The organism is Mesobacillus sp. ABV4_180 (genome assembly GCF_056158485.1).
Genome location: NZ_JBSWTJ010000001.1, coordinates 726,371 through 957,056, shown reverse-complemented (window position 1 = coordinate 957,056; position 230,686 = coordinate 726,371). Strand labels below are relative to the sequence as shown.

The following is a 230,686-nucleotide window of genomic DNA, read 5'->3' as shown; positions in this document are numbered from 1 at the left end:
CAATCCTTGAAAGCTCGCTTAATTCTTGCTCTTTAATACCATTGGCGGCCATAATTAAATACAGCCCTTCATTATGCTTATATCCATGATATCTTCCAAGAGATACTTCTGAATCTGCAGAAATCCCATATACTTCTTGTAACATCCTTTGAAGCATTTTTCCCACCTCTTTTTAAGAAACACTCTTTTAAAAAATATATGTTTGTCATCCAAAAACTTGTGTGAACAATGAAAGGAATAAGTGGCATCATTCGGGAAATGATTTAAAGGAGCGAATTCTTTCACTAAAAGGGGTTAGGCAGAATATTTTAGGTTAAATAGGATATGAGAGTTAGCTGCAATCAAAAATAGAAAGGTGATGCAGATGTTACAAAAAAAACGAGCAATCCATATGACAGAGGAAACTGCCCGCAAATGGCTTCATGAACGTGGTGTTGAAATACAGGATATTGCTGAACTGGTCTTCTTCCTCCAGGAAAAATACCATCCTGACCTGCAAATGGAGGACTGCATTGCAAATGTGGAACGCGTACTCTCCAAGCGTGAAGTACAGAATGCAATCCTGACAGGAATCCAGCTTGATATCCTTGCAGAACAGAAGAAACTGGGCGAGCCTCTCCAGGCAATTATCGAAACAGACGAAAGCTTGTACGGAATCGATGAAATCCTCGCATTTTCGATTGTGAATATTTATGGTTCGATCGGATTCACGAATTATGGATTCATTGATAAGGCCAAACCAGGCATCCTCGGCAAGCTTAATGATAAAGCAAGCGGAAAATGCCATACATTCCTTGACGACATCGTTGGCGCGGTCGCTGCAGCTGCATCAAGCAGGCTCGCACACAGGGCAGCCAATATCGAGTAAATAGATAAAAGGACTTGAAGCGCTCGTTAGCTCCAAGTCCCTTTTTTATACTTCCCAGTCGTCCAGTGAATCCACAGTATATGTAGGCATTTCCTGGTATCCTTCTAACAGTTCCTTCGTTGTCACACCCGTATGCACAAGCAAGGTGTCCATTCCTGCCCTCATGCCGGCAAGGATGTCAGTATCATAATAATCTCCTACCATCAGCGTCTCTTCTTTGTCAGTGCCAAGCACCTTCAATGCCTGCTCCATGATCACAGATTCTGGTTTTCCGATAAAAATTGGCTCCGTTTGTGTCGATACTGCAATGACAGAGGTCAATGAACCATTTCCCGGCAGCAGGCCACGTTCTGTTGGAATGGCAATGTCGCCATTAGTGGAAATGAATGTCGCTCCATTCCTTACCGCCAGGCAGCCGACAGCAAGCTTTTCATATGTAATCCCACGGTCGATTCCAGAAACCACAAAATCAGCGTCTTCACCAGCGAATGTAAGGCCTTTTTCGCTGATCGCCGCCTGGATTCCCTCTTCACCGATCACATAGACAGTCGCACCTGGTTTCTGTTCATAAATATAATTGGCCGTTGCCTGGCTTGTCGTGAATACCTGTTCCTCAGTCGTAGGTATATCGAAAGCCCGCAGCTTCTCCGCAACTTGTGCCGGAGTCCGCGAAGAATTGTTTGTCACAAATAAATAAGGAATGTCAGCCTCAATCAGCCTTTTAATAAAATCAGAAGCAGCTTCAATCCGCTCTGAGCCACGATACATGGTTCCATCCAAGTCAATCAAATACCCTTTATATCTTTTCATGATGATCACTCCTATGATTAATGTTCTCTTGTAATTCGAAAACGAATACTCCCATTTTATAAAAGCAGAGGCACGAGTGCAAAGGACAAAACTCACTTGAACAAAAAGCGCAAGCGCCTCGTTCAGCCCCGACAAGGTCGTTCTTTGACTTCATTGGCAGGACCGAAATCGAAAAGCGGAGGCGACTGCCCAACTCCGACAAGCGCTGGAGGGCCTGACAGTGAAGTCGTTCTTTGACTTCATTGGCAGGACCGAAGCGTCTCGAGGAGTTAGGAGCCGCAGCTAGACAAGCGTCTCGAGGGGCTAGGCGCTGGAGCTGGATTAAAATTACTTTATGTAGAAATTACGACTACTCCATTTAATAATCTCATCAATAACACAGAAAAGAGACCGCTATTATTATACGGCCTCTTTTAACAACATTACTTTTTAAAAGCTGATACAGGACCTAGTTCATTGGTCAAATACTCCCGGACTTTTACCGAAAAAAGCTTGAGCTGAGGCATTTCGGAGCGGAAGGTTTCAATCACGCTTTGATGTTCTACAACTGTGTACTGCTGGACAAGCATTTTCCTGTACAGGACGATTTTTTTCAAGCCGGCGCTCATTTCCGCCGTTACGACTTTTTCATCATCCAGGATATCGATGATGTCTTCATAGCTTCCCGGATCGCGCATGATGAAGCCATCGATCATCGCGTTCCCTACATCCAGAACGGCCTCGATCATCGTATGAGCTGCACGCTCAAGTGCCGATTTTTCCATTGGCGTCTCCCATGATTCATTGCTTTCGAAAAAATCGATTTGCCTATCCAAAAACTGCAATGTTGTTTCGATTTGTTCCCTGTCGACAAAATACATTCATTATCACCTCTTAAAGATGCTAGACGGTTTTCAGCAATCCAGGACGGGCATAAAAATAACCTTGTGCCAGTTCAACCTTATTCCGGGAAAGGACGGATGCTTCGTGTTCATTCTCGATTCCTTCCGCAACGACAATGGAGCCAGCTTCCCTTGCAACAAGGAGCAGTCCCTTAAGCATTGATTCCTTCACAGAATTCTTGTCAATATTCTGGATGACCGAACGGTCGATCTTGATGACATCCGGCATGATTTCGCTGATTGTGTTCAGGCTTGCATATCCAGCTCCTGTATCATCAACCGCAATTTTAAAGCCCATTCCTCTTAACACCTTTATATTATAAATAAAATTGTCGATTCCCTCAATCGAGTCCCTCTCGGTAATTTCGAAGGTGATCTGCCGCGGCTTGATACTTTCGTATGATTTCATCATGGTTTTCAGATCGCGGACAAATCTTGAATTGCCAAGAGTGAGTGGTGTGAAATTGATGAAAATATCATGTGTGCAGCCAGTCGAAGTGATTTGCTCGAGCGTTTTTCTCAGAACAATCATTTCCAGTTCAAATAGCATATTCGTCTGCCTTGCAACCGAAAACAGTTGTAACGGGCTTTCAAGCGATGTTCCCTCAGGACCTCTCGTCAGCATTTCCCATGCGCGGATTTCCTTCGTGGCAACGTCGATGATCGGCTGTGCCAGCAGCTTGATATTTTGCTGTGAGATGATTTTGTTCATCTCATAGACCATTTCATTGAATTCGGATTGAATTCGTTTTTCAGCCATTGCAAACGCCTGCTGATGCGCCTTTAGAACGGCTTCATGGACAGAACCAACCGATTTATCGATGAAGATATACCCTGTATCCAAAATCGGCTGAACGGTTGGATACTCATGGAAGAGCCTGCTTTCTGCTTCCCTGAGGATTTTTTTCATTTTCGTGTCGATTTCGGAGATGCAATGCCTGTTATGGTCGATCCTCATGAACAAGCTAAGGCTGTCACTGTAGTAATCATGAAGGACAATCATGTCTTCCTTTTCGATTTCTTTTTCAATTACCGCTTTGAAATGCTTTTTCATAGCCTTCCGGAATTTCCAGTTTTCTTCACCAAGCTGAGCAGCAAGCTCACGGTGATTTTTGATCGTATATGCAATGACTGCGACTTCACAGCCACTATTGAATGCTTTTTTCACTCCTGATACAACAGGGTTCCGCAAAATGAACTGAGGAGGGTAGTATCGAATTGATGAATGCGGAAACATTATTTTACCCCAACCAAGCAGGTTGTCTAATATGCTAGTAATGCGGCGGGCCATAGGTTTCAATCCTCTCAGAAGATGACTAGAACTTTTTCTTAATTGTACCATAATTCGCTAAAATAGCACTTTTTTCCTATATAGTATTTCGAAATATTTTTCAGATAAATTCAGTAATTTTCGTTTTTCTGTTAAGATGTTGAATGAAGGAAGATTTTTGGAGCATTTAGGAGGATAATATGTCAGAACGATTTTTCTTATACGATGATACAGAGGATACAAAAACACGATATATAAGCTTTCTTGGGGAGAATCAGCGTTTTGACCTGGCGATTATGCAGACAAGCCGCTATTACGGGAAAAGCATCATTTTAGACATCCAGGGAAGCAGATTTGCGATCATCGGCCAGGATGACCTGGATGAAGAAGGCTACCTGGAATATGCATACAATCTATCTGAAGAAGATGCAGAGGAATTGCGAACATTCCTGCGCCCTATCATCTGATTGGAATGAACTGTTTGTTTGATTTGTCTTTTGGAAGAGATACTAAAAAGACATCAAACAAAAGTAGGTGAGTTTCATGAGCAAGGAAGACCGTGAGCAATACTCCGATTTTTCAAACGTCGAAAAACAAAGAAATTATGTAACGGCTGAGGACTTACCAGACGGCCCCTATGGCTCACCGTTCCGAAAAGATGAACCAGTAGAGGGGAAAAGCACTGCATGGAGAGAAGGACAGCGGTCATACAGCAATTTCAACTATGAGTTCAAGTCGCTCCATCAGGGAATGCCGCGCAAAGAAGCTGGCGCACACCCTACCCATGATGATCCGGATGAAAGCGAACAGCCGCCATATAGTGAATAATCCTTATCAAAGCCAGATGAAAAGACCCGGAAAAAATCCGGGTCTTTTACTATGCCTGTTGTTGTTTTGCGACTTTTTTCGCTACAAAATAAGCGCAGCCAAAGTTGCAATACTCGTATAAGTACTCACTGACAGTACTGATTTTCGTATCGAATGTTGATTTCTGGTTCTGGTCATCGAAGAACCCTCTGAGCCTTAACTGCCCATAACCCCAGTCACCCACAATATAATCATACTTCGTTAAGATTTCGCTGTATCTGGCGCGGAATGCTTCCTCGTTGAATCCGTCCCGTGCTTCGTCTACGATTTCATAACACAGATTATTGATGCAAATCATTGATCCACCTCTTTTATATAGCTGATTTTCCCGTAACTATCTAAAAACATCTTTTTTATTTAGATTAGTGTCTATCTCCAGCGCCTGTCGGGGCTGACCAAGGCGCTGACGCTTTTCTTAATTATAACTTATTCCCCATGAATTACTAAGCAAAAAAAATAAATTGCAAGCCATTCTAACAGTAGGAGGTGTTTTTATTGAAGAAAGCAATTTTTGCGCTTGGAGTTTTGGGTGCAGCGGCATTGACTGGCTGTAATGCAGATGATAATGCCTCGCCTGGAAAGTATGATGGCAGAACAGGGATTTACCAGCAGAGCGGCAATACTTTGAATGTCAATGACCAGCGCCCTGATTTATACGATGAAGACGGCCGTAAAGGGTTTAAGGATAAAAGCGAAGACTTCGGGTATGTACGCCACCAGAAGTCCGGTGTCATGGGTGCCGATAACATGGAAGATGCGTATGAGGCCCTTGACCGCGAGAAAATAGCTGACATGATCGGTAGATTCAGCACAATGGTCCCGAATGTCGATGATGTATCGACACTGGTTACCGATGAAGAAGTCCTGATCGTTTACCAGACAGATTCTGATAACCGGTTCGAAACTGCCGACCAGGTGAAGAGAATGGGAATGTCAGTCGTTCCGCGCTGGTTCCACGTATATGTATCAGATGATACAAACCTGCGCAATGAAGTGGAAAATTTCGCCTCACTTGATACGGACAGCCGTGATGTGGATGATTTAATCGATGGCGTTGTCAAACAAATGCTAAAATCCCCTCAGGGCCGTGACATGAGCACTGGGGAAAATGCGAATGGCGAAGCAAAGGGTGAACTGAACGAAGAGACTGATAAAGATGATATTTCAACACAGATGAAAAAAGGAAAATAAGAAAAGCGCAATCGCCTTGGGCAGCCCCGACAAGCGCTGGAGGGCCGACCATTGAAGTCACTCTTTGACTTCATTGGGCGGACCGAATTCGAAAAGCGGAGGCGACTGCCCAACTCCGACAAGCGCTGGAGGGCCTGCCAGTGAAGTCGCTCTTTGACTTCATTGGCAGGACCGAAGCGTCTCGAGGAGTTAGGAGACGCAGCTAGACAAGCGTCTCGAGCTGCTCAAAGCTGACGCTTATCGCAAGATAATCTAAGAAGACTCTCAGGGATGAAAACTGGCTAGGCGCTGGAGCTGGACAATTCTCAAAGTGAAATTTTACATTTTCTTATCTCATAAGAAAAAGAGTTCAGCTTTGGTGTGCTGAACTCTTTTTCACGCTCTATTGATTTGCAAGTAATTATTGGGTTATGCCTGTTGCGCTTCCTGCTCTGCAAGCTGCTGTTTATGTTTCGCGGCAGAGTTGACTTGCTCATCTGCATGGTATGATGAACGAACCAGTGGTCCAGCTTCACAATGGCTGAATCCTTTTTGCAGTGCGATTTCTTTCAATTCAGCGAACTCGTCTGGATGATAGTATTTTACGACCTCAAGATGCTTCTTGGAAGGCTGCAAATATTGGCCAAGCGTCAGGATGTCCACGTTATTTGCACGCAGGTCATCCATAGCCTCGATCAGCTCTTCTTTCGTTTCACCAAGACCGACCATGATGCTTGATTTTGTTGGAATGTCAGGCTGCATTTCCTTAGCGCGGCGCAGGAATTCCAGCGAACGATCATATTTTGCCCGTGCGCGGATTCTTGGTGTCAGGCGATTAACTGTTTCAATATTATGGTTCAGGATATCAGGACGGGCATCCATCAGGGTTTGTAGGTTTTCCAGCACACCACCCATATCGGAAGGCAATACTTCGATCGATGTGAACGGATTTTTCCTGCGGATGGCCCTGACAGTTTCAGCAAAAACTGCTGCACCGCCATCTTTCAGGTCATCGCGGGCAACCGCTGTTACGACAACATGCTTCAGGTTCATAAGTGTAACGGAATCCGCGACTCTTTCTGGCTCCTGCCAGTCCAGCTCAGTCGGCAGACCTGTTTTTACAGCACAAAAACGGCATGCACGCGTACATACATCACCGAGGATCATGAAGGTTGCAGTTCTTCTTACTGCCCAGCATTCATGGATATTCGGGCACTTCGCTTCCTCACATACAGTATGTAAGCTTTTTTCCCTCATCATCTTTTTTAAGCCAGTGTAGTTTTCATTTGTGTTCAGCTTTATTTTCAGCCACTCGGGCTTTCTCTGTACCTCTTTTTTGCTCATTATTTTCACTCCATTCCTGCTGCATTACATCAAGAACACCATGAAAAAATCAAGGCCGGCATACAGCTTCTGATGTCACTTTAACATAATGAAAAACACACGACAAGTGCGATAATCTGGGATTACCATTATTTGATGTTTATGAAAAATCCCTTACATCGCAAACTATAACAAGAAAAGTGAAAGCGCCTGCTCAGCCCCGACAAGCGCTGGAGGGCCGACCGGTGAAGTCGTCCTTTGACTTCATTGGGCGGACCGAAGCGTCTCGAGGGGTTAGGCGCTGTAGCTGGACACGAAGAAAAGCGAAAGCGCATTTACCTATGGTGTTTAAGCATGACAATAAAGGACCCAATTCATGAAGGGAGGATTACGGTGAAATTATTAAAAGCAGTTATCGTTCTTTTTTTACTATGCCCTGCCCTTTCGGTTGAAAAAGCATCTGCTGCCGAACAGCAGGAGGCTGATATTTATAAAAAAAGAATGGACCTATATAACCGTGTAGAAGCTGTTACCCAGATCCCCTGGTACTATATTGCAGCAGTCGATCAATATGAACGGAATGTCAGACAGGCAAGAAGGGACTTGCCCAAAGCTGAAGGTATATCCGGAATATATTTTAAACCTGAAGAGTGGGCCGGATTGCTGAATCCCAAACTTGAAGATGAGAATCCGGTCTCAATCCAGTTTTTCAACGGGATTGGCTTTGACGGGAACGGGGACGGCAAAGCAAGCCTGAAGGACGACGAAGACGTACTGCAGGCCTTCGCACAGTACCTGCTTTCATATGGAAGAGACCATGAGAACATAAAAATTGGTTTATGGAATTACTACAAACGCGACAAGACCGTTGCTATCATCATTGGAAAAGCGATGATCTACAGACACTTCGGGCGTTTGGACCTTGATACTCACTCATTTCCGCTGCCATTGCGAAGCAACCACAGCTACAATAATACCTGGGGCGATGCCCGGGGTTGGGGCGGCAGACGAATCCATGAAGGAACTGATATTTTTGCCGGTTATGGCGTGCCGGTGCGTGCAACCGGCTATGGGATTGTGGAAATGAAGGGCTGGAATAAATACGGCGGATGGCGTGTAGGAATACGCGATATCAATAACACTTATCACTATTTTGCTCATTTGAGCGGGTTTGCGAAAGAACTTAAAGTAGGTCAAATCGTAGAGCCGGGTACGGTCATTGGAGGTGTCGGCAGCTCTGGTTATGGCCCTCCTGGAACAAGCGGCAAATTCCCTCCCCATCTGCATTATGGCATGTACAAGGATAACGGATATACAGAATGGTCATTTGACCCGTACCCTCATTTGAAGTTATGGGCCCGGCAGGAACGAGCAAGGCTGAAGAGATAAAACCATGTAAAAAGGCCAACCTGATCAGGTTGGCCTAGATTATTAAGAAGAGCGGGATTTTTTTGCTGCATGCAGCACGCTGACAACAAGGCCGCCCCAAATGATTCCAATTCCCAGTACCATCATAACGATTGAACTAGCATCCATTATTTAGAGACCCCCTTGTCTTGTGGAACTTCATATAGAGTGTTATCCCATTTCTTTACGTACTTGAAAACAAAACCTACTAAAAGTGCACCCAAAGCCACAAGCCATCCATAATAGAAGTTGAATGATTCTGGATAACCACCATAGCTCGTTTTTAAATCAGTAAGGATATTCATTACCATCATGATGCCAAGAACGATAGGTGTAACGTATTTTAAGCAAATATTCCACCAGCTGCCAAGTTGAATATCGGAAATTCCATCTGCATGGCTTCTTAAGCTGTTCAATTCCTTAGCAACCCATGCAACCAGGATGATTTCAACAAATCCAGATGCAACAACACCATAGTTATTGATAAAAGCATCCACTGTGTCAAGGAAGTTCAGGCCGCCTTGAGTGGCAAAAAGGATTGAAATTAGAGCTGACAGACCGCCACCTAACGCAACTGCTTTATTACGGGAAACACTGAACTTATCCTGGATTCCAGCTACATATGTTTCGACAATAGAGATTAGTGATGTTAATCCAGCAAGCGTCAAACTTACGAAGAACAAGACACCAAATGCCGCGCTGAATGCAGGTAGCTCATTAATAATCTGCGGGAAGACTGCAAATGCCAATATTACGCCTTTGCTGACCACTTCATCAACTGCTACTCCCTGCTGGTTTGCCATGAAACCTAATGCTGCAAATACACCAATACCTGCTAACACTTCGAATGATGAGTTAGCGAATCCAGTAATGAACGCATTATTGGTAATATCAGATTTTTTTGGTAGATAACTTGAATATGTGATCATAATTGCAAAAGCGATTGATAAACTGAAGAATATTTGGCCATATGCAGCAACCCAAACCTTACCGTTCAAGATCTGTCCCCAGTCAGGTTTGAAGAATGCATTGATACCATCAACAGCTCCATCAAGAGTTAAAGCACGAACAACAATAATTAAGAATAAAATAACAAGTGCTGGAATAAAGACTTTATTTGCTGCTTCAATACCCTTTTTAACACCTTTGAAAAGAATGCCTAATGTGATGACCCATACAATAATCAATGGAACAAATACTCCAGGAACAAGACTTCCAACTTTTCCTGCATCAACTACTTGTAAATAATCACCAACAAGGAAAGTCAGTGGATCGTCTCCCCATTGCTTGCTTAAAGAGAAATAGGCGTAAGACATAGCCCAGGCAATGATGACCGCATAGTATGTTGAAATGACAAAGGAAATAGCCAACTGCCACCAGCCAAGCCATTCTGAACCCTTCCTTAGTCTTGCAAAACTCAATGGTGATGAACCACGATACTTATGACCAATAGTAAATTCCATGATTAATAGTGGAATACCTGCTGTCAGTAATGCAAATAGATATGGAAGGAAGAAAGCTCCGCCTCCATTCTCATACGCTACTCCAGGAAAGCGCCAAATATTTCCCAACCCGACTGCCGAACCTACTGCAGCAAGAATAAATCCCGCCCGTGTTCCCCACTGTGGACGATTTTCCATCATGAATCCCCCTCTGCTCTCTAATACTTGGAAAATATTGATGTATTAGAAAGTTTTATATTTTCTGATTATTTAATCTAGGATTAGTATAGCTAGTTTTTTTCTGCTTGTCAAAATATTATTTTACTTATAATAAAATATTTCACGAAAATTTTTCCCAACAATACCAGGGCTCCTATTAATTAGGATTCTATTCCCATTTATTTAAAAATATGAAAAAAGCTGTCTGGATATCAGACAGCTTTTTTATTATTCTACAAGATTTTCTTTTAGAACTTCTTCCTTTGTTTTATTGCCAAAAATAAAGGCAAATGCGATTAACAGGATTGCCACTACACCTAGTGCAGCAATCGTGCTGCCTGTGAATCCGATGATCAGGAATCCAACAGCAGAAATAGCAGCAGATATCAAAGCGTATGGCAATTGAGTCATGACATGGTCCATATGGTTCGACCCAGCTCCTGTAGACGATAGAATCGTAGTGTCTGAGATTGGTGAACAGTGGTCTCCAAAGACAGCACCCGCTAAAACTGCAGCTAAAGCAGCCAGCAGGATGCTGATGTCAGAAGCAGCAGCAATATCCCCTGCGATTGGAAGCAGGATTCCGAATGATCCCCATGATGTCCCTGTAGAGAAAGCCATGATACCGGCAACAATGAACAAAAGGAACGGCAGGAACGAAATATTCATGTTAGAGCGTTCTACAAGTCCTGCGAGATATGTTCCTGTTTCCAGCCTTCCGATCAGGTCTACAATTACCCAGGCAAATAAAAGAATATAAATAGCTGGGAGCATGGATTTAATTCCTTCAAGTATTCCTTTTCCAAATACATTAGCATTCACACCTTTTAAGACAACAGACTGTCTCACGAAAAGGATAACTGCTGCTGCAAGTCCCAATAAACCGCCGGTGACAAGAGATTTTGTCACATCTGTATTTTCGAGAATGCTAAAGATTGTTGCTTCCCCTTCAACAGCACTCAGGCCTGTCCACATCATGGCACCAACAGTACCGACAACAAGTGCCAGAATCGGCCACACCAAATCGCCTACAGTTCCTTTTGAACTTGTTGGAAGGTCATCTTTCAATTCACCAGGAACCGGCTTGCTTTGGTCCACAACAATCCCTTCATTGAATGCTCTTTCTTCATGGAACTTCATCGGTCCAATTTCGACATTGCGAAGAGCTACGATAAAGACCATTGCCAACGCTGCCAGCGCGTAGAAATTCATTGGCACGATTTGCATGAATGCTGAAAATGCACCATATTCTTTTACTCCGTGCGCAGCGAGGATTGTCCCGATTAACGCGATAATGTATGCTCCCCAGCTCGAGATCGGGGAAATGACACACATTGGAGCAGAAGTTGAATCAATGATATAAGCAAGTTTTGCACGAGATACCTTCTGGCGGTCAGTAATAGGACGAGTGATCTGTCCTACAGCCAAAGCGTTGAAATAATCGTCAATGAAAATGATAACACCTAAAAATGCGCCAACGAGCTGGGCACCAACTCTCGTTTTAACCCGCTTCATCGCCCATTCGCCAAATGCACGGCTTCCGCCAGAAATGGAGATGAACGCAGTGATCGTACCCAATAACAATAGGAATAAGATGATGTACAAGCTATATGTGTTCAGTTCCCCATCAGCGACGAAAATCCCCTTGATCGCATCCCACATAATAGCAAAGGCTTTCCCAATATTGAATTCAGCAAGCAAAAACGCTGCTGCGATGATGCCTGTTCCTAATGACAAAAGCACTCGCCTTGTGATTACTACCATTAAAATTGCCAATAATGGCGGCAGTATTGAAAAAATTGTGTTCTCCATTTGTTCTCCTCCTTGTTTTTTGACAGGGGGGAACTGTTACATGAAAAGAGTTAGTTAGCTACTTCTTTAAAAAAATATAAAAAAGGGCAACGATAGAGAACATTCTATCGCTGCCCTTAATAAGCAACTAGTTTCTCCATCACGATCTGTAGCTCCCCATTATGAAGATACCTCCATAATGACAGTGATACTCTTGTTCAAAGTATCCCCAGCAAAAGAAAATGTGACTCACTTTCCTTCGCTTCGGCAATATTCCCTTTCATCTGTGATCAACGTTGTCATCCTCACACAGATTACTTATGAATTCTGCTCCTCTACCCCACCGGAATGATAAGGTTTATTATTCAATTAATTTTATAATATAACAATATCACTAACTTGACAACTGTTTTTATTCTCCAGGAAGCTGGATCGCTGGTGAAGAATCACCGCCGCCATTGTAAAATTGCGGGACTTTTCCTGGATAGTAGACACTGCCTATAGGAATGTCTTCCTGCACAGTGGCAATTTCAGTTGCAAAAGGAATAATGATTTGCACATTGACTTTCACTCTCACCGAAACGTTAATCAATGTATTATTAATCCCATGCTCTTCTGTTTTCCAGACAATATCGGCTGTAACATCACCAATCGCGTTGAATTTCACCGGGATCATGGGTCCCATATTACCAAGGAGAGCATTATTTGTGGCCTGCCCTAATGGTACATAATAAATAATTCCTTCTTCCTTGTCCTCTTCGTCAGTCACGATTTCAACGTCTGAAAGCATCTCCAGCTGCGTGAGATTGCCTCGTTCTGCTTCTTTTAAATTCATTTGGACAAGATTAGCGGTTTCTGCCTTTACACGATTGATTATTTCTGTATTGAACTTCATTGCAGTTGACGTCCCGCCGTCAAGCGGGACAAATTCGATCACTTCATCAATATCCATGCCGCTTGCAATCTTCTTGTTGATCGCTTTATTGATCACAAGCGTTGCAATTTTCCTGGTCTGGGATTCGGCATAGCTCATAAGAGTAGGCTCAATCCCTTTATCTATGATCCAAAGTCCTGCTGCGGTTGAAAAGGAAAAAAAGACGAATGTCAGCAGGAATACATACCTGAAAGGCAAAGGTCCTTTTCGAGGCAGCCGCCGGCCGAATTTTGCCAAAACAAATCCCCCCTCTAAAGCTATATGTATGCTTTAAAGGGGGGAACTAGCCTAAAAAACTTAACTATTGGCGTACTCATATTTTATGATCGTCTCGCAGCTGACGATCATCAATGAAAGATTGGACTTCAAATCCAGCTCATAAGGTTCAACACGCTGACTGTTCTCCTCAAGGATCCTTACGACGGGCCGTTCGCTCAAGCCTTGATTCTGGGCTGAAACGACTCCTTTTCTGCCATCGCTTAAACTGACTGTCAGACCGACTGGATAAATCGCAACAGCCCTTCTGAAGGCATCGACTACCTTAGGATCGAACAGGCTGCCGGAACCGGAATAAAGGATTTCAAGCCCTTCATGCGGCAGCATTGCCGGTCTGTAGACACGATTGGAAGTAACAGCATCGAATACATCCGCCACCCCAAGGATCCTTCCGAATAAGTGGATTTCTTCTCCCTTCAAGCCGCGTGGATACCCGGCTCCATTCATGCGTTCATGATGCTGGTACGCACAATGGGCTACAATCAAAGGGACAGTCGGGATATTCCTGAGCAGCTGGAATCCTTCCTCCGCATGTGCCTTGATGATTTGGAATTCTTCTGCCGTCAGCTTTCCGGGTTTCGCTAGAACTTCTTCCGGTATCTTCATTTTCCCTACATCATGTAAAATCGCACCAAGCCCAAGCTGCTCTAGCTCCTTTGGTGGTAGCTTCATTTCGATTCCAATCGCCAGGGCGTATAGTGTTACATTCAAAGAATGGGAAAAAATATAGTGATCATGGAGGAAAACATCGGACAGCAAATTCAGCAGCTCTTTGCTTCTTTGAAGCTCATCCAATAAAATGCTGATCAGCATCTTGAATTTTCTTGCCGATTTTTCAAGCACAAAGGAATGAGAAATTTTTGTATCCAGCTGTATTTGCTTAAATGCTTCTCCAATCGTCATGATTGCATTTACCCGCAAATCATCCGAAATGGAGTTTGCCAGAATAATATCGTCCGTATCAGGATCTTTTATATAAATATAATCTATTCCAAATTGAACAAGACGTCTAAGGATTCTCTCCTCCAGTCTTGCCCCTGCATTTAATAGAATTTGCCCCTGGTCATTGTAAATGGCTTTTCCAAGTAAAGCCCCTTCATCTACCGAAGTGGTGGCTACGAGTCTCATGTCAATTCCCACTTTATCTGTTAGTTGTAGGCCGTTTCCGTGCCAAATCTACCGAAAAAGCCTTGATGGTTAACAAGAAAATTTTACATAAAACGACAATATTTCCTTATATTCTAACATAACCATTTATGAATTGGTCATCTCATTGTGAATTTAGAGTTGGGAAAATAGTCATTCGCTTACATTTAATATTAATATCGGTCAAAGCACTGTGCCTTTTACCATTGCCATTATAAATTCACAAAATCTCGCAAAAAAGACAGCCTTGATCAGGCTGTCTTTAATTCATGAGCAGCAATGCATCCTTGCCAACCATGCCCTTTATGGCTCCAAGCTCCTCAGCTTCATACGTGACTGATTCAAGAGGGGCTTCAAGCAATTCTTCGATTGTTTTCACGCCAACGGCCCTGCCGGCAATGACTTTCCTGCTCTTCAGCTTTTCATTGAGAAGCGCGACATCCAGAGCGCCGCACATAATATATCCCTTATCCCCCGTTACTACAAGAAGATTCGTTTTAGGCAATCTGACGGTTATGCATAAGAATGTCCTGCCTTCTATTTCAATCGGTGACATTTCGATCATGAACACACTCTCCTTCCATCAATCCCATTAACACTTTATGAAAGGGGAAACGAAAGCGTGATATTTTGATCAAATATTAGTGATAAATTGAAGCCAGCTTCCATTCAAGTAAATTGCGAAGAAACTCCGGCAGCCAATAATGCTTCTCCTCTGCCCTCTGGATCTCAGGGAAGAATCGTCCAAAGGTGAACATGTCCGGAATGGCAAGCACATAGTATTCCTTTGGATTTATCAGCTTTCCATTGATGGTAACCTGCTGCACATTTCCTTTCTGTTGAAAGCCGATACCATCGTACTCCATGACACCCATGACTGTCCCACGGAATCCAAGGCCTTTAATCTGCATATGCGGCCATCTTTCATCCCTGGTCTGCAGGAGAATTTCTTTTAACTCTGCTCCGGAAAGCCTGATGGTGCAAGGGTTTATGGGATGTGGACAGATATTGAGCAAATCAAATTTCGTGACTTCTCCTTGCTTCAACCCGCCAAGAAGCATGCCAGCATTCATGAATGCACAATCTGCATTACACCATTCTCTTAATGCCTGTGTCAGAATTTTGGAAAGAGAGCTTTCCTTTAGTGGGTCAGAATCCAGGTCAGCTGGAAGGAAAGCAACACTTTCATCCATCAGCTTTTTACCTTCCTGGTAATAGCCCTCTGCAATTTGTTGCTCATAATCTGTCTTATCCTCCTCATTCATATCATAAAGAACCGCACTTTTATGTAAAATTTGCTTTGATTCCTTGCCAACGTTCAAGGTAACATGTCCCGTATAATATCCAAACTTCCCAGCACCAGCAAGCAGGCTGGAGCCAACTTCCTTCCCCTCATGTAAAATATGGTGGGTGTGCCCACCAAGAATCACATCAATTTCCGGGAACATCCCGGCAATCATTTCATCATCATGGATGCCGAGATGAGATAGAAGAATAATGATATCTGTACGGCCTTTAAGCTCGTCAATACATTTTTGCAGTTCATCAATTGGGTCGTTTAACCTCCAGCCCAGCTGCTCGTAAAACCGGGCAAAATTTACTGTGACCCCAATGACGCCGATTCTTGTTCCTTGTTTGCTTATGTATACATGATATGGCTTCGCCCACTCCGGCCTGCTTCCATCCGGCTTGTAAAGATTTGCTACAAGCATCTCGAACTTTTTTTCATGATACATCGTATCAAGGTCCTCAAAAGGAAGTGTAATGCCTTCATTGTTCCCGATCGTGGCAGCATCATAGCCAGCTTCATTCAATAGGCGGCAATTCGCCTTACCTCTCGTTGCATCAGATAAAGGATGCCAGCGGTCCATATGGTCACCAATATCGAAGACAAAGACTTCATCACCAGCCTCCTGGTGCCAACGCCTCCGCTCCGTCACCAGCTTATGGATACCCGGCCAATGCTCTAAATGGCTGTGCAAATCATTCGTATGGTAAATGTGAATTACTTCTTCCATCAACCCATCATTCCTCTTTTAAAAATGAAGTACCCCTCCTATCGATGGAAGGGGTCTTTGTTTTTACTTCTAAAATAAATCCAGCTGCCTTGGATTCAAGCCTGAATATTCAATATTCAAAATATCAAGCATCTGCTTAGCGTTGTCAGCTGCATCTCCGCCTGAATTATTATTGAACAGTGCAAAAACCTGGGCAGTACTTTCGTCCAGCTTTTTAAGGTGATTTGACCACTCATTTAATTCTTCCTGGTTATAGCGATACAAATACCTGACTTCGCGCCAATCCTGGCCTCTTCCCTTCTTGTTCCAGCCATGGACATTGCGGCCGTGGAAGCGGACGAGAACCTTTTCGGCTGAAGTCGTTTCCAGTACTGTCGGAATCGATCCGTCACCAGCCTGCGGCTCATCACAGATGCTGTGAATCCATTTTTCTTTTTCCATAAAATCAAGTGTCTTTTCACGCATTTCGCCGTCAAACCAAGATTGATGGCGGAATTCGAGAGCACAATCAATATCCCCCATCTGTTCCTTGCACCAGCGCAAATAATCAACATTTTCCCGGCGCAAATCAAACCATGGCGGAAACTGGAACAGCGTCATTGCATGCTTGTTCGCCTCCAGATAAGGCTTCAGTGATTCTTTATATGCCGTGAACATTTCATTTTTATCCTTAAAAGGAATCTCACCGCGCTGATGCCCGGTCATTCCCTGGTAAGCTTTTACGATGAACTGAAAATTGTCAGGTGTATCCTCTACCCATTTTGCCGCATTCTTCACAGGCTGCACAGCGTAAAAAGAGGCATCCACCTCGACTGCAGGAAAGTGGCTGGAATACTCCTTGAGTTTATCACGAGGTGAAACCTTGCCTTCATATAAACTGTCATGGTCCCCCCAGCCCGTTAAGCCAACAATAATCATCTGTGCACCTCCATTTTAGTTTTATGATAGCATAATTCCCTTTAAATGAGAGGAAGAAACAACCCGGCGGATGTTAATAACCTGAACTTCAGTCCCCATTCCACTGGTATAAATATAAATGGTTGAGTTCGTTAACGGAATCTCTACGGTTTTAACGATATTCTCTCCGGTTTTGCAGTAATCTCTACGATTTAGGATTAATCTCAACGCTTTCATAGTTAATCTCTACGAAAAGCGCTTTAATCTCTATATTTTACATTAAATAGAAAAAATCCACCTGCCGCGGCAGGTGGATTCCCGTAATGATCATTAACCGATTGAACCTTCCATCTCGAACTTGATCAGTCGGTTCATTTCAACTGCGTATTCCATTGGCAATTCTTTTGTGAATGGCTCGATGAAGCCCATTACGATCATTTCAGTTGCTTCTTCTTCGGAGATTCCGCGGCTCATCAGGTAGAACAATTGCTCTTCTGATACCTTTGAAACCTTCGCTTCGTGTTCAAGAGAAATGTTGTCGTTCAGGATTTCATTGTATGGAATTGTGTCGGATGTTGATTTGTTGTCCATGATCAACGTATCGCACTCAATGTTAGAGCGGGCGCCGTCAGCTTTGCGTCCGAAGTGGACGATACCGCGGTATGTTACTTTTCCGCCTTGCTTTGAGATTGATTTAGATACGATTGTTGATGATGTGTTTGGAGCAAGGTGGATCATTTTCGCACCTGCATCCTGGTGCTGGCCTTTACCAGCGATAGCGATGGATAATGTCATACCGCGTGCACCTTCACCCTTAAGGATGACTGCTGGGTATTTCATTGTCAGCTTGGAACCGATGTTGCCATCGACCCATTCCATCGTCGCGTTCGCTTCACAAACGGCACGCTTTGTAACAAGGTTGAAGACGTTGTTTGCCCAGTTCTGGATCGTTGTGTAACGGCAATATGCGTCTTTCTTGATGATGATTTCAACGACCGCACTGTGAAGGGAGTTCGTTGTGTATACAGGAGCTGTACATCCTTCTACATAGTGTACGTGTGCGCCTTCATCAACGATGATCAGTGTACGCTCGAACTGGCCCATGTTCTCAGAGTTGATGCGGAAATACGCCTGAAGCGGAGTATCCACTTTTACCCCTTTAGGAACATAGATGAAAGATCCGCCGGACCAAACCGCAGAGTTCAATGCTGAAAACTTGTTGTCTGTTGGAGGAATTACTTTCGCCCAGTGCTCGCGGAAGATATCTTCATTCTCTTTAAGAGCTGAATCCGTGTCTTTGAAGACGATTCCCAGATCTTCAAGCTCTTCCTTCATGTTGTGGTAAACAACCTCTGATTCGTACTGAGCAGATACACCCGCAAGGTATTTTTGTTCAGCTTCTGGAATCCCGAGCTTGTCAAATGTCGCCTTGATTTCCTCTGGAACTTCATCCCATGATTTTTCAGAGCGCTCAGATGGTTTTACATAGTAAGTGATTTCATCAAAATTCAATGAAGCCATGTCTCCGCCCCATTGTGGCATTGGCATGTTGTAAAAGTGCTCAAGAGACTTTAAACGGAAGTCCAGCATCCACTGGGGCTCTTCCTTAAGCTTTGAAATTTCTTCAACGATTTCACGCGTCAAACCGCGCTTAGACCGGAAGATGGAAACGTCTTTGTCGGCAAAACCGTATTTATAATCACCGATCTCTGGCATTTTTTTAGCCATCGTCGAATTCCTCCATTCTTAAAGCAAGGAACTAAGCTCCTGCTTTATAGTTGTACTGCTGCAGGCCAATCCCCTGCAGGCTTTTATCATAAAATTATTGGCTGTCTTCCTCTTCCTTCAGGCCTTTCTCCATAGCCTTCCATGCGAGGGTCGCGCATTTGATCCTTGCAGGGAATTTCGCCACACCTTGCAGGGCTTCGATATCTCCGAGGTCAAGATCGTCCTCATCATAATCTTTGCCTTGCATGATGTCTGAGAAAATCGTTGAAAGCTTGAGAGCTTCCTCGACATTTCTTCCTTTGATCGCCTGTGTCATCATTGATGCAGAGGACATGGAAATCGAGCAGCCTTCCCCTTCAAATTTCGCGTCTGCAACCTTGCCATCTTCGACTTTCATCGTCAACTGGATGCGGTCGCCGCATGTAGGGTTGTTCATGTTGACAGTCAGGCTGCCTTCATCCAAAACACCTTTATTGCGAGGGTTCTTATAGTGATCCATAATAACTTGCCGATAAAGGTTATCTAAATTATTAAAAGACATCGCTGAAATACTCCTTTGTTTTGACAAGACCAGCTACGAGCTTGTCAATATCTTCTTCTGTGTTGTACAGGTAGAAGCTTGCACGTGCTGTCGCGGACGCCTTCAGCCATTTCATCAAGGGCTGTGCACAATGGTGTCCCGCGCGAACGGCGATTCCTTCAGCATCAAGCACTGTCGCTACATCATGCGGATGCACGTCATCAATATTGAATGTTACAAGTCCGGCACGCTTGCCTGCTTCCTTCGGTCCATAGATGGTCATGCCTTCGATTTCAGACATTTTCTCCATAGCGTAAGCCGCAAGTGCGTGTTCATGCTTTTCAATGTTGTCGAGCCCGATCTCGTTCAGGAAGTCGATTGCGGCGCCAAGGCCGATTGCTCCGGCAATGATTGGCGTACCACCTTCGAATTTCCACGGCAGCTCTTTCCATGTTGACTCGTATAACCCTACAAAATCAATCATTTCGCCACCAAACTCAACTGGCTCCATTTTTTCAAGAAGTGCCTTCTTGCCATATAATACGCCGATTCCTGTCGGCCCGCACATCTTATGTCCGGAAAAAGCGAGGAAGTCGCAATTCAGGTCCTGGACGTCAATTTTCATATGCGGTGCGCTTTGTGCGCCATCGACGACCATGATTGCACCATGCTGGTGGGCAATCTCGCCAATCTCCTTGATCGGGTTCATGACACCCAGTACGTTGGAAACCTGCATGATGGATACGATTTTCGTGTTATCCGTAATGGTTTCCCTTACAGTATCAAGAGAAATCGTGCCATCTTCCTGCAGCTCTAAATATTTCAATGTCGCACCCGTTTGTTTTGCCACCTGCTGCCACGGAATGATATTGCTGTGATGCTCCATATAGGAGATGACAATCTCATCGCCTTCTTTAAGGTTATCACGGCCATAGCTTGCTGCCACCGTGTTCAATGCAGTGGTGGTTCCACGGGTGAAAATGATTTCTTCGATTGATTTTGCATTAATGAACTTTCGGACCTTTTCCCTTGATCCTTCGTACCCATCGGTAGCCCTTGTTCCAAGGGTATGGACACCGCGGTGTACGTTGGAGTTGTATTCGCGATAATATTTGTCCAGCGCTTCAATTACCTGCACCGGCTTTTGTGATGTTGCCGCGCTGTCAAGATAGACAAGCGGGCTGCCATTGACTTCCTGATTTAAAATCGGAAATAATTCACGAATTTCGCGGGCGTTCATTATTTTACTTTCCTTTCGATTACCTCAACCAATTGCTTTTTAACTCCTTCGATTGGAAGTTCATTAACAACTGGTGCAAGGAAGCCGTGAATGACAAGACGCTCTGCTTCAGTCTTCGGAATACCGCGGCTCATCAAGTAGTAAAGCTGCAATGGATCAACTCGTCCTACAGAAGCCGCATGGCCTGCTGTTACATCATCTTCATCGATTAGAAGAATTGGGTTAGCATCTCCACGTGCTTTTTCACTTAGCATAAGTACGCGTGATTCTTGTTCAGCGTTTGATTTGGAAGCACCGTGCTCGATTTTTCCGATTCCGTTGAAAATAGAAGTTGCGCTATCCTTCACAACACCGTGCTTCAGGATATAGCCTTCTGAATTTTTTCCGAAATGGATGATGCTTGTCGTGAAGTTCTGAGTCTGCTCTCCGCGTCCGACAACAACAGTTTTTGTGTCGCCGAATGAACCGTCACCAACAAGATTTGTGATGTTTTCTGAAACTGTATTGCAATCGTTCATCATGCCAAGAGCCCATTCAATACGAGCATCTCTTCCAGCTTGACCGCGACGGTTTACATAAGTTGTAAGCCCTTCAGCCAAAGTATCTACTGCACCGTACTGGATTTTCGCGTTCTGGCCAGCGATTGCTTCAGTAACAATGTTAACCTGGCCATTAACCTTGCCAGTTGTTGAAATGTAGTTCTCAACATATGTTACAGAGCTGTTATCTTCAGCCACAACAAGGACATGGTTGAACAGGTTCGCTTCTGCATCATCATGCAGAAAGATCGCCTGAATCGGATTCTGGATTTGAACATTTTTAGGAACATACAGGAATGCTCCGCCGTTCATGAATGCTGCGTGAAGAGCAGTCAAACGGTGCTCATCTGTTTTAACCGCAGTCATGAAGTATTTCTTCAGAAGGTCGCTATATTCGCGAGCCGCCGTGAAAATATCTGTAAAAATTACACCTTGTTCCTGCATTTCTTTTGAAAGCTGCAGGTATGCTGGCTTGTTGTTGCGTTGTACATAAAGGCTATTATCCTTTGCCTCCTGGTCAACAAGTGCTTTTACTTCCTCAGGAAGTTCATCGATTGATGAAAAAACATCGCTTTTCACAAGCAGCTTTTCAAATTTAGTGAAATTCCATTTATCAATTTTCGTCTTATCCGGTTTTGGCATGGAAAGATCTTCAGCTTTATCAAGAGATTGAACTCGAAGCTGTGTCAGCCATTCCGGTTCGTTCATTTCTTTTGAGAAGGAAGTAATGTACTCCTGGTCAAAAGCCCATTTCGTTTCCGTAGTCATTATAAATCCCCCCAACGCTTAAGCTTCTTGCCCAACTGTTTCGTCTTCGATGCCTAGTTCTTTTTTAATCCAGTCGTATCCTTCTGCTTCTAAGCGCTGTGCAAGTTCCGGTCCGCCGGACTTCACAATGCGGCCCTGCATCATGACGTGTACATAGTCAGGAGTGATGTAATCAAGAAGGCGCTGGTAGTGAGTGATGATCAAGCAGCCGAAATCTTCGCCGCGCATTTCGTTGATTCCTTTAGAAACAACCTTCAATGCATCGATATCAAGTCCTGAGTCAATTTCGTCAAGGATCGCGATTTTAGGTTCAAGCATCATCAATTGAAGAATCTCGTTACGCTTCTTTTCACCGCCGGAGAAACCTTCGTTAAGATAACGCTGTGCCATATCAAGATCCATTTCAAGGAATTCCATTTGCTTATCCATTTTGCGGATGAATTTCATAAGTGAAATTTCATTGCCTTCGCCAAGGCGGCTGTTCACAGCAGAACGAAGGAAGTCAGCATTCGTTACACCGCTGATTTCGCTTGGATATTGCATAGCAAGGAACAAGCCAGCGCGTGCTCTCTCGTCAACTTCCATTTCAAGAACATCTTCGCCATCAAGGTTAACAGAACCGCTAGTTACTTCATATTTAGGATGACCCATGATAGAAGAAGACAAAGTAGACTTACCAGTACCGTTTGGTCCCATGATCGCGTGGATTTCTCCACCCTTAACTTCAAGGTTCACACCTTTTAATATCTCTTTACCTTCAATCTCAACGTGAAGGTCCTTAATTGATAATACAGATCCTGCCATAATAATACCTCCGTCAATATAGAAAAGATTTTAAGCCGACTTCAGCCGTCTTTAGCTCTATTCTCATTTTATTCTCATTACAATCTTATAACAAATGAAAAGTGTTAGCAACACTTTAAAAGTGGAAAGAAATACAACGGAACCTGTTGATTCTTGTCAAAATATAAATATGATTTTTGGCTCATGCCGAGTGGAAGGGGAAACGACCGAGCAAACGCATTTGCTCGCAGTGTTTCCCCTTCCACTCGGCAGCTTTTCAGCCTCAAGCTGAAAAGCCTGTGAAGCGTAAGCTTCACAAAAGTGAGCCAAAAATCTGCAAAAATTAAGTTTTGAATGTTTTGATTGAAGAATCAACAGCATGAAACTTGCCTTCTTTCCACTTCCCCCACCACCGCATTTCAGCCCGCTGAAAGGCGACAAAACCACACTCTCATTCTAACAGACCAAGCCCTGCAAGTCGGTTTATCCGCTCATAGCTTGTACATCATTTTATTTTTACCTGCTGTAATAAAAAAATGTACTTGGACGGAATCAAGGCAGGACATAAACCCAAATGAAGGACATATTTCTCTTTGGTCATCACGATCCTGTCCTTCATCACCCTTATGACGGACACTTTTCTCGTTTCCACAACGATTTCTGTCCTTCATCATTCTCATGACGGACACTTTTCCCTTTTCTACAACGATTTCTGTCCTTCATCACCCACATGACGGACACTTTTCCCGTTTCCTTACCGATTCCTGTCCTTCATCACCCTCATGACGGACACTTTTTCCATTTTCACAACGATTTCTGTCCTTCATCACCTTCATGACGGACACTTTTCCCGTTTCCTTACCGATTTCTGTCCTTCATCACCTTCATGACGGACACTTTTCCCGTTTCCATACCGATTTCTGTCCTTCATCACCTTCATGACGGACACGTTCCCGTTTCCATACCGATTTATGTCCTTCATTACCCTGTTAATAATAAAGAAACCAGTGCATAAACGACACTGGTTCCAATTCATTTCTTCTATTATATATATCCTATCCTTACGAGTGGACTTTTCTTTCCAGATCCGAAATCATCCGCTGGCTTTGGATATAATCCTTTTCACGTCTTCTCTCGACTTCCATCCTTGCGTCATGGTTCATGCTGTAAACCTCATAACTGATTCCATGAGCTCCATGCATGGCTTTTTCCATTTCACTTGTGTAGTTCAGTTTTAGCTGACTAATAGTGAATCATCCCTTCGGTTTTTCGCTTTGATCAGCGATTTTTTTGATATTGCAATGGTAACACTTTTTATTTACCACTATCAAAGCGGTTAAAACCATTAATTTTTGGATGTGATGGAATATGGAGGTTTAAGGGTACCTCAGCTCTTGAATTCTTACAATACTGGCAAATCCCTCCGGATCGGAGCCTATCCTGCAAATCTGCCAACCCATTTTAGCCGCACTAACAGGCTTTTAGGTATATTTTACTGTTTTAAATGATTCAGCTCAGCCATCGCTTCCTGGACAAGCGTGACTGCCTGGCTCATTGCAGCACCGCCGCCAAATGCAGCAGTAACTCCTACTGCTTCTAAAATTTGTTCCTCAGTCGCACCCTGGTCAAGGCACCCTTTTAAATGATAAATAATGCAAAATTCATCCTGTGAATATAAAGATATTCCTAAAGCAATAAGCTGCTTTTCCTTCTGTGTGAGGGTTCCTTCCTGAAAGCACACTTCTGTAAAAGCATTATAATGTTGTGCAAGCTCAGGCATTCTCTGTGTAAAGATGCCAAGCCCATGCTTATATTCATGCAAAGCTGCTTCAGTAGAATTCCGGGGTTCATAATGATGTTCCATTGCTTTCACTCCAATCTGAATATTTCTCGGTTAGTATGTTAGATTTCAGAGCGGGTTATGCGAGGGATGTGAATCAAATAGAAAAAGCAGGCGCCGCCTGCTTTTCTGTTTTCTACTATTCTTTTACCGGAACGACAGCACCTTCATACTTTTCAAGGATGAAGTCCTGGATTTCTTTTGAGTGAAGAACTTCGACAAGTGCCTTGATTGCCGGCTTGTCTTTGTCACCTTCACGTACTGCGATGACGTTCACGTATGGAGAGTCACTTTCCTCGATCGCGATAGAATCCTTCAATGGATTAAGACCCGCGTCGATTGCGTAGTTAGAGTTAATTAGAACTGCGTCGCCTTCTCCGTTATTGAAGATCTGTGGAAGCAATGCTGCTTCGTATTCAGTGTCAAACTTCAGTTTCTTAGGGTTTTCTGCAATGTCATCGATTGTTGCTTTAACTTTTTCAACGCCATCCTTAAGAGTGATCAAGCCTTCTTTTTCAAGCATTGTCAGAATACGGCCATGGTCTGCTACTGAGCTGCTCATGATGATGTGAGCACCCTCTGGCAGGTCTTCAAGAGTTGTATGGTCTTTAGAGTAGACACCGATTGGCTCGATGTGAATTCCGCCTGCATTTTCAAACTTATATCCATGCTCCGCCATTTGAGATTCAAGATAAGGAATGTGCTGGAAGTAGTTTGCATCAAGTTCCTTTGAATCCAATGCCTGGTTAGGTACAACATAATCGTTGAATGTCTTGATTTCCAATTCATAGCCTTTTTCCTCAAGAAGGGACTTAGCTTCCTCAAGTATTTCGGCATGTGGTACGTTAGATGCACCAACAACGATCTTCTTGCTTTCTTCCTTGCTGCCTTCGGAATTTTCCCCAGATGTTCCGCAAGCTGTAAGCCCTGCTGTTAAAACTAATGCTATTAGCGCCAATAACCACTTTTTCATTTAGTATCTCTCCTTTATCTTTTATCTAATTTTCTAGTGATGACATCACCGATGAACTGAATTAAAAATACGATAACCAGGATGATGATGGTCGCCATTAGCGTGACATCGTTCCGGCTGCGCTGGAAACCTTCCATATAAGCGAGGTTTCCCAAACCTCCTGCTCCAATTACACCAGCCATCGCTGTGTAGCTGACAAGGGCAATTGCAGTAACGGTAATTCCTGAAACAAGTGCAGGCATTGATTCTGGAAGAAGCACCTTCCAGATGATCGTCGTTGTTTTCGCGCCCATTGACTTCGCTGCTTCGATGACTCCTTTATCAATCTCACGCAGTCCAATTTCGACCATTCTTGCGTAAAAAGGAGCTGACCCGATGATCAATGCTGGCAATGCTGCGTTCTCTCCAATCATTGAACCAACGATGAGCTTTGTAAAAGGAATCAGCAGGACAATCAGGATGATGAAAGGTATCGACCTGAATATGTTAACAAATGCACTTAACACTAAATTAATCGACTTATTTTCCCATATATTCCCTCTGGAAGTCAGGAAAAGCAATAGACCTAAAATGGCTCCAAGAATGAAGGTGGCTACAACCGAAATAGCACTCATGTACAGTGTTTCAACTGTCGCTTCCCACATCCGGTCCCAATTGACATTAGGAAATAAATTTTCAGCCATTTGAAATCACCTCCACGCCGACTTCCTGCTTGCCAATATATTCGATGGCGCGGTCCAGGTCGCCCTCTTCTCCATCCAGATGGATGAACAGAGTACCATAGGACCCGTTTTGCGTCTGCGAAATTTTCCCCTGGACAATATTGACCATGATCGGGAACTCGCGAATCAAATTGGTGATAAGAGGCTGTTCTGCTCCTTCACCCACAAATGTCAGCTGGACAACTCGGCCATGCGGATAGCGGGATAGCAAATGGTCGACTGTTTCCTTCGTTTCTTCGGGTTCAGTCACCTGCTGGACGAACCGTTTGGTGATTGGCTGCTGAGGGTTTTTGAACACTTCCAGTACAGGTCCTGTTTCAACAATCTTTCCGCCTTCCATCACCGCAACCCGGTGGCATATCTTTCGGATCACATGCATTTCGTGCGTAATCAGGACAATCGTAAGACCTAATCTCTTATTGATATCCACCAGCAGGTCCAGGATTTGGTCGGTTGTCTGGGGGTCAAGCGCTGATGTCGCTTCGTCACCCAGGAGTACTTTTGGATTGTTCGCAAGGGCCCTGGCAATTCCAACCCTTTGCTTTTGTCCACCGCTCAACTGTGAAGGATAAGCATCTCCACGGCCTTCAAGCCCAACAAGCTCGATCAGTTCTTTTACCCTTTTATCCCTCTCTGCCTTTGGCACACCGGCAATTTCGAGCGGGAAAGCAATGTTTTCTGCAACCGTTCTTGACCATAACAGATTGAAGTGCTGAAAAATCATGCTGATTTCCTGGCGTGCTTTTCGCAATTCCGCTCCTTTGATCCTTGAAACTTCCCTTCCAGCCACAACGACGGAACCTGAAGTTGGAATTTCGAGGCCGTTCAGCATTCGGATCAATGTACTTTTCCCCGCACCGCTGTATCCAATGACCCCAAAGATCTCACCTTCTTTGACTTCGAGGTTCACATCATCTACTGCTTTGACTTCTCCTTTTTTGGAAGGATAAATCTTCTTTGCCTTTTTTATCGTGATCAATTGACTCACCCTCTTTACAACTCTTTTTAAAACCGTTTAAATCGCCTAATATGCCTGAGAAGGTTATCAATCTAGTTTCCCATTCCCCAACGAAAATAATTCAAACTTTACGTTAAGAGGGAGCATGACTGAAACCGGTAAAAGGACGAGAAGATCAAATAATGCTTGTAAAATAATAAAAGCCTTTCTGCAAGTGAGCAGAAAGGCATAATTGTAGGGGGTATCCTTTCTCTCATCTGCCAAAGCAATCCGCTTTGAGTGAATTGGCACCATTTCAATAAGCAAGCTTATTGACGGTTGCCGGGCTTCATAGGGCACTTCCCTCCACCTCTCTTGATAAGAGCACGCTATTAAATTATTTAATCGGTTTTTAAGGTACGAGTGTGATTTTAGCACGGAATAAAAAAGGGTGTCAACAAAATTATTTTTAAATATTATTTGGAATGTATTGGATAATTAAACCTTCGCCGATACAGCAGGTACTCCAGTTGCTTTTTCAATCGCCTGTTCCAGGTCCTCGATGATATCATCACTATTTTCAATGCCGACGGAGAGGCGGATTAAATCTTCCGGTACGCCAGCCGCCTTCAGCCCATCCGCGTCCAGTTGCTGGTGGGTCGTGCTTGCCGGATGGATAATCAGGCTCTTTGCATCGCCAACATTCGCGAGGTGGGACCACAATTTCACAGAATTGATCAGCGTCGCACCTGCCTTTCTTCCTCCTTCTATTCCAAAAACGACTACGGCTCCAGCCCCTTTTGGCAGGTACCGTTCAGCAAGCTCTTTATCAGGATGAGAATCATGGCCAGGGTAAGAGACCCAGGTAACCGCAGGATGCGACTCGAGATAGTCCACGACTTTTTGGGTATTTGCGACATGCTCCTTCATGCGGACATGCAATGTCTCAATTCCCAGATTGAATTGGAAAGCACTCTGAGGGCTAATAGATGGCCCGAGATCACGGAGAAGCTGGACCCTGGCCTTTACAATGTATGCAGCAGCTCCAATGGCTTCGCTATACACGATATTATGATAACTTCCATCAGGTTCGTTGAAACCCGGGAATTTAGGAGACTTCCAATCAAATTTACCTCCATCCACAATGATGCCGCCAAGGACGGTACCATTGCCTAACAGCCATTTCGTTGCGGAATGGATGACAATGTCCGCTCCATGTTCGATCGGACGGCATAGAAATGGAGTTGCAAACGTGTTATCTATAATCAGCGGAACGCCGGCTTCATGGGCGATGTCAGCGACAGCCTCGATATCCAAAACCCTTAAACTAGGGTTCCCGATTGTTTCCGCGAAGACAGCTTTTGTGTCAGGAGTAATGGCTTTCCTAAAGTTTTCCGGGTTTTCAGGATCAACAAAATGAACCTTTATGCCGTATTTTGGCAGTGTAACAGCAAATAAATTATAGGTTCCACCATAAAGGTTGGAAGCTGCAACGACCTCATCACCAGCATGCGCAACATTGAGAATCGACAGTGTGATGGCAGCCATGCCGCTTGAAAGCGCAAGGGCTCCAACTCCCCCCTCAAGGAGGGCAACTTTTTCCTCAAGAGCTGTCACAGTCGGGTTATGTATCCTTGAGTAAATATAACCTGACTCTTTCAAAGCAAATAAATCCGCTGCATGGTCTGTGTTCTCAAATTGAAATGCATTGCTCGAATAAATAGGCAACGCCCTGGCACCAGTAACTGGGTCCGGTGACTGTCCTCCATGAACCCCAATAGTTTCAATTTTGTAGTTCTTTTGTTCATTCGCCATTTTCATCTCTCCATTCAAAAAATAATTACGGAAAGCTGATACAAAAAAACCTCTTCTTAAAGAAGAGGTTCATTTATCATCTCTCCTTATCTTTTCAGAGCCATACACTCTGCTGGAATTGGCACCGTGTTTCACAACCGGTTGCCGGGCATCATTGGGCCAGTCCCTCCGCCTCTCTGGATAAGAATATTCAATTGGAGTTTTTTTGCGTTAAAGTGATAATAGCACGCAGCAGATCACTGGTCAAATATTATTTTGATTTTTCTGATAAAATTTTATACAGGTATCGGCCTTGCAAGGTAGAAGATTGATTCGATAAGCAACTGGGATCGAAATGGACAATTTAAATAAAAGTAATTTAATCGCACCCCTTGGCGGAGTTTGATTTCGCCATCTAATAATTGAATCAGGAATTCATGCTTCCCCGAGATTGTTGCCTGAATATCAGTCTGTTTGTCACATCCATCTGCAAATGTGACATTCCCGTCTTTAAAAACAAGGTGGAAATCACCTGTTTCAGCCTCGATTTTCAAACAAAGGTCCAGTTTTTTGACTAATTCCATCATATGCTTCTTCGTGTGGATTTCATTCATAAACTCTTCGATTCGTTCGTACATACCGATCAACTCCCTGTCTTACATATTCCTTGAAAGCAGGGGAAAGACCTCTATAAATCCTTCGACAAATAGTTCATAATATGCGGTTTTCGCAAGTAGAAATACACAAAAAGACAATGCCAATTGTTTTTCGGCATTGTCCTTCATTTCCCGAGAAATATGTCAAAAGAAATCAAGCTGATCCTTTAGACTGTTAACCTTTTAAGCTTGTCAAAAAGATACGGGACGGATTGGAAGGCATAGATTTTCTCCTGCACCTCTCCCTTATTTAAAACAATAAGGCATGGAACACTTTCAATTTCAAATCGCTCTGCCATATCAGGCAGGTAATTTAAATCGGCCTTTCCCGAAGGCATTTCAGGAAGCAACTGCTCGATCACCGATAGCATCTTACTTGCTACCTGGCAGGTTCCGCACATTGGCGTGTAAAAATAAAGATACCCTGTTTCCCCTTCTGCTAAGAAAGCTTCCAATTGGGCCTTTGTCCAATCTTTCATCTACAGTCATCCTTTTTCTAAGTACTCTGTATGAACATCGATATTTGCTCCAATTAAAACTGTAGCTAGATGGTTTTCCGGTGCCGTTGCAACTTCCCTGTACATTTTATCAATGTAGAGATGGTTGGCTTCGGGAAATTCCCGTTTAAATTGCTTTCGCAGTTTTTCACCGGATGCATCCGCATCCACAAGGATATATACATCTTTATCAAAAAGGGAATCAATTAGTTCATCGAGTTTCGAAACACCAATCGTCCCATTTGTACAGATGATTTCAACAGATTCTTTTAGCACGGCTTGCACTTTCTTCTTGTCTGACGAGCCTTCCACTATGATCACCTTGTGATTTTCGTCCATCGCCATAACCACCTATGCACCAGATAATAATTGCTTTACAACATTATAAACATTATTAAATAAATTGTGCTGGTATGTACATATTTCTATTGTCACTGTTTTTGAATTAGAATGCAAAAATTAAGACTAGCATATAAGAAAGCGCAAGCGCCTTGGTCAGCCCCGACAAGCGCTGGAGGGCCGACCGGTGAAGTCGTTCTTTGACTTCACCTGAGCGGACCGAAATCGAAAAGTATAGCCGACTGTCCAGAAACGCAGAAACTGGAAACTCCGACAAAGAAGCGCTTATTGCTTCTGCCGGCGGAGTTGAAGTTTCGGAGTTTCTAGGAGGCGAAACTAGACAACTTCTCGAGGGGCTACGCGCTGAAGCTGGATTAAGATAACCAAATGTAATTATCCACAACTAAACCATTTTATAATTTCCAGGTGTACAACAAAAAAGCAGCGACATGGCCGGCCGCTGCTTTTGCTTAACACCAGCCGCCTTCATCACAATCAGTATACCGAGGTTCTGATTGGTCCGGCACTGATACATGCTGGTAAATCCTATTCTGTTCAGACACATAATGATGACCCAATTCAAGTTTAATTCCATCTGGAAGCTGGATCTTCCCGATTGGTTCATTTTCAAGATAGAGTTGAACTTCTCCATTTTCCAATTTTCCTGTTACCCGGTCAGTGATGTCCAGCTTTTTTTGTTTCAGCGTCATGATTTCCCACCCTTTTTCATTCATCGGTATCTATAGTTTGTCCGAAATTCTGATTAGAAGTGATGGAAATAACAAGGAGTCCGATATGGGATTCTTACTGGATAAAATGCTCCTAAATGAAAGACGCCCTGATTCTCAAGGCGTCTTGAAAGTATCTTATTCTTTGATCATTTCTTCATATTGCTCTGGAGTCATAAGCTTGTCAACTTCATTGTTGTCAGCTGGTTCTACCACGATCATCCATGCTTTTTCGTATGGAGATTCGTTTACGAATTCAGGGCTGTCGTTAAGCTCTTCATTAATTGCTACTACCTTGCCGCTAAGTGGCGCATATAACTCGGATACTGTCTTTACGGACTCAACGCTTCCGAATGGCTCATTAGCAGTGATTTCATCGCCTACTTCAGGAAGTTCGACGAATACGATGTCGCCAAGCTCAGATTGAGCAAAATCAGTGATACCTACGCGAACCTGTTCTCCTTCAACTTTTACCCATTCGTGTTCTTCAGAATAACGCAACTCTTTTGGTGTATTCATTAACTATCCCTCCAATTGTATATCTCTATCGATTAATATCGATGGGACCAAATTTACAGCCAGGCTTTTTCGTATTCTTCTTCTTTAAAGCCCACAGTTACCTTTTCCCCGTCTGTCATGAGGGGGCGTTTGATCAGCATTCCATCTGAAGCAAGCAGTTCGAGAAGCTCACTCTCCGATGCTGTCTTGATTTTGTCTTTCAAGCCCAGTTCACGGTACTTCATCCCGCTAGTATTAAAAAACTTCTTGATCTCCAGGCCACTTTTTTCAAGCAATTCTTTTAGCTCGGATTGGGAAGGCGGGTTTTCAACAATATGTACTTCATTAAACTCTACATTATGCTGTTCTAACCATTTCTTTGCATTTCTGCAAGTGCCGCATTTAGGGTACCAATAAAACGTGTTTGCCATTTTCTCACCACCCTTTGCTAGTATCCCATTTATTAAACCCTCTAAACGGATAGTAACATATTAAGGCGGCAAAATACTAACATTCCGTGTCTAGTTCCACCAATAATTTTGGCATCCATTACTTATTTCAACATAATTCGCAAAAATCCTTCCAGAACAAAAAAAATTTAAAAAACACTCCTCCCGAAAACGAGAGGAGCGTATGATTCAAATTGGATTAAACTACAAAACGTTCTGCTTCGATCAGCTTTTCTGCAGCTTCACGCTTTTTCGCGATCACATTTATTGGAGTGTGTCTTGTGAATTTACGCAATGCGGAAGTCAGCATTCGAAGTGCATCGCCTTCTTCTGTTGCCACAAGAGTCTCCTTTGCGTCACGCTCGATTTCATTGAATGCTTCCTGGCAGAAGATTTGAGTGTAAAGAAGCTTTTGCTTGCTCTTTTCCAGTCCTTCTTTTGCGATTGCCTTTTCAGTACGGAGAACGGCCGATTCCATTGAATATGCATTGGAAATAATATCCGCAATATTCACGAGGATTTCCTGTTCTTTTTCCAACGCCTTGCCGAACTTCTGTGCAGCCAGACCCGCTGCAAGCAAGCCGATCTTCTTCGCGTTCTTTACAAGGTACTTTTCCTGTGCAAGCGGCTCATCGCCCGGCTCTTCAGGCATAAGCATCATCAATTCTTCCTGGAGCTGCTGTGCTTTTTGCAATAATGGAAGCTCACCCTTCATTGCTTTGCGCAGGAATGTTCCCGGCACCAGCAGACGGTTGATTTCGTTTGTTCCCTCGAAAATTCTGTTGATCCTTGAGTCGCGGTATGCTCTCTCGATTTCATACTCCTGCATGAAGCCGTATCCACCATGGAGCTGTACACCTTCATCTACTACATAATCAAGCGTTTCCGTAGCGAACACTTTATTCATTGAGCACTCGATTGCGTACTCGGCAATTGAATCAGCAACTGCTTTGCCATTGTTGATTTCTTCCTCTGAAAGCTGGTTCATTCTCTCTTCGAACAGACCTACTGTACGATATACGGAGCTTTCAGTTGCATAGATTTTTGCAGCCATTGTGCCAAGCTTTTCTTTTGTAAGATTGAACTGGGAAATTGGTGTTTTGAACTGCTGACGCTGGTTCGTATATTTCACAGTCAGGCCAAACGCGTGCTTCGCTCCGCCAGTTGCACCTACACCAAGCTTGTATCGGCCGATATTCAGGATATTGAATGCAATCAGGTGGCCCTTTCCAGCCTGGCCAAGAAGGTTTTCAACCGGAACCTGTGCATCTTCTAGAATCAATGTACGAGTCGATGAACTCTTGATGCCCATTTTCTTCTCTTCAGCGCCGACTGATACTCCTGGGAATTCTCTTTCAACAATGAAAGCCGTGAACTGTTCGCCATCGATTTTCGCATAAACAACAAATACATCAGCAAAGCCAGCGTTCGTGATCCATTGCTTTTCACCATTAAGAACATAGTGAGTTCCTTCTGCATTCAATTTGGCTGTTGTCTTCGCACCAAGAGCGTCAGATCCTGAACCTGGCTCTGTAAGGGCGTATGCAGCCAGCTGTTCACCAGTCGCTAATGCAGGCAGGTATTTTTGCTTTTGCTCTTCATTTCCGAAAAGCACGATTGGAAGTGAACCGATTCCTACGTGGGCACCGTGGGAGATTGAGAATCCGCCAGCAACAGACATTTTCTCGGCAATCAGAGCGGAGCTGATTTTATCAAGGCTTAATCCGCCGTACTCTTCTGGAACATCTGCCCCAAGAAGGCCAAGCTCTCCAGCTTCTTTTAACAATTTTACAGTGCGGTCAAATTCGTGGTGTTCGATAAACTCAACTTGTGGCAATACTTCGTTTGTAACAAAGTCCTCAGTTGTTTTTGCGATCATCTTATGCTCATCCGTGTAATCCTCTGGAGTGAAGACATGGTCATAAGATACATCTTCAATTAAGAAGCTGCCGCCTTTTACAAGCTTTTCTGTTTGGTTACTCATTGTTTGTTCCTCCTATCCATTTTTGGGAGGAGCCTAAGCCCCTCCAGAATTTTATTTAAAGTTCGTTTTATAATAATTCGAATACTCCAGCTGCGCCCATTCCGCCGCCGATACACATTGTTACGACACCGAACTGTTCATTGCGGCGCTTCATTTCGTGAATGATGGACAGAGTCAACTTCGCACCAGTTGTACCCAGTGGATGGCCAAGCGCAATCGCACCGCCGTTGACGTTTACTTTATCCTCATCAAGGCCAAGTTCACGGATTACCTGGATCGATTGTGAAGCGAATGCTTCGTTCAATTCGAACACGCCGATATCTGATACTTGAAGTCCTGCTAACTTCAGGGCTTTTGGGATTGCGACTACAGGGCCGATTCCCATGATTTCAGGCGGAACTCCGCCAAGGGCGAATGACCTGAATTTCGCAAGCGGCTTTAATCCAAGAGATTCAGCCTTTTCACGATCCATGACCATGACCGCTGCTGCCCCGTCACTTGTCTGTGATGAGTTACCCGCGGTAACTGATCCGCTTACCGAAAAAGCAGGGCGCAGCTTCGCAAGCGTTTCAATGCTGGTATCCGGACGGACGCCTTCATCTTGTTTAAACTGGATTGTTTTTTCAACAAGTTTGTTGTCTTTCCCTACAGAACGGATCGTGACATCAACTGGAACGATTTCGTCTGAGAACTTGCCTTCAGCGATTGCTTTTGCTGCACGCTGGTGGCTCCTTACTGCGAAAGCATCCTGGTCTTCACGGGAGATCCCATACTTTATAGCGACCTGCTCCGCGGTGTGTCCCATGCTCATATAATATTGTGGAGCCGTTTCAGCCAGCTTCGAGTTCGGGCGGACTACATGGCCCATCATCGGGACAAGGCTCATCGATTCTGCTCCTCCGGCAATGATGGTGTCTGCATGGCCTAGCATGATTCTTTCTGATGCATTTGCAATCGCCTGCAGTCCAGAAGAACAATAACGATTGATGGTGATTCCTGGCACTTCATGGGACAGTCCGGCCAGTGCGCCGATATTCCGTGCCATGTTCAATCCCTGTTCTGCCTCTGGCATTGCACAGCCGATGATCAAATCATCGATATTTCCTTCATAGTTGCCTGCACGTTTAAGAGTTTCCCTTACAACGAGAGCCCCCAGGTCATCAGGTCTGACGTTCGCAAGAGTTCCCTTTTTTGCTTTACCGACCGGAGTTCGGGCTCCCGCTACAATTACCGCTTCTCTCATCTCATTCCCTCTCTTTCCTTGGATGTTCTATCTAAAAATATCAATCTACTAGTTGCGTAATGGCTTGCCTTTTACAAGCATGTGCTGCATGCGCTGCTGTGATTTCGGTTCTGCCACAAGGCTGAGGAATGCTTCCCTTTCAAGATCGAGCAGATACTGCTCATCAACTTCTGTTCCGTATGGCACTTTACCTCCAGCAATGACATATGCAAGCTTCTTCGCAATTTTCATATCATGCTCTGAAATATATCCTGACAGGTGCATCGCCTGGGCTCCAAGAAGCAATGTTGCATATCCCGGTTCGCCCGTCACAGGCACCTTTCTTCTTACTAGAGCTTTATAACCGCTCTCATATAAGCTCAGTGCGGCCTGCTTGGCATCATATAAAAGATGGTCGCTGTTCACGCTGATGCCATCTGCTTCGTTCAGGAAATTATTTTCGCGTGCCTCTTCACCTGAAGTGGAGACTTTAGCCATCGCGATTGTTTCGAAGACTTTGTTTGCCACTTTTTGCAGGTCGAACTCAACGCCCTTTGGCAGTCCTTCAAGATGCTTGATGTAAAGCTCCTTGTTGCCGCCGCCGCCTGGAATCAGGCCGACACCTGCTTCAACAAGTCCCATATAAGTCTCCATTGATGCCTGGATATGGGCTGCTGGCAAGCACATTTCAGCTCCTCCGCCAAGTGTCATGCCAAATGGAGCGACTACGACTGGCTTTGAGCAATATTTGATTCGCATTGTCGTCTGCTGGAACTGGCGGACTACCATATCAAGATCCCAGATATTATCATCCTGTGCTTCCATCAGGATCATTGCAAGGTTGGCGCCAACCGAGAAGTTTTTGCCCTGGTTGCCGATAACAAGTCCTTTGAAGTTCTTTTCAACTTCATCAATCGCGAAGTTGATCATCTGCAGGATATCCGGACCGATCGCATTGCTGTGGGAATGGAATTCCAGAAGGGCGACGCCATCGCCAAGATCGATCAGGCTTGCTCCGCCATTCTTTTTGATCACGCCATTTTGCTTTTTCAGAAGCTTCAGGTTAATGGCCTTCGGGTTTTCTTCAACAGCGACATATTCGCCATTGTGGTAATAGCTCAGCTTGCCTTCCTCTTCCTTGTAGAAAGAAGTGAAGCCTTTTTCAACCATTTCCTTCACCCAGGCAGGAACGGTCTTTCCTTCGGCTTCCATTTTGTTGATTGCCTTTTCCACACCTAGGGCATCCCACGCTTCAAAAGGTCCCATTTCCCAGCCAAATCCCCACTTCATCGCACGGTCGATTGCGACGATATCGTCTGCAATGGCCCCAAGCAAATCCGCAGAGTAAACAAGTACCGGACTGAAAATATTCCATAGCAGCTCGCCTGCCCGGTCCTGCGCATAAACAAGCGCTTTCATTTTATTCGCAAGTCCTTTTTCCTGCTTGCTCATTTCAGTTGAGGCAGTTTTCAACTTTTTGCGCGGTCCGTATTCCAATGTTTGCGGATCCAATTCAAGGATTTCCTTGCCTTGCTTAAGGAAGAAGCCTTGACCTGACTTGCTGCCAAACCAGCCGTTTTCAAGCATCTTCTTCATGAATTCCGGTACTTCGAATACTTCCTTTTCCTCGCCATCAACCTGGTCGAAAACGTTTTTCGCAACATGAGCGAATGTATCAAGTCCGACTACATCCAGTGTACGGAATGTTGCGCTCTTAGGGCGTCCGATCATTGGTCCGGTTACGGAGTCAACTTCCCCTACACTGTATCCACCCTTTACCATTTCTCTTACTGTTACCAGCAATCCATAAGTTCCGATCCTGTTTGCAATGAAGTTAGGTGTATCCTTCGCTTCAACAACACCTTTGCCAAGCTGGTCTTCGCCGAAATTTTTCACGAAAGCCAAAACTTCAGGATCTGTATCTTTAGTTGGGATGACTTCAAGCAGTTTCAGGTAGCGCGGCGGGTTGAAGAAATGAGTGCCCAGGAAATGCTTCCTGAAATCTTCGGAGCGCCCTTCAGCCATGGCCTCTACTGAGATCCCTGAGGTGTTTGAGCTGATGATGCTACCGTGCTTGCGGTATTTATCTACTTCTGTAAAAACTTTCTTCTTAATATCAAGGTTTTCGACTACTACTTCAATTACCCAGTCAACATCCTTAAGCTTTTCCATATCATCTTCAAAGTTGCCCGCTTCGAGCAGTGCAAGATTTTTCTTGGAGGCCAAAGGTGCCGGTTTTTGCTTTAACAGCTTTTGCAGTGCACCTGCACTGATCCGGTTGCGAACCTGCTTATCTTCAAGCGTCAGACCCTTTGCTTTTTCCTGTTCCGTTAATTCCCGAGGTACGATATCAAGCAGCAATGTCGGGATACCGATGTTTGCCAGATGTGCCGCAATCCCTGATCCCATGACTCCTGAACCCAGTACCGCTGCTTTTTGTATATGTCGCATCAAAATTTTCTCCCCCTTTGACTCTTTTTGAATGAATACTCATTCATTTTTGCACCAAAAAAAATATGCATATAAATGAGTTCTGTTAATACCTACTATAAAATATTTAAAAAATTTACGCAATAATAAGGTGCGGAAAAAATAAAATTTTTTGAATTTTACAACCCCTATTGAAACTTTGCCAAATGGGCAATCTAAGTGAGCGGTCTTCAGGCTGCAATTTTATTAACTTCATAAAACATGGAGGTATGATGATGGCAAAAATGAAGAAGCATCCATCAAAGGCGGGCGTAAGCGCGGCGAGTGTCAAAGGCAATGCCGGCCCTTCAATGGGACAGGGCGGCGAAGGAAAAGTAAACAGCCAGAACAGCCAGTATAAGAAATAATTTGAAAAGCGCAGGCAGCTTGGTCAAACCGGACAAATGCCAGACGTTTTTCTGATCCAAAAGAAAAACAGGCTGACCTATGTCAGCCTGAATCCTTTTACTTTTTGAACATTCCTTTAAGGACAAATGCGACGTTGGCTGGACGCTCAGCAAGGCGGCGCATGAAATAACCATACCAGTCTGTGCCAAAAGGTACATACACGCGCATTGTGTAGCCTTCTTTTGTAAGCTGGAGCTGTCTTTCCGGCATGATGCCGTAAAGCATCTGGAATTCGAACTGGCTGTTAGGAATGTTATTCGCTTTTGCGAATTCTTTTGTGAAATTGATGATGTTGTCATCGTGTGATGCAACTGCTGTGTAGTTTCCATTCAGCATGTGCATCTTGATGATTTTCTTAAAATTCTCATCAACATCCTTTTTCTCAGGGAATGCCACTTCCGGTGACTCTTTATAAGCACCTTTTACAAGGCGAAGATTCGGTGAATACTGGTTCAAATCTTCAATGTCTTTTTCAGTCCTGTACAGATATGCCTGAATAACGGTTCCGATGTTATCGTACTCTGATTTCAGCTGTTTGAAGATATCGAGTGTCTTCTGGCAACGCTCGTAGTCCTCCATGTCGATCGTTACAAAAACATTATTCTCTGTCGCAGCCTCCATGATACGGCGCATATTGTTCATGATAACTTTATCAGAGATATCAAAACCCATTGAAGTCATCTTGACAGATACCTGTGCATTCAGCTTTTCACGGCCGATCGCCTTGATTGCCTCAATGGTATTATCTGCTCTTTCATTCGCTTCTTTTTCGTTGTCGACGAATTCGCCAAGGTAGTCGACAGTCACTGCTAAGTTTTTCTCATTCAGTCCCTTAATTACTTCAACAGCCTGATCCACTCTCTCACCGGATACAAATCGGCTTGCTCCCAGACGAAGACCATATTTCTTGGCCATTTTCGTGAAAAATTTATTTTTTGATAAAAAAAGAAAAAAGTCCCTCATAAGTTGTTCCATCATTTTTTCCTCCCCTTAATGAAAACGATTACAAAGCCCCTTAAAAAAAGTTGCTCCATCTATATATTTTGCAAAATTATTTTATCATTTTTTCAGGAGTTTGAATATTACTTTTGTAATAAAATGTTCTAATTTGGCGAAACATGTCCTGAATAAGTTAAATACGCTCGGGAAGGATAATATCCGATGGAAAAATATTATTCAGGAGGTTCAATTATGCAGCAGCAAAATCTGAATTTTCAGCCCCAGCAGCAGGGCATCATGCAGACGCCGCCACCCGTTGTTTCTACTAAGGATTCACTTTACTTAACGGACATGCTTTCTTGGAATTTACTTGCCATGAAAAAGGCTCATTTCTTCGCGCAGCAATGCCAGGACCAGGAATTGAAGATGGAAATCGAAAAGTGCTGCCAAATGCACGAAAGACATTACCAAAAAATCCTTACACACCTGAACAGCCCGCAAAACCAGGCGTATACCGGAATGCAATAAACAATAAAGCTAAAGGGAAACAACATTTTATCAGGAGGAATAGTGGATGAACCAGAACCAGAATCAGCAAAAGATACAAAATCCAGAAACACAGATCCAGAAGACACCTCAAATGAACGACCGTGATTTTGTCAATGATATCTTAACAACTGAAAAGTATATGACAACATCTTATACACAGGCACTGCATGAAGCCAGCCATGACCAGTTGTACCAGGATCTCTTGGGCATCTATACAGAAACTGCGAATGCACAGCGCAGCCTCTATAACCTGATGTTCAAAAAGGGCTGGTATGCTGTCGAGGCGGCCGATGCGCAAAAGCTGCAGCAGTCCCACCAGCAGTTCCAGGGATATACGAACCAGTTTCCTCATGGCGGGCAACCGCTTCAATAGTCGCTTTAGTTTCACTTGAACCGGGCAGGAATGCCCGGTTCGTACCATTTGAACGCATGGCATCTTTGTTCGGGCACTCAAACCGCGTTTGCGTTACCTTTCACCGTCTTTCTACCTTCGTTCGGGCACTGAAATAGGATTTGCGTTCCCTTTCATCGCAGTTTCACCTCTGTTCGGGCACTCAAACCGCGTTTGCGTTACCTTTCACCGTCTTTCTACCTTCGTTCGGGCACTGAAATAGGATTTGCGTTCCCTTTCATCGCAGTTTCACCTCCGTTCGGGCACTGAAATAGGATTTGCGTTCCCTTTCATCGCAGTTTCACCTCCGTTCGGGCACTCAAACCGCGTTTGCGTTACCTTTCACCGTCTTTCTACCTTCGTTCGGGCACTGAAATAGGATTTGCGTTCCCTTTCATCGCAGTTTCACCTCCGTTCGGGCACTCAAACCGCGTTTGCGTTCCCTTTCACCGTCTTTCTACCTTCGTTCGGGCACTGAAAACAGGTTTCCGTTACCTTTCACCATCTTTCCAACTCCGTTCGGGCACTGAAAGCGGGGTTAAACTCCTTTTATCCATAAAAAAACCATCCCGCTGCCCACGAGATGGTTCTTCCTTATTTCTGTCGATTCCGCTCATTCAATTCCTTTACTTCTGCGATCACATTTTTGATTTGTTCCTTCGCATCCGGGTACTCGGCGTTCCAATGCTTTGCCAGCGGCGGCATGGATTTGGCGATATGGCTGTACAGGATCCATGTTTTCACTTTTTCCACATTTTCGGCTGATCCCTCGCCTACTAACAGTTCTGTGTACTTTTCCAGCAATCCATCGATTTGTTCATTAAGGTTCTTCTCCATATTTCACACTCCTTTATTTCAGGGTCCCGCATGTTCGCGGACAGGTTTTGCAGTAGCTCCCCTTTTCTTCGAGCATGTAGCTGAAGCAGCATGTCTGCCGAATACGTGTATAGGAATCGCTCTCTTCTTGATAAACTGGTTCGCTGTAATAACGCGCGATCGGGTTGTTATGATTGCTGCCAAACAATTTTCCCGGTGCTGACTTTACCAGATAGGTAAAATCCTCTGAAGCTCTGACTCTAATGTTTTCATCACTAGCCTCAGCAAGGATTTTTTCATAGAGCCAGTATATGTATACAGCTACATTTTCCCAAAGGATCAATTTTGAGATTCTTGAAGTTTTCGAGAGAGTATCCATGACCGGGAATAAATTTTCAACAAACAGATGCCTGACTGCTTCCCTTCTCCATTCCTCGCGCTTGTCAGCAGGACATACATCGCTCTCTTTGCTCTTCAGATAGAACTCGGGCAGCCAAAGACCGCCCTTAATGGCATCTGCTAAAATAATATTTTCGGGTGATACATCCAGCTTTTTGTTAAAAGCGCTCATTGAATATAAATAGAGGACGGCAAGGAACGCATGCCTTTTCATCAAAACAGATGCTGCCGTCTTCAGGTCGGGTGCTCTCAGTTCTTGCTTGAATTTTCTCAGATAGATTCCCATGGTTGACTCATTCAAAAACTGGCTGAATTCGATTTGCACCTCTTTTTCAGGTTTCGCAACGGCAAAGCGATAGTTGCCAAGAGTTGTTTGTTCATCCTGGGTCAACTCTGCCTTCATGTTGCTGCCCCTACTTTTTCCTTTAGGATGCAGCGGCCTTTTCCATAAGGAATGCAAAGAGGTGTCCCAAAAAGCGGATCGATCGTCACTTCACAATTCATGCCAAAAACATGTTTAACCAGCCCACAATTAATCACAACTTCAGGCTTTCCCTGGTCAAAAATCTTCTGGTCCTTGATCGCAACGATATTATGGGCATACCTGCAGGCAAGGTTCAAGTCATGCAAGACCATGACAATTGTTCTGCCTTCATTTTCATTCAATTCATAAAGCAGATCAAGAATCTCAATCTGATGCGTCATGTCCAGATACGTTGTCGGTTCATCAAGGAGAATGATGTCTGTATCCTGTGCCAGGGTCATCGCAATCCAGGCACGCTGGCGCTGTCCGCCAGAAAGAGAATCCACAGTCCGGTCCTTGAGGTGATCGATTCCTGTCGCTCTTAATGCATTGGCAACCTTCTTCTCATCCTCTTCCGACCATTGCCTCAGCCAGGTCTGGTAAGGATATCTTCCTTGTTTTACAAGCTGCAGAACCGTCAAGCCTTCTGGAGCTGTAGGCGATTGGGGAAGAATCGCCATTTTACGTGCTACCTCTTTCGTCGAAAGCTTCGAAATCGCCTCGCCTTCAAGAAGGATTGCCCCTGCCTGAGGTTTAAGAAGTCTTGCGATCGAGCGGAGCAGCGTGGATTTCCCGCAGCCATTTCCCCCGATAAAAACGGTAATCTCACCTTTCGGGATTTTCAGGTCTAATTCATTTATGATAATGGTTTCACCATATGATAACGTCAGTTTTTCTGCCTGGATTGCCTGGGCCATTTCCATTCCCCTTTCTGTCTGGTTAAGCATTTCTTGTTTTAAATAGCAGGTAAATAAAATAAGGAGCGCCTATCCCAGCAGTAAAGACGCCAGCTGGAACCTCTAATGGCGAAAACATCGTACGTCCGATAAGATCGGCTAGCATGACAAGGATTCCGCCGATTAAAGCTGATACTGGAAGGAGAGCTCCGAATGCAGAACCTACCAGCCTTCTTGCCATATGCGGAGCCATCAGCCCAACGAAGCCGATTCCACCGGCAAACGCCACCGAGCTTGCAACCAACGCGGTGCTGATAAGCAGCAGGGCAAAACGCTGACGCTGGACATGCCCTCCGACTCCTGTGGCTATATCTTCCCCGAGTTCCTGTACATTTACATTCCTGGCAAGGATGAAAGCGATCAATAGCATAATAACTGTCCATGGAACAAGCACTGTTACATTTCCCCATGTTGAACCATGGACAGTTCCCGTAATCCAAATATTCGCCTGACTTGCCCGGTATATCGGTCCCATGATCATCATCAATGTAGTCAAAGCCTGCATCATCGCTGAAATTCCAATACCAATCAATACGAGCCTTACAGGCGAGACTCCATTTTTCCAGGAAAGGAAGTAGACAAGGAATGCGACTATGGATGCTCCCGCGAAGGCCGCAACTGGCATCCATTCTATACTTACTGTCAAAGCATTGTTATCATCACTAAAATAAGCTAAAAATCCAACAACAGCCACTGAAGCTCCGCCTGTGATTCCTAAAATATCAGGGGAAGCAAGCGGATTCCTGATCATCCCCTGCAGCAGGCCACCGGCGACAGCTAAACTCACGCCAACCATTAAAGCCACGATGATTCTTGGCAGGCGGAACGATTGGATCACCAATCTTTCCATATCACTTCCTCCGCCAAAAAATACCGCTAGAACGCTTAATGGACTTATATCCATGTCACCTAAACCAGTGCTGATTACAAATACTGCAAATGCAGTGATCAGCAGCCCGATAAGAATTGCAGCTGCTTTTTTATCAATCAAGAACGATACTTTATCTTTAAACAATCGTAAACTTTTGTACTGGCTCATTTTCCGTTGAACCCCTTTCTCGCGATATAAATGAAAAATGGAGTTCCAATCATCGCTGTCATCACACCAACAGGAATTTCCTGAGGCATCAATACATAGCGGGCAGCGATATCTGCTGCCAATAACAGCATCCCTCCAAAAATCGCGGAGAAAGGTATGACCCAGCGGTGGTCAATGCCCACAACTGCTCTCGTTAAATGTGGAATCACAATACCGATAAAGCCAATAGGACCTGCAACAGCAACAGCCCCACCTGATAAAAGAACAATGATGACGCCTGTGCCAAGCTTAACCAATCCTGTATTCAAACCAAGACCCTTCGCTACGTCCTCTCCCATTGATAAAACATTCATTTTAGAGGAAATCAATATGGCCGCCAGCCAGCCAACAGCTAGATATGGCAGGACACCAAAGAGTGTTTCCAGCTTGCGACCCTGTACAGAGCCTGCGAGCCAATATAATACCTGCTCGAGAGCAGCTTCATCCAATACGAGCAAACCCTGAGTGAACGATGAAAACATCGCAGTCATCGCCGCGCCGGCAAGCGTCAGTTTCATCGGAGTCAGCCCTTCCCGGCCTGCGGAACCAATCACATAGACGCTTACAGCTGCCAATGCGGCACCAAGGAAGGAAATCCAGGCAAACGCCTGAAGACTTCCAACTGAAAAAAGAGTTACTGCCACTACGACACCAAAACCGGCACCGGCATTCACCCCAAAAATTCCTGGTGATGCAAGCGGGTTTTTCGTCAACGTTTGCATCAGGACCCCTGCGATGGCAAGACTGGCTCCTACAGCAGCAGCAATCAGAGCCCGTGGAAGCCTCACTGACTGGATAATAATATGTTCATTTGACCCGTTAAAATTCGTGAAGGCATCAACCGCGGTGCCCCACGAGGTGTCCGTATATCCGTATACAATACTTGCGCATATTAAAAATAGTATAAAAAGTATAGAGATCATGAATCCAGCCAATCTTTGGCCATTGGTTTTTAAGAGCATAATGAGAAAGCCTTTCTATATTTATGAAGTTGTATATATTGTTTATTTTTAACTTTAAGGGATATGAGATTGATTTTCACTACTTCATTGATAAATTCACAAAATCGTCAATGATTATGAAAATCATTATCATTTAGTTATTGACAAGGTCTCCTCCTGCATTTTATCATAAAGGTGCAGTAATTGAAAATGATTATCAATAACATTCTAGGAGGAAATACATAATGAAAGCGTCAAAAGTTACACTATTCCTTATTACGATCTTCACTGCACTGTTTTTGGCAGCCTGCGGCAATGGTGAAGACAAAGCTAAGGATTCAGGTGAAGAACCTAAAGCAAAAGAAGAAAGCTATACAGTTGAACACGCAATGGGATCGACTACTTTGGAAAAGACTCCAGAAAAAGTCGTGATCCTGACAAATGAAGGAACAGAAGCCCTTCTTGCCCTTGGGGTAACACCAGTTGGTGCAGTTCAGTCTTGGACCGGTGACCCATGGTATGATCATATCGCTGATGAAATGAAGGATGTCAAGGTCGTTGGTGTCGAAAGCCAGGTTAATGTAGAAGCAATTGCTGCATTGCAGCCAGATTTGATCATTGGAAACAAAATGCGCCAGGAAGATATTTATGAACAGCTTAAAGCAATCGCACCTACTGTGTTTGCTGAGGACCTGCGTGGAAACTGGAAGAACAACTTTGAACTATACGCAAAAGCTGTAAATAAAGAAGAAAAAGGCAAAGAAGTACTTGCTGCTTATGATCAGCGTATTGAAGACTTAAAAGGAAAACTTGGAGACAAAGTAAATATGGAGGTTTCCATGGTCCGCTTCATGGCTGGTGACGTACGTATTTACCACAAGGATTCATTCTCCGGCGTCATTCTTGAACAAATCGGTTTGGCACGTCCTGAAAGCCAGGATAAACCAGACTTTGCCGAAAAAGGTGTAACTCAGGAAAGAATCCCGGCAATGGACGGAGATATCCTCTTCTACTTCACCTATGAAGAAGGAGACGGCAAAGCAACTGAAATCGAAAAAGAATGGATTGAGAATCCATTATTCCAAAACCTTGAAGTAGCGAAAAAAGGGGAAGTCCACAAAGTAGACGATGCCATCTGGAATACAGCTGGCGGAGTCAAGGCAGCCAACCTGATGCTGGATGACCTTGAGAAGTTTATCCTGAACTAACTAATTCCTCTCCCAAATGATTTATATAAGCAAAGCCCGCAAAAATCTTGCGGGCTTTTTCTTTTTATATACATCAATCCAGATGCAGATTTTACTAAAAATACAAAGTTTACGAAAAGAGTTTTCATAATCCTCCCATTTTCGGAAATGATAAGTGTAAATCCAGATTGGCGGAGATTGTTATGAGACAGTTATTCAAGAAAAAACTGATGAAAAATATTGAAAAAGAAGCTGCAAGACAGGATACAGAGGGCCAAAAGCCTGATCAATATCTGAATGACCATGAATGGGAGAACCTTCTCTTAAGATCGCATGATTTCAAGAAAACATTTTATGTGAATCAGCGGACGGGGAAAAAATTCTGCTTTTCTTTCATGTCAACCCTTGTGGATGAAAGTATCCTTCAAAATAACGCTCTCCCCTATCTTCTCGAGGGTGACTTCGTAAACATTGAGGATGTAAAAAAACTTATTCCGATTGCTGATGTACAGGTTTCAGACAAGAACGAGGATATAGAAAGAAAGCTTTTTAATGGTTATATACTGCTGACGCTTGAAAACGAAGAAAAATATTTTGCCTTCGTCGCCGCCCAGAAAGAAGTAGTAAGGACTATTGCCCAGCCTGAAGTAGAATTCAGCGTTATCGGACCAAAAGAATCCTTTGTGGAGTCGATGGACCAGAACCTCAATCTCATTCGCAAACGAGTTCCTGTCAAAGAGTTGATCATCGAAAATTACACGGTTGGCTCGATTTCAAAAACCGGTGTCGCCATTTTATACATGGAGGGCATTACGAATAAAGACAATGTCAATACGGTCGTTCAGCGCGTCAAGGAGATTGAATTCGATGAAATCACGGACAGCTCCTATATCGTCCAGTTGATTTCAGATAACCAGAATTCCCCTTTCCCGCAATTGCTCGATACAGAAAGACCTGACCGGATTGCCGCAATACTTGCGGAAGGTAAAATCGCCATCCTTGTTGACGGATCGCCTCATGCGCTAATCGGCCCAACGACACTGGTCGAATTTTTCGGATCATTCGAAGATTATTTCCTGAATTATTTACTGTCTTCTTTTTTCCGTCTGGTCCGATTATTCGCCGTTGCGTTCTCGATTTTGATTACGCCTATTTATGTGGCAACCTTGTCCTATCACTATGAATTGATTCCTAAGGATTTGTTAAGTACGTTGATTACATCAAGGAGAGAAATTCCGCTTCCTCCGATCCTTGAAGCATTGTTCCTTGAGCTGACGATTGAGCTCCTGCGAGAGGCTGGAGCGCGACTGCCAACCAAGGTCGGCCAGACGATCGGTATCGTGGGCGGAATCGTTATCGGGACAGCTTCCGTGGAAGCTGGCCTGACGAGTAATGTTCTCCTCATCATTGTCGCTTTGGCGGCACTGGCATCATTTACAACACCTGTATACCGGATGGGCAATACAATCAGGCTGCTGCGATTCCCTTTTCTGCTCTTTGCCGAGCTCTGGGGCATGCTGGGAATCGTCGTTTCCTTTTCGTTTTTGCTCACCCACCTTCTCAAGCTGACATCGCTGGGAAGGCCATTTTTGGAGCCCTTGTATCCACCAAGGGTAACAGACTTCAAAGATGCGATCATCCGACTGCCCTTTACGATGCAATACTACCGCCCACAATATTTGAGGACCGAAAACCCTGTTCGTTTCAGTGAAAAAAAAGCTAAGGAAAAGAAGGACATCGATGAATGAGCATTGGAGGTTTTGATTCATGCAGCAGCCAGTACCCGAAAGATTGCAAGTTTCACCCTTTCTCGTTCTCTATTTAATCATGTCCATGCAAATCGGCATCGGGGTACTGGGATACCAGCGCATCATCGCAAAGAATGCTGGCTATGATGCCTGGATATCAGTATTTGTTGCCGGGTTAAGTATTCATATCATCATTTGGATGATCTATAAAATCTGCGGGACAGTGGAAGGAGATATTGTAGCCGCAAACGCATATGTTTTTGGGAAGAAAATGGGAAATCTATTGAGTACCGTCTTCATTGTCTATCTGCTCATTTTTGCTTTGGCTGTTTTAAGGACTTTTATTGAAGTCATTCAAGTTTGGATGTTTCCTGAGATCAGTGTTTTCTGGTATAGCTTCGTATTTATGATCCTGTCAGTATATATTGTATTTGGCGGCTTTCGTACAGTGACTGGAATCGCCTTTTTCTGTATCGTCCTGCCAAGCTATCTGCTGCTGACATTCGGGTTCGCACTCAAATATGCTGATTTCAGGAACCTTCTCCCTATATTCGATCATTCTCTTAAAGATTTTGCTATGAGTGCATATAACATGTCCCTAACCTATATCGGATTCGAAATACCAATTTTTTTCTATCCATTTTTAAAAGATGCACCAAAGTCTCAAAAGTGGGCACATCTAGGTGTCTTTTTAACAACGATCATCTATACTGTCCTGGCGATCATTACTTTCACCTATTTTTCAGAAGCCCAGCTGGCGAAATCCATTTGGGCCACACTCGAAATGTGGAAGATTGTCAGCATGCCTTTCGTCGAACGATTTGAGTACATCGGGATTGCCAACTGGAATTTAATCATCCTGCCGAATATATGCATTGCCCTTTGGGGAGGCAGCATGATTTTAAAGCGGGCATTTAAGCTGCGCCAAAGGAAAGGGGTCATTGTACTCGCGCTGATCTGTTTAATTGCCGTTTCGTTTTTCGATACTAGAGCCAAAATTAACCTATTAAATGATTGGACAGCAAAAATCGGCTTCGCTATAACATATGTTTATATTCCGTTTTTATTTATCGCCACATTGATCGCCAAGAAGGTGAAAAGTAAAAAATGAAAATCATAAAAACTTTACTTATCACAGTTGCAGTCAGCGCACTCACAGGCTGTGTAGAAAAAGAAATCATCGATGATGTCAATATTGAAATGGGCGTAGGGTATGACTTGTTGGAGGATGACAAAATTGAAGGAACGATCATGGTTCCCATATTTAATCCAGATAAGAAAATTGGCAATTTCACCTTTTCCGCAACCGCCACCAGCAGCAGGGAGCTCATACAGGAGGTCCAAAGAAAATCTGCCCAGCCGGTTGTAACGGGATCATTGGAAATTGCTTTATTTGGGGAAGATGTTGCAAAAAAAGGTATAAGAGAGTTTACCGATGCCTTTGAACGTGACCCAAGCATTGGTGCAAGGGTTTATTTCGCTGTAGCCGATGATAAAGCAAAAGACATCTTATCCGGTACATATGGCAACAGAGGGAATGCAGTACATCTATCTCAGCTAATCATGCACAATGTAGAAAATCGCAATGTACCCATTACGAACATGCACCTTTTTTTATTCGACTTTTATCAGGAAGGAAAAGACCCATACCTCCCTATCTTAAAAAAGGTGGAGCCTGAAATAATTGATATAGTAGGGATTGCTTTATTTAAAGATGACAAGCTGATAAGTGAACTCCCTCCAGAAAAAATGTTCTTTTTTAAGCTGCTTACAGACAAGTTCAGCGAGGGAGCTTTTAAACTTGATATGGATAAGCAGCAAGTGTCTATCAAAGACTTGGATTCCAAAAATAAATTCAAACTTACGAAACGAGATCCCTATACCATTACGATTGATATAAAGATTAAAGGTCTGATCCGTGAATACACAGGAAATATTGTAACTCCAGCGGTCATTAAAGAAATCGAAAAGGAATTCGAGGCCGAGGTCAACAAAGAAACCACCGCGATGATCAGGGATTTCCAAGAGCAAGGCATTGATCCCGTCGGTTTCGGACATTTCATCAAAAGCAAAACTAGAGGCTTCGATTTTAAAAAATGGGAAGACGAATACAAAAATTTGACTGTCCATGTAAAAACGGATGTTATCATTACAGAGGTCGGCATTGTTGAATAAGAAAGAGCAGGAATCGATGGATTCCTGCTCTTTTTACGTTGTAGTCGAGAACATATACTTTTTGTAGTGGTATCTTATCGAGAAAATCAGGCTTACAGCCAGCATATTTCCCATCAGGGAACTTCCTCCGTAGCTGACGAATGGCAACGGAATGCCCGTGATCGGCAGCAGTCCAATGGTCATGCCGATATTCTGGAACACGTGGAATGTGATCATGCTGATGACTCCGACACAAATATATGTGTAAAAATCATTTTTCGTTTCCATACCGATCTTGGTGATCTGGTAAATCAGCAGGAAGAATAGACTGACAAGGATGCTCGCACCCACAAATCCGAATTCCTCGCCGATGATACTGAAGATGAAGTCAGTATGGCTCTCTGGCAGGTAAACTTCCCTCGTGCCATAGCCTTTCCCAACCGTTTCCCCTGATCCGATCGCGAGCAGCGATCTCGTCAGCTGGAACCCGGTTGTGCTCTGGTAGTTATAAGGATCAATCCAGGAATAGATACGCCCGAATTGATACTCTTTTACGCCAAGGTATTTTTCAAGAATTTCAGGTTTCCAGATGACAAAGTAAAAGATAATAGAAATCAGGGTTAAGCCAGTCCCAAAAATAGGCACAAGCAGCTTCCAGGTAATGCCAGAGATGAAAATCATTCCAAGCATGATCGCAATGTAAACAAGCGACGTCCCAAGGTCTGGCTGCTGCATGACGAGCATTAGTGGAACCATTGTCACCATACCAATTTTAAGCAATAGCCAGAAGTCCGTTTGCACCGTCTTAAGCCGGTATTTCTGATGGTGGTCAACAATGACCCTCGCAAGTGCCAGGATGATGAAGACCTTCACCAGCTCCGATGGCTGGAGTGTCCCCATTGCAGGGACCTTGTACCAGCTCTTCGCACCGTTGATGACCGGTGCAAGGCTTGATGGAGCTACGATAAGCCCTGCCAGCAGCACAAGCCCAAATCCGTACGCATACCAGCTAAGCTTTTGCAGCTGGTCGGAATCGAGCGTGATGACAGAGGCAATGATTCCCGCGCCGATGATGTACCAGATTACCTGCTTGATCAAGAAGTTTTCAGAGCCGTACTGCCCTGTCGTCTGGGCACTGTATATGGCAATACAGCTTGATATAAATAAAAGAAACAATATCGTAACCAGCCCGTAATCGAGCCGTGAATTCGTTTTTTGATTGGAAGTCATGTTTATTCCCCTTTAATTGAAGGCTGCGAAAAGCGCCTTAAATGAAGAACTGTTCAATACTTCATTATATTTTTTTCGACAATAAATCACAACTTCTGAGCATGAATTGGTTATTTTTACATAGACGTTCAAGTAATGTTTCAGGAAATTTTACACTGACAAATGGGTCTAGGCTTCCTTTTCCATGGCAGCATTGAAATACTTTCCCTGAATATCCTTCCTCATCCATTCGAGATTATTGGGCACCTGCGGCAGTTGATAACCGATGAAAAGCGGTGTTGTCACGAACCTCGGCACCACCTTGCAGATGATCTCTCCCTCAAAACCGTAAAAGAACAGATTGTAGCTGCTGCACTTGAATGGGAATGCATTCATGATGTAGTGCACGGCCTTCTGGATGAAGGATGCGAATGCAGTATTCGGTCTTTCCTCTTTCATCCTGATGTTGAATTCATAAAACCCAACCTTTGGACGCTCGGATAAATTGAACATGACACCATCTTCCTCGTGAATCACGAGGCCGGTAAAATCATCTGACGTGATTTTTTCATGGTAATCCAGGTCATACAGGCCCACGATCTGCATATGGGAATGTGCGATTGTACCTCCAGAGAGCGGGCCGTGGTTTTTAAAAAGCACAACGGACTTGTACTCCCCTGACTCCTCCATTTTGATCCAGTGGCGAATCGCAAAATCCAGCAGCCTGTTCAAATGCTCTGGAGAGTACTGAGAGAACTCCTCATCACAAACATCCGTTTCAACCAGCACCGTCTGGTAAGCATTCTCCAGGACAGGATACTTATTTTTCAGCAGAAGGATCGGACCTTCCTGATCAATGATTCCCGTCAATTCCTCACGAGCGCAAAACGGGCAGCTTTGATTTTTGTTCCGGATATTCTCAGGCTTCTTCACACCGATCGATGTATTGAAAAACAAATGCGTATTCTTCATTTCCCCACCTGCTTATCGTTTTGTTTTCTACTATTGTATTAGATATTACGATAATTATCATTTTAAAACGATGTGATCTTTGGTGTATAGTTGGGCCGCCATGGGATTGATGACGGACAGTTTTTCGCTTTTTCCGGTGATTATTGTCCGTCATGCGCTTGATGACGGACAGTTTTTTGCTTTTCCCGATCATTATTGTCCTTCATGCGATTGATGACGGACACTTTTTCGCTTTTCCCGGTGATTATTGTCCGTCATGGCTTTGATGACGGACAGTTTTTTGCTTTTTCCTGTGATTATTGTCCGTCATGACTTTGATGACGGACAGTTTTTCGCTTTTCCCAGTGATTATTGTCCGTCATGGGATTGATGACGGACACTTTTTAGCTTTTCCCAGTGATTATTGTCCGTCAGGGGCTTGGTGACGGACAGTTTTTCGCTTTTCCCAGTGATTAATGTCCGTCATAGGCTTGATGACGGACACTTTTTCGCTTTTCCCAGTGATTATTGTCCGTCATAGGCTTGATGACGGACACTTTTTTGCTTTCTCCGGGGATTATTATCCGTCATAGACTTGATGACGGACAGTTTTTTGCTGTTTCCGGTGATTTTTGTCCATCATGACTTTGATGAAGGACGCTAATTTAATTTTTTCATTGATTGGTGTCCGTCATCACTCCACTATAGATATTCCTTGCTTCTCTATCGCGGAGCAGGCAGCTTAATTTAGATTGCATACCTCTCGAACTTGCTTCATAGCTTTTTATGGACAAAGTCTTTTAAAAAGTGGGGATTGTGTATGCTATCAAAAATTGAAGCTTTTATTCTCGGGTTGATCCAGGGTTTGACGGAGTTTTTGCCAATCAGCAGTACGGGGCATCTTTACCTGGGAAGGAATCTATTCGGGCTTGAAGAGGCTGGCCTGCTGCTGGACACGATGCTCCATGTCGGCACGCTACTGGCGGTATTTGTTTTTTATAAAACTGAATTCATCAGGATTCTTAAAAATCCTTTTGGGAAATTGACCATGCTTCTCGTTGTGGGTACGCTGCCTGCGGTTGTGGTGGGACTGCTTTTTGAAGATTATTTTGATGAGATTTCGAAGACTGGTGTAACGATTGGCTGGGAATTCCTGATTACTGGCACATTCTTGTGGTTTGCTGATTCGATCAAGAATGGCCGCAAGAAGATGAATGACATCAGCTATAAGGATGCGCTGATCATTGGGACCTTTCAGGCGGCAGCGATTTTTCCGGCAATCTCCCGTTCTGGCCTGACGATTGTCGCGGCACTTTGGAGAAAACTCGACCGTGAGACAGCGGCTTACTTCTCCTTCCTGCTCTCGACACCAGCAATTCTGGGGGCAATCGTCCTGCAATCCAAAGACCTTTTCAGCGGCGGCAGTGAAACTGTCTCGCTGCAGGCTTTGCTGATTGGCATCATTTCCTCGGCTATTTTCGGCTATATTGCGGTAAAATTGATGATTGGCTATTTGAAAAAACATTCTTTGAAGCCTTTTGCAATCTATGTATGGTTGATGGGGCTCGCCGTACTGTATTTTCAGTTTACCGGACAGTTCTAAAATATCTTGATTTGCGGACTCGAAGTTTCGCATGATTCTTTCAAGTGGTCCCACATAAAAATGCACACCATTCACAAAATGGTGTGCATTTTTTTAGGTAACCTTATCGATAAATGTCCAGTCCCAATGCTTGTCGGGCTGACCAAGGCGCTTTCGCTTTTCTTATCAGCAGCCTCCGTCTCCGCCCCTTAGGACTAAACCTTCGCGGTACTCGTCATATTCTAGCGCCATATCTTCTGTGTAGTCGACGATATTGGATTCGATTGCTACCTGGATTTCATTGATTACTGTTACATGATCATCTTCTTCCGGCTCATCCAGAGCCAGACCAATCTGCGGGCCTCCTCAGCCAAAGCCGCCGAAGTAGACGCGAATACCATTTGCGTTGCGCTCTGCGAGGATTTCTTTTAGAATGTCGCGCGCTTTATCTGAAATTTCCATTCTCCCGATTCCTTTCTTCATTAAATCTGTCTAATGCTTAGTTTACCATGCTATCAATAAGAAATACACAATACTGCCCAGAGTATTTTGTGAAGGTTATTATTGGAAAAAACAAAAGACTATGTGGCTAATTGTGAACAAAATTCGATATAAAATCGGTAAAACTAAACAAAACTTAACAAAACTAAACAAAAACCATTTCCATCTACTAAATATTCTATTATATTTGAATTATGATGAAAAGGAGGGAATGTTTTGCAAATCTACACTCCGGATGAAATCGCTTCCATGCTGAAAATCTCAAAACATACTGTTTATGAAATGATTAAGCGTGGTGACCTTGCCGCTTTTAAAGTGGGCAATAAAATGAGGATTGAAGAAAGCGAGTTTGATAGATATAAAGCTAGCATGTCTGCAAATCCAGCTAGAACGCATGAGTCAAAGGCTACCGCCCTGCAAACTCTACAGCTGGCAGGCAGCCATGATTTCCTTGTTGAACAGCTTGTTAAGTACATAGTCGCTGAAGAAACAACATTGTCGATCACACCCTCCTACATCGGAAGCCTGGAAGGATTGATGATGCTATACCGGGGCAGCGCAGACATTGCCGCTGTTCATTTGCTCGATCCGACTTCGCAGCAATACAATCTTCCCTTCATCCGCCAGTTGTTTGTCCATGAGCCGATTACTGTGATGAGACTTGCTTCCCGGGAGCAGGGCTTTATTGTCGCAAAAGGCAATCCAAAGGACATCACTGGTGTCAAGGACCTGGCAAGGAGTGATGTCACCATCATCAATCGGCAAAAGGGCGCTGGAACCCGCTTCCTGCTTGATTCCTTCCTTGCGAAAGAAAAACTTGAACCAGCAGCTGTAAAAGGCTATGAAAATGAGGAATGGACTCACCTGGGAGCGGCGGCACATATCAGCAGAGGTACAGCCGATGCCGCGTTCGGGATCAGATGCGCAGCAAGCCAGCTTGGCCTTGATTTCATCCCGCTCACGAACGAACAGTTTGACCTCGTGTTCCGCTGGACTCCTGAAAACAAAGCAGCGCTGAAACACCTGATCGACCTGATTCAGCTCACCAATTTTAAAGAAAGCATCGCAGACCTGGATGGCTATGATGCAGAAGATTTCGGAAAAATCATTTTTGGAAACCACTTATCGGAGGCATAACAATGAAACTGAAACCCTTATTTTCAATCTTGCTTGTACTTATGATTGCTTTTGTTACAGGCTGTTCTGATTCAACTACAAAGGATTCTGCAGCTAAAGAGGAGAAAACGGATTTGATCCTCGCAACGACGACCAGCACCCAGGACAGCGGTCTGCTTGATGTTCTCAAACCTGAATTTGAAGAAAAGCACCATTACAACCTTAAAATCATCGCTGTCGGAACTGGCCAGGCGCTTGAAATGGGGACGCGCGGCGAAGCGGATGTCCTTCTTGTACACGCACCTGCTGCAGAAGAGGAGTTGGTTAAAAGCGGCGATGCCGTCAACCGCCAGAAGGTCATGTACAATGATTTCATCCTGGTAGGACCTGCTGAAGACCCTGCAAAGGTGAAAGGTCTATCGGTACCAGAGGCACTGAAGAAAATCACACAATCAAAAGCTCCATTTGTATCTCGCGGCGATGATTCCGGCACTCATAAAAAAGAACTTGAGCTTTGGAAGAAATCTTCGCTTAATCCGAAAACTCTTGGCGATGCATATATCGAGGCTGGACAAGGCATGGGAGCGACTCTTAAAATCGCTTCAGAGAAAAAGGGCTACACTTTGACAGACCGCGCTACTTTCCTGGCGCAGAAGAAAAACATGCCTGACACGGAAATCATTGTCGAAGGAGACGAAAGCCTGCTGAATATTTATCACGTCATGCAGGTCAACAACGAAAAGCATGAAAAAGCGAATGCAAAAGGTGCAAAGGCATTCGTGGAATTCATGATTGCCGATGACACAAAGAAGATCATCAAGGAATTTGGCGTGGATAAGTACGGCGAGCCACTCTTCTTCCTATTCGAATAACGTGCCTGGTAAGTTATAATCTTACTATGCAGAAAAATTAGAAAGAAAGCCTGATTGCCGATGGACCTTTTACTAGAAGGATTAAAAAAAGCAATAGAGATGATCCTGTCGGGTGACCCCAAGATTCTTGAGATCACCCTGCTGACACTGCGGGTTTCGATCACAGCTGTCCTGATCAGTACATTGATTGGCATCCCTGCGGGCATGTTCCTCGGAATCGCCCGCTTCCCTGGAAGGAGATTCGTCCTTGCCATCATCAATATTGGCATGGGTCTCCCTCCTGTCGTCGCCGGCCTTTGGATCACTCTTTTCCTATGGCGTTCGGGCCCGCTTGGCGAATTATCCTGGCTGTATACGCCGACAGCGATTATCCTCGCTCAGATCCTGGTTTCACTTCCAATCGTGACTGCGTTGACCAGCACGGCATTCCAGCAAATTAATCCTAAATTAATTTTGCAGGTAAAAGCACTAGGAGCAACCAGGATGCAGCTTTACTGGATTTTAATGAAGGAGGTCAAGCTAGCCATCCTTGCAGCCATTATCGCCGGATTTGGCAGGGTCATTGCCGAGGTTGGCGCTGCGATGATGGTCGGCGGCAATATCAGTGGCGAGACGCGAATCCTTACGACCTCGATTGTCATGGAAGTATCGAAAGGCAACTTTGACATCGCGCTGGCTCTTTCCTTCATCCTGATGACACTGGCGTTCATCATCACGTTCAGCTTAACTTATTTACAGCAAAGGAAGCGGAGCCAATGACCCCACTGATTACTGTAAAAAATTTAGAAGTGAGAGCCAGTAAAAAAATTCTGCTCTCCATCCCTCATTTTGAGATTCATGATGGCGAAGTACTTGGAATCATGGGCCCGAATGGCGCGGGAAAAAGTACTTTCATCAAAGCCTTGTCATTGCTGGAAAAACCAGCAATGGGTTCAATTTATTTAAAAAATCAGGATATCACCGATGACCTGACCCTGGAAATGCGAAGAAAGTTCGCTGTCGCGATGCAGCAGCCGCTGCTTCTCGATACAACAGTTTTTCAAAATGTTGCGATTGGCTTGAAGCTAAGGAATCTTCCCCGCCAGGAGGTAAAACAAAAGGTTACCTACTGGCTCGGGAAGTTCCAGATCAGCCATCTCGCCAAAAAGCAGGCAGCACATTTGTCCGGTGGCGAGGCCCAGCGTGTAAATCTCGCCAGGGCAATGGTGCTGGAGCCTGAAGTCCTGTTCCTTGATGAACCCTTCTCTGCCCTTGACTTCCCCACCAAGGTGCAACTATTGAAGGATATTAAGACGATCATCAGGCAGACGAAAACGACGACCGTTTTTGTCAGCCACGATCTTATGGAACTGAAATACCTCGCTGGAACGCTGGCGATCCTGATTGATGGTGAACTCATACAAAGCGGTCTGACAGAAGAAGTGCTGACATCCCCCAAGACATCAGCATCCACTTTTATAAATGATTGGAAAAGCCTTCTCAATTAGTTACAGAAGAACAGCATGGCCGAAAAAAGCCTTGCTGTTTTTTTGTATAAAAAAAGGAGATTCCCTGTTCCTGTCAAATACTATTCTATAAAACCATTCAAAGGAGCCTGTTAAAATGGATATGGATTTTACTACACATAAACAAATGGCGATTGATTTATTCAATCTTACCTGGGATTTGATCGAGAAGCAGAACAGGACGGAAAGCGATAATGATACAATGCTCTATGCTGCGAATGCCTCCCGCTATCATTGGGGCGTTGTCGGCACGCCGCTGAATTTTGCCCGCGGCGAATGGCAAATTTCTAGAGTCTATGCCATTCTCGGAAGGGCTGAAGCTGCCCTCCATCATGCCAAAAAATCGGAAAATCTCTGTCTGGAGCATGACCTGGGTGCTTTTGACCTCGGCTTTGCCTATGAAGCGATGGCACGTGCTCTTGCTGTGTCCGGAGATACATCTGAACAGGAGCGATATATCGGCCTTGCACAACAAACGGCAGAAAAAGTGGAACAAGCAGAAAATAAAAACTGGCTATTGAAGAATATCAATGCCGTCAGCACCGGAATTATTCCAGTCTGATTCAATTTTTTAAAATAATGGAGGGCCAAAATGAAATACGCCATCATAACCGGAGCTTCAAAAGGGCTCGGGGCATCTGCTGCACAACTATTTATTTCAGAAGGAATCCATCTCATTTCGATTTCCCGGAATGAAAACAACGACTTGAAGCAGGCAGCAGAACAAGCTGGAAGTGGCTATGCACACTATAGCTGTGACCTATCCTCGGCTGAGCAAGTCCTCACCGTTTTCTCTCAAATTGCAGAGTTTGTTTTTAAAGACGCCAAAACCGTGTTTGTCATTAACAATGCCGGGGTAATTGAGCCGATTGAGATAGCAGGGGAACTTGAACCTTCTCTCGTTCAGACGAATGTACATGTCAATTTGACTGCACCTATCCTGATCAGCAATTTATTTTTACAAAAAGCAAATGAGTCTGGAAGCAAGGTTGTAATCGCGAATGTTACATCTGGCGCTGCTGAACGGCCGATTCATGGCTGGAGCATTTATTGCAGCACGAAAGCTGCCGTCAATATGTTCACGATGACTGCTGGCCTGGAGCTTGAGAAGAGCGGTAGCAGAAGCAAAGTCATCGCCTTCAGCCCCGGCATCATGGATACCGATATGCAGGCGACGATCCGTTCCTCCCGAGAGGAAGCATTTGCCGAACTGGAGACCTTCAGGCAATTCAAGGAAAGCGGCAGTCTCCGCAGTCCGGACCTCGTAGCAGGGGCACTTGTAAAATTGGTGCTAGGACGCGGGCTTGAAAACGGGAAAATTTATAAGGTGAATGATTTGCTGTAAGAACAAAAAGCGGAGAGCACTGCTCTCCGCTTTGAGACTATTGCAAATTGGTTTCCTTTGCCTGGTCAACAGGCTCCTTCCCATCTGTTTCGATGAAAAAAGGGATATTCATTTCCAGCAGAAGGTCGATTAGCCCCTGCTTGTCTTTGATATTGCTTAGTCCTATGTTGAAAGCCGGGAATCCTGTTCTGACATTCAGCCTGGCAAGACGCTGACCTCCTTTTGGCATCGCATTAAGGTATTGTTCTTCCTCCTTAAGAATAATGCCGAGCGTGGCATTGTTGTGTACCTCATACGGCAGAATTCCCTCGATATCTTCCCAGGGGATGAAACCCGGGCCTGCCTTTCCTCTTAATGTGAGCCCGCGATCACTGATTGTCACATTCGCTTCTTTTTGAAAAAAAGTCCTTCCGAGAAAGACTAAGCTCCATCCCAATATGAGGATGATTGACCCGAACAGAATGAGCCCAACCCCATTTCCTTCAGGCTCTGACAGCATGCTGAGGAATCCAGCTAAAAACCCGATTGTCACCAGCACGACAACCGAAAAGAGGACAAAAATCCTTACCTTTGAAAAATGAAAATCTCTCTCCATACTTCCCCTCCTCCATTATGTAGACCTGGGTAAATTACCCATAAAAACCCGAAACAAAACCAATTTATTCCATTTAATCATAAATTATTCTGCTCTGTTTCTGGATACTTTTTTAGTATGATGGACTTATCATTTTTGCATAGGAGTGGCGGACATGGATCGTATATCCCTTAAAATTGGCACAGTCATTTTCATCACGATTCTTTTGGTAGAAGGAATCTCTTTTTTTTACCTCCACTCTTCCATTCTCCATTCCAGGATCGAAGAGGAGCTTGCCTCTCTGCAAACCAGGGGAAATAACCACCGTGATATTCTTGAGACATCCTACCAGGATGAAACGATTCACCATATCACTTCGATGGAATCGCGTACCGAAACCCATGTTTTGATCACAGATAAGGATGGGGTTATTGTTTCATCATCGATTCCTGCTGATGATGACATGGAAAACATCATTAAAAAAGCCCCTCTGGAACTGCCCCGCACCGGCCTGATCCTGGAGGATGATTGGCAGGAGGAAAAATATATCGCTTCGGTCAGCCCTCTCGAGGATAACGGAGCCGTTTATATGTTCAAAAACACTCAGCGTGTCCAGGGATTGATTGACAGGCTGAATAAGCATTTCTGGCTTGCAGGAATCTTGATCCTGACGTCAATGGCAGTGATCACCCTCTTCCTGTCCAAGTTCATAACGAAACCTGTTATCAAAATGAATGAAGCCACTTTGAAAATCCGCCGGGGTGATTATTCTGTCACTTTGCCCCGCCTCGGCAAAGATGAATTAGGCGAACTTGGCGAATCGATCCGGGTGCTGGCAGATGACCTTAACCATATTAAGAAACAGCGAAATGAGTTTCTCGCAAGCATTTCCCATGAACTGAGAACTCCTCTGACCTATTTAAAAGGTTATGCGGATATTGCCGGCAAGGAGTCGACAACTCCCGAGGACAGGAGCAAATACCTGCAGATCATCAATGAGGAAGCGACCAAGCTTTCCGGTCTCGTCAAAAGTTTATTCGATCTTGCCAAATTGGATGAAAACACTTTTTCCATTCAAAAAGAAGCGGTGGAGCTTTGTGGATTTTTACATGGTATTCACTCAAAAATTGCGCCGTCTTTCATTGAAAAAAATATAACGCTTAAATTCATCTGCCACGGGGAAGTATATATCGAGGCTGACCCGGTCCGCTTCGAGCAGATCATGATCAATCTCCTTGATAACGCAAGGAAGTATTCGGAAGCCGGCTCCACTACAACCATGCAAGTTTATAGAAAAGATGCCCTCATCCATATCGCCGTCAAGGATGAAGGAAAAGGAATCCCTGCAGAGGACCAGCCGTGGATATTCGACCGCTTTTACCGCGTTGACAAGTCAAGGTCCAAAGCACTTGGTGGTTCAGGGCTGGGGCTTGCTATTGTTAAGGAACTTGTGGAGGCGCACGGTGGAAGAATCACCATTTCAAGCGAGCTTGGCAGAGGCTCAACTTTCGAAATTATTCTCTGATTGGTTTTAAATCCTGGATACAAGGAATACATAACTAGAGGGGTGATGTCTTTGAGACGAGTCAATTCGTTAATGGAAATGATTGAAGCTGTGAAAAAAGAAAACAATTCGAATAAAGTTTTGCTGAGCCAGCATGAAACCTCCCGTTCTGCCGTTACACTTGGCGACGAGGACACTGAGTCAGGCACAAGGCTTCGGGTAAAGGCTGTATTGAACGATTCCTTGTACTATTCCGAGGAATTCACCGATGACCTGCTTTATGAGGAAGCAAATGAGATGATCCAGGAATTGAAAGATGCAGCCCAGGTAGAAATTGTAAGCGAGAAAGAAATTGAACAATTAATAAAAGAGTGAGTTAAATGAGGCAGCTGCGAGAAGCTGTCTCTTTCTTTTGCGGTAAATCATGATTAAATCAGAAAACAAGCTTCTTTTTTTTACATATTGGACTACGTTTTCCGGGAAACCTAACCTGTACACACTTTTAAAGGAGTGATTGCAATGACGAAAAAGTTCAATAAGGGAAGCAAAAATCAAAATTCTCCAAAGCTAGGGAACCAGATGGCGGAGTTTTCCGGGGAATTGACAAGCGGGGACAACAGCAAGGGAAATAAGCGCAACAAAGACCAGAGTGATAAGACCGACCGCCAGCAATAGAAAGGCAACTTTAGTTGTAATTTAGAGCAATGCTGTTCCTGAGTACATGAAAAGATAGGTTTTTACACAGATTTGAAGAAAAGCCGGCAGATGATTGCCGGCTTTAGTCCATATCAGTAAGGATTGCAGATTGGTTGTTCAGGTTTGCTGGGTCGATCCCATTGCTTTCATTTTCATCGTAAAAGGCGTCCTGAAGTTTCATGTTCGCCTCCGCTGTTTCCAATTGTTCTTCTTCAGAGGCCTGACTGACTGGCTTTGCCTTAGGATCAATATTTACATACTTATGTTTTTCCATATTCAATCCCTCCTGAAGTTAGTATCAGCGTTATGGTTTACTTTTACCCGAGTTATTGCTGAAACGAACTTGAAAAATCAGGGATTTTTCATTAAGTAAATTTGACTGGATCATCTGCAAATTCCATTGCATTGTACTGAGCGCTGACATTGCTCCTTGAACATCTGTCCAACCTGGAATATCGAGCGATCTCCATCACGGCTCCGGTGATTTCTGTTACCTCTCCATTGTTCATGACTGGCGTGAGCGAAACGGCAAAAGTTTGACCGCCAATCTCGATTTCAAACACAATCTTTTCATTATTGATCCAGACACATTCATAGTATCTCTCAATTCTGGCAGCTTTCTCCGGAAGAAATTCAACCAGCTTCCTGCCATTCACATCATTAGGAGTGAAGCCAAGATCAGCCAGCAGGCCGCCGCCAATGAAATGATGGATGAAATCACCCCCTTTTTTCGTGAGCCTGAAGATGATGCCATTATAGGTCTGGATTATCTCCTCTGTCTCGCGCCATAATTTTTCATAAGAATCCTTCATGATGCTGTCATCTGCAACCGTCGAGAAGTAAAAGCCTCTCATAATGAAAAAGTAGCCGATTGCCTTATACAGATGGCCGGTGAAATTGTCGATGTCATATACACTCTGGTAGATGGTAAAAACGAGCTCGGATAAAAACAGAAACGTGAAAGCCAGCGCTACGTATAGATGCTGTCCGTTTTTGCCTTCAAAATAAAAGTACAGCGAAATCACAATCGAGATGAAGTGCAGGGAACTGACACCATATTCTATAAGATTTTTCAGCAGCGTCGTCCCTTCCCCTTCAATGACGAGTAAAGGGAAGCTTTGTTCATATTTAAAAATTACAAATGAGAGAGCGCAAATAATTGCTGTGCAAAGCGCTAGGCATGCCCTTCTCGGGTCAAGTTCGAGCTTCTTTTCTGGAAGAATCAGAACAATGACGATCATCACCGACTCAATGATCCGAGCTGAAACCCAGAAGGTTGTTGCCTTTGCAATCGAGCTGTCGGTAATGAAAAATGGCATCCCTTTGAACGTGAGGGTATGCAATAAATCAAGCATCCCGACAATGAAAAATAAGAATGACAAAAGCAGGATTTTGCTTGACCGGGAATATCCGAATGTTTTCCAGCCGTATAAAAAGATCGAAAAGGAAACGGCAATGCTGAAGAATTCCAAAATAGTATGGATGGCAAGATAATTATCAAGATTCAGATAAGATGAAAGGTTTTCGTGATATAAATGGATCAGCATCAATAGCATCACCGCGGCTAAGATATATAGCAAAAACCTTTCCTCAGACATGCTCTTCTCCATTTTCCTCACCTGCTCCTTGAGGAGGATATCGTTACTTTCATTATAAGCATTGAGAGTGCCTTCAATTTATTGCACATATATCAGTTTTGTGAACTGGATACATATATGGGTTTTGCTATTTTCCTTTTATTCGGTAAAGTGGTAGATAGAAAGATTTGAAGGACGTGTAGTGATGAAAATGAATGAACTTTTGCCCCGTTTTACCATGCCAGTACTGAAGGGTATCTTATTGACTTTGGCACTGGCACTGGCCGCGCGATTGATCGCAGGTCTGCCTTTCTTCTCGATCATGGGCCAGCTTGTCATCGCCATCATGCTGGGGATGGTATGGAGGGCGTCTGTCGGAGTGAACAGCGGCCTTTTGGAGGGTGCTTCCTATTCCAGCAAGAAACTGCTTCGCCTCGGAATCATTTTGCTTGGATTCAGACTGAATTTATACGATATTTACAATGCCGGTTCAACGGTGTTTTTAATCGCCTTCGCGAATTTGACCTTTGCACTGGCCATTGTCTATGGGTTAAGCCGCCTTTTCAAGGTCGAAAAAAGGCTTGGAATTTTGACTGCCTGCGGGACAGCGATTTGCGGTGCAGCCGCAGTGGTTGCCATCGCACCGGTCATCAAGGCTAATGAAAAAGAAACGGCCGTTGGTGCCGCCAACGTTGCCGTGCTTGGAACGATTTTCACGATTCTTTATACGCTCATATTCTCTAATCTTGACCTGACTGCACTTGAATATGGTGTATTCTCAGGTGGAACATTGCATGAAATCGCCCATGTGGTCGCCGCTGCTGACCCGGCCGGACAAGCTGCACTAGACCTTGCCATTATCGTAAAATTGACCAGGGTTGCTCTGCTAGTCCCGGTCGCGATTTTAATAGGGGTAATCCTTCAGCGAAAAGAATCTGGAGCTGCTGGTCAAAAAATGACACTCTCTACACTTCCGATTCCTTGGTTCATCCTCGGATTCCTTGCAATCAGTGCGTTCAACACGACAGGAGTTGTCAGCGCAGGGGCAGCATCAGCCATTGTCAGCTTCGCCTACCTGCTGATCGGAATGGCTATGGCCGGACTCGGGCTGAATGTCGACTTTAAATCATTCCGTCAAATGGGCGGGAAAGCATTGTCTGCAGGACTTGCGGGGTCGGTGCTGCTATCGGTTTTTGGGTATTTATTAGTCAGGTTATTTTATTAAGATAAGACGGTTTCCTTTTACATGAATATGGGTAGAGATTATGGGGTAAGTCGGAGAGATTATCGGGTAAATCTGAGAGATTATTGGGTAAATCCGAGAGATTATTGGGTAAATCCGAGAGATTATCGGGTAAATCTGAGAGATTATTGGGTAAATCTGAGAGATTATTTTGGAAATCGTAGAGATTGTATCTTATTTCGTAAGGATTATCGTGTAAAACGTAGTGATCAACTCATAAAACGTAGTGATTCCCATTTCGCCATTATCAAGGTAATTGTCTCATTATCTCAAAAAAGAAAGCGGCACATAGCCGCTTTCTTTCTTTTAATCTGCAAAAATCTTACCTGGATTCAGGATTCCTTTCGGATCGAGGGTTTTCTTTATCGCTTTCATGACTTCGTAAGCCGCTCCGTGTTCGAGCCGCTGGTATTTCGCTTTGCCGAGTCCTACTCCGTGCTCACCCGTACAGGTGCCGCCGCGTTTGAGGGCATAGTGGACGATTTCCTCGTTAATCCGTTCGCCTTCTTTTACCTCTTCCAAGCTTTCTTTATCAATCAGCAGCAGGACGTGGTAGTTGCCGTCGCCGACATGGCCGACGATCGAGCCTTCTATCACAGAGGCATCAATCAACTTACGGGTATGTAGAATGGCGCTGGTTAATTCGGATACCGGGACACTGACGTCTGTCAGCATGATGCTCTTCTTGCCAGCGGTGTGTTTGTAGGCGTAAAGAAGATTATGCCTTGCCTCCCAAAGCTGGTTGCGCGCTTTCGAATCTGCATCGAACTGGAAGCTCGTGCATCCATGATCCTTGACGATTTCACTGGCGAATTCAAGATCTTGGGCGAGTCCTGCTTCATTTCCATGGAATTCCATGAAAAGAGTCGTGTTTTCTTCGTACTGAGTAGCCATATATTCATTCACTTTTTTGACGGATTCCGCATCGACAAACTCAATCCGGGCAACGGGAATGCCGCCAGCTAAAATACCGACAACAGCATCGACGGCATTTTTTACAGAAGGAAACACTGCCCTGGCTGCAGTAATTGCTTCTGGAATGCCGTACACCTTCAAGGTGAGCTCGGTGATGACACCAAGTGTTCCTTCCGAACCGACAAACATGCCGTTCAAGTGTATTCCGGATGAAGACTTGGTTGCGAGGCTCCCGGTATGGATGATGTCACCATTTGCTAGTACGACCTCTAAATCCCTGACCTGGTCCCTCATGATGCCGTAACGGACAGAGGTCGTGCCGCTTGCATTGGTCGCCGCCATCCCCCCAAGCGTCGCATCAGCACCAGGGTCGACGGAAAAAAACAAGCCATGCTTCTTCAGTTCCTTGTTCAACATCGACCTTGTGACGCCGGGCTGGACCTTGACGAGAAAGTCGCTTTCCTTCACTTCCAAAATCGCATTCATCTGTGAAAGATCCAAAGAAATCCCACCATTTACCGGGATTACATGGCCTTCAAGGCTCGTTCCCAGCCCGAATGGCACAACAGGAATCTTCCACTCATTTGCAAACTTCAGCACCTTGCTGACATCCTCTTTATTCCTCGGAAAAACAACGGCATCAGGCAGGCGCGGTTCATGATAAGACTCATCGCGGCTGTGAAGTTCCAATATTGTTTCATTCACTGTTACAAGATCCTCACCTATGACACTCTTCAATTCGCCGATATCCAGTGCCATTTCCTCACCCCTTTTCTAGCACTTTTTGAAAAGCTTCCAGACTTAAATCAAAACTTTAACTAACGAATGGAATATTAACTATCAATCAAAAAACTTATGAACCCAGGTACCTAGCATAATAGGTTTTAGCTTTTACCGTATCATTTGTACCATGGACGAGCACCCTTCCATCCTGGAAAATGACCATTGTGATGTCATCATCCGGCATGAAACGCAGCAGGAATGGATTTCCTTTTACATCACCATTGTTTTTCAAACGGCCCGCAAGTTTTTCCAGATCGAGTTTTGCTTTTTGCCGCGGATTGATTTGGATCGTATTCCGGCCGCATAATGACACGTAATGAATCTGCTGCTGGGATGACCTGTCCAAAAATTCGTATTGATGATGGACACATGTCGGACATTCTGTATTTCGCCCCTGGCTTATATCCATTTGTAAAAACGAGTTATACCAGATATCCATCTGTTCGAGATTAGGATTCGATTCCGCCCCGACGAGCAGTTTAAGCGCCTCGACCGCTTCAAAGGATCCGATGATATCTGTGATTGGTGAAAGCACACCAATGCTGTCGCATGTATCCCCAAGCCCTGCAGGAACCGATGGAAATAAGCAGCGATAGCAAGGGGTTTGCCCCGGTTTAATGACGGCGAACATTCCCCGCGAGCTGACCGCGCCGCCATACACCCACGGAATGCCATGTTTTACGGCGACATCATTTATGAGATAACGGGCCATGAAGTTATCGGTCCCATCGACAATCACATCAAACCCTGTCAGTAAATCTTCGGCATTATCCAGTGTCAGATCCGCGATGATCGGCTCCACTTTTACCTCTGAATTGATTTTCTTCAGCTTTTTCTCGGCGGCGATAACCTTAGGCAGATTTTCGCGTGCATCGTCCTCATCATAGACGGTCTGCCGCTGGAGGTTGGAGAGTTCAACAAGGTCGCGGTCTATGATCCGCACATGTCCAACTCCTGAACGGACCAAATGATTCGATATGACCGTCCCCAGCGCTCCCATGCCGACAATGACGGCAGAGCTCTTCAATAGTTTTTCCTGGCCTTCCCTGCCAATTTGGCTAAATAACATCTGCCTTGAATAACGCTCCATTTCTATCATGCAAATCCCCTCTCTTCTAAATAGATTATATCTTGAAATAAATCTTTTTTTTAGATTGAATTTTCTCTATACTTAAGAGTAAGAGGAAAATAGGCCTCTTGTATTAATTTTTTCATTATGAAATGAAAGAGGTGGATTAGTTAAGATGAATCTTGGGGGATTTAAAAACAAAGAGGTCGTAGTTGACCTGACAAATGGCACTGTCGATTATCGTGGCATCAACGAAGAGGATGTAAGGAAGTATATCGGCGGCCGCGGTCTTGGGGTTAAGTATGTTTTGGACAACGGACCAGAGGTTGAACCTCTATCAGAAGAAAACATTCTTTGCATCATGACAGGCCCTGTAACGGGATCACGTTCTTCGATGAGCGGACGTCTTGCAGTCGTAACGAAGTCTCCATTGACTGGCACGGTTACTGACTCGCACATGGGTGGATGGACTGCAGCCCGTTTAAAATGGGCTGGCATCGACAATGTTATTTTCAAGGGTAAGAGCGACAAGCCAGTTTACCTTTACATCGAAAATGGCCAGGCAGAAATCCGTGATGCTTCTCAATTGTGGGGATTGGGAACACGCGCGACTGTCCAGGCTCTTAAAGACGCTCATGGTGAAGAAAATCTTAGCGTCATGACAATCGGCCAGGCTGGCGAAAACGGCGTGCGTTTTGCCGGTTTCATGAACGAACATGACCGTGCGGCTGGGCGCGGCGGTACTGGAGCGGTTGCAGGTTACAAGAAATTGAAGGCAATCGTCATCAAGGCTGCACAGAAGGGCAATATGCCTGAACCTGCACAAAAGGATGATTACAACCAGGCTAACAAGAAAGCGGTTAAAGCGATTCTTGAAGGCGGTCTGACAGCTCCGAACAAGGGTGGATTATCCGTATACGGAACAAACGTCCTTACTAACTTGATCAATGAAGTGGGAGCGCTTCCAACTCGCAACTCTCAATTGACTCACTGGGATGAGGCTGAAAAGCACTCTGGCGAATGGGTTAACGAGCATCTGCTTGTTGCCAACAATACATGCCACGCCTGCCCGGTCGGCTGTAAAATTGAAGTTGAAGTCAAGGAAGGTAAATATAAGACTCGCGTAGAGAGCTTTGAGTTTGAATCTGCATGGGCACTTGGTGCGAACAGCGGATTGAGCAACTCTGAAGCAATCGCATACTTAATCGACCTTTGCAACGAATACGGTATGGATACAATCGAGCTTGGACACGCATTCTCCGTTACGATGGAAGCCTTTGAAAAAGGCATCGTTGACGAGAAGCTTGACTGGGGCGATGCTGACGGCATGATCGAAATCACTCGCAAAATCGCGCACCGTGAAGGTTTCGGCGGCATCCTTGCTGAAGGACCTGCACGCGCGACAGCTGCATGGGGTGTTCCTGAACTGTCTATGTCAGTTAAAGGCCAGTCCATACCTGCTTACGATCCACGCGGTATCCAGGGAATCGGCCTAGGCTATGCAACTAGTAACCGTGGTGCCTGCCACCTTCGCGGCTACACAATCGCATCTGAAATCGCCGGCATCCCTGAGCCAACTGACCGTACAGTAGCAGAGGGCAAAGCTGAGCTTTTGAATGTATTCCAGAACCTGCTTTCATTCTCTGACTCTATGAATATCTGTAAATTCTCTTCTTTCTCTGAAAATGCTGAGCATTATGCTGAGCAATACAGCACAATGACTGGCATTCCGATGACAGCTGAGGATGTAATGCTTGCAGGTGAAAGAATCTATAACCTTGAGCGTTACTACAATAACCTTGCTGGCTTCGACAAGCGTGAGGACGACTTCCTTCCAAAACGCTTCACTGAAGAAGGCGCATCTGGAAACAGCGCAGGCCTTGTAAGCCGCATGGATATCATGCTTGAAGATTACTACAATGTCCGCGGCTGGAAAGACGGCGTTGTTACAGAAGCAAAACTTCGCGAACTTGGCATCATCGGCGAAGAAACAACTCCAGCTACAGAAGAAGTTTAATCGTTTTGAAGAAAACCAGGCAAAATTTGCCTGGTTTTTGTTTTTGAAAGATGCTGAAAAACTTTTTATAGCGAAAATGCAGATTTTATAGCAAAAATCTTATTTTTATTGCGAATTGGAAAAAACAACTGATTTTTTTCCAGCGCATCCTATCATGTAAAGATCGACTTGATCGATATAATTTGGAATGTGGTCGATATAATTGGAAAAGTGATCGATATATTCCGAAATGTGGTCGATATATTCCAATTTCCGCTGATAAAACTGAAAATGTGGTCGATATCTTCCTAAACCTACTATCTTACATAAGTGGCATCTAAATAAAATAAAAAGGTTCCAGCATTGAGATGCCGAAACCTACCCGCCTACCCGGGTTGTTTTATATCGATAATTTTTAATCAATTGTTCGAGCTCTTCCATGCTTTCTGCTGCAAATTGGATATGTACGGCATTGACGATGAAGGTTTTCGTGAATGACAGCTCGTCTTCACTCAATATCTCTGCTCTCCAGCCCTCAGCTTCATACACAATCGGAAAGGCATCCGTCACTTTCCTGCCTCCCAGTTCCTCAAAATATGTACCAAGATGTTCCCTGTTGATCCCGCGGAACTCTAGGATTCTATCAGCCATCTCAGCCACCGGCGACCGGTGGGAAGAGCGCAAACTGGTCGCTGTCTTTCACGAGTGTTTCCAGTTCATTGTCATGAACAATATTCCGGCCATTGATATAGACATGGACGAATGGCTTAAGATTCTTCTCTTCTGTAAAAATTTCCTCGTGCAAATCCGGGAACATTTCGCACATCTTGTCCAGCACATCGATTACCCGATCTCCATCGGGCTTCACTTCGACTGTCACGCCTCCGCAAATTTCCCTGAGATTCGCAAACACCTTAACCTGCATCCCCAACGCCCCTTTCTGCTCTCTTAATAATAAAATGAAAATTGAAAAATGTCATCAGCTCTTTCTGGCCAAACCCTATAGAAAACTTACGATTGTCCACCGACTATTTCGGCAAACTGCTTAATGATCGAGCGATTTTCGGCATCTGTATGAGTGACTAAGTAAAAATCTCTTTCGTACGGTTCAAACGTGTCGATGATGCTGATCCGCCCTGCTTTGGCGGCTGGTATCGCAGCCAATTTGGAGATAATACTGATTCCTAGACCTGCTTCCACTGCAGCAATAACGGATTCAGTGCTTCCAATCGAAACGGCGATCTTGAAGTCGTCTATTGCAAGTCCTTTTTCCGTCAAATAGTTCTCCATCTTCTTCCGCGTTCCCGACCCTTCTTCACGGAGGACAAAATCGAATTGCCGAATCTGGGAAATATCCGGTGATTCGGCATGGACTAATGGATGACCAACAGGCGCGATCAATACGAGAGAATCCGAGGCAATCGGCCTGCTATTAATCAGCCTGGAAGCAACTTTCATGCCGATGATTCCCGCGTCTATCTGATGGTTTTCCAGCTTATCCAGCATTTTTTTCGAATCCCCGATTTCAATCTTTACATCGACCTTTGGGTAAAGGCTGCGGAATTTTTTTATCCAGCCTGGAAGCAGATAGGTTCCAGGTATGGTACTAGCTCCGATCGTCAGGGTGCCAGTCAGAGTTCCTTGAAATTCCCCGAGTTCGTCTTCAAGTGTCCTCCAGCGCCTAGCAATTTCCTTCGCAGCCGTGTAGACCAACATGCCTGCAGAGGTGGGTCTGATTCCAGCCGCTCCCCTGTCAAGCAGTTCAAACCCGAGGTCATCCTCCAGACCTTTGATTTTCTGGCTGACGGATGGCTGTGAGCTTTTTAGCGCTGCAGCAGCATCCGAAAAACTATTTTTTTCCACTACCATGATGAAGGCTTCAAGCTTTTTAAGATTCATAGCACTTCTCCATTTCCCACTTATATACTTTCATTCTAATATGGAATACACTTCTATGGACAATTTATTTAAACATGCAAAATTTAACTTCGGAAATAGTATTGACATATTATTATCTGAATATTATTATAGTTCTTGTAAATATATTTCAGAATAATAAAATCGATGACGAGAACAAGTCCTTTATGGAGCTGATCCACAGAGAGCCGGAGAGTTGCTGCAAGCCGGCGTTCAGGTTATATAGGAACATCATCTCTGAGATGCTGAGCTGAACAATTCATTTCTAGTAAGCTTTGCCGGCTTGTCCGCCGTTAAATGGAACACGTATGATGGTACGTTGATGAGGGCCGCATGTTTTTTGCGGAATCAGGGTGGTAACGCGAGCATAACTCGTCCCTATTTTCAGGGACGAGTTTTTTGTTTTCATATGTATAATATTTCCGTTCCAACTTTCCTATACTCTCAGTGCCAACAATTATATTAGGAGGAGAAAAAGGATGGGAAGCTTAAGAGGTAAAGAAACACTTACGATCGGTCTAATGTTATTTGCATTATTTTTTGGTGCAGGAAATCTCATTTTCCCGCCATTTTTAGGACAGGAAGCAGGAGCTAACTTTTGGCCGGCAATGCTTGGGTTTGTTGTAACCGGTGTTGGTCTACCTCTTCTATCAATCGTGGTCATTTCCATGGCAAAAGGTGGGATTAAGGAAATCGGCTCCAGGGTTCACCCGGCTTTTGCAATCGCTTTCAGCGCTGCCGTGTATTTATCAATCGGGCCATTCTTCGGGATTCCGAGAAGCGCAAATGTTGCCTTCGAAATGTCGGTCAAACCATTCCTGACTGATGCAGGGACGCATACAATGTCCCTTCTGGTTTTCACTGTAATCTTTTTCGCCCTTGTTTTTTGGGTTACGTTAAACCCTTCAAAGATGGTCGAACGGATTGGCAGCATCCTGACGCCAGTTCTGCTCGCAGCTATCATCCTGCTGGTATTCGGAAGCTTCTTCAAACTGGAAGGATCTTTTGGCGAAGTGTCCGACAAATATGCGGCAGCACCATTTGCTACAGGATTCCTTGAGGGTTACCTGACAATGGACACAATCGCTGCATTGGCATTCGGAATCATCGTTGTCGGAGCAATCCAGCAGAAAAACACGCTTGAACACAAGCAGGTTGTAAGAGAAACTCTGAAAGCCGGCGTAATTGCAGGTATTGGACTTGCTTTCGTCTATGTAACAGTTGGCCTTCTTGGTGCTAAAATGGCATCATATGGTACGTACGACAATGGCGGTACGATTTTAACAGAATCCGCAAAGATGATGTTTGGCACACCCGGCATGCTGCTGCTTGGCTTGATTGTAACGCTTGCGTGCTTCACAACTGCAGTAGGCCTTGTAGCGGCGACAAGCCAGTTCTTTGCCAAGATGATGCCAAAAGTTTCATATAAGACTTTTACACTTGTGATCACTTTGGTCAGTTTAGTCATCGCCAACCTTGGCCTGAACCAGATCATCTCGATTTCGGTTCCTGTATTGATCGTTCTGTATCCAATCACAATCGTACTTGTCGTTCTGTCCTTCCTGGACCGTTTCTTCAAAGGCAGCCGTGGCGTTTATGTCGGAGCCGTTTTCGCAGCAGGGATGGTCAGTGTCGTAGATGGATTGAAAACATTCGGTATTGAATCAGATGTCCTCGCATCCATGTTAAAATCGCTTCCTCTATATGCTGAAGGACTTGGATGGTTCCTGCCTGCCCTTGTCGGAGGATTTGCTGGATGGGCTTTTGAAAAATTGGTATTATCCAAGGGTATGAAGCCAGCTTCTGAGTAAGTACATCATTGAATGACTGAACCGGGCATATTTAAAATGCCCGGTTTTTTGTTATCAGAAATATTACCAATAAACACGAAAGGTATATTACAAAAACATTTCAATTCTCTTCCGACTTCCTCTTACTCACGCCGTTTTTCCATATATCTTCTAAAATTAAACATTCATTACCTTATTAACGGACTTTGAATAACTCATTATTACGCTATATTACAATAACTAGCCCCTAAGTCCTTAACTAGATATCTTTTTTTACATCCCCGGACTTTCGAACTGATTTATAAATCAACTCAAACCGCTTCCATTTTCTTACGGAATCGTTTCCATCACTACTCTATTAACACCTCGGGACTTATGACTCTGGGCCATTTACTAGTATATACAGGTGTTGACGTTAGTCTGCTAAATCAATAAAGTCGGAGAGGTAGAAAAAATGAATGGAGAGTTGTAGACATGAGACCAATAAACAAAACGCTCAGAGTGTTCGTCATTATCAGTACTGTTGTAATGCTGGCACTTTCAGCAAACTTAAGCTCTGCCTTTGCTGCTGTTACACAGCCAGAACCAGATACTCCTTTAAAAAAGGAAAATCTGCAAAAGCTGTCAGCTCAAAGCGTAAAGAAATTGGACAATGGCGTTCAATTTGATTTAGGAGAGTACAATGCATTTATTCGTATTTTTTCAAAAGATCTTGTAAAAGTCTCTATTTTAAAAGATGGCGAGAAGGAAGAGTTTTCTCCTGCCATTAAAAAGCAACAATGGGAGACTCCAAGATTCAAGACACAGGATGGTCGGAAGGAATTCACTATTTTGACTAATGAACTGACCATCAAAATCAGCAAGGCACCATTCGGTGTTAAATTCATGGACAAGCAAGGCAATGTCATTAATGAAGATTACATGCAAAATGGTTCTGCAGCTGGTTACGAAAACGGCAAGCCTTATGTTTTCAAGAAAACAAATAAAGGCGAGAATTTCTACGGTTTTGGAGAGCAGGCTGGCTTGAACTTCAACCAGCGTGGCGAAAGCATCGGAATGTGGAATACAGATGCTTATTCTTATAACAAAGACACAAAGTATGTTTATACATCTATTCCTTTCTTTATTGGTTTGAAGGATAAAAAGGCTTACGGAATTCTTTTCGACAATTCCTACCGTTCTTACTATGAAATGGCGAGCGAGTCAGATGACTACTATTACTTCTATGCGAATGGCGGCCCGCTGACATACTACTTCATGAACGGACCAGAGATTTCCGATGTATTGGATGTTTATACAGAATTAACTGGTAAAATGGATCTTCCTGCAGAATGGACACTTGGTCTGCACCAAAGTAAATGGGAATACAAAGCGGATGAAATCGTGAATGTCGCGAAAACATACCGCGAAAAGAAAATCCCTTTAGATACAATGCACTTTGATATTGATTATATGGACGGTTACCGTGTATTCACTTGGGACGAGAAATACAAACAGGCATTGAAGCAGCTAAAATCCATGCCTGGATTCCATGCGATCGCGATAAACGATCCAGCTGTTAAGCAGGATGAAAACTATCGTCTGTATCAGGAAGGCACGAAAAATGATTACTGGGCAAAGAATGCTGATGGAACACCATTCATTGGTCCAGTTTGGCCAGGAGCATCCGCTTTCCCTGACTTCTCAAAAGAAGAAGTACGCAATTGGTGGGCTAAGAACCACAATGTATTATTTGATGCTGGAATTGACGGCGTTTGGAATGACATGAATGAACCAGCTGTCTTCCTTGATGACGCAAAACACAATCACACGATGCCATTAGATTCTTATTTTGGCTATGAAAATGATAAAAAACTGCAGACCGAATATCACAATCTGTATGGACATGACGAAGCGGAGGCTACGTATGATGCTTGGGCAATGCACAAGCCAACTGAACGTCCTTTTGTTTTGACTCGTGACATGTTTGCCGGAACACAGCGCTATGCGGCACTATGGACTGGCGATAGTGTAAGTAACTGGGAACACCTGCAAATGTCAATCCCTATGAACACGAATATTGGTCTTTCAGGGGTTTCATTCGTAGGTAATGATATCGGCGGTTTTGCTAAGCGACCAGACGCTGAATTGTTTGCACGTTGGATTGAGGTCGGGGCATTCCTGCCATTCTCTCGTATCCACTATGATAGCGATGCAAAATCCGAAATCAAGCAGGGCCAGGAGCCTTGGGCATTTGGTCCAGAAGTTGAAGAAATCTCTAAGAAATATATTGAAATGCGTTACAAGTTGTTGCCTTACCTTTACAATGCGTTCAAGGATTCTTCTGAAACAGGCAAACCGGTTCAGCAGCCACTTGTCTACCATTACCAGGAAGATGAAAACACATATGACATCAACGACCAGTTCATGTTCGGTGATTCTATGATGCTTGCTCCTGTTGTGACTCAAGGTCAGACAAGCCGTGATGTTTACCTTCCACAAGGTGAAACATGGGTAGATTATTGGACAAACAAAGAGTATAACGGCGGACAAACAATCAAGGTAGACGCACCACTTGGTCACCTGCCAATTTTCGTGAAGAAGGATTCAATGATCCCGACTCGTGAAGCTCAACAATATACTGGTGAAAAAGACCTTACGAATCTTGTATTGGACACTCATCTTAAAAATGAAGCAACATATAGCTTTTATGAGGATGACGGCGAATCACTTGACCACCGCAATGGCGAATTTGATGTGACCGACTTCCAAATCAAGAAAAAGCATAACAAAATCGTATTCTCTAAGACGATGTCAGCGGACAATTTTGATTCAGCCATTGAGCAATACACATTGAAGCTGAATAATGAAAAAGCGCCTAAGAAGGTCCAGGCAGCTCGCAATCATTATAAAGCTGCTAAATCAATGAATGACATGACAGCAACAAAGCGTTCATACTTCTATGATTCTGGAACAAAAACATTGTATGTTAACATTCCAGCTAATGAGCGCAAAAATGTACAAATTAAATTTTAATGACTCTAGGGACTAATCACTTACGATTAGTCCCTTCTACTATTCTTTGAATTGGTGGTGATTTAATGAAGCAAAATAGAATATGGTTATCCCTGTTATTGATCTTACCTATTTTTCTTCTCGTGTTTGATTTTTGGCCACATCCAAAAGAAATACCCCAAAAGCAAAAGCCGGTAGAAGTCCAGCATCTATTCACAGATCTACAAACGAATAAATCGCGCTACACTCCTGGTGAAAAGGTAAATCTTAATCTAAATACGGATTTGAAAGATTATAAAATCAAAGTTTCGTATTTTCATTTAGATAAAAAATTGAAAGAGGAAGAATTCACGAACCGAGACTTCTGGTCGTGGGTTCCGCCGATGAAAGATTTTAGAGGGTATCTTGTTGAAGTTAAATTTTACAATGAGAATGCAGTACAAACTGAGACAATCGCTGTCGATGTATCCAGTGACTGGAGCAAATTCCCGCGTTACGGATTCCTTTCCAAGTTCAACGAAATGCCTTACGAGGATCTGGAGAAAACAATCTCTACTTTAAACCGGTATCATCTTAACGGTCTACAATTCTATGATTGGCATTTTGAGCATCAACAGCCACTTAAGCTGAACTCTGACTCCCCCGCTTCACACTGGCAGGATGTTGCGAACCGGGAAATATCTCTTCATACCATAAAACAATACATTGCTTTGGCCCACGATCGTAATATGGAGACAATGGCTTACAATTTATTGTATGGATCTTTCGAAGACCGGGGGCTGGCATATGAGTGGCATCTGTTCAAGGATCGGGAACGAAAAAAGATCGACCAGCACCCCCTTCCTGACCAGTGGAAAAGCAATATCAACATCATGAACCCTACAAACCCATGGTGGCAGGATTATCTGATTGACCAGCAGCGAATGGTCTATGAAGCACTTCCCTTCGACGGATGGCATATTGACCAGTTAGGTGATCGAGGTGAGGTCTTTAATGAATGGGGAGACAAAGTTTTGATTGATGAGAGCTTTGCTCCTTTTTTAACAAAGATTAAAAACAGCTTTCCCGAAAAACAGATTGTCATGAATGCAGTGAATCAGTATGGGCAAGCATCCATCTCACAGGCATCACCGGATTTTTTATATACGGAAGTCTGGGATGAATATAAATATTACAATGACCTGAAAAAAATACTGGATGAAAACTCTGCTCTTTCAAGCGGGAAAAGCTCGGTTCTTGCAGCATATATGAATTACCAGCACTCCAACCAGCCTGGGGAATTCAATGAACCAGGAATATTTCTTGCGAATTCGGTCATTTTTGCTAATGGCGGTGCTCATCTAGAACTTGGGGAACATATGCTTTCCAAAGAATATTTCCCTCATGACCAGTTAAAGCTTCCAGCAAAGTTAGAAAAGAAAATGATCTCTTACTATGACTTCCTTACCGGATATCAAAATTTGTTAAGAGATCAGGCAAAAGCATCTGAGGTCTCCCTGGAATCGAAAGAGGGTTTGCCGTTGACGACTGAACAAGCCCAACAGAATAAAATATGGGTGATTGCCAAAGAGAAAGAAGAAAACAAAATATTTCATTTCATTAATTTCCTCGATGCTAATTCGATGGAATGGCGGGATACAAATGGCTCCCAGGCAAAACCGGAGACGAAGAAAAACCTTCACTTTGTTTTGGATGAACGAAAAAAAATAGAGAAGATATGGATGGCTTCACCGGATCTTAAAGGTGGTAAACCCTTTACCGTCCCCTTTAAACAAGAGGGAGAAAAAACCTTTTTCACTTTGCCTTCACTCACCTATTGGGATATGGTTGTGATTGATTATTTCTGATGAAAAAGAGGCTGCACGCGGCAGCCTCTTTTTCAATCCTTTATGCTCTCTTAAACGGCCACCAGTTTGCCTGGCCGAAGTTTTTCACCATGACCGGGATGAACAGCGGAAGCATGATGAAGGCGTATAGGAATAATCCTACAAGGATGATGGATGCGATTTGCAGCAGCGACATCATTCCTGAAGGCATCATTGCGGCGAATGTTCCGCCGAGGATGACTGCCGCTGAGATGATGACAGTACCCATCTTTTTCATCGAGAGCAGCATGGCATCCGAGATTGATAGATCCTTATATTCATTGAAACGGTCCATCAAGAAGATACTATAGTCAACTCCCAGTGCAACTAGGATGACAAAGGCAAAGAATGGGACAGCCCAACTGATTCCTGTGTTGCCCAGGATATCGACGAAAATGACTTCGTTGACAGCCATCGATGTATAATACGTTAAAATCAATGAGCCAATGATGTAGACCGGCATGATGATTGAACGGAACAGGAACACAAGGATGATTCCGATACCAAGCAACATCAATACAACTGTGCGGGAATAATCCTGGCCTGACATTGTATCAAGGTCTGTGTTCGTGCTTGTGATACCGCCAATTGCCACATCTGCATTCTCAAGCTTCGTTCCTTTGGTCGCGCGGTCCACTGCAGACTTGATTTCATCAATCTGTGCCATTGCTTCGTTCGAATAAGGGTTCGCTTCAAAAATAACATCCATCGTCATGACTTTGCGATCATCGGACATATAGACATCAAATACTTGTGCGAATTCTTCATTCTCAAGAACATCAGCTGGCAGGTAAAAACTGTTCGAACTGGATTCTGCCAGCCCTGACAAGTATTCCTGAGCCGAACCGAGGCCTTTAGACACTTGGTTCAATCCATCTGCACTCTGGCTGAGGCCGTCTGTCAGCTGGTTCAATTGGCCGCCAAGACCCCCAAAGCCAGCCAGAAGCTGCTGTTGCCCAGAATTGATACCAGATAGTCCATTTGTAAGCTTAGGGAAATTGTCAACAATTTGTCCCTGGCCAGCAGCAAGCTGGTCAAGGCCTGCCTGCTGCTGCTCGATTCCATCAATCAGCTGCTGGAGTCCAGGGCCGAATTTTTCCTGCTGTGCAAGGGCTGTGGCAAAGCCTGCGTTTGCTTGTTTCATGCCTCCATTAAGCTGCGCGAGTCCGTCGTTCAGCTGATTCAGGCCTGCTGAGGCTTTCGACAGCTCAGTTTCTAAATATTCCACCTGGCCTTTGATTTCCTGATAATTTTGATCAGTTTTCAGGCTCTCATCTCTATTTTCCAAATAGCCGAATAGCTGGCCATTGGCTTGTGTGATTCCATTTGTAAGCTGCGTTATGCCATCGCCAGTCTTTTTATATCCTGCTTCAAGCTTAGCCAGGTTGGACTGCATCTCCACATACCCTGCCTGCAGCTGCTTATACCCTGCCAGCAATTCCTCTGCTCCGGCTTTAGCCTCAGCAAGCCCTGCCTTCAACTGGTCAGAGCCGGCAGAGCCCTGGCGGATGCCATTCTCGATTTTCGCCAGGTTGGTCTGGATTTCACCTAAACCTGATTTAATTTCACTCGTACCATTGATCAATGCGTTGATTCCATCAGCTGCACCATCCAGCTCCGGAGCTGATTTTGACAGCTCGGTTTCAGCTTCCTGCAAGCCTTCGCTGATTTTATCCAAACCTTCTTTCCCTTCTCCAAGGCCGGAACCAAGTGTTTCGGCTTGTTTTGAAACGAAGAAGTCCTCAATTGGTTCTCCTGTCGGTCTAGTGACAGAGCGGACATTCGCGACCAAATCGATTTTTTCCAGCTCCGCGCTGATTTTCTCAGCCAGTTCGATATATTCAGCCGAATCCATTCTTTCATCATTTTTCAGGATGACCTGTGTCGGCATGGACTCGCCAGGGCCAAAGCTGTCGGCAATCGCATTGAAAGCCTTGATGGAGTTTACATCGCCGCTGATCTCATCAAGTGAGTTATAGCTGAGCTTGCCATCATAGGCGATCAGGAATGGCACGCACACTGCAGCAACAATTAATAAGCTCAGAAATGGGCGTGCGAGTGAAAAGCCGCCGACCATGCCCCAAAGCTTGCTCTCTCCGTGTTCAGCACTGCTCTTGGATGGCCAGAAAACCTTTTGCCCTAAAACAGCCATAAAAAACGGGACAATAGTGAATAATCCGACCAAAAGCATCGCAACACCAATCGCAACAGCTGCTGCGGACTGATACAGGATAAACTGGGAGAAGCCGATCGCTGCAAAACCGATCATAACGGCTACACCGCTGAAAAACACGGTACGCCCTGCATTCTTGTATGTTGCCACAATTGCATCAGGCACGCTTTCATTGTGTGCCAGCTCTTCCTTAAAGCGGCTGAGCAGCAAGATGCAGTAATCCGTCCCAATCCCAAACAGTACCGCCACCATGAAAATCTGGGTATAGTTCGAAAGTGGGAAATCCAATTTGTCGACGAGCACCGCTACGATCGATTGCGATACAAGGTATGACAATCCCACTGTCAATAATGGAATAACCGGTGCAATGACAGACCTGAATACGAGCAGCAGCACGACGAGGATAAAGACAACCGTGATACCCTCAGTCTTCTTAAGCCCTTCTTCAGAACTGCTCATCAAGTCTTCGTTGATGAGCCACTGACTTGTATAGTAATGGTCAACATTAATGTCCTCAATCGTTTCATAGAGAAGCTTGCTGACTTCACTCGGTTCGCGGTCATTCCAGCTTACCGAAACAGAAGCAAGGATTGATTTGCCATCTTCTGATACAAGCTGGTCCTTCAAACTCTCTTCATTGAAATGCGTCAGGATATCGGTGATTCCAATCTCCTCACTATTTTTTTCAAGCTCACGGATCGCTTTCTCCACTTCTTTGATTTCACTCTGAGTCAATTTCTTTTCATTATGGAAAACAAGTGCGACCTGGGTTTCATCCCCGCCGCCTTCCTGTTTCCGGACATCATCCATGATCTTCCCGGCAAGCGTCGATGAATATTCATCCGGGACAGTAATCTGCCCTTTTTCCCGGACCAAGTCCGCCATGTTCGGCGCAGCCATGAAAAATCCAGCAGCAACCAGAATCCACGCGATAATGACAAACCATTTCTGTTTTATGATGAAGTTCACGTCTATTCCACCTTAATCTTTCTTTCTTTTAAAATTTCATTCACCTTGTCATACGTGTTCAAGAACTGGATGATTTCGCTTTGGTCAAATCTCGAAATAAACGACTCTACCAATGCCTGAATCCGTTCCTCTGTCTTCTGGAACAATTCGTTCCCTTTTTCAGTCAAGGTCAGATAGACAACACGGCGGTCATTCTCATCCCTGGTCCTAAGTATCAGGCCCTTTTCCCACATCCTCGTGATGATCGCCGTAATCGCACTTTTTTTGACATCAAATACTTCAGCCAGCTCTGTTGAAGTACAAGTGCCAACATTATTGATATACCTCAATGTATAGTGCTGGTCATTCGTAAGATCGGAGCCAATTTGTTCCTTAATAAGGCCCTCGGCAATTTTATTGACCGAAAAAGAAACATTGATATAATGGTCGACTAAATCCTTGATCGATTTTTCACACATAATTATCTATTCACCTCACCAAAAACTTATTCTCTCATTGAACTGTTCAACTATTTAACTATTAACCACATTAACTTTAAAATATTTTGTTTTTGCTGTCAATCCTGATTGCCAAGAAAAAAGACTGCCATGTTTCCGGCAGTCCAGCAGGTTAAAATGTGTTATAAATATTGGCGCATTCTTCTCCCGTCGGTTCATAAAAACAGTGAAGCTTAAAGCGGCCAGCATGCGGCTGATTGTACCAGGTCGGAGGACAATCTCCCGGCGGCCGGAAATACCATAAGCTGAATTTTGCCGGCCATAGCCTTTCACCTTTTATCGCCCGCCTCGCCAGCCTTTTTTCTATTTCTCTCGCTCTTTGGTAAAAGTAGCCCTTCTGCACTGCCTCAAATGCATGTTCCTGATAAATCATCTGCGGAATCGTCCGCAAATTTTTAAAGTCCGAACAATTGGCTCGAATCCGGTTGATCCCTACATTCCCCACCATCAGCATCCCTTGCTGGCCTTCACCTTCAGCCTCTGCCCTCAACAGCCGTGCCAGTAAATCTATATCTGCTTCCGTATGCTTTACTACCATGGCATGACCTCCACCACTCGATAATATCAGCGAATATCCCGCGGTCGGTGCAGAATAAACTCCTTCTTTACCCATCTTATTTTCCACAAGCCTGGCCTATACGGATGTATTGATAATTTCCATTAAATCCGGATAACGAATGGCAGAGTTTTGTATAAGATGTTAGGAGAATCAAAGGACGGAGTTTTTTTATGGATAATGAGCAGAAAGAACTTTATGGAGCTTGGGTACAGGCAACCGGAACCACTCTCGCTGCCGTCGGAAGCACTCCTTTGAAAAATTTTACTGAAGATCAGCTAAACAGCTTTAATTTATGGGGGAATGAACTTCAGGCACTTGGCAATTCCCTGATGGCGGATAGCGAGGTCCAAATTACGGCAAGCAAAATCGGCAATCAAATTCAGGCGGCCGGAAACGTCACAGTCATAGCCGGCATTGTTCTTTTTGGGAATAACCTGACCGGACAAAACCTTGATATCAAAGGAAATCTGATGCAGGCGACTGGCGGGAGCCTTGCTTTGTCCGAAATCCTTGGAGATTCTCCTTCAGATGAGTTTTTCTATGACCTGTATGGGAACCTCTTGCAAATCATAGGAAACTCGATGCAGGCAATTGGTGGAATCATTTCGCTGCGAGGCGGAAACGGCGATAACATCAATACTGCCGGCAGCTGGATCCAGGCGGTTGGCTCCATTATTCAGGCGGTTGGAATCAGCAAAGAAAAACTTGCTGATACTGGTTCCGACACACAATAATTCGCTTCCACCCGATTGGAAATATAACATTACCTTTTTAAGGTAATAAAGCAATTTCAAGAAAATATTTATCAGGGATTAATAAAGTAAAAAAGCATCTTGCTCATATTGAGTAAAATGCTTTTTTATTATAAATATGTCTTTTTTACAGAAACCCCTCAAACAAAGTGCTAAGTTCCTCTTTTTCATATAAAAACAACTTTCTTCTCAAATGTTCTCTTTCCTCTTCAGTCAATGAGAACTGTACACCATAATGTAATTCACTATTTTCCCTTTCCTGCTTCCACCCCGTGTGTCCTTTAAGTTTTACTATTTCGTCAAACAATTCCAGTTCAAATTGTAAAATGATATCTTCTGTTATCGGCAAATGTAATGTAGAAGAAAAGGACAAACCACCTTCACCAATATTCAAAACTTTTACAGTTGTATTTCCAATTTTTATTTTTTCCCCTTTGATTTCAGTAATGGTCATTTCTGCCATTATTGGTGGAGCAAAAACTAGACGATAAAACATCCGCCTGTTTCCGGCTGGAAAATTTTCTTTTCCTTCTTTTTGAAGTATTTTCTTATCTTCATACAGCAACTTTGTAAACTGTTCTGGCTTCAATGGCTTACTGAATAGATACCCTTGGAGAAACTGGCAATTTAATTCCTGAAGTAGTTTCTGCTGTTCTCTCGTCTCTACCCCTTCTGCAACAACCTTTAAATGAAAGCCTTCTGCTAGCATGATAATCGATTTTACAATCGCTAAATCCCCTTCATTTTCTAGCATATCCCTAATAAAAGAACGATCTATTTTAATATAATCAGCATTGAATTTTTTTAAGTATCCGATTGAGCTGTATCCAGTCCCAAAATCGTCAATTGAGATAGCAATCCCCAATTCCTTTAACGATTTAAAAGTATTTAATACGGCAGTCTCACTTTTGATAATGGAATCCTCTGTGATTTCTATTTCCAAGAGTTCAGGTGAAAGATCGTATTGAATAAGATAATTTTGAAAAATCGGTACTAAATCGGCTTTTAAGAAAGTTTTTGCGGACAGATTTATGGAAATTGGGACCGGATTGTACCCTTTTCCTTTCCACTTATAAAGTTGCATACAGACTTGCTTGAGGACCCATTCGCTAATTTCGTGTATCAACTCTGATTCTTCTGCTAAAGGAATAAATTCAATTGGAGAAACCATCCCCCATTTTGGGTGGTTCCACCGAATCAGAGCTTCTGCTCCTACAATATCTCCAGAAAAACTATTAACCCTTGGCTGGTAATGAAGAAGCAACTGCTCTTTTTGAATAGCTTTTCTTAAATCACTCTCTAACATAAATAATTTATAGGACTCGATATTTAAGGATCTTGTAAAAAGTTGAACATTGTTTTTGCCCATCTCTTTAGCGCGATATAAAGCAGCATCAGTGTTCATCTTTAATTCTTTTATCGTATTAGCGTCATCAGGAAAATTACCAATCCCTACACTGGCCGTAATATTAACCTCGTAACCTTCTATAGTAAACGGCATTTCGATTTCTTTGATGATTCTTTTTCCCAACACAACTGGATCGTTAGAATTAGATTTGTTATTCAGAATGATGGCAAATTCATCTCCGCCATTTCTATATAGGGAATCTGGCTGAATTATGAGTGAGGATAATCTCTTTGAGACTTGGCGAAGAAGTTCATCTCCTATTTCATGTCCCAGTGTATCATTTACAAATTTAAAACGATCCAAATCTATATAAATCAAAGAGAATGTATCTTCACGTTCAACGGTGATTTTCTCAAGCTCAGCCTCAAACATTCTTCGATTCGGCAGCTCTGTCAGGTAATCATGATAAGCAAAAAAGTTCATCTTTTCTTCTGAAAGTTTTCTCTCAGTAATATCCTGGACAATTCCGTCCAGTCGAACAAGTCTTTTTTCCGAATCAAGAGTGGGGAAGGTTTTATCCTCAATCCACTTTATCTTACCTGAGGCATCAATAATTCTGTATTGATGGTGAAGCATTTCTCCCTTAACCAAGTGATTTTGCAATACTGAAAATTGTTCCTTATCCTCTTGGTAAATAATCTCTCGCCATACTATTTTTCCCGATAGGAAATCTTCATTCGTGTATCCAGTGATTTTTTCCAAACCAGGTGATGCATAAAAAACTTGCTTTGTGGAAAAGTCCAATGCCCAAATACCTATATCTATATTTTCGACAACCGTCTCAAACTTTCTTTCACTTTCTTTTAGCTTACTTTCAGTAATTACCTGGCCTGAAATATCATGAAGAATTCCAATCAGTCTAATAATGTTCCCATTCTCATCTGTTTTGGCCTCTGCTCTTGTATGAACAGTAATAAAAGTGCTATCTGGCTTTCTTACCCTATAAACCATATCCATAGTTGTTCCACTCTTCTTCGTTCGCTGGAAATGGTAGTCAAATATAATACGATCTTCGGGATGTATCATTTCAAGAAAGTTTTGGTAAGCAGGTACAAAACCTTGATTTTTTTGAATACCAAGGATCTGATACAGCTGGTCAGAGCAATAAACAATATCATTCTCAAGGTCATAGTCCCAGCTTCCAAGCATGGCAACTTCCTGGGCTATGTTAAGGCTATTGGTAATTTTTATTAATTCTTCTTCTTTTTGATCCAAATTGCTTAAATCTTTAGCAAAACCATATACACCAGCAATTTCTCCGTTTATTTCAAGAGGGATATTAGTAATATTCATGTGAACAAAATATCCGTCTTTATGAAGAACTTTACAGTCGTATGTCTGAGGTATGCCTTGAAGGGCTAGATGAAAATGATGCATCACTTCTTCTAAATCCTCAGCTTTAACATATTTGGTAAAAGATCCTTTCACCTGATTTGGACGGTATCCGATAAATGTTTCAATACTATGGTTGCAACTTATGAAATTGCCATTTGAATCAATGGTAAAAATAGCATCTGGATGATGTTCAAATAACGCAGAAAATAACTCTGGGTGAAAATCTTTTGCTATGTGTTTTTCCTTTACTTTCTTTGACTTACTCAATAAGAAATCTGCCGGCTTAAAAAGTGTGGTAATAATCCCCATTTGAGTCCCTTCTTTTCTTCCTGTTTTTAGTGTTTTTGACTATATAATTCACAAGAGGTTGAAATAGATTATGTAATCTCTAATTCTTAGCTTCTATTTACAGATTCATCTGGCAATACTCAAAAACTTCACCAGAAGCCCACCAATTAACACTACAGCTATAGTGTTTTCTAATATCCATTATCGAAAAGATCGCGTTTAAAATTAATCACCTAACCTTCTCATTTTCAGGTATTGGTAAGAACAGGAACGCATTCCTAGAATTTTTTATCTAGTCTTCCTTTTTAGAAGTTTGATAGAGTTTAGATCTTGATTATGGCTATTCAATAGGAAATCCTGGGAATTCCAGGCACTTTTGAGAGATAGGAAGGGATTCCTAGGAAGGGAAAGAAAAAACCTTGAGGAAGGGCCTCAAGGTCAATATATTATTTTATCTTTTTAAATATTTTTTGGTTTCCTGCCAATTCTTCATAACGATTTGCCCGCTCTGTAAAGGCAATGGATTCCTTATCGCCTAGGCCGAGCACGCCAAACATCCCTAAGCTTTCGTAAAAAAGCCCATGCACTTTTTCCTGCAGATTCTTATTAAAATAGATTAATACATTCCTGCATAATATGACATTAAATTCATTGAAGGAACTGTCTGTAACTAAATTATGCTGGGCGAAGACGATATTTTTCGTCAGAAACGAGTGGAACTTAACTCCTTGAGCCGTAACTTGATAATAATCAGAAAAAGCTCCTTTTCCGCCAGCCTGGATATAATTATTCGTATACTTTCTCATTTGATCCAATGGGTAGATTCCGGATTTAGCAACTTTTAAAACATCCGCATTAATATCGGTTGCATAGATCTTCACCTTATTATAAAGCCCCTCTTCATGAAGAAGCATAGCCATGGAGTATACCTCTTCACCTGTTGAGCAGCCCGCATGCCATATTCGGATAGAGGGATAAGTGCGGAGAAGCGGCACGACGTTCTCCCTGAAATTCAAAAAAAACAGTGGATCGCGGAACATTTCCGTTACATTAATGGAAAAATCATCAATCAGTCTTTTTAAACAGCCTGGATCATGTAAAACTTTTTCTAAAAGACCCGTAATGCTTGATAGCTTTTCCGCATGAACTCGGTGCCAAATTCTTCGGCGAATCGAATTATAGGAATAGTTTCTATAGTCATACCCACACCAGGAATATAGCCCTTGGAGAAGCAAATCTATTTCAATTCTTTCAAGATCCCCGGGACTGTCTTGAACATACTGTTTAATTTTATATCCTGTTGTTACGTTCATTCAAGATTCCTTTCTTGCCGGTAAAGCCATACTCTTATAAGTGAGATCAACTGATCAGGCTCAACTGGTTTTGCGATATAATCTGATGCCCCAGCCTCGATACACTTTTCCCGATCTTCTTTCATTGCCTTTGCGGTTAATGCGATAACAGGCAGGTTGTGGAACTGAGAAATAGACCTTAATTTTCGGATGGCTTCGTAACCATCCATTTCTGGCATCATGATATCCATCAGCACTAAATCGAAATCAGCATGGCTCTGCAAGAGGTCAAGGCCTTCCTGTCCATTCTCTGCAAATGTAATATCCATCCCATAAAGTTCGAGAATACTGGATAATGCATACACATTCCGGACATCATCATCAACGAGAAGAATCTTTTTCCCTTCTAGATCCGGTAAATCTTTGATATTCCCGGTTACGTCTTTATCATTGAGCACTTCCATGCCGCCGGAGTTCAAATATAATTCTAGTTCGTCCTTAAGTCGTTGCGGTGCGTGTTCATCTTTGATTATGATAGTATACGCGTATTTCTTCAGGTATATTTCCTCTTTGGAAGAGAGATCCCTTCCTGTGTACACAAACACTATTAAATTTTCATTTTCAATATAATCCTTAATTTGTGTTAGTAAATTAAAACCTGTTGTATCGCTTAAACCCAAATCAAGGACCATAATATCAAATTGGTTTACCTTTAATTCTTCCATTGCTTCAGTTCCAGTCGAGACAGCTTTGATTATGACATCCTTTTCACCAATCAACTCCATCAGGCTGTTTCGCTGCCTTAAGTCATCATCGACGATTAATAGTCTCTTTATGCTGCTGGATTCATTTCTTCTTTTGCCTTCTGGCTGCATTTCTTTGAAGTCCTCTTTCAACGCTTCAGGTATGGAAACTCCTGCCTCATTAGCAGTAGCGACTTCCTGAAGACCAGAAAACAACTTCAAGTCTGTCTCCTTATAATCGCTTACATAAAAGGTAAAGCGGCTTCCCTTACCCTCTTTACTTTTGACCGTGATTTCCCCATCCAAAAGATTCGATATCTCCCGGCAAATGGACAATCCCAAACCTGTTCCACCATATTTCCTGCTGGTTGTGCCATCAGCCTGCTGAAATGCCTGGAAAATAAGTTCCTGTTTCTTTTTCGGGATCCCAATTCCAGTATCGATAATAGAAAACGAAAAAGCAGGTTGATTTTGTTTCTGGATTGAGCCGATTTCCAGGGTGACTTGTCCATAATCGGTAAACTTAAAGGCATTCGACAGAAGATTCACTAAAACCTGACGCAGCCGCTGCTCATCACTATAGAGAAAATCGGGCAAATCATCTTGAAGATTAATTTTGAATTCTATTTTCTTTTCATTTGCAATCGGCCTAAAGCGCAATTCAGCGAATTCAACCAAATCCCTAATCATTACCCTTCCAGCGTTAACTTCCATTTTACCTGACTCAATTTTTGCCAAATCAAGAATATCATTTATCAATGACAGTAAATCTTTTCCGGCAGAATTAATAGTTTTAGAATACTCTACCTGCTTATTTGACAGATTCCCTTCACTATTTTCAGAAAGTAATTGAGACAGGATTAGCAAACTATTTAAAGGTGTACGAAGCTCATGAGACATGTTTGCGAGAAATTCTGATTTGTATTTTGAGCTAAGCGCAAGCTGCTTTGCTTTTTCTTCAAGCTCTTCCCTGGCTTTCTCAACTTCTTTGTTTGTCAGTCCCAGCTTTTTATTTTGTTTCTCCAAAATTTCTGCTTTTTCTTTAAGTTCGATATTTGTTTGCTCTAATTCTTCCTGCTGTGCCTGAAGTTTTTCCTCAGATTGGCGAAGACTTTTAGTTTGTTCCTCCAGTTCCTCGTTTGTAACTCGAAGCTCTTCTTGTTGAGATTGCAGCTCTTCAGATTGAGCCTGGATCTCCTCCATTAACCCTTGTGTTTCTTCTAGTAAATGCGCCAGTTGTATTCTTCCCATGACACTGTCAATGATTATGCCAAGCCCAGTCATGATTTCTTCCAGGAATGCCTGCTGGGTGTCATTAAAAGTTTTAAATGAAGCCAACTCTAATACAGCCTTAACATCCCCTTCAAATAATATTGGTAAAACATAAAGATTCAGTGGAGGAGCCTCCCCCAAGCCTGATTTCACACGAATGTAATCTGCAGGAACATCAGTGAGTATAATCGGACTCTTCTCTAGAACAGCCTGGCCAATCAGACCTTCGCCGATACGAAACGAATTGGAAAAATGTTTCCTTTCCTTAAAAGCATATGATGCAAGCATTTTAAATAAAGGTTCAGATCCTTCCATCTCCTTTACATAAAAAACAGCATGGTTCGCTTCCATTAAAGGTGCGATTCTTGAGAGAAGTGTCTGTGAGAGAGATTCAATATTATGCTTACCACTTATTTCGGTTGTGATTTCGGCGATATTCGATTTGATCCACATCGTGCTTTGTTCCCTGACTTTTTGTTCCTCCAGTGACTGAACCATGCTATTAAATGATTGAGCCACATCATCAATCTCATCATTTGAAATTACTTCCACCTTTAAATCAAGATCCGCCCTGCCGCTTGCGACATCAGTCATAATACTAGCCACATTTTTAAGCCTTATGGCGAGTTTCCAAACATTGCGGAAAATGATTGCTGTGACAATAGCTATACCCAATAATGAGACGAAGCTTCCAACGAGTATTTGACGTTGAAAATCACTCAAAAATAGGCTAAAGGAATCTGTGATGTCCGCTTCAAAATTATCAGTGATCCTGGAAATGACGTTAAAAAATTCATCCTGAATTGTATGGCCATTATCATTAATTAAATTAACAGCCTCACTTCTTTTCCCTTCAGAAACCAGTTCAATAAGATCATCTTTATAGTCATTGAATTCCTGGTTTGTATTTTTTAGATCCTGAACAAACTCCCTTTGCTTTTCAGAAACCACCTTTAATTCAAGTACTGCAATATTCTGGTTGATCGAATCACTTTCATTTTGGATAATTTTCAATTCCTTCTGAACGGATTCACTATCTTCCAAGATCAAGAGATTTCTTAAACTAATTGCTTCATTTTTAACTTCCCTGTGGATTTGTTCCACTAAAAAAGCCAATTCATAACTCGTCTGAGAAGTTTGATTAATTTTATTAAGACTGTATAGCTGAAACCATCCTATACCAACGAGAAGGAAGATTAGCAGAGGAAGTGTACTAAGCAACAGCGTTAACTTAGTTTTTATTTTCATACTCTGTGCTCCTTATTTTATGATGTTATCAATTTAATATATTTAGGTTTTTTCCTTCTTCAATGCAAGCCTGATAAATTTTTGCCATCGCTTGCAGCCGGTCATTTACGGTAAGCTTTTGAAAGATACGTGTTATATGGTTCTTGACTGTATGTTCACTGATAAATAATTGTTCTGAAATTTCCTTATTGCTTAAGCCATTCACGAGCAGGTTGAAAACGTCCATCTCTCGTGCAGAGATCGAATATACTTCCTTTGTACGGTCCAAAGCGGCGTGGAGAATTTCTTTATTCATACTTATATCACTTTTGTCATTTAACGCTTTAATAGCCATGCTGGTGTTCATTCTATTTTCATTGTCCATATAAGCTCTAGCATGGTCACCATGGGAAGACAATATTTGTTCATTCTTTATTAGATAGGCTTCAAAGTCCTTAGGCAAGACGGGGGGACTAAATAAATATCCTTGAATTTCCTGGCACTTGAACCTTCTTAAAACCGTTAATTGTGCCTCCGTTTCAACTCCCTCGGCCACTACATCCATATTCAAACTCTTTGCTAAAGAAATAATTGTTTCAACCAAAGATGAACTGCCAGAATATTTTTGTGAAAGATCATCGATGAAAGATTTATCGATTTTTAATGTATCTACCGGAAAACGTCTTAAATAATTTAACGAAGAATATCCTTTGCCAAAATCATCAATACTGATTTTGATACCCATATTCCTGATTTGATTAATGGTTTTTGTAACGATTGGTTCATTTCCCATAATGGTTGATTCTGTAATTTCAATCTCAAGCTTTGTTGGGTTTACACCTGTATCCTTAAGAATCTTTTCAATCGTTCCTATTAAGTCTTTCTGTAGAAATTGCTGCGCGGAGAAGTTTATGGCCATTCTGATGGAAAATAATCCAGCTTCCTGCCAGGACTTTAATTGGCCGCAGGCAGTTTTTAGTACCCATTCACCAATTTCTACTATCAGTCCAGTTTCTTCGGCTATTGGTATAAATTCTCCTGGCTGGATGGTTCCCCAAGTAGAATGGTTCCAACGCAATAAAGCCTCCGCACTTGTCGCAGTTCCTGTTTCGATGTTAATGCGCGGCTGATAAACCAATACCAATTCATCTCTTTCAATCGCTTTGCGCAAGTCATTTTGCATGATAAATGATCTATACGATTGGATATTCATTCCTGAATGAAATACTTTATATTCGTTTTTCCCTTGTTCTTTAGCCCGATATAAAGCCGCATCTGCATTTTTCATCAGAGCAAGTGTGTCTTCACCATCATAGGGAAAAATACTGATCCCGATACATGTCGTAATATATATCTCATAGTTATCAATATGGAAAGGCTCTTTAAAGGCAGTTAAGATAATTTCCGCAAGCTCTAGCGCCTTTTCCCTGTTCGTAGCCTGCAATAGAAGATTAAATTCGTCACCGCTGATTCTCGCGACAAAGTCATCTTCTCTTACACATTGCTTCAGCCTTTTGGCAATTTCCTGTAAAACCTGATCTCCGATAATATGGCCTAGGGAATCATTGATATATTTAAATCGGTCCATATCCAAGTACATCATTGCCAATGGCTGGTTCGATTGTTTAGCATGAATAATCATATTAGCCAATTTTTCGTTAAACAGTCTGCGGTTTGGCAGTTCCGTCAAACTATCGTGATAGGCCATGTGCTTGATTATTTTTTGATCTTCCTTTTGCCTTGTAATATCCCTTATTGTACATGCGACAATTTTTTGGTCTTCCACATATCTTTTTCCTACCTGGATTTCCGCAGGAAATAATGTCCCATCACTTTTAGTTGCGGTAATTTCTTTGAGTCTATCGTGGACTGTAATGGTATCCACGAATTGAATAGAGGAAAGTATACTATTAATATATTTTAATGATTGCTCACAAGAGAATAGAATGGATATATGATTTCCAACAAGCTCATTTTTATCATAGGCAAACATGTATTCAACAGCAGGGTTTACCTTTAGGATTGTACCTTCTTCATTGAGGATGATCATTGAATCTATGGATGTTTCACTAATTACGTTTGCTAAAACCTCTGATTTACGCAGCACGGAGGTCAAGTGCGAGAGGTTGCTATATGCCTTTTCTAATTCTCTCGTCTTTTTAGCCAGACTTTTTGTTTGCTCGGCCAACTGTTGGTTCATTTTATATAACCCTACTAACGCGTCCACCTTTGCTTTTAAAACAATTGGGTCAAACGGTTTAAGAATATAATCAATTGCACCTAATGAATATCCTGTAAAAACATGCTCTGTTTCCATATTATTTGCTGTTATAAATAAAATAGGCACATTTTTGGTTTTTTCCCGTGCCTTAATAATTTTCGCAGTTCCAAAACCATCTATTCCTGGCATTTGAACATCTAACAAAATGGCTGCAAAATCATACTTTAGCAAATGTTTTAAGGCTTCCTCACCAGAAGAAGCTTTTATCAAACAATATTCATCACGCTCGATAATCGCTTCCAGAGCTAATAGATTCTCCGGGCGGTCATCTACTAAAAGAATATTTATTCTATCATCGTTGTTCATCCTGGAAATTCCTCCTCCTATATAAAACAATTTCGAGAGTCAAAATTCTCTGTTGTTAAAAATAGAATATCATATCGGATTTTGTAAGAATATGTTATTTACTAAAAACAGCATAAATATAGGAGTAAAGTCCCGCTTAATAGTTTTCTTAGAAGGAACAGATAGTGAACTTTCAAATGATGAGAATAAAAAAGCATAGCCTACAAATTTTGTAAGCTATGCTTATATTAAAATTCGATTTAAAAACGAGAGGTAAATGACTTTCAACATTATTTCATTACATCGTGATCGACATAACGCTCGCCATTCAGTTCACTGATGACATTGATGGCTACTTTTGCCCCATCTCCTGCTGTAATGATGGTGTGCATGCTGACGCCTGCGCAGGTGCCTGCAGCCCAGATGCCATCTACATTCGTTTTTCCTGCAGCATCTACAGCGAAAATCGTCTTGATTCTTGGTTCTGTGCCGTCCTTTGTTGCAAGTTCTGAGGCTTCGGCAACATCGGTCATCATGCCAGTCGCGATAATTACATGCTTTGCCTCATACTCCCCGTTTTCGGTTGCGACCTTCACACCATTTGCTGTTTTGCTGACAGCTGTTACAGTCGTTTCAACGAATTCTGCACCGAATTTCTTCGCCTGCTTGATTCCTGTCTCCACTAAGTCCGGCCCTGCGATTTCAGGGGCTCCATAGTGGTTCTCCATCCATGCACGCTTCGTAACGCTTTTATTGCTATCCAGCACGATTGTTTTCTTTCCGGCCTTTGCTGAAAAAATGGCTGCGCTTCCGCCGGCAGGACCAGCTCCGATAATTGCTACATCATACATAGGAAAAATCCTCCTTTTTTCAAGTCAATATTATCATAACAGATTTCTTTCTATAAGCGAATATTTTAAAACTAGTGCATTTGTCGTAAAAAAAACTCACCTTGTTGGATGAGTTTCATTCCAGCTTGATTCTTGGATCCACGGCTCCGTAAAGTATGTCTGCCATCATATTTCCAATGATCATAATCGTGGAAAACATCATGGTTAAATTCATCACCATCGCATGGTCCCTCATATTAATGGACTTAATAAAAAGCTGACCGATGCCTGGATAAGTAAATATTGTTTCAACAATGATGGCACCATTCACGAGATTGACCATATCAAAGCCCAGGAACGTAACAATCGGAATCAGCGAATTTTTTAAAATATGAACGTTATAGATTCTCTTTTCCGGAACGCCAATGGCACGGGCCGTCCGGACATATTCCTTCCCGCTGTTATAAATGATGTCATCTCGCAAAAATTGCGTATATGTAGCTGTAGCAACAACACCAAGGACTGTTGCGGGCAAAATGAGATGATGGAGCCGATCAAGCCAATATTCCACTGTCCCTTCCTGTACGGTAATATCAACAGAACCATTCGAAGGAAACCAGTTCAGCTCAAATGAAAAGAAATAAATTGAATAGACGGCAACGACAATCATTGGAAATGATAGACCTGTGTAGTTGATCCCGCTGATCAGCCGGTCACCAAGTGTATTCGGATTGCGTCCGGCATACTTACCCATAATAAATGAAAGCACATATGTAATTAGCAGTGATGCCATCCCCAATATTAGGGTGGTTTTCATTTTTTCCTTAAGAATCAGAGTGACTGGTACACGGTAGTAGGATGAGATTCCCAACTCACCGGTGATAAAATTGACGATCCACTTTTTATAGCCCATCCAGATCAGGCCAAGATCATAATCCGTCCCCATCACACCTGGCATCATCATGAACAAGAAGAAGACGACCATGGATGTCAAAAGCAAACTCGGAATGGCAACCAGGACCCTTTTAATAGAAAACAAAAATACCTTCATGACAAATCCTCTCAAACATCAGCCTGTTTTTCTTCATTAATAAAACGGAATAAAGCAGGCACATCCTTTTCTTGGCTGACTTTTTTCTTAAGCTTTCTTTTCTTGATTTTACTAATAAAATCAATTCTTTCGTATGCTAAATTTCCTTCGAGTTCTTTTTTCATCATATTCATTATTGCGATCAGGAAAAAGAAGAACACCATGGTGCTCAAGACAATCCAAGGGTATTGGATCATGACCCTGAAATTCTGGCCAATCAGCCCGCCCCATTCGTTCGAAAGAGTTTCTGCCACTGGAGGATCCCCTGGAGGAGTAAAAATCCCGCCTTTTGTCCTGCCGCCAAGAAAATATTCAAAAAGTCCTAAATGCATAATAAGCACAAGTGTGCTCAGCATCTGTTGGACAATCATCAGCAAGCCAATTGACTTCAAGAATGGCCAAATATGTTTTGTTAATACATGAAAACGGCTCCCTCCCATTAAATACGAGGATAGCACGAAGGACTTCTTCTGCAATTCTTCGATGAACTCGATCGTCAGCAGGACAATCGCCGGGAACGCAACGAGTGTAAGCACACCGATTTGATAGGTCACCGCGGTCCAGACCGGCATTCCTGTATAACGGCCGGTAACAGGCGCCATTAAAAAGAGGACGATGATCAAACCTGGCACATACCGAAACCCAAGGAAGAAATCCTTAAAATAGACTTTTATTCCTGGGAGCCAAAGGCCAATGACAACTCCTGTTATGACCCCAAATAGAATTCTTAACGCTGTTATGACGAAGACGGCGGCAATCGTGAATTTTGCACCAAATAAATGGATATAGATCATATCCTGCCCGTTTCGGTCCGTTCCCAATGGATGGTCAGACGTTGGCGGTGTCGGTGCCCTGTCAATGAGTGCTCCATTTTTATCATATACATAGAATTCTTCGTTATATTCTTTGTCGCCATACAATGGATACAGAAGACTGATTATAAAAAGTAAGCTAATCAGGATGAATCCAGTTATCGTTTTTTTATAATATCTCATAACTGTACCTCATCTTTCCCACGGTAAAAATGAGTCGTGATTCTCGCCAGCAAGTCAATAAAAAGGATCGGCACAGCAAGCAGCAAGCAGAAAAGAATGGCCGACGGGGCATCCCTCGTAAATATGTTATCCAAATCGGTTGTAAAGCCCTGAAGCACAAACAAGTATTCAATCAACACTAGGTTTGACAGGAGAATCCAAATCAGTGTCCTTAATTGAATGATTGCCATCGGAAAAATATTGCGAAGGATATGTATGAAATAGATCGTCAGGTTATGCAGCCCCTTCGATTTTGCAAAAATGACGTAGTCTTTTCCCCATTCAGCTTCAATCTCCTTAATCAGAAACTGCGCCATAAAAAAAGAAGGCAAAAGCGCAACAGTCAAAACAGGCATTATGTATGACTTTTCGCTTAAACCGTATAGCCTGAATAACTTGAATCCTGTTTCCTTGTAAAGGTAAATCACAATAAACTGCAGGATGAAAATAATCAACAAATCAGGAACAGCTTCGCTGAAATTGATCAGATCCTTCAGCTTTGACTGGAGCTTTCTTGGCGTGATGATGAAAATGCCTGTAAGGAGAATGCCGCCGATGACCATCGCCAGCAGCGAAAGCCCGAGGATTTCCAGCGTATAAATATAACGCTCACCAATGCTCGTTGTCGCCCACTTTTCGAAGAAAGGCGAGGGATTAAAGCGCATAATCTGCATCGCAGTATCCTTCAAAGACCCAAGAAAAAACTCAGGGCCGTACAACAGCCGTTTCCCCTCCACATAAAAAAGCCGCGGTATCGATAAAAACAAAATCATCCCGCTTACTATACATAATCCTCTAATCAAGTAATGAATGAACAATTTCATCCGGCAGCTCCCCCTGGAATGATAAAAATAGCCTTAATATGTTAAACGAGTTTTTCGGCTGGAAAGTTGCAAAAATTTGTAAAATATTTAAGGGAGTTGATTATGAAATATATGTTTTCATTAACCTGATATATGCTCTATACAAATATGATATAGTAATAAAAAATCATTTAGAAAAATTAAACTTTCATGGAAATGGGGGAGCGGAAATGATTCAATTCTTTGAGCCGGGCGAGGAAAATGTCTTTCAGCTGTTTTCAAATGTCCACCTTTTTACGTTGGCTGCTTTTTTGCTCACGATCATTTTGCTCTTCTTGTTTCGGAAACCGTTAAGAAAGCCTGGGATCAATCAGGTTGCACGTATCGGTTTGTTTCTGATTTTGATTATCTCTGAAATAAGCCTCCAAGTATGGCTTTGGTGGAGCGGCCACTGGGCATACCAATATTCTCTGCCCCTGCACCTTAGCAGTATTTCTCTCATTCTGTCAGCTGTTCTACTTTTAACCAAACGATATGGTTTGTTTGAGTTTACTTACTTCGTTGGCGTGGGCAGTGCACTCCAGGCAATGCTCACACCCGATATCAGCCTTTACACCTTTCCGCATTACCGCTATATCCATTTCTTTGTCTCACACGGAGGAACGGTCATTGCAAACATGTTCATGGTATTCGTGCATGGATTCAGGCCAACTGGCAAGTCGATCTGGATGGCGTTTTTATGGTTGAATGCATATACCACAGTAATCTTCATCATCAACTATTTGATTGAGGGAAACTATATGTATATCTCTGAAAAGCCGGTTAATCCATCATTGATTGATTATCTTGGGCCTTGGCCGTGGTATATCCTGTTCCTTGAGCTGATTGCGCTTCTAACCTTCTTCATCTTATATGTTCCTTTCTGGATCATGAATAAAAGAGAAACAGAAAAAGCATCACTCAATGAAGAGTGATGCTAATGATTATCATATAAATTCTCCCGGTCAGCTGATGAAGGTGGCTGCTCAAGCCAGCCCCTTTTTATTAAAAGTTCTCTTCCTTGGTCAGCAAATGTCATAATTTCGCATATTTGACAGACAAATCAGACCTCATCGAGACAGACAGTGCAGTGGCCATAGCTTGTATGCCCACCTGATTGGATGCGCTGATAAAGAAAAGCATCACAAACAATCTTGTCATTATTGAAAAAATGTAAAAACAACCATTAATACATACAAAATCATTATATAGTTAACCGAATAGATAAAGTTAATATGTGCCCATTTAAACGGGTCTTTATTGAAATACCTGCTTACACTCATGACAAGCCACCCAACATTTAATAATGTCACCAAAACGATAAAGGTGGGTCCTAGAGAAGTTAAGAAGTAAGGAAACGGAAACAAACAGACTATATATACAATGATTTGTCTTTTAGTTTTTTGGAATCCATGTACAACAGGCAGCATAGCGACTCCTGCGGCCTTATATTCATCACACTTCTTTATAGCAATCGCAAAGGTGTGGGGCATCTGCCAGATGAATAAGATAAAAAAAAGCACAATTGGAACGATGTGAAAAGTTGAATCGATTGCTGCCCATCCGATTAATGGAGTCACAGCTCCAGATATACTCCCAATTAAAGTATTAAATGTATATCTCCGCTTGGCCCACATTGTATACAGTATGACATAAGTAATCCAGCCAACCATAGCATAAATGGCTGCTTCGGTTGTTGTAAAAAGTAAAAGAATGAATCCAATGATCGTCAAGGTAATCCCTATTGTTAACACGACATTAAGTGAAATCGTCCCTGTAACTGTTGGCCTATTTTTGGTTCGAGCCATTTTAGAATCAATATCAGCATCATACCAATTGTTAAGGGCAAGAGCGCCTGCCATAACAAACGTGCTGCCCGTAATCGTGAACATGACAATATCTAATTTGTCCGTAAAGGATGTATTTGTAAAATAAAGTGCTAACCAGAGACCAGTGAATACAGGCAATACATTTGCTATTAGCACAAATCCCTTAAACAAAGATTTAAGATCAGATAGGAAATGTGCATTTTTCTTTGTTGTCAATACGTTCAATTTTCCCGATTGAATCATACACCCATCCTCCCATCCTGAACCCATATTTAAGGATGACCTCTTGTTTTCAATCTATTGATTTTCCCTTGACTCTTAACATCCTAATTAATTTGACTTATTCATACTGTGAAGGATCCACTGCCACAATATAAATCAAGTAGATGACCATGCATACTGCCATCGTAATAAATCCCCAACCCAGAATGATTTGGTCAACGACTAAATAATTGTTGCAAAGCTGATCGTTTGATTGAATATATAACCACCCCATCCCCATAAAAATCACGGTGAACAGTGTGATGATATTGTTTTTCCATGTTTTGCTGAGTTTCTTCCAACTATCACGAAGTGGTATCCCAGCTAAAAATGGCAGACTTACAAATTTAAACACTTCCACATTTTCTATTGTTAATGCTTCATCCATTGTACGCGGCAACATCCAATAGGCCATGATGATAATAAAAAGGAGTATTCCAGGAATCCCATTTTGATTATATTTATTAAAAAATTGAGGGTATTGCAACAAAAAGAGGCGTGCCATAAGAAAACCAGAAATCACTAACATTGGCATTTGCATATGCATATGGACAATCATGACGGATTCCATTAAGCGTGCCACCGGAGGAAGCATTAAACCAATTAAAAGGACGAGACCGAACAAAAATTGATTCATCGCTTATTCCCCCTTGCCTGTTTCAACATATTGCACTAACGTATCCGCTGCTTCTGTTACCTTGGTAAAGTCCATAACATCAACTAAGACACCTTGTTGATCGACTAAATAGAAGGCAGAATTATGAGCGAAATTCCCACTGTCATCTGGAATAACAATGACACCGAACTTATTTAGCAGTGAATCCAATTGCGTCTTTTCAGGGATTCTTGCCATTCTCCATGTCTCTCCGTCACTTCCAAATAAATCTTTATACTTATCTAATGTCGCGGGATCATCACGAGTCGGGTCAAAGCTTATACTTAAAAAAACGATATCCTCGCCTAAATACTTTTCGGGTACCAAATCGTAAACCTGAGCCATATTTTCTTCAAGCTTTATGCAAATAGTGGTGCAGCCTGTATAGATAAATGTAATAAATACATATTTGCCTTCGAATTCAGAAATGGAAAAAGTTCGCCCTTCACTATCCTCAATTATTACCTCAGGGAATTCGGGCTGATCCTCGATCAGCTTCGTTACTCGTGCCGTTTCAGCTGTATAAGCAGTGAATCCATCTGTCCCTACATAGAACAGGATCAAACCAAACACCAGAATAAGAATGCATGAGACTGAAGTATGCCGATTTTTGATCACGGAGATCACTTCCTATTTAATTTGAGCTACTATTATTCTTGCCTTGTTTCTTTTAGTACAGCATTGAATCAAGTTTCCTTCGAGGTAAAATAGTATTAATAAGAGATAGTTGATAGAGATAGCTCAAAATCACGAGCTATCTCTTTTTTCATGACCTTACCATGTTTTAAATGGTGGAGATCCAGGAGGTGCGTTCAAGATCATATCAACGATTGGGAGTACATAAGCCATTGAAACAACAAGCAGCATGAGTACAACCCAAACTCCCCATCGTTCTGTCCAATAAGGTGTTTTTTCCGCACCTGCTTCCTCTTCAGCAATTGGAAACTCTGTCGTTCCTTTTGGTGCAAAGAACATAAGATTAAATACAGCATATACTTGGAGAATGACAGCGAGCAGTAATAACGTTGCCCCAATTCCTACAACTGCCATATATGGATTCCATCCGAGTTTTTCTGCGAAGTCACCATAAGTTGTAAAAGAAGTCCTGCGCGGTGATCCAAATAGGCCGACTATATGCATAGATATTGACATTAATACCATGCCAATTGTCCAAATAACGGTTTGAATGACACCCAGTTTGTTCATTCCCGGGGTCAGCACACGTTTTGATAGATACGGAACTAACCAGTAGCTAATACCAAAGAATGTCATGATGACAGACATACCTAAGGTTAGATGGAAGTGTCCTACAACCCACATCGTATTGTGCACAACCTGGTCTAATTGGTTTGTACTCTGTACAATACCGCCTGCTCCAGCTGGGATGAATGCAACCATAGCAATGAACGGAGCCAGGAACCGAACATCTCCCCATGGCATTTTTTTATACCAGCCAACTAAACCTTTTCCTCCTTTAGCTCTTGCAGTTCTTTCAAATACCCTAAACATTGCGTACGCGGTCATTAAAGAAGGAAACCCGATTGCCAAGCTCATGAATACGTGCATATATTTGATGGACTCGGAAATACCCGGGTCAATGATCTGATGGTGGAACCCACCAGTAATGTTCATGATCACTAAAGGAATGACAACCATTCGAGTTAGAAGGTCATTCCACCGGTTTCCCCCCATTATTTTTGGTACAATCACATACCATGCAGAAACAGCTGTTAAATACCAAATATTAACGGCTGTATGCCCAAACGCCCAGAATAGTGTACGGGCAAGCAATACGTTTATGCCATCTACCCAACCAAGTGTCCAAGGAATAATCATAAATATGACTTCCACAGCAACAAAGGCTGTTGCACCTACTAGAAGAATAAAGACACCAGTTGCAAAGAAAGCAAGAATAGGAAGATGTTCCCCCTTATGATTCCTTCTCCAATTCGCCACCTGGGTAAATGCTCCAAATGAGAGCATCCATACACCTAATACAATAAAAACCAAACCAAAGTAAAACATTGGGGATGCGGCCATTGGCGGATAAAAGGTATACATGACGGATGCTTCATTCCTTAAAATCGGAATGACCGCCAATACAAAACCGAAAATCTTCATCCAAAAGCCAATCCATGCCATCTTCCTTACCTTAGGCAGCAATCCTCCTAATGTATGTGAGAGTCCGGCATAAAAATAACCTATTGTAAAAAAAGCCGATAATACAACGACTAATAGGATCCCATGAGCTGTCAGTACTTGATAATAGTTAAGCCATGGAGGTAATTGTAAAACTCCAGCGCGATTCAAGCCCTGTATCAATCCAAGAAAACCACCCAGAAGCAATGCAATAAAAGCTACAGATAGATATGATTTCGATATTCTGGCATCTTCTAAACTAATTCCCATTATTTGATTTGTTTTTTGTTTCAATGATGTTGTTTTTAATGCAGCCTGCACTTTCTTTCCCCCCTTTTATTTAACAATGATCTTTGTACTCATTGCTTGATGTCCTGCGCCACAATATTCATTACACAGCACCAGATATTCTCCAGGTTCATCAAACTTTTGCGATATCTTTTGAATATGACCAGGCATAACCATTGCGTTGATATTCGTATTTGCCACTTGGAATCCGTGTACAACATCTTTTGAGGTCAAAGTGAAATGGACAGTTGAACCAGCGGGTACTTCAATTTCCATCGGTGTAAAGCTAAACACCTGCAGGGTCATCACGACTTCATATTCTTTTTCGCCAATTTGATTAATCCCTGGCTTATCAAATGGAGCCGTTTGCTCTACCTTATTAGGATCGATCGTTTCTTTGTGACTTGGGGGCCCCATACCAAGAGCAACCGCTTGATACCCTGTAAAAATCATGAATCCCATAATCATTCCAAAGCTTAAAAACAGCCAGATTTTTTCGTCCAAATGCATCTTCATTTCTTTCCCTCCTATATCCTCGCCATATAGAAACCAAATAACACAAAGTACGTTGCCAGAATGACCGCTCCTACAACTCCAATTGAAATCCAAGTTCCGATCTTAGATGTTTGGTGAGTATTAACTCTCCCATGTTCACCCTTAACTTCTTCAAGATTATTCACATCCGGCGCTTTCAATCGAATCCCTCCTTTGTTTTCTTACCTTTATCATAATTGCGAACAATTCTCATTGTAGTGAGGCAAATCACTTGGAAAACCCCTGGAAGTATCTTTTTTGAAATTATTTTTTGGCACAAAAAATAAAATGCCTGGAACATTCCACGCGCTTACAATTAACTCTATATTGTTTTTTCTTTCATTAAACCAGCTAAAAGGAGTCAAGAACTTCTTACTTTTGAAAGCACGCAAAAAACCTCCAAATATCTTTGGAAGGGTTTTTATTAGCTGCTTTTTCTTGTTGTTTAAACCACATCTAGAAACTGCTCATTCATTTTTAGCAATCATAGATCCTATAATCAAAGAACAAAAATCCAGTCATATGAAAAAACAGAATAATATTGCCAAAAATAAAAAAAGCATAAGTCTGCCAATTGGCAAACTTATGCTTTAGGTCACAATATAAAATAAAAATCCACCAACATATGTATTGGTGGAGACGGTGGGAGTCGAACCCACGTCCAAAGATATTGGCACTTAAGCTTCTACGAGTGTAGTCGGCATATTGGCGTTTCGCTGAGCCTTTTGCCTACCGACAGGCGGCCGGTCAGCTAGCCTGGTTGTTCTCTTCCTTCATCCTCAGGCGGTGGAATCCGGCGTAGCCCACTTAGAGTGAGTCCGCTACCCTACCACATGGGCGATGGAGGGGCGAACCGCTATGCAGTATTAAGCTGCGAAAGCGAAGTTGTTGTTTTGTTTGCCAGTTATAGGCGTTGACGTTTTTACGAGGCCGATCCCCTCGACTCGCCACCTAAGCTCAAACTACCCCTGTCGAATCCGTAACGTCCCCATGATAAAAGGTTGCTGTATCTGTGATACAGACGTTAGGAGAACTCGGTAAGCCGAGCATTAAGTTATGTTGTCACTCGCTGGTGACAGTTCTTATTATATCACATTGAGTGCTTTTTTCAACTGGTACACTCTTCCTCAGCTGACAAACTTACATTTTCTGGCGTTCCCTGAATGCACGCTCGATGTCACGGCCTGCTTCCTTCTTCTTCAGAGTTTCACGCTTGTCATAGTTCTTTTTACCCTTACCAAGACCGATCAAAACCTTCGCGAAGCCATTTTTCAAATAAATCTTCAATGGTACGAGCGCGTATCCTGCTTCCTTTGTTTCCCCAATCAATTGATTGATCTGGCGTTTGTGAAGCAGAAGCTTCCTTGTTCGAAGCGGGTCATGGTTATAGCGGTTTCCCTGCTCATATGGGCTGATGTGCAAATTGTACAAAAACAGCTCTCCATTATGGACTTTTGCATATGAATCCTTCAGCTGTACGCGGCCATTGCGAATCGATTTAATCTCCGTTCCCTGAAGGACGACTCCAGCTTCATATGTTTCTTCAATGAAATAGTCGTGGTTCGCCTTTTTATTTTGCGCGACGACTTTCCCCTCACCTTTCGGCATAAAAACTCCCCCTTCTATGTTCTATCATTTTAGCAAATAACTTTTTCACCTACAACGAAAAGCGCAAGCACTGGCTTTTCAAGGACAACAGAGAGCCCCTTCAACAGGAGCTCTCTTTTTCAGCTTGCCTATTTTCTCTTTTTCGATTTGCGCTTTGCGGCTGGTGCGTTTTCGAAGAATTTCTTCTTTTTGCTTTTTGGTTTTGAACTGGAACCGGAACCTGATCCTGATCCTGATCCTGAACCGGAACCTGAGCCGTTTCGGCCCCCTCCTGAACCTCTTCCACCGCCAGAGCCTCTGCCGCCTCGCTTGCCTTCTTCTTCTTTGCCACGGCGAGGTTTTCTGTCGTTGCTGCCCGTCTTGAATACTTTTGGTGCAGCTGGACGTTCTCGTCTTGGCGTTCCCTTCATACCGACGATTTCAAAATCTATAGAGCGCTCATCTTTGTTTACCTTGATGACGCGGACCGTGATTTCATCGCCGATTCGGAAGACATTGCCCGTCCGTTCGCCAATCATCGCCAGATGGCGTTCATCATAGCGGTAATAATCATCTGTCATGTAGCTGACATGTACAAGGCCTTCGATTGTGTTAGGAAGCTCAACGAACATGCCGAAGTTCGTAACCGAACTGATGATTCCATCGTATTCCGTCCCAACTTTGTCTTCCATGTACTCGGCTTTCTTCAGCTCATCTGTTTCACGTTCCGCTTCGACAGCACGGCGTTCCATATTGGATGAATGCTCCGCGATATCAGGCAGCATCGCATTCCATTTTTCCTTCGTTGCCTGGTCGAGTTTGCTCTCGATTAAATATGTCCTGATCAGACGGTGGACAATTAAGTCAGGATAACGACGGATCGGTGATGTGAAGTGCGTGTAAAACTCAGTTGAAAGACCAAAGTGTCCGAGGCTTTCAGGATAGTATTTCGCCTGCTGCATCGAACGAAGCATGACAGTTGAGACAACCATTTCCTCCGGCTTGCCCTGGACCTCTTCGATGATTTCCTGCAGCGCCCTTGGATGGACTCCATTTGCTGAACCTCTGACAAGGTATCCGAAGTTTGTAATGAAATCAAAGAACTTTCTCAGCTTATCCTCTTTTGGATCTTCGTGGATGCGATAGATGAATGGCACATCCAGCCAGTGGAAATGCTCAGCGACTGTTTCGTTTGCCGCAAGCATGAATTCCTCAATCAGCTTTTCAGCAACAGAACGTTCACGTAAAACGACATCTGTAGGATGGCCTTCTTCATCGACCAATACCTTTGATTCTTTAAAATCAAAGTCGATCGCGCCTCTTTCCATTCTTTTTTTACGAAGGATCGCGGCAAGCTCTTCCATTAATTCAAACATTGGAACAAGCGATTCATATCGTGAACGTGTTTCTTCGTCTTTATCAACAAGGATCCTGTTCACATCAAAATACGTCATCCGTTCAGTCGTCTTGATGACGCTCTGGTAAATTTCATGGTCTACCACTTGGCCGTCCGGAGAGATTTCCATATTACAAGACAGTGTAAGCCGGTCAACTTTTGGATTAAGCGAGCAAATACCATTTGATAACCGATGCGGAATCATTGGAATAACCCGGTCAACCAAATACACACTCGTCGCACGGTCTTCTGCCTCCCGGTCAATTGGTGAATCCTCGGTTACATAGTACGTTACATCGGCGATATGGACGCCAAGTTTATAGTTGCCATTTTCAAGTCTTGTCACCTGAACGGCGTCATCAAGGTCTTTGGCATCCGCGCCGTCAATCGTAACAATGACATCATTGCGGAGGTCACGGCGGTTCGCGATTTCACTCTCATTGATTTGGTCCGGCGCTTCGTTTGCCTGCTTCAGAACTTCGTCAGGAAACTCCATCGGGAGTCCATGCTTATGGATCACAGACAGGATATCGACACCCGGATCGTTTTTATGGCCAAGGATTGCAGTGACTTCACCTTCAGCACTCTTGCGGCCCTCAGGATAGCTCGTCAATTTTACGACGACCTTATGCCCTTCGACTGCACCCATCCCTGCTTCTTTAGGAATGAAAATGTCACTCGTAAACTTTTTGTCGTCCGGAATCACAAAACCGAAATGCTTGCTTTCAGTATATGTACCGACGATTTGTGAAACGCCTCTTTCCAGGATGCGTACAACCGTCCCTTCACGGCGCTGTCCAGAGCTGTCCGATGATACACGTACAAGGACTGTGTCACCGTTCATCGCATTGCTCGTCTCATTTGGCGGGATGAAGATGTCATCCATGCCCTGCTCTTCCGTGATGACGAACGCGAATCCCTTCGCATGCGCGCTGAAGCGGCCACGAACGAGATTCATTTTTTCCGGAAGTCCGTACCTGTCGCTGCGTGTCCTGACGACAAGCCCTTTCTCCTCCATGACCACCAGGGCCTTCACAAAGTCCTTGAAAGTCGACGAATCCTGGATTCCGAAGGCACTTTCAAGCTCTTGGACCGTAAGCGGCTTATAGGCTTCGTCCTTCATATAATGTAAAAGCCTGTCTATATGGCCTTTAATATTCTCATCCATATAAAATCCCTCCTTTATTAAAAGTTCTATCTTATTATTCTTTCCAATTTAATGATTCGAGAAACTCATAAACATCCTCGTGCAGCTGTTCACGCTCTTTATCCAGCGTGATCACATGCCCGGATTCTTCATACCACTTGAGCTTTTTATGCTCAGATTCGATATTATCATGGATGATATTCGCACTGTCCGGGTCAATGATGACATCATTTCTTGCCTGGACAACGAATGTTGGTGTGTAGATCATGTCGATGCTGCCGCGAACTTCTTTGATCAGTTCCTGAAGGTCTTTAAGCGTTGCCATCGATTTCTGTTCAAGATCTTTGACCTCTGCTTCGATTTGCTCTTCAGGTTTGCCTTCCATCCTCTTATATTCCCTGGCATACTCAAGAACACCACGGTACATAAGCTCCTCTGTCTTCAGGTGCATCGGCGCGCACATTGGCACTATTCCCTTAAGTGGAACTGTATAACCCAGTTTCAATGAAAGGACTCCTCCAAGGGACAGACCGGCCACAGCGATTTCTTCATAGCCTTCACTCTTCAGGAGTTCATAGCCGTTCAGCGCATCCTGCCACCAATCCTCGGGTCCGGTATGTATTAATTCTTCAGGTGGCACCCCATGTCCTTTAAAAACAGGCGCATGACTCGTATATCCCTTACCTTCCAAAAATCGTCCGAGCATCCTGACGTCTGCAGAATTTCCCGTGAATCCATGCAGCAGCAAAACCGCTCTTTTTCCAGCTTTAAATGTAAAAGGTCTTGGCACTAACTTTCTCATTTTCCTACTCCCTCTATATAAATATCTTCCTTAGTTTTAACAAACATGCAGGTAACATTCCAATTAAAAGCCTTTATATATGTAAATACCCAGAATGCATGGAATTATGTGCAGATTTTTCTAGCCGCAAACACAACAAAACCCGGCCTCTATTGAAGCCGGGTCATTGTGTGTATTATAGCTTGAAATAAGTAACGGCAATAGTCAGAACAAAGAATAGCACTGAAAGAACTACAGTGACGCGGTGCAGGACAAGGTCAAGTCCTCTTGCCTTTTGCTTACCGAACAATTGCTCAGCGCCTCCGGAAATCGCACCGGATAGTCCAGCACTCTTGCCTGATTGAAGAAGAACAACGACGATAAGTCCAAGGCTCACGACCACTAAAAGAATCGTTAATAATGTATGCATGACGTACCTCCCGATAAAACTGCTAACAGTATTTTAAATTTATCACATTTTCAGCAATGAAACAATACTTGTCCGAATAGTTACGAATTTTATGGGAAGCTTTGCTGCACTCTCAGTCATTGGGGAGATTCTCCAATCCATTTTTGATGCAAGTTTTTGAACCAAGCTTTAATGTTAGTGTAATGAAGTCGGGAGGACTGTGTTCGACTTATACAGTAAATCTGAAACGGTCGTGCATTTATAGCCGTTTCTGTATAAAATCTCGAGAATATCCTCAACCGCCTTCACCGTTTGAGATCGATTCCCTCCAGCATCGTGAAAGATGATGACATCTCCGGGACGTGTGTCGGAAATGACATTCTGCGTAATTTTTGCAACACCCGGCCTGCTCCAGTCCCTCGTTTCCTGATGCCACGACCAAAGTATCACATTGTAACCCCCATCTATTGCGGTATCAACGATTTCCTTATCATAATAGCCGGCAATCGGACGAAATAGAGTTGGAGTATCGCCAGTCAGCTCCTTGATTACAGCAGAGCTTTTCTCGAGTTCCTTTTTCAGCATCGCAGGTGAGTAGCCATCACGGAAATGGTGCCTGTACGTATGATTGCCAATCTCATGCCCTTCCTTTGCCTGCCTTCTAATGATATCCGGGTATCGCTCCGCCTCTTCGCCAATCACAAAAAAAGTAGCCTTCGCATCGTGTTTTTTTAACGCATCGAGGATTTGCGGGGTATAAGTAGGATCTGGCCCATCATCAAAAGTAAAAGCCACAAGCTTCTCCTTTACAGGAATATCCCAAAACACATGCCCAGTTTTTTCGAACTTGGCTCTTTTCACTGAGGAAGGAGTCTCACTCTTATCAGACTTTTTCGCTTGTGAAGATATCTCGGGAGGATTCTTGACCTGTTTTGGCAACGCAGCCCCCAAAACAAAAGAAGGCAAGGTAAAAGTGAGCAAGATTGCAGCAAAGAGAAACTTTTTCATATTCAACCGGCTCCCATCTTTGGTGAGTATACATATAGTATTGTGGATTGTCAGCCAGTTTATTTCATATCAGCAGGGTTACATATTTTTACTAAAGGAAGGGGCGGGTGGGTGGCGTAGTGTGTTCAGTTTTAAGGTTCTATGTATTGGTTTAGACATGGCTGACAGTAATTCTGGATTCTTATCTTTTATTGACGGACATTTTATTCCTGCTCCTCGCGAGATGTCCACGAAATTGCTTTTATTAGACATTTTGACTACCTCAAGCTCTGGAAATGGCTATTAAACCACTTTTATTAGTCATTTTGAATCCCTCTAGCTCTGGAAATGTCTATAAAACCTCTTTTATTAGTCATTTTGAATGCCTTCAGCCCTGGAAATGTCTATAAAATCCCTTAGAGGTCTCATTCCTCCGAAATGTCCAATAAACCATACAGACAAAAAAACGCCGGCAGCATCGTCATGCTACCGGCGTTCGATTATACGAGGATTCTTGTCGCTACTAGAGCGTCTGATTACTTCTTAAGGTTGTAGAAAGATTTGATTCCGTTAAAGCGAGCTGTTTCGCCAAGCTGGTCTTCGATGCGAAGAAGCTGGTTGTACTTCGCTACGCGGTCTGTACGTGATGGTGCACCAGTTTTGATTTGGCCAGCGTTTGTAGCAACCGCGATATCAGCGATTGTTGAATCTTCAGTTTCACCTGAACGGTGAGAGATTACTGCTGTGTAGCCTGCGCGCTTCGCCATTTCGATTGCGTCGAATGTTTCAGTCAAAGTACCGATCTGGTTCACTTTGATCAGGATTGAGTTGCCAACGCCTTGCTCGATCCCTTCAGATAGCTTTTTCGTGTTTGTAACGAACAGGTCGTCACCAACAAGCTGAACTTTGCCGCCTAGGCGCTCAGTCAATAGCTTGTGGCCTTCCCAGTCGTTTTCATCCAAACCGTCTTCGATTGAGATGATTGGGTATTTAGAAGCCATTTCAGCGTACCAGTCAACCATTTCTGCAGATGTCTTCACAACGCCTTCTCCAGAAAGATGGTATTTGCCGTCTTCTTTGTTGTAGAACTCAGAAGAAGCAGCGTCCATAGCAAGCATTACTTGCTCGCCTGGCTTGTAGCCAGCTTTTTCGATTGCTGTAACGATTGTTTGAAGAGCTTCTTCGTTTGATCCAAGGTTTGGAGCGAATCCGCCTTCGTCACCTACAGCTGTGTTCAAGCCTTTTTCTTTAAGAACAGACTTCAGGCTGTGGAAGATTTCAGTACCCATGCGAAGTGCTTCACGGAAGTTCTCAGCACCAACAGGCATTACCATGAATTCCTGGATGTCTACGTTGTTGTCAGCGTGCTCGCCGCCGTTTACGATGTTCATCATTGGAACTGGAAGCTGCTTCGCGTTGAATCCGCCAAGGTATTGGTATAAAGGAATGTCAAGGTAATCTGCAGCAGCGTGTGCAACAGCCATTGATACACCAAGAATTGCGTTAGCGCCTAATTTCCCTTTGTTTTCTGTTCCGTCCAATTCGATTAGTGCCTGGTCGATGCCAATTTGATCAAGAACGTTGAACTCTTCGCCAATCAAGAATGGAGCGATGATTTCGTTTACGTTTTCAACTGCTTTTAGTACACCTTTTCCAAGGTAGCGGCTCTTGTCGCCGTCACGAAGCTCAACTGCTTCGTATTCACCAGTAGAAGCACCACTTGGAACTAGTGCGCGTCCGAAAGCGCCTGATTCTGTGAAAACTTCCACCTCAACTGTTGGGTTACCGCGGGAATCTAATACTTCACGTGCGTATACGTCTGTAATGAATGGCATAAGTAATCTCTCCTTATTTTTGGATTAGCAGCAATTCTGCGTTTATTTTTTGAATAATGATGTTCCAGTCATTTCGGCTGGACTATTCAATCCTAATAATTCTAGCATTGTTGGTGCAAGGTCGCCGAGTATTCCGTCTTCACGAAGCTCAACGCCAGCTTTTGTAACAATGACTGGCACCGGATTTGTCGTGTGCGCTGTCATTGGATTTCCTTCAAGCGTAACGACCTCATCCGCGTTTCCGTGGTCAGCAGTGATGATCGCTGTACCGCCTTTCGAAACAATCAGGTCAACGATGCGACCAAGGCACTCGTCAACAGTTTCGATCGCCTTGATAGTAGGCTCAAGCATTCCTGAGTGTCCAACCATGTCCGGATTCGCAAAGTTCAATAGAATCGCATCGAAGTTGTCAGCTTCGATTTCCTTGATCAATGCATCGGTTACTTCGTAAGCGCTCATTTCTGGCTGCAGGTCATATGTCGCAACTTTAGGCGAATTGATCAGGATTCGCTTTTCGCCAGGGAATTCCTGCTCTCGGCCGCCGCTCATGAAGAATGTTACGTGTGGATATTTTTCCGTTTCAGCGATGCGAAGCTGTGTCATGCCCGCCTGTGAAATCACTTCACCAATCGTGTTGTCAAGATTGGAAGGCTCGAACGCCACATAACCGTCAACTGTCTCACTGAAGTGCGTCAGGCACACGAAGTGAAGTTTCTCAGGATGAGCATCTCCGCGGTCGAATGAACGGAAATCTTTATTTGTAAAAGTATTTGAAATCTGGATTGCACGGTCAGGACGGAAGTTGTAGAAAATCACAGCATCGTCGTTCTTGATCGTAGCAACTGGTGAACCATCTCGCTGAACTAGAACAGATGGGACAACGAATTCATCAAAGATTCCGTTATTATAGTTATCTTCAATCAATTCCATTGGGTTAGAATACGTAGGTCCGTCGCCGTACACCATTGAACGGTAGGATTTCTCCACACGCTCCCAGCGCTTGTCACGGTCCATAGAATAGTATCGCCCAGAAATCGTCGCAAATTCACCGACACCGATTTCGCTCATTTTTTCTAGTGCTTGTTTGATATATCCAGGTGCAGTTTGCGGTCCAACATCGCGGCCGTCAAGGAATCCGTGTACATACACTTTTTTCAGGCCTTCTCTTGCTGCAAGCTTCAATAAAGCAAACATATGCTCAATATGGCTGTGCACGCCGCCGTCAGACAACAGCCCCATCAAATGAAGGGCAGTGCCTTTTTCCTTCGCATGCCTGATTGCCGCAAGGAAGGTTTCATTTTTTTCAAACTCGCCTTCACGAATTGAGATATTCACGCGTGTAAGGCTCTGGTAAACGATACGGCCAGCACCAATGTTCAGGTGTCCAACCTCTGAGTTACCCATTTGGCCCTCTGGCAGGCCAACCGCTTCTCCGCTCGCAATTAACTGTGCATGTGGGAAGTTGTTCCAGTAGCGGTCAAAGTTTGGCTTTTTCGCTTGCGCTACCGCATTCCCCTTTGACTCGGGGCGGCATGCAAAGCCGTCCAGAATGATCAAAGCTGTTGGTGACGTTTTACTCATTCGAACCTGCCTCCAATAGCTGCAAGAAAGAATCTGTCTCAAGGCTTGCTCCGCCGACCAATGCGCCGTCGATATCAGGCTGTGACATGTATTCCTGGATGTTTCCTGGCTTTACGCTTCCGCCATATTGGATGCGAACTGCTTCAGCCACTTCAGGTGAGAATTGCTCTGCGATCACTTTGCGGATGTGTGCGCAAGTTTCGTTCGCATCTTCAGCTGTAGAAGATTTTCCTGTTCCGATTGCCCAGATAGGCTCATAAGCGATCACAGTTTGTTTTACCTGCTCGTCTGTCAGGCCGTTAAGTGCTGCCTTGATCTGGCCGCCAACGAATTCGTTTGTTTCGCCGTTTTCGCGCTGTTCAAGCGTTTCGCCGCAGCAAACGATCGGAGTCAGATTGTATTTGAATGCTGACAAGGTCTTTTTGTTAACCGAATCGTCTGTTTCATTGAACATTTCACGGCGTTCAGAGTGACCGATGATCACGTATTTTGCGCCGATATCCTGCAATGCTTTCGGACTGATTTCGCCTGTAAAAGCACCATTTTCTTCAAAGTGCATGTTTTGTGCACCAATTTCAACATTCTGAATTCTGCGTTAGCTCGACAAGCTGTCCAAGGAACAATGCCGGGGCACAAACTACAGATTCAACCTTGTCATTTGACGGAACAAGTCCGCTTACTTTTTCGATAAAATCTTTTGCTTCAGGCAGCGTTTTATGCATTTTCCAGTTTCCTGCAATGATTGGTTTTCGCATGCTGACACTTCCTTTCATGTTTGCTGCTTCATGCAGCATGTAATGCTTTAAAAAATCCCCTCTGGATGTTGGGCTGAATTTATTCTTTTTAAAAAGAGCGGCTTAACAACAGCGGTCAGGATCCGCAACCGTGCACTGCCGCGGCCCCGCTCCTGGATAAAAACCTTACTTATCGTTCAATGCCACTACGCCTGGCAGCTGCTTGCCTTCCATGAACTCTAGGGAAGCGCCGCCGCCCGTGGAGATGTGGCTCATTTTATCAGCGAGGTTGAATTTTTCAACTGCTGCTGCAGAGTCTCCTCCGCCGATGACCGAATATGTATCGTTAGCATCGGCTAAAGCTTGTGCTACAGCCTTTGTACCTTCTGCGAACTTGTCGATTTCGAAGACACCCATTGGTCCGTTCCAGATGACCAATTTAGACTTCTGGATCACATCGCGGTAAGTTTCAGCTGTTTTAGGCCCGATATCAAGAGCTTCCCAGTCTGAAGGAATTTCTTCAATCGCAACGACCTTTGTATTTGCATCAGCAGAAAAATCATCGGCAACGATTGCGTCTACAGGCATGTAGAAGTTAACGCCCTTTGCCTTTGCTTTTTCCATGAAGCTCTTAGCCAATTCAATTTTATCTTCTTCTAAAAGAGACTTTCCGATTTCGTGGCCCTGTGCCTTTACGAACGTATAAGCAAGTCCGCCGCCGATGATCAGGTTATCTACTTGTTCTAACAGATTGTCGATGACACCAATCTTATCTTTAACTTTTGCTCCGCCAATGATTGCTGTGAACGGTCGCTCTGGGTTTGATAATGCTTTACCAAGAACCTCAAGCTCTTTTTCCATCAGGAAGCCTGAAACTGCAGGGAGGTGCTTTGCAATGCCCTCAGTTGAAGCGTGCGCACGATGGGCAGCTCCGAAAGCATCGTTTACGTATACATCTGCCAAATCAGCAAATGCCTTTGCCAGTTCAGGATCGTTCTTCTCTTCGCCTGGATAGAAGCGGACATTCTCAAGAAGCAGGACATCGCCTTCGTTCATGCTGTCGATTTCAGATTTTACAGAGTCGCCATAAGCTTCGTCTGTTTTCTTTACATCCTTGCCAAGCAGCTCAGACAAACGCTTTGCTACTGGAGTCAAACGCAATTCTTCAACAGCCTGCCCTTTTGGACGGCCAAGGTGGCTTGCAAGAAGGACTTTCGCTCCCTGCTCAACCAGGTATTGGATCGTTGGCAAAGCCGCACGGATCCTTGTTTCATCTGTTACCTGTCCATCCTTCATCGGCACGTTGAAATCAACGCGGCAAAAAACTCGTTTCCCTTTTACATCCACATCTTTAACTGTCTTTTTGTTCAAGGCTAGAGACCTCCTTTAAAATGGCACCTGAGCCTCCTGGCTGATGCCAGTGGCTGCAAGGCGATTAAGCAGAAAAAGAGGAGAGGGACTTTTCCCCGCTCCCCTTTTCATCCTACTACATTATAGTCAATATTGGATTGGTTATCCAATATTAGCTTACAGACCTTTTTTAGCGATGAAATCACATAGGTCAACTACACGGTTAGAGTAACCAGACTCGTTGTCATACCAAGAGATTACTTTTACCATGCTGCCTTCCATAACCATTGTTGAAAGTGCATCGATTGTAGAAGAGTTTGCACAGCCATTGTAGTCGCTAGATACTAGCGGCTCTTCGCTGTAACCAAGGATTCCTTTAAGGTCGCCTTCTGAAGCTGCCTTAAGAGCATTGTTGATTTCTTCTACTGTTACGTCTTTTTCAAGCTCAGCAACAAGGTCAACTAGTGAAACGTTTGGAGTTGGTACACGCATTGCTCCACCGTTCAATTTGCCTTTAAGCTCAGGCAATACTAGAGAAACTGCCTTTGCAGCACCAGTTGTTGTAGGAATGATGTTTTCCGCAGCTGCACGCGCACGACGGTAGTCTTTGTGCGGAAGGTCAAGAATTTGCTGGTCATTTGTGTATGAGTGAACAGTTGTCATCATACCGCGCTTGATTCCGAAGTTGTCGTTCAATACTTTCGCGAATGGAGCCAAGCAGTTTGTTGTACAAGATGCGTTAGAGATTACGTGGTGGTTAGCCGCATCGTACTTGTCATCGTTAACACCCATTACGATTGTGATATCTTCGTCAGTCGCTGGAGCAGAGATGATAACCTTCTTAGCGCCTGCTTCAAGGTGCTTAGCAGCGTCAGAACGCTTAGTGAAACGTCCAGTAGATTCTACTACGATTTCTACGCCAAGGTCGCCCCAGCCAAGCTGTGCAGGATCTCTTTCTGCCAAAACTTTAACGCGCTGTCCTGCAACTACAAGATAGTCGCCGTCAACTGTTACTTCTTCATTCAAAGTTCCATGAACTGTATCATATTTTAAAAGGTGAGCAAGCATGTTTGCATCAGTTAAGTCGTTAACTGCCACTACTTCTACGTTAGGGTTTTTTAATGCTGCGCGGAAAACAACGCGTCCAATTCTACCAAATCCGTTAATACCAATTTTTACTGCCATGTGTATTTCCTCCTTTGATTCCTTAAAAGGTGTTGTTTATATAAAGGTGTTACCCTTGTAACAATGTTTTAGCGGCTCCCTCATCCGTGATCAGGATTGTAGAAGAAGGTGCCTGTTTCATATAGGCTCTGATTGCCTTTGCCTTTGATTCACCGCCGGCTACCGCAATGACATCGCCGATATGTTCGAGATCATTAAGTTGGAGACCGATCGTCAGCACTTTGTGGACGATTTCCCCGGCTTCGTTAAAATAATAACCAAAAGCCTCGCCAACTGCTTTTCCATCGAGGATTTTCTGAAGATCCTCATGGCTGGTATTTCGACGTTCCGCCATTGTAATAGCGTCTCCAATACCATGTAAAACCATGCTTGCTGATTTAACTAAATTCCAAACCTCATAAATCAGCGGCTCTTTGATGAAGGATTCATAAATCTCGCTGCTGACCTGGTCCGGTACGTAAAAAACCCGATGGCGTGAATTCGTATTGTCCGCCATGTTTGCGCAAATCGTGTTTGCCTGATTCTTGACGTCCTCGCCAATTCCGCCCCTTGCAGGCACGAACAGCAAATCCTTCTCTCCGAAATCGGGTGTCAACATATCTGCCACAGCCGCCATAGTCGATCCTCCAGTTACAGCAATTATATTGTTGCTTTGGAGAAGATCTCTCATGCTATTTGCCGTCGCACGCCCCAGCTCGCTTTTGACCCATGGCGAACGGTCGCTGTCTCCTGGGACAACAATCACTTTCCGGATGCCCATGCGCTTTTGCAGCTGCTGCTCTAATGTGTTTATACCCATTATGTCTCGCATTACTCTATCAAGACTTTCCAGTATATCTTTTCCCTCTTCGGTCAAGGTCATTCCCTGAACCGACATCGAGATCAGATTCTGGTCCTTCAAAAATTCAACCTCAGAACGCAAAATCCGTTCAGTCAGATTCAAACTGACGGATAAGTTTCTCCTGCCAACTGGCTGCATCACGTTTATGTATTGGAGGATGAGGTATCGTTTTTGCATAACTTGCATTAAATCGGGCAATATTCTTTTTTGAATATCAATGAGCGATTGATCCATATGATATTCTCCTTTATCAGTGTTGGTCAAAAAATGTCCCGCCAAGACATATTATGTCCCACCTGCGGTAAAAAAAATCACCCCTGCTACAAAATTCATTCTAACAGGAGTGAAAACCTTAATCAACTAATAAACTCAAGGTTTTTTCGTGAAAACGCTTCACTTATGAACTTTTTGTTCACATTGCCATATTGCAGTTCTTCCCCGTCCAATTCCACGACAGGAATCATGATTCCATACTTCTCAACAAGCTCATCATCAAGGTCGATATTGATTTCTTCTATTGTAAAATTCCATTGCTGCTGAAGGTCTTCGAGGATTTCTCGTGCTGTTTCGCACAGATGGCAGCGGGGACGGGAGTATAGTTTGACTGTTTTTTTCATTTTTGCTCTCCTTAGACTAGTTGAATACCCTTTTTCTTCGCCAAAAATGTTGAATTCTTTTACAGAAAACACATTTATCCGCATATCTTGACTTTATTCGCAAATAAACAATTTTAATCGCAAATCCAGAGAGTTTATTCGCAAAAAAAGAAATTTATTCGCAAATAACGACTCTTTATTCGCAAAACGGAAATATAATCCAATTTCAATCAAAACGTTTCCGTTTGGATGACGATGGTATGCCCAACTGGTCACGGTATTTTGCGACGGTTCTCCTCGATACGACCATTCCTTCCTGTTCCTTTAACATTTCAACAAGGACCTGGTCGGATAGTGGTTTCTGCTTATCTTCTTCTTTTATATAGTGCTCGATCGCTGCTTTCACTTTTTGCGATGAAGCCTGGTCATTTTCGGTTGTTTGGATCGCACTTGTGAAAAAGGACTTCAATTCATATGTCCCGGATGGGGTTTGCATAAATTTTTCACGGACAGTCCGACTTACCGTGGATTCATGGATTTCGAGCTCTTCCGCGACTTCTCTCATCGTCATCGGTTGCAGGTGTGCAGGCCCTTTTAAAAAGAAATCCTCTTGCTTTTCGATGATTTTCATCGAGACCTTCAACAGTGTTTCCTTTCTCTGTTCGAGACTACGCTGGATCCACTGATAATCCCCATGCTTTTCCTGAAGAAATTTATTCACTTCCTTGTCCTTATGTCCGGACAGCTGTTGATAGTATCCTGCATTAAAGGAAACCTTCGGGATCAGTGCATCAAAAACACTGATGCTCAATTCGTCTCCCTCGCGCTTCACAACCACATCGGGAACAATATAGGCCGGCTTTCCGCGCTGAAAAGACGCCCCGGGCTTTGGATTCAACTGCTGGATACTGTCATGAACTTTCTGGATGTCCTTCAAATCGACGTTCAGCATTTTCGCCAGCGCCTTCCATTTTTTCTCGGCAAAAAGAAGAAAATGGTCCCGGATAATTTTTATGGCCAATACATTTTCTGGAGTCCTGCCCTGTCTTGTTAATTGAAGCAGCAGGCATTCCTGCAGGTCCTTGGCCGCTATGCCGGCAGGATCCAGAGATTGGAGTTTAAAGAAAGCGGAATCAATTATTTCTTCGTCACCCGCGTATTTTTTTATAAGGTCTTCCCTTTGGATATTTAAGTAACCGTTTTCATCTATGTTTTCAATCAACTCATGTAAAATCAGTTTTTCTTCCGGAGTAGCTTTTATCAAGTTCAATTGAGATAGCAGGTGTTCCTCAAGGGTATCACTCTCATGTGACCCAATCTGCTCGATTAGGTTTCGCTGATCCCGTTCAAACGACTTCCTTTGCGTCTTTCGCGTTCGGTCCATACTGGCATCAAAATGAGAAATATTTTTAAAGTCTACTTGAATAAGGGGATTTTCCATCGATTTAGCTTCAAGAAAAGCCGCAAGCTCCTGTGCGGAATATTGCAAAAGCGCAATCGCCTGGGTAAGCTCCTGAGTCATCGCCAATTTTAACGTCTGCTTTTGCCACAATCCAGCTTTCAGATCCATCTAAATCACCCCTTCATTTATTTTACATGATAAAAGGGAATTGGTGTATGGAAAGTATTTGCCACGCTTCCAAAACAAGAATCCCCTTGCCTGATAAAGTGGCAGGGGGATTTCAGTTATTTTGGAATCATTCAACTTCTGACTACTGAATTATCCTAGGTCTGAGACACAATTAGGGAGTTCAACAGTATAGTTAATTACAGCATCACCAGTGCCAGTCGGTCTTACCGAATTAACCGTAATTGTGGTGTTTTCACAACCTGGTTCCTCGAAGTCCGGCATTTCACCAGGACAGGTAAAGCATACTTGGGTTACAGTGACTTCATCGTAACAGCACTCATATAATCGCCCTCCACACTGTCCTTGTTTCGGGACGTTAAACTGTATTTGCAACCTTACTTGGCGAGTCCATCTTAAGACAGGGACACAGCATGTTAAAGTTTGGTCGCAAACAAATACCTCAGCTGGAGCTTGACACGGTCTGGAGGTCGCACTTCCAACACTGCCGATACAAAAACCAAATAGTACATCTGCTGGGTCAGTACTAGCTAACCTGAAGCAAGTGGGCGGAAAATCCACACGACAATTAAATGTGTTTTGATCATCAGGGCATAGACATTGATTGTCACAATCGACTACACATGCTGGAAGGCAGATTTCTCCACAAAATTCAGCTTCCCCTTCCTGACCACCTTGCCCAATCTTTAGGGCTATACATCCTATTTCGTACATTGGCGGCTGTGGTAGTGTAATTGCAAATATTTGTGAATTACCTGCGTCTAGTTCGCCTATTTCATCAAATTTAAACCCAACTAATCTTTCTCCAGCACTACAATCCGACCTAGGAGGGCAAGGCAAAGGCGCAGCCGTGAATTCTTCATTTTCACAATCTCCATACGGCACTAGTTCTCCAGGTGTTGTTCCAGTAGTGAAAATCGGGGTCGCTAAGCATTCAGTAATTTGTGAACGACACTCAAAGTCAATACCTAGTACCCAATCACTCAATGCCCGCGGAGCGTTAATATTATCTATTTGGTATACCCACCTATATCCACCTGCCACTGGCTCAACTCTCAACAACGTTACATTAAAACCACCCACAGGAACAGGTTCAAAACAACTATCAGGTATTTGCTGTACTTGATTAATTTCTGCCAAATTCATCTTCCTTTCATATTTTTTCAAGACTTTAGACAGTCTCTTTATACACTATGAAAAGACAGGAGGACTTGTTTGATTGAATCACCTATACAAGTTGTGCTTATTTACCTAATTTACAAAAAATAAATAGAAGCATATAAAAATCCCCCAGCGCTTAAATTAAGCGCTGGGGGATTTAGGACGCCCTCGGCAGGAATCGAACCCACATCTCAAGAACCGGAATCTTACGTGCTATCCGTTGCACCACGAGGGCATGTATAAAGTTAGCGTTACGCTTACCTATTATAGGGTATGTTTCCCTTGTTTGCAAGAATGTTTTTTGGAAGAGGGACCATTGGAATCGTTTAAAAATGTTATTGTTGGGTAAGATGGATACGGTACAGCAAATTGGAATATACATTATTGTCGAACTGTTTATGCAGGCTTTGTAAGCGATTCGTTTGACCTTCATTGACCATGCGTGTATCATTAAAATTACATAGGTATTATGGCAAACGATCCAGTTTATGCCAGCCTGCTATCTGCCATGAAAATGGCAATGAATGATCTTTATGTTAAAGGAGGAAAAAACACATGAACTTGATTCCTACAGTTATTGAACAAACGAATCGGGGCGAACGGGCATATGATATTTATTCCCGCCTTTTAAAGGATCGCATCATTATGCTGGGAAGCGGGATTGATGACAATGTTGCAAATTCAATCGTAGCTCAGCTGCTTTTCCTGGAAGCTGAAAATCCGGAAAAAGACATTTCCATCTACATCAATAGCCCGGGCGGCAGCATCACTGCCGGCATGGCAATCTATGATACTATGCAGTTCATCAAGCCTGATGTCCAGACAATCTGTATCGGTATGGCTGCATCCATGGGTGCATTCCTGCTTGCTGCCGGAACGAAAGGCAAGCGCTATGCCCTTCCTAATGCTGAAGTCATGATCCACCAGCCACTTGGCGGTGCTCAGGGACAGGCGACAGAAATTGAAATCGCTGCGAAGCGCATCCTTTTCCTTCGTGAAAAGCTTAATACGATTCTTTCAGAGCGCACTGGCCAGCCGCTTGATGTCATCGCGAAAGACACTGACCGCGATAATTTCATGACTGCTGAACGTGCGAAGGAATATGGTCTTGTTGACCAAATCATCACTCGCAATGTACTAGAAGAAAAGAAAGATAAATAAACAGATTAAAAACTCGCTCCTGAGTGCCAGGAGCGAGTTTTTTAGTGGAAATTCTAGTTTTCCTTCTGGATATATTCAGCCAGCTTTTCCAAAGCTTCGTCTTCGTCATTTCCGTCTGCAATCAAGTTAACGGATGCGCCTGCGCTTACGGCAAGGCTCATCAGTCCCATGATGCTCTTTGCGTTTACTTTCTTTCCGTCTTTCTCAAGGAAAATATCAGACGAGAACCGGTTTGCTTCCTGTACGAACAATGCTGCCGGACGAGCTTGTAAACCTGTTTTGAGCTTGACTTGCACTTGTCTTTCGACCATTTGTGTTTTCCTCCTCTAACCCTCTATTTATTGATGATCTGGCCGGCACGCAGTTTTTCTGCTATCTCATCTATTTTCCGGAGCCGGTGATTGATTCCTGATTTACTGATTGTTCCGCCTGTTACCATCTCGCCCAATTCCTTCAGAGTAACATCCTGGTAATCGACCCGAAGTTGGGCTATTTCCCTCAATTTATCCGGTAAAATGTGAAGGCCTACCGAATCGCGAATATATCGGATGTTTTCAACCTGCCTAAGGGCCGCCCCGATCGTCTTGTTCAAGTTTGCTGTTTCACAATTGACCAGTCGGTTTACTGAGTTTCTCATATCACGTACAATCCGGATATCCTCGAATCTTAACAGCGCGTTGATCGCGCCTACGATATTCAAAAACTCGGTGATTTTTTCTGCTTCTTTTAAATATGTGATAAAACCTTTTTTCCGCTCAAGCGTTTTGCTGTTCAGGCCAAAGGTATTCATCAATTCACATAATGAGTCATTATGCTCCTGGTACATAGAGGCTATTTCAAGATGATAGGAAGATGTCTCCGGATTGTTGACAGACCCTCCTGCCAGGAATGCGCCTCTAAGGTAAGAACGCTTACAACATTTCTTCTTCACCAATTCTGGCGAAATTTCATGAATGATTTCAAAGCCTTCTCCTAAAATCTTTAAATCCTCCAGAATTTCTCTGGCTGATTCCTTCAAGCGGACAATATAAACATTATTCTTTTTCAGCCTCATCTTTTTGCGCACCAGCAGTTCCACCTGGACCTGATAGCTTTTCTTGATCAAAGTATAGATGCGCCTTGCAATTGCGGCATTTTCAGTCTGTATGTCTACGATGAGTTTGCGATTTGAGAAGGAAAGGGAACCATTCATCCGGATCAAAGCGGACAGTTCCGCGATTGCGCAGCAGCCCTTCACGTCAATATTCGTGAGTTCCTTTTTTGTTTCCGAAGCGAACGACACCTTCTCACCCCCTAATTTGTATAGCGCAGCAACCTGATTTATTTAAAAGCTTCGACGATATTTATACTGGTCCGAAAGAAGACAAACGCTTGCATCCTCTATTTACGCGTTATATCTCTTTTTGGTTTCATTTAAAATCATAGAATATAAAATTTCTGCTACTTTTTTTGTATCGTGCCTGATGACATTGCCCTCGAGTTCAGCGATTTCCTCCTGGACAACCTCAACCCCAAGGGACATCAGCATATCAAGATCAAAATGAACAGGCTGGGCAAGCTCCTCCTTGTATCTGAGCTCGACATCCGGCGGGATGGTTTCGCTGTTAACAAGGATTGTATCAATAAAAGCACAATCTACATGGTCATAGATTGCTTTTATATGGTCACTGGCAGCAAAGTCATGTGTCTCTCCTGCCTGCGTCATCAGGTTGCAAATATACACTTTTCGCCCCTGGGCCTTGCATACTTCATTCCCCAGTTTTTTAACTAGAAGGTTTGGCAGGATGCTCGTATATAAGCTTCCTGGACCAATGACAATCAAATCAGCCTCCCTGATTGCCTGGAGCGTTTCCGGAAGCGGCTTGACACCTTCAGGATTGAGGAATACCCTCTTGATCCTTTTACCCGAGTAAGGAATTTTCGATTCGCCCCTGACAATGCTGTTATCCTCCATTACCGCATTCAGCATGACACTTCTGTTCGCTGCCGGGAGCACCTTGCCGCGCACATTCAGGACCTTGCTCATTTCCTGGATGGCATGGACGAAGTTACCGGTAATCGATGTCATTGCCGCAAGAATCAGGTTCCCAAGAGAATGGCCGGACAATTCATTAGAAGTATTGAACCGGTGCTGGAACATCTCTTCAATCAACGGCTCCACGTCTGACAGTGCAGCAAGGACATTTCGGATATCACCAGGCGGAGGAATATGCATATCCTCCCTAAGCCTGCCTGAACTTCCGCCATCATCGGCAACTGTCACGATCGCGGTGATATCAACAGGGTATTTCTTCAGGCCGCGAAGAAGGACTGGCAAGCCGGTTCCTCCCCCGATGATGACGATTCTTGGCTGTCGGTCCGTCATCATGTGGTCTGTCCCTTCCTTTTTTCAATATCCCGGTGTGTCACACGAGTATGATAGTCCTTCTCGAAAAACTTGGCGATATGTTCAGCAAGTGCAACAGAGCGATGCTGTCCGCCTGTGCAGCCGATGGCGATGATCAGTTGGGCCTTGCCTTCTCGCTTGTAATGCGGAAGCATGAAGCTCAAAAGGTCCGTCACCTTTTCAAGGAACTTGGTCGTTTCGTTCCATTTCAAAACATATGTCGACACATCTTCATCAAGACCTGTTTTTGGACGCATATGATCAATATAGTGCGGATTCGGCAAAAAGCGCACATCGAAAACTAAATCAGCATCGATCGGAATTCCATGCTTGAATCCGAAAGACATCACATTTACGGTGAAAATGGTCTTTTTATTGACTGAAAACTCCTCAAGGATTTTCTCACGAAGCTCCTTCGGTTTCATGTCAGTTGTTTTATAGATGATTTGTGCTCTGCCCTTCAGCTCTTCCAGAAGCTCGCGCTCAAGCTGAATGCCTTCAAGCGGAAGTCCGGATGGAGCCAGCGGGTGTGAACGCCTTGTTTCTTTATAACGGCGCACAAGCGTTGAATCATCAGCGTCAAGAAACAATACCTGCGGTGCAACCCATGAAGTTTCAGCCAAATCATCAAGCGCTTTAAACAGCGAGTCAAAAAACTCACGGCCGCGCAAATCCATGCCAAGTGCGACTTTATTCATTTTATTGCCTGATTCCTTCATTAGCTCAAGGAATTTCGGCAGCAATGTTGGCGGCAGATTATCCACGCAGAAAAATCCTAAATCCTCAAAACTCTGGATCGCGACGGTCTTTCCAGCGCCAGACATCCCTGTAATAATCACGAGCTGGGTATCAGTAGTTGAACCGGTACTCATTTCTCTTTCCCCCTGAAAATGAAGTTTAATACGATATCAATTAGGATCGAGCCTGTAGTTGATCAGCTCAAAATCCGGTGTATAAGTAAAGGTTCCGTAGATAATACCCTGTCCATGGACCATATAATCCAGGATATGATAATCGCCTGCAGCCATCGGAAGATCTTTGATGGTATCGAGGTCATGCCAGGATATCGTTCCTTCCTCCGATTCATCAAGGTTGATTCCATCCGCTGCAGTAGCGTAAAAAGTGAACATCATCCACTCGGACACCACTTGATCGTCTTCTTTGATGACAAACGTGAAAATCCCTTTAATCTGCGGGTTTCTCAAGTATATGCCCGTTTCTTCGCGGAATTCCCTGACACAGGAATCCTTCACGGTTTCTCCTGGTTCCATTTTCCCGCCCGGAGCCACCCACCAATTGCGGCGCGGCTTTTGCAGCAGTAAAATTTTTTTATCTTTTACCAAAACACAATTCGTCACGCGCTGCATCGATTCCACCTCTTCAAATATACATACGTGCCCAATCACATACCTTCATGTTTTAGACACTGAAGCTGGACATTTTGCTATAACTGCTTTTGATGAAAACGCTGTAAGCTAATATAAAAGCAGTGCTCAATGCGAAAACAGCCATTGATCATACGCCGAACTTTTATTCTTTCCATTATACTATTTTTAGATTTTCGCCACAATGAATACAAAGATGATATTTTTGTTAAGGATTGTCAATTAGAAGTATGGTCGACTAGGAGAGGTGTTATAATCCCTGGAAGCAGCCTGTTTCACTTTTATGTAAAAAAAGAAGCACAGGATAACCTGTGCCGTCAAAGGATTATATTTTTAAAAGGGGGTCAATTTCTACTTCTATAATACCCCATGATTGTTTCACTACTGTTACAGAAGAATTAATATCTAATTACGTTTTGTTAATTTATGCCGAGACATGCTGTTTTTACCAATTAATTTCTGACAGATTCAGCAGTCCATAAAAATTATGCGTTTGCTTTTAATTCTTCAACGAGCTCTTCGACATAATGCTGTGCGTTCTGGGCTGCGATACTGCCATCACCCGTTGCTGTAACAATTTGTCGAAGTGTTTTTTCACGAATATCACCAGCTGCGAAGATGCCCGGAACTTTCGTTTCCATTTGCTCGTTCGTTTCGATGTAGCCGTTGCCGTTTGTGATTCCAAGGCCTTCGAACGGCTTCGTCAGCGGAACCATTCCAATATAAATGAAAACACCGTCAGCCGCGAATTCTTTTTCTTCGCCATCTTGTGTGGAAACAAGTGTCACGCTGCCAACCTTTCCGTCCCCATTGATTTGCTTGACAGTATGGTTCCAGATGAAATCAATCTTGTCATTGGCAAATGCACGGTCTTGAAGGATTTTTTGCGCGCGAAGCTCATCGCGTCGGTGAACGATCGTCACTTTTGAAGCGAAACGGGTCAGATATACACCCTCTTCAACCGCAGAGTCTCCGCCGCCGACTACCACAAGTTCTTTTCCTTTAAAGAATGCACCGTCACAAACTGCACAGTAAGAAACGCCGCGGCCCCCGAGCTCCTGTTCGCCAGGAACGCCAAGCTTCTTGTACTCAGCACCTGCAGAGATGATGATCGAGCGTGCTTTATATTCTTTGTTTCCAGCCTTGATCGTTTTATATTCTTTGCCGTCGATGACTTCCTTTACATCACCGTAAGCATATTCCGCACCGAATTTTTTTGCGTGGTCGAACATCTTGGTCGAAAGTTCCGGTCCCAGGATGTGGTCGAAGCCAGGGTAGTTTTCAACTTCCTCTGTATTAGCCATCTGTCCGCCCGGTACGCCGCGCTCAAGCATCAGCGTCGACAAGTTCGCACGTGATGTATAAACAGCTGCCGTCATCCCTGCCGGACCCGCACCGATGATAATGACGTCATAAATTTTCTCTTCTGACATGGTGTACAACTCCTTTGAATATCATAATCCGCAATCATTTTCGGTTTTCATTCGAAAATAGTATTTCCTGCCTAAACATATCCTATAAAACAGGAAGCATATAGTCCAAAAATATGCTTGAAAAATGATCGTGTTCACTTATTTGCCAAAAATGGTTTGATGGACAGGATCTGTTTAAAATATTGACATAAATACGCAGGATGTTATGATGATTTACAAATAAACACTTATAATGCAAATCTGCTAGGGGAGCCTTTTGCTAAGGCTGAGATTAAAGTGAAACTTTAAGACCCTTTGAACCTGATCTGGATCATACCAGCGTAGGGAAGTGGAGTATCTGGAGCTTATCGATTTTACTTGCTGCCAATACGACCACTTTCTGCCTGCAGAAAGTGGTTTTTTTATTGGAAAAAAGTATCCTTCAACCTGAGGATGCTGAAATCTAAGGAGGTTTTTTCATGTCCAGTTTTACACAGATCATTCGTCAAGAAGCAAACAAGATTTGGGAGGCAAATTTCAACCACCCTTTCGTACAGGGAATCGCCGATGGAACATTATCACTTGAAAGCTTTCATTATTATGTCTTGCAGGATTCTTATTACCTTTCCCACTTCGCTCGTATCCAGTCGATTGCTGCTTCACGCGCGGAGGATTTGGCTACAACATCCAGAATGGCTGCCCATGCCCAGGGTACATATCAGGCTGAGCTTGGCTTACACGAGAAATTTATAGGACAGCTTGGGGTCACAAAGGAAGAGTTGCAAAGCTTTGAACCCGCACCGACAGCCTATGCATATACCTCCCACCTTTACCGGGTGGCCGCATCAGGAAGTCTTGGTGAAATCATTGCCGCCATTCTGCCTTGCTACTGGATTTACTATGAGATTGGAGAAAAGCTTAAGAATGCAACGCCAGAAACCACGATCTACCAGGAATGGATCTCGGCCTATGGAAGCGACTGGTTTGGCGATCTTGTGAAAGAGCAGCTCAATCTTTTGGATAAACTGGCAGAGAGCTCATCGGAAAATGAAAGAGAAAAAATGAAACAGCATTTTTTGATTAGCAGCCATTACGAGCTGCAATTCTGGGAAATGGCCTACACGCTTGAAGGGTGGGAAATCAACGATTACAAAGCCCTCGTAAGGTAAGCTGGGAAATTTTCATGCCAGGGGAATAAAGCGTACAGGTCACAAGAGAAATAGAGTTATTGTCGAAGTACAAAAAAAGGCCAGCCCTTCTGCCAATCAGATGGGCTAGCCTTTATTTTACATGCTGTCTTCTTCCTGAAGGAACTCGTTTGCCAAATTAATATATTTGGATAGCGTGGAGACAGACAATCCGTATTTTTTCGCGACTGCCTGTTTGGATGTCTTGATATTTCTTAGCTTATCCCAGAGATAGTCAACTGCCGCAGCCCATGCTTTCTTGTTTTTGAAGTCATAGCCTGCTTTCGCTGCCTGCTCGAATACTGAAAACCACATAATGTAGACGCCAGCTTCATTTTTGCTGATTGGCCGGTGGTGGTCGTACAGGAGCTTAGCCGTTTCATGCGCGCCTTTGACCTCCTCTTTCCTGCTGTTCAACTTGCCTGATGCCAGGTAGGAAAGATACGATTTTTCCATTTCCGTCATTTTATCTGTGGATTTATCCGCTTCGAGTATTTCTTTCTTTTTTGCGGACACAGATGTAAGGAAAAGGGCAAATAGACGCTCTTCCGGATAATCACTGTTCAGCTGGTTCAGGATGGCAGATACCTGGGTTTCGAACTTCACGCCTGGTTGATCAGCCCAAGGTTCCATGCCTTCTTTTTCCGGACTGAACTCGAGTACCTTTTTCCACACTAAACGTGCTGTATTTTCCCTGCCGGTAAAATAAGACGCGTGAGCCAGCCAGTAATAGAATGCTCCGTCGCCTTCAAAGCCTGATTTTTGCAGCTTCTTCAGCCATCTGTAAGCCAGTTCGTATTCGCCGACAAGCGCAAAGGTTGCGCCAAGCTTGAACTGATGCTCAACATGGATTGGATGTATTTTTTCTAAGGAGTCCTTTAAATCCTGGCCTTCCTTATCGTGACCCTGGTAATGCGCAAAAACAAGGGCATTGCACAATGCGTGCAGATTGCCTGGGTTCTGCTCGAATACATCATTCAGGATGTCACGAGCCTTAACCGTCTCACCAAGGTAAAAATAAGCCAGCGCGAGATTATTGTAAGCCGACCAGTATTCTGGATACTCTTCGATGACTTCCTGGAAAATCTCAATCGCCTTCGGAAACTCACCGGATTCGAGGTGATTTCTTGCTTCCTCCTGCTTGATGATCAAGTCATCCTCTTCGTAATAATCCTCATCCATTTCTTCCGCCTCAAGCGTCAGAAGCTCAAGAAGGTCGTTCGCATCTTCAGCAAACTCCCCGTCTTCATTCAATTCCAAGTATAAGTTCGCATGCCTGAAAGCATCCCGAAATAATCCCATATGAGCATAGTTATTCGCTAAGAAATAATGGCTCTCCGCCATGTTTTCATCAAGTTCTTCGAGGACCAAGTGCAAAAGACGGTTAGACTGCTGGTATTCCCCCAACTCCGACTGCACGATTGCCAGCTGGCAAACGATCATCGGCTCGCCGGGTTCAAGCTGCATTGCGCGCTGGAAATACTTTTCAGCCTTCTTCAAATCCCGCCTGTGGAAAGCCTTGACCCCTTTGGTGAAGTAGTATTCACCTGTAGGAACAAATGACAGCAATAGGCCTTTTTGTTTCCTTGCTTTAGAGTCTTTTCCCATGTGATCCTCCGTAAAAAAAATTGTGAAACCTTTTATTAGTTAGTCTCGGAACCTTGATTTGTATATAAATACACATATAGTGTTTTATCGAAGCAACTTTAACTAATGTAGTATAACATACGGACAGAGTATTCGAGAAGGTGTGGATTTGAAAATGTAGTGGCGGGGTGGAGATTGGGAGATTGGATGAGTGGCAGGCATGGGGTTTTAGCTAAAGGAGGTAGTTGGGTTTTCATGGGTTGGTCGATATATTGGGGAAAGTGGTCGATATATTGGGGAAAGTGGTCGATATATCTTAAAATGTGGTCGATATATTTAAAAATCCGCTGATATAATGCAAAATGTGGTCGATATATTTTAGATTTCGCCAATAAAATCAATGCATGGAACAAATAGAAGGTATTTTGCAATAACGAGGCGAATAGATACAGTAAAAATTTCAAGGAGTGATGGCATTTGATCGGGAAATATAGAGAATATCCGAAAGAATTATTGATTCTCGAAGCAATAGTGAGGCGTTACCCTCATCAAGATCATCAAAAAGCAGAACTAGAAAAGAAACTTTATCGAAAACGAGCCGGTTACAAAGGCGAAAAGACACTGGATTACTTTTTAGCCCAAATCGACCACTCGGAAATGTTGATTTTGCACGATTTAAGAATCCCCATCAACGGTACCCACTTCCAAATTGATACCCTAATCATTACCCCTTTTTATCTCCTCATTATTGATTCCAAAAATTATGCAGGAACACTGATTTTCCTTCCCGAATTCAACCAACTCCTCCGAATCCACAATGATATAGAAGAAGTTTTTTCTGATCCGATTCTCCAAACAAAAATCCAGGCATCCCAATTAAAAGCATTTCTTGGAAAACATCACATTAACTCGCCTCCTATTGAATACCTTGTTGCGATCAGCAATCCGCAAGCCTTCATTAAAAATCCCACAAATGATCGAGAAGTCAGAAACAGAGTGTTCAGGTCTTCGAATATTGCATTTAAAATCCCTTCATTCTATCAAAAGCATACAAAATCCATCCTTTCTAAAAATGACATAAAAAAAATCTCCAGACATTTAATAAAGGCGCATGAATCATTAATTCCTAACCCAAAAACAATGAACCTGCCATTCGATAAAATGGTTCAAGGTGTACAATGTCCAAACTGTGATGTATTCGGATTGGACTACCACCAGGGGAAATGGACTTGCAAAAGCTGCGGATACAAATCAGCCGATGCCCATATCCAGGCATTGAGAGATTATTTCCTCATTTATGGTCCATCAATTACCAGCAAGCAATTCCGCGAATTTATGAAGCTTAAATCTTCTTCTACTGCAAAACGACTTTTATCAACCATGGACTTATATTTTATCGGCACGAATAAAGGACGTTCCTACTCTCCGTCAAAAAACTTCTTTTCCTAGAGGTGGTTAAAAGCAGAAGAAACCCAGCGCGATTCATTCTTCTGCGCCGGGTTTCTTCCTTTTATTTAATACAACTAGTACTTCTTTAAGCGGCAGTTTTTGTTCCTGCAGGAGAACCATAAGATGATAAAGCAGGTCGGCTGCTTCCCACTTGAGTTCTTCCTGGTCGCGATTCTTGGCTGCGATGATGACTTCGGCGGCTTCTTCGCCTACTTTTTTCAAGATCTTGTCGACGCCTTTTTCAAAAAGGTACGTTGTGTAGGCGCCTTCTGGCATTTCCTGCTCTCGCACTCGGATTGTTTTTTCCAACTCGAGCATGACGGCAAAATCAGCTAATGATGTACCCTCAGCTGCGGACGCATCCAGCAGGTTTTCAGAGAAGCAGCTGACAGAACCCGTGTGGCACGCCGGACCAGCAGGTTCGACGAGCACGACTAAAGCGTCACCGTCGCAATCATATTTAATCTCGACGATTTTCTGGGTATTGCCGCTCGTCGCTCCTTTATGCCACAGCTCCTGGCGGGAACGGCTGTAGAACCAGGTTTCGCGGGTTTCAAGCGACTTTTCCAGAGATTCTTTGTTCATATATGCTACAGTCAAAACTTCCCTCGTCGCAGAATCCTGGACGACAACAGGAATCAACCCATTTGCATCAAATTTTAATTTATCTATATTCATCGTACAGTCACTCCTTTTTCGCGGAGATAGGATTTTACCTCTTTTACCGAAGTTTCGCGGTAATGGAAAATGGAAGCTGCCAGTGCGGCATCTGCTTTTCCTTCAATAAAAGCATCGACGAAATGATCAGAGTTTCCGGCACCGCCTGATGCAATGACCGGTACTGTTACCGCCTCACTCACAGCACGTGTCAGGGAAAGATCGAAGCCTTTTTTCTCGCCGTCGCTGTCCATGCTCGTCAGCAGGATTTCCCCTGCTCCAAGTCGGACGGCTTCTTTTGCCCATGCGATGACTTCCCAGTCGGTTGGCGTGCGGCCGCCATGGGTGAAAACCCTCCATGAGCCTAGATCAGAGTCGTATTTTGCATCAATCGCTACGACGATGCACTGGGCACCGAAGAATGCGGAACCTTCCGCAATTAATAGCGGATTGTTGACTGCGGCAGTATTCAATGACACCTTGTCTGCACCAGAGCGGAGCAATTTTTTCATATCATCCAGGGTGTTGATCCCGCCTCCGACCGTGAAAGGAATCGCCAGCTCTGACGCAACTTCCCTGACTACCTCGACCATCGTCTTCCGCCCTTCAACGGAAGCAGAGATATCGAGGAACACAAGCTCGTCGGCGCCCTGCTCATCGTAAAAGTGGGCAAGCTCGACCGGGTCGCCGGCATCGCGGAGCTGGACAAACTGAACTCCTTTAACAACTCGGCCATCCTTTACGTCAAGGCAGGGGATGATTCGTTTGCTAAGCATCAGGCATTCCCCGTTTCCAGCGCAGACTTTACCGAAAAACGCCCTTCGTAAATTGCTTTCCCGACGATCGCCCCGCTGACTCCATCTCCACTTAACTGGCGGAGGGCGGTTAAATCTTCAAGCGAGCTGACTCCGCCCGATGCGATCACGCTTTTCCCCGTTTCGATTGCTAGCTGGCGTGTAGCCTCCACATTCGGGCCAGCTAGCGTGCCATCTGTTGCGATATCGGTAAAAATAAATGTTTCCGCTCCAGCATCTGCGAACCTTTTTCCGAGCTCAATTGCCGTCACTTCAGAGGTATTCAGCCAGCCATGGGTCGCGACAAGGCCATTTTTCGCATCAAGGCCAATCGCAATTCTCGTTCCGTATTTCCTGACCATTTCTTCTGCGAAGTCAGGGTTAGAAACAGCAATGCTGCCGATGATGACGCGAGTGACGCCATTTTCAAGATAGTGGTTGATATCCGCTTCGCTGCGGATGCCGCCGCCAATCTGGACGTTCACGCCAAGCTGTTGCGCCGACTGGATGACAAATTGATCGTTTACCCGTTTCCCGTCTCTTGCGCCATCGAGGTCGACCATATGAATCCATTCCGCACCTTCAGCCGCAAACTTTTTCGCCATTTCGAACGGAGAATCGCCATATACTGTTTCCTTGTCATAATCGCCTTGTAAGAGCCGGACGCATTTTCCGCCGCGCATGTCGATCGCTGGGTAGATTGTGAATTTCATAAGTCTGACTTCCTTTCTGCTGCAAGTTCCGCAAAATTGCGGAGCAAGCCCATCCCCATATCACTGCTTTTTTCCGGATGGAATTGCATTCCGAATATATTTCCCCTGCCGACAATCGCAGGTACTTCGACGTCATAATAGTCACCGACTGCAACCAGGACATCCGGGTCACTTGTTTTTACATAATAAGAGTGAACGAAATAGACGTAATCTTCTTCAAGAGATTCCAATAAGGGAGATTCACCAGTAAAACGAAGCTTGTTCCAGCCCATGTGCGGCACTTTATAGGCTTCGCCATCAGCAGTCTCCCCGCTGAATTTCCCGACTTTGCCAGGAAGAAGGCTCAAGCCCTTTGTCAGGCCATTCTCAGTGCTCTCTTCAAACAACAGCTGCATGCCGAGGCAGATTCCGAGAACCGGCTTGCCGGTCGCTGCAAATTCACGGATCATTTCCGTCAGACCGGTGCGATCCAGCACATCCATCGCGTCACGGAATGAGCCGACGCCCGGGACGAGCAAGGCATCCGCCTCCATCAATCCGTCCTTATATTGTGAGATAAAATAGGGCGCATCCAGCCGTTCCAACGCTTTGCTGACGCTGAACAGATTGCCCATGCCGTAGTCGACGATGCCAATCATGGTTTAAACTTCCTTCCTATTTGCAATGTGCAAGTTTCATGAAATGTCTTATTACAGCATCCCCTTCGTTGAAGGAACACCTTTTACCCGCGGGTCGATGGTGCTTGCTTCATCAAGCGCCCGGCCCAATGCTTTGAATACGGCTTCGATCATATGGTGTGTGTTTTTGCCGTAGTGGACGATGACGTGCAGATTCATTCTCGCTTCAAGCGCGAGCTTCCAGAGGAACTCATGAACGAGTTCAACATCAAATGTCCCCACCTGCTGGGATGGGAATTCCGCTCGCATTTCAAGGTGAGGGCGGTTGCTTAAATCAATTACCACTTGCGCCAGAGCTTCATCCATTGGCACAAAGGCGTTGCCGTAACGCTTGATTCCCTTTTTATCGCCAAGTGCTTCACGAAGTGCCTGTCCGATGCAGATCCCAATGTCTTCTGTCGTATGGTGCCCATCCACTTCTACGTCTCCCTTTGCATCCACTGTCAGGTCAAACTGGCCATGCTTTGCAAACAAATCGAGCATATGTGAAAGGAAAGGCACTCCTGTTTCAAGGTGAGTTTTTCCTTCGCCATCGATGCCAAAAGTCAGGTCGATTTTCGTTTCATTCGTATATCGATTCACCGTTGAGGTGCGTTCCATAATATTTACCTCCATTTTTTGGTCCAACCGAGTGGTTTTCTATGGGTCCAAATCTAAAATCAGCCTTTATTTAAGTCTCGTCTCTACTGCCCGTGCATGTGCTTCCAATCCTTCAAGCCGTGCGAACTCGGCTATTTTCGCTCCGTTATCATTCATCGCTTTTTCGCTGTAAAGGATGATGCTTGATTTCTTTTGGAAATCCTCGACGCTCAGCGGACTTGAGAATCGGGCTGTACCATTCGTTGGCAGGACATGATTCGGTCCGGCAAAATAATCGCCGACAGGCTCCGAACTGTACCGTCCCAGAAAAATCGCACCAGCATGCTTTATTTTACCGAGCAATTCCATCGGATTCTCTGTTACGATTTCCAGATGCTCAGGTGCCAGCTGATTGATTGCCGCAATTGCTTCATCCATGTCAGCCGCAACGTAAATTGCACCAAAATTTTCTATCGCTTGAGTGGCGATTTCTTTCCTGGGCAAATGAGACAGCTGTTTATATACTTCATTTTGTACGTCTTCAGCAAGCTCTTTTGAGGTCGTCACCAAGATCGCACATGCCCGCGGGTCATGCTCTGCCTGAGAAAGCAGATCAGCCGCAACTTCATTGGCATGTGCAGTATCATCCGCTAAAATGCCAATTTCACTTGGCCCGGCAATCATATCAATCGCGACATCACCAAAAACTTCACGCTTGGCAAGGGCGACATAGATATTCCCCGGCCCGGTAATTTTATCAACCGGCTTGATCGTTTCCGTTCCGTAAGCAAGGGCTGCAATCGCCTGCGCTCCGCCAACTTTATAGATTTCTTTTACCCCGGCAATGTCGGCCGCAACCAGCACACCTGCCGGCAGCCTGCCTTCACGGTCAGGAGGAGACACCATCACGATGCGCTCAACCCCAGCTGTTTTGGCAGGGATGACATTCATCAGAACAGATGAAGGATAGGCAGCTGTCCCTCCAGGTACATATACACCGACTGAATCGAGCGGTGTCACCTTCTGGCCAAGCATCGTGCCATTTTCCTCCGTTGTCATCCAGGATGGACGCAGTTGTTTTTCATGGTATTTACGGATATTGTCGGCGGCTTCAGCAATGATTTTTACAAGCGTATCGCTTACTGATTGATATGCTTCCGAAATTTCTTTCGGAGTTACCCTAAGATCGGTTAGCATCACTGAATCAAATTTTTCCGTAAAAGACCTGACAGCCTGATCACCAGATTCCCTGACCTCCGCGATAATTGCCTGGATAGCTTTGCGCTGCTCCTCTGTTCCGCCATCAACCGTCCGTTTCAGTGATACACTGCCATCTATTAGTACGATTTCCATCGAGACTCAAATCCTTTCAGATTCACAATCATTTCTCTCGTTAAAACTTTGTTAAATCACTTCGGTCAATCGCTTAATCAGTTCACTGATACGGACGTCCTTGATCCGATAGCTGACTGGATTGACAATCAATCGTGAAGTCACATTTGTAATCGTCTCATATTCGACCAGTCCGTTTTCCTTCAAAGTTCTTCCCGTCGATACAATATCGACGATTCTGTCTGCAAGGCCAATCAATGGCGCGAGCTCAATAGAGCCGTTCAGCTTGATGATTTCAACCTGCTCGCCTTGTTCCCGGAAATAAGCTGCTGCGATATTTGGATATTTCGTCGCGATTTTCGGGGCCACATCATTCATTTTCGTATCAGGTAGACCGGCAACTGCCAGATAGCAGCCACTGATTTTTAAATCAAGCAGCTCATATACATCACGCTCTTCTTCAAGCAGGACATCTTTCCCGGCAATGCCCAGGTCGGCGACACCATGTTCCACATATGTAGCCACATCCATCGGTTTCGCTAAAATGAAGCGGAATTTCTCTTCATCGACATCGATGATCAATTTGCGTGAATCATCAAATTCGGGAGGCAAATCAAATCCAGCGCGCCGGAGCAAGTCTGCTGCTTCATTAAAAATCCTGCCCTTAGGCATGGCAATGGTTAGCTGATCATTCATTGCACTCCCTCCTTCCCGACTAGAAACACAACATCTGAAAATACATCGGAACATGCATCGAGATTTCGCACGGCGCTGATGTCTTGCAATACAACCCTCTGACCGTCTTCTCTGCGCTGCGCCGCTAACTGGAATGCTTCCTTTCTTCGCTCTGCACTGAAAAGAATGCATGTGACCGGCTCAGGCTTGCCCAAGTCTCCCAGGCTTTCGAGCAGGCGATCGAGCCTGATTGCGAACCCTGTCGCTCCCGTCGATTTGCCAAACTTCTCAAGCAATTTGTCATAGCGTCCGCCATTCCCGATTGGAAAGCCGACCATCCCTGCATAGACTTCAAAGAGGATTCCTGTGTAATAGCTCATATGGCTGACGATTGTTAAATCAAATTTTATCCTGTCGCTATCCCCGAAATCTTCGAGTACATCCCAAAGCAGCTTCAGCTCATCCAGTGCCGCCTTTCCTTTCCCGTTCTCGACAAGCTCTGATGCCTTGTCGATCACCTCCGGACCTCCCCTGAGTTCGAGGAATGCTAGCAATCTTTGTGAATCGATTGATGACAGTGGCAATGATTTTACGTGCTCCCGGTAGCCTACGTAATTCTTTTCATATAAAAATTTCGTCAATTCTCTGGCACGTTCTTCTGTGCCTAGAATCTGGACGAACAACTCATTGACGAAGCGAACATTTCCGACAGACAGCTGGAATTGTACAAGACCTGCTTTTTTTAATGAAGAAATCGCCAGCGCAATCATTTCTCCATCAGCACTGACAGAGTCGTCTCCTATGCACTCGACACCGATCTGTTCGAATTCTGCCGGCCTGCCGCCTTCCCGCTGCTGGGCGCGGTATACATTTGCCGAATAAGCAAGCCTCAATGGCACCTGGCCCTTGAAAAGTTTTGAAGCGGCAACCCGGGCAATCGGTGCGGTCATATCCGGCCTGAGAACCAGTGTGTGGCCCTGCTGGTCCAACAGCTTGAATAGCTGCTGGTCAAGGATTGCTGAAGCAGTACCCACCGTTTCGTAATATTCCAGCGTTGGAGTCTCAATGAATTGGAAGCCCCAACGCTTCATTTCTTTTTCAATAGCACTTCGAACTTTATCCTTCGCTTCGTGCAATTCAGGAAGGGTATCCCTCATGCCAAGCGGTTTTTCAAACATGAATAATCTGCTCATATCTTCCACCCTCTTCGTTGCTGGTGTTTTCTATTTAAATTATCAAAATCCTTTAGTTCGCTAATATGGTAACAAGATGAAGTTATATGTAGTGTACCTTTCATTGTAGTATCCGTCAACCAAAACCTCTTCATGTTTGCTTTTAATAAAATAAAAAAGCGAAGCGGATCAAAATAATCCGTTTCGCTTTTTACAATTATTGTTTAGTTGTGGGCTGTCCATAAATTTCATCGTCGGCCCATCGTTCAGCAAGTTCTTCTTTTGTGTAAATGACTTGCATTGGGTTGCCCCCGACGAAGGCTCCTGCTGGTACGTCTTTATGGACGAGGGTTCCGGCGGAAACAATTGCTCCGTCGCCGATCTTGATGCCGGGCATGATCGTGGAGTTTGCGCCGATCATGACTTCGCTGCCGATCTCGACGTCGCCTAGGCGGTATTCTTTGATCAAATATTCGTGCGCTAGAATCGTGGTGTTGTAGCCAATCACTGTATTGCGGCCTACGGAAATTTTTTCAGGGAACATGACGTCAAGCATGACCATGAGCGCAAACGAGGTCTGGTCCCCGACATCCATCCGCAAAAACGTCCGGTACAGCCAGTTTTTCAACCCAAGAAATGGGGTGTACCGCGCTATCTGGATGACGACAAAGTTTTTTACTACCTTCCAGAACGGTACTGTTTTATAAACATGCCAGAGAGAGTTTCCGCCTTCAACACGATAGCGCGTCGTCCTTCTCATCTTACACCCCGAGAATTGGCAGAATGTCAGCCATTTTTTCTAATATATAGTCTGGCTTGTATTCTTCAAGATGCTCTCTTCCTTTTACAGACCAGGAAACACCTGCTGTTTTTGTGCCGGCGTTCTTTCCGCCGAGGATATCGTGATGGTTATCGCCGACCATGATGGCACGGTCAGGCGAGGAACCTAGCAAGTCCAATGCTTTCAAAAGCGGCTCTGGATCCGGCTTCGCTTTTTCGACATGGTCAAGCGCGACGATAACTTCGAAAAACTCGTCCAATCCTGTCAGCTTCAAGCCCATTTGAACGACGTCGGAAAGCTTCGTTGTGACGATTCCCAAGTGGAAACCATTTTCTTTCAATGTCCTGACTGTCTCGTACACACCATCAAAGCTTTTTACCAAAAGATCATGGTTTGCCAGATTGTAAGTACGGTATGTTTTGATCATTTCCTCATAGCCTTCAGGATTCACTGTTTCGAATGTTTCTTTTAGCGTCGGCCCTAAAAACGGAAGGACATCCTCCCGCTTGTATTGTCCGGGATAATAAGATTCCATCGTATGAAGGAAGGATGAAATAATTAATTCATTTGTATCAATCAGAGTCCCGTCCAGATCGAACAGGACTGTGTCTATCTTATTGCTCATATACTGCTTCCTTTCTTTTTGCGAGGTCCGCGCGGTTCCAGATGAACGCGACCGTGATTGTCAATAATATGGCCACTCCAAGGCGGATTAATAACAATGGCAGCACCGGAATCCCAAGCGGAACAAAAATCAATGTATCTTCAACGACTGCGTGGCAGGCTACGAGGAAAATGAACGCAAGTGTGACGTCCTTTTTGCTGACTCCATCCTCCTGGACCGCCTGAATCATCACACCTGCTCCGTACGCAAGGCCGATCAGCAGGCCTGCTGCCATCGTCGTTGAGGTGTTCTCTTTCATGCCAAGCGCCCTTGTAGCTGGTGCCATCCACCTTGAAAAAACAGCAAGCCACTGCTTATCCTTCATGATTTGTACAATTACCATCAGCGGAATGACGATAATTGCCAGCTGGAAAATGCCGATTCCTGCTTTCGTGATGCTTTCAAGCAGAATTGGACCCCAGCCGCTGACACTTTCACCCTTGGCAGGAACCATACCGTATTTAGCGATTTCCGAACCACCATGCCAAACGAGGTTAATCACAACAGCAGATAATAAGGCTAAGCCGATCCTGACAAGGACAATAATCCACAGTTTGACGCCAACCTTGACGGCAACACTTGATTCAACAAGCATATTGTGTGAAAAACTCAGCATCACCGCGATGATGAATACTTCTTTTACTGTCAAATCCAGCGTCAGAATGGCTCCGATGGCGGCATACAAATTAAGGAAATTCCCGATGACAAGCGGTATTGCTGCATCTCCTGACAATCCAATCAACGACATCAGCGGGGTGATCAACTCAATCACCCACGGCAGGACAGGAGTGTACTGAAGGATTGAAACGATCAACGTAACGGGAAAAATGACTTTTCCAAGGTTCCAAGTCGTCTTCAAGCCTACCATTAATCCTCTTTTCAATGAAGAACCCATCGAAGCATCTCTCCCATTTTTTCGCCATAAAAATTCTGATTTAATAGCTCTCTCTATTTAAGACCGTAAAATTTAGTTTTCAAGATAACGTACTTTTGAGTATCCCTTCACTCTTCGGTAAATCCATAGCGCAATTGCAACAACGATCAGCGCAATTGAGATTGTCTGAGCGATACGCAATGTTTCCGTCAGCATCAGGCTGTCTGTGCGCATTCCTTCAACAAAGAAACGCCCTATTGAATACCAGATCACATAGCTGAGGAAAATCTCCCCTCGGCCGAGATTAACCCTGCGCAAGGACATCAGCAGGATGAAACCAAGCAAGTTCCAGATTGATTCATATAAAAATGTTGGATGATAATACGTTCCATTGATATACATCTGGTTGATGATGAATTCAGGAAGGTGCAGGTTCTCCAAGAATGCCCTGCTCACTTCCCCGCCATGTGCTTCCTGGTTCATGAAGTTTCCCCAGCGTCCGATTGCCTGGCCGATGATCAGGCTTGGTGCTGCAATATCCGCAAGCTGCCAAAAGGAAACATTCCTGGACTTCGTAAAGAAATATGCGGTTGCCACTGACCCAATCAAGGCGCCGTGGATCGCAATCCCGCCATTCCAGATCTTAATGATTTCTGATGGATACTGGCTGTAGTAATCCCATTGAAAAATTACATAATATAGACGCGCTGAGATAATTGCAATCGGAATGGCCCATAGCATCAAATCCGCAAAAATATCTTTCGGCAAACCCCGGCGTTCTCCTTCACGCATGGCGAGCCAAAGCGCAAGTGCTATTCCGGCGCCGATTATGACCCCATACCAGTGGACCTGGATCGGCCCAAGCGAAAAGGCAATCGGGTCGATTGGCTGAATATTGTTTTCCATGTCATTTCCCCTTTTTCTACAAGAAAAGCGCAAGCGCCTTGTCCAGCCCCGACAAGCGCTGGAGGGCCGACCGGTGAAGTCGTTCTTTGACTTCACCTGAGCGGACCGAAATTGAAAAGTATGGCCGACTGTCCAGAAACGCAGAAACTGGAGACTCCGACAAAGAAGCGCTTTTTGCTTCTGCGGGCGGAGTTGAAGTTTCGGAGTTTCTAGGAGGCTACACTAGACAAGCGACTCGAGGGGCTAGGCGCTGGAGCTGGACACTTCTCGGTGAATTTTATATATACTTTTAAAAAAGTCATTCGTATCAACACTTTGGCCATTCTTAATCAAACGTTTGATTAAGAATTTTTTAAGGCAACAGCTTAATGTTCATCATGGTCGCCGTCTTCGATGACGTCGGACAGCCTGTTGGTGAATTGTTCAGCTGCGTTCACGCCCATGCGTTTCAGCCTGAAGTTCATCGCTGCTACCTCGATAATGACTGCGAGGTTTCGGCCTGGACGGACTGGAATCGTCAGTCTGGTGATATCCGTGTCGAGAATTTTCATTTTCTCTTCATCTAATCCAAGTCGATCATATGCCTTTTTCTGATCCCAAATCTCGAGGTCGATAATCAGTGAAATCCGCTTGTGGGAACGTACAGCACCTGCACCAAACAGCGTCATGACATTGATAATGCCAACACCGCGAATTTCGAGGAGATGCTCTATCAAGTCAGGTGAGTTCCCAACCAGGGTCCCGATATCTTCCTGGCGTATTTCCACGCAATCATCCGCAACAAGACGGTGTCCCCTTTTTACCAGTTCAAGCGCGGTTTCACTTTTACCGACACCGCTTTTTCCAGTAATCAGGACGCCGATTCCATAGAGATCGACTAATACACCGTGAACCGCAGTGGTTGGTGCCAGCTTGCTTTCTAGATAGTTTGTCAAATGGCTGGAAAGCCGTGTTGTTTTTAACGCTGAGCGCATCACTGGAACTGATTCTCTTTCTGCTGCCTCAATCAGTTCGGCAGGAACCTCCCTGTCTCTCGTGACAATGATGCCTGGAGTAATATCTGTACAGAGCTTTTGCATCCGCTCTGCCCGGTCGCGGGGGTCCAATTTTTCAAAAAAGGTAAGCTCTGTTTTTCCGAGCAGCTGCAAACGTTCTGCAGGGTAATATTCAAAGTAACCGGCGATTTCGAGTCCTGGCCTTGAAATGTCAGTCGTCGTAATCGGACGGTTGATGCCTTCTTCTCCACTTACCAATTCCATGTCAAATTTCTTGATGATATCTTTTGTACGGACTTTTGGCAAAGAAGTTCCTCCTTTATTAGAACGTTTAATTTCCACATGATAACAATATTATTTATTTTAGCATTTTTTAAGCAAGAACCAAATATAACTCGCTAAAAAACAGGCAAACAGCTCTTCCATTTCTCATAAACTTTTATTGACGACATTAAACAACCGGTCTAAGGCTGCCATTTATGGACGACAATCATTTCACATCTGTATAATTTATGGCACAGAGGGTATAACGAAAAGGACAAGTGATAGTATGAAAAATTTACTTCTCATCGGCGGCAATGTTTTAACGGAAGATGGACTGCTTGAGCACGGATTCGTATATATCAAGGACGGCAAAATCGCTGGAATAGGACCTGCCTCTTCTACTCCAAATCACGAAGCAGAGACCATACAACTTGCGGATGACAGCACGATTGTTCCCGGCTTCATCGATGTGCACATCCATGGTGCAGGCGGCGCCGACACGATGGACGCTACAACAGAGGCACTGAAGACAATGGCATCTGTCCTCCCTGAAGAAGGGACCACCAGCTTTCTTGCAACAACAATCACCCAAGGTCAGAAAGCGATAATGAAAGCTTTGGAGAATGCTTCGGATTTTATCTGCAACCATAATCAGCCAGGGAAAGCGGAAGTGCTGGGGATCCATCTGGAAGGACCTTTCATCAATGAAGTCCGTAAAGGGGCCCAGCCTGCAGAGCACATCATCGCTCCGGATATCCAGCTTTTCGCCAGGATGCAGGAAGCCTCAGGAAACAATATACGCCTGGTGACACTTGCCCCTGAAAAAGAAAACGGCTATGAGCTCATTACTTATTTAGCGGAACATGGGGTCATTGCATCAGTTGGTCATTCTGACGCCACTTTTGGACAGATGGCTGAAGCAGTAAAAACTGGAGCCACCCATGTCACCCACTTATTCAATGGCATGCGCGGGATTCATCATCGCGATCCAGGGGTTGCTGGTGCCGCTTTACTATTTGAAGAATTAAAGGCTGAGATCATTGCCGACGGAATCCACGTCGTCCCTGAGATGGTCGACCTTTCGCTCCGGGCAAAAGGAACAGACGGCGTCATATTGGTTACCGATTCAATGAGGGCGAAATGCCTTAAGAACGGTAACTATGATCTTGGCGGGCAGAAAGTGAGTGTCGCTGACGGAAAGGCGCTGTTATCCGACGGAACCCTTGCCGGCAGTATTTTAAGAATGAAAGATTCCTTGAAGAATTTGATGCAATACACAGGTATCAGCCTGTCAGAAGCAGTGAAGCTTGCAAGCGAAAATCCCGCCAAGCAGCTGAAGGTTTTTGATCGGAAAGGCAGCATCACACCAGGAAAGGATGCCGACCTCGTCGTGCTCGACAGCAATATTGAGGTTACGATGGCATTTTGCCGGGGAGTTGCCAGCTTCAAGCGAATGTAACAGATTCTAGAGAGGTGATAACATTGAAGATGATCACGACAAATGACTATGAAGAGCTAAGTCAGCGAACTGCAGCGGAAATCATCTCCCGTGTAAAAAATAATCCAAAGCTGAACCTTGGCCTGGCTACTGGCAGCACTCCGATTGGTGTCTATAAAAAGCTCATCGAAAACCATAAAGATCATTTGACATCCTACAAAAAAGTAAACACTTTCAATCTTGACGAATATATCGGGATCTCCAAGAAAGATCCAAACAGCTATCACCAGTTCATGTGTGAAAAATTGTTCAGCCATATTGACATACCTCTAGACCAGACTCATATCCCGGATGGCACAGCAAAAAATCTTGAGGAGGAATGCAGGCGCTATGAAAATTTTCTCAGCGAGCACGGCGGAATCGACCTGCAAATTCTCGGAATCGGGCAGAATGGCCATATTGGATTTAATGAACCGGGAACCCCTTTCGGAAGCAGAACCCATATCATCAATCTTGCCGCAAGCACGCGAAGGGCGAACTCCAGATTTTTCGAGTCGCCTGAGGACGTTCCCACTCAGGCCATCACGATGGGAATCGCCTCCATCATCGAAAGCAGGGAAATCTTTTTACTTGTTTCTGGCCGTTCCAAGGCAGAAGCACTTGGGCGGTTGATGACTGGCGGAGTGAGTGAGCAATTCCCCGCATCCATCCTGAAAAACCATCCGAACGTAACGATTTTCGCTGATAAAGAAGCAGCGGCATTAATTTAACCGCCATGTCGAAAGTGAAATATATTAGCTTATTTCCACGGAAATAATCGAAGTCGTATGTCGAACTTCATCTTAACAGGGCATTATCGTGTCTTCTTAGGATAAAATGGGGTAAAAGATCAAAAGAAGGAGTAAATCCAATGCTAAAAAATTTTCCGGTGGATGACCATGCAAAGCAGTTAATGACAGATGAAATCAAACGTTATTTTCTTGATGAACGCGGAGAGGAGCTAGGGGATCTGGCAGCTTTGCTCATGCTTGAATTTTTCGCAGACAAGCTCGCACCTCATTTTTACAATGCAGGTGTCCAGGAAGCACATGATTTTATGACACAGAAGCTTGAGGATATATTTGAACTGAATAAATAGTGCAGAAGGTGACTTTTTGGGATGGGCACTATGTCCTTTTTCCGTCTTTGCTCATATATATACTTTGTGAGGAAATCTTTTATCGGAAGGTGTGATGATGATGAAGATCATGCTTGATGCTGGGCATGGCTACAACACCCCGGGTAAGCGAAGTCCTGATGGCATGAGAGAGTATGAGTTTAGCAGAGCCGTAGCCAATTATGCAAAACAGCTGCTGGCAAACTATCAAAATGTCACTGTTTACTTTTCTCATTCTGACAAGGCGGATGTTTCTTTGCAGGCAAGGACGGATAAGGCGAACAGCCTCAACGTGGATATATTTGTTTCAATCCATGCCAATGCTTTTGGCAGCGGCGGCTGGAATAATGCCAGCGGAATTGAGACGTATGTATATCCTTCAAGGCCTCCTGTGGCTTATCAGCTTGCCCAGAAAATCCAGCGAAACCTGGTCGTAGCAACCGGTTTGGATAACCGCGGGTTGAAAACAGCAGACTTCCATGTCCTTCGCGAGACAAAAATGGATGCTGTACTAGTTGAATGTGGGTTCATGACGAATCGGGAGGAAGTGAAACTGCTCCGCTCGGAAACGTATCGCAGGACGATCGCAGAAGGAATTGTCAAAGCACTGGCTGACCAATTCAAGTTGAAGCGAAAGGCAAACCCAGCGCCTGCAGCTGCTCCTGCCTCAGCCAAATCGCCTGCTCCTGCCAAAAGAGGCGAACTTTATAAAGTTCAGGCTGGCGCATTCGAAACCGAGCAAAGCGCAGAAGAACTTGCTGAACGCCTGCGAAAAGCAGGATTCGATGCATATATTGATACAGACTGACTAAAAGGCCGGCACTTCTGAGTGCCGGCCTTTGCCATAGTTATTTTTTTGATTCTCGTAACACCGTATTCTGGATAATCAAATTCGCTGCCGACATTATGATTGCAGTCAACAGCGCCATGCCAAAACCTGCAATTTCAAACGAACTGCCCATCAGGCTGTCAGTCAGCATCAGCGTGATCGCATTGATGACGAACAGGAATAACCCCAGGCTGAGCACCGTCACCGGTAATGTCAGCACAATTAATATTGGCTTAACCAATATATTCAGAATCGAGAGAATGAAACTTGCTCCAAGAGCTGCGCCGAAACCCGATAAATAAATTTCATCCTCAAAGTAACCAGCAAGCGCCATGAAAAGTACTGCATTGATTAAAATACCTAGAAACCACCTCATCTGTTAGTGCCCATCCCTGTTTGACATTACAAAGACCAGTACAAGATAAAGGAGCGCCATTGGAAAGACGGCCGTGCTGAACACTAAGATTACAAACAGGATCCTTAACAGCGTCGCATTCATACCGAACGCTTCCGCCGCGCCTCCGAGCACTCCTGCCAGCAATCGATTTGTCCGTGAGCGCATCAATTTCATCCCTAACACCTTCCTATTTCAAGATCGACTTTTTAACAGCTATGGAGCCTGTCTTCGCGTCTGCATAAAGACTTACTGCATTCATGCCGACATCCGCTGGTTTAAAACGGAGCGTCTTTTGCACCATATCACTTTTCTCTTCTACAACCTGGATTCCATCCAGTTCGATCGTGAAGTTCCCAAGATTCGATTTCAGTTCACCGCTGGCTTGCGTTTTTTCCGGCAGGCTCACATCGATGCTGCCCGTGGTTGCCTTCACTTCAATGCTTTGGCAGTCATTATTGTTGACTAAACAAGTGATGTTTCCATTGAACGACTGTAAATCAACCTGATTGAAATATCCATCCACCTTGATCGCTCCGTGGATCGTCTCTGCTTCAAGGTCCCTGATTGCACTGCGGTGAATGTCAATCTGTCCGTTCACAGTTTCAGCTTCAAGTTTGCTGCATTCCATACCTTCTAGCAGCACTTTGCCATTTGCAGTCTTCGCACGGCAATCCTTTATATTCAAGTTTTCACCGTGGATCGATCCATTAAACAGGCGAATCCGGACACTTTCGTAATCTTCTTTCGGAACATGGACAACTGCATCCACCTTCATCCACTTCTGCTGTACTGAGAAGCGCAGTTTTTGACCTTCAATCGCAAAAACAGCATCCCCCAGGAATTTCCGCCTTGCTTCATCCTGGTTTTCTACGCGGTAGACCTTAGCACTGCACTCGATTCGCACATCCCTTTGGTCCCATGGCACCACTTTTACAGAACCGTTTGCCATATCAATATCAATCTGGTTCAGATATGCATCACCTTGCTGGAAAATATGGGTGATGTCGACTGATTTGCCAAAGTTCAAATCCAGGTCGAAATCCTTAATCTTCTTAAAGGCTGTATCTACGAAATCAAGCACCTTATCTTTTACCGAATTGAATGTATGCGCATGGAAGTCTTCCTTTTTAGCTTCTTCAAACTTTACGGAAGTGGACAATGCCGTAGTTTTTTCTTCAGGCTTTGCACTTCCTTTTTCCATTTGCTCAATCAGGAACAAAGCTTCATCCACCGTCATTTTCCCCTCTTCAACCAACTTTAAAATCCGTAACCGTTCTTCCTTCATATTCTTTTCCTCCCCGCTTTAGCTCTTTATATTCAATACCTTAATACCTTTCACTAAATTCCATATCAAAACAATGAACCCTACTAACACCATCAGTATCGCACTGCTAAACATCAATAAAGGAAACTCTCCCGCTCCCCTGGTGATATTGAGATAAACCGCCAACAAAACGAGCGGCAACGGAACCAGCGGGATGAGGTGAGAAAATAACGCCTTCTTTGCATGCCCCTTCACCTCTTCATCCTCTGAGGCAAAATATGCAACCAAAGGAAACAAAATTCCTGCAAACATAACGCTGAAATAACATAAAGCTGACAGAATCCTTTTGGTATCCATCCTCTTCATCTCCTTAGCAATTAATACGCAGTGAGACGCAAGAAGTTTCATATCTTGGTGAAATAAGTTCGACAAAGTGAATGCGAACCCTCGCAGAAATTAAGATGATTTAGCATAAGTTTAGTGAAGCAAAAAAATAGGCTTTTTCCACTATTTACTCATTTTAATAAAACTAGTTAAATATTATTCTGTAATAGAAGAGAAATATTTATGTAACAAAACTGAAATATAAATGTCTATCTAAGCAGGAAGCAAATTAGAAATCAGCGAGGGATGCAGAGTGTTCAGCTTGAAGAGTAAAACAGCAAAATGGTGTTCAGTGGTGTGTTTAATCGGGGGTTTAGTCACGTCCTCTTCAGTAGTGGCAAGCCAGGTTAAAAAAACGGACTTCAAAGTGGCAAGTCAACCTCCTGGAGAGATTAAACTGGCATACGTACGGACAGGAGATATACTAAAAAAAATCGATACAAAGCTTCCTAGATTTGAAGATACGGACGACACTATTAAAAATAAACCCCAAATCCCAACGACCATTCCTGGAGATGAAACTTCTCAAGAACCTTCTAAAATTGTTTATCTAACATTTGATGATGGTCCTCACAAAGTTTCTGAACAAATATTAACGACACTCGATGAGTATGACGCTAAAGCAACCTTCTTTATGCTGGACGGCAATATGAGGAATTATCCTGAGGCGGTAAAAAGAATGGCGGAAGACGGACACAGCCTTGGAGCACATGGAGTTACTCATGATAAAAAGAAAATATATAAGTCTCCACAAACCGTTATCGCTGAAATGCACCAAACCCTAAACACAATCAAAGAGATTGCCGGAATTGACTCCTCCATGATCCGCACTCCATATGGAAGCGCTCCCCATATGACAGAGCCTTATAAAAAAGCAGTCAATGATAAGGGGTATCAGATGTGGGATTGGAACGTTGACAGCAAGGATTGGTATTATCGTGACCAAAGGCTGGTTGATTACACAATCACCCAGGTTATCGAACAGTCCATGAAAAAAGAACCGCTCGTCGTCATCCTCTTCCATGAAAGAGAAGAAACATTAGAGCAGCTGCCCGAATTGCTAAGGTACCTAAAAGAACAGAATTATAGTTTTAAAGCGTTGGATGCGAAAATGACACCGATACATTTGAAATAGCTGGCCAATTGCACATCATTCTCTTTTATGTGACCGTTATCTTGGGTTTCCCATCACTTAGGTCACATAGTTCTTTTCTATGTGACCGTTATCTTGGATTTCCTCTCACTTTGGTCACATAGTTCTTTTCTATGTGACCGTTATCTTGGATCCACACTCACTTCGGTCACATAGTTCTTTTCTATATGACCTTTATCTTGGATTCCCACTCACTTCGGGCACATAGGTCTTTTCTATGTGACCGTTATCTTGGATTCACACTCACTTCGGGCACATAGGTCTTTTCTATGTGACCGTTATCTTGGATTCACACTCACTTCGGGCACATAGGTCTTTTCTATGTGACCGTTATCTTGGATTCACACTCACTTCAGGCATATAGTTCCTTTCTATGTGACCGTTATCTTGGATTCACACTCACTTCAGGCACATAGTTCTTTTCTATGTGACCGTTATCTTGGATACCCACTCACTTCGGTCACATAGTTCTTTTCTATGTGACCGTTATATTGAATTCACACTCACTTCGGTCACATAGTTCACTTCTATGTGACCGTCATCTTGGATTCCCACTCACTTCGGGCACATAGGTCTCTTCTATGTGACCGTTATCTTGGATTTCCTCTCACTTCGGTCACATAGTTCTCTTCTATGAGACCGTTATCTTGGATTCCCACTCACTTCAGGCACATGATTCACTTTTAAAAAGTGACTGCGCTATATACGAATATAAAAAAGCTCTTCCGATTAATCGGAAGAGCTTTTCCATGATATTAAGCATTGCTGGTGCTTTTTTCTTTTTCCTCGATATGATCCTTCATTCGCAGTCTGTCGCGTTCGAGGATTGGTTTCAAGTACTTGCCTGTGTAGGATTCAGGGATTTCAGCGATTTGTTCCGGTGTACCGGTACCAATAATCGTACCGCCGCGGTCTCCGCCTTCTGGTCCGAGATCCACGATATAATCGGCAGCCTTGATAACGTCGAGGTTATGCTCGATTACCAGCACTGTGTCGCCATTTTCAACGAGACGCTGAAGGACGACTAGCAGGCGGGAAATGTCATCGACGTGGAGGCCGGTTGTCGGCTCATCCAGGATATAGAGCGAGCGGCCTGTTGAGCGGCGATGCAGCTCGGAAGCAAGCTTGACGCGCTGGGCTTCCCCTCCGGAAAGTGTCGTCGCCGGCTGGCCGAGTGTGATGTAGCCAAGCCCGACATCGTAAATCGTCTGCAGCTTGCGGGCGATTTTAGGGATATTAGCGAAAAATTCGACTGCGGCTTCAACCGTCATATCAAGAATTTCAGAAATGTTTTTCCCTTTATATTTCACTTCCAGCGTTTCGCGGTTGTATCGTTTGCCATGGCAGACTTCGCATGGAACGTACACGTCAGGAAGGAAGTGCATCTCGATTTTGATGATTCCGTCGCCGCGGCAGGCTTCACAGCGCCCGCCTTTGACGTTAAAACTGAAGCGGCCCTTTTTATAACCCCGGACTTTTGCTTCATTTGTCGTAGCAAATACGTCGCGGATATCATCAAAAACACCCGTGTAAGTAGCCGGATTCGATCTTGGTGTACGTCCGATCGGCGACTGGTCGATATCGATGACCTTGTCGAGATGATCGACACCCTTGATTTCCCTGAACTCGCCTGGCTTGCTTTTTGCGCGGTGCAGCCTCATGGCGAGCGATTTATGAAGGATTTCATTAATCAATGTACTTTTACCAGAACCGGATACACCGGTAACGGCCATGAAAGTACCTAGCGGGAACTTCACATTCACGTTCTTAAGATTGTTTTCCTTCGCGCCTTTGATTTCGATGTAGCGGCCATCTGGTTTTCGGCGTTCAACAGGCAGCGGGATGAACTTTCTCCCTGATAGATAATGCCCTGTCAGTGAGTTAGGGTCTTCCATTACTTCTGCAGGTGTCCCCTGTGAGATGATTTGGCCGCCATGCACACCAGCGCCGGGACCGATGTCAATCAGGTAATCGGCCGCGAGCATCGTATCTTCATCATGCTCGACGACAATCAATGTATTGCCGATATCACGCATATTTTTCAGCGTGTCGATCAGCCGGTCATTATCTCGCTGATGCAAGCCGATCGACGGCTCATCCAGGATATAAAGGACTCCTGTCAGACGGGATCCAATTTGTGTCGCAAGCCTAATCCGCTGTGCTTCACCGCCGGAAAGCGTTCCAGCCGCGCGGCTCATTGTCAGATAGTCAAGTCCGACATTGATCAGGAAGCCTAGCCGCTCCGTGATTTCGCGAAAAATCATGTTGGCGATTTTCATTTCTTTTTCAGAAAGCTCAAGGCCCTGGAAAAATTGGTGAGCCTCCTCGACAGACAATGTTGTCACTTCACCAATATGGCGGCCATCCACAAGGACAGCAAGACTTTCCCGCTTCAGCCGGTAGCCTTTACATGTCGGACAGGCGTGCTCGCCCATATACTTTTCCATTTGCTCACGAATATAATCGGAGCTGGTTTCTTTATAGCGACGCTCGATATTTTTGAGGACACCCTCGAAAACGATGTAGTTTTCACGCACTTGTCCCCAATCATTTTCGTACCTGAAATAAATCCGGTCCTTCTCAGAACCATAGAGGATTTTATCCATCTGGCTGTCAGGCAGGTCTTTTACCGGAACATCCATATCGATTCCATAATGGCTGCAGACAGCTTCAAGCAGCTGCGGGTAATATTGCGAACTGGTCGGTTCCCACGGAGCAATGGCATTCTGTTTTAAGCTTAGCTCCTTGTTCGGAACGACGAGATCAACATCCACTTCAAGCTTCGCACCAAGTCCGTCACATTCCGGACATGCTCCGAAAGGACTGTTGAACGAGAACATGCGTGGTTCCAGCTCACCTATTGAAAAACCGCAGATCGGGCAGGCATGATTTTCACTGAACATCAATTCCTCTTCGCCGATTACGTCAATCAGGACATTCCCTTCGCCAAGCTTAAGCGCTGATTCAAGGGAATCCGCAAGACGGGCAGCGATGCCTTCCTTGATGACAATCCGGTCGATCACGACTTCGATTGAATGCTTCTTATTTTTCTCAAGCTCGATCTCATCCCCAAGATCATGCATCTCGCCGTCGATACGGACACGGACATAGCCTTGCTTTTTCACATCCTCAAGAACTTTGGCGTGTGTGCCCTTTCTGCCCGAAACAAGAGGCGCAAGAATTTGCAGCTTCGTTCTCTCAGGATATTCGAGCACACGGTCGACCATTTGCTCGATTGTCTGTGAAGAAATTTCAATATTATGCACCGGGCAGACAGGACGGCCTACCCTTGCGAATAATAATCGTAAGTAATCGTAAATCTCTGTCACCGTCCCTACTGTTGAACGGGGATTTCTGCTTGTTGTTTTCTGGTCGATGGAGATTGCCGGAGACAGCCCTTCAATCGAATCGACATCCGGCTTGTCCATCTGGCCGAGGAACTGGCGCGCATATGCTGATAACGACTCAACATAGCGGCGCTGCCCTTCGGCATAAATCGTATCAAAAGCAAGCGACGACTTTCCGGAACCGGAAAGCCCTGTCAGCACAACAAGCTTATCTCTCGGAATGGTGACATCTATATTCTTTAAATTATGGGCCCTGGCGCCTTTCACGATCAGTTTATCCATAGCCATGTTATCGTCATCCTTCCGCTTTCAACTCAAGAATGAGGTCACGCAGCTCGGCAGCACGTTCGAAGTTGAGTGCCTTCGCCGCTTCCTTCATTTCCTTTTCCATATTTAAAATCACTTGTTCGCGATCTTTCTTGTTCAGTTTCTTTAAGCCTTCTGCCGGGCTGTAGCCTTCCTGCTCCTCGGCAGCAATCGTTGCCCGGATCACATCGCGGATTTCCTTCTGGATGGTCTGCGGTGTGATGCCATGCTTCTCGTTGTATTCTTCCTGAATGGCCCGACGGCGCTTTGTCTCGCTGATCGCCTTTTCCATCGAATCAGTCATCTTGTCAGCATACATGATGACATGCCCGCGGTTATTCCTCGCTGCACGGCCGATTGTCTGGATCAGGGATCTCTCTGAACGGAGGAAGCCTTCCTTATCGGCATCAAGTATTGTAACGAGTGAAACCTCCGGAATATCAAGCCCTTCTCTTAAAAGGTTGATTCCGACAAGCACATCATACTTTCCAAGGCGAAGCTCGCGGATGATCTCGATTCGTTCAAGCGTTTTGACTTCGGAATGCAGGTACTGGACTTTAATGCCGATTTCCTTGAGATAATCGGTCAGGTCCTCGGACATTTTTTTCGTCAAAGTCGTAATTAGGACGCGTTCGTTGCGTTTCACGCGGTCCTGTATTTCGCCGATCATGTCGTCAATTTGCCCTTCAATCGGTCTTACATCGATTGTTGGATCAAGCAAGCCTGTCGGACGGATGATCTGCTGGACCATTTCCGGAGTATGCTCCAATTCATAAGGTCCAGGTGTTGCTGAAACAAACACAGCCTGGCTGACATGCTTTTCAAACTCCTGGAACGTGAGCGGACGGTTATCCATTGCCGATGGCAGACGGAAACCGTGGTCAACAAGCACCTGTTTTCGTGCCTGGTCACCATTAAACATTCCCCTTACTTGAGGCAATGTAACATGCGACTCATCAACGACAATTAAAAAGTCATCCGGGAAATAATCAAGCAGCGTGTATGGAGTTGCACCTGCCGGCCTTAATGTCAGGTGGCGCGAGTAGTTTTCGATGCCGGAGCAGAACCCCATTTCACGCATCATTTCAAGATCATACCTGGTCCGCTGTTCAAGCCTCTGCGCCTCGAGCAGTTTTTCTTCGGCACGAAGCACTTCGAGTCGTTCTTCAAGTTCTTTTTCAATGTTCTCAATCGCAACCCGCATTTTCTCTTCGCGGGTGACGAAGTGGGATGCCGGGAAGATTGCCACATGGTCGCGCTCCCCTATGATTTCCCCAGTCAATGCGTCAACCTCGCGGATACGGTCGATCTCGTCTCCGAAAAATTCGACCCGCATACAGTGTTCATCGCGTGAAACCGGGAAAATCTCTACTACATCTCCGCGGACTCGGAATGTCCCGCGTTTGAAGTCAATATCATTCCGCTCATACTGGATATCCACAAGCCTGTGCAATAGCTTGTTCCGCTCGATTTCCATGCCTGTCCTCAGCGATACGACCATGTCCCGGTATTCATCCGGATTACCGAGGCCATAGATGCAAGATACACTGGCTATGATGATGACATCCTTGCGCTCAAATAATGAAGATGTCGCGGAGTGGCGCAGTTTATCGATTTCATCATTGATGCTGGCATCCTTTTCAATGAAGGTATCTGTCTGTGGCACATAGGCCTCTGGCTGATAATAATCATAGTAGCTGACAAAATACTCGACTGCATTGTTCGGGAAAAATTCCTTGAACTCACTGTACAGCTGGCCAGCGAGCGTTTTATTATGGGCGATGACAAGCGTTGGCTTGTTCACTTCCTTGATTACATTCGAAATCGTGAATGTCTTCCCTGTCCCTGTCGCACCGAGCAGCGTCTGATGCTTCTTGTTTTCGTGAATGCCTTTTACCAGCTCTTGAATCGCCGCAGGCTGGTCACCCTGCGGAGAATATTTCGAGACTAATTCAAATTGGTCCTTCACAGAAAAGCCTCCTGTAATTATAAATTTCCTCTATATAAGCCTTACTTAGTTGTAAAAAGTCATATCCTCATTCTACCACAAAGAAGGTAAAACAAACCAACAAAAAGCGAACAAACATTCGAATTAATATTTTTGACGAAGACGTAAATGTTGCAGCCTGTCAGATTTTCGTTAATCAAACGTTTGATTGAAGTGTTGTTTTACCTTTTATAATAAGAAAAAACCCGCCGAACAATATTCGACAGGCTCATTGTAAAAATTATTGCTTCTTCCTGTTCCGCTTCATCATCTGGTTCGCAAAATAGAAACCGACGGTTAATGAAAAAGCATCGACGACAATCAAAAGGAAGGAATCCGTGTATCCTTTATAGACAGAAGCGGCAATCAACGCGACAGTCAGCACAAGTGCAAGGATATGATTATAGGCAACCCTGGTAAAAAACACGACCATGAATCCAGGCAGGAAAAGTGCGGATAAATACTTCAGAACCAAATGAACACCTCATTCAAAAAAAATAACGAAATTTCGAAAATCTCTTATTTATGAATATATCTTTTTTAACGGCAGGTTACAAGAAACTTTGTCCATGCAAAAAAGCATGCATAAGCATGCTTAGATGATCAGGGACTTACTTCGCTCAAAACCTTGGCTGCCCAGTCACTCGCCTCGCCATAGAGTCTGAAAAGTTCCGCTTTCGGCATAGCGGTTGGATTGAAGGATAGATCTTTATCTTCATGGAATGCCTTTTCTATTTCTTTTAAGAATTCGAGCATCATGAATTCATCATTCTTTTCACCCGACAACGCAGCCTTTAACTCATTGCTTAGCGGAAGATCTTCAAGCAAATCTTCCATAGGATGATGCAGCAATGAATCCATTAAGGAAAACATCCCGAGCAAAAAGTACTTGGAGGCAAGTATTTCTCTGCCAACTTTCCTGCCGATCAATTCTCCGAGCTTCCCGCGCTTGAGCGATAATTCGATAATTTCCCGTTCCTTCGATTCGCCTGCACCACTGTCTGCCCCTCTGATTGCGAGAACATAAATCCATTTTTTGATCTCGTTTAACCCTAATAGGATGATTGCTTGTTTAATAGATGAAACTTCATTCCTGGGGCGGAAAACTGGGTTATTGATCAGTCTCAGCAATTTATAGGAAAGCGAGATATCTTTTTCAATGATGTCTTTGATTTTTTCCAGGTCCGGTTCCGGACTCTCTATTTCTTTTAAAATTTGAAAATACGAATGATAGTAAGATGGAATATCATAGCTATTTAAAATCACAGGCTTGCTGAAGTAGAAGCCCTGGAAATAGACAAAACCATCTTCTTTTGCCTGTAAATATTCTTCAATCGTTTCAACCTTTTCAGCAAGGAACTGAATGTTCCTTCCTTTTATAAAACGGATCATTTCCTGCCTGTCACTTCGGCTGGTTGTCCTGAAGTCAATCTTGATGATATCAATATAATCCAATATTTTAATTGTGAGGTCGTTCCATTGTGAGACAAAGAAATCATCAAGCGCAATGGTATATCCGTGTGATTTCAACTCTTTGCATATTGAAAGAATTTCTTCATTCAATTCAACCGTTTCAAGGATTTCCACAACGATCGATAATGGATTGAAGTAAGATGGCACACCCAGCTTCAAGAGTTTTTCAGTAAAATTGATAAAACATGGCTTGCCATTTGATAATTCTTTAATCCCAATATTCAAAAAACTATTCACAATCACATCAGTAGTAGCCTGATCCCCATTTGTGTGCTGATAATTATTGACTGTACTGCTACGGTAAAGAAGTTCATAGGCAACTGTCTTTTCATTAATATCAAATATCGGCTGCCTGGCAACATAAATATCCATCTGGAATCCCCCTGGAAACTTCACGAAAACCCAATTCTGTAAATATTAAACAATAACTTTGTAGGAAAAATATACTATTATTTAACAATTATAACAAGGGGTTATAGGTATTTACCATAATTTATATTATTATTTCAGGAATAAGGTTTATCAGTAAGCCGCTTAATTTTTTTTCGGATCGACTCTCTTGTTCTCCCCAGTATTTCTGAGATTTCAGCCAAGGTTTTTCCACAACAGTAGAATTCCAGCAGCTGTTTTTCTTCCCGCTTCGTCCATGCTTTGTAGTTAGTAATTTGCTTCGCGACTTTTCGCTCTTCTGCTACCCATTCCGGTTCAGGCGGGAGTGCATTAGGTTCAAGCTTTGAAAAATCGATTTTGCTGCGGTTCATATCTGCCCAAGTCCAGAATTCATCGATATTGATAAAAGTAAATCTCTTCTTATTGCGGGTAATGCGCTGATGTGAGTCAAGGTCATGATTGAGGATCCATTGCATGACGGTATTTCTGTCGATATGGAGGAGCTTTGCCAGCTCACCAGCTGTAAGCATTCCTGTGTAAGATTTAGTGTGGGAAAGGCCCATTCTCGTAACTTTCACTTCGAGGGCAACGAGGCTGCGGTTGAGTTTTTTTGCGATAACAGACAATGATTGGCTGCCAAGCTGGTCCTTGATCAGCTGTAAATCTTCAGGTGCATACTTCATCTTAGATCCAAACCGTCCTTCAGTCTAAAATTACTACCATTTTGATTTTTCCTTGGCTAATTAAAACACATTTTAGCACGCTAAAGAATACCCACCATTGTATATTCAACTATTTTCCAGTAAATGATAGAAATTTGAAATTATTAACAAAGAAGTGCGCACCTATTAATAAAGCAGCTAATTCTGCAATTAGCTGCTCCAGTTTTACTTAATTGATTGGTATCATAATTTAAATTTTCCTGTCAGTTCTTTCAACTTTGCCGACATGTTAGAAAGACCTTCAACTATTTGAGCCATGTCGGAAATGAAAATATCCTGTTTATTGGTAATTGATACAGTTTGCTGTGTGCTTACTGCTGCTTGTTCAGCAATTTTTGCTGTTTCTACAGCAGAAGCAGTAATTTCCTCCGCTGAAGCGGACATTTCTTCAGAAGTGGAGGTAACCTCTTGTATTTGACTAGTCACACCTTCGATCGATGACTGGATAGAAGTGAATGCTTCTCCAGCTTCCGAAACCATTTCAATCCCTTGTTTAACATCATCCTGGACAACATCCATGGCCGTTGCTGTATTTTTTGTATCTGCGTTTATACGCCCGATTATTGCCTGAATGTTTTCTGTCGATTTGGCTGACATTTCCGCAAGTTTTCTGACTTCCTCAGCAACTACCGCAAAACCTTTTCCTGATTCACCAGCACGAGCAGCTTCAATAGCTGCATTCAGGGCCAGTAAATTAGTTTGAGACGAAATCCCGCTTATCATTTCAACTATTTGTGAAATTTCATCCGAATGACTTTTTAATGTCAAGATTAATGAAGAAGAATGATTAACCGAATCGCTTATTACCTGCATTTGCTCGATAACCTGTTTCAGGTTTTGATTTCCTTTGCTCACTTCATTTAATGTACGGACAGCTAGTTCAGTTGCCGCATTAGATGATTCTGCAATATAGCTGACCCCATTAGACATCTCTTCGATTACACGTACACTTTCGTTCAGGCTCTGATGCTGCGAGGAAGAATTTACCGAGATAACTTCCATAGTGCTTGCAATTTCCCTGCTTGCTGATTTTGTTTCATTTGCCTTGGTTAGAAGGATTGTTGAAGTATCATTCAACTCCAGACTATACTTATTGATCGTTTGGATAATGCCCCTTAGATCCTGAAGCATCTTATTGAAGGATAGGGTCAATTTTCCGATTTCATCCTGTCGATTAGAGTCGACACTTACGGTAAGATTTCCACTGCCAATAGCTTCAGTATTTTTGGATAAAAGCTGAAGCGGTTTGGTAATTGAAAGAGTTACTGCTACAGTAATAATAATGCTGATTATTAAAATTCCAGAAATGATGAAGAGCATCTTCAAGCTATTGGCTTCTATTCCGTTATAGACTTTTGAAACATCAAAATCCGAACCGACAATCCCTATTATTTCTCCAGACTCCGTTTTAATGGGAACATACGCAGATACAAGACCGCCATATTCCTCCGTATTGGTCATTTCAATTTCTGTCTTCCCAGATTCAAATGCCCGGACGATTGCAGGGTAATCCTCCATCCCTTCCTCTTCATCTCCCAGCTGGGAAGCATCATCTGAATCCAGGGGCATGCCATCGACCATATAATAGTATTTATAGCCATCACCGGATTTTTCCCGTTTCATTGTATACAAATACGTGAGTCCATTTGTTTCTCTTATTTCATTCAACTGGCTCCGCAGTTCTTTGTAATACTCAGTCTCACCTGATTGAATAATTCCTTTGTATTTTTCAATATCAATCAGATCGGCAGCTTTTTGGGATATTCCTTCCGCTTGTTCACTAACCGTATTTTCGACTAGTTTTTCTGACGCTTTAATAGATACATAGCCAATAATTAAACCGGAAAACAGGATTAACCCAGAAAAAACAAGCAACATCTTGACTTTGATGCTTTTACCCATGCAGTAAACTCTCCTTAAATCGAACAAAATTAATAGGAATAAAGACCTACTAATTATACATTTTACTTTATTTGGTTTTATTGTAAAATACTGATCCGGGTAAAATTTTCAAAAGAAAAAACGACTTTCTCGGAAGCCGTTTTTCTAGCGATATGTACGATGCGATTTAGGATAACTACATCTCCCTGTTCTTCCGCACCATATCCTTCTGCTTGAACCAGTCGCTTAGCGATTTATTGATCATCGCCACGCTCAGGGCGGTAAGCGTGAAGAACAGGATCGGGACGTAGATGATCCATTCATTGGTCAGCAGGAATCTTGTGTTGACTCCAATCAGCCCTGACCATTCATGTGTGACGGATGATGGCGGGTCGCCTCCACCGAAACCGAAGCCGAGGACGGTGCCGCCGAATAGAACTTTCAACACGCCAAGATGGACAAGCAATGTCAGCACCTGCAAAAATTGCTGCCCAAAGATCAGGATCCATTCCTCATACAGATGGGGCAATACATGCTTAAAGAAAATATGCCGTTTGCTGCCTCCGAGGGTGATCGCTGCCTCGACAAACTCTTCTTTCCAGATCCTGCGTTTCTGCTCTGCCAGCTGGATTGTCAGAGCCGGCAGAGCTACCATGATCAGGATGACGAACTCATATAGTGCCCTTACCCAAAAAGGGTGATGGAAGCCTTCGAACGTGTACAACACAACTGTTCTTAGCAAGAAATAGGCAATCAGCGTCTGTGGGAAGAAGGACAGCGGTTCTGACAGCCTTTTCAGCCAGTTGAACCCTCTGTCCGGAAACCTGAAAAGCAGATAGCTGAAAAGGATGGAAAACAGCATCCTGAAAATGGCGACAATCAAGGTGATTCCGATTGAATACTTCGCTCCTTCGATTACGGTATGTAGCATGTCATAGCCATACATGTCAGAACCGAGCAGAAAGACATCGAATGGCTTATATGGCGGAACCTTTTCCAGATTGCCGCTTTCATCATAGAAGAACGGCTTCTGCCTGATTTTCCCATCATTCAAAACGGTATTAAGGATGCTGAGGGTCATCAGGATGACCAAAAATGAAACTCCAAAAATGAACTTTTTTGTTTTTAATAAAGCAGCCATGGCGCCAACCTTCCTTATCTACCTTCTCAAATCTATCAATCTGTAAATGATGAAAAAAGGAGTAAAAAACAAGATACAACTGAATACAAAAAGTTCAATTGAAATGTACCTGATGTTGAACATCATCAATCCACCCATATTGAAAAGATACTCCACCATGACGAGCGTGGAGAGCATCATCCAGATGATGGTTTTAAAGTGGCTAAGCAGGTCATCGGCAATATTGCGGATGACATGTACGTTCAGCAGGTAAAAAAATGACAGACCTTTTGCTTTTGCAAAAATGACGTAGTGTTTTTCCAGTTCATCATAAATTTTCAAAACGATGACCTGAGTCAGGAACAGGAAAATCGGCAGGCTCAAGCTTAATAAAGGCAGCAGGAACGCCTGGTTGTCGGAGCCGAGGGAAACCGTTTGGACCAGCTTCAAGCCATATGCTTTGTTGATCCAGATAAATAATGCTTGTAGCAGGAAAATAACGACGATATCCGGAACAGTGCGGATGATTTCTATGAAACTTAGAACATAATCTTTCTTATTTTTCAGGGTAAGGACAATGATGTAGGAAAAGATGAAGGCAAGGATGACAGCAAATAGGAAGGAAAGGCCGAGTGTTTTCAAAGAGTAAAAATACCTTTCTGCAATCGCCGGCAGCAGCGCGTGCTCGCCATCGTAAGTCAACCCGCTCAAGGTGAAAACTTTTACAACTAAGCCTTTAACACTCGCAATATAGCCGTCTGTGTCAAAACTTAAATCTCTCAGGAAGACGGGAAGGCTTCCGATGAAAATGAAAATGAATACCCCAACAACGTACTGCACCATCACTTGGGCAAGACGCAGCGTTCTATTTATGATCATAATTAATCCCCTCAGCTTGATTCATGGTGATTAAATTATAGTGGACATCACGGTGTTTTTCCAGTTATTTCATGATGCGGTTTTTTCACACTTAAATGATAGAACATGATCATCATGCTTTGTGATAACAGGTAAATCGGGAATGACCAGTACATTTTGTAGCCCTTGTCAAAATGAAACAAACCAAGCTTGAGGCTTATCCATTCCATCAACATCGAAAAAGACGACCAGACAAGGATATATGGGATGATTTTAAGCCGGGAAATATTCCATTTTACATAAAAATAAAGAAAGAAATAACCATACGGCCCGTACATGATGTAACTGAGGAAGTCGATGAACTGGTACGATGAGTTATCGTTGACATCGTAAAAGTCCCATGGCTTGATGCTGATGGTGTGGTCATAAAAAAGGCCAACATAAATACCAAAGAGATAATAACCGACTGCCTCTAATTTGCTGAAGATTCTTGGTGCGAACCAAATAGCCACATTCATGACAATCATGCTGCCAATCACAAACCACTCGTTTTGATTAAAAGCGTTATCGTACGTTTTCATTTTGACGGTTCTCCATTAGCTGTATGATTTTGAATACTCCAATTGCCACCAGCAAAATAGCGGTATTCAATAATGCCGTATAAAAAAAGTTCCAGCGCAGGTATGTTAAAAGGTGAAAATGGACCGCCAGCTTATGCAGGCCCAGCAAAACACCAAGTGCGAGCAGGAATATCGCCAGTCTGGAAATCGTTGTTTCAGCGCGTATGTAAAAATTGATAAAAATAACCGCCGTCATTGGAGTCAAGATATCCCGGCACAAGATCAAGGCGACAAACAGCCAATCATCCTCCGTCATTTTATATAGGCCCCATTCCAGCGCAAACAGCGTCAGGCATTGGCGCGTAATGATCGCCGATACCATAAATATCAGCGAGTTCTCAAGGAAGTTGAGTGTTTTTTTGACATGATAAGCAAAATGCAGGTACAGGATTGTAATTGTGAGATAAATCGAGAGTACCATGTTGACATCCTTTTTAGAGAAAATTTATCTGCCATACTTCATAGGAATGCCCAGCTTGGAAGGGATTATTCTGAGGGTTGGTTAGAAAATCGGTTGGTGCATAATTGAAATACATTTTTTCAGGAGCAATTTTGGAGGACAGATCGGATTGGTATTTTTGAAATCAAAAAAGCATAAGGGGCTTTTGGGCACCTTATGCTCAAAAAATCTATTATTTCTATAATTTAATGTCGAGTTGATGATGATGAGCACTCAAATCAATAGCTCCAGGATCTGATCTTTGCCAAAGCGATTAATGAATTTATGCATTTGCTCACGTCTTTTTCCATGCTCAGCATAAATTTCAATTAGTCTCTCAACCTTTTCATAAAGCTCTTCCGGTGTCAGCTGTTCGAACAACAAGCTTCCTGGTGCCGCATCCTCCCCTTTTGATTTGCCCCCCGCATACAGGTTATAGCCATCTTTTATTTTCATGATGCCAATATCGTTTATGAGCGGCTCTCCGCAGCCAACCGGGCACCCTGTATAGGCCGGTTTGAGGGTAAATGGCACTGGCTTACCGGCAATCCTTTTATTCATCTCAATTGCGACAGGCATTCCTTCTTCCTCCGCCCCCTTGCAAAAATTGCATGTACGCAGGCTTTTAACAAAGCTTCCGACAGGGTAACAGCTCAGCCCAGCCTGTTCAAATTCGACCACTGCCTCTTCCCTCCGGCTTTCCGGTATTTCAATATATAGCTGCTGAAAGGTGGTCAGCTCGAGTTCCTGGCCTTCATCCATGTATTTGGCTAAAACAAGCAGCTGTTTAGCATTCAGTTTGGAGCCAAAACTTATACCGCCATTGACAGCAAGCTTCACCATTTTTTCTATCGCTTCCATCTCGTAACCTTCCCCTTTTTGCAGATTTTCCGAATAGTTAAAAAAGCATCTTCATCATAACCTGAAAAAGTGGAGAATGTGTGCAGATTATCGTTTTAGTTCATTACGGTAATGCCATTTGGCACTTCGCCTACCTTTATTGTTTTTACCTCTTTATTTTCCAGATTAATAATGCTGACAGTATTATCAAACATATTGGTTACATAGGCAAATTTAGCGTCATCACTTACCGCCACTCCATGGGCTCCATTCCCTGTTTCGATCACATCGACAACCGTTTTTGTCCCTAGGTCTACTATAGAGAGGGAATTTGAAGGTGATTCCTCCGTTCCTTGATTAGCCACGTAGGCAAATCGGTCGTTCGGATCAACATAAACCTGTGCCGGTCCGACCCCTACTTCTACTTTGGATACTTTCTTCGTATCCAAATCAATGACGGCCAGGGCATTTTCAGCAAAAAGCGTCACTGCCAGAGTTTGTCCATCCGTGGTAATTCCAGTTGTTACAGGTGTTTCCCCTGCCTCAATCCGCTCTTCTTGGAATGTCTCGAGATTAATAACGCTAACCGTGTCCTCACCCATATTGGCAATATAGGCAAATTGGCTGTCCTCTGTAATCCTGAAGCCATGAGGGCCACTGCCAGTAGGAATCGTTTTCACCAATTCATATTTTGCAGCATCGATCACCGAAACGGTGTCATCTTCGTTGTTTGTCACCAGAACATATTTCCCGTCCCCAGAATAAACAACGTGCGCGGGATGGTTCCCTACCTCAACAGTTTTTAACAGTTCATTTGTATAGGAATCATAGAATACTACTTTTCCTGTCATTACTTCCCCATGACCGCCATGGCTGCCATGGCCTCCCTCCTTATTAGGAACAAGAGTAGCTGCCACGACTTTGCCATCAGGTGACAGCTGGATGTTATGGACCACTCCATCGGCCTCGATAGTATCCGTCACTTGATTGTTATCGACGCTGATTTTGCTGATTGATCCTTCCTCATTGGCGGTGAAATAATATTTTTCCAAAGCCTTTTCCTGAATTGCTTTATTTTCTGATGTCTTCTCATCTCCTAGAGCAGGTTTATCACTGCCGCATGCTGCCAGCACCAGAACAATGGATGCAAATACACTAATCATTTTTATGCTTTTCTTCATCTCACACCCTCCTTTATAAATCTACCCTCATCATAATCGGGTTAATTTACGTAAAATGTTAGGTACATCACACATCTAAATTTTTCTCCCTAATCTTTAACATCTTTATGAAATTGATAAAATCTGCAGAGATTTATTGTAGAATCTTCGATTTGAATATTGCAGGGTTTTCCTCCTTGTTGGCAAAGATTAAAGTAAAATAGTTGAATAATTTTTCAGATACGATAAAATAATATCGAAATTCGTTATTGAGTTTCGATAACAAGGAAAGAAGGATTCTAATGGAGGATAAAGTTCTCAGGAAGCTTTTTCTTGGATTCATTCATATTCATATTTTGCATCATGCAAAGGAACATCCGATTTTCGGCCTGTGGATGCTCGAGGAGCTTAAGGAGCATGGCTACAGCATGAGCGCAGGCACTCTTTACCCTATTCTCCACACTATGGAATCCGACGGCCTTCTCGTAAAAGAGGACCGAAATGTCGAAGGGAAAATCCGAAAATATTATCGTACGACAGAAAAAGGAAATCGAGTTCTGGAGGAAGCCCGTAAGAAGGCTTATGAACTTTTCAAGGAAATCAAGGATTGATCTTTTAAAGGAGATGAAAAAATGACAGAGAAAAAGAGCGTAACCTTCAAGTCACTCATGGAGATTTTGATGGTTTCCACCCGGCTGGGCCTGACTTCCTTTGGTGGACCCGTTGCCCACCTCGGATATTTCCATGAAGAATATGTCCGCCGCAGGAAGTGGATGGACGAAAAAAGCTATGCGGATCTCGTGGCTTTGTGCCAATTTCTCCCGGGACCTGCAAGCAGCCAGGTCGGAATCGGCGTCGGCCTGATGCGCGGCGGATTACTAGGAGGGCTGTTCGCATTCCTCGGGTTCACCCTGCCTTCTGTATTGGCGCTGATTATTTTCGCGTTGATTCTACAGGGATTCGATGTCGGAGAGGCAGGCTGGATCCACGGCTTGAAAATCGTTGCCGTTGCAGTCGTTGCCCATGCCGTATTGGGGATGGCGCAAAAGCTGACACCTGATCTACCGAGAAAAAGCATTGCTCTGTTCGCACTCGCCGCGACCTTACTTTGGCAGACGGCGTTTACCCAGGTTGGCGTTATTATCATCGCTGCCATTCTTGGGTATATTTTATTCAAATCCCACAACGCCGAGGATGATTCAAGGATGCATTTTCCGATTTCCAAAGGTGTTGGGTATGTAAGCCTCGGCTTATTTTTCGGATTGCTCATCCTTCTGCCGATTTTACGTGAAGCCACAGCTTTGGACTGGGTTGCGATGTTTGATAGCTTTTACAGATCAGGATCACTTGTGTTCGGCGGCGGCCATGTTGTCCTGCCCTTGCTTGAACGGGAATTCGTGCCAACCGACTGGCTGAGCGAGGAAGCCTTCCTGGCCGGATACGGAGCTGCCCAGGCTGTACCGGGTCCATTGTTCACGTTCGCTGCCTATATTGGAGCGGTCATTGACGGCTGGCAAGGCGGATTGCTGGCAACCGCGGCAATCTTTTTGCCGGCATTCCTGCTCATTCTTGGCACATTGCCATTCTGGGATGCATTACGGCGCAACAGCAAGATCAACCGAGCGCTGATGGGCGTGAATGCTGCAGTAGTCGGGATCCTGATTGCTGCATTCTACCATCCAATCTGGATAAGTTCGATTCTCGAGCCGATCGATTTTGTTTTCGCTGCTGCATTGTTCAGCATGCTCGTCTACTGGAAGCTGCCGCCATGGGTTATCGTTGTAACCGGAGCTGGCGGTGGGCTGATTTTATCGATGATTTTTTAAATAGCAAAAAAAAGCAAAAACCTTGGCCGCTCAGCCAAGGTTTTTGCTTTTATTCGAACGTACCTTTCACAATTGCTTCCCCGTTCTCCACCATCACTTGTCCCATTGCTATTACGGTATCGATTTCGAGGTTCTCGTCCAGCAAGACGATGTCTGCGTCGCGTCCTGTTTCGACTTTACCTTTTTGTGCAAGTTTAAGGACCGTGGCGGGGTTCGAAGTGATGACTCGAATCGCTGCTTCAAGCGGAATTCCCTCGGTCAGAACAGCTTCCTTCACCGCTTTGTATAAAGAGGAAACGCGTCCAATCTGCAGGCCGATCAGTTCTCCTTTTTCATCAAAATCTGGCAGGCTTGCCTGTCCATCGGAAGTAAATGTGATCTGTCCGATATCCACCCCTGCTTCAAGCATCCGTTTAAGCCCGACACTGCATTTTACTTCGCCTTCAGCCAAAAACTTCGGGATTGAGCTTGTCGTAAAATCTACCCAGCCGCCTTTTTTCGCATATTCAATCCCCGCCTCAAACAAATGCGGATTACGGTTGATATGCGTCGGATAAAATTGCCGGATAGGGATATCGGTATTTTCGATCACTTGTTCAATAATCTTCAAATGATCCAGGCTGTCACCGACATGAACATTGACGATGCCGCATTTACCGGATAGCATGCCGCCAATCCGGGCGGCAGAAGCAATTTTCGCCAACTCTTCAGGAGTAGGCTGGGATGATCGGTGGTCGGCAATCGCAATCTCGCCTGCACCAATGACCTTATCGATTAAAATGATGTCGTCCTCGATTTTTCCTGTAAGAGTTTTGACAGGAACCTGGTACGAGCCTGTTTGCACATAGCAAGTAATCCCTTCTTCTTCAAGTCCTCGGGCTTTGGCGATCAGGCTCGCCATCGTCCTGGTCGTTCCATCTGTGCCGAGTACTCCGACCATTGTTGTGATCCCAGCGGTTGTTGCCTCGGTTAACTGGATTTCAGGAGTCCGAGTCCTGTATCCGCCTTCCCCACCGCCTCCGATGAGATGGACATGGGAATCGATGAAGCCAGGCACAACCTTTTTCCCTGCAGCATCAATGACTTTCACTTCAACAAATTCATCTGGAACATCAATGCTGTCCTGGATGAATCCAATTTTTTTATCAACGATCAACAAATCTTTTTTCCCAAGATGATCTGGTGCGTAAATGTCTCCGTTTTTGATAAGCGTCAGCATTAGTGGGATTCCCTCCTGAACTCTTATTCCCTGCCCTTTTTCACCATTATAAACCAATGGATGCTGCGATGTGGAGAGAATGAAAATTCACCATTCGAACTTTTTATAGCATATAATGAGAAGCAAGAGAATGCGAGGTGGCAGGAATGTGCGTTTCAAACAATGCAATCGAACTCCAGGCATACCATTTTGCGGAGGAGATTCAAAAGAGCTCAAAGTACAACTTAGTCCGCGTTTATTTCCTTGGCGATACTTTTCTTGAATGTAGTCAAGCAGTGTCGTTAAGAAACTCTTTAGCAGGCTATGAGAACCTGCCGCTGATCAAGAATCTTATTTTACAAGATAAAGATGGAAAAAAATTTAGTGTTGAGCCTGACGAATTGGGGCTCAGCTTCGCCAAAGGCGAGCTTTCATATGGACAATACCTTAAAATGAAGGCCGGCGACCATAGAAAATTCGTTGCGATCACTTTAGGTTTTACTGGATTTTTCACTATTGCAGCAGGAAGTATTATTGTTTACTTTCTCTAAATAAATTCTGATTCTCTCAAAAATATTGACACATATTCATTATCATACTATAATTTCAAAAACAGTTTAATAAGTTGAAGCGTTGAAGAGAGCATAGTAAGCCGGTCTCCCTGTTTGCAGAGAATCAGTGGTTGGTGGAAACTGATACATAGATTAGGTGAATTTCATTCTTGGAGCTTTTCCTTTTAAAAAAGGAACGGTTATGGCCGTTATCCAGTAACTTGAGCGGGAAGTGAGTTTTGCTTCCAAATAGGGTGGTACCGCGTGTTCAGCCACGTCCCTATCCAGATTGATGGATAGAGGCGTGGCTTTTTATTTTGCCCCGGCATCAATCTTTTTAGCTGAAATAGAGAGAGAAAAGGGAGAATCAACATGGAGAAGGATCAATGGTCATCAAGGGTTGGATTCATTTTAGCGGCAGCCGGTTCGGCAATCGGAATCGGTGCCATCTGGAAGCTTCCGTACGTGACAGGTGTGAGCGGCGGCGGCGCATTTTTCCTGATGTTCATTTTATTTTCGCTGTTCATCGGTCTGCCCCTGCTGCTTGCTGAATTTGTCATCGGCCGCAGCACCAACAAGGAAGCAATTCGCGCGTACTTGGAAATTGCCCCGAAAAGCAATTGGTATTGGATTGGAATACTGGGGGTTGTCACCTGCTTTGTATTGCTCAGCTTTTACAGCGTAGTCGGGGGCTGGATCAGTCTTTATTTTGTGAAGGGACTGGCAGGAGGAGTCGTGGAAACTGGTGCAAATTATGGCGAGCTGTTTGGACAGACAATCAGCAGCTCATGGAGCGTGCTCGCTGCCCAGGCGGCATTCCTGCTGATTACGATTGTTGTTGTCGCAAAGGGTGTACAGGCCGGGATTGAAAAAGCAAGCAAGATTCTGATGCCAGCATTGTTCGTTTTATTCATCATCTTGATTATCCGTTCGTTGACATTGGAAAATGCCATGGAGGGCGTGAAATTCTTCCTTGCTCCCGACTTTTCGGGCATCACCTCTGAAAGTGTCCTGTTCGCGATGGGGCAATCCTTTTTCTCTTTAAGCGTAGGGGTTTCGGTGATGGTAACCTACAGCTCCTATTTGCCTAAGAAAGAGAGCATTGTCCAGCCAGCCTTGTCCGTTGTCGGGATGAACCTCTTCATCGCGCTGCTGGCGGGACTCGCGATCTTCCCGGCGGTATTCTCACTCGGATTCGAACCGGCAGAAGGGCCAGGACTGTTGTTCATCGTTCTCCCTGCTGTTTTTGAAAAATTGGTGTTCGGAGAGCTGTTCCTGCTGTTATTCCTGGCATTGTTCCTGTTCGCGACACTGACTTCAGCATTCTCGATGCTCGAGATCGTCGTGGCCACAATGGCTAAAGGCGACCAGAAAAAGCGGACAAAATATGCCTGGATTGCCGGCGGACTGATTTTCCTGCTCGGCATCCCTTCTGCCCTATCCTTCGGGACGCTGGCTGAAGCTGTGGTTTTCGGAAAAAGCATTTTCGATGCTGCCGATTTCCTTGTAAGCAATATTCTCATGCCGCTTGGAGTGCTGCTGATTTCGATTTTTGTTCCGCTGAAGATAAAGAAGGAAGTTTTGCGGCAGGAGCTGCTTCAGCATTCAAAAGGCGGCAGCTGGCTATTCAGCCTCTGGTATAATGTGATGAGATTTGTTGTGCCAGTCGTCATCATCGTTGTGTTCCTGGATTCATTAGGAGTTTTATAATTCTTTTGAAAGGGAGTTGGCTTCATGCCAGCTCTCTTTTTTGCTGTCAAAAACCTGCAGCAACCTTTTACATGTAATCACAAATTCTATCAGCAGTATAATTTTTCCCAACGAGGCAAAACCTTTTAAGTAGACGATTGCATCGGAGGGATTTTTTTATGTTCTTCAAGAATAAGAAAGCGGAAGTTCCTGACAGCATGAATCAAAAAAATCTCGATGACCGGGTATTAATTCCCGCGGCTCAAAATGAGTTCATCAAGATCATGAAGGAACGGCTTCACAATAGCGCGGATTTGAATATCAAGGAAATGCAGAATGGCTTTACGCTCATTTTCATCGATACCTTAACAGATAACAAGATGATTAACGAACATATTCTCACCCGGTTGGAGGATGTTCATCCTTCCCCTGATGAAGCGCTCAAACACATCACTGTCGCGAATACTTTAAAGCATAAATACATCGAAGACGGACTGGATTCCCTTCTAAAGGGGGGCATCCTGATCCATTCACCCGGTCACTCCATGATTGTCAGCGCCTTGGTCGGCACACAGGAAAACCGTTCATTAACACGCCCGGAAAACGAATCACAGGTATTAGGTCCGCAAATCGCATTTAACGAAAGCCTTACGACAAATATATCCCTTATCCGGAGGTTTCTCACTAACCCAAACTTGTGCAACGAAAGTTTTACGGTTGGAAAACAAACCAATTCGGGAGTTTCGATCATTTATTTGAAAGGGATTGCTGATGAGGAAATGGTAGACCGGGTGCGTGAGAGGATAAAGAAGATACAAATCGATAGTGTCCTCGACAGCTCGCAGCTTGTCCATTTAATCGAAGACAATTCCCTGGCGATTTTCCCCCAGTTGCTGACCACGGAAAGACCTGATCGCGCCTGTGCATGGCTGCTAAATGGCAAAATCGTCATCCTGGTGGATGGCAGCGTGCAAGTAATCGGTGCACCACAGTCTTTTATTGAATTTTTCCAGAGCATGGAAGATGAAAGCGTCAGATGGCAAATTGCTACCTTCCTCAGGATTTTAAGAATTTTTTCGATGATTGTTTCAATTTTTTTCACACCGATCTATGTGGCCGCTTTAACATTCCATTATGAAATCATCCCCCAGACATTGTTGATTCCTTTGGGTGAGTCAAGATCGAGGGTTCCATTCCCTCCCATCTTTGAGGCATTGCTGCTTGAATTAATGATCGAGCTCCTCAGGGAAGCAGGAGCCCGGCTTCCGACAAAGGTTGGCCAGACAATGGGTATCGTTGGCGGTATCGTCGTTGGAACAGCGGCTGTAGATGCAGGTTTTACGAGTAATATCCTGATCATCATCATCGCTGTAAGTGCACTGGCGTCCTTTACAACCCCTAACTATATGATGGGGAATGTCATCAGGGTGCTGAGATTTCCATTAATCATTTTAGCTGGATTTTGGGGATTTTACGGCCTGATGATCGGTTTTTGTTTCCTGCTCATTCATCTGCTCAGGCAATCAAGTCTCGGCAGCCCGTTTCTGGCTCCCTTTTATCCGCCGCGGTTCGCTGATTGGCGCGACAGCATCGTCCGTCTTCCAATAGGATGGACCAATTACCGTCCGTTACAGACAAGACCAAAGAACAGATTGAAATACAAAGCTCGAAAATCCAAAGAATAAAGTTGTGGTGTTTTGAATGAAGGTGTTTATCGAGCCCAAACCTCAGAATATGATCAATACCTTCCTGCTTGTTTTTATTGTTCATTCCATGCAGGTAGGTGTTGGGATCCAGGGATTTCAGCGGATTATCTATCTCGAAGCAAAGCATGACGCTTGGATTTCAGTCCTTTTAAGCGGATTGGCAACAGCTGTGGTTGGCTTTGTCATGGTAAAAATATTGTCCGCTTTCGAATCAACCGACCTGTATGGGATCCATCATGAAGTTTTTGGAAAATGGATCGGAAATGCTTTGAATATCTTATTCATACTCTACTTTCTTGGCGCCTTCCATTCCGTCGTCCGAAATTATATGGAAGTCATCCAGGCATGGATCTTCCCTGAGGTCCCTATTTGGCTGCTTGCACTGACTCTAGTGTACCTCGTCTTCTATGGATTGAATGGTGGACTTAGGACAATCGTAGGTGTCAGCTTTTTCAGTGTCATCCTGTCACTATGGCTGGTTCTTTTGCTTGCATATCCATTCCAGTTCACGAATTGGGACTACCTCTTCCCAATATTCGAGTCAAGTATTCCCGAAATTTTAAGAGGCGCAAAACAAATGACTTTTACGGTGATTGGTTTTGAAATCATCTTTGTTGTCTATCCCTTTTTAAAAGAAAAGGAGAAGGTCCATAAGCATATGCAATTGGGACTTTTATTCACCACCATCCTGTATCTTGCGCTTATGGTCGTCTCCCTTGCTTATTTCAGCGGCGGTCAGCTTGAAAGGACGATCTGGGGAACACTGTCTCTATTTAAAATTGTCCGGTTTCCATTCATTGAAAGGTTCGAGTATGTCGCCATCACCTTTTGGGTATTGATCATCCTTCCCAATCTGATGTTTTTCATGTGGGCTGCATCCAGGGGACTTGGGAGGATTTTCAATAAAAAGGAGAAGAAGTTCGGCTGGCTCCTGCTCGCCATTCTTTATATTAGTTTCCTCTATCCGATGAACAGAGTTGAAATCAACATGTATAATGATTTCTTTGCGAGATGGGCGTTCTATATTGTCTTTGGTTATCCTTTCCTCCTATATGCTGCTGTTTTGATAAAGAAGAAATTTTTCAGGAAAAAGGGTGAGAACAATGCACAAAATCCTGAATAAGGTGACGGCTTTGCTTCTTGTTATCATACTGGCAGCAGGCTGTGCAGAGCCTAAAACACTCGAGCGGATGGGCTTGATCACAACTGTTGGCTATGATTTAACCGATGATGGCCAAATACTATCGACAATGGTCCTAATCCAAATCGACCCGGAATCCCAGCAGAGATCTGTCATTTATACGGCCAAAGCACCAACAAGCAAAGGCGCAAGGATTAAAGCAGACCATAAGAGCCCAAAGAAAATCCAATCCGGTCAGCTCCGGGTAGCTTTATTCAGTGAAGAAGTCGTCAAAAAAGGACTTATTAATCTCGCTGATACACTCGTCCGTGACCCTTCAATCAGTGAACTTACCTACCTTGCAGTTGTGGAGGGCAGCGCCAATGAGCTTCTAAACCAGAGAAACTCTAAGTTCACTGATATCAGCCAGCTGATTTACAAGGAGCTTGATCAAAACATCAAAGGAGAGGCCATCCCTTCTTCAACCTTACAGGAAACCCTGCATGATTACTATTCCGTTGGGATTGATCCCATCATGCCTACGTTAAAAGCGACAGATGGGAATGTTGAAATCACCGGAGTTGCCTTGATAAAAAAGGATAAGATGGTCGGCAAAATCAATTCAAGAGACGCCTTTTATCTAAAACTTATTAATGACCGCTACGAAGCCGGATCAATCGAATTAGCCGTTAGCAAAGAAGGTTTCGACAATATCGAGTCAGTTGAAGGTCCCGAAAAACTGGCTGTGGTCATGGATACAATCCATAGCAAAAGCGATATTAAGCTCATCAACAAGGAAAACCTCGATTTTCAAGTGAAAATAGAATTGAAAACAAGGCTATTGGAAATCAATCAGGCACTGGATTTAAAGAATCCAGCCAATCTAAAGAAGCTTGAAAACAGACTGGCCGAAAAAATAAGAACAGATGTAGAGGCATTGATTGATAAAGCCCGTAAGGTAGGATCCGATCCTTTTGGTTTCGGAGAGATTTACCGCAAAAGCGTCAGGAAATCCAATTTGACTTCTGAAAAATGGTACGAGATGTATCCAGAAACCAAGGTCAACGTTGACATTGAGTTTGAGATTTTGAGGACTGGTGTTGTGGAGTAAGCAAAACCGCTGTTTTTTGGGCAGCGGTTTTTCGTTGGTTTTAAAGTGATATTCCCACTAAGACGCCACTTTAACAAAACGTAGTATTTAAGAAGCCCACCCCTTCCAAATAACGACAAAAAACCGATTCCTTTGTCATAAAAACAAGAAAGAAATTCTTACCATATAACGGTAAAAAATGTAACTTTTGTGAAAGGAATTCGTTTATTAGAGTGTAAGAACGTTTTAAATAATGCACGACTTCAAAATAGCCATTCTGGAAAGCTGGGTCTGCAAAAGTTAGGACGGTTTTTGAACTCAAGGGGGATGGGGAATGAAAAAATTTATTATTTGTATTGTGCTTCTTGTATCGATGGTGTTATTCGAGGCACCAGCGTTTGCTGCGGGCGGGGACATTATTATCATCAATAAGTCCAAAAATCAACTCGCTTATTATCAAAATAATAAACTGGTAAAAACGTTCAAAGTGGGTACCGGCAGGAAACCTTCTTATACGCCTGAGGGCAAGTTCAAGATAGTTAACAAAATTAAGAATCGTCCTTATTACAGCGGGAAAATTCCTGGCGGTGACCCTCGAAATCCTCTTGGCAACAGATGGCTAGGCATTAATGCAAGAGGGACCTGGGGAACTACTTATGCCATACATGGCAACAATAACCCTAATTCAATCGGCGGTTATGTAAGCGGCGGATGCATCCGGATGTACGATCATGAAGTGGAATGGCTCTATAAGCAGGTTAAGGTGAATACTCCTGTTATCATTACTACTTCCAAGAAGTCCTTTACTTCCATCGCAGCCGCTAATGGATACAAGGTATCAGGAGAGGCTTCCGTTCCGGTGTCTGCTATCCCTTCAAGCTCCGTCCTGAAAAAAGGCATGAAGGGTCCAGAAGTTAAGAAAATGCAGCAGCTCCTAACAAAAAAGGGCTACAGCACCAAAGGGACTGATGGAATATTCGGACCAGCAACAGAAGCAGCGGTTAAGAAATTCCAAAAATCAAAAAAACTTAAAGTTGACGGAGTAGTCGGACCTGCTACCAAAAAGGCATTAGGGATGAAATAAATCGGCTAAATCCAAGTTCAGAAGGTAATCATCGCATAGGTGATTGCCTTCTGCTTTTTTCCGGCTGCTTTGTTAACTCTGACCACATTTTGAAGCTGATTCAGTTGTAGTATACTTTACGTAACATTCAATAATGGGAAGTGTTAAACATCATTCATTCAACATTGCTTTTTATCATAGCTGGAATTGCTGAAATTGGTGGCGGATATTTAATTTGGTTATGGCTTAGAGAAGGAAAGCCCTATTACTGGGGAATAGCAGGTGGAGTGGCTTTAGCCTTTTACGGAGTGATCGCGACATTCCAGACCTTTCCCTCCTTCGGCAGAGTCTATGCAGCATATGGTGGAGTGTTCATCGTTCTCTCCGTTTTGTGGGGATGGGGAATAGATAAAAAAACACCCGATCTATATGATTGGGCAGGTGCAGCAATATGTCTGATTGGCGTAGCTGTAATGTTGTTTGCACCAAGGCAATAAGTACTGCAAATGAATAGCCTGATAGGCAAAAATATAACCCATCCCTCATGCTAAGGAATGGGTTTATTCGTTATTTTACTCTTCATTCTTTTTTAGGTAACCAAACAAAGTGGATTCAACCATTTTTGTTGACTCAAACCTTACAGTGTCATAAAGATATGCAAGCAGTGGAAAAAGGTTTACTCGATAATCAAAAATGAATCAAGCACATCTTCATATCGTGCCTATTCAAACCTTTTCCGAATCTTTGTGAATTGCTGTCTCCTCGATTGTATCATCCGTCATAATATCTCGAGTAGATTTCTTAAATTCCCGCAGTGTTGAACCGAAGGCTTTACCGATTTCCGGTAATTTAGAAGGGCCGAATATTATTAGGGCAATCACTAAAACTAGTATTAACCCTGGGATTCCAATGTTTTGAAGCATAATTTCACTCCTTGGTAACGAATTTTGTCATTCCTTTATTAACCACTTCTTTCAATGGTAATATTCGTTTAAATTCACATCCTTACCAAGCTTTTTTAACCCTTGATTCATTTTATATACTGTTGAAAAACGCGGGCGATATTGTGGATCTCTAAATAATTTCATGATTGTACCGTTGCTTAAGGTTGATGCTTTTTCTAATTCAGATATCGTGATATCTTTTTGATTTTCAAACCATACTCCAAATTCACTTCTTTTTTCTGCGAAGCTCATTATAATGACACTCCCTTTTTGTTGCCTAGAGCAGTTGGTCCTAGGAGATAGCTTTTATTGGGTGCCTGTATAGAGTCAATCCAAGTACTCTAACCTTAGAATTTAACAAAAAATGCAGTAAAGTACATAATGAACAAACCTATTGCGAACCCGGAAAGGTTTAACCATGAAACAGAAGGTTCATTATTTTTTCGATGATCCTCAATGAGCATTTTTGCAATCACATAAATAACTTGCAAAATCGCCCCTGCTCCAATCCCTAAGAATAAAGCTCCCAATATTGGCGAGAAAATAAAACCGCCAAACCACGTCCCTAGAATGGCTGGGCCGCCGGCAATTGTACCAAGCAGCAAAAAGTCTCTTATTCTGGGCTTCGTTTTAAGTAACGGTGCCGCAATACCGATTCCTTCAGTAATGTTATGAAGAGTAAACCCGATAATCAGGAATGTTCCCAACGCAGCTTCTCCAAGTCCAAAAGATGATCCGATTGCCAAGCCTTCTCCAAAATTGTGAAGGCCGATTCCAGTTGCCATTAACAGTGCCGTAGCAAACGGTGTGTACCCTTTTGATTCTTTTTTCTTGATTTGATATTGATCAAAGCCAATCAACAGCAAGAAGGTCAAGGATGCTCCGATGATAACTACCATGTTTCCTTGCAATACTGATGGAGCTTCTGCTCCGATCTCAAATCCGTCAGCTAGTGTACCAACAAATAAGAAAAGCAATAGACCCACAGTGAGCGCAAGTATCGCATTAATCGTTTTTCTTCTTAACCTCTTCATAAAAGGAAACCACAATAGACCGAGCGCTATCGGTACAATACCAACATAAAATCCAATTAATCCGTAATTTAATAAGTTGTTAAAATCGGCTTGTGGCGTAAGTGTTGCAGCTGCAATCTCACCTTCTGTAATGATGGCATTTTCAGTAATCAGTTTAATGACATGGGGATCTCCTTGAACCCATGGGTAATTGATTTTTACCGTTGCTTTATCAAAACGTTCTAGAGTAGTGCCAGGTGAAACACTGAAGTTCCAAACAGAGTCATCCACCATCACCTGGGATATTGTTAACGTTTCCGGACCGGTATTGCTTACCTTTAACTCAAAACCTATTTTTGTTACGATGATTCTCTCAATATTCAAAACTTCAATAGGAGCAGCTGGATCTTTCTCGACCCCTGCACCATTTGTAAATATCCATCCAATGACCCCAAGCAGCAGAGCCATAGGAATTAACACCGTAAAAATCAACTTAGTCTTCATTGTCATCCCCCCATTATTCTGCTTCAAAGAATCCCATCCAACCCAATTCGGCAAATTCACTCACATGCGCATGGAACATGTATTTTCCCGGATAAGGAAAACGCACCTCCAGAATGCCGCGCTCACCCTGGCATTGCATTATCGTATCCGTAAATTGAGAGGGATTGTCACTTCTTCCAGTCGGATAATAAGTAAAATAGTTAGCATGAAGGTGGAAAGAGTTAATTAAATCAAATTCCGTTAAGTTACTTAGATAAATTCGGACAAGTTGATCTTTTTTCACTTTAATTGGATGGTTCATGAAGGCAAAAGCATACCCGTTTACAGTGTAGAACTCATTTTCTCCATCTAGATCTAAATCGAATCCATTCATGACTATGTTCAGCTCAAGAGCCTCTTCCCTAGGTTTTTTTGGATCAATTATGAAATTCCCATATAATCCTTTATGAATATGACGGGCAAGCGGCAATACGTGACAATGGTATACCTGCATTCCATATGGCTTGGCTTCAAACTCATAAGTAAATTTATCCCCTGGGTAAATCGGATCAAGACCATCCATTTCTGGAGGATGAATGCCGTGGAAGTGAATAGAGTGAGGATGGCTACCCTGATTGGTGAAATGAAAACGAAGCAAGTCACCTTCCGTACATCGAAAAGTAGGACCAGGTATTGTCCCGTTATATGTCCAGCCTGGAAATTTAATGCCTTTCGCGATTTCAATTTCTTTGTCAATAGCGACAACTTCATATTCTCTTAGGGTCTGGCCATTTGGCAGCACACTGGCTTTCCCGTAATCGAATGTAGTAAGTAATCTTTCAGCCATTAAATAACCGGATGTTTTGGTTAAGTCAGTCATATTACTATGGTTCATATGAACATGATCATTTTTACCGTTCGTTTCAGCTTTAACCCTTGGCGTAAGAGGTGTAACTTTATTTAAAAAATAACTGCCTGCTAGACCCAAAGCCCCTGCTGATCCTATTTTTAGAATATCCCTTCTTGATACTTTGTCATTTACGGACATGTGTAACCCTCCCATTTCATCATCGACTTACTGTTCTCTCTATTTTTGAAACCCTCTCCTGTTTCCACTTTAAGTTTTCACCCTAGGTCCGAGACCTCTTTTCACAAGCAATAAAAATTGCAGAGTCCATCATCTATTTGTTCTGATGAATTAAACCCAACCAAAATAATAAACCGCTTGTGCAATAATGAAAGTAACACCAAGTGCAATGACAGTAGGAATGATAAAGGCCATAAAAGTCCACTTTTTGCTTTTTGTTTCTTTGTAAATATTGATCAGTGTCGTTCCGCAAGGATAATGCAGCAATGAAAATAGCATCATATTTAAAGCTGTCAGCCAAGTCCAATTATGCTCGGTGAAAATCTGTTTTATATTTTCAATTCCACCCGCATCGACTAATTCTCCAGTTGAAAGGTATCCCATTAACAGGACAGGCAACACGATTTCATTTGCTGGTAAACCAATTATGAATGCCATCAAAATATACCCATCCAACCCCACCATTTGCCCTAGCGGGTCCAAAAATTGCACCAAATGAAGCAAAACACTTGTGCCGTTAATATCGATATTCGCCAGGACCCAGGTCAAGATCCCTGCTGGTGCGGCAATCTTAACAGCACGTTTCAGGACTGAAAGTGAATTGTTCAAGGAAGAACGAAGAACTGTATCAAAGATTTTCGGCTTTCTATATGGCGGCAATTCCAGTGTATAGTGAGTAGGAATGCCTTTTAATAACGTTTTTGATAGAATCCAAGAAACAGAGAAAGTGACAATAATTCCAAATAATACGATTCCGACAATGACGGAAGTCGTTACGAGAGATTTTATCCCTCCTGTAAAATTGGCTGCCATAAACAATGAAGCAAGTAAAATCAGTGTTCCCCACCTGCCATTACAAGGGACGAAGTTGTTTGTCAAAATCGCCAGCATCCGTTCACGTGGAGATTCGATAATCCTCGTTGACATCATTGCTGCTGCATTACACCCAAATCCCATTGCCATCGTGAGCGACTGCTTCCCATGTGCTCCTACAGTTTTAAAAAGGCGGTCCATATTAAAAGCAACTCGAGGCAGATACCCATAGTTCTCTAAAAGAGCAAACGTTGGGAAAAAAATAGCCATAGGTGGCAGCATTACACTGATGACCCAGGCAGTGCCCCGGTAAAACCCCAGCACCAGCACCCCGTGCAGCCACTCAGGAGCGTTCAGCATCTGGAAGAGTATCGTAATGTACCCTTCTAGCCATCCAAAAAAATCTGCAAGCATAGAGGAAGGAATATTTGCTCCGGCAATGGTTAAGTAAAATACAGTTCCCAGCATGAGCAGCATGATCGGAAATCCCCAAATCGGAGATGTCAATATCGCATCCAAGCGCTCCGTTCGCTGATCATGTTTGGTTTTGGTATATGCCACTCCTGCCTCTATATATTCTCTGCTATTCTGATAGAGAGCTTCTACAATCCTGTCACGTGTTTTCGATGAAGAAATTTTCTCAGCTTGCTCGAAAAGATCCACAAGCATCTGTTGTTGTTCATACCCGAGATTTCCCATTAGCTTAAGACCTCCTTCATCAAATGCCTATCCCTCAATTCGTCCAGCAGTTTCTTATCCCCATCCAACAGCCTTAAAGAGAGCCATCTGGCTGGAATTTCATCCCCAAAAACCTTTTGCACCATTGGTAAAAGTGAATCTATTTTTTGTTCAGTTTCTTCATCATATTTAATGGTCACCGGCGAACACGGAATAACCCCGGTCACTACCCTGTCGATTGTATCTACCAGCAGCGGCAGACCTGTTTTGTTTCTTGCTGAAATTTTAATAACAGGAACTCCTAAGCGCCTCATGAGGATTTTCTCATTGATCTTGATGCCCATCTTTTCAGCTTCATCAATTAAGTTGATACACACAATTACTTTTTCAGTAAGCTCCATGACCTGCAATGCCAAATTCATATTCCGTTCGAGAGCAGTTGCGTCCAAAACGACAACAGTCAGATCTGGTTTTTCAAAAACAATGTAGTTCCGTGCGGTTTCCTCATCAAGCGAATTAGAAAAAAGGGAATACGTACCCGGCAGGTCTATCATCGAAAAAGATTTCCCGTTATATAAAAATGAACCTTCTTTAATATCAACTGTTTTCCCGGCCCAATTTCCTGTGTGCTGCTTTAGACCAGTCAAAGTATTAAACAGTGTGCTCTTCCCGGTATTAGGGTTACCCGCTAATGCAATCCTAAAGCGTTTACTCATGGTTGATCAGCTCCCCTTCAATGCTTAGACTCTCTTCTTTTCTTAATGCGATTGATGTGCTGGATACACGATAAGCAATTGGGTCGCCTAATGGACTTTTTCTGATGACTTCAACTATGGCCCCAGGCACAAAACCCAAGTCAAGCAGCCTTCTTCGCATTGTCCCTTCTAAAGAAAGATTTGAAATTTTGATTAAATCGCCTATTTCCCCTTCGAACAAACTTAAATTTTTAGTCCGAGCCATCTCTTTTTCCTCCATACCATAAATTTTGCCCAGGGCAACTTTTGTTTTTTATTATATGTTCATATGCTCATATTGTCAAAAAGTTTGTGATATAGCGTTTTTTATTAGCATTAGCAGAGATAGCAAGGAATTAACTATGTGATAACCTGAAAAATAATATAGAAATATAACAATTCATCTTCAACTGTCATGGACTACCTCAATATTTAATAAGAAAAAATCCTTCCTTAAAGAATTCCGAGCAAACAAAAAGCCTGCAGGAAAACCTGCAAGCTTTGTTTTGCATCCTAATGATGCAATGCATGATCGATTGTTTGTTTAAGCACTCCCATTACATGTTCGTCATCGCAAGAATAAATCATGGAAGTACCTTCCCTGCGATATTTAACTAACCTTAGGTTCTTCAGGAATCTTAGCTGATGGGATACAGTGGATTGAAGCAATTGCAGCTGCTCAGCAATTTCATTTACCGACTTTTCCTCACTGGCAAGCAGGTAAAGAATTTTTATTCTGGTCGGATCAGAAAGAGCTTTGAATGTCTGGGAAACAATAAATAATGTTTCTTCATCCAACGTACCTTTCGATACCATGAAATCATCTTCAGCATCGTTTTTCTTCAATGGTTTCACCTCAACGGCTTTTATCCAAAATTATAGCATATCAGGTTATTAACTAACATTTATGCTAAATAGAAATACCTAAATCCATAGCTTCATTTAATGTGCCGCAGTCATCAGAGTAATATAGGCTATAAACACAAATAATATTCCGCCTATGATGGACAATAGCACAGAGTTCTTTCTAGTAAAGCTAAATACCATTAACATCACGACAATAGCCGATAACACTCCGCCAGCTAAAAAGGAAAAATCTATGTTCAATTTCACTGCTCCATCCGCTGGGAATGGATGAAACCCCTTATACAACTGTGAATATCCCTCTGTATGAATCATTGTTTCGATATCATGCGGCGGGGATTGAATGCTCAGAGCACCAGTCACAATAAATATCAAAGTTACAAATATGCTTTCTGCCTTCATCCATTTTATGGTTGTGGGACATGGATTTTCCGCTTGTTTTTTCATCAAGATTCCATTGATGAATGCAAAAACCAATAGAGGCATGATTAGTATATGCTTAACTAATAAAGCCTGACCATATGGCAGCATCCAAGAAGAGACGTAATTTTTTGGATCCACAACCAGCTTCATGCTCATAAAACCACTTACAATGATGAAAATCAGGCAAAGAATCGCTGCAGGAGTGAACCAGGACAAATACTTGCCCCAGTTACGCAGGTCTTTAGAGAAGAAAGAAACAATCAATAATATCCCTGTCCAAACCGTGACCCCAAGAAAATGGATCGTGTGGGATGTCAGGCCATACCAAAATGATAAACTTGCGGCATGGCTTGCATAACCCACTGCAATGACAAGCAAGAGAACTAGAAAAGTTTGAATATACCTGGATTTCTTAAATAAAATCAAAAAATATAAAAGCAGTCCTGTCCATGAAGTGAACATCCAAGCCTTCCCCACTTCAAAATCATATAGAACTGATTTTAATGTTTGCCAAAATCCTAATGCTTCAATAAAGTAGAAAATCACTTGAACTAATGGTCCGATTGAAGCAAAGATGATTCCCAGGATTGAAAGAAAATACACTGCCCTTGGAATGTCAATCGCTGGTTTATGATTTTCAGGTACGAGTTGAAAAATCATAGCCCCAACTAAAATGGAAAAGGAGAGGTACAAAACAGTTTCAGATACTATTAGATAAAAGGTCATTTTTTACCCTTTCTGAATACAAAGAATGCCATTACTAATATAGTTAAAGCTGCCAATGGCAAAAACCACTTTTGGAAGTGTGAGTTCACTCTCTGATTTTGTTCGTTTTGAGCCAAAGTGTCTTCTTCCTTATTTTGCTCTTGAGCCTCCTGCTCTATGTCTTCAGTTTGGTTCTCGGTTTCATCCTCTTTGTTTGAAGGTTCATTTTGAGATTGATCAGGTACTTGAACGGTAAAAGAAATGGTTCCCTCCAAAGGATGGCCATCTGCTCCAACTATTTTCCAAGTCGCCTTATACCGGCCATTTTCCAATGGTTTATCGAATTTCCCTATCAATTGATCTTCTTCAATCGTTATATTTTCCACTTTAACAGTCTCATAATTATTCGTTAGAAAAAGTTCACCAATCGTTTCAATTTCTGTTTCAAAAGTGATGTCGATCATTTCAAGAGGTTCCTCTACAACTTCCCCTTCTGCCGGGTTGGATTCTTTGGTATAAGAGTGGGCGAAGACCTCAATATCTGGATTAAAGCATAAAAAAATCAGAATAAATGTCATGAAACTCTTTTTCATAAGAGGAAACCTCCAACTTCTGTTAATGAACGATCATTTCAGTTTAGGCATGTTGTGCATCTTCTGCCTGTTATATGCACAATAATAGTATACATTTTTGACCTTATAAAATATATTTTTCATAAAAAAGCCCACATTCATGATTCCAAATGCGGGCACCTTGCTCAAATTAATCTTTCATTAAAACGATTTTTTGGTACATTCCACTGAATAATAAATCCTTCTTCTCTATTAGTCTTATACTCTTCGTTCCATCCGAGATGGACTCAAACGACAAACCAATATCTGTACCTAATAATCTAATCAGTGGCCGGATTAATCTCTTCGTTAGCGGAAGATTTTTTTTACCGTCAGCAAACTTATCAAAAATAACGACCTTTCCATCGCTCTTAGTGACTCGAACCATCTCTTCAAAGGCCTTTCTGCCATCGGGAACGACAGTCAATAGTAAGCTGCCAATGACATAATCAAATGCATTGTCTGGAAGGTTCATGTGTTGTGCATCCATTTGGATAAAATCAATCTTTTCGCCTTCGTACTTCCTTCTTGCCTGGTTCAGCATGTCTTCTGAAAAGTCTATGGCTGTTATTTTGAGGCTGTCATAGGGAACCTGATCGATATCAGCACCCGTTCCAACCCCTACGAAGAGCACGCTTTCTCCCTCTTTGAAATCAAGATCTTGAAATACTCGCTTCCTAGCTTCTAAAAATAGTCCGGAATTGAAAAAGTAATCATAGATGGGGGACCAAATTTTATAGATGAATTGATTCCAATTATTATTCATCTGATTACCCCGTTCGTAAAATTATTCTTTTACCCTCAAAAGCCGCAAGCCGTTTAACGTTACAATGAGAGTAGCCCCCATGTCGGCAAATATAGCGATCCACAGTGTTAGCCATCCAGGTATGACAAGCAGGAGTGCGACAAGCTTGATGACCAAGGAGAAGGTAATGTTCTGCTTGATGATTGTTAAGGCTTTTCTGCTGAGTTTGATCGTGAACGGCAGTTTCTTGAGATCGTCGCCCATAAGAGCTATATCTGCGGTTTCCAATGCCGTATCAGTCCCTGCCCCTCCCATGGCAATTCCTACTGTTGCAGAAGCAAGGGCAGGTGCATCATTGACTCCATCTCCAACCATGGCCACTTTACCATGTTCATCACGCAGTTTTTTAATAAATGCCAATTTATCCTGTGGAAGAAGTTCCGCTTCAATGTCAGACACTCCGACCAATTCTCCAATGGCATTTCCAGTCCCTTTATTATCACCTGTCAGCATGATGGTTTTCTTAATACCGAGTTCATGAAGTCTGGAAATAGTCGACCTGCTGCTTTCCCTAACTTCATCTGCTACCGCAATCAGTGCAAATATACCATCTGTGGTGCCCACCACCATTACTGTTTTTCCTTGGATCTGCAGTTCATTAATCCTTTGGCTGATTTCTTGTGAAATATTATTACCTAACAGCTCTTCGAATAACTTTGGATTGCCAATATAGTAAGTTAATCCTTTTATCGTTCCTTGAATCCCTTTTCCCGTAATCGATGAAAAATCCTCCACAACTACATCTTTGAAAGAAATTTCTTTTTCGGCTGCTTTTTTTAGAATCGCCGAGGCAAGAGGATGCTGGGAATTGTATTCTAATGCAGAAGTGATACTCAGCAGCTCGTTTTCATTTTGCTGTTGATCAAGCAGTACATAATCAGTAACTGCAGGTATTCCTTTTGTTAGAGTACCTGTTTTATCAAATGCGATCGCCTTAAGCGCACCCGTTTCCTCGAGGTATACCCCGCCTTTGATTAATACTCCATTTCTTGCTGCATTTCCTATTGCAGTTACAATGGCTACAGGCGTTGAAATGACAAGTGCACAAGGACAACCGACAACAAGAACAGCAAGACCTTGATAGATCCATTCACTCCAGTCAGCCTGGAATAACAGTGGAGGAACAATTGCCACCAATACGGCAACTAGTATAATGACAGGTGTGTAGTATTTCGCAAATTTATCAACAAAAGCCTGCGATGGAGCCCTTTCCGCCTGCGCTTCCTCTACCAGATGGATGATTTTCGCGATTGTTGTATCATCGACCCTTTTTGTTACTTCGACTTCCAGTAAGCCTTCTGTATTCAATGTACCTGCGAAAACATCATCATTCACTGATTTTTCCAGCGGTACTGATTCTCCAGTAATGGCTGCCTGGTTGACGGATGAATATCCTTTAACCACGGTGCCGTCCATGGCAATTTTTTGCCCTGGCTTTACGATCATGATATCACCGATTTGGATATCATCTACTTTAATCAAAAGTTCCTGCCCATTGCGACGGATCAGAGCTTCTTTCGGCGCGATATCCATTAATGAACGGATCGATGCCCGCGCCTTATCCATGGAATACTTTTCAAGCGCTTCAGAGATGGCAAATAAGATAACGACTACTGCCCCCTCACTCCATTCGCCGATAAACCCAGCACCGATGATGGCAATCGTCATGAGAGTTCTCATATCAAATTCTAATCGGAACAGATTTTTCAAGCCTGTTTTAAATAAAGAAAATCCCCCGATTACGATGGCTGCCAGAAAAGCAGTAATAGTGGGCAAACCCTCTTCGCCATTAATTGATTGAGAGACATATCCTAATATCACAAACAGCAATGAAGCCAAAACCGTGGAATATTCCTTCCAGAATGGTTCTTTTTTCTTCGGTATGATTTCTCCTTTTTCAGGATAGATCTTTAAGTTTTCAAAGGCACCTGCTTCTTCCAGCTTTTCAATCGTTGTATCTCCATACACGGTTATTTTTGAGGCACCGAAGTTTACACTTGCATCCAAAACACCATCCAGGTGCTTTACGTTCTTTTCGAACGTTCTGGCACAGCCCGCTCAGGAAAATCCTTCGATACGATAAACCGTTTTCTCTGCATTAAGATTCTGTTCCAAAGTTTCACTCAAGGCTGCTCAACTCCTTTTGGTGTTCAAATGCGATGCTGATCAATTGTCTTACATGGTCATCTGTCAGGGAATAAAAAACCAGCTTCCCTTCTTTCCTGTATTTAGCCAATCCCATGTTCTTAAGAAGCCGTAAGTGATGGGATGCAGTCGCTGTCGAAGCCCCGACAATATGGCCCACATCACATACACAAAGCTCATCCTCTAAATATAGAGAGTAGGCTATTTTCATTCTGGTATCATCGGATAAGGCCTTAAAAATCTTGGCAACATCCTTTGTCACTTCAGGATTGAGTATCGCCTTAACTCGATTGACCCTTTCCTGATCCACACATGCCACCTGGCATACATCGATTTCCTTCACAAAACCACCTCGCAGTGAATATATTCAAATATATGTTTGAGTGTATTATATTCAAAAGTACGTTTGAATGTCAAAACTTTTATCATAAAAAACCCTTTTCTGCTGATACAGGAAAGGGTTCTTAAAAAACTATTAAATACAAAGCAAAATCTCCTTTATTAATAAACACCTAAATCAATGAAGGAGATTTTGTTATTTTAAATTATCTTATTGTTTTCTCACTACCAGAATTGATCTTGAATAAATGAATGATGATTGTTCCCAAGAATACGGCAATTAAAATACTGAAAAAAACTAATTCATCTAACTGGAAACCGAATGCATTGAATATCATTTTTAATGCAATAATAGCAATCAATACAAATGCTGTTGTTTCTAATTCAGGAATTTTTTCAATCAACGCTAGAAACAATTGAGCTACACCACGCATCATTAAAATTCCTAACATCCCACCTAAAAATAAGACCCAAACTTGATTCGATACCCCGAATGCCGCTATTACACTGTCGATACTAAAAGCAATGTCCATCAGTTCAACTGTTAGGACCGTTCTCCAGAATCCCATTGGTTTATTCTGAACTTCGTTTTCCTCTTCATTTTTCTTTATAAAATTTTGAAAGACAATCCAAAGGAGATAGTGACCTCCCACGATTTGGATCCAATCAATTTGAATTAACGAAACCCCTATTCCGATTGCTAAAATGCGGAATATGTAGGCACCAATTATCCCGTAAAACAGTGCTTTCTTTCGTTGTGCCGGTGGCAAATGTTTTACCAAAACCGCTAACACTAATGCGTTATCAGCGGATAGTAAACCCTCCAGTATAACAAGAGTTCCAATAACTCCCCAGCTGGCAGGATCAGAAAATACTCTTACCAGAGCATCTAGTGAAAAAAATGTATGATAACTATTTATTATTTCTAGCAGGAACTCCATTCGTACGTTTTTCTCCTTTTCATTTGGTTATTTTAATACTATTTAAATTTTCATTTAAATATTCGTTCTATGAAATATTTAAATACATTAACCTAACCCATGCTTGTATACGGAAAAAACCTAATTAATAGAAAAAGAGAAGGCTAGCCTTCTCTTTAGGTGAGTGCATTCGATATTAAATACTTATACAACCGCGCTGTCCCACTTCTTTTCGTCCTGAACAAACAGGATGCCTAATTCGTGATGATCGCCTTCATAAAGGGCCCTTTGGACAAAGCGGATTTGCCCGTTTGTGTCGAGGACTTCCAGTTTACAGTGTGCCCTGTTTCGCGAGAGTGCTTCATAAAATGATTTTTCGTCGCGGACATTCGTTCCGTTTACCTTTGTGACGAGCTCGCCTACTGCAAGAGCCATCTTATCGGCTGGTGATTCTGGCAGTACGCCCAAAATCATGACACCATGGTTCTTTTTCGAAAAATAGAACGGCCTGTTCTCCTCCTGCATTCTCTGTGCAAATGTCAGCGCTTCGCGGCCGATCATCGCAATCGCCGCGACTGCAATTGATGCAATCGGGAACCAGTATCCAGCCACTGCTATAAGTGTGAGAAGAATTCCCAGTCCCAGAACCCGGTTTCCCTGTTGCTGGATGGCTTCTTTCGGGAGCATTCCCTGAATTTGCTGATGCATGCCAATCGCGAACGGAACGAGAATCAATGAATATGTATTGTCACCCAATGTAAACACCGGCCACCATTCGAATGGCAGCGTAAGCACAGTGCCCGGAACAAGCAGGAATGCCGGCACGACCCAAAGGCGTCTTGCTTCGTGGACACCGACCGTCTGGCCCCGCTTACTTTTAATCAACTTTGGAGAAGTTTCCTTTTTTCCATTTCGCAAGATCAGGAAGCCTTCGCCAATCGTTATTAACGCTAAAAGAATCGCAATCGATGGATAAATCTTCTCGTCGAGATTTGAAAATAAGTCTCCAATCAATGGCAGATTGATATTTTTACCTGAAAGGAATATCAATGCAAAAAACGCGGCGCCAATTGTATAAGCAGGCGTCAGCAGCCTGAAACGCGTGGTCATCATGATCAGCAGAGTGAATGTCCCAATCAAAATAACTGCTGCGAATGGAATCGCAACTCCTGCTGCAATCATTGCAATCGATATAATCAGACCTAGAAGCAGCCCAAGCGGAAACAGCTGCCTGAGTTCAAAAAAAGCATCCTTCGCCCTGACTGTAAAGTTCTTCCGCTCCCGCTTCACACGCGATACACCCAGTAACGCAGCAAAAAATATAGAAAAATAGAACACAGGGTGAAGCAGAAGCTTACCCGATCCTTTTAAAAGTTCAACGAACCAATCCTGTGCCACCCCTATGTCACCATCCTTTGAATTTACTAGTCATATTAAGCTTATTCTATCAAATCTGCTGGTTAAAACCTATCAATAGTTTTGGAATCCTGATGGGATTTTTTTCATTACAGCAAATTGCGGAGTGTTTTCTACCTTGTGGGGGCTAATCTCTACGATATTCGGTTTATTCGCTAGCGTAGTTGGGGAATCTCTACAATATTCGGATTAATCTCTACGAAATGTAAAATAATCTCTACAAGGTACTATTTATTCTCTACGAAAATTGCATTATTCTCTACGAATTAATGGATATCCTCTACTTTTACCAAAATAATACAAAAAGAGCTGCACCAAGTTCAAAGTGCAGCCCTTTCCAATTATTTCGCCAGCAGCCTCAAGGCAGTCTGCAGCTGGATGTCGTTCTCTTCTTGTTTCATTGCTTGTCTTGCAGCATCCTCCAAGGCGGTTGCTGTTTTGGCATCGATCACGCCTGTTACATCCATTCCTTTTTTACGCTGGAATGCTTTGACGGCGATTTCGGTCATATCACTGAAATAGCCGTCTGTGCGGCCTGGCTCAAACCCTAGGCCCGTGAGGATTTCCTGGGCATTTTCCACTTGCTCACTGTTCATATCCCGCATGAGCGGCTTTTCCACTTGTATCGGGTGGGTATCATACAAAGCGGGCTGGTTAACCGGTACGCTAGGCTCGATTCCTTTCTTATGAATCCAGTTCCCATCCGGCGTCAGCCATTTGTACAGTGTCAGCTTGATATTGCTGCCGTCCCCCATTGGCACAGCCTGCTGGACAGTTCCTTTGCCGAAGGTTTTTTCTCCGATAACAGGGTAGCCTCCAGCTTCCTTGAGTGCACCCGCTAAAATTTCTGACGCCGATGCAGACCCTTTATCCGTCAGCACGCCAATCGGGTACTCTTTTACTTTTTCAAGGTTAGAGAAATACCGAGTCTTTTCACCGCTGCGTTCTTCGATTTGATAGAGCGGCTTCTCTTTGGAAATTAATTCACGTAAAATTTCTTCGACGCTGGATAGCAATCCGCCTGGATTTCCACGCACATCGATCAGAAGTGCATCCATACCATCTTTTTCAAGCGCCTTAAGCTCTTTTTTGAATTCCTTGGATGTATCCTCCGAGAATGAGGTAATCTCTAAGTAGCCAACCTTTTCCCCATTTACCTTTTTCATGTCAGCATGGACCGTTATCTGAGGAATCTCATCCCGGATCACTTTTACCTGCAAAGGCTCTTTCAAGCCTTTCCGTTCAATCTCCAATACAACGGGCGTTCCTTTTTTTCCACGGATTTTCAGAGTTGCCTCATATAGATCAAGCCCTTCAATGCTTTCACCATCTACCTTCAAAATCTGGTCATTCGGTTTCAACCCTGCTTTTTCCGCCGGTGAATTCTTGAAAGGCGATACAATCACAATCTTCCCGTCCACCGAGCTAACCTCTGCACCAATCCCTTCGAAAGATGATTCCAGTGTCTGATTGAATTGCTTCGCCGTTTCCTTGTCCATATAAACAGAATATGGATCCTCAAGGGTAGAAAGCATACCCTGGATTGCACCTTCCACCAGCTTCTCTTCTTCGACTTTTTCTACATAGCTATTAAAAATCAAACTGTATGCCTGCTCGACTTTTTCAAGGCTGTCAGGATTGCTGGACTCCGCATTTGGCTGCGAAGGAACAATCTGGCGTTCCAATACCCCCGCCTTGCTCTCGTACCATTGCATCCCAGCATATGTACTCCCCGCACCTGTCAGCAGCGAGCCCATCATCAAAAAGGCAATCCACTTCCGTTCCATTGCCAAACTCCTCCCTGTTTACCGCATCAACTGCTACTCTGCCGTAAAAATTTTCTATGATTCCCATTATATGATGAAGAGGGACAGGGTATGAAGGATTAATTATTTATAGGTAAACGCTACTTATGCAGAAAAAAACCTGTAAAGGCTGGTATTAGCTTTTTACAGGTTCTCTTTCAATAATCGCATCACATTTGACAATCATTGTATTTAAAGATGTCATGAGGTCGATATTATAAAATTGATTCAGCTTTCGGCCAAACCGATCCTTAAATACCCTCACTACTGGGCGCTGAGGATATTGATTATTATAAGCAACCACTACACCACTTTCACCGGTATTCAAGATCACGGTAACACCAATTGGGTAAATAGCAATCGCATTTTTAAACGCTTCTACTACCTGATGATCATATCTTGTAAAAGTACGAGCAACGATGATCTCCATAGCTTCATGCGGCAGCATACTCTTGCTGTTAATTAAATAATCAAAAGCCTCTGCAACTGCAATAATTTTTGCATATAAGTGAATATCCTGACCTTTTAATTTTCTTGGAAATCCCGATCCATCCACATGCTCATGATGCTGGTATGCACAATGTGCAACCAGGAGGTGCAGACTTGATTCTTTTCTAAGAGCTTCGAACGCTAGTTCAGGATGCTTCTCCCATTCTTTACGATTCTCTTTCGTTACACCTTCCATTTGAAGCTTACCAATATCATGGAATAGTGCTCCTAGACCTAGAATATGCAATTCCTTTTCTTTAAGGCCAAGATGCCTTCCCATTGTTAATGAATAAAGACCCGTATTAATAGAATGATCAAAGGTACTATCTATAGACGATTGCATATGGCTTAATAAATTCAAAAGGTGCTTGGATGAGTTCATTTCTTTCATGATTTGGCTGAAAACTTCAGACATATTTCGAATTGAATTTACCCGGCCTAGAGCATTATTCTTTCCTATTTTCCCTTCTTGAAGCGTGCTGAAGACTTCACTTAACTTTTGGATGGCCACAAATCGCAGCTTGGGCGTCAAATCATCATTCACTTCGATATCTTCTGTAATCTCAGATTTAACATAGATATGATGGACATTTTTATCCTTAAGCCTTTGAATAAAGCTTTCCGTCAATACACTGCCCGCACTTAACAATGTACGGCTGCTTTGATCAAATATAGGCCTTGCAAGGATTAATCCTTCCTCACAGTTATGTATTGAAACCAATCTCAAAATGTCCACCCCGAATCATTTTAGGAAAATATACCTACTAAAAATTTTAACTTATGGTTTAAAATTGTCAACAAACTATTCAAAAACCATTATTTACAAGTTTCATAGGTTCATATCCGGGAAAAATAAAAAGGAAGAGACTTAAGTCTCTTCCCATTAATTACATCATTGATTGTGGATTGATTGCATTTGACTTAGAAGCATTCCATGAACCTCTATGAAGTTCGAAGTGCAAATGCTGTCCATATGATTGTCCAGTGTTCCCCATAATGCCGATTCTCTGGCCTTTTGAAACCACTGCACCATTGCCTACTGCACGTGAGCTCATATGAGCATATACAGTTGTGTAAGTTTGTCCATTAATGGAGTGAGCTACGAAAATAGCATTTCCATAACTAGATGAATAATAAGAGCGAATTACGACACCGTCCGCTGCTGCGACAATAGGTACCCCGCTTGCTTTATTAGCTATATCAATTCCTGCATGGAATGTACCCCAACGCTGCCCTAAACCAGATGTGATACGACCGTTAGCAGGCATCATAAATGCTCCACCGGATACTGGTGGTGCAACTTGTACAGTTGGTGCAGGAGCAGAGCTTCCACCATTCTTTGCAGCTTCTGCTGCTCTTTGTTTTTCTAATTCCGCCTGACGTGCACGTTCAGCAGCAATTGCCGCCTGCCTTTGTTGTTCAAGTTGAATCGCTCTTTGGATGGCAGAGGCCTGTGCAGCCAGAATTTCAGCTTGCTCAGCGACTTCTAGCATCTCTCCATGCATTTGTTCCTCTTCATGCTTTAGTTCTTTCATAAGTTCATTCTTTTCGGCGATCTGGCCGTTAAGCTTGACTTTAAGTACCTCTAAATCTTTTTTCATCTGTTGAAGTTGACCAAGTTTGGTTTCAACTTGCTTTGTCTTTGTTTCAAGTTCTACCTTGTCTTTTCGGTGTTGTTCAAGGATGTCTTTATCCGCTTGGACAATTGTTGTTACGGCATTTACACGGTCCACAAAGTCACTAAAGCTCTGAGCCCCAAGGAGAACATCCATATAACTTACCGTTCCACCATTTTCCTGGAATGAACGCGCTTTATCTTTAAGTAATTCATTTCGCTTATTAATTCGCTCTGTTAGTACAGCGACTTCTACTTTTAATTTTTCAATTTCAGCAGTTGTTTGAGTGATTTCAGCATTTTTTGATTGAATATCCTTTTCTGCCTTTCCAACCGCAAAATCTAATCTCTTAACTTCTGATTTCAGCTGATCTTGTTCACCTTTGAGTTCGCCAATTTTAGCCTTTTTCTGTTGGATTTCTGCGTTCAAGTCAGACTTCTCGTTTAAAACTTCCTGCTTCTGATCTTTTAAATCTGATATTTTACCTGCTGAAGCATAATTTATTGGGCTTACAAAAGAACCCAGGCTTAAAGTACTGACTACTGCTAGTGAGAGTATCTGTTTTTTCACTAGAACCTTTCCCCTCTCTTACTCATGATAGTTTCGTAACTTTGTCTTTCTATCTATCGTCTATTTGTTATGTAATTTTTAGGGTAAGTTTCCGGAATATTCCGGAAACAACCCTATTACACTCTCAAGAACTTGCGGACGGACATGAGACTTCCCCAGATCCCAATTGCAGCTCCCATTATGATCAGGATTGCTGATAACTGGTAAACAAACGGATTAAATTCCAATAGTTTAATAAAATGATCCTTTAACTTCTCATTCAAGAAGTCGTAAGCATAATAATAGGCAGCAGAAATAACGGCAATCGGCACAAGGGCTCCAAGAACTCCTAACCAGAGACCTTCGAGGAAAAATGGCCATCTGATAAATCCGTTAGTTGCACCTACTAGCCTCATGATCTCTATCTCACGTTTACGTGCCATGATTGTAATTTTTATCGTGTTGGAAATTAGGAACATGGCTGTGAAAAGAAGGCCGACAATCAGGACAAGTCCAACGTTCCGGCTCACTTTAATGAAACTGAACAGCTGCTCTACCTTGCCCTGTCCATATTTAACGGTTGCTACATAATTTAATCTCTCGATCTGTTTCGCGACTTTCATTGTATCGGTTGGATTTTTCGTCTTTACGACGAACACATCGTTTAAAGGATTGTCTTGTTCGAACAGCTGAAAAGCTTCCCCTTCATCTCCAAGGCTTTCTATCAAACTCTCAAGCTCTTTTTCCTTTGGAGAGTAGGTCACACTTTTAATATCAGAAATCCGGTTGATTTGCTGTTCCAATACATCTTTATCTTTGTCGTTCGCTGCTACATCCACATGGACTCGGATCTCTACATCTTCCTCGATTGTGGTTGCGACTTTATTCAAATTCATCATAATGACGAAAAAGACACCGACCAAAAGCAAGGTAACTGTTACGGCACTTACGGATGCAAACGTCATCCAGCCGTTCCTGCCTAAGCTCTTAAAGCTTTCCCGGACATGGCGGCGAAATGTTCTAGCTTTCATATCCGTATTCACCTTTCATTTCGTCACGGGCAATCCTGCCATTTTCAATCGCGATGACGCGATGCTTGATTGTGTTGACGATTTCTTTGTTATGGGTTGCCATGACAATCGTGGTTCCCCTCATATTGATTTCTTCAAATATGTTCATAATTTCCCATGAAGTATCCGGATCAAGGTTTCCTGTCGGCTCATCGGCAATCACCACTTTTGGTGCGTTCACAATTGAACGAGCTATGGCAACACGCTGCTGCTCCCCGCCTGAAAGCTCAGTAGGAAGTGCTCTTGCTTTATGCTTAAGTCCAACCAGCTCCAAAGTTTCCAAGACACGCTTTTTAATATATTGAGGCTGTTCCTCGATAACTTCCATTGCAAACGCGACATTTTCATAGACTGAAAGAGTCGGCAGCAATTTGAAGTCCTGGAACACGACACCAATATTCCGGCGCAGCAGTGGCACTTTGCTATCCTTAAGCTTTGCCAGATTGACACCATTAATAATGATGGATCCTTTTGATGGCTTCACTTCTCTGTACATCATTTTTATGAAAGTGGATTTTCCAGCACCGCTGGGTCCCACTACGTATAAAAATTCACCTGCATCTATATGAACATTAATCCCGTTCGCGGCAACGATGCCGTTGGGATATGTTTTGTAAACATCCTGCATATCAATCATTTTTGTATCACCTTAGATAGTTAGTCTTATCACTCGGCTAAACTTCGACAATTTGTAACAAACCTATTATAGCATCTCCGTCTAGTAAAAAAACCTATAAATTTATTACAGTTTCTTTTCAAATTAGTATTTTTTATCCATTTACTTCCTCGAGTGCTAATCAATACTAGTATTTTTACCATAATTTTCACTAGTTATTTAGCGAGTTACCTTTAGGGATCTATGTTTAATGGTATTTTCAAGTAAATTAAATGTTCAGTTTCATTTCATTTATGTAACACCGGTTTGACAAAATATGTATGAATAAATTGTGAAGCTTGCTGAATTGCTTAATAATTTGGCGATTTTATAGTAATGTATAAAGCCAGCATTTCCCCTGTTTTTATATTGGAAAAAGCGAAAGAAAAAAACGTCCCAGAATTCAGGACGTTTCCTTTGTAGAACTTATTTTTTGTTTGCCAGCCATTCTGCGACTGCAGAAGCATCGTCGCCTTCAAGTAATTTTGGAGGCATTGAACCTTGACCATTTGCAATGACGCCTTCAATGTCTTCCTTGGAGAGACGAGATCCTACGTCACTTAACTTCGGTCCCACGCCGCCTTCAAGATTGCCGCCATGGCAGCTTGAGCATTTCTGGTTAAAAAGTTTTTCCGGATCTGCACCAGCTGTATCTCCGCCGCCTGCTTCGTCCCCGCCGCCGCAAGCTGCCAGTGCTAAGGAGGTACCCATTAGTAGAGCCAATAATTTCTTCTTCAACTTAACTCCCCCTAAGAAAATTTTGCATACACGACTATTTTATACCAGATTCAGGTCCTTTTAAAACCCTCCCCCAATACCTCTGAAGCATCCATAACAATGACAAATGCAGCAGGGTCAATGGATTGAACCAATTGTTTCAATTTTGTGAACTCCGTCTGGTCCACCACACACATGATAATTGGTCTTTCTTGGTCGGTATAGCCGCCGTATGCTGATAGTTTTGTCACACCACGGTCAATTTTATTCAGAATGGCTTCACGAACTTCATCCTGACGATTGGTAATGACCATCGCCATCTTGGAACGCCCAATTCCTACCTGTACAAGGTCTATTGTTTTGCTGGTGACATATAGGCCGATAAGTGCATACAGACCTCTTTCAATATCAAAAACAATCGCAGCAGACAGCACGATCAATCCATCAATCAAAGCCACACAGGTCCCAAGAGAGAGACCAGTGTATTTGTGGATGATTTGAGCTGCCAAATCCGTTCCGCCAGTTGAGGCGTTCCCTCTAAAAACAATCCCAAGCCCCAGGCCGACTCCAATGCCGCCGAATAATGATCCAAGCAATGGATCTAGCGTCCACGGCTTAACGTCACTGGTCAGAAACACTACAAATGGAAGGAAAATCGTCCCTGCAAGAGTTTTATACCCATATTGACGTCCTAGTAAAACAACCCCTGCAATAAACAAAGGTATATTGAAAGACCACTGCACATAGGCCGGCACCCAGCCAAGCGTCGCATCCAAAATCGTACTGATCCCGCTCACCCCGCCGGAAGCAACCCGGTTCGGCAGCAGGAACACATTGAATGAAACCGCCACAATCCCAGAACCAATGAGCACATATAAATATTCAAAAAGCTTTTCTATAGTTGGATTTGATGTATGATTACGCCTTTTTTTCAAAGTCCTATCCCCTTTTTACATTTATGCCGTCAGTGAGTATAGCATGTGTCGAATTTTCTGTAAACGCTAGTAGTGCGCCGTGTTAAAGGGTGAAAGACGTGCTGCGGTAATCATCACCCTCTGACTTCATTTCCTCTACCCTAATAATAAAAACAACCCGACTTATTCATTTTGCAAGTAGAACTTTTGCAGGAATTAGCTTGTTTGTGAATTTATGAACAATTATTGACGTTTTTTAAAATACCCTTACCCCTAGTCGTACTTTGTGATATATTTCACGTATAAGGAGGCGATCACATGATTAGTCTTTCCTGTATAGAAAACATTTTATCAAAAACTTGCTCACTACCGTATGTCAGCATCTGGCCAGACTGAAGTTTACGGTGTGGGGGACAAAATCACAAATTACTGACTTGCATATATATTTTTCAGAAAGAGGGTAATCATTATGGCTAAAAAAGTTGTTATTGTAGGTGGAGTTGCTGGGGGTGCTACAACAGCTGCTCGTTTAAGAAGATTGGATGAACAGACAGAAATCGTGATGATCGAACGCGGTGAATATATTTCTTTTGCAAACTGCGGGCTTCCTTATTATATCGGTGGTGCGATCCAGGAGCGCGATGCATTGCTTGTGCAGACCGTTGAAGGCATGTCCAGGAAATTCAACATGGACATCCGCAATCTGAGTGAGGCGACTCGAATTGATCGTGAGCGCAAAGTGGTTGAAATCAAGAACCTGAAAACAGGCGAAACATATGAAGAAAGCTACGATGTTCTGGTTTTATCACCAGGCGCCAGCCCAATCAAGCCTCCTATTCCAGGTATTGATGAGGCTGAAGCATTGTTCACGCTTCGCAATATTCCTGACACGGATAAAATAAAAGCTTATGTGGATGAGCAAAAGCCGAAGAAAGCAACAGTCATCGGCGGCGGCTTCATCGGCGTTGAAATGGCTGAAAACCTTTGGGAACGCGGTATTGAAGTGACACTCGTTGAAATGGCAAACCAGATAATGGCGCCAATCGACTTTGAGATGGCCTCTATTTTACACCAGCATGTTCGTGAAAAAGGCGTGAACCTTGTACTTGAAGATGGCGTGAAGTCATTCGAAAAGAACGGCAAGCTGATCAACCTGAACAGCGGAAAGCAAATTGAAACTGATCTGGTTATCCTTGCGATTGGTGTGGCACCTGAGAACAAGCTAGCTAGGAATGCTGGACTTGAACTTGGTCTTCGTGGAGCAATCCGGGTGAACGAACGCCTTCAGACGGCGGATGATAGCATTTATGCAATCGGAGATGCAATTGAAGTAAAAGACTATATCAATGGGCAGGCAACTCACATTCCGCTTGCATGGCCAGCCAACCGCCAGGGCCGCATCGTTGCTGACCAAATCAACGGCATCGATTCCAAGTATCAGGGCACTCTTGGCACATCAATCGCGAAGGTGTTCGACATGACCGTTGCAGCAACTGGCAATAATGAGAAGACATTGAAGCGGCTTGGCATCTCTTATGATGTCGTGCACGTTCACCCAAGCTCTCATGCTGGATACTATCCAGGCGCCTTCCCAATCGCGCTAAAATTGATTTTTGACCGCGAGACAGGAAAAATCTTCGGCGCGCAAGCTGTATCGTATGATGGTGCAGACAAACGCATCGACGTTTTGGCTACTGCAATCAAAGGCGGCATGACCATTTTTGACTTGCCGGATCTTGAACTTGCTTACGCACCTCCATACTCTTCTGCAAAGGACCCAGTCAACATGGCGGGTTATGCAGCGAAGAATATCGCGGAAGGTCTGGTGGAAACCGTTCAATGGCATGAAATCAACGAAATCCTGGCTAAAGGCGGGTATCTGATCGACGTCCGTGAACCAATCGAACGTGATATGGGCATGATTGAGGACTCTGTAAATATCCCGCTTGGCGAGCTTCGCGAACGCCTCGATGAAATTCCTGTTAAAGAAGTATATGTATATTGCCAGGTCGGCCTACGTGGTTACCTTGCAACTCGCATTTTGATTCAAGCTGGATTCAAGGTGCGCAACCTGGATGGCGGCTACAAAACTTACTCTTGTGTGTATGAGCCGGACGCCAGCGAAAACTGGGGTACGCCAATCAGTGATAATGGGGTTGCACAACGCAATCACGCGATGGAAGAGATTGCTGCGGGTGCTGCTGAGGCAAGCGTTGGGATGGCCGTTGAGGCAGCTACGGTTGCTCAGGCAACAACTGCACCAGTAGCTGAAGCTCGAATTGCACCGCCGACTGTGAAGACTACACTTGACGCTTGCGGACTGTCTTGCCCGGGACCGATCATGAAGGTATATAAGACAATCGGCGACATGCAGAACGGCGAAGTACTTGAGGTTCACGCAACTGACCCAGGATTCGCGAAGGATATCAAGGCATGGTGCGAGAAGACGGGCAACAAGCTTGTTAGCAACAAGTTTGAGGATAAGAAGTTCAAAGCGCAAATCATGAAGGGCAATGTGGTGGTGCCCGTGAATACAGTTGCTGCTCCGGTGGAAGTTCCGACTGGCGTTCCTGCTAAAAATGGCGCTACGATGGTTGTTTTCAGCGGCGACCTTGATAAGGCAATCGCAACCTTCATCATCGCATCCGGCGCGGCGGCGATGGGCAAAGAAGTCACTCTGTTCTTCACCTTCTGGGGACTGAACATCCTGAAGCGCAACGACGCGCCATCCACCGAAAAAGACATGATGGCGAAAATGTTCAGTATGATAATGCCAAAAGGCGCTGGCGACCTGCCACTGTCCAAGATGAACATGGGCGGCATGGGAGCCAAGATGATCAAAACCGTCATGGCCAACAAAAACGTCGACAGCCTCGAAATCTTGATGAAAAACGCCATGGATGCCGGAGTGAAACTCGTAGCCTGCGGCATGAGCATGGACATCATGGGCATTGCAAAAGAAGAACTCATCGACGGAGTTGAAATTGGCGGCGTCGCAGCCTTTCTCGGCGATGCTGAAGATTCTGGGTTGAATTTGTTTATATAATATTTTGGGAGCGGCCTTCCTTGGGGAGGCTGCTTTTTTTGCCAGCAGCATGCCAACGGGCTTGTGGGGTTGTTGAAAAAAGGTAATTTGCCTATGGTTTTTCCTTATTACGGCAAAACGAGAGATTAAGTCCTTTACGAGAGAGATTAATATAATAATCCGAGAGATTATATGATGAAGCTGAGAGATTCTGGCTACTTGTCGAGAGAATAACCTAATTTAGTGAGAGATTCTATTTTTCAGAACTCGAATTTGCAACTCATCCTTTTACAAAGCAGGATTTTTGTACCTTTATGTCGAATATACTCACCAAAATAGTAAGGAGTGATTACATTTTGATTGTCAAAAAAAGAACAACACCTTTACGTATCCTTATTGATGAAGCTTTATTGCGGCGTCTTCCTCTCAATCATCCAAAAAGGAGCGAAATTCTCCAGGATCTTTTGATTCGAAAAGCTGGATTAAAAGGTGAACAGGATATGGATTATTACTTAAACCTTCTAAATGATTCCGAGTTTTATATTCTCCAGGATATTCGCCTCCCCTTGCGCAAAAATCACTTTCAAATGGATTTCCTCATACTTTCAAATACATTCATCCTTTTAATCGAAAATAAAAATATGCCAGGTATTATAGAATTTGATCCCGATTTCAATCAAGTCATACGGAGACATAATGATAAAGTTGAAATTTATGATGATCCTGTCATTCAAGTAAAAAGGCAATTGATTCAGCTGGTGCAATGGCTCAAACATAACCGCTTCACGATTCCTCCTATTGAATTCCTCGTTACTTACAGCAATCAAGGCTCCATCCTTCAAAATCCAACAAAAAATGAAGAAATATATAAAAGAGTTTGTAAGGGCGGCTCTGTAGTCATGAAAGTGGAAGAGTTCAAAAATACATACAAAAACGAGATCTTTTCCCAAAAAGAACTAAAAAGGATAATTAAATTATTCATTAAAAGCCACGAACCCGAGGCATCCCATATAAATAAGTTCAATCTATCTCCAACCGATTTTCTCCAGGGTGTTGCATGTCCATCCTGCAGCCAGTTGTATATGGAGCGAATTTCCGGGAGCTGGCACTGTCCAAGTTGTGGAACCAGATCTAATGATGCTCACGTCCAAACAATAAGGGATTACTTTTTGATTGGTAATCCTTCCATTACAAACAAGCAGCTTAGAAGGCTCTTACTGATTCCTTCAGATAAAACAGCCACTAGAATCCTTCTAAAAATGAATCTCCCCTTTTCCGGAACCACGAAAAATAGAGTTTATTATCCTAAATAAGAAAATCCCCTGCCCTTTAATTTGGCAGGGGATTCTTCGCATTTTCCCTGAATTTGGATAAACGAGAGAATAAAATATGTTGGCGAGAGATTTTGTTCTAATGTGAGAGATTACCCAATATATGCGAGAGATTATAAGCTTTTACCGAGAGATTATCCCTTTTTGCCGAGAGATTCTTTCTACACACAAAAAATCCCCCGCTCAACCAGGCAGGGGACCGCAAAATTACTCACCCAAACTCAATTTCGACCTCAAATAAGCATCAATAAACATATCAATATCCCCATCCATTACGGCTTGCACGTTGCCGGATTCGGCGCTTGTGCGGTGGTCTTTGACCATGGAGTATGGATGGAATACGTATGAGCGGATCTGGCTGCCCCAGCCGATTTCTTTTTGCTCGCCGCGAATTTCATCGAGCTCAGCTTGCTGCTGTTCGATTTCACGCTGGTAAAGCTTAGCTTTAAGCATCTTCATCGACGTTTCACGGTTCTTGATCTGTGAACGTTCTGCCTGTGATGATACAACCACACCAGTTGGCAAGTGCGTAATCCGGACAGCAGAGTCAGTCGTATTGATATGCTGACCGCCGGCACCGCTCGCACGATACGTATCAATTTTCAAGTCTTCAGTGCGGATGTCGATCTCGATTTCGTTGTTGAATTCCGGCATGACTTCGCAGGAAACGAATGAAGTATGGCGGCGGCCCGATGAGTCGAATGGCGAAATACGAACCAGACGGTGTACGCCTTTTTCAGCCTTCAAATATCCGTAGGCATTGTGCCCTTTGATCGCCAGCGTGACACTCTTGATGCCGGCCTCGTCACCAGGAAGGTAATCCAAAGTTTCGACCTTGAAGCCGCGCTTTTCCGCCCAGCGCGTGTACATCCTGAGGAGCATGGAACCCCAATCCTGTGACTCCGTACCGCCAGCACCCGGATGCAATTCAAGGATGGCATTATTTTTATCGTATTCCTCGCTCAGTAAAAGCTGAAGCTCGAACTCACTCATGCTCTCTTTGAATTCAACGAGCTCCTTCTCAAGCTCTTCCCTGAGATCCGCGTCATCTTCCTCTTTTACAAGCTCATAGGTTAAATCAAGGTTCTCGTAAGTCTCGCTCAGCTCGTTGAACACATTGACCTGTTCTTTCAGCCCATTCGCTTCATTGATGACGACCTGCGCTTTCTGCTGGTCATCCCAGAAATCCGGTGCCAGCATTCTGTCGTCTAGCTCAGCGATTCGCGCTTCCTTGTTCTCGAGGTCAAAGAGACCCCCTGAAGTCCGCTAATTTCTTAGCTGTTTTCTCAAGCTCATTCCTGATATCTGCTAATTCCATATCGTTCACCTCATAATAAAGTTAATTTCTATTATATCTGACTCTAAAAAGAATTTCACATTTAGCCTCACAAAAAGAAACCAGCGGATGGTCCGCCGGCCTCTTGTATCAGTTTATTCAGCTTTGCCGCAGCAGTTCTTATATTTCTTGCCGCTGCCGCAGATGCATTGATCGTTACGGCCTACATCCATTGACTTGACGACTGGCTTTTTCTTGACCTTGCCGCCTTCGCCTTCTTTTGGATTCACCGCATGGCCTTTCGCTACTTCCTGGCGCTCAAGGTTGCTGCGGATTTCAGCCTTCATGATGTATTTCGCAACATCGTCTTCGATGGAAAGAATCATGTTCTCGAACATCGCGAAGCCTTCATGCTGGTATTCGCGCAGTGGATCGATCTGGCCGTATGCACGGAGATGGATACCCTGGCGAAGCTGGTCCATTTGGTCGATGTGGTCCATCCACTTCGAGTCAACGGAGCGAAGAACGATTACTTTTTCGAACTCACGCATTTGCTCGTCAGTCAGCATGTCTTCTTTTTCATCATAGCGTTCTTTCACCTTCGCCATGATGGCTTCGATGATTTCATCCTGCTCTTTGCCCTGAAGGTCTTCGACAGTCATGTCGGCTTGGTGTAGCAAGTTGCCATTTACATAATCGATGATGCTGTTCAGATCCCATTTTTCCATATCCTCGCCTGCTGGAGTATGGGCAGAGACATTACGTTCAAGGGATGACCTGATCATTGTTTCAACAATGCCGCGAAGGTTTTCGGATTCAAGGACCTCGTCACGCTGCTTGTAGATGATTTCACGCTGCTGGCGAAGAACATCATCGTACTGAAGCAATTGCTTACGAGCATCGAAGTTGTTACCCTCAACACGTTTTTGCGCAGATTCAACGGCTCTTGAAACCATCTTGCTCTGGATTGGCTGGCTGTCATCCATGCCAAGGCGCTCCATCATCGCTTTCATATTGTCAGAACCGAAGCGGCGCATCAATTCATCTTCCATGGAAAGATAGAACTGAGTGACACCAGGGTCTCCCTGACGTCCGGAACGTCCGCGGAGCTGGTTATCGATACGACGGCTTTCGTGGCGCTCAGTACCAACAACAGCAAGGCCGCCAAGTTCTTTTACACCTTCACCAAGCTTGATGTCTGTACCACGACCTGCCATGTTTGTCGCGATCGTAACCGCACCTTGCTGGCCGGCTTCAGCGATGATTTCCGCTTCACGCTCATGATTTTTCGCGTTCAGGACATTATGCTTGATGCCTTTTTTCGATAGATAGGCAGAAATGATTTCAGACGTTTCGATTGCAACTGTACCGACAAGGACTGGTTGGCCAGCCTTATTGCGCTCTGCAATGTCCTCGGCAACAGCCTTGAATTTCCCTTGCATTGTTGCGTAAATCAAATCCGGACGGTCGTCACGGGCAATCGGACGGTTCGTCGGGATAACGACAACGTTCATATTGTAAATATTGCGGAATTCCTCTTCCTCAGTCTTAGCCGTACCCGTCATACCGGACAGCTTTTCGTACATACGGAAGTAGTTCTGGAATGTGATTGTTGCAAGCGTCATGCTTTCGTTCTGGATATCAAGACCTTCTTTTGCCTCGATCGCCTGGTGCAATCCTTCGCTGTAGCGGCGGCCTTTCATCAGACGGCCAGTGAACTGGTCTACAATGACAATCTCGCCGTCCTGGACGACGTAATCAACATCGCGGTGCATGCTCGCTTGTGCTTTCATCGCCTGGTTGATATGGTGAAGCAATGTCACATGCTTGATGTCAAAAAGGTTCTCGATACCAAATCCTCTTTCGGACTTGGTAATTCCTTCCTCAGTCAGCTGGACACCCTTCGTCTTCTCATCATATGTGTAATCTTCATCGCGCTTCAATGTGCGGACAAATGCGTTTGCCTGAATGTACAGTGCGGCAGATTTTTGCGCCGAACCTGAGATGATCAGCGGAGTTCGCGCTTCATCGATCAGGATGGAGTCAACTTCATCGATGACGCAGAAGTGCAGGGGTCGCTGAACTTTCTGTTCCGTGTATAGCACCATGTTGTCACGCAGGTAGTCGAAGCCAAATTCATTGTTCGTACCATAGGTAATATCCGCGCGGTACGCTTCCTGCTTTTCTTCCTTCGTCATGCTGTTCAGGTTCAAGCCAACAGTTAGGCCAAGGAACTCATACAGCTTGCCCATCTCAACGGCGTCACGGCTTGCCAGGTATTCGTTGACCGTGATAACGTGCACGCCTCTGCCAGTTAGAGCGTTAAGGTAAACAGGCATCGTTGCCGTAAGGGTTTTACCTTCACCGGTTTTCATCTCGGAGATGTTTCCTTCGTGAAGTGCTATACCACCCATCAACTGAACCTTGTAAGGGTACAGGCCAAGCACACGCTTTGCTGCTTCACGGACAACCGCGAATGCTTCAACAAGAAGATCATCAGCGGTCTCGCCATTCTGGTAACGGTTCTGGAACTCGACCGTTTTTTCCTTAATCTGCTCGTCCGACAGTTTTTCCATATCGCCTGCAAGCGCATCGATTTGATCCGCCATTTTAGTCAGTCTTTTAATATCGCGTTTATTCTGGTCGAAAATTTTCGTTAAAATCCCCATACAGACGCTCCTTTTATCTATTGAATCTTGTTGTATTTGTTTAGTTAAAAATTGCTCCAAAGAAAAAAGATTCGCCCTGAATGCACCGAATCCCTTTTTGAAAAATTCGATTTCTTTCTTATTACTATCTTACCACTTACGATTGGGGGTGACAACTTATCCAGGACTGCGAAAAAGTCCCTCTGCTGGTTTAACAGAGGGACTCGGTTATTATTGATTCTTCATAAACTCCAAAACTTCTAAGTCGATCTTACCCTTTTCCTGCTCTCGCTCTTCAAAGTTCTCGGTGTGGATGTAGGAAGTCAGGGCTTTATGGAGCTCTTCTTCGTCTGATGGATCTGACTTCAAGTAATCAAGACGCTTGAGGTGCTGGACGATCGTTTCCTTTACCTCACCTACAATTGCCACCACGTTCTCAGGCTTTGATTTTGCAAAATAAAGCTGCTGCAGGCCGTAAATACGAATCAGTTCCGTGATTGGCTCAGGATGGTCGTCGACACGCAAATCGATGTAACGGTCATTGTAACCGCCGTAGCCACCCTTCTCTTTGACGACAAGAAGTGCTGCTGACTGCTGGCCCCTGCTGTCTCCACCGGATTGCTGACCGGCATTGAGCGCCTGCAGCAGTCGGTGCGCCAGAGATCCTTCCGTAGCTTCAAACGTTTCCGCCATTGCCTTCACCGTATTTTCATCCACTAAAATATTTCCCTGTGCCGCGAAGTGCTTGCCAGTTACCCCGCCTGCCCAGTCATAGCAGTATGAACCAGTAAAAGTGGCGGCGTTGCCGTGAGCATCAATCAGACCTACCTGACGCATCTCCTTGTCAGGATCATCCTTTGTGATCAACTCCAGTGCTTCTTCCGCTGTTCTCCCTTGCGCCATTAATTCGAGCGCATGCGGTCCATAGGCTGTATTCGCGTATGATTGGGTAGCCACAGCTCCCACTCCCGCCTTAGCAAAAGGCACAACCGCCCCGACTCCAAGGAATTTAGATTGAACAGCAATTCCCCATTCTTTTTCATGAGGATCATAGCCTACGATTGAAAATGTCATTTTGGATCGCCTCCCATTAAAAAATTATTTCGGCGTCCGGTATAATTTCTCCTTCAAAAACACAAATTAAAAACCCACAGCCAATTTCTGACTGTGGGTAGATTTTGAGATTATTGTGCTTCAATCAAACCATAACGACCGTCGTTACGCTTGTAAACAACGTTTGTTTGGTTTGTTTCAGCGTTTGTGAACACGTAGAAACTGTGGCCCAGCATGTTCATCTGAAGGATCGCTTCTTCGCTGTCCATTGGCTTCAAGTCGAAGCTCTTTGTACGGACAACTTCAAGATCCTCTTCGTCTTCAACCTGCTCGACTTCAGTGAAAATTGGAACGAAGTCCTTCAGGCTTTCCTTATCACGGAATTTGCGGTTTACCTTTGTTTTATGCTTGCGAATTTGGCGCTCTAACTTGTCAGTGATCAAATCGATCGCCGCATACATATCTTCATGAGTTTCCTCTGCGCGAAGCACAAGGTCCTTCATCGGAATCGTAATTTCAACTTTAGATTTCTTATCTTGATAAACTTTCAGGTTCACGTTCACGTTGGCATTGGGTGACTCGGTAAAATACCGGTCAAGCTTCGCAATCTTCTTCTCAACATAATCTCTGATTGCTGGCGTTACCTCAATGTTCTCTCCACGAATGTTGTAGTTCATAGTGGACTCCTCCTTTGGGATATGACTATGTATTACTAATTCTATTTTACCCCAAAGAACTCCTGCAAAAACAGTAATAAGATTTGACGATTTTATGTCTGTTTTTACTGTCGAGATAGTAAATATTTTGCAACACCTTGTCCTAAAACAGAAAAACCGCCCGTAATTGGGCGGTTAATTGATGTAAGAAGGCCTGAATAATTTAGTGATTTCCCTGGACCATTCAGAAAAAGCAGGATAGATTCTTTCTCCAATTTCTTCCTCCCAAGTTGTGTGGTTCTTATATTGAAGCATGAGTGCTTTTTCAACTACATATTTAATCCTAAAGAATTGATCGAGTACGCCTGTTTGATCAGCAAAATGGTCAGCGAGCACCTTGTTGGATTGTTTAATTTGCATAAGAGCCATTAAAACATCTTCCCATAAATGTTCAGCACCAGATATGTTACCTTGGTCGAGACTGGCAATAATGTGGCCAAAAGCTTCTTCAATTGTATTAAGCAGTCCGACATACTGTTTTACCAATAGATATTTTTCTTCATATAATGCATCCAATCTATTCACCTATTTCTTCTTGTCGTAAAACATACCGTCCATCGAAAGGCTTTGATATGGATTAACATATTTAGTGTTAGATTCTTTTTTCGCCTGCAGGTTTTTGATATCTTTTTGAATTGAGATTTTTTCTGCCTTTAAAAGCTGGTCAAGCCTGGTGTTCAGCTGGACAATTTGCTTGCCCAGCTCTGTCTCCTCAGGAGTATAAGGAGAGACGATTTCTTTTATTAGAACCTCTCGCTTTTCCAAAAGCTCTTCAACCTTAGAAATTTTATCATTCCGCTCTCCGTGAGGCTTTTGTAAAATTTGAATCAATTCAATAGTAGCCTGATAAAATTCCTTTACAGCGCTCATTAAGCCATGCCACCCTGGCTGTATTGTTTCTGGCGATTCATTTGAATGACCTGCTTCCATGTATCGCGGAAGTCCGTTACTAGCCCTTCAACTTCCTTCAGAGCCGCAAGATCATTATTAATATTTGCATCAATCAGACGGCGGTTCATATAGTCATATAACGACATCATATTTTGCGATACTTCAAGGTCCATATTTAGAGTAACCATTAGCTCCTGGACAATCTTTTGTGCCTTCTGAATGTTCGTATTCTTTGATGAAATATCATTTGTTTTAATTGCAGCATTTGCCAGGTTGATAAATTTCAAACAACCATTGTATAGCATCAAAGTCAATTCACCTGGAGAAGCGGTGTTGACAGAGTTCTGCTGGTAAGACTGGTAAGGATTATTTAGTGCCATTATTTACTCTCCTTTTTGAAAGGGAAATTAGTACATGCCGCCGCTAAACTGTTGCATCAAATAGGCAGACTGGCTATTTGCTTTTTGGATTGCCTTTTCCATCGCAGTGAACTGACGCCAGTAACGGTCTTCGATTTGTGTCAAACGTGACCCGAAACGGTTTATTTGACTATCTACACTATCTAATTGACGGCCAAGTGTGAACTGCTTAGTAGTCGAGAAGGAGTTCCCTGCCCTGTCTTTTAGCTTATCCATCGCACCGTTAACAGTATCATAAAGACGATGTATGATTCCCTGTTCATCGCTAGTTGTTCCTGTTCCACGGAACAGGTTTTCGACGGACTCAGGATTGTCTTCAATTGCTTTCTTTAGTGCCGCCTCATTAATTTCAAGCTTTCCACCTTCAAGATAGTTTGCAGTAGTCTTTATCCCAATGCTAGCTAACTGATTCATTAGCGGATCAACAGCTGCATTTCTAACTGGAGCATAAAAATTGCTTCGCATACTGCCGAGAACTCCGGTAAGAATTGAATCACGTTTTAATAACCCGCTTTTCGCCTTTTCTTCCCACTGCTCCTGCTGCTTATCTGTCAGTGACTCACGTTGTTCATCCGTAAGAGGCTTATAGCTGCGATAATATTCTTCCGAAGTTTTCTTTTGGATTTTATCGATCAGTTCGTTGTACTTTTCTACAAAAGCTTTGATGTTTTCAAATACCTTATTTGAATCATTGCTAACATTTATTTCAACTGCTCCAGTTGTAAATTCTTGCTTTAATGTAAAAGTAACCCCGTTCATTTCAAAAGTATTCGAGCTTCTTTCCGTATCAAGCCCGTTAATTGTGAATTTAGCATTTTCACCACCTGTTTCGATTCCAGTGCCGAATTGTAAAGCCTCATTGAGAAAATTTCCTGTTGTGATGATTTCCCGATTTAGAACTCCAGGTGAAGATTCCCCTGTATTAAAGTCCCCGGTTTCTTTTCTTGTCATAGTCAATTGATCGGAAAAAGAATCGTGGAACATCGTGACACCGGCATTTGAGCTATTGACGCGTGATATTACACTGTTAAGTGATTCCGATCCCTGAACACCAAAGTTTTCCCGTACAAGCCCTTTTGATGTATAGGATGACACCGCGAAGGTAAAATAATTTTGAGTATACTCTACCTTGATTTCTCCTGATGAACCTACCCCATCATTGAGCGAGAACTTGCCAGTTTCCACATTGATGGTTCCCACAATTTTGTTACCGTCATTTACATCAACAAGAGGTTTGTCTGCTGCAGTAACCGTTGAATCAATAGTGAATCCCTTATCCCCGAGCGTCAATTTCAGATCATTTCGAATCGAGCCTTTGGCAAGCTGAAAATCTTTCTTTATTCCGTTATATGTAAAAGATTCAACCTTCTTATCTGTAAAATAATCCACTTTGATACTGCTATTGATTGTCAGATCATCCTTGAATGTTAGCTTACCTGCAGTATCTACATATACCTGGTTAGCACCCAGGCCATTTGCAGGTATTGCGGAAACAACTTCATATGATGTCCCATTGACTTTTACATTCATGAAGGCTAAGTCCTTCATTTGAGCACCCTTTAGATCAATTGTGAACTCATTTTCTTGAGAAGTGACATTAATGGTAGTCGATTCAACAGCACCAGCTTTCCAGCCAAATGTCTTATTGGCAAAATCAGTTCTGGATTGGAACAATCCCTTGGTTGGGTCGACTTTTTTACCATCAGCTGAAATTTCGCTTCCATTTTTCAAGGTAGCTGCAGTTGCGAGTTGGTCAACTTTCGATATCAAGTAGGAGGAAGCTGACGCAGCACTGGTTGCTGTTGCAGTTACCCTATCTTGTTGTGTAGATGAGGTTACACGGCTTCTATATTGGGTTGTTAGCTTCATATTCATCAATTCGGACCTGAAATTCAACAATAAGCTGTTCATAGAGCGATAATCATCTCGTTGCCATTCAAGGGTCTGCTTCTGCTGTTTTAATTTATCTAATGGCATACGCTCAGCTTTCATCAAGTCACCGACTATTTGATCGATGTCCATTCCGCTGGCAAGTCCACCTATTCTCATACTTGACATTATTTATCACCTTCAGATCTTTTTATCCACCATTAGGCCAATGAATTCAGTCATGGCTGCATAAAAATCAAGCATTTTCTTTGGCGGAATTTCCCTTACCGTTTCTTTTGTATTTTCGTCGATGATTTTCACGTAGTACTCATTCAGCTTTTCATGGAATTCGAACTTTAATGCAGTAGGAGAAGCTTCCATGATTTTGTTCATTCCATCAACAATTTCTTTTGCTTTTTCTTTCGGAAAAGTAATATTCTCCTCTGATTCTTCTTTTTGATCAATAGGTAAACTTCTTTCTTTTTCCTGTATCTGGTTTGCAGCATTTCCAAATTCAATGCTTCTAAGTTGTGAGGATAATTGATTTGATGATACACGTTCAATCATCTCTACGTCCCCCTGATATTTCATTGTTTTACATTATATCGGAAGAAAAATGAGTTTCTTTAGTTTGTTATATATCAAGATAATAACAAAACGGACTCAGAACGTTCGTTCTGTTTTAAAGAAAGAGATTTTGAATGGAAATGCTGGAAGTTTAACTATAAAAGGTTCAGAGAAGCTAAGATTCAGATTCCAGCATCGTTAGCCATATAGGCACTTTTTTAAACTGTCCGTAAACGAATCTGGAGGGTACCTACTTTTCTTTTTTGCTTATTAAAATTTCTTTGATTAACTCTATACAATTCATCCTACTTTTCACGTAGTGCCCGTATTGATACATCCTTGAACCAATCATTGTAGCCACTTCGGCTGACACCTACCAGCTCACATAGGTAGAAAACAGCTTTCTCTAACTCATGTTCTATTAAAGAAAACCTCTCAACTGCCGTTAAAATCATTTCTTCTTCAGCGCCCGCCTTTCTAACTCTTCCAGCTTTTTTAAGAAGTCTATTTCTGCCTCAAGGAATTTAATTATTACTTCAGCTTTCTTTAATTTCTCTTCAACTGAAAGGTGCTTTGAAGAGGGGCGTCCTATACTTCCTTTGTCTCTGCGTTACGTAAGGAAACCTTTCTCTCCAAACCTTTCATATGAATCACTTCAGCGTTTGTGACAATGTTTGGGTTGTTCCTTCCGGATCATAGCAATGTCAAAACCCTGCTCAATAAAGATTTGCGATGGTGTTTTTCTTTTTGCAATCCTTAACTGCTTTTAGCTTAAACCCAGGACTATAGGAGATTGACCTTTCAGAAGCTCTAAATACATTAGGATTCTTCTCAAGCTCTTTAATTTGATATTCGTTAAAATATTCATACTCATGATATCCTCCTCCCATATTTATTAAATATATTGCAACACAAAAAAACCGGATAGGAGCACTTTTTTATCAGTGTCTTCTATCCGGAATATCAACTATTAATAAAGTTCCATTAATAAATTGTTGGAATACTTCCAAACACATCATATTTTTAAAATTATTTATTAATCCCTGTCCTAATAATTCTCGCAGGATTCCCACCAACTATACAGTTGCTTGGTACATTTTTTGTTACAACACTTCCTGCAGCAATAATAGAATTTTCTCCTACAGTGACGCCTTTCATAATCATTGATTGCGAACCTATCCAAACATTGTCACCTATTTTAACGGGCAAGATTTTCCCTGGTGACCTTCTTCGATTATGTGGGTCGATTTCATGAAAATCAGAATCGTATATTGTAACCCTATCACCTATTAAACATTTTTTCCCAATCTCAATTTTATTTAATGCCCTTATACAAACGTCGTTACTTATGGAAGTTTTATCTCCAATAGATATTATCGAATTTAATGTCTCAGCACAAATTAATTCATGAAACCCATAAAAATGAGAAGAAAACTGGTATCCAAATTCAACATCGTTACCTATGATTACGTTCCCTTGTCCATTAAAAATTGCATTTTGATAAAACAATACATTTTGCCCTAATTTAATATTCTCAGGAATCGTCACTTGATAATTATTTAATAGTGTTTGTTTCCTGTCTTCAACTTTATCTTTCTGCACGAAAGTATCTTTTTTATTTAATTTATATTCAGTATCATCTTTTGAAAATGTTTTATTGGTCTTTTCATGTAAAAATTTTAATCTATTAATAATTTTATCTATTGCAATATCCCAAGTAAAGTCCTTCACTATTCTTTTTCTAGCCTCTTCACCCTTCTTTTCAAGAGTGAACCTTGGCAGATTGTAAATATCCATAAGAATACTTGAAAGTGCCTCTTTGTCTGCTATTGCTACATATGGGTTTGATACTGTTTCTATGTCACCTACAAACTTATCTTCAAAATGACCAATTCTGGCAGGAATTAAAAAACTATTCTCGTTATCACAAAAGTCTAAAGCTGCTCCAAAGTTTGTTACCACCACCGGTTTTCCACATGCCATTGCTTCTGTAATTGGCATTCCAAAACCTTCTCCACGGTAAGGGTGTACAAGACAGTCAATAGATCGGTATAGAGTTGCCATTTCATCTTCACTAAAGTCTTCGTTCAAGTAAATTATCTCTGGACTTTCTGGTCTTTGTTGAAGCTCATTAATATAAGATGACATAGTTTGTCCCTTGTAAAATGAGTTTGCCCCATGGTCTTTTATAATCAATGTGACATCATCAATGTTAGTAAACGTATTTATATAAGCTTCTAACAGAATATCTATACCCTTTCTCCAAATAGTTCCACCGACAAATCCTAACTTTAACTTCTTGTTTGTTGCCAAGGACATTTTTTCACCGTCTGGTTTATAAAGGTCTGTATTCACTCCATTAGGGATAACATATACCTTGTTTTCTGGGATACCCGAATCAACAAAACACTTTTTGTTATAGTTACTAGGTACCCATATTTCATCCACATCATCTCTCATAGGGACTACCCAATCTTTTGGAATATAACCATACTCCCATGGTTGGATAATTACCCATTTGCCTTTTTTGGGGGCATTAAAGTTCGGTGGCCATTGATGACGAATGTGAAAATCAATATTAGATGGTTCATCTTGTATAACATGGGTTGAAAAATGATTAGTAATATCCAGGCTTGATTGTTGTTGCGAATCCAAAGGTTTTAGGTATAAACTATGAACTGTTTTTTTAATAAGCTTTAGTGCAATTTCTTGATTGACTTTAGAAAGACTACTACTACTAAATATTGTACCTTCCAACAAGATATTAAATTTCTGACTTGTAAGTCTTCCATCATTATTTATAATACCTAAATCCGTCCACTTTTCAGTTAAATACTCTAAATTTTTCTGAGATATTGTTCTACTTAACATACTAGGTTCGGTTGCAGAGGATTTGCTTCCATGATGAATGAGACTTGCAGGAATTACTTTGTTAGAAAAACCGTGATAAAACGACATTACTGAATAATCATCGTCGTCATGCCAATACAACCCTAGGTTTTCATCAAATAAACCAACTTTTTCTATTAAATTTCTGGTTGTAAACATGCAATATCCTGTTATAATATCTGCCTTTCCGTATTCGATTTTTTGTAATGATCTAGTCGGCGGAATTACCTTTATATCATACCCCTCTACTCCAATAATCCCCAGAGAGTTATCGTTATTTAACTCTTCATAAAAAGGGAAAAACCACCCCTCACTAACTTCTATGTCATTATCAAAAAAAACTACATAGTCATTCAATTTACAATTTGAAATTAAGTAATTTCGACCACCCGGTACTCCTAAATTAGTATTACTTAGCAAGACATCAATATCTTCTGCATTACTGATGCTTTTTAAATAATCCCTTGTTTTATCTGTGGAGCCATTATCTAATAAATGAATTTTGTAAGGAACTTTCGTATATTTTCTTATACTATCTACACAACGCTTCGTATATTCAACAGCATTAAAACATATTATACAAAGAGACAATGAAGGCATATCATCAAAATTTTCTATCTCAACAAGATTTTGTATATCAATTAGAAGACCTTTCACCTCATCAATTAAATGTTGATCATTAGTATGTTGAAGGACTTGGTGATAATAATATTGGGCCATTAAGTAATTTTTTTTCATGTTATTCAGGTAACCCAGATTAAATAAAATATCTTCATTCTGATTATTAATATGCATACCTTTTAGTAAGGCTTCCTCAGCACCTTTTAAATCTCCTAAATAAAGAAGTGTTACCCCTTTCAAAGAAGCTATCTCTAAATCAATACCATTAATATTAACATATTCATTTATAATGTGAATGGCCTCATTTAATTTGCTTGTTTCTATTAACAGTTTTATATTTTCTATTATTTTATTTTTATAAGAAAGCATGTTATCACTACTATTTTCTTGCTGTTCCATTTGATAGCGCCTCACTAACATCTCAATCCCTCTTTTTACTAGCGGAAATTGTTTTATTGCTTCTTTAATAAAATAAAAGTATTTTAAGGTGTCTTCTTCACTAATTTTTTTTGCATTCATCATATATATAAAGAAGGCTTCCTCATCATTTTTTATATCTTGCAAATAAAAATTTTCAATTACATTTAAATGATAAATCTCTGACATATATTGATATCCCAATTCAAGATATATATTAAAAATGATTTCGTATTTATGGTCAGTTAATTCGTTTATTGAAAGAATATATCTGCATAGTAGCTTAAGAAATCTTACATCATAGAAATTTTCAGGAGTATCATAAGTAGTAATATATTCAAATAAAATATCACTCAGATCCTCATATCTTGAAATCAAGTATTCAAAATAACTATTTATCTGATTTTCCTTTAAGTTCCCTAATTTATCCCCCAGTGGAATGTTTCTCTTCATGGCATAGTATAAAATATCAGCAAAGTAATTAGGTAAATTAGAAAAATCCAAATTATTGATTTCAAATGAGCCTTTATTATTATTATCAAGAATCAGTAAACGAATTTTATTTAAGAAGCTATAAGTATCATCACCATTTGAGAATACTTGAAAAATCTCTTTTTTTTCTATTTTTGTAACATTAAATATTATATTTTCTAATTGACTGTATATATATGGTCTAATTTCATTATATTTTTCTGATTTAAAATTTTCCACGATTTCATATAACTGTTGATATTTGTTTATATGAATGTATGAACTGATTACAACGTTAATGACTAACTTTATATAAGAAGGTTGGTTTATATTGTGGAACAACTCTATAACTTTTTCATAACTTTCTGTCAAATAATATAATAAGCTTAAATTTACATAGGCATCTTCTGCTAATCCCATTGTAAAGTGTACAAAAGTAGTATCTAATCTTCCTACTTCATTATCAAAGTTTTCTAATGTTCTTAAGAACAATAAATAATTTTCAATTGCTTCATTATTCTTATTTAAACTTGCTTGAGCTTTCGCAAGGTAATAATAAAAGTCTGGATACCCACCTTTAGTCAGGTTAATCACTTCTAGACATATATTTTCTACATCAGATTGTCTATTGTTTAAAACATAGGAAATAGTTAAATCAGAGTACACATACATATGTTGCCTTAAGTCCAATCTCTTCTTTTTTGCTACTTTATATGCTTTCAAACTTACTTCTAGTGCATTCCTATAATCTTTATACATTGAGTATGTATTAAAGAGCTGATGTAACATGTATATATTTTCTGGATCTTTAGTTAATTCATTTTCAATTAATTCTTTGTTACGCTTAAACTTTCTTTCCATTAACATATTATCAGTAGCTAAGTATCCGTAATGCAATAAGGACGCTTCTATCAATGTAATTGGTTTCTTTTTGTTTGGCTGTTCATGAATACTTCCAACAAACTTAAAGTCCTCAGTATTTCGGAAAAGCCTAGGAATAATCGTTGTATTATAGCTTGTATGATCTTGAGATTCTCTAGTAACATTCTTTATATGTATATAAGCCGTATTGAAATCCTTTTGTATATTATTCTTAAAAAAATCAATAATAGAATTGGGATTTTCAATTATCTCGTCACCATCTAAAATAAATACCCATTCTCCACTTGCATAGTCCAACGATATATTTCTCATCTCAGCAAAATCATTTGTCCAGTTATGAATATAAACTTTATCTGTATATTTTTTGGCAATATTAACAGTATCATCCTCAGATCCAGTATCGACAATTATAATTTCACATGAAATAGACTTTCTAATTGGATCAATACTCTTCAATACTCTCTCCAGGTATTTTGATTCATTTTTTACCATCATTGTAAAACTTAGCTGTACCATAAAATCCTCCATATTGTCTAATATTAGATAACTATCGTAAATATGTGTTCAGATGGTTGAATTAAATAAGGGATATGAAAGAACCGGGGACTTATGAAGATATTTTGAGATATGTAAAAACAGCTAAAACTCATTAGTATCTTTTTGGTTTCAACTAGTAATTAACTTCAAAACCCACCGAATAGAGTTTTTTTAACATCTCGCAGGTACCTTTTAACAAAAATAATATATCATTATAACCGTTATCGTTTATCTAATGCTCTAGTCTAATTGGACTAAAATTCTTACATACAAATTAAATAGAAAAATTACAAGTAGGAAGAATACCCTGGACTAAGATTTTTGATATAAGGATTAAAAAGAGGGGATCTTATTATCACTTGCTGTGATTTTAGATCCCCCTTTTCATTAGTTAATAATCTGTAATATTAACGTAATAACTGAAGTACACCTTGTGGTTGTTGATTTGCTTGAGCCAACATAGCTTGCGCTGCTTGAGATAGGATTGAGTTCTTAGTTTGGCTCATCATTTCTTTTGCCATATCCACATCACGAATACGAGACTCCGCAGCTGTTAGGTTTTCAGCTGATGTACCAAGGTTGTTAATTGTATGTTCTAAGCGATTTTGGTTTGCACCTAGTTTCGATCTTTCTGCAGATACTTTATCAATCGCTTCTTGAATTTTTGTTACAGCACTTGCAGCATTAGTATGAGTAGAAACATCAAGAGCTTGTTCAGTTGTTAGATTACTTGTTCCATCAGTTACTGCTAAATCAGGATTTGTAGTACCAACAGTTGAAATACCTAGATTTACAGCTCTCATGTCAGTAATTTCAAGGGACAGGCTTTGATTTTGGTTAGCACCAATCTGGAATGAAAGTGCTTGTCCTTCGTTTCTACCACCAGTTAATTCAAAAGAGTCAGTTGCAGCAGCTACTGTTACTGCAGTTACATCGATTGTTGTACCTCCAGTAACTGTAAAATCACTCATGCTTACTCCAGCTGGAGCATTTGTAGTTGTCGCATTTTGGATTAGGGTTTCAATGTCAGAAGCAGTAACGTTTGTTGCAGTACCTGTTAATGTCACTGTTAATGTATCTCCAGCTGCATTAAATGAAGCTCCTGCTGTTGTACCTTCACTGAACTCAATCTTAATATTACCAATTGCTCCATTTGTCACTCCAGAACTAACAGTAAATCCTGCTTGTCCTCCAATAGTTGCGTTGGCGATAGTTGCACCTGTTCCATTAAAATTAGTATCCTTATCACCATTCAATAACTTTTGAGTATTGAACTCAGTTGTGTTACCAATTCGATTGATTTCTGAAGTCAGAGAATTAATTTCTTTTTGGATTTCGCCACGGTCTTCTTTAGTGTTAGTATCGTTAGCAGCTTGTGTAGCAAGCTCACGCATACGCTGTAGAATGTCGTGCGTTTCGTTTAAAGCACCTTCTGCAGTTTGAATTAATGAAATAGCATCTTGTGAATTTTTAGAAGCCATATCTAAACCACGGATTTGTCCACGCATTTTCTCAGAGATTGCTAGACCAGCAGCGTCATCTCCAGCACGGTTGATACGAAGACCTGAAGATAATTTTTCCATTGATTTTGATTGTGCGCCTGAAGCACTGTTTAACTTGTTGTAAGTGTTAAGTGCAGCAATATTGTGATTGATTCTCATTGCTTGTTTTCCTCCTTGAATTTGTTGTTCACGTCCTTGTGAACAATTGGTTTATTTGTCTGAGTTAATAAGGTCGGCCGCCCTTATTTCTCTTACATTAGTTTTATCGTCTTCATAAATAGATGTTTAATAGGTTTTAGAATTTTTTTCTTTAACTTTTTTTATTTTTCATAAATTGGATCATTGTTGAAATGTCCTTGGAAGCTTGTTCGTTTTCATTCTGGATTTGTTCCAGGATTTCTTTCCTGAAAACGTCAATATTTTTTGGTGCTTTGATGCCGATTTTGACTTGGTCATTTTTTGAAGAAATGACAGTAATCTCGATATCATCTCCTATTTTGATGCTCTCACCATTTTTTCTTGTAAGTACTAACATCTATAATCACCCCTGTACTTTTGTTTTTTCAAAGATTGGGTGTTTTGAACTGTATTTTTCGTTATGCAAAATTACTTGTTTAGCTTTACGATTCTTTGTATTGATAATCACTGGTGCTTGTAAATTTGCCGTTGTTTTTTCAAAAGGATCTTGCACAGTTAAAATTGAATAAACAATAACATCCTTTTCATCTACCAACATAAGCTCATCTACAACTGAGTCTTCCAGTTTGAAATCATATTCCTTAAAAAAGTTAAATGGATTGGAAAGTACAAAAGCAAGCTGTCCATTTATAACAGACTGCATGACATAAAAAGTTTTGTCATCTGATAAAGGAATCAGGATAAATTCGTTCTCATCAGGAAAACCTGGAATAGCTTTTTCAAAGTTTAGAATTTCATCCGAATTAATTTCTAATTCTCCATGATACTTTGTTACGATTTTCATTATTCAATCTCCTTTAAATAGATTGTTCATAATTAATTCCGACATATTTAAGATTTTCAAAATCTATTTTTAGTGATGGGTAATCCTTTAAGCTCACTTCTACTTTACCAGGAGAGTAATTAACAACAGGCTTATTAGTCGCGCTTTCGATAATTGGCTTGTTAACCTTCCAGTTGATATCTACTTTCCCCGGATTATACCCTATTTTCACTCCTCCAGCTGATGGAATCCATCCAATACTGAATTCTAGCTTTGGCGACTCACTATTCCTTTTTGCCTGATCAGCAATTTGATGTCCTCCATTTTCAATCATCATCATTTCATCTCCATCCTGAGAAACACGGGCAAGCCCTGAAAGCCAATCCTGATATCCCTGCTGGGAGAATTCTTCAATCCGTTTAGAGATATTTTTAAGGTCCATATCTTCCCTAGCTTTTGACTGATCGATTGTTAATTTTGACGGGGTCCTATTGATGTTCATTTCAGAATTAGGTTGCTCGATGCTCAATTCCGCTTTAGGCTGTTCAATATCAAGCTTGGCATTGTATGTATGGATTTCAGTTTGCGCAAAGGTTGATTGTAATCTAATCTGTGGGAGTTGCATATTAATCTCCTCCTAGAAAAAAAAGCTATTCCCAATGAGAATAGCTTATCTTAAAAAGTCTAATAGTGTCGGTTGCAGAATCCGAGCGCCAACTCCTAGTGCTGCACGGTGGACACTTTCCTGAGTTTTCAAGTCAGTGATGACCCTTTCGATGTCTGCATCTTCATTATCCGACAGAACTCGATTCGCCATAACTTCCTGTTGGGCAATCCTGTCGTCAACCATTTCCAGACGATTGTAACGAGCACCTAGCTCTGAGCGTTCAGCAGAGAGTGTGTCCATTACCCCATCCAATCTCTTCAAAAGATCATCCAGTTCTCCAGGCTTGTCATTCTCCAAGGCATTCTGGATTTCATGAACAGTACTAAATAATTCAGTATTAAATACATTAGCTGGATCAATGTTAGCTCTTAATGAGACTCCACGGGAAACCTCAATTTTATAATCTTTTATATTATCATTAGTCAAATTTCCAGCTACAGTCGGTGGATTCCCTGCAATAGCTGGCGGGTTCGCTGTATCCGTTCCATGGAAAATATATCTGCCTGAAACCTGAGTGTTAGCAACCTGAACAAGATCATTTTTAATCTGTTCCACTTCACGGGCAACTGCATCTCGATCAGTAGGACTTAATGAACCATTTTTACCCTGGATAACAAGTTCACGAACCCTTTGAAGACCATTATTCGCCTGTTCAAGCCCTGCTTCAGAATTCTCCATCCATAAATAAAGTTCTGAAAGGTTTCTCTTATACTGTTCTACTTCTGTTAAATTCGAACGGTAGAACATTCCTTTCATTGCAACAACAGGGTCATCAGATGGTTTTGTAATCTTCTTTCCTGTCGCAAGCTGGTCCTGATATTGTCCCATCCTGCGATAGCTTTCACTTAAATTTCTTAATGAATTGGAAGAAAGCATTGATTGAGTTATGCGCATTTCATTTCACCTATCTTCCTACGGTTCCCATGCCGTTTATGATCTTATCGAGCATTTCGTCCTGGAGTGTAATCATTCGTGCTGATGCGTTGTAGGCATGTTGGAACTGGATCATATTTGTCATTTCTTCATCTAATGATACGGAGCTAACTGACTTACGGCGCCCCTCGACGGCTTCTCTTAATGAACCACTATTTTGTGTAAGCCTGACTGCCTCCTGTGAAAGAACAGCCATTCCACCGATTACACCCTCATAGTAATTCCGGAAGTTCGCAAGCTCATCGTCAGTGGTAACTCCAGGGGTTAGGTCGTCTACATACTCATAAGAATTGTTAAAAATATCTGCAAGAGCTAAAACGTTTGAAGAATCACCAACAGTAGCATCTACATAGTTCTGACCATTTGAATCAGTTTTTACTACCCCTTGAGCAGTAGCAATATTATCAAGACTGTTGTGAATCGCTTTAGACAATTCAATCCTGCTTGCAAAGCCCTTGCGTTGAATGGTAGTGTTCTCCGAATCTGCAAAAAAAGCATTCCCTGCTTTTTGTTTATTTAAAATATCATTTGGACTTACGCCAGTCTCGTGAACCTTATTGAATTCAGCAGCAAATGTATAAGCCAAATCATCGAGCTTAGTGAGCATATCAGGGTATACACCCGTAACTTTACCACTGTTCTCATATCCATATGAATCTACTAAAGCCTTAAGTTTCCCTGTAGAATTCATCTCTGTAAAATTAAAGCTTGATTGACCAATTGTAACAGTTTTAACAGACTCATCCATTCCGTCGTAGTTTACTTTCACTTGGTTAAATCGGTCACCGCTAACCAGGATGCCAAGTTCCTTGCCACTGTCGCTGACCATTTTAATGACAGCCTGTCCATCGGCAATATCTAAGGCTCCTTTTCCAGAACTCAAGTAATCTACTTTGATATTCACCATTGATGATAATTCATCAATTAAACGATCGCGCTCATCGTAAAGATCATTCGGCAGGTATTGATGTGGTTCCACATCTGAAATTTGACCGTTGATTTTACTGATTTGATCAAGGATCGAGTTGATCGATTTTTCCGTTACAGTTATTTCATTTTTCAAATCGTTTTTAATTGAGGATAATGAGTTATGCAGGTAGTTGAAGGTTTCCGCAACTGCTACCCCACGTTGGCGTACAACAGATCGGGCTCCCGGATTTGTCGGATTAACCGCTAAGTCCTGCAATGATTGCCAGAATTGATCCATGGTCTTGGACAACCCTGCATCAGAAGGCTCGTTTAAAACTTCTTCAAGCTTAGTGTAAGCCTCTGCCCTTGTTTCCCAATAACCCAGCTTATTGTTTTCACTCCGATACTGAACATCAAGAAAACTTTCTCTTACCCTTTGAATCGATCCCGCCTTTACACCAGAACCCACCTGCCCTGGAATCTGCGGTCGATTTAATGATGCTGATGGATAAGGTTCAGTCTGCTCAAAATTTATGCGCTGGCGTGTATATCCTGGTGTGTTGGCGTTAGCAATATTGTGTCCAGTTGTATGTAAAGCGCTCTGCTGCGTGAACATACCGCGGCGCGCTGTTTCTAATCCCATAAAGGTTGAACGCATTTTCGTTCCTCCAATTGTTATGCTTTTGAGTTAAACATGCCTGATTGCACCGGCTGATTTTTCTTGCCCGTAGGTGGTCCATAATTAATATCTTTTTCCTGCGGCATGACAAGGCTTTTAGAAAAATTAATGAACTGTAATGATTGATGAATGAGCTGTTGGTTTAACTCATTGCGAGCCTTAATTTCCGAAATCACATTTAACAGTTCATCTTTCACTTTAATAAGTGTCTCTTTTTCCGAAGGGTCTGCCAATTCTGCAATCTCCTGTAAGGATGGATTGTCAGCTGTCGGGAAAATAACCTTGGCAAAAGTAAGCCTCTCCTGCTCAAGCTTATTAATCCCGGCCATATGGGCTTGCTCATTTTTCAAAAGCTCATTTAGGGCAACCGTGTCTCCTTTTTTAACTATGACAGTTTTTGTCATCGTTAATTCATAAAGACTCTTATGCATTTGGAGCATTTTGTTCATGATGGTAATAAGAGATTGTGAAGACATGGGCCGCCCTCCTTCTAGGCATAAAGAAACACTCGCCTTCAGGACGAGTATTCCTTCTATTTTTTATTGTAGAAATTGATAATGCTCTTTGCTGTTTCCTGAGGATCCAATTTATAAGTACCGTTTTCAACCTGAATTTTCAGTTCCTCAACTTTTTGCTGGCGCTGGACGGATACTTGGGAAAGTTGTTGCATTTCCTTCGCAGTTGAAGAAATTTCAACTTTATCAGCCTTTTTATTTTGTGTGTTTGCTGCTGCATCTAATTTGTTCATCTGGCGTTTGTATGGATTGATCCCTGATGGGCCTATATTGTTTATTTTCATTTCTAACCCTCGCTTTCTGAACGATTCTATTAGTATTATCGGCAAGCAAAAAGAGTTATTTAATAAATCTTTTTACCTAATCTCTATGGGTGAAAAAAGTAGCAGAGCGTTTAGAAATTTCACGTTTGCGCTGCTCCTCATGTTCATGAACTTGCAAATCCGCTTTTATCGCTCCAACACAAGATTCACAAAGTCTGCCTGTACGTATGACTGATCCGCATTTATCACATGGGTAGCCCAGATTTGGGAACTGTGTGATTTGAAGTTTTCCAGTTTTAACAAACTTTAAAATAAGTGTTTCTGAAACAGCCGTCGCTTCAACTACCTGAAGAATCGTCGCTGTCCGATTTTCACGTTTTTTCATGAATTTTGATACTGTATCATAGGACGTCTGTTCTTTTTTCCAGCATTTTTCACATATATCTCTAAATTTATTTTTAACAAAGATTTCTCCGCAATCAGGACAATTCGTAAGATCCAATGTCCTTCCTCCTCTAATTTTATCATATACTGTCATCGCGCCAAAGTAAGAGAACATACCTTTGCAGCTCCGTTTTCCTTCAACAGCTTGGCCGCATGACGCAGTGTCGAGCCTGTAGTATATATATCGTCAATAAGTAAAATTGTTTTACTTTTGATCTCAATACCATCGGCCAATTTGAATACTTGCTCTAAGTGAATTCTTTCCGACCGTGATTTTTTTGACTGTTTTTCTGTATGAATTCTTGAGAGCAAGTGCGTCTGTTCGAAGCCCGCTGCCTTGATGACTGCTTCTGCCTGGTTAAAGCCTCGTTCGTAAAGGCGTTCGTCACTCAAGGGAATGGGTGCAATGTAATCATATCGGAAAGCTTGCAAAGCCTTCTGAAGATCTTCCGCAAAAATCTCCGCTAGAAAATAATCGCCACGAAATTTGAACCTTGCCACCACTTCCTTTGTAAAATCAGAATAGCTATACAGTGAGCGGTTCTGATCCAGACTTCCGCTCCATCGCTCGTCTTCCTCCCACCGCTTACAATCGAGGCAGACATTCCCCTCACGATATTCCGAATCCAGAAATGCGAATGGCCGACCGCAGATATCACATATCTCACCTGTAATCGTGGTAAAATTGGCGTTACATTTCGCGCAGATCTTTTGGATTGCTTCATTTCCGAAAAGAGCGTTCCAGGATACCACAGGTTCCATCTCTTCATGGCATAGCAGACAATGAGCACCCTTCCTCATATTCATAGGTCAATCAGTCCTTTCTTCAGACCTTCCTTGTTCATCAACATGATTTGTTTGCGTGCACTAATCATTGCTTCTGTCTTCCCATAATGAAAAAACACCACATCTCCAGTCGGGTACTCCGCGCTCCTGCCAGCTCGCCCGGCAATTTGCACAAGCGCGCTCTCGGTAAAAATCCTATCATCAGTGCCAATTACAGCCACATCGATGTTCGGGAACGTGACCCCGCGTTCGAGGATCGTCGTTGTCAGCAATAATGGGATTTCTTTATTCCGCATCTTCATGACTTTTTCTTTTCTGTCAGGGACTTCAGCATGGACCGATTCAATCAGAGGGTTCATTTTTCGGAGAATGTTGAGGATTTTTTCCATAGAGGCAATTTTCGGAGCAAAAACAAGCGCTTGTTTTCCGCTGGTGATTTTTGTTTCAATCCACTTTAATACATTAGTAGGCAACCTTCCCTTTGAAAGCTTCTTTTCCCAGTTGCCCGACCATTCCAATCTCGGTACCGGAAGCGGATGGCGATGGAAGCGGGCAGGAATAGTAACATAATCTCTTTTTCCGAGCCGGCATTCTTTTTGCCACTGTTTGTTCGGGGTTGCGGTTAAATAAATCAAAGCGGAGTCTGGTTTCCTGGATTGCTGGACGGCGTATTGAAGGGTTTCATCCATCGAGTATGGAAATGCATCGACCTCATCAACAATGATGACATCGAATGTGCGGTAAAAGCGGAGCAGCTGTTGCGTGGTCGCAATCGTGAGCTGGGCATATTCATGGCGATCCTCACTCCCGCCATAAAGCGCGGCGATTTTTATATCAGGGAATACTTTTCGAAGTCGAGGGGCAAGTTCAAGGACTACATCTGTCCTTGGTGTGGCCAGGCAAACTCTTTTACATGTGGTTAAAGCCTGGGAAATCCCCGCGAATAACACTTCGGTTTTTCCTGCGCCCGCCACTGCCCAAACAAGCAGTTCAGTTGAATTTTTTACCGCATCAACAACTCTTTGAGACGCGGATTGTTGTCCTTCTGATAATTGCCCTTCCCATTGTAGCGGATGAACATTAACAGGGAAGCCCGGTTCAGGCCCAACCCAGCTCAAAAGCGGCGAACATCCGCTAACCCTTCCCATCATCAAACACTTCCTACAATAAACATCCATCTCACCACAACGAGCACACGGAAACTCCGCAAACCAGCTCTCATCCCTCGTGCCGCATCTCGTGCACGAAACATGGGGACGGTTCTCGTGTTTCTCGATTCCCTTTCGATAAACCAGATAACCATTTTCGTAATGCTGTTGGATTTCTTCCAGAGAAAACGGGAGATCTTCTAATAGAAGCTGTTTACCGGAAAGTATTTTTTGCAGTTCAGGATTATGTGGAAAAGATAGATTTGCGGATAGTTTGGGGACACCTGGGGTATTTGAGATGGTGAATGACTCTTCATCAACAGAAAATTCTAACTTGGGGATTAACTTGCCGCTCTTTATTAAGAATCTCAATTTTAATCACAGCCTTCTGGGGATAAGTTTGTGGATAAACATGATAACTTGTGTATAATGTGGGTTATTTTGTTAGTAAGTATGTTTTTATGGGGATGTAAGCGGTTTTACCTGTGGATAATATTACTGAAGTGGATAAACTCTGTTGATAATCGGTGTTTTTGTTGATAACTTGTGTATTTATGTGGATAAAGGTGAAAACGCCAAATCGATAGCATGAATTCGGCGCTTTCTCATAGATGTTAAAACGTTTCTGTAGTTATTTCTTATACCATCCCATACCCATCGAGCCTTCACCAAGGTGTGTGCCAATGACTGGACCGAAATAGCTAAGCATGAATTCCACATTAGGGAACCGGCCTTCGAGCTCGCTTTTCCACTCGAGTGCTTCTGCTTCACGATTCGCATGAATCACGACCGCGCGATACTCCCCGCCGCCATTCTCATCTTCGGCAAGCAGTTCAACCACACGGTTCAATGCTTTTTTCCGCGTACGGATTTTTTCAAATGGGACAATTTTTTTATCCTCGAAATGCAGCAAAGGTTTTACCTGCAAAAGACTTCCAATCAGAGCCTGTGCACTCGATAACCGTCCGCCGCGCTGGAGGTGGCTTAAATCATCTACCATGAAGTAGGCGGTAGATGATTTTTTGATTTGATGCAGTCGTTCCACGATCATTTCAGGATCGACACCTTGTCCAGCCAACTCGGCCGCTTCTAATGCATAAAAGCCCTGCACCATTGCACTGACTTCAGAATCAAAGGTATATACCTTGATTCCTTCCACCATCTCGCCCGCGCTCACAGCACCCTGGTACGTGCCGCTGATCCCGCTGGAAAGATGGATGCTGATGACCGCATCGTACTCCTTGGAGAGTTTTTCAAAAAGCTGGACGAACTCCCCGATCGGAGGCATAGACGTCGTTGGAAGCTCACGCTGCTTTACTTCCTTATAGAAATCCTCCGCACTGATGTCTAATTCTTCTCTATATGTTTCATTATCAAAAATCACGCTTAACGGAATCATGTGGATATTCCATTTCTCCCGCAAATCCTTCGGGATGTACGCAGTACTATCCGTGACAACTGCCGTTTTCATTATCAGATTACCATCCTTATGATTTTCTCTACTGTATGTACATTCCCCATTTTATATGAACTTCAGACAAAATGCATTATTTAGAAAAAAAAACTCCTTGAAAGATGCGGAGGACCATTATTGTATTTACTTTTCTCCTTCGCTGAAATAATTTCGGACAACACAGCTTGAGCCCGCTTAACCTCCTCCCCAAATTAAATACCAATAAATAAAAAAAACGCTGGCAATCGATTGCACAGCGTCGCAAAATTAAGAGACATATTGGTTAATCAAATCCTCTAGTCCTCGGCTATCGATTTCCTCTATAAGCATTTCAATGAAGGTAACATCTAAATTCAATAGAGTAGCCTTTTGATAAGCTTCTAATAACTTTTCGTCTGTGAGTTCCCATAGAGAAGAAATTTTGACCACCCCTTCGTACGATTTATTGTTCCCTTATTATATCGAAAATTATTAAGTTTTTGTAAATCTGCGGAGGTTTTTTTGTCGCTTTTTTCCAGCAAAAAGCGACAAAAAACCACATCCGTCTTTCGACAAATGTGGTTCCTCAAATTACCTTACTTCAACCCAGCCGTTCTTAATCGCAACGACTACAGCCTGGGTACGATCGTTTACGTTCATTTTTTGCAAGATATTGCTTACGTGATTCTTAACGGTTTTTTCACTGATAAACAGCGCTTCCCCTATGCCTCTATTGCTCTTTCCGTCTGCCAGCAGCTGCAGGACTTCGCATTCGCGGCGTGTCAGCAAGTGAAGCGGGCGACGAATTTCAACTGGGGATATGTACTTATCTGAACCACCCTCATCAGCAGAAAGTCGGCGGTATTCCTTAACTAAGTTGTGAGTAACTCGCGGATGCAGGTATGAACCGCCATCAGCTACTATTTTAACTGCATCAATCAATGCATCAGCATCCATTTCTTTTAACAGATAGCCTGTAGCTCCTGTTTTAAGGGCATGAGTCACATAGTTTTCATCGTCATGGATGGATAAAATGATGACTTTTGAATTAGGATATTCTGCAATCAGCTCTCCTGTTGCCTCCACCCCATTGGTAGTAGGCATATTAATGTCCATGATCACCACATCAGGCTGATACTGTTCAACCAGCTGGATTGCTTCACTGCCATCGTCACCTTCTGCTACTACCTGGAATGATGGTTCAAAATCGAGAATTCGTTTTACCCCTTCTCTGAATAGTTGATGGTCGTCAATAATAACAATCTTTGTTGTCATATCCTTCGCCTCCCATACGGCTTCTATCTCTATTTTTTCTTTTTATACTTCTTTTTCTTTTTATACTTCATTTTACAAATTAATAGGAATCTGAATGATGATTAAAGTGCCAGTTCCGATTTTGGAATGGATGGACAATTCTCCCTCAAGCAGTTCGACTCTTTCTCGAATGCCAAGCAGCCCAAATGACTCAGATTTCTTTTCATTGATGTCAAATCCTTTGCCATCATCCTTTATGACTACCATTACCAAGTCTCTCTTTATCTCCAGCTTCACCTGTATAAGAGAAGCCTCCGCATGCTTTAAAGCATTTTGAACGGATTCCTGAATCATGCGAAACAGCGCAACTTCATACTTTGCGGAGAGCCTTTTGTCCTCACCCATATTGGTGAATTGGATTCTGGTCGTCTTATGATACTCTTCGATTGTCTGCAAGTATTTTTTGAGGGTAGGCACTAAACCTAAATCGTCAAGAGCCATTGGCCTCAAATCGTAAATGATTCTTCGGACCTCATATAATGCTGACCGGACCATTTTTTTCATGTTCCTGATTTCACTGATTGCCTCACTTGCCCCTCGTTCCTTATAGACCTTCTCAATCAAATCGGAACGCATCATGACGTTTGCCATCATTTGAGCTGGGCCATCGTGAATTTCACGTGACAATCTTTTTCGCTCATCTTCCTGAGCTTCAATGATTTTCAGACCAAAATCCTGTTTCTCTTTAGCCGTTTCAAGCGCCTCACCCATTTGACGGATATCACTCATCATATAATTCATGACGACCGAAATTTGGGATACTAGATGTTCGGCCCGTTCAATCGTTTCATTTAAACCGACTAATCTGCGCTCAAGATCATCCCGCTTCTCTCGCAGCTGCTTTTCCAATTGCCTGTTCATTGTAAGATCCATTTGCAGCTTATGCGCCACTTCATAGGCCTCACGAACTTGCCCTTCAGTATAATCTTTAAAATGTTTGCTCACTTCGGAAAGTCGGACCCTGGCTGCCCTTACCTGTGAATCCAGCTTATCGCCATCATTGATGATTTGCGCGACCTTCCTTTTAATCTCTCTTAATTCATTTGTAATAGACTCATAATCCGTCCGGCACTGTTCACCAATTCGGAAGATTTCGTCTTTACTGTTTCCAACCGTTTCGATCATTTTTTCCAAAATTAGATCTAGGGCTTTTGTGTCGAATTTTTTTATCGCCATATCAAAACTCCCCCAAGGGCGCCACTAAAAATATTTTAACTTTAAATTGAGAATGTTACTAATTTTCACCAATAAAACCATACCGATTTCCATAAAAATCGATACAAAGACACAGGATTGATTTTTCTCACTAAGTCTTATATCCTATTATTTTAGGAGCTAAACTCCAATTTTTAAATAATAATATTTTTCCAAAAGGCCTGTCAGACCACTAACTATTATAACATTCCAACACTTTTACAGTATTAAAGTTATATTACAATCATAAGACATCGTTGTCCCTCGATTGCCGTCAACTTATAATGAATTGTAGCACTAAGCAGTATTGTCGAACATAAAAACGATGTCGAATATAGAATAGGTAATGTTGGGAAATTTTTCGCTAGAGAGGAGAGAAAGATTTGCTGCCAAGTTACTATACAGTAAAAGGTTATGGAGAGCATGAAATCGAGATTCAGAAATCCAGATTCATTGCATATATACAAAGAGCAGAGACAGAGGAAGAAGCGCAGGAGTTCATCCAGATGATTAAGAAGAAAAACTGGAACGCAACTCATAACTGTTCAGCTTATATGATCGGCGAGAATGACCAGATCCAAAAAGCAAATGATGATGGCGAGCCAAGCGGCACGGCTGGAGTCCCTATTCTTGAAGTATTAAAGAAGAAGCACTTAAAGGATACCGTCGTTGTCATCACTCGTTACTTCGGAGGAATCAAGCTCGGTGCCGGTGGATTAATTCGCGCTTACGGAAAAGCAACGTCAGAAGGTTTAAATGCGACTGGAATCGTGGAAAGAAAGCTGATGCGGATCTTGCATACAACAATTGACTACACCTGGCTTGGTAAGATTGAGAATGAATTAAGGGCTTCTGTGTTTCAGATAAAAGAAATTCACTACCTGGATAAAGTTGAAATTGAGACATATGTAGAAGAGGCACAAACAGAAAAGTTCCACGAATGGATGATTGAAATGACGAGCGGGCAGGGAGAAATTCGTTCTGGCGAAGTTATTTATATGGAAAACGACTTACCTATGTAATATTTGTCTTTTTCAAAGATTCTATTAAAAAAGTCGACTTCATATATTATAATTAAATATTGCAAGGTTATTCGATTTTATACAAAGGATGTTATTTATGAAATCCCAAAATCAAACTCCAGTAAACCGGAGTACTAACGCCTATAAAAAGAAAAAACGCAGAAGGCGCAACCTTTTACTTTTTCTTTTATTGATATTTGTCTCATTGATTAGCTTTTCAGGATACCTGTTATTCCAGACATATGCTGTAGCAAAGAATTCATATGAAGAACTTGATGGCCGAGAGGGAAAATCCGAGCTGCGTGAAGAACCAGTATATATTTCCACCGATCCTGTCTCTGTAATCTTATTGGGGATTGAAAATTATACAGACGAAAATGATCATGGCAGATCTGACACAATTATGGTGGCGACCTTTAATCCTGATCAACAATCTATGAAACTTGTAAGTATCCCTCGAGATACATTAGTCAATATTCCTGATTACAAGGAAGATAAAATAAATCACTCTTATTCAATAGGTGGCAAAGAGAAAGTAATCGAAACAGTAGAAGAGTTTCTTGACATACCTATTGATTATTATGCAACAGTTAACTTTAAAGGTTTTACAAATATTATCGATTCTGTTGGCGGTGTCACAGTAGATGTTCCATTTGACTTTAATGATATAAATCGAAATTGGGACCGGTTTTATTTCTATGAAGGCAGCCAAAAACTAAGTGGTGAAGAAGCACTTGTATATGCCCGTATGAGAAAGCAAGATCCACGTGGGGATTTTGGACGTAATGAGCGCCAGCGTCAAATTGTTACAGGAGTTATCGATAGCCTGTCATCACCGAAAACACTTTTGAAGATTGATGATATAGCTTCTGAAATCGGTGGAAATATAGAAACAAATATGCGGATGAAAGAAGCACTCGCTTTTCGAAAAAAATATCCAGACTTTGATTCTTCTTCCATTGAACAGCTGGAATTAAAGGGATATGATAATTACATTAATAATGTTTATTATTTTAGTGTCGATCCTGACAATCTGGAGGAAGTAACATCAGAGCTTAAAAATCATTTGGAATTACCCACGACAACTGAAGATGAGACACAGTCCGAGAATAATGAATATTAAAACAGCTGCCCTAAATGGGCAGCTTAATTTTTTTCTTCACGGAATAGTTCTGGCAGCAATAATACCAATGCGCTTATTATTATTCCAATTAATAGGCCAAATATTGCCCGTTGAACAGGAGAAACAAAGTTGCCAGGTGAAACAGAGACCTCATTTATGATTAGTGCATCCTCTAATTCTTCATATTGATCATACTGCTTACTAAGGATTTCTTCCGTAGTCGATGGTTCCACTTCTGCCGCGTTGCTTTCCGCATTTTCTATACTATCTTCAAGACGTTTGATACTTTCCTTGAGTCGATTCCTTCTATTTTCTATCCATTCTTCACTATCCAGCATGATTCCATCTACAAATTTGGTTAACGTTTGCTCAGCTACTATTTTATCCTGGTCATTAAAACTTAATTTTAGTGTTTTATTGGTAACTGTCTCTTCAATTAATATTTTTGATTTAAGCACCTCTATATCTAAATCAAGATCATAGTTTTCATTTAATTTCTCTATTAAACGTTCTGCGGTTAATTTCTTTTTCATGATCGCAGGATTATTCCTAGTGTCTTGCTCATAGCTCCCCAGCATAATTTCCGCTTCTGCTATATAACTTGCAGGCTGCTTTTCCGCAAATATATATCCGATTCCAGCAGTTAATATTGGAATTAACAACAAAAGTATCGCTAATTTTTTCGCACGATAAAGGATTCTTTTTAATAGTTCATTCATTATTGTTTAGCTCCTTCAATTTTCCCTTGTTTTTATAACGAAAATTTATATAACCTATGGCAAAGGCAACTAATATCCATGAATAATTTAAAGTCATAAAAGAACTTGGACTTATACTTGCCAATGAGAATGCAACAAGACTGGTACTCAAAGCCTGGGTGATCATTCTATCGATCCAATGCTCTGAATTTTTGTATAAACGGAACAGGCTAACAATCAACCATAAATAGAGTATTAAATAACCGATAAAAATAAAAATACCGTAATGAACAAAAATTTCCGCCCACCAGTTATGAATATTCACAATTTCATCTGTAGGAAGTACCGCAAAATTCTTCATATAGTACTCAATATTCCCTGCACCTATACCC

218 protein-coding genes, 1 tRNA gene, 1 other RNA gene, 2 pseudogenes, 4 riboswitches and 2 other annotated features (2 of these 228 cut by a window edge) are annotated in these 230,686 nt (G+C 42.9%); of the genes and pseudogenes, 53 read left to right on the top strand and 169 right to left on the bottom strand.

Annotation, left to right across the window (positions count from 1 at the left end; translation table 11 throughout):
• On the bottom strand, positions 1 to 157 hold the 5' end (the start) of the coding sequence (gene yutH / locus ACXAEA_RS04665) for a spore coat putative kinase YutH (RefSeq protein WP_475094773.1). Its footprint begins 851 nt before the window's first position; the window shows 157 of its 1,008 coding nt (coding positions 1-157); the start codon lies at positions 155 to 157; its stop codon lies off the left edge, out of view.
• A 207-nt stretch (positions 158 to 364) separates the two neighbouring features.
• Here yutH and ACXAEA_RS04660 point away from each other — a divergent pair, with 207 nt between their 5' ends.
• Complete coding sequence (locus ACXAEA_RS04660) at positions 365 to 868, top strand: phosphatidylglycerophosphatase A family protein (RefSeq protein ID WP_475094772.1); 504 nt, start codon at positions 365 to 367, stop codon at positions 866 to 868.
• A gap of 45 nt (positions 869 to 913) precedes the next feature.
• Here the strand turns inward: ACXAEA_RS04660 and ACXAEA_RS04655 are convergent, their stop codons facing one another.
• From ACXAEA_RS04655 to ACXAEA_RS04645, 3 genes are all read right to left on the bottom strand, one after another.
• A complete protein-coding gene (locus ACXAEA_RS04655; protein ID WP_475094771.1) occupies positions 914 to 1,678 on the bottom strand; it encodes a TIGR01457 family HAD-type hydrolase in 765 nt (254 codons plus the stop codon).
• Between the two features lie 422 nt (positions 1,679 to 2,100).
• Positions 2,101 to 2,538 carry a DUF86 domain-containing protein gene (locus tag ACXAEA_RS04650; RefSeq protein WP_475094770.1) on the bottom strand — a complete coding sequence of 146 codons (438 nt, stop codon included), beginning with the start codon at positions 2,536 to 2,538 and terminating at the stop codon, positions 2,101 to 2,103.
• 22 nt (positions 2,539 to 2,560) lie between these two features.
• Positions 2,561 to 3,796, bottom strand: coding sequence for an EAL domain-containing protein (locus ACXAEA_RS04645; protein ID WP_475094769.1), 1,236 nt, complete (start codon positions 3,794 to 3,796; stop codon positions 2,561 to 2,563).
• Between the two features lie 233 nt (positions 3,797 to 4,029).
• On the opposite strand from ACXAEA_RS04645, the gene ACXAEA_RS04640 reads away from it, so the two are divergent.
• Both ACXAEA_RS04640 and ACXAEA_RS04635 read left to right on the top strand, forming a co-directional pair.
• Entirely contained in the window at positions 4,030 to 4,296 is a 267-nt protein-coding gene (locus ACXAEA_RS04640) for a DUF3055 domain-containing protein (RefSeq protein ID WP_475094768.1), read from the top strand.
• Positions 4,297 to 4,372: 76 nt separating this feature from the next.
• Positions 4,373 to 4,657 carry a cytosolic protein gene (locus tag ACXAEA_RS04635; RefSeq protein WP_475094767.1) on the top strand — a complete coding sequence of 95 codons (285 nt, stop codon included), beginning with the start codon at positions 4,373 to 4,375 and terminating at the stop codon, positions 4,655 to 4,657.
• A gap of 49 nt (positions 4,658 to 4,706) precedes the next feature.
• Here ACXAEA_RS04635 and ACXAEA_RS04630 read toward each other — a convergent pair whose 3' ends face one another.
• Entirely contained in the window at positions 4,707 to 4,994 is a 288-nt protein-coding gene (locus ACXAEA_RS04630) for a YutD family protein (protein ID WP_475094766.1), read from the bottom strand.
• Positions 4,995 to 5,191: 197 nt separating this feature from the next.
• Here ACXAEA_RS04630 and ACXAEA_RS04625 point away from each other — a divergent pair, with 197 nt between their 5' ends.
• Positions 5,192 to 5,887 (top strand): YhcN/YlaJ family sporulation lipoprotein, encoded by a 696-nt coding sequence (locus ACXAEA_RS04625; protein WP_475094765.1) that lies wholly within the window; start codon positions 5,192 to 5,194, stop codon positions 5,885 to 5,887.
• Between the two features lie 408 nt (positions 5,888 to 6,295).
• Here the strand turns inward: ACXAEA_RS04625 and lipA are convergent, their stop codons facing one another.
• The gene (gene lipA, locus ACXAEA_RS04620) at positions 6,296 to 7,210 is read right to left on the bottom strand and encodes a lipoyl synthase (protein WP_475094764.1); all 915 of its coding nucleotides are present in this window, start codon (positions 7,208 to 7,210) and stop codon (positions 6,296 to 6,298) included.
• 372 nt (positions 7,211 to 7,582) lie between these two features.
• Between lipA and ACXAEA_RS04615 the strand changes: the two genes are divergently transcribed.
• Positions 7,583 to 8,578: a M23 family metallopeptidase gene (locus ACXAEA_RS04615; RefSeq protein WP_475094763.1), complete on the top strand. Its 996-nt coding sequence runs from the start codon at positions 7,583 to 7,585 to the stop codon at positions 8,576 to 8,578.
• Between the two features lie 42 nt (positions 8,579 to 8,620).
• Here ACXAEA_RS04615 and ACXAEA_RS04610 read toward each other — a convergent pair whose 3' ends face one another.
• From ACXAEA_RS04610 to ACXAEA_RS04505, 22 genes are all read right to left on the bottom strand, one after another.
• Positions 8,621 to 8,725, bottom strand: coding sequence for a methionine/alanine import family NSS transporter small subunit (locus tag ACXAEA_RS04610; protein ID WP_214706514.1), 105 nt, complete (start codon positions 8,723 to 8,725; stop codon positions 8,621 to 8,623).
• Positions 8,725 to 10,236, bottom strand: a complete 1,512-nt coding sequence (locus ACXAEA_RS04605; RefSeq protein ID WP_475094762.1) for a sodium-dependent transporter — start codon at positions 10,234 to 10,236, stop codon at positions 8,725 to 8,727. The genes ACXAEA_RS04610 and ACXAEA_RS04605 overlap by 1 nt, the downstream gene beginning before the upstream one ends.
• 249 nt (positions 10,237 to 10,485) lie before the next feature.
• Positions 10,486 to 12,069: a Na+/H+ antiporter NhaC family protein gene (locus ACXAEA_RS04600; RefSeq protein WP_475094761.1), complete on the bottom strand. Its 1,584-nt coding sequence runs from the start codon at positions 12,067 to 12,069 to the stop codon at positions 10,486 to 10,488.
• Positions 12,070 to 12,210: 141 nt separating this feature from the next.
• Positions 12,211 to 12,394: riboswitch (Lysine riboswitch) on the bottom strand.
• A gap of 66 nt (positions 12,395 to 12,460) precedes the next feature.
• Positions 12,461 to 13,219: a sporulation protein YunB gene (gene yunB, locus ACXAEA_RS04595; RefSeq protein ID WP_475094760.1), complete on the bottom strand. Its 759-nt coding sequence runs from the start codon at positions 13,217 to 13,219 to the stop codon at positions 12,461 to 12,463.
• A 60-nt stretch (positions 13,220 to 13,279) separates the two neighbouring features.
• Positions 13,280 to 14,386, bottom strand: coding sequence for an HD-GYP domain-containing protein (locus ACXAEA_RS04590; RefSeq protein WP_475094759.1), 1,107 nt, complete (start codon positions 14,384 to 14,386; stop codon positions 13,280 to 13,282).
• A gap of 280 nt (positions 14,387 to 14,666) precedes the next feature.
• A complete protein-coding gene (locus ACXAEA_RS04585) occupies positions 14,667 to 14,969 on the bottom strand; it encodes a YunC family protein (protein WP_475094758.1) in 303 nt (100 codons plus the stop codon).
• 76 nt (positions 14,970 to 15,045) lie between these two features.
• Positions 15,046 to 16,422 (bottom strand): bifunctional metallophosphatase/5'-nucleotidase, encoded by a 1,377-nt coding sequence (locus tag ACXAEA_RS04580; RefSeq protein WP_475098054.1) that lies wholly within the window; start codon positions 16,420 to 16,422, stop codon positions 15,046 to 15,048.
• A gap of 69 nt (positions 16,423 to 16,491) precedes the next feature.
• Positions 16,492 to 17,340, bottom strand: coding sequence for a DUF72 domain-containing protein (locus ACXAEA_RS04575; RefSeq protein ID WP_475094757.1), 849 nt, complete (start codon positions 17,338 to 17,340; stop codon positions 16,492 to 16,494).
• Between the two features lie 309 nt (positions 17,341 to 17,649).
• A complete protein-coding gene (gene sufB / locus ACXAEA_RS04570) occupies positions 17,650 to 19,047 on the bottom strand; it encodes a Fe-S cluster assembly protein SufB (RefSeq protein WP_475094756.1) in 1,398 nt (465 codons plus the stop codon).
• A 94-nt stretch (positions 19,048 to 19,141) separates the two neighbouring features.
• On the bottom strand, positions 19,142 to 19,588 hold the full coding sequence (gene sufU, locus ACXAEA_RS04565) for a Fe-S cluster assembly sulfur transfer protein SufU (RefSeq protein ID WP_475094755.1): 447 nt from the start codon (positions 19,586 to 19,588) through the stop codon (positions 19,142 to 19,144).
• Positions 19,578 to 20,807, bottom strand: coding sequence for a cysteine desulfurase (locus tag ACXAEA_RS04560; protein ID WP_475094754.1), 1,230 nt, complete (start codon positions 20,805 to 20,807; stop codon positions 19,578 to 19,580). The genes sufU and ACXAEA_RS04560 overlap by 11 nt, the downstream gene beginning before the upstream one ends.
• Positions 20,807 to 22,114, bottom strand: coding sequence for a Fe-S cluster assembly protein SufD (gene sufD, locus ACXAEA_RS04555; protein ID WP_475094753.1), 1,308 nt, complete (start codon positions 22,112 to 22,114; stop codon positions 20,807 to 20,809). The genes ACXAEA_RS04560 and sufD overlap by 1 nt, the downstream gene beginning before the upstream one ends.
• Before the next feature lie 18 nt (positions 22,115 to 22,132).
• Positions 22,133 to 22,918 (bottom strand): Fe-S cluster assembly ATPase SufC, encoded by a 786-nt coding sequence (gene sufC, locus ACXAEA_RS04550; protein WP_475094752.1) that lies wholly within the window; start codon positions 22,916 to 22,918, stop codon positions 22,133 to 22,135.
• Positions 22,919 to 23,958: 1,040 nt separating this feature from the next.
• Complete coding sequence (locus tag ACXAEA_RS04545; RefSeq protein WP_475094751.1) at positions 23,959 to 24,111, bottom strand: YuzK family famiily protein; 153 nt, start codon at positions 24,109 to 24,111, stop codon at positions 23,959 to 23,961.
• A 278-nt stretch (positions 24,112 to 24,389) separates the two neighbouring features.
• Entirely contained in the window at positions 24,390 to 24,761 is a 372-nt protein-coding gene (locus tag ACXAEA_RS04540) for a carboxymuconolactone decarboxylase family protein (protein ID WP_475094750.1), read from the bottom strand.
• A gap of 115 nt (positions 24,762 to 24,876) precedes the next feature.
• Complete coding sequence (locus ACXAEA_RS04535; RefSeq protein WP_475094749.1) at positions 24,877 to 25,710, bottom strand: MetQ/NlpA family ABC transporter substrate-binding protein; 834 nt, start codon at positions 25,708 to 25,710, stop codon at positions 24,877 to 24,879.
• Between the two features lie 14 nt (positions 25,711 to 25,724).
• Positions 25,725 to 26,393, bottom strand: a complete 669-nt coding sequence (locus ACXAEA_RS04530) for a methionine ABC transporter permease (protein WP_475094748.1) — start codon at positions 26,391 to 26,393, stop codon at positions 25,725 to 25,727.
• The gene (locus ACXAEA_RS04525) at positions 26,386 to 27,411 is read right to left on the bottom strand and encodes a methionine ABC transporter ATP-binding protein (protein ID WP_475094747.1); all 1,026 of its coding nucleotides are present in this window, start codon (positions 27,409 to 27,411) and stop codon (positions 26,386 to 26,388) included. Before ACXAEA_RS04525 ends, ACXAEA_RS04530 begins: the two co-directional genes overlap by 8 nt.
• 229 nt (positions 27,412 to 27,640) lie before the next feature.
• A riboswitch (SAM riboswitch) is annotated at positions 27,641 to 27,754 on the bottom strand.
• A 113-nt stretch (positions 27,755 to 27,867) separates the two neighbouring features.
• Entirely contained in the window at positions 27,868 to 29,184 is a 1,317-nt protein-coding gene (locus tag ACXAEA_RS04520) for an O-acetylhomoserine aminocarboxypropyltransferase/cysteine synthase family protein (protein WP_475094746.1), read from the bottom strand.
• A gap of 83 nt (positions 29,185 to 29,267) precedes the next feature.
• A riboswitch (SAM riboswitch) is annotated at positions 29,268 to 29,371 on the bottom strand.
• Between the two features lie 88 nt (positions 29,372 to 29,459).
• Complete coding sequence (locus tag ACXAEA_RS04515) at positions 29,460 to 29,801, bottom strand: SCP2 sterol-binding domain-containing protein (RefSeq protein WP_475094745.1); 342 nt, start codon at positions 29,799 to 29,801, stop codon at positions 29,460 to 29,462.
• Between the two features lie 185 nt (positions 29,802 to 29,986).
• A complete protein-coding gene (locus ACXAEA_RS04510) occupies positions 29,987 to 30,298 on the bottom strand; it encodes a thioredoxin family protein (RefSeq protein ID WP_475094744.1) in 312 nt (103 codons plus the stop codon).
• A gap of 6 nt (positions 30,299 to 30,304) precedes the next feature.
• Complete coding sequence (locus ACXAEA_RS04505; RefSeq protein WP_475094743.1) at positions 30,305 to 30,661, bottom strand: toprim domain-containing protein; 357 nt, start codon at positions 30,659 to 30,661, stop codon at positions 30,305 to 30,307.
• 194 nt (positions 30,662 to 30,855) lie between these two features.
• On the opposite strand from ACXAEA_RS04505, the gene ACXAEA_RS04500 reads away from it, so the two are divergent.
• Entirely contained in the window at positions 30,856 to 31,038 is a 183-nt protein-coding gene (locus tag ACXAEA_RS04500; protein WP_475094742.1) for a hypothetical protein, read from the top strand.
• An 87-nt stretch (positions 31,039 to 31,125) separates the two neighbouring features.
• Here ACXAEA_RS04500 and ACXAEA_RS04495 read toward each other — a convergent pair whose 3' ends face one another.
• The 6 genes from ACXAEA_RS04495 to ACXAEA_RS04470 form a co-directional block, all read right to left on the bottom strand.
• A complete protein-coding gene (locus ACXAEA_RS04495; protein WP_475094741.1) occupies positions 31,126 to 31,365 on the bottom strand; it encodes a YusG family protein in 240 nt (79 codons plus the stop codon).
• A 156-nt stretch (positions 31,366 to 31,521) separates the two neighbouring features.
• The gene (gene gcvH, locus ACXAEA_RS04490) at positions 31,522 to 31,902 is read right to left on the bottom strand and encodes a glycine cleavage system protein GcvH (protein WP_475094740.1); all 381 of its coding nucleotides are present in this window, start codon (positions 31,900 to 31,902) and stop codon (positions 31,522 to 31,524) included.
• Positions 31,903 to 31,955: 53 nt separating this feature from the next.
• Positions 31,956 to 32,312 carry an arsenate reductase family protein gene (locus ACXAEA_RS04485; RefSeq protein ID WP_475094739.1) on the bottom strand — a complete coding sequence of 119 codons (357 nt, stop codon included), beginning with the start codon at positions 32,310 to 32,312 and terminating at the stop codon, positions 31,956 to 31,958.
• 217 nt (positions 32,313 to 32,529) lie between these two features.
• Positions 32,530 to 34,314: an acyl-CoA dehydrogenase family protein gene (locus tag ACXAEA_RS04480; protein ID WP_475094738.1), complete on the bottom strand. Its 1,785-nt coding sequence runs from the start codon at positions 34,312 to 34,314 to the stop codon at positions 32,530 to 32,532.
• A 67-nt stretch (positions 34,315 to 34,381) separates the two neighbouring features.
• Positions 34,382 to 35,557 (bottom strand): acetyl-CoA C-acetyltransferase, encoded by a 1,176-nt coding sequence (locus ACXAEA_RS04475; protein ID WP_475094737.1) that lies wholly within the window; start codon positions 35,555 to 35,557, stop codon positions 34,382 to 34,384.
• A gap of 48 nt (positions 35,558 to 35,605) precedes the next feature.
• The gene (locus ACXAEA_RS04470; RefSeq protein WP_475094736.1) at positions 35,606 to 37,987 is read right to left on the bottom strand and encodes a 3-hydroxyacyl-CoA dehydrogenase/enoyl-CoA hydratase family protein; all 2,382 of its coding nucleotides are present in this window, start codon (positions 37,985 to 37,987) and stop codon (positions 35,606 to 35,608) included.
• A gap of 254 nt (positions 37,988 to 38,241) precedes the next feature.
• Here ACXAEA_RS04470 and ACXAEA_RS04465 point away from each other — a divergent pair, with 254 nt between their 5' ends.
• A complete protein-coding gene (locus ACXAEA_RS04465; protein WP_475094735.1) occupies positions 38,242 to 38,373 on the top strand; it encodes a YuzL family protein in 132 nt (43 codons plus the stop codon).
• A 97-nt stretch (positions 38,374 to 38,470) separates the two neighbouring features.
• On the opposite strand, the gene ACXAEA_RS04460 is transcribed toward ACXAEA_RS04465, so the two are convergent.
• The gene (locus tag ACXAEA_RS04460; protein ID WP_475098053.1) at positions 38,471 to 39,388 is read right to left on the bottom strand and encodes a proline dehydrogenase family protein; all 918 of its coding nucleotides are present in this window, start codon (positions 39,386 to 39,388) and stop codon (positions 38,471 to 38,473) included.
• Between the two features lie 216 nt (positions 39,389 to 39,604).
• Here ACXAEA_RS04460 and ACXAEA_RS04455 point away from each other — a divergent pair, with 216 nt between their 5' ends.
• Both ACXAEA_RS04455 and ACXAEA_RS04450 read left to right on the top strand, forming a co-directional pair.
• Positions 39,605 to 39,880: a hypothetical protein gene (locus ACXAEA_RS04455; protein ID WP_475094734.1), complete on the top strand. Its 276-nt coding sequence runs from the start codon at positions 39,605 to 39,607 to the stop codon at positions 39,878 to 39,880.
• 46 nt (positions 39,881 to 39,926) lie between these two features.
• Complete coding sequence (locus ACXAEA_RS04450) at positions 39,927 to 40,274, top strand: spore coat protein (RefSeq protein WP_475094733.1); 348 nt, start codon at positions 39,927 to 39,929, stop codon at positions 40,272 to 40,274.
• A 612-nt stretch (positions 40,275 to 40,886) separates the two neighbouring features.
• Here the strand turns inward: ACXAEA_RS04450 and ACXAEA_RS04445 are convergent.
• The 5 genes from ACXAEA_RS04445 to ACXAEA_RS04425 are packed head-to-tail and all read right to left on the bottom strand — an operon-like array spanning position 40,887 to position 44,807.
• Positions 40,887 to 41,129, bottom strand: a complete 243-nt coding sequence (locus ACXAEA_RS04445) for a YusU family protein (protein WP_475094732.1) — start codon at positions 41,127 to 41,129, stop codon at positions 40,887 to 40,889.
• 13 nt (positions 41,130 to 41,142) lie between these two features.
• Positions 41,143 to 41,910, bottom strand: coding sequence for an IucA/IucC family C-terminal-domain containing protein (locus ACXAEA_RS04440; protein ID WP_475094731.1), 768 nt, complete (start codon positions 41,908 to 41,910; stop codon positions 41,143 to 41,145).
• Positions 41,907 to 42,734, bottom strand: coding sequence for an ABC transporter ATP-binding protein (locus ACXAEA_RS04435; RefSeq protein ID WP_475094730.1), 828 nt, complete (start codon positions 42,732 to 42,734; stop codon positions 41,907 to 41,909). The genes ACXAEA_RS04440 and ACXAEA_RS04435 overlap by 4 nt, the downstream gene beginning before the upstream one ends.
• Positions 42,735 to 42,750: 16 nt before the next feature.
• The gene (locus ACXAEA_RS04430) at positions 42,751 to 43,806 is read right to left on the bottom strand and encodes a FecCD family ABC transporter permease (RefSeq protein WP_475094729.1); all 1,056 of its coding nucleotides are present in this window, start codon (positions 43,804 to 43,806) and stop codon (positions 42,751 to 42,753) included.
• On the bottom strand, positions 43,803 to 44,807 hold the full coding sequence (locus ACXAEA_RS04425) for a FecCD family ABC transporter permease (RefSeq protein WP_475094728.1): 1,005 nt from the start codon (positions 44,805 to 44,807) through the stop codon (positions 43,803 to 43,805). The genes ACXAEA_RS04430 and ACXAEA_RS04425 overlap by 4 nt, the downstream gene beginning before the upstream one ends.
• A 224-nt stretch (positions 44,808 to 45,031) precedes the next feature.
• Here ACXAEA_RS04425 and ACXAEA_RS04420 point away from each other — a divergent pair, with 224 nt between their 5' ends.
• The 4 genes from ACXAEA_RS04420 to ACXAEA_RS04405 all read left to right on the top strand — a co-directional run bounded on the left by ACXAEA_RS04420 (position 45,032) and on the right by ACXAEA_RS04405 (position 49,896).
• On the top strand, positions 45,032 to 45,994 hold the full coding sequence (locus ACXAEA_RS04420) for an ABC transporter substrate-binding protein (RefSeq protein WP_475094727.1): 963 nt from the start codon (positions 45,032 to 45,034) through the stop codon (positions 45,992 to 45,994).
• 182 nt (positions 45,995 to 46,176) lie between these two features.
• Positions 46,177 to 47,721 carry a spore germination protein gene (locus ACXAEA_RS04415; RefSeq protein ID WP_475094726.1) on the top strand — a complete coding sequence of 515 codons (1,545 nt, stop codon included), beginning with the start codon at positions 46,177 to 46,179 and terminating at the stop codon, positions 47,719 to 47,721.
• Between the two features lie 19 nt (positions 47,722 to 47,740).
• Positions 47,741 to 48,832, top strand: a complete 1,092-nt coding sequence (locus tag ACXAEA_RS04410; protein ID WP_475094725.1) for a GerAB/ArcD/ProY family transporter — start codon at positions 47,741 to 47,743, stop codon at positions 48,830 to 48,832.
• Complete coding sequence (locus ACXAEA_RS04405; RefSeq protein WP_475094724.1) at positions 48,829 to 49,896, top strand: Ger(x)C family spore germination protein; 1,068 nt, start codon at positions 48,829 to 48,831, stop codon at positions 49,894 to 49,896. Before ACXAEA_RS04410 ends, ACXAEA_RS04405 begins: the two co-directional genes overlap by 4 nt.
• A gap of 33 nt (positions 49,897 to 49,929) precedes the next feature.
• Here ACXAEA_RS04405 and ACXAEA_RS04400 read toward each other — a convergent pair whose 3' ends face one another.
• Together ACXAEA_RS04400 and ACXAEA_RS04395 are read right to left on the bottom strand one after the other, a co-directional pair.
• Positions 49,930 to 51,105: an FtsW/RodA/SpoVE family cell cycle protein gene (locus tag ACXAEA_RS04400; protein ID WP_475094723.1), complete on the bottom strand. Its 1,176-nt coding sequence runs from the start codon at positions 51,103 to 51,105 to the stop codon at positions 49,930 to 49,932.
• Between the two features lie 168 nt (positions 51,106 to 51,273).
• Positions 51,274 to 52,056, bottom strand: coding sequence for a DUF4931 domain-containing protein (locus ACXAEA_RS04395; protein ID WP_475094722.1), 783 nt, complete (start codon positions 52,054 to 52,056; stop codon positions 51,274 to 51,276).
• Between the two features lie 799 nt (positions 52,057 to 52,855).
• Between ACXAEA_RS04395 and ACXAEA_RS04390 the strand changes: the two genes are divergently transcribed.
• From ACXAEA_RS04390 to ACXAEA_RS04360, 7 genes are all read left to right on the top strand, one after another.
• Positions 52,856 to 53,638 carry an undecaprenyl-diphosphate phosphatase gene (locus ACXAEA_RS04390; protein WP_475094721.1) on the top strand — a complete coding sequence of 261 codons (783 nt, stop codon included), beginning with the start codon at positions 52,856 to 52,858 and terminating at the stop codon, positions 53,636 to 53,638.
• A 696-nt stretch (positions 53,639 to 54,334) separates the two neighbouring features.
• On the top strand, positions 54,335 to 55,255 hold the full coding sequence (locus tag ACXAEA_RS04385) for a substrate-binding domain-containing protein (protein ID WP_475094720.1): 921 nt from the start codon (positions 54,335 to 54,337) through the stop codon (positions 55,253 to 55,255).
• A 2-nt stretch (positions 55,256 to 55,257) separates the two neighbouring features.
• On the top strand, positions 55,258 to 56,106 hold the full coding sequence (locus ACXAEA_RS04380) for an ABC transporter substrate-binding protein (RefSeq protein WP_475094719.1): 849 nt from the start codon (positions 55,258 to 55,260) through the stop codon (positions 56,104 to 56,106).
• Positions 56,107 to 56,166: 60 nt separating this feature from the next.
• A complete protein-coding gene (locus ACXAEA_RS04375) occupies positions 56,167 to 56,865 on the top strand; it encodes an ABC transporter permease (RefSeq protein WP_475094718.1) in 699 nt (232 codons plus the stop codon).
• Positions 56,862 to 57,593: an ABC transporter ATP-binding protein gene (locus ACXAEA_RS04370; RefSeq protein WP_475094717.1), complete on the top strand. Its 732-nt coding sequence runs from the start codon at positions 56,862 to 56,864 to the stop codon at positions 57,591 to 57,593. The genes ACXAEA_RS04375 and ACXAEA_RS04370 overlap by 4 nt, the downstream gene beginning before the upstream one ends.
• A 115-nt stretch (positions 57,594 to 57,708) precedes the next feature.
• Positions 57,709 to 58,173, top strand: a complete 465-nt coding sequence (locus ACXAEA_RS04365; protein ID WP_475094716.1) for a hypothetical protein — start codon at positions 57,709 to 57,711, stop codon at positions 58,171 to 58,173.
• A 30-nt stretch (positions 58,174 to 58,203) separates the two neighbouring features.
• Positions 58,204 to 58,956: a (S)-benzoin forming benzil reductase gene (locus ACXAEA_RS04360; protein ID WP_475094715.1), complete on the top strand. Its 753-nt coding sequence runs from the start codon at positions 58,204 to 58,206 to the stop codon at positions 58,954 to 58,956.
• A 37-nt stretch (positions 58,957 to 58,993) separates the two neighbouring features.
• Here ACXAEA_RS04360 and ACXAEA_RS04355 read toward each other — a convergent pair whose 3' ends face one another.
• A complete protein-coding gene (locus ACXAEA_RS04355; protein ID WP_475094714.1) occupies positions 58,994 to 59,551 on the bottom strand; it encodes an STM3941 family protein in 558 nt (185 codons plus the stop codon).
• Positions 59,552 to 59,705: 154 nt separating this feature from the next.
• Between ACXAEA_RS04355 and ACXAEA_RS04350 the strand changes: the two genes are divergently transcribed.
• The 3 genes from ACXAEA_RS04350 (at position 59,706) to ACXAEA_RS04340 (ending at position 61,709) form a co-directional block, all read left to right on the top strand.
• Positions 59,706 to 61,055 (top strand): sensor histidine kinase, encoded by a 1,350-nt coding sequence (locus tag ACXAEA_RS04350; RefSeq protein WP_475094713.1) that lies wholly within the window; start codon positions 59,706 to 59,708, stop codon positions 61,053 to 61,055.
• A gap of 51 nt (positions 61,056 to 61,106) precedes the next feature.
• Complete coding sequence (locus ACXAEA_RS04345; RefSeq protein ID WP_475094712.1) at positions 61,107 to 61,409, top strand: hypothetical protein; 303 nt, start codon at positions 61,107 to 61,109, stop codon at positions 61,407 to 61,409.
• Positions 61,410 to 61,553: 144 nt separating this feature from the next.
• Positions 61,554 to 61,709, top strand: a complete 156-nt coding sequence (locus ACXAEA_RS04340) for a hypothetical protein (RefSeq protein ID WP_475094711.1) — start codon at positions 61,554 to 61,556, stop codon at positions 61,707 to 61,709.
• 103 nt (positions 61,710 to 61,812) lie between these two features.
• Here the strand turns inward: ACXAEA_RS04340 and ACXAEA_RS04335 are convergent, their stop codons facing one another.
• Positions 61,813 to 62,004 carry a hypothetical protein gene (locus ACXAEA_RS04335; RefSeq protein WP_475094710.1) on the bottom strand — a complete coding sequence of 64 codons (192 nt, stop codon included), beginning with the start codon at positions 62,002 to 62,004 and terminating at the stop codon, positions 61,813 to 61,815.
• A 91-nt stretch (positions 62,005 to 62,095) separates the two neighbouring features.
• A complete protein-coding gene (locus ACXAEA_RS04330) occupies positions 62,096 to 63,340 on the bottom strand; it encodes an MASE3 domain-containing protein (RefSeq protein WP_475094709.1) in 1,245 nt (414 codons plus the stop codon).
• Positions 63,341 to 63,512: 172 nt separating this feature from the next.
• Between ACXAEA_RS04330 and ACXAEA_RS04325 the strand changes: the two genes are divergently transcribed.
• The gene (locus ACXAEA_RS04325) at positions 63,513 to 64,532 is read left to right on the top strand and encodes a YeiH family protein (RefSeq protein WP_475094708.1); all 1,020 of its coding nucleotides are present in this window, start codon (positions 63,513 to 63,515) and stop codon (positions 64,530 to 64,532) included.
• A 324-nt stretch (positions 64,533 to 64,856) separates the two neighbouring features.
• Here ACXAEA_RS04325 and ACXAEA_RS04320 read toward each other — a convergent pair whose 3' ends face one another.
• Both ACXAEA_RS04320 and ACXAEA_RS04315 read right to left on the bottom strand, forming a co-directional pair.
• Positions 64,857 to 66,224, bottom strand: a complete 1,368-nt coding sequence (locus ACXAEA_RS04320; RefSeq protein ID WP_475094707.1) for an FAD-binding oxidoreductase — start codon at positions 66,222 to 66,224, stop codon at positions 64,857 to 64,859.
• A gap of 94 nt (positions 66,225 to 66,318) precedes the next feature.
• A complete protein-coding gene (locus ACXAEA_RS04315; RefSeq protein ID WP_475094706.1) occupies positions 66,319 to 67,347 on the bottom strand; it encodes a ThiF family adenylyltransferase in 1,029 nt (342 codons plus the stop codon).
• Positions 67,348 to 67,492: 145 nt separating this feature from the next.
• On the opposite strand from ACXAEA_RS04315, the gene ACXAEA_RS04310 reads away from it, so the two are divergent.
• The gene (locus tag ACXAEA_RS04310) at positions 67,493 to 69,334 is read left to right on the top strand and encodes an aldehyde ferredoxin oxidoreductase family protein (RefSeq protein ID WP_475094705.1); all 1,842 of its coding nucleotides are present in this window, start codon (positions 67,493 to 67,495) and stop codon (positions 69,332 to 69,334) included.
• 357 nt (positions 69,335 to 69,691) lie between these two features.
• Here the strand turns inward: ACXAEA_RS04310 and ACXAEA_RS04305 are convergent, their stop codons facing one another.
• From ACXAEA_RS04305 to ACXAEA_RS04295, 3 genes are all read right to left on the bottom strand, one after another.
• Entirely contained in the window at positions 69,692 to 69,964 is a 273-nt protein-coding gene (locus ACXAEA_RS04305; protein ID WP_475094704.1) for a MoaD-like domain-containing protein, read from the bottom strand.
• 1 nt (position 69,965) lies between these two features.
• On the bottom strand, positions 69,966 to 70,238 hold the full coding sequence (locus ACXAEA_RS04300; protein WP_475094703.1) for a ubiquitin-like small modifier protein 1: 273 nt from the start codon (positions 70,236 to 70,238) through the stop codon (positions 69,966 to 69,968).
• An 86-nt stretch (positions 70,239 to 70,324) separates the two neighbouring features.
• Positions 70,325 to 71,212, bottom strand: a complete 888-nt coding sequence (locus tag ACXAEA_RS04295; RefSeq protein ID WP_475094702.1) for a selenium metabolism-associated LysR family transcriptional regulator — start codon at positions 71,210 to 71,212, stop codon at positions 70,325 to 70,327.
• 156 nt (positions 71,213 to 71,368) lie between these two features.
• Positions 71,369 to 71,613, top strand: a binding site (T-box leader).
• Between the two features lie 96 nt (positions 71,614 to 71,709).
• Here ACXAEA_RS04295 and brnQ point away from each other — a divergent pair.
• From brnQ to ACXAEA_RS04280, 3 genes are all read left to right on the top strand, one after another.
• Positions 71,710 to 73,041 carry a branched-chain amino acid transport system II carrier protein gene (gene brnQ, locus ACXAEA_RS04290; RefSeq protein ID WP_475094701.1) on the top strand — a complete coding sequence of 444 codons (1,332 nt, stop codon included), beginning with the start codon at positions 71,710 to 71,712 and terminating at the stop codon, positions 73,039 to 73,041.
• 453 nt (positions 73,042 to 73,494) lie between these two features.
• A complete protein-coding gene (locus ACXAEA_RS04285; protein ID WP_475094700.1) occupies positions 73,495 to 76,035 on the top strand; it encodes a glycoside hydrolase family 31 protein in 2,541 nt (846 codons plus the stop codon).
• A gap of 65 nt (positions 76,036 to 76,100) precedes the next feature.
• The gene (locus ACXAEA_RS04280; protein WP_475094699.1) at positions 76,101 to 77,861 is read left to right on the top strand and encodes a glycoside hydrolase family 66 protein; all 1,761 of its coding nucleotides are present in this window, start codon (positions 76,101 to 76,103) and stop codon (positions 77,859 to 77,861) included.
• 40 nt (positions 77,862 to 77,901) lie between these two features.
• Here ACXAEA_RS04280 and ACXAEA_RS04275 read toward each other — a convergent pair whose 3' ends face one another.
• The 3 genes from ACXAEA_RS04275 to ACXAEA_RS04265 all read right to left on the bottom strand — a co-directional run bounded on the left by ACXAEA_RS04275 (position 77,902) and on the right by ACXAEA_RS04265 (position 82,056).
• Positions 77,902 to 81,021: an MMPL family transporter gene (locus tag ACXAEA_RS04275; protein WP_475094698.1), complete on the bottom strand. Its 3,120-nt coding sequence runs from the start codon at positions 81,019 to 81,021 to the stop codon at positions 77,902 to 77,904.
• 2 nt (positions 81,022 to 81,023) lie between these two features.
• Positions 81,024 to 81,479, bottom strand: coding sequence for a MarR family winged helix-turn-helix transcriptional regulator (locus ACXAEA_RS04270; RefSeq protein WP_475094697.1), 456 nt, complete (start codon positions 81,477 to 81,479; stop codon positions 81,024 to 81,026).
• Positions 81,480 to 81,630: 151 nt separating this feature from the next.
• Positions 81,631 to 82,056, bottom strand: coding sequence for a cell wall hydrolase (locus ACXAEA_RS04265; RefSeq protein ID WP_475094696.1), 426 nt, complete (start codon positions 82,054 to 82,056; stop codon positions 81,631 to 81,633).
• A 191-nt stretch (positions 82,057 to 82,247) separates the two neighbouring features.
• Here ACXAEA_RS04265 and ACXAEA_RS04260 point away from each other — a divergent pair, with 191 nt between their 5' ends.
• Entirely contained in the window at positions 82,248 to 82,811 is a 564-nt protein-coding gene (locus ACXAEA_RS04260; RefSeq protein ID WP_475094695.1) for a DUF6944 family repetitive protein, read from the top strand.
• A gap of 145 nt (positions 82,812 to 82,956) precedes the next feature.
• On the opposite strand, the gene ACXAEA_RS04255 is transcribed toward ACXAEA_RS04260, so the two are convergent.
• The 8 genes from ACXAEA_RS04255 to ACXAEA_RS04220 form a co-directional block, all read right to left on the bottom strand.
• On the bottom strand, positions 82,957 to 85,881 hold the full coding sequence (locus ACXAEA_RS04255) for an EAL domain-containing protein (RefSeq protein WP_475094694.1): 2,925 nt from the start codon (positions 85,879 to 85,881) through the stop codon (positions 82,957 to 82,959).
• 425 nt (positions 85,882 to 86,306) lie between these two features.
• A complete protein-coding gene (locus ACXAEA_RS04250; RefSeq protein WP_475094693.1) occupies positions 86,307 to 87,173 on the bottom strand; it encodes a CheR family methyltransferase in 867 nt (288 codons plus the stop codon).
• Complete coding sequence (locus ACXAEA_RS04245) at positions 87,170 to 90,415, bottom strand: response regulator (protein WP_475094692.1); 3,246 nt, start codon at positions 90,413 to 90,415, stop codon at positions 87,170 to 87,172. Before ACXAEA_RS04245 ends, ACXAEA_RS04250 begins: the two co-directional genes overlap by 4 nt.
• A gap of 28 nt (positions 90,416 to 90,443) precedes the next feature.
• Positions 90,444 to 92,981 carry an EAL domain-containing protein gene (locus tag ACXAEA_RS04240; protein WP_475094691.1) on the bottom strand — a complete coding sequence of 846 codons (2,538 nt, stop codon included), beginning with the start codon at positions 92,979 to 92,981 and terminating at the stop codon, positions 90,444 to 90,446.
• A 269-nt stretch (positions 92,982 to 93,250) separates the two neighbouring features.
• Positions 93,251 to 93,811, bottom strand: coding sequence for an FAD-dependent oxidoreductase (locus ACXAEA_RS04235; protein WP_475094690.1), 561 nt, complete (start codon positions 93,809 to 93,811; stop codon positions 93,251 to 93,253).
• A 115-nt stretch (positions 93,812 to 93,926) separates the two neighbouring features.
• The gene (locus ACXAEA_RS04230) at positions 93,927 to 94,841 is read right to left on the bottom strand and encodes an ABC transporter permease (RefSeq protein WP_475094689.1); all 915 of its coding nucleotides are present in this window, start codon (positions 94,839 to 94,841) and stop codon (positions 93,927 to 93,929) included.
• Positions 94,842 to 94,852: 11 nt separating this feature from the next.
• Entirely contained in the window at positions 94,853 to 95,875 is a 1,023-nt protein-coding gene (locus ACXAEA_RS04225) for a hypothetical protein (protein ID WP_475094688.1), read from the bottom strand.
• A complete protein-coding gene (locus tag ACXAEA_RS04220) occupies positions 95,872 to 96,738 on the bottom strand; it encodes an ABC transporter permease subunit (protein WP_475094687.1) in 867 nt (288 codons plus the stop codon). Before ACXAEA_RS04220 ends, ACXAEA_RS04225 begins: the two co-directional genes overlap by 4 nt.
• A 209-nt stretch (positions 96,739 to 96,947) precedes the next feature.
• Between ACXAEA_RS04220 and ACXAEA_RS04215 the strand changes: the two genes are divergently transcribed.
• The gene (locus ACXAEA_RS04215) at positions 96,948 to 97,691 is read left to right on the top strand and encodes a YwaF family protein (protein ID WP_475094686.1); all 744 of its coding nucleotides are present in this window, start codon (positions 96,948 to 96,950) and stop codon (positions 97,689 to 97,691) included.
• 225 nt (positions 97,692 to 97,916) lie between these two features.
• On the opposite strand, the gene cyoE is transcribed toward ACXAEA_RS04215, so the two are convergent.
• The 6 genes from cyoE to ACXAEA_RS04185 all read right to left on the bottom strand — a co-directional run bounded on the left by cyoE (position 97,917) and on the right by ACXAEA_RS04185 (position 102,623).
• Positions 97,917 to 98,828 carry a heme o synthase gene (gene cyoE / locus ACXAEA_RS04210; RefSeq protein WP_475094685.1) on the bottom strand — a complete coding sequence of 304 codons (912 nt, stop codon included), beginning with the start codon at positions 98,826 to 98,828 and terminating at the stop codon, positions 97,917 to 97,919.
• A 97-nt stretch (positions 98,829 to 98,925) separates the two neighbouring features.
• Entirely contained in the window at positions 98,926 to 99,483 is a 558-nt protein-coding gene (locus ACXAEA_RS04205) for a hypothetical protein (RefSeq protein WP_475094684.1), read from the bottom strand.
• Positions 99,484 to 99,486: 3 nt separating this feature from the next.
• Positions 99,487 to 100,119, bottom strand: a complete 633-nt coding sequence (locus ACXAEA_RS04200) for an SCO family protein (RefSeq protein ID WP_475094683.1) — start codon at positions 100,117 to 100,119, stop codon at positions 99,487 to 99,489.
• Positions 100,120 to 100,275: 156 nt separating this feature from the next.
• Positions 100,276 to 101,910, bottom strand: a complete 1,635-nt coding sequence (locus ACXAEA_RS04195; RefSeq protein WP_475098052.1) for a cbb3-type cytochrome c oxidase subunit I — start codon at positions 101,908 to 101,910, stop codon at positions 100,276 to 100,278.
• 66 nt (positions 101,911 to 101,976) lie between these two features.
• Positions 101,977 to 102,444, bottom strand: coding sequence for a cytochrome c oxidase subunit II (locus ACXAEA_RS04190; RefSeq protein ID WP_475094682.1), 468 nt, complete (start codon positions 102,442 to 102,444; stop codon positions 101,977 to 101,979).
• Positions 102,445 to 102,455: 11 nt separating this feature from the next.
• On the bottom strand, positions 102,456 to 102,623 hold the full coding sequence (locus ACXAEA_RS04185) for a hypothetical protein (RefSeq protein WP_475094681.1): 168 nt from the start codon (positions 102,621 to 102,623) through the stop codon (positions 102,456 to 102,458).
• 97 nt (positions 102,624 to 102,720) lie between these two features.
• Between ACXAEA_RS04185 and ACXAEA_RS04180 the strand changes: the two genes are divergently transcribed.
• A complete protein-coding gene (locus ACXAEA_RS04180) occupies positions 102,721 to 103,056 on the top strand; it encodes a hypothetical protein (protein WP_475094680.1) in 336 nt (111 codons plus the stop codon).
• Between the two features lie 37 nt (positions 103,057 to 103,093).
• Here the strand turns inward: ACXAEA_RS04180 and ssrA are convergent.
• From ssrA to ACXAEA_RS04100, 16 genes and pseudogenes are all read right to left on the bottom strand, one after another.
• Positions 103,094 to 103,452, bottom strand: a transfer-messenger RNA (tmRNA) gene (ssrA, locus tag ACXAEA_RS04175).
• Between the two features lie 150 nt (positions 103,453 to 103,602).
• Complete coding sequence (gene smpB / locus ACXAEA_RS04170) at positions 103,603 to 104,070, bottom strand: SsrA-binding protein SmpB (protein WP_079506883.1); 468 nt, start codon at positions 104,068 to 104,070, stop codon at positions 103,603 to 103,605.
• A 128-nt stretch (positions 104,071 to 104,198) separates the two neighbouring features.
• Positions 104,199 to 106,613 carry a ribonuclease R gene (gene rnr, locus ACXAEA_RS04165; RefSeq protein WP_475094679.1) on the bottom strand — a complete coding sequence of 805 codons (2,415 nt, stop codon included), beginning with the start codon at positions 106,611 to 106,613 and terminating at the stop codon, positions 104,199 to 104,201.
• 34 nt (positions 106,614 to 106,647) lie between these two features.
• The gene (locus tag ACXAEA_RS04160) at positions 106,648 to 107,394 is read right to left on the bottom strand and encodes an alpha/beta hydrolase (RefSeq protein ID WP_475094678.1); all 747 of its coding nucleotides are present in this window, start codon (positions 107,392 to 107,394) and stop codon (positions 106,648 to 106,650) included.
• 175 nt (positions 107,395 to 107,569) lie between these two features.
• Positions 107,570 to 107,803 carry a preprotein translocase subunit SecG gene (gene secG, locus ACXAEA_RS04155; RefSeq protein ID WP_475094677.1) on the bottom strand — a complete coding sequence of 78 codons (234 nt, stop codon included), beginning with the start codon at positions 107,801 to 107,803 and terminating at the stop codon, positions 107,570 to 107,572.
• Positions 107,804 to 107,977: 174 nt separating this feature from the next.
• Positions 107,978 to 108,790: a polysaccharide deacetylase family protein gene (locus ACXAEA_RS04150; RefSeq protein ID WP_475094676.1), complete on the bottom strand. Its 813-nt coding sequence runs from the start codon at positions 108,788 to 108,790 to the stop codon at positions 107,978 to 107,980.
• Between the two features lie 515 nt (positions 108,791 to 109,305).
• The gene (eno, locus tag ACXAEA_RS04145) at positions 109,306 to 110,604 is read right to left on the bottom strand and encodes a phosphopyruvate hydratase (RefSeq protein WP_475094675.1); all 1,299 of its coding nucleotides are present in this window, start codon (positions 110,602 to 110,604) and stop codon (positions 109,306 to 109,308) included.
• Between the two features lie 42 nt (positions 110,605 to 110,646).
• The gene (gene gpmI / locus ACXAEA_RS04140) at positions 110,647 to 112,185 is read right to left on the bottom strand and encodes a 2,3-bisphosphoglycerate-independent phosphoglycerate mutase (RefSeq protein WP_475094674.1); all 1,539 of its coding nucleotides are present in this window, start codon (positions 112,183 to 112,185) and stop codon (positions 110,647 to 110,649) included.
• A pseudogene (gene tpiA / locus ACXAEA_RS04135) lies at positions 112,178 to 112,940 on the bottom strand (triose-phosphate isomerase). The gene gpmI and the pseudogene tpiA overlap by 8 nt, the downstream one beginning before the upstream one ends.
• A 165-nt stretch (positions 112,941 to 113,105) precedes the next feature.
• Positions 113,106 to 114,290: a phosphoglycerate kinase gene (locus ACXAEA_RS04130; protein WP_475094673.1), complete on the bottom strand. Its 1,185-nt coding sequence runs from the start codon at positions 114,288 to 114,290 to the stop codon at positions 113,106 to 113,108.
• A gap of 156 nt (positions 114,291 to 114,446) precedes the next feature.
• Positions 114,447 to 115,454 (bottom strand): type I glyceraldehyde-3-phosphate dehydrogenase, encoded by a 1,008-nt coding sequence (gene gap / locus ACXAEA_RS04125; protein WP_475094672.1) that lies wholly within the window; start codon positions 115,452 to 115,454, stop codon positions 114,447 to 114,449.
• A gap of 49 nt (positions 115,455 to 115,503) precedes the next feature.
• Positions 115,504 to 116,529, bottom strand: a complete 1,026-nt coding sequence (locus ACXAEA_RS04120) for a sugar-binding transcriptional regulator (protein ID WP_475094671.1) — start codon at positions 116,527 to 116,529, stop codon at positions 115,504 to 115,506.
• 122 nt (positions 116,530 to 116,651) lie between these two features.
• Positions 116,652 to 116,912, bottom strand: coding sequence for a glutaredoxin family protein (locus ACXAEA_RS04115; RefSeq protein ID WP_475094670.1), 261 nt, complete (start codon positions 116,910 to 116,912; stop codon positions 116,652 to 116,654).
• A gap of 205 nt (positions 116,913 to 117,117) precedes the next feature.
• Positions 117,118 to 118,461 (bottom strand): RNA polymerase factor sigma-54, encoded by a 1,344-nt coding sequence (gene rpoN / locus ACXAEA_RS04110; protein WP_475094669.1) that lies wholly within the window; start codon positions 118,459 to 118,461, stop codon positions 117,118 to 117,120.
• Positions 118,462 to 118,611: 150 nt separating this feature from the next.
• Positions 118,612 to 119,646, bottom strand: coding sequence for a hypothetical protein (locus tag ACXAEA_RS04105; protein ID WP_475094668.1), 1,035 nt, complete (start codon positions 119,644 to 119,646; stop codon positions 118,612 to 118,614).
• Between the two features lie 157 nt (positions 119,647 to 119,803).
• Positions 119,804 to 119,875 (bottom strand) — tRNA-Arg (locus ACXAEA_RS04100).
• A gap of 320 nt (positions 119,876 to 120,195) precedes the next feature.
• On the opposite strand from ACXAEA_RS04100, the gene clpP reads away from it, so the two are divergent.
• Positions 120,196 to 120,801 (top strand): ATP-dependent Clp endopeptidase proteolytic subunit ClpP, encoded by a 606-nt coding sequence (gene clpP, locus ACXAEA_RS04095; RefSeq protein ID WP_475094667.1) that lies wholly within the window; start codon positions 120,196 to 120,198, stop codon positions 120,799 to 120,801.
• A 53-nt stretch (positions 120,802 to 120,854) separates the two neighbouring features.
• On the opposite strand, the gene ACXAEA_RS04090 is transcribed toward clpP, so the two are convergent.
• The 6 genes from ACXAEA_RS04090 to trxB form a co-directional block, all read right to left on the bottom strand.
• Complete coding sequence (locus ACXAEA_RS04090; RefSeq protein ID WP_475094666.1) at positions 120,855 to 121,112, bottom strand: HPr family phosphocarrier protein; 258 nt, start codon at positions 121,110 to 121,112, stop codon at positions 120,855 to 120,857.
• 23 nt (positions 121,113 to 121,135) lie between these two features.
• Complete coding sequence (whiA, locus tag ACXAEA_RS04085) at positions 121,136 to 122,083, bottom strand: DNA-binding protein WhiA (protein ID WP_475094665.1); 948 nt, start codon at positions 122,081 to 122,083, stop codon at positions 121,136 to 121,138.
• Positions 122,084 to 122,185: 102 nt separating this feature from the next.
• Complete coding sequence (locus ACXAEA_RS04080; protein ID WP_475094664.1) at positions 122,186 to 123,169, bottom strand: gluconeogenesis factor YvcK family protein; 984 nt, start codon at positions 123,167 to 123,169, stop codon at positions 122,186 to 122,188.
• Positions 123,166 to 124,059 (bottom strand): RNase adapter RapZ, encoded by an 894-nt coding sequence (gene rapZ, locus ACXAEA_RS04075; RefSeq protein WP_475094663.1) that lies wholly within the window; start codon positions 124,057 to 124,059, stop codon positions 123,166 to 123,168. The genes ACXAEA_RS04080 and rapZ overlap by 4 nt, the downstream gene beginning before the upstream one ends.
• A gap of 36 nt (positions 124,060 to 124,095) precedes the next feature.
• On the bottom strand, positions 124,096 to 124,554 hold the full coding sequence (locus tag ACXAEA_RS04070) for an NUDIX hydrolase (RefSeq protein WP_475094662.1): 459 nt from the start codon (positions 124,552 to 124,554) through the stop codon (positions 124,096 to 124,098).
• 503 nt (positions 124,555 to 125,057) lie between these two features.
• The gene (trxB, locus tag ACXAEA_RS04065; RefSeq protein ID WP_475094661.1) at positions 125,058 to 126,005 is read right to left on the bottom strand and encodes a thioredoxin-disulfide reductase; all 948 of its coding nucleotides are present in this window, start codon (positions 126,003 to 126,005) and stop codon (positions 125,058 to 125,060) included.
• A 235-nt stretch (positions 126,006 to 126,240) separates the two neighbouring features.
• Positions 126,241 to 126,349: riboswitch (TPP riboswitch) on the top strand.
• Between the two features lie 114 nt (positions 126,350 to 126,463).
• Here trxB and tenA point away from each other — a divergent pair.
• Positions 126,464 to 127,153 (top strand): thiaminase II, encoded by a 690-nt coding sequence (gene tenA, locus ACXAEA_RS04060; protein ID WP_475094660.1) that lies wholly within the window; start codon positions 126,464 to 126,466, stop codon positions 127,151 to 127,153.
• 117 nt (positions 127,154 to 127,270) lie between these two features.
• On the opposite strand, the gene ACXAEA_RS04055 is transcribed toward tenA, so the two are convergent.
• On the bottom strand, positions 127,271 to 128,779 hold the full coding sequence (locus tag ACXAEA_RS04055) for a tetratricopeptide repeat protein (RefSeq protein ID WP_475094659.1): 1,509 nt from the start codon (positions 128,777 to 128,779) through the stop codon (positions 127,271 to 127,273).
• A 456-nt stretch (positions 128,780 to 129,235) separates the two neighbouring features.
• On the opposite strand from ACXAEA_RS04055, the gene ACXAEA_RS04050 reads away from it, so the two are divergent.
• Complete coding sequence (locus tag ACXAEA_RS04050; RefSeq protein WP_475094658.1) at positions 129,236 to 130,207, top strand: nuclease-related domain-containing protein; 972 nt, start codon at positions 129,236 to 129,238, stop codon at positions 130,205 to 130,207.
• 33 nt (positions 130,208 to 130,240) lie between these two features.
• Here ACXAEA_RS04050 and hisIE read toward each other — a convergent pair whose 3' ends face one another.
• The 13 genes from hisIE to hprK form a co-directional block, all read right to left on the bottom strand.
• Positions 130,241 to 130,885 (bottom strand): bifunctional phosphoribosyl-AMP cyclohydrolase/phosphoribosyl-ATP diphosphatase HisIE, encoded by a 645-nt coding sequence (gene hisIE / locus ACXAEA_RS04045; protein WP_475094657.1) that lies wholly within the window; start codon positions 130,883 to 130,885, stop codon positions 130,241 to 130,243.
• Positions 130,882 to 131,640: an imidazole glycerol phosphate synthase subunit HisF gene (gene hisF / locus ACXAEA_RS04040; RefSeq protein ID WP_475094656.1), complete on the bottom strand. Its 759-nt coding sequence runs from the start codon at positions 131,638 to 131,640 to the stop codon at positions 130,882 to 130,884. The genes hisIE and hisF overlap by 4 nt, the downstream gene beginning before the upstream one ends.
• On the bottom strand, positions 131,640 to 132,371 hold the full coding sequence (hisA, locus tag ACXAEA_RS04035) for a 1-(5-phosphoribosyl)-5-[(5-phosphoribosylamino)methylideneamino]imidazole-4-carboxamide isomerase (RefSeq protein ID WP_475094655.1): 732 nt from the start codon (positions 132,369 to 132,371) through the stop codon (positions 131,640 to 131,642). Before hisA ends, hisF begins: the two co-directional genes overlap by 1 nt.
• Positions 132,368 to 133,009, bottom strand: coding sequence for an imidazole glycerol phosphate synthase subunit HisH (gene hisH, locus ACXAEA_RS04030; protein ID WP_475094654.1), 642 nt, complete (start codon positions 133,007 to 133,009; stop codon positions 132,368 to 132,370). Before hisH ends, hisA begins: the two co-directional genes overlap by 4 nt.
• A 51-nt stretch (positions 133,010 to 133,060) precedes the next feature.
• On the bottom strand, positions 133,061 to 133,648 hold the full coding sequence (gene hisB, locus ACXAEA_RS04025) for an imidazoleglycerol-phosphate dehydratase HisB (protein ID WP_475094653.1): 588 nt from the start codon (positions 133,646 to 133,648) through the stop codon (positions 133,061 to 133,063).
• A gap of 66 nt (positions 133,649 to 133,714) precedes the next feature.
• Entirely contained in the window at positions 133,715 to 134,980 is a 1,266-nt protein-coding gene (gene hisD, locus ACXAEA_RS04020; protein WP_475094652.1) for a histidinol dehydrogenase, read from the bottom strand.
• 51 nt (positions 134,981 to 135,031) lie between these two features.
• The gene (hisG, locus tag ACXAEA_RS04015; RefSeq protein WP_475094651.1) at positions 135,032 to 135,655 is read right to left on the bottom strand and encodes an ATP phosphoribosyltransferase; all 624 of its coding nucleotides are present in this window, start codon (positions 135,653 to 135,655) and stop codon (positions 135,032 to 135,034) included.
• Positions 135,652 to 136,827, bottom strand: a complete 1,176-nt coding sequence (locus ACXAEA_RS04010) for an ATP phosphoribosyltransferase regulatory subunit (protein ID WP_475094650.1) — start codon at positions 136,825 to 136,827, stop codon at positions 135,652 to 135,654. Before ACXAEA_RS04010 ends, hisG begins: the two co-directional genes overlap by 4 nt.
• A 196-nt stretch (positions 136,828 to 137,023) precedes the next feature.
• Positions 137,024 to 137,566 (bottom strand): acyltransferase, encoded by a 543-nt coding sequence (locus ACXAEA_RS04005; protein ID WP_475094649.1) that lies wholly within the window; start codon positions 137,564 to 137,566, stop codon positions 137,024 to 137,026.
• A 1-nt stretch (position 137,567) separates the two neighbouring features.
• Positions 137,568 to 138,212 carry a pyrophosphatase PpaX gene (gene ppaX / locus ACXAEA_RS04000; protein WP_475094648.1) on the bottom strand — a complete coding sequence of 215 codons (645 nt, stop codon included), beginning with the start codon at positions 138,210 to 138,212 and terminating at the stop codon, positions 137,568 to 137,570.
• Complete coding sequence (locus ACXAEA_RS03995; protein ID WP_475094647.1) at positions 138,202 to 139,146, bottom strand: nucleoside recognition domain-containing protein; 945 nt, start codon at positions 139,144 to 139,146, stop codon at positions 138,202 to 138,204. Before ACXAEA_RS03995 ends, ppaX begins: the two co-directional genes overlap by 11 nt.
• Before the next feature lie 72 nt (positions 139,147 to 139,218).
• A complete protein-coding gene (gene lgt, locus ACXAEA_RS03990; protein WP_475094646.1) occupies positions 139,219 to 140,031 on the bottom strand; it encodes a prolipoprotein diacylglyceryl transferase in 813 nt (270 codons plus the stop codon).
• Positions 140,032 to 140,396: 365 nt separating this feature from the next.
• Positions 140,397 to 141,332: an HPr(Ser) kinase/phosphatase gene (gene hprK, locus ACXAEA_RS03985; RefSeq protein ID WP_475094645.1), complete on the bottom strand. Its 936-nt coding sequence runs from the start codon at positions 141,330 to 141,332 to the stop codon at positions 140,397 to 140,399.
• A gap of 244 nt (positions 141,333 to 141,576) precedes the next feature.
• Here hprK and nagA point away from each other — a divergent pair, with 244 nt between their 5' ends.
• The 4 genes from nagA (at position 141,577) to ACXAEA_RS03965 (ending at position 144,692) form a co-directional block, all read left to right on the top strand.
• Positions 141,577 to 142,749 carry an N-acetylglucosamine-6-phosphate deacetylase gene (nagA, locus tag ACXAEA_RS03980; protein WP_475094644.1) on the top strand — a complete coding sequence of 391 codons (1,173 nt, stop codon included), beginning with the start codon at positions 141,577 to 141,579 and terminating at the stop codon, positions 142,747 to 142,749.
• Positions 142,750 to 142,772: 23 nt separating this feature from the next.
• Positions 142,773 to 143,498, top strand: a complete 726-nt coding sequence (nagB, locus tag ACXAEA_RS03975) for a glucosamine-6-phosphate deaminase (protein WP_475094643.1) — start codon at positions 142,773 to 142,775, stop codon at positions 143,496 to 143,498.
• A 140-nt stretch (positions 143,499 to 143,638) separates the two neighbouring features.
• Complete coding sequence (locus ACXAEA_RS03970) at positions 143,639 to 143,866, top strand: DUF2164 domain-containing protein (RefSeq protein ID WP_475094642.1); 228 nt, start codon at positions 143,639 to 143,641, stop codon at positions 143,864 to 143,866.
• 97 nt (positions 143,867 to 143,963) lie between these two features.
• Complete coding sequence (locus tag ACXAEA_RS03965; protein WP_475094641.1) at positions 143,964 to 144,692, top strand: N-acetylmuramoyl-L-alanine amidase; 729 nt, start codon at positions 143,964 to 143,966, stop codon at positions 144,690 to 144,692.
• Between the two features lie 40 nt (positions 144,693 to 144,732).
• Here the strand turns inward: ACXAEA_RS03965 and ACXAEA_RS03960 are convergent, their stop codons facing one another.
• Genes ACXAEA_RS03960 through ACXAEA_RS03945 form a run of 4 tightly spaced genes read right to left on the bottom strand, consistent with a single transcriptional unit; the run spans position 144,733 to position 146,731 of the window.
• Positions 144,733 to 145,089 carry a phage holin family protein gene (locus tag ACXAEA_RS03960; RefSeq protein ID WP_475094640.1) on the bottom strand — a complete coding sequence of 119 codons (357 nt, stop codon included), beginning with the start codon at positions 145,087 to 145,089 and terminating at the stop codon, positions 144,733 to 144,735.
• A gap of 3 nt (positions 145,090 to 145,092) precedes the next feature.
• Positions 145,093 to 145,284, bottom strand: a complete 192-nt coding sequence (locus tag ACXAEA_RS03955) for a PspC domain-containing protein (RefSeq protein WP_475094639.1) — start codon at positions 145,282 to 145,284, stop codon at positions 145,093 to 145,095.
• Between the two features lie 13 nt (positions 145,285 to 145,297).
• Positions 145,298 to 146,395, bottom strand: a complete 1,098-nt coding sequence (locus ACXAEA_RS03950; RefSeq protein WP_475094638.1) for a DUF4097 family beta strand repeat-containing protein — start codon at positions 146,393 to 146,395, stop codon at positions 145,298 to 145,300.
• A gap of 18 nt (positions 146,396 to 146,413) precedes the next feature.
• A complete protein-coding gene (locus ACXAEA_RS03945; protein WP_475094637.1) occupies positions 146,414 to 146,731 on the bottom strand; it encodes a magnetosome magnetite crystal formation protein family in 318 nt (105 codons plus the stop codon).
• Between the two features lie 322 nt (positions 146,732 to 147,053).
• Here ACXAEA_RS03945 and ACXAEA_RS03940 point away from each other — a divergent pair, with 322 nt between their 5' ends.
• On the top strand, positions 147,054 to 147,893 hold the full coding sequence (locus ACXAEA_RS03940) for a polysaccharide deacetylase family protein (RefSeq protein WP_475094636.1): 840 nt from the start codon (positions 147,054 to 147,056) through the stop codon (positions 147,891 to 147,893).
• A gap of 773 nt (positions 147,894 to 148,666) precedes the next feature.
• Here the strand turns inward: ACXAEA_RS03940 and uvrA are convergent.
• The 12 genes from uvrA to ACXAEA_RS03880 all read right to left on the bottom strand — a co-directional run bounded on the left by uvrA (position 148,667) and on the right by ACXAEA_RS03880 (position 163,075).
• Positions 148,667 to 151,546: an excinuclease ABC subunit UvrA gene (gene uvrA, locus ACXAEA_RS03935; RefSeq protein WP_475094635.1), complete on the bottom strand. Its 2,880-nt coding sequence runs from the start codon at positions 151,544 to 151,546 to the stop codon at positions 148,667 to 148,669.
• A 7-nt stretch (positions 151,547 to 151,553) separates the two neighbouring features.
• Positions 151,554 to 153,533: an excinuclease ABC subunit UvrB gene (uvrB, locus tag ACXAEA_RS03930; protein WP_475094634.1), complete on the bottom strand. Its 1,980-nt coding sequence runs from the start codon at positions 153,531 to 153,533 to the stop codon at positions 151,554 to 151,556.
• A 259-nt stretch (positions 153,534 to 153,792) separates the two neighbouring features.
• Entirely contained in the window at positions 153,793 to 154,026 is a 234-nt protein-coding gene (locus ACXAEA_RS03925; RefSeq protein ID WP_475094633.1) for a CsbA family protein, read from the bottom strand.
• Positions 154,027 to 154,154: 128 nt separating this feature from the next.
• Positions 154,155 to 155,396 (bottom strand): EAL and HDOD domain-containing protein, encoded by a 1,242-nt coding sequence (locus ACXAEA_RS03920; protein WP_475094632.1) that lies wholly within the window; start codon positions 155,394 to 155,396, stop codon positions 154,155 to 154,157.
• 134 nt (positions 155,397 to 155,530) lie between these two features.
• Positions 155,531 to 156,097: a DNA-binding protein gene (locus ACXAEA_RS03915; protein WP_475094631.1), complete on the bottom strand. Its 567-nt coding sequence runs from the start codon at positions 156,095 to 156,097 to the stop codon at positions 155,531 to 155,533.
• A gap of 222 nt (positions 156,098 to 156,319) precedes the next feature.
• Positions 156,320 to 158,038, bottom strand: coding sequence for a methyl-accepting chemotaxis protein (locus ACXAEA_RS03910; protein WP_475094630.1), 1,719 nt, complete (start codon positions 158,036 to 158,038; stop codon positions 156,320 to 156,322).
• A 175-nt stretch (positions 158,039 to 158,213) separates the two neighbouring features.
• A complete protein-coding gene (locus tag ACXAEA_RS03905; protein WP_475094629.1) occupies positions 158,214 to 159,158 on the bottom strand; it encodes a peptide ABC transporter permease in 945 nt (314 codons plus the stop codon).
• Between the two features lie 18 nt (positions 159,159 to 159,176).
• Positions 159,177 to 160,016 carry an ABC transporter permease subunit gene (locus ACXAEA_RS03900; protein WP_475094628.1) on the bottom strand — a complete coding sequence of 280 codons (840 nt, stop codon included), beginning with the start codon at positions 160,014 to 160,016 and terminating at the stop codon, positions 159,177 to 159,179.
• A 47-nt stretch (positions 160,017 to 160,063) separates the two neighbouring features.
• The gene (locus tag ACXAEA_RS03895) at positions 160,064 to 160,576 is read right to left on the bottom strand and encodes a hypothetical protein (RefSeq protein ID WP_475094627.1); all 513 of its coding nucleotides are present in this window, start codon (positions 160,574 to 160,576) and stop codon (positions 160,064 to 160,066) included.
• A complete protein-coding gene (locus ACXAEA_RS03890) occupies positions 160,560 to 161,036 on the bottom strand; it encodes a hypothetical protein (RefSeq protein WP_475094626.1) in 477 nt (158 codons plus the stop codon). Before ACXAEA_RS03890 ends, ACXAEA_RS03895 begins: the two co-directional genes overlap by 17 nt.
• Positions 161,037 to 161,288: 252 nt before the next feature.
• A complete protein-coding gene (locus ACXAEA_RS03885; RefSeq protein ID WP_475094625.1) occupies positions 161,289 to 161,915 on the bottom strand; it encodes a nitrite reductase in 627 nt (208 codons plus the stop codon).
• Positions 161,916 to 162,010: 95 nt separating this feature from the next.
• Complete coding sequence (locus ACXAEA_RS03880; protein ID WP_475094624.1) at positions 162,011 to 163,075, bottom strand: YncE family protein; 1,065 nt, start codon at positions 163,073 to 163,075, stop codon at positions 162,011 to 162,013.
• A gap of 281 nt (positions 163,076 to 163,356) precedes the next feature.
• Between ACXAEA_RS03880 and ACXAEA_RS03875 the strand changes: the two genes are divergently transcribed.
• Positions 163,357 to 163,665, top strand: a complete 309-nt coding sequence (locus tag ACXAEA_RS03875) for a PadR family transcriptional regulator (RefSeq protein WP_475094623.1) — start codon at positions 163,357 to 163,359, stop codon at positions 163,663 to 163,665.
• A gap of 21 nt (positions 163,666 to 163,686) precedes the next feature.
• Entirely contained in the window at positions 163,687 to 164,880 is a 1,194-nt protein-coding gene (gene chrA / locus ACXAEA_RS03870; RefSeq protein WP_475094622.1) for a chromate efflux transporter, read from the top strand.
• A 49-nt stretch (positions 164,881 to 164,929) separates the two neighbouring features.
• Here the strand turns inward: chrA and iadA are convergent, their stop codons facing one another.
• Entirely contained in the window at positions 164,930 to 166,099 is a 1,170-nt protein-coding gene (gene iadA, locus ACXAEA_RS03865; protein ID WP_475094621.1) for a beta-aspartyl-peptidase, read from the bottom strand.
• Between the two features lie 146 nt (positions 166,100 to 166,245).
• On the opposite strand from iadA, the gene ACXAEA_RS03860 reads away from it, so the two are divergent.
• The 7 genes from ACXAEA_RS03860 (at position 166,246) to ACXAEA_RS03830 (ending at position 173,794) form a co-directional block, all read left to right on the top strand.
• Complete coding sequence (locus tag ACXAEA_RS03860; RefSeq protein ID WP_475094620.1) at positions 166,246 to 166,629, top strand: hypothetical protein; 384 nt, start codon at positions 166,246 to 166,248, stop codon at positions 166,627 to 166,629.
• 73 nt (positions 166,630 to 166,702) lie between these two features.
• Positions 166,703 to 166,914, top strand: a binding site (T-box leader).
• An 87-nt stretch (positions 166,915 to 167,001) separates the two neighbouring features.
• Positions 167,002 to 168,339 carry a sodium-dependent transporter gene (locus tag ACXAEA_RS03855; protein WP_475094618.1) on the top strand — a complete coding sequence of 446 codons (1,338 nt, stop codon included), beginning with the start codon at positions 167,002 to 167,004 and terminating at the stop codon, positions 168,337 to 168,339.
• Positions 168,340 to 168,497: 158 nt separating this feature from the next.
• The gene (locus tag ACXAEA_RS03850; protein WP_475094617.1) at positions 168,498 to 170,003 is read left to right on the top strand and encodes a spore germination protein; all 1,506 of its coding nucleotides are present in this window, start codon (positions 168,498 to 168,500) and stop codon (positions 170,001 to 170,003) included.
• A 16-nt stretch (positions 170,004 to 170,019) separates the two neighbouring features.
• A complete protein-coding gene (locus tag ACXAEA_RS03845) occupies positions 170,020 to 171,147 on the top strand; it encodes a GerAB/ArcD/ProY family transporter (protein WP_475094616.1) in 1,128 nt (375 codons plus the stop codon).
• Entirely contained in the window at positions 171,128 to 172,255 is a 1,128-nt protein-coding gene (locus ACXAEA_RS03840; protein ID WP_475094615.1) for a Ger(x)C family spore germination protein, read from the top strand. Before ACXAEA_RS03845 ends, ACXAEA_RS03840 begins: the two co-directional genes overlap by 20 nt.
• A gap of 313 nt (positions 172,256 to 172,568) precedes the next feature.
• Positions 172,569 to 173,318 (top strand): L,D-transpeptidase family protein, encoded by a 750-nt coding sequence (locus tag ACXAEA_RS03835; protein WP_475094614.1) that lies wholly within the window; start codon positions 172,569 to 172,571, stop codon positions 173,316 to 173,318.
• A gap of 140 nt (positions 173,319 to 173,458) precedes the next feature.
• A complete protein-coding gene (locus ACXAEA_RS03830) occupies positions 173,459 to 173,794 on the top strand; it encodes a YnfA family protein (protein ID WP_475094613.1) in 336 nt (111 codons plus the stop codon).
• 228 nt (positions 173,795 to 174,022) lie between these two features.
• On the opposite strand, the gene ACXAEA_RS03825 is transcribed toward ACXAEA_RS03830, so the two are convergent.
• From ACXAEA_RS03825 to ACXAEA_RS03720, 22 genes are all read right to left on the bottom strand, one after another.
• Positions 174,023 to 174,220, bottom strand: coding sequence for a twin-arginine translocase TatA/TatE family subunit (locus ACXAEA_RS03825; protein ID WP_475094612.1), 198 nt, complete (start codon positions 174,218 to 174,220; stop codon positions 174,023 to 174,025).
• A 51-nt stretch (positions 174,221 to 174,271) separates the two neighbouring features.
• On the bottom strand, positions 174,272 to 174,493 hold the full coding sequence (locus ACXAEA_RS03820; RefSeq protein WP_475094611.1) for a helix-turn-helix domain-containing protein: 222 nt from the start codon (positions 174,491 to 174,493) through the stop codon (positions 174,272 to 174,274).
• 95 nt (positions 174,494 to 174,588) lie between these two features.
• Positions 174,589 to 175,758, bottom strand: a complete 1,170-nt coding sequence (locus ACXAEA_RS03815; protein WP_475094610.1) for a ZIP family metal transporter — start codon at positions 175,756 to 175,758, stop codon at positions 174,589 to 174,591.
• Between the two features lie 13 nt (positions 175,759 to 175,771).
• Complete coding sequence (locus ACXAEA_RS03810; RefSeq protein ID WP_475094609.1) at positions 175,772 to 176,785, bottom strand: multicopper oxidase domain-containing protein; 1,014 nt, start codon at positions 176,783 to 176,785, stop codon at positions 175,772 to 175,774.
• 150 nt (positions 176,786 to 176,935) lie between these two features.
• Positions 176,936 to 178,336 carry a nucleoside recognition domain-containing protein gene (locus tag ACXAEA_RS03805; protein ID WP_475094608.1) on the bottom strand — a complete coding sequence of 467 codons (1,401 nt, stop codon included), beginning with the start codon at positions 178,334 to 178,336 and terminating at the stop codon, positions 176,936 to 176,938.
• Positions 178,336 to 179,031, bottom strand: a complete 696-nt coding sequence (locus tag ACXAEA_RS03800) for a FeoB small GTPase domain-containing protein (protein WP_475094607.1) — start codon at positions 179,029 to 179,031, stop codon at positions 178,336 to 178,338. Before ACXAEA_RS03800 ends, ACXAEA_RS03805 begins: the two co-directional genes overlap by 1 nt.
• Entirely contained in the window at positions 179,024 to 179,275 is a 252-nt protein-coding gene (locus tag ACXAEA_RS03795; protein ID WP_475094606.1) for a FeoA family protein, read from the bottom strand. The genes ACXAEA_RS03800 and ACXAEA_RS03795 overlap by 8 nt, the downstream gene beginning before the upstream one ends.
• Positions 179,276 to 179,562: 287 nt before the next feature.
• Positions 179,563 to 179,865, bottom strand: coding sequence for an ArsR/SmtB family transcription factor (locus ACXAEA_RS03790; RefSeq protein ID WP_475098051.1), 303 nt, complete (start codon positions 179,863 to 179,865; stop codon positions 179,563 to 179,565).
• A 126-nt stretch (positions 179,866 to 179,991) separates the two neighbouring features.
• Positions 179,992 to 180,996: a copper resistance D family protein gene (locus tag ACXAEA_RS03785; RefSeq protein ID WP_475094605.1), complete on the bottom strand. Its 1,005-nt coding sequence runs from the start codon at positions 180,994 to 180,996 to the stop codon at positions 179,992 to 179,994.
• A gap of 62 nt (positions 180,997 to 181,058) precedes the next feature.
• Positions 181,059 to 181,634, bottom strand: coding sequence for a copper resistance CopC family protein (locus ACXAEA_RS03780; RefSeq protein WP_475094604.1), 576 nt, complete (start codon positions 181,632 to 181,634; stop codon positions 181,059 to 181,061).
• A gap of 169 nt (positions 181,635 to 181,803) precedes the next feature.
• Positions 181,804 to 182,418 carry a class I SAM-dependent methyltransferase gene (locus ACXAEA_RS03775; protein WP_475094603.1) on the bottom strand — a complete coding sequence of 205 codons (615 nt, stop codon included), beginning with the start codon at positions 182,416 to 182,418 and terminating at the stop codon, positions 181,804 to 181,806.
• Positions 182,419 to 182,439: 21 nt separating this feature from the next.
• Complete coding sequence (locus ACXAEA_RS03770) at positions 182,440 to 184,584, bottom strand: heavy metal translocating P-type ATPase (RefSeq protein WP_475094602.1); 2,145 nt, start codon at positions 184,582 to 184,584, stop codon at positions 182,440 to 182,442.
• A complete protein-coding gene (locus ACXAEA_RS03765; protein WP_475094601.1) occupies positions 184,577 to 184,945 on the bottom strand; it encodes an ArsR/SmtB family transcription factor in 369 nt (122 codons plus the stop codon). The genes ACXAEA_RS03770 and ACXAEA_RS03765 overlap by 8 nt, the downstream gene beginning before the upstream one ends.
• Positions 184,946 to 185,147: 202 nt before the next feature.
• Complete coding sequence (locus ACXAEA_RS03760) at positions 185,148 to 185,882, bottom strand: TerC family protein (RefSeq protein WP_475094600.1); 735 nt, start codon at positions 185,880 to 185,882, stop codon at positions 185,148 to 185,150.
• A gap of 183 nt (positions 185,883 to 186,065) precedes the next feature.
• On the bottom strand, positions 186,066 to 187,259 hold the full coding sequence (locus ACXAEA_RS03755) for a PDZ domain-containing protein (protein WP_475094599.1): 1,194 nt from the start codon (positions 187,257 to 187,259) through the stop codon (positions 186,066 to 186,068).
• 359 nt (positions 187,260 to 187,618) lie between these two features.
• Entirely contained in the window at positions 187,619 to 189,064 is a 1,446-nt protein-coding gene (locus tag ACXAEA_RS03750; RefSeq protein WP_475094598.1) for a S41 family peptidase, read from the bottom strand.
• Positions 189,065 to 189,218: 154 nt separating this feature from the next.
• Positions 189,219 to 190,298, bottom strand: coding sequence for an HD-GYP domain-containing protein (locus tag ACXAEA_RS03745; RefSeq protein WP_475094597.1), 1,080 nt, complete (start codon positions 190,296 to 190,298; stop codon positions 189,219 to 189,221).
• A 160-nt stretch (positions 190,299 to 190,458) separates the two neighbouring features.
• Entirely contained in the window at positions 190,459 to 191,757 is a 1,299-nt protein-coding gene (locus ACXAEA_RS03740) for a murein hydrolase activator EnvC family protein (protein WP_475094596.1), read from the bottom strand.
• Positions 191,758 to 191,873: 116 nt separating this feature from the next.
• Entirely contained in the window at positions 191,874 to 192,767 is an 894-nt protein-coding gene (gene ftsX / locus ACXAEA_RS03735; RefSeq protein WP_475094595.1) for a permease-like cell division protein FtsX, read from the bottom strand.
• Positions 192,757 to 193,443 carry a cell division ATP-binding protein FtsE gene (ftsE, locus tag ACXAEA_RS03730; protein ID WP_475094594.1) on the bottom strand — a complete coding sequence of 229 codons (687 nt, stop codon included), beginning with the start codon at positions 193,441 to 193,443 and terminating at the stop codon, positions 192,757 to 192,759. The genes ftsX and ftsE overlap by 11 nt, the downstream gene beginning before the upstream one ends.
• A gap of 444 nt (positions 193,444 to 193,887) precedes the next feature.
• Positions 193,888 to 194,199 carry a cytochrome c551 gene (gene cccB / locus ACXAEA_RS03725; protein WP_475094593.1) on the bottom strand — a complete coding sequence of 104 codons (312 nt, stop codon included), beginning with the start codon at positions 194,197 to 194,199 and terminating at the stop codon, positions 193,888 to 193,890.
• Positions 194,200 to 194,249: 50 nt separating this feature from the next.
• Positions 194,250 to 195,113 carry a YitT family protein gene (locus ACXAEA_RS03720; protein ID WP_475094592.1) on the bottom strand — a complete coding sequence of 288 codons (864 nt, stop codon included), beginning with the start codon at positions 195,111 to 195,113 and terminating at the stop codon, positions 194,250 to 194,252.
• 448 nt (positions 195,114 to 195,561) lie between these two features.
• Here ACXAEA_RS03720 and ACXAEA_RS03715 point away from each other — a divergent pair, with 448 nt between their 5' ends.
• From ACXAEA_RS03715 to ACXAEA_RS03705, 3 genes and pseudogenes are all read left to right on the top strand, one after another.
• On the top strand, positions 195,562 to 198,138 hold the full coding sequence (locus tag ACXAEA_RS03715) for a CoA-disulfide reductase (RefSeq protein ID WP_475094591.1): 2,577 nt from the start codon (positions 195,562 to 195,564) through the stop codon (positions 198,136 to 198,138).
• 293 nt (positions 198,139 to 198,431) lie between these two features.
• Positions 198,432 to 198,869: pseudogene (locus ACXAEA_RS03710) on the top strand (nuclease-related domain-containing protein); the annotation flags it as partial.
• Positions 198,870 to 199,016: 147 nt separating this feature from the next.
• Entirely contained in the window at positions 199,017 to 199,430 is a 414-nt protein-coding gene (locus tag ACXAEA_RS03705; protein WP_475098193.1) for a hypothetical protein, read from the top strand.
• A gap of 225 nt (positions 199,431 to 199,655) precedes the next feature.
• Here ACXAEA_RS03705 and prfB read toward each other — a convergent pair.
• The 25 genes from prfB to ACXAEA_RS03580 form a co-directional block, all read right to left on the bottom strand.
• A protein-coding gene (gene prfB / locus ACXAEA_RS03700) for a peptide chain release factor 2 (protein WP_475094590.1) occupies positions 199,656 to 200,766 on the bottom strand; the annotation gives its coding sequence in 2 pieces (ribosomal slippage) (positions 199,656 to 200,693 and positions 200,695 to 200,766; 1,110 coding nt in all).
• 113 nt (positions 200,767 to 200,879) lie between these two features.
• Positions 200,880 to 203,393 (bottom strand): preprotein translocase subunit SecA, encoded by a 2,514-nt coding sequence (secA, locus tag ACXAEA_RS03695; RefSeq protein ID WP_475094589.1) that lies wholly within the window; start codon positions 203,391 to 203,393, stop codon positions 200,880 to 200,882.
• Positions 203,394 to 203,603: 210 nt separating this feature from the next.
• Positions 203,604 to 204,446 carry a DUF1028 domain-containing protein gene (locus tag ACXAEA_RS03690; RefSeq protein WP_475094588.1) on the bottom strand — a complete coding sequence of 281 codons (843 nt, stop codon included), beginning with the start codon at positions 204,444 to 204,446 and terminating at the stop codon, positions 203,604 to 203,606.
• A gap of 110 nt (positions 204,447 to 204,556) precedes the next feature.
• Entirely contained in the window at positions 204,557 to 205,102 is a 546-nt protein-coding gene (gene hpf, locus ACXAEA_RS03685; RefSeq protein WP_475094587.1) for a ribosome hibernation-promoting factor, HPF/YfiA family, read from the bottom strand.
• A gap of 174 nt (positions 205,103 to 205,276) precedes the next feature.
• Positions 205,277 to 205,666 carry a DUF8042 domain-containing protein gene (locus ACXAEA_RS03680; RefSeq protein ID WP_475094586.1) on the bottom strand — a complete coding sequence of 130 codons (390 nt, stop codon included), beginning with the start codon at positions 205,664 to 205,666 and terminating at the stop codon, positions 205,277 to 205,279.
• A complete protein-coding gene (fliT, locus tag ACXAEA_RS03675; RefSeq protein WP_475094585.1) occupies positions 205,667 to 206,011 on the bottom strand; it encodes a flagellar protein FliT in 345 nt (114 codons plus the stop codon).
• Positions 206,011 to 206,412, bottom strand: coding sequence for a flagellar export chaperone FliS (gene fliS, locus ACXAEA_RS03670; protein WP_475094584.1), 402 nt, complete (start codon positions 206,410 to 206,412; stop codon positions 206,011 to 206,013). Before fliS ends, fliT begins: the two co-directional genes overlap by 1 nt.
• A gap of 27 nt (positions 206,413 to 206,439) precedes the next feature.
• Positions 206,440 to 208,509, bottom strand: a complete 2,070-nt coding sequence (gene fliD / locus ACXAEA_RS03665) for a flagellar filament capping protein FliD (protein ID WP_475094583.1) — start codon at positions 208,507 to 208,509, stop codon at positions 206,440 to 206,442.
• A 12-nt stretch (positions 208,510 to 208,521) separates the two neighbouring features.
• Entirely contained in the window at positions 208,522 to 208,887 is a 366-nt protein-coding gene (gene flaG, locus ACXAEA_RS03660; protein ID WP_475094582.1) for a flagellar protein FlaG, read from the bottom strand.
• Positions 208,888 to 209,916: 1,029 nt separating this feature from the next.
• Positions 209,917 to 214,683, bottom strand: a complete 4,767-nt coding sequence (locus ACXAEA_RS03655) for a glycosyltransferase (RefSeq protein WP_475094581.1) — start codon at positions 214,681 to 214,683, stop codon at positions 209,917 to 209,919.
• A 428-nt stretch (positions 214,684 to 215,111) separates the two neighbouring features.
• Positions 215,112 to 216,365 carry a flagellin N-terminal helical domain-containing protein gene (locus ACXAEA_RS03650; RefSeq protein ID WP_475094580.1) on the bottom strand — a complete coding sequence of 418 codons (1,254 nt, stop codon included), beginning with the start codon at positions 216,363 to 216,365 and terminating at the stop codon, positions 215,112 to 215,114.
• Positions 216,366 to 216,516: 151 nt separating this feature from the next.
• The gene (csrA, locus tag ACXAEA_RS03645) at positions 216,517 to 216,741 is read right to left on the bottom strand and encodes a carbon storage regulator CsrA (RefSeq protein ID WP_475094579.1); all 225 of its coding nucleotides are present in this window, start codon (positions 216,739 to 216,741) and stop codon (positions 216,517 to 216,519) included.
• A gap of 6 nt (positions 216,742 to 216,747) precedes the next feature.
• A complete protein-coding gene (gene fliW / locus ACXAEA_RS03640; RefSeq protein WP_475094578.1) occupies positions 216,748 to 217,188 on the bottom strand; it encodes a flagellar assembly protein FliW in 441 nt (146 codons plus the stop codon).
• Positions 217,189 to 217,201: 13 nt separating this feature from the next.
• Entirely contained in the window at positions 217,202 to 217,792 is a 591-nt protein-coding gene (locus ACXAEA_RS03635) for a DUF6470 family protein (protein WP_475094577.1), read from the bottom strand.
• Between the two features lie 45 nt (positions 217,793 to 217,837).
• Entirely contained in the window at positions 217,838 to 218,728 is an 891-nt protein-coding gene (gene flgL / locus ACXAEA_RS03630; RefSeq protein ID WP_475094576.1) for a flagellar hook-associated protein FlgL, read from the bottom strand.
• Between the two features lie 10 nt (positions 218,729 to 218,738).
• Entirely contained in the window at positions 218,739 to 220,334 is a 1,596-nt protein-coding gene (gene flgK, locus ACXAEA_RS03625; RefSeq protein WP_475094575.1) for a flagellar hook-associated protein FlgK, read from the bottom strand.
• A gap of 17 nt (positions 220,335 to 220,351) precedes the next feature.
• Positions 220,352 to 220,831, bottom strand: coding sequence for a flagellar protein FlgN (locus ACXAEA_RS03620; protein WP_475094574.1), 480 nt, complete (start codon positions 220,829 to 220,831; stop codon positions 220,352 to 220,354).
• A gap of 56 nt (positions 220,832 to 220,887) precedes the next feature.
• Positions 220,888 to 221,154 (bottom strand): flagellar biosynthesis anti-sigma factor FlgM, encoded by a 267-nt coding sequence (gene flgM / locus ACXAEA_RS03615; protein WP_475094573.1) that lies wholly within the window; start codon positions 221,152 to 221,154, stop codon positions 220,888 to 220,890.
• A 76-nt stretch (positions 221,155 to 221,230) separates the two neighbouring features.
• A complete protein-coding gene (locus ACXAEA_RS03610) occupies positions 221,231 to 221,635 on the bottom strand; it encodes a TIGR03826 family flagellar region protein (protein WP_475094572.1) in 405 nt (134 codons plus the stop codon).
• A gap of 32 nt (positions 221,636 to 221,667) precedes the next feature.
• Entirely contained in the window at positions 221,668 to 222,384 is a 717-nt protein-coding gene (locus ACXAEA_RS03605) for a phosphoribosyltransferase family protein (RefSeq protein ID WP_475094571.1), read from the bottom strand.
• Entirely contained in the window at positions 222,381 to 223,883 is a 1,503-nt protein-coding gene (locus tag ACXAEA_RS03600) for an ATP-dependent helicase ComFA (protein WP_475094570.1), read from the bottom strand. The genes ACXAEA_RS03605 and ACXAEA_RS03600 overlap by 4 nt, the downstream gene beginning before the upstream one ends.
• 259 nt (positions 223,884 to 224,142) lie before the next feature.
• Positions 224,143 to 224,982, bottom strand: a complete 840-nt coding sequence (locus ACXAEA_RS03595; protein ID WP_475094569.1) for a DegV family protein — start codon at positions 224,980 to 224,982, stop codon at positions 224,143 to 224,145.
• Between the two features lie 249 nt (positions 224,983 to 225,231).
• Positions 225,232 to 225,393: a sporulation histidine kinase inhibitor Sda gene (gene sda, locus ACXAEA_RS03590; RefSeq protein ID WP_475094568.1), complete on the bottom strand. Its 162-nt coding sequence runs from the start codon at positions 225,391 to 225,393 to the stop codon at positions 225,232 to 225,234.
• A 141-nt stretch (positions 225,394 to 225,534) separates the two neighbouring features.
• Entirely contained in the window at positions 225,535 to 226,218 is a 684-nt protein-coding gene (locus tag ACXAEA_RS03585; RefSeq protein WP_475094567.1) for a response regulator, read from the bottom strand.
• A 72-nt stretch (positions 226,219 to 226,290) separates the two neighbouring features.
• Positions 226,291 to 227,433 (bottom strand): sensor histidine kinase, encoded by a 1,143-nt coding sequence (locus tag ACXAEA_RS03580; protein ID WP_475094566.1) that lies wholly within the window; start codon positions 227,431 to 227,433, stop codon positions 226,291 to 226,293.
• Positions 227,434 to 227,834: 401 nt separating this feature from the next.
• On the opposite strand from ACXAEA_RS03580, the gene ACXAEA_RS03575 reads away from it, so the two are divergent.
• Complete coding sequence (locus ACXAEA_RS03575; RefSeq protein WP_475094565.1) at positions 227,835 to 228,473, top strand: YigZ family protein; 639 nt, start codon at positions 227,835 to 227,837, stop codon at positions 228,471 to 228,473.
• Positions 228,474 to 228,570: 97 nt separating this feature from the next.
• A complete protein-coding gene (locus ACXAEA_RS03570; protein WP_475094564.1) occupies positions 228,571 to 229,596 on the top strand; it encodes an LCP family protein in 1,026 nt (341 codons plus the stop codon).
• Between the two features lie 23 nt (positions 229,597 to 229,619).
• On the opposite strand, the gene ACXAEA_RS03565 is transcribed toward ACXAEA_RS03570, so the two are convergent.
• Together ACXAEA_RS03565 and ACXAEA_RS03560 are read right to left on the bottom strand one after the other, a co-directional pair.
• A complete protein-coding gene (locus tag ACXAEA_RS03565) occupies positions 229,620 to 230,315 on the bottom strand; it encodes a hypothetical protein (protein ID WP_475094563.1) in 696 nt (231 codons plus the stop codon).
• On the bottom strand, positions 230,308 to 230,686 hold the end of the coding sequence (locus ACXAEA_RS03560) for an O-antigen ligase family protein (protein WP_475094562.1). The gene runs 1,124 nt beyond the window's last position; the window shows 379 of its 1,503 coding nt (coding positions 1,125-1,503); the start codon falls outside the window, past its right edge; its stop codon occupies positions 230,308 to 230,310. The genes ACXAEA_RS03565 and ACXAEA_RS03560 overlap by 8 nt, the downstream gene beginning before the upstream one ends.

Bases quoted from the DNA above. Each gene is read 5' to 3' on its own strand.
- ACXAEA_RS04590 (WP_475094759.1), bottom strand. From the start codon at position 14,386: ATGAGACTCGTAGCCACCACTTCGGTAGATGAAGGGGCTTTACTTGGA.
- ACXAEA_RS04435 (WP_475094730.1), bottom strand. From the start codon at position 42,734: ATGGAAATGGCCCAGGCAATCCAGGCAGAAAAACTGACGTTATCATAT.
- fliT (WP_475094585.1), bottom strand. From the start codon at position 206,011: ATGAGCGCTGTAAAGGAATTTTATCAGGCTACTATTGAATTGATTCAA.
- sufU (WP_475094755.1), bottom strand. From the start codon at position 19,588: ATGTCTTTTAATAATTTAGATAACCTTTATCGGCAAGTTATTATGGAT.
- sufC (WP_475094752.1), bottom strand. From the start codon at position 22,918: ATGGCAGGATCTGTATTATCAATTAAGGACCTTCACGTTGAGATTGAA.
- ACXAEA_RS04230 (WP_475094689.1), bottom strand. From the start codon at position 94,841: ATGAAGGTATTTTTGTTTTCTATTAAAAGGGTCCTGGTTGCCATTCCG.
- ACXAEA_RS03820 (WP_475094611.1), bottom strand. From the start codon at position 174,493: ATGAGCTTCGCAGAAAAAAGAAGTGAATTTGGAGTATGGTTTGAAAAT.
- hisD (WP_475094652.1), bottom strand. From the start codon at position 134,980: ATGGAAATCGTACTAATAGATGGCAGTGTATCACTGAAACGGACGGTT.
- ACXAEA_RS03905 (WP_475094629.1), bottom strand. From the start codon at position 159,158: ATGGCTGCTTTATTAAAAACAAAAAAGTTCATTTTTGGAGTTTCATTT.
- ACXAEA_RS03635 (WP_475094577.1), bottom strand. From the start codon at position 217,792: ATGCAACTCCCACAGATTAGATTACAATCAACCTTTGCGCAAACTGAA.
- ACXAEA_RS04515 (WP_475094745.1), bottom strand. From the start codon at position 29,801: ATGTACGAACGAATCGAAGAGTTTATGAATGAAATCCACACGAAGAAG.
- ACXAEA_RS04445 (WP_475094732.1), bottom strand. From the start codon at position 41,129: ATGGAGAAGAACCTTAATGAACAAATCGATGGATTGCTGGAAAAGTAC.
- ACXAEA_RS03825 (WP_475094612.1), bottom strand. From the start codon at position 174,220: ATGCTTCAAAACATTGGAATCCCAGGGTTAATACTAGTTTTAGTGATT.
- ACXAEA_RS03910 (WP_475094630.1), bottom strand. From the start codon at position 158,038: ATGGGTAAAAGCATCAAAGTCAAGATGTTGCTTGTTTTTTCTGGGTTA.
- ACXAEA_RS04305 (WP_475094704.1), bottom strand. From the start codon at position 69,964: ATGGCTGATAGAATCCTAGAGTTCCGCGGGATCAACAGGGAACATCTT.
- ftsX (WP_475094595.1), bottom strand. From the start codon at position 192,767: ATGAAAGCTAGAACATTTCGCCGCCATGTCCGGGAAAGCTTTAAGAGC.
- cyoE (WP_475094685.1), bottom strand. From the start codon at position 98,828: ATGATTCAATCGGGAAAATTGAACGTATTGACAACAAAGAAAAATGCA.
- ACXAEA_RS04650 (WP_475094770.1), bottom strand. From the start codon at position 2,538: ATGTATTTTGTCGACAGGGAACAAATCGAAACAACATTGCAGTTTTTG.
- ACXAEA_RS04540 (WP_475094750.1), bottom strand. From the start codon at position 24,761: ATGGAACATCATTATGAACCCCGGAATTCTACTGAAGCAGCTTTGCAT.
- rapZ (WP_475094663.1), bottom strand. From the start codon at position 124,059: ATGAGTACCGGTTCAACTACTGATACCCAGCTCGTGATTATTACAGGG.
- hisH (WP_475094654.1), bottom strand. From the start codon at position 133,009: ATGATTGGCATCGTCGACTACGGCATGGGCAATCTGTTCAGCGTCAGC.
- hpf (WP_475094587.1), bottom strand. From the start codon at position 205,102: ATGAACTACAACATTCGTGGAGAGAACATTGAGGTAACGCCAGCAATC.
- tenA (WP_475094660.1), top strand. From the start codon at position 126,464: ATGTCCAGTTTTACACAGATCATTCGTCAAGAAGCAAACAAGATTTGG.
- ACXAEA_RS04660 (WP_475094772.1), top strand. From the start codon at position 365: ATGTTACAAAAAAAACGAGCAATCCATATGACAGAGGAAACTGCCCGC.
- ACXAEA_RS04160 (WP_475094678.1), bottom strand. From the start codon at position 107,394: ATGAGAAAGTTAGTGCCAAGACCTTTTACATTTAAAGCTGGAAAAAGA.
- hisIE (WP_475094657.1), bottom strand. From the start codon at position 130,885: ATGAATATAGATAAATTAAAATTTGATGCAAATGGGTTGATTCCTGTT.
- ACXAEA_RS03915 (WP_475094631.1), bottom strand. From the start codon at position 156,097: ATGAAGTATGCACCTGAAGATTTACAGCTGATCAAGGACCAGCTTGGC.
- ACXAEA_RS03875 (WP_475094623.1), top strand. From the start codon at position 163,357: ATGGAGGATAAAGTTCTCAGGAAGCTTTTTCTTGGATTCATTCATATT.
- ACXAEA_RS04610 (WP_214706514.1), bottom strand. From the start codon at position 8,725: ATGGATGCTAGTTCAATCGTTATGATGGTACTGGGAATTGGAATCATT.
- ACXAEA_RS04365 (WP_475094716.1), top strand. From the start codon at position 57,709: ATGGATATGGATTTTACTACACATAAACAAATGGCGATTGATTTATTC.
- ACXAEA_RS04220 (WP_475094687.1), bottom strand. From the start codon at position 96,738: ATGAAATTGTTCATTCATTACTTGATTAGAGGATTATGTATAGTAAGC.
- ACXAEA_RS04330 (WP_475094709.1), bottom strand. From the start codon at position 63,340: ATGGAGAAGAGCATGTCTGAGGAAAGGTTTTTGCTATATATCTTAGCC.
- ACXAEA_RS03620 (WP_475094574.1), bottom strand. From the start codon at position 220,831: ATGTCTTCACAATCTCTTATTACCATCATGAACAAAATGCTCCAAATG.
- hisF (WP_475094656.1), bottom strand. From the start codon at position 131,640: ATGCTTAGCAAACGAATCATCCCCTGCCTTGACGTAAAGGATGGCCGA.
- ACXAEA_RS04190 (WP_475094682.1), bottom strand. From the start codon at position 102,444: ATGAAGATGCATTTGGACGAAAAAATCTGGCTGTTTTTAAGCTTTGGA.
- flgL (WP_475094576.1), bottom strand. From the start codon at position 218,728: ATGCGCATAACTCAATCAATGCTTTCTTCCAATTCATTAAGAAATTTA.
- lgt (WP_475094646.1), bottom strand. From the start codon at position 140,031: ATGGAAAACAATATTCAGCCAATCGACCCGATTGCCTTTTCGCTTGGG.
- ACXAEA_RS03900 (WP_475094628.1), bottom strand. From the start codon at position 160,016: ATGATCATAAATAGAACGCTGCGTCTTGCCCAAGTGATGGTGCAGTAC.
- ACXAEA_RS04300 (WP_475094703.1), bottom strand. From the start codon at position 70,238: ATGCAGGTTAAGGTGTTTGCGAATCTCAGGGAAATTTGCGGAGGCGTG.
- ACXAEA_RS04225 (WP_475094688.1), bottom strand. From the start codon at position 95,875: ATGAGATATTATAAAAAAACGATAACTGGATTCATCCTGATTAGCTTA.
- ACXAEA_RS04150 (WP_475094676.1), bottom strand. From the start codon at position 108,790: ATGAAAAAGTTTCTCTTTGCTGCAATCTTGCTCACTTTTACCTTGCCT.
- chrA (WP_475094622.1), top strand. From the start codon at position 163,687: ATGACAGAGAAAAAGAGCGTAACCTTCAAGTCACTCATGGAGATTTTG.
- ACXAEA_RS04390 (WP_475094721.1), top strand. From the start codon at position 52,856: ATGCTATCAAAAATTGAAGCTTTTATTCTCGGGTTGATCCAGGGTTTG.
- flgK (WP_475094575.1), bottom strand. From the start codon at position 220,334: ATGCGTTCAACCTTTATGGGATTAGAAACAGCGCGCCGCGGTATGTTC.
- ACXAEA_RS04520 (WP_475094746.1), bottom strand. From the start codon at position 29,184: ATGGCGAATGAACAAAAGAACTACAAAATTGAAACTATTGGGGTTCAT.
- ACXAEA_RS03570 (WP_475094564.1), top strand. From the start codon at position 228,571: ATGAAATCCCAAAATCAAACTCCAGTAAACCGGAGTACTAACGCCTAT.
- ACXAEA_RS04530 (WP_475094748.1), bottom strand. From the start codon at position 26,393: ATGGCTGAAAATTTATTTCCTAATGTCAATTGGGACCGGATGTGGGAA.
- ACXAEA_RS04640 (WP_475094768.1), top strand. From the start codon at position 4,030: ATGTCAGAACGATTTTTCTTATACGATGATACAGAGGATACAAAAACA.
- ACXAEA_RS04235 (WP_475094690.1), bottom strand. From the start codon at position 93,811: ATGTATGATGTAGCAATTATCGGAGCTGGTCCTGCCGGCGGAAGCGCA.
- ACXAEA_RS04260 (WP_475094695.1), top strand. From the start codon at position 82,248: ATGGATAATGAGCAGAAAGAACTTTATGGAGCTTGGGTACAGGCAACC.
- ACXAEA_RS04195 (WP_475098052.1), bottom strand. From the start codon at position 101,910: ATGGGAATTAGTTTAGAAGATGCCAGAATATCGAAATCATATCTATCT.
- ACXAEA_RS04070 (WP_475094662.1), bottom strand. From the start codon at position 124,554: ATGCAGCGCGTGACGAATTGTGTTTTGGTAAAAGATAAAAAAATTTTA.
- brnQ (WP_475094701.1), top strand. From the start codon at position 71,710: ATGGGAAGCTTAAGAGGTAAAGAAACACTTACGATCGGTCTAATGTTA.
- ACXAEA_RS04350 (WP_475094713.1), top strand. From the start codon at position 59,706: ATGGATCGTATATCCCTTAAAATTGGCACAGTCATTTTCATCACGATT.
- ACXAEA_RS04630 (WP_475094766.1), bottom strand. From the start codon at position 4,994: ATGATTTGCATCAATAATCTGTGTTATGAAATCGTAGACGAAGCACGG.
- ACXAEA_RS04120 (WP_475094671.1), bottom strand. From the start codon at position 116,529: ATGGATCAATCGCTCATTGATATTCAAAAAAGAATATTGCCCGATTTA.
- ACXAEA_RS04315 (WP_475094706.1), bottom strand. From the start codon at position 67,347: ATGATAGAAATGGAGCGTTATTCAAGGCAGATGTTATTTAGCCAAATT.
- ACXAEA_RS04255 (WP_475094694.1), bottom strand. From the start codon at position 85,881: ATGGGGATTATTACCACACTTTTTAAGCCGGCAGATTTCTTATTGAGT.
- hisA (WP_475094655.1), bottom strand. From the start codon at position 132,371: ATGAAATTCACAATCTACCCAGCGATCGACATGCGCGGCGGAAAATGC.
- ACXAEA_RS04655 (WP_475094771.1), bottom strand. From the start codon at position 1,678: ATGAAAAGATATAAAGGGTATTTGATTGACTTGGATGGAACCATGTAT.
- fliW (WP_475094578.1), bottom strand. From the start codon at position 217,188: ATGAAAATCGTAACAAAGTATCATGGAGAATTAGAAATTAATTCGGAT.
- ppaX (WP_475094648.1), bottom strand. From the start codon at position 138,212: ATGAGCAATAAGATAGACACAGTCCTGTTCGATCTGGACGGGACTCTG.
- ACXAEA_RS04215 (WP_475094686.1), top strand. From the start codon at position 96,948: ATGATTCAATTCTTTGAGCCGGGCGAGGAAAATGTCTTTCAGCTGTTT.
- hisB (WP_475094653.1), bottom strand. From the start codon at position 133,648: ATGGAACGCACCTCAACGGTGAATCGATATACGAATGAAACGAAAATC.
- ACXAEA_RS03995 (WP_475094647.1), bottom strand. From the start codon at position 139,146: ATGGGTTCTTCATTGAAAAGAGGATTAATGGTAGGCTTGAAGACGACT.
- ACXAEA_RS04115 (WP_475094670.1), bottom strand. From the start codon at position 116,912: ATGAAAAAAACAGTCAAACTATACTCCCGTCCCCGCTGCCATCTGTGC.
- ACXAEA_RS03785 (WP_475094605.1), bottom strand. From the start codon at position 180,996: ATGATTTTTCAACTCGTACCTGAAAATCATAAACCAGCGATTGACATT.
- ACXAEA_RS04505 (WP_475094743.1), bottom strand. From the start codon at position 30,661: ATGGCGATGGACGAAAATCACAAGGTGATCATAGTGGAAGGCTCGTCA.
- ACXAEA_RS04270 (WP_475094697.1), bottom strand. From the start codon at position 81,479: ATGTGTGAAAAATCGATCAAGGATTTAGTCGACCATTATATCAATGTT.
- ACXAEA_RS03965 (WP_475094641.1), top strand. From the start codon at position 143,964: ATGATGAAGATCATGCTTGATGCTGGGCATGGCTACAACACCCCGGGT.
- ACXAEA_RS04635 (WP_475094767.1), top strand. From the start codon at position 4,373: ATGAGCAAGGAAGACCGTGAGCAATACTCCGATTTTTCAAACGTCGAA.
- fliD (WP_475094583.1), bottom strand. From the start codon at position 208,509: ATGTCAAGTATGAGAATAGGTGGACTTGCCAGCGGAATGGACATCGAT.
- ACXAEA_RS04585 (WP_475094758.1), bottom strand. From the start codon at position 14,969: ATGATCGAAATGTCACCGATTGAAATAGAAGGCAGGACATTCTTATGC.
- ACXAEA_RS04480 (WP_475094738.1), bottom strand. From the start codon at position 34,314: ATGAGTAACCAAACAGAAAAGCTTGTAAAAGGCGGCAGCTTCTTAATT.
- ACXAEA_RS04285 (WP_475094700.1), top strand. From the start codon at position 73,495: ATGAGACCAATAAACAAAACGCTCAGAGTGTTCGTCATTATCAGTACT.
- uvrA (WP_475094635.1), bottom strand. From the start codon at position 151,546: ATGGCTATGGATAAACTGATCGTGAAAGGCGCCAGGGCCCATAATTTA.
- ACXAEA_RS03790 (WP_475098051.1), bottom strand. From the start codon at position 179,865: ATGGTATCGAAAGGTACGTTGGATGAAGAAACATTATTTATTGTTTCC.
- ACXAEA_RS04425 (WP_475094728.1), bottom strand. From the start codon at position 44,807: ATGCTCTTAAAAACCAATGGCCAAAGATTGGCTGGATTCATGATCTCT.
- ACXAEA_RS03715 (WP_475094591.1), top strand. From the start codon at position 195,562: ATGGCTAAAAAAGTTGTTATTGTAGGTGGAGTTGCTGGGGGTGCTACA.
- ACXAEA_RS03815 (WP_475094610.1), bottom strand. From the start codon at position 175,758: ATGAAGACTAAGTTGATTTTTACGGTGTTAATTCCTATGGCTCTGCTG.
- ACXAEA_RS04380 (WP_475094719.1), top strand. From the start codon at position 55,258: ATGAAACTGAAACCCTTATTTTCAATCTTGCTTGTACTTATGATTGCT.
- secG (WP_475094677.1), bottom strand. From the start codon at position 107,803: ATGCATACATTATTAACGATTCTTTTAGTGGTCGTGAGCCTTGGACTT.
- ACXAEA_RS03805 (WP_475094608.1), bottom strand. From the start codon at position 178,336: ATGGGAAATCTCGGGTATGAACAACAACAGATGCTTGTGGATCTTTTC.
- ACXAEA_RS03855 (WP_475094618.1), top strand. From the start codon at position 167,002: ATGGAGAAGGATCAATGGTCATCAAGGGTTGGATTCATTTTAGCGGCA.
- rnr (WP_475094679.1), bottom strand. From the start codon at position 106,613: ATGGATGAGAATATTAAAGGCCATATAGACAGGCTTTTACATTATATG.
- ACXAEA_RS03845 (WP_475094616.1), top strand. From the start codon at position 170,020: ATGAAGGTGTTTATCGAGCCCAAACCTCAGAATATGATCAATACCTTC.
- ACXAEA_RS04375 (WP_475094718.1), top strand. From the start codon at position 56,167: ATGGACCTTTTACTAGAAGGATTAAAAAAAGCAATAGAGATGATCCTG.
- ACXAEA_RS03750 (WP_475094598.1), bottom strand. From the start codon at position 189,064: ATGGAACGGAAGTGGATTGCCTTTTTGATGATGGGCTCGCTGCTGACA.
- ACXAEA_RS03775 (WP_475094603.1), bottom strand. From the start codon at position 182,418: ATGAATAATAATTGGAATCAATTCATCTATAAAATTTGGTCCCCCATC.
- ACXAEA_RS04475 (WP_475094737.1), bottom strand. From the start codon at position 35,557: ATGAGAGAAGCGGTAATTGTAGCGGGAGCCCGAACTCCGGTCGGTAAA.
- ACXAEA_RS04495 (WP_475094741.1), bottom strand. From the start codon at position 31,365: ATGACGCTGAAACAAAAAAAGCTGGACATCACTGACCGGGTAACAGGA.
- ACXAEA_RS03585 (WP_475094567.1), bottom strand. From the start codon at position 226,218: ATGACAACAAAGATTGTTATTATTGACGACCATCAACTATTCAGAGAA.
- ACXAEA_RS04240 (WP_475094691.1), bottom strand. From the start codon at position 92,981: ATGAACAACGATGATAGAATAAATATTCTTTTAGTAGATGACCGCCCG.
- ACXAEA_RS03650 (WP_475094580.1), bottom strand. From the start codon at position 216,365: ATGAGAATCAATCACAATATTGCTGCACTTAACACTTACAACAAGTTA.
- ACXAEA_RS04420 (WP_475094727.1), top strand. From the start codon at position 45,032: ATGAAAGCGTCAAAAGTTACACTATTCCTTATTACGATCTTCACTGCA.
- ACXAEA_RS03835 (WP_475094614.1), top strand. From the start codon at position 172,569: ATGAAAAAATTTATTATTTGTATTGTGCTTCTTGTATCGATGGTGTTA.
- csrA (WP_475094579.1), bottom strand. From the start codon at position 216,741: ATGTTAGTACTTACAAGAAAAAATGGTGAGAGCATCAAAATAGGAGAT.
- ACXAEA_RS04360 (WP_475094715.1), top strand. From the start codon at position 58,204: ATGAAATACGCCATCATAACCGGAGCTTCAAAAGGGCTCGGGGCATCT.
- ACXAEA_RS04055 (WP_475094659.1), bottom strand. From the start codon at position 128,779: ATGGGAAAAGACTCTAAAGCAAGGAAACAAAAAGGCCTATTGCTGTCA.
- ACXAEA_RS04430 (WP_475094729.1), bottom strand. From the start codon at position 43,806: ATGAGCCAGTACAAAAGTTTACGATTGTTTAAAGATAAAGTATCGTTC.
- ACXAEA_RS03945 (WP_475094637.1), bottom strand. From the start codon at position 146,731: ATGGATACCAAAAGGATTCTGTCAGCTTTATGTTATTTCAGCGTTATG.
- ACXAEA_RS03850 (WP_475094617.1), top strand. From the start codon at position 168,498: ATGTTCTTCAAGAATAAGAAAGCGGAAGTTCCTGACAGCATGAATCAA.
- ACXAEA_RS03955 (WP_475094639.1), bottom strand. From the start codon at position 145,284: ATGAAATTGATGCGCTCACGGACAAATCGATTGCTGGCAGGAGTGCTC.
- ACXAEA_RS04370 (WP_475094717.1), top strand. From the start codon at position 56,862: ATGACCCCACTGATTACTGTAAAAAATTTAGAAGTGAGAGCCAGTAAA.
- ACXAEA_RS03800 (WP_475094607.1), bottom strand. From the start codon at position 179,031: ATGAGTAAACGCTTTAGGATTGCATTAGCGGGTAACCCTAATACCGGG.
- ACXAEA_RS04605 (WP_475094762.1), bottom strand. From the start codon at position 10,236: ATGGAAAATCGTCCACAGTGGGGAACACGGGCGGGATTTATTCTTGCT.
- ACXAEA_RS04325 (WP_475094708.1), top strand. From the start codon at position 63,513: ATGAAAATGAATGAACTTTTGCCCCGTTTTACCATGCCAGTACTGAAG.
- ACXAEA_RS03605 (WP_475094571.1), bottom strand. From the start codon at position 222,384: ATGAATATGAGGAAGGGTGCTCATTGTCTGCTATGCCATGAAGAGATG.
- ACXAEA_RS04320 (WP_475094707.1), bottom strand. From the start codon at position 66,224: ATGGCACTGGATATCGGCGAATTGAAGAGTGTCATAGGTGAGGATCTT.
- ACXAEA_RS04645 (WP_475094769.1), bottom strand. From the start codon at position 3,796: ATGTTTCCGCATTCATCAATTCGATACTACCCTCCTCAGTTCATTTTG.
- ACXAEA_RS04090 (WP_475094666.1), bottom strand. From the start codon at position 121,112: ATGGTCGAAAGACAAGTGCAAGTCAAGCTCAAAACAGGTTTACAAGCT.
- ACXAEA_RS04575 (WP_475094757.1), bottom strand. From the start codon at position 17,340: ATGATTATTGTTGGCTTAACGGGCTGGGGGGACCATGACAGTTTATAT.
- ACXAEA_RS03920 (WP_475094632.1), bottom strand. From the start codon at position 155,396: ATGGATATTTATGTTGCCAGGCAGCCGATATTTGATATTAATGAAAAG.
- ACXAEA_RS04470 (WP_475094736.1), bottom strand. From the start codon at position 37,987: ATGCGACATATACAAAAAGCAGCGGTACTGGGTTCAGGAGTCATGGGA.
- lipA (WP_475094764.1), bottom strand. From the start codon at position 7,210: ATGAGCAAAAAAGAGGTACAGAGAAAGCCCGAGTGGCTGAAAATAAAG.
- ACXAEA_RS03860 (WP_475094620.1), top strand. From the start codon at position 166,246: ATGTGCGTTTCAAACAATGCAATCGAACTCCAGGCATACCATTTTGCG.
- ACXAEA_RS04410 (WP_475094725.1), top strand. From the start codon at position 47,741: ATGCAGCAGCCAGTACCCGAAAGATTGCAAGTTTCACCCTTTCTCGTT.
- ACXAEA_RS03960 (WP_475094640.1), bottom strand. From the start codon at position 145,089: ATGAGGTGGTTTCTAGGTATTTTAATCAATGCAGTACTTTTCATGGCG.
- ACXAEA_RS04245 (WP_475094692.1), bottom strand. From the start codon at position 90,415: ATGAAAATAAAAACTAAGTTAACGCTGTTGCTTAGTACACTTCCTCTG.
- ACXAEA_RS04280 (WP_475094699.1), top strand. From the start codon at position 76,101: ATGAAGCAAAATAGAATATGGTTATCCCTGTTATTGATCTTACCTATT.
- ACXAEA_RS03840 (WP_475094615.1), top strand. From the start codon at position 171,128: ATGCACAAAATCCTGAATAAGGTGACGGCTTTGCTTCTTGTTATCATA.
- ftsE (WP_475094594.1), bottom strand. From the start codon at position 193,443: ATGATTGATATGCAGGATGTTTACAAAACATATCCCAACGGCATCGTT.
- ACXAEA_RS04205 (WP_475094684.1), bottom strand. From the start codon at position 99,483: ATGAATCAATTTTTGTTCGGTCTCGTCCTTTTAATTGGTTTAATGCTT.
- eno (WP_475094675.1), bottom strand. From the start codon at position 110,604: ATGCCATTCATTACAGACGTATACGCACGTGAAGTATTAGATTCCCGC.
- smpB (WP_079506883.1), bottom strand. From the start codon at position 104,070: ATGCCGAAAGGTGAGGGGAAAGTCGTCGCGCAAAATAAAAAGGCGAAC.
- ACXAEA_RS04010 (WP_475094650.1), bottom strand. From the start codon at position 136,827: ATGAGCAGATTATTCATGTTTGAAAAACCGCTTGGCATGAGGGATACC.
- ACXAEA_RS04455 (WP_475094734.1), top strand. From the start codon at position 39,605: ATGCAGCAGCAAAATCTGAATTTTCAGCCCCAGCAGCAGGGCATCATG.
- ACXAEA_RS04335 (WP_475094710.1), bottom strand. From the start codon at position 62,004: ATGGAAAAACATAAGTATGTAAATATTGATCCTAAGGCAAAGCCAGTC.
- ACXAEA_RS04265 (WP_475094696.1), bottom strand. From the start codon at position 82,056: ATGGTAGTAAAGCATACGGAAGCAGATATAGATTTACTGGCACGGCTG.
- ACXAEA_RS03885 (WP_475094625.1), bottom strand. From the start codon at position 161,915: ATGGAAGCGATAGAAAAAATGGTGAAGCTTGCTGTCAATGGCGGTATA.
- ACXAEA_RS04405 (WP_475094724.1), top strand. From the start codon at position 48,829: ATGAAAATCATAAAAACTTTACTTATCACAGTTGCAGTCAGCGCACTC.
- fliS (WP_475094584.1), bottom strand. From the start codon at position 206,412: ATGGCACTAAATAATCCTTACCAGTCTTACCAGCAGAACTCTGTCAAC.
- ACXAEA_RS03950 (WP_475094638.1), bottom strand. From the start codon at position 146,395: ATGAAGGAAGAACGGTTACGGATTTTAAAGTTGGTTGAAGAGGGGAAA.
- ACXAEA_RS04295 (WP_475094702.1), bottom strand. From the start codon at position 71,212: ATGAATCTTAAAAAGCTTGAAGCCTTCATCATGGTAGTGGAAAAAAAT.
- ACXAEA_RS03880 (WP_475094624.1), bottom strand. From the start codon at position 163,075: ATGAAGAAAAGCATAAAAATGATTAGTGTATTTGCATCCATTGTTCTG.
- ACXAEA_RS03970 (WP_475094642.1), top strand. From the start codon at position 143,639: ATGCTAAAAAATTTTCCGGTGGATGACCATGCAAAGCAGTTAATGACA.
- ACXAEA_RS03595 (WP_475094569.1), bottom strand. From the start codon at position 224,982: ATGAAAACGGCAGTTGTCACGGATAGTACTGCGTACATCCCGAAGGAT.
- iadA (WP_475094621.1), bottom strand. From the start codon at position 166,099: ATGCTGACGCTTATCAAAAACGGAGACATTTACGCACCAGATCATCTT.
- gpmI (WP_475094674.1), bottom strand. From the start codon at position 112,185: ATGAGTAAAACGTCACCAACAGCTTTGATCATTCTGGACGGCTTTGCA.
- ACXAEA_RS04355 (WP_475094714.1), bottom strand. From the start codon at position 59,551: ATGGAGAGAGATTTTCATTTTTCAAAGGTAAGGATTTTTGTCCTCTTT.
- ACXAEA_RS03895 (WP_475094627.1), bottom strand. From the start codon at position 160,576: ATGAAAACGTACGATAACGCTTTTAATCAAAACGAGTGGTTTGTGATT.
- flgM (WP_475094573.1), bottom strand. From the start codon at position 221,154: ATGAAAATAAACAATATAGGCCCATCAGGGATCAATCCATACAAACGC.
- flaG (WP_475094582.1), bottom strand. From the start codon at position 208,887: ATGATTGAACGTGTATCATCAAATCAATTATCCTCACAACTTAGAAGC.
- ACXAEA_RS04510 (WP_475094744.1), bottom strand. From the start codon at position 30,298: ATGAAAGATTGGACAAAGGCCCAATTGGAAGCTTTCTTAGCAGAAGGG.
- ACXAEA_RS04395 (WP_475094722.1), bottom strand. From the start codon at position 52,056: ATGAAGAATACGCATTTGTTTTTCAATACATCGATCGGTGTGAAGAAG.
- gcvH (WP_475094740.1), bottom strand. From the start codon at position 31,902: ATGAATACACCAAAAGAGTTGCGTTATTCTGAAGAACACGAATGGGTA.
- hisG (WP_475094651.1), bottom strand. From the start codon at position 135,655: ATGAATGATCAGCTAACCATTGCCATGCCTAAGGGCAGGATTTTTAAT.
- ACXAEA_RS03780 (WP_475094604.1), bottom strand. From the start codon at position 181,634: ATGAAAAAGAGTTTCATGACATTTATTCTGATTTTTTTATGCTTTAAT.
- ACXAEA_RS04450 (WP_475094733.1), top strand. From the start codon at position 39,927: ATGAACCAGAACCAGAATCAGCAAAAGATACAAAATCCAGAAACACAG.
- ACXAEA_RS04600 (WP_475094761.1), bottom strand. From the start codon at position 12,069: ATGGAGAACACAATTTTTTCAATACTGCCGCCATTATTGGCAATTTTA.
- gap (WP_475094672.1), bottom strand. From the start codon at position 115,454: ATGGCAGTAAAAATTGGTATTAACGGATTTGGTAGAATTGGACGCGTT.
- sufD (WP_475094753.1), bottom strand. From the start codon at position 22,114: ATGACTACGGAAACGAAATGGGCTTTTGACCAGGAGTACATTACTTCC.
- ACXAEA_RS03890 (WP_475094626.1), bottom strand. From the start codon at position 161,036: ATGGTACTCTCGATTTATCTCACAATTACAATCCTGTACCTGCATTTT.
- ACXAEA_RS03690 (WP_475094588.1), bottom strand. From the start codon at position 204,446: ATGACATTTTCAATCGTAGGCTATGATCCTCATGAAAAAGAATGGGGA.
- ACXAEA_RS03655 (WP_475094581.1), bottom strand. From the start codon at position 214,683: ATGGTACAGCTAAGTTTTACAATGATGGTAAAAAATGAATCAAAATAC.
- ACXAEA_RS04560 (WP_475094754.1), bottom strand. From the start codon at position 20,807: ATGAACGCCCGCGAAATTCGTGAATTATTTCCGATTTTAAATCAGGAA.
- ACXAEA_RS03760 (WP_475094600.1), bottom strand. From the start codon at position 185,882: ATGGAGTTCCTGCTAGAAATAATAAATAGTTATCATACATTTTTTTCA.
- ACXAEA_RS04250 (WP_475094693.1), bottom strand. From the start codon at position 87,173: ATGAACGTAACAACAGGATATAAAATTAAACAGTATGTTCAAGACAGT.
- ACXAEA_RS03580 (WP_475094566.1), bottom strand. From the start codon at position 227,433: ATGGCGATAAAAAAATTCGACACAAAAGCCCTAGATCTAATTTTGGAA.
- clpP (WP_475094667.1), top strand. From the start codon at position 120,196: ATGAACTTGATTCCTACAGTTATTGAACAAACGAATCGGGGCGAACGG.
- ACXAEA_RS04535 (WP_475094749.1), bottom strand. From the start codon at position 25,710: ATGAAAAAGTGGTTATTGGCGCTAATAGCATTAGTTTTAACAGCAGGG.
- ACXAEA_RS04005 (WP_475094649.1), bottom strand. From the start codon at position 137,566: ATGAGAAGGACGACGCGCTATCGTGTTGAAGGCGGAAACTCTCTCTGG.
- ACXAEA_RS04400 (WP_475094723.1), bottom strand. From the start codon at position 51,105: ATGACTTCCAATCAAAAAACGAATTCACGGCTCGATTACGGGCTGGTT.
- ACXAEA_RS04545 (WP_475094751.1), bottom strand. From the start codon at position 24,111: ATGGAAAAAGCCATGCATGGAGCTCATGGAATCAGTTATGAGGTTTAC.
- ACXAEA_RS04465 (WP_475094735.1), top strand. From the start codon at position 38,242: ATGGCAAAAATGAAGAAGCATCCATCAAAGGCGGGCGTAAGCGCGGCG.
- trxB (WP_475094661.1), bottom strand. From the start codon at position 126,005: ATGTCAGAAGAGAAAATTTATGACGTCATTATCATCGGTGCGGGTCCG.
- ACXAEA_RS04440 (WP_475094731.1), bottom strand. From the start codon at position 41,910: ATGAAGGCAGAGTTGACCCAGGATGAACAAACAACTCTTGGCAACTAT.
- ACXAEA_RS04340 (WP_475094711.1), top strand. From the start codon at position 61,554: ATGACGAAAAAGTTCAATAAGGGAAGCAAAAATCAAAATTCTCCAAAG.
- ACXAEA_RS04310 (WP_475094705.1), top strand. From the start codon at position 67,493: ATGAATCTTGGGGGATTTAAAAACAAAGAGGTCGTAGTTGACCTGACA.
- ACXAEA_RS03810 (WP_475094609.1), bottom strand. From the start codon at position 176,785: ATGTCCGTAAATGACAAAGTATCAAGAAGGGATATTCTAAAAATAGGA.
- ACXAEA_RS04460 (WP_475098053.1), bottom strand. From the start codon at position 39,388: ATGGAACAACTTATGAGGGACTTTTTTCTTTTTTTATCAAAAAATAAA.
- ACXAEA_RS03565 (WP_475094563.1), bottom strand. From the start codon at position 230,315: ATGAATGAACTATTAAAAAGAATCCTTTATCGTGCGAAAAAATTAGCG.
- sufB (WP_475094756.1), bottom strand. From the start codon at position 19,047: ATGGCTAAAAAAATGCCAGAGATCGGTGATTATAAATACGGTTTTGCC.
- ACXAEA_RS04080 (WP_475094664.1), bottom strand. From the start codon at position 123,169: ATGATGACGGACCGACAGCCAAGAATCGTCATCATCGGGGGAGGAACC.
- nagA (WP_475094644.1), top strand. From the start codon at position 141,577: ATGAAAAATTTACTTCTCATCGGCGGCAATGTTTTAACGGAAGATGGA.
- ACXAEA_RS03795 (WP_475094606.1), bottom strand. From the start codon at position 179,275: ATGGCTCGGACTAAAAATTTAAGTTTGTTCGAAGGGGAAATAGGCGAT.
- rpoN (WP_475094669.1), bottom strand. From the start codon at position 118,461: ATGGATCTGAAAGCTGGATTGTGGCAAAAGCAGACGTTAAAATTGGCG.
- secA (WP_475094589.1), bottom strand. From the start codon at position 203,393: ATGGGGATTTTAACGAAAATTTTCGACCAGAATAAACGCGATATTAAA.
- ACXAEA_RS03705 (WP_475098193.1), top strand. From the start codon at position 199,017: ATGAAAGTGGAAGAGTTCAAAAATACATACAAAAACGAGATCTTTTCC.
- ACXAEA_RS04485 (WP_475094739.1), bottom strand. From the start codon at position 32,312: ATGGCAAACACGTTTTATTGGTACCCTAAATGCGGCACTTGCAGAAAT.
- ACXAEA_RS04580 (WP_475098054.1), bottom strand. From the start codon at position 16,422: ATGGAAGAAGTAATTCACATTTACCATACGAATGATTTGCACAGCCAT.
- ACXAEA_RS04415 (WP_475094726.1), top strand. From the start codon at position 46,177: ATGAGACAGTTATTCAAGAAAAAACTGATGAAAAATATTGAAAAAGAA.